The organism is Terribacillus saccharophilus (genome assembly GCF_046592895.1).
GTDB classification, from domain to species: Bacteria; Bacillota; Bacilli; order Bacillales; family Amphibacillaceae; genus Terribacillus; species Terribacillus saccharophilus_D.
Map to the genome: position 1 here is coordinate 173,015 of NZ_JAWVPU010000003.1, position 192,163 is coordinate 365,177.

Consider the following 192,163-nt stretch of genomic DNA (forward strand, 5'->3'; position numbering starts at 1 on the left):
ATCGTGATTTCGAAAACACTGACCGAAGCCGCAATATAACGCCGTCCTTTGAGCGTCAGGATGACACGCAGCGTATTAAGGGTGACATATACAATGTTGATGACAAAGATGGTGACTACCATGATGATTGGTATTTCTAACAACTTGCTTCCTCCTTCTAGCTATATAAACTGATTCAATAACCGTATTTGCGTTTCTTTCTCCGGAACAGGTGAATCGGGATGGCTATCAATATGATGATTGCCATGATACTGGCCACTGCAGTGATTGCCGGGAAATCCTCCGCTCTGGCAGATGCTATGGCCACATAAGCCCAAATGAATACGAGTGGATAAATACTATCACGAAAAACATGCATGAAGCCAATCGCAAGGATTGCACCGATGATCAATAGAATGATCGTCCAGACTTCACCAGACAATAGCCATCCATCGATATTATCCACTCCTAGCGATACAAATAAAATGCCGACATTCAAAATCGTCGCGACGGACACCCAGCCGATATAGATGGAAAACGGGAACAAATCAAATTTACGACGGTCGGGTGATACCGAGATTGCTTGATATAAGATGATCAAAGAAACCAATAGCGCTACCATCGGTATGATAGACAAACTGAAAAGCTCATAATGAAAACTGAATAGCCATGCAATGTTGAAGATACAGCTGGCAATGAAAGCACCTGCTGCTTTTCCATACCACTCTTTCTCCCTAGTTGATCTGAAGAACAAGCGTATGACCCAAATCAATGCGAAAATATAGATGACTCCCCAAATACTGAAAGCATATCCCGCTGGCTGGAACAGAACGCCAAGCCGGTCTGATAATTGCTGGATTGTATTTCCTCCAAGCGGCAAGGCGTTGGACAGATAATTGACGGCGATGGCTGCGATATATGCCAGTAAGCTCAACCAAGCAAGCTTCACTGAACGGTTACTCATGATTACTCCTCCTCCTCGCCCGCTGACAGACGATCTTAATCTCTCGTAAGTATAATACAATTATACCCGCAGCCGCTGCAATCAACGCACAAAGGTAAAATCTAACCATAAATTTGTCATATTTAGCCGAAAAAAGGCCGCCCCAGATTGGAGCGGCCTTCTTGCTTAAGCCAAAAAGATGAAGTATAGCAGGAAGACGACGAACAAGAACCACATAACAGGGTGGATTTCCTTCGCACGTCCTTTTACAAGTAATGTGAGCGGATAGAAAACAAACCCAACCGCAATACCTGTTGCGATGCTTCCTGTCAGCGGCATCATGAGAATCGTGAAGAAAGCAGGTACAGCCATCTCGACTTTATCCCATTCGATGTCTTTCAAGGAAGTTACCATCAGTACACCAACGACGATCAATGCCGGAGCCGTCACTTCATTGGTGATGACCGACAATAACGGACTGAAGAACAATGCAAGCAAGAAACAAATTGCCGTGACGACTGCTGTGAAACCAGATCTGCCGCCTGCGCCGACACCTGTTGTCGATTCAACATATGCTGTCGTATTGGAAGTACCAAGAACGGCACCCGCAACTGTCGCACCGGAATCCGCAAGCAAAGCTTGTCCAGGATTAGGCAATTTACCGTCTTTCATCAAACCAGCTTTGGAAGCAACAGCAACCAAAGTACCTGCTGTGTCAAAGAAATCGACAAATAAGAATGTCAGGATGACTGCAAGCATCTGGAGCGTAAAGATATCACCAAAGTGAGAGAATGCTGCTCCGAACGTCGGTGAAAGACTTGGAACACTGCCGACCACATCGTTGACAGCCGTAGGCGGATCAATCAAGCCAACAACCATACCGGCAATTGCAGTGATGATCATACCGATGAAAATCGCAGCACGGAAACCTTTCACCATCAAGATGACAGTTACAAAGATACCGAAAATCGCGAGCAATGCCGGTCCGCTATGGATATCTCCAAGAGCCACTACTGTATCTTCACTCATGACGACAAGGTTGGCATTCTTCAGACCGATAAACGCGATGAAAAGCCCGATACCAGCACCGACGGCTAGTTTTAAGTTAGGCGGAATCGCATTGATAAGCAGTTCACGCAAACCAGAAAGAGAAAGTATCATGAAAATCACACCAGAAGCAAATACGCCCGCCAATGCTGTTTCCCATGGAATTTGGTAAGTAAGGACAACCGTGAAAGCAAAGAAGGCATTCAACCCCATACCAGGAGCAGTTGCGATCGGCAACTTAGCGAATATACCCATGATCAAGGTTCCGATTGCGGATGCAATAGCAGTAGCAGTGAATACTGCGCCTGCGTCCATGCGGCCGCCAGGCAGTGCACTGTCAGGTACTCCTGCTAGAGTCAGCACATTCGGATTGACGAACAAGATGTATGCCATCGACAGGAATGTCGTGATACCAGCAATGATCTCGGTCCGGTAGGATGTGTTCAATTCGTCAAAACGGAAAAAACGTTTCATAACTTGTTACTCCTCCTGTTGCTTCGATTGGGCAAGGTAAGATTTCAAATAAAAAACACTTCTGCCTAAAAGCAAGAAGCGTTTCTTATCTACACCACATCTGCGTATGTAACTCAGACTGAGAGGTCAGCGTAGTCAGGTTAATGACGGTAACCTGGTAGAAACTCATGGGCCATATTCCCAAAATTATACGAAGACAAAATATATAATATATTAATACTACTTCACTATAAAAGCATTATACCTTCTTCGTCAATATCTTTTCGGTAAATAGACCTAATAATAGTATTAGTAATCGTTTCCATTTTATTCAGCTGACCGTGGTTTGTATTGTGGCAGATTGGTTTTCGAAAAATGCCTGGATGATTTTATGATCGGAATGAGGAATGGCTTCGCCTTTGACCAATTGTGCTCCGTTGATTTGACCGCTCGTAAGCAGGACGATATCTCCTTCTCCACTGAGCTCCAGCGCCAGCCTTACAGCATCCGCCCTCGTCTCGGCAGTGGAAACATTTTTAACGCGATCGGAAAAACCTGCGCAGACCGCCTTGATGACATCTTTTGGATCATGGAAACCTGGATGGTCGACTGATACGACAATCTCATCGGCACGTCCTTCAACGACTTTGGCCATCTTAGGCATCTTGTTGAAATCACGTATCCCGATACCCATGATCATGACGATCAGACGCCGATGCGGAATCGCATGGACAGCTGTCAGCAACTGGTCAAGCGCAACAGGTGTATGCGCATAATCCAGGATGATTTGCCTGTCTCCGTACTTATTGATCAATTCAAAACGACCTTCAGGACTTTCAATCGTTTGTAAGACATATATAATGTCAGCCATTTTATAGCCAAGATGCAAAGCTGTACATACAGCAGATAACAAGTTCGCCACATTATATTCTCCAAAAACCGGCGCATAAACGGCATACGTGTTTCCGTTATTGTATATGTCGAAATGCGTGCCTTGTGCATCTGTCCGCAAATTGCCTGCCGTGATGTCTGCACCGCTGTCTTTTCTAAGGCTGTAGGTCAGCATCTTTCCTTTATGCGTATCTAATATGTCGCAGGCCATCCCGTTATCATCGAGGTTTACGACTGCACACGCTGCCTGCTCGAATAGTTTCAATTTCGCACGTTTATAGTTTTCCATCGTTTCATGGAATTCCAAGTGCTCTGGCGAAATATTCGTATGAATCGCCACATCGAATGTCATCGCAGCCGTGCGCTTTTGCTCCAGCCCAATCGATGTCGCCTCCATGACAACCGCTTTTTCACCTTCTGCATGAAGCTGCTTGAACAGCGCATGCAAATCTGCAGATTCCGGTGTAGTTGGTGTACTTTTGAAGAAGTCGAGCTTCTCTTTGGACGTAATGATGCCGCTTGTGCCTATGGACGCGGTCGGCAGCTTGAGCTGATTCAGCAATGACCGCACATATGCCGCTACAGTCGTTTTGCCATTCGTGCCAGTGACGGCAACCGTCACAAGCTTCTTCCAGGTTTCTCCTGATAAGAGCACTGCCATTTGCGCCATCGCCAAACGTGCATCTTCTACTGCCAGGAAAGTACAATCTTCATACTGGCGATAAAAAGATTTCAGCAAATCCTCGTCTGTACCAATGATGATGGATGCACCCTTCGCAACCGCATCCCCAATAAAAGCATGCCCGTCAAAATTCTCTCCCTTTATGCAAACAAACACATCATGCTTTTGCACGTGTCGGGAATCGAATCGGACATTTTTGGCAATCGTACTGGAAGTACCGTAAATCCGCTTAAAATCGACTCTATGCTGTTTCATCAAATTTATTATCATGGCTACCCCCTGTATTGTTTACTTCTTTTACCCAGAAGCTGCAGCGGATATACCATGCTAGTGAAAAACACGATTCAGGTACTATGATTATCCCAATTTCCTCCATTGTTTGTCTGTTGGATTCGGTTTATAATGTAAACATGATACATCAAAGGTGTTGACAGAAAGTGAAGAGAAATTTCATCGGCAGCCGTGTCATCAAGACAGGGATTGCTGTGTATTTTACTGCATTAATTTGTGAAATTGTGCACATATCTCCAGCGTTTGCCGTTATCGCAGCTATCGTGACGATCGAGCCGACAATTCACGCATCGATTCAAAAAGGGTTGATACGTTTACCGGCCAGTATGATCGGAGCAGCGTTTTCCGTTCTTTCGATCCATTTATTCGGAGCTTCTCCGCTGACCTACACGGCAGCGGCTTTTTTGACAATTCTAGTCTGTTATAAACTGAAGCTTCATGCAGGATTGATTGTGGCGACGATTACAGCCGTAGCCATGATTGACGTGCAGCATACAAGTTTATGGGCAGATTTCTGGGCGCGACTTGGCGGGAGTGTTATCGGGATCATCATTTCCACAGTCGTCAATATGCTCATCCTCCCACCGGATTATTGGAAGAAATCCCGAGAGCAGCTCGACTTGGTCATCTCCCATACAAATCAGCTGCTGCAAGCATTCGTGGATATCAGAATCAAAAAAACAGAAGGCGATCATCCCGGTCACATATTGACAGGACATTTTCGCAAACTCACGAATGAGAGACTATTGCTGGAGCAATATATACAACATCAGCAACAGGAAACGCGCTACCAGCTCCCGAATTCCGCAGCTAAAGCGCTACTGGATAAAGAAGCAATTCTGACCGAAAAGCTAAAACTGATCCATTATCATTTGTGGAACCTGATTCACGCCGGCCGCAGCAGACAAGAACTGCATTGGGGCGAAGAACAACGGCATCTTTTTACGGAAGCAGCCGAAGCAGTCCAAGAAAACCTGCTTCACTGGATGAGAGAAGATATCCAAAATGGGGAAAAACAGTTTCAAGACTTGTTCCAACTATTCTGGAGCATCGAGATGCCGAAGGATGGCTACTTCCCGATCGAAAGTACTTACTTATATGAATTGCTGTCGATTCATCAGCTCGTCAACGATGGGCAATCCAGTGAGAAACAAATGCATATACAAAACGAGGCCATGCTATCGGAGTGATAGCATGGCCTCTGTTCCTTATAGGGAATTACGATTTTTTAACATCCATTGTAATTAAATTAACTATTCAATTTGACAACAATATCATTGATGTTTGCTTCAACTTCTTCCAAAGACACTAAATACCATTCTTTAGGGTTTTCAATTTTACCATGTGCAGTTGGAACAGAGAATTGTATTTGTTTATCTTTAAATCTCTGATGAATGACTGTTTCTAGTTTCCGACCACTAAAGTTTTGAATTTCCCATGTTGCAACAATTTTTACAGATGCGTATAGATAAGTAGCTTCATTTTCGGCATTAGCAACGCGCTTTTCTACACTTTCACCAGCAAAACCAATTTTATATAGGTTTTGGTATTTTGATATTTCAGGATTAGAGCTAAGAGATTTAACTACATAAATATACCCAGTGGTAAAATATTCAGCAGCTCTTTCTTCAACTGTTGAATCACCCATAATATCATTCATTACTTCGGTTACCATTCGACCATGACGAGTCTTATCAAAGAGATTTGATGCAAATGATCTAAGTAAACTTTCTTTGTTTTCAGTCCCATTTTCATAAATAAGGTGAAGCTTTGCGTTACGATTACCATGCTTATCTTCATAATAATTACCTACAGATTTAACGTAAAGTAGAACACCATTGTCAATATAAAACAAACCAGCTCTAATGTTGTTTACAGTATCAACAGGAACTATTCTCCTAGTTCCATTCGCAATCTCTTTGTGAACAAGCTTAAAGAGGGGTTCGTACCGTTCAAAATGGCTAGCCCGTTTTCGAACACTGTATTTATCAGCCGCATGAATTGTTCTTTTATATCTTGACAAATCTAGTAGTGAATCAACTTTATTTTTTTTCTCGAAAAGTGTGTTATCATTTAAAATTTCATCAAGGGTCTTAGGGGTTTTCTCCGAATTTTCTAATACTTTATTTTGATTATTAAACAAGCCAAGTTCATCAATCTTTGCGAACTTTTTTATAATTTCCGGCTTGTCACGATAACCTTTAAGTCTAGAAAATAATTTTCTTTCGGTCATATTGCGAGATTTTTCTGGTTCTCTTCCGTGCTTTTTTATCCAATCGATAATCTCTTGAAATTTCTCAAATTCCGGATCAATTTTCTTTATTTGTTTCTTAGGTGTTTCAGCTATTAATTCATCAAACAGTGGATCTGAAAAGATATCCTCAAGATTGAACTTGTCCATCTTGTCTCTCTCTCCTCAATTGTTCCAAACGCAATAGAGCATAGGCTAATCTTTGCTCGTATTGGTCTAAACTAGATTTATCTGGAATTCTTCCATTTTCTTTTTTAAATTGTAAAATTTGAGGATATAACATAACTAATTCATCCTCAGAAAATGTAAATTTTATACCATCCAAATAATCTTGTATAAATCGTAAGGTCGGTGCATCAATTTCCTTTGAAATTACCTCATAAGCACGTTGGAAAGGGTTTACTTCATCAATCAAATCAATAGCTAGTTCATCTATATTTATGAACTTATTTGCCATTCTAAGGAATTGATTTCCGCCCGTTCCTTCTTCACGATCTGCAGACTGAATGACAGCTTGTGCAATTAAGTGCTGTCGAACTTCCTCGGTCTCCTCATTCGATAAATCAGGATAGGTATTCATTATAACACGTGGTATAAGTTGTTTATTAATCACTTTTGCATTTACACCAGCCGCAATAGCTTGTTGAATTTTGTTATCTTGTAAAATAGTCGCTTTCAAATCATTTAGATCGTTTTGAATAATATTTTTTGAACGTTCAGTACTTGATTCTTTTAAACCTTTGATAAAAATGTTTGTTCCATTTGACTTTTGGCCATCATTATCTTTACGTTTAAAATTAAAGTTTGGAGCTAAAACAGATTCCATTAAAAGGCTGGCGGTGATTGCCTTCATAACATTATTAACCGCAAACATGACCTCATCATCTTGCGCATCTGGTTGAGCAATTAAATTAGTAAATTGCGCATGTTTTTTATCTATGCTATCACGAGTTACACGTCCAATGATTTGCACGACTTCAGTTAGCGAATTACGATAACCAACTGTTAGAGCATATTCAGCGTAAGGCCAATCAAATCCTTCTTTCGCCATACCGAGTGCAATAATAATATCCAAGTCAGCAATTTCAGACATATTCCGGATATATTCTTGAACTTTTTCACGACCTTCCTCATTAACTAAATCAGCAATTTTTAGTACTCGTCCTGATTCTTCAGTTACTAGCCAAAGACCCGTATTTTTATCGAATTTTGCATCTCCCAATTTTTCCAAAATACGGTCAACCTCATCATATTTATCTTTGGTAGATTCCCCGGAATTTACATTTGGAATATGAATTATAGTTTTCTTTGAGGTATCTAAAACTTCTGAAATTGCATCAGTATAACGACCTTGATAGAAGCTATAACCCATTGCAAAGCTCTTTAGATATTCATAGCCTTCAAGTTGTTCATAATAAGTATAGGTTACCTTATCAAACTTTTGCTCGTCAGCAGGCTCCAGAATTGGAACTGAATCACCTCGAAAATAAGAACCAGTCATCGCAACGATATGAGCAGAAGAATTTCCCATAATATTACGCAACGCATTACCAAGGACAGAATTAACATCTTGTGATACATGGTGAAACTCATCAATGGCAAGTAGAACATTATCAAAATCCGAATCATCTAATGACTCAAAAGCAAAGCGTAAAGTAGCATGGGTGCAAACCATGATATTATCTTCAGAGTTTGTTGAACGAATAAAATCAACAAACTGTAACACTTTACTTCGGCTTGTTCCATGATCCGTAAGATTATTCTTTGGGTTAATAACCCAATCAGCGAAAAAACCAAAGCTTACAAGTTCTGTGGTCCGAAATGATTTTCCAATAGAACGTTCCGGAACTGCAATAATTGCTTTTTTCACCCCTTGATTTGTAAGCTTATCTAAAGCTACAAACATCAAAGCGCGTGATTTACCTGATGCAGGTGGAGCCTTAACTAATAGATACTGTGAGGCACGTTTCTCATAGACACGTGCCTGCATCTCACGCATCCCTAATGCATTTATATTTTGACTTTGTCCAGTACCATTATAATTAATTTCAAAAATATTTGATGTCATTTTTTCTCCTCATTTAACATTTCTTGGTAAAGTTGCAGCAATACACTCAATCGTTCCTCATTGGATTTGAAAGGTTCTTGCTTATAAGCACGCTCCACAATACCGTCAATTTTTTCGTGCGCTTCGCGTAATCTTGCATTCATTTGTTTATTCGCACCACCATAAAGATCAGCAAGAGTCCCCCCTTCTTCTTCACGAACATCCAGCATCTCTAAAACAGCATCTTCAAGGATATTTTTTCGATTGGTTGAAAGTTTAGGGATTGGGAAAGTATTGTAAACCATACCTGCGGAATAACGATAATCTGTCTTCAGTTTTCCGCCAACTGCTCGGAGCCAAGTCATATGCATGCGAGATTCTAAAATGCCAAGGAGCCAGATTGGAGCATCGTAGACTGCCATAGCAGAATCAGAAATAATTATATCTGAGCCTACAAATCCCATTGGAACATAATCACGAGCTTCTGATGATACACGTGGTAAAATTATTGATTGAGTCTTTGTTGTATTTGTATCTCTGAAACGCCATGGAAATTGTCCAAGTCTTCGAGCACCTGCATCCTTACTTGAAAGTCTATGTTTCCTTGTAGTCTCTACCGCCTTATAAACAATTGGATTTTCTTTATTCTCAATATATTGTGCTTCATTCATCCATAAAGCATACCTATATGTTCCTAAAATAAATTCTTGGGATCCAATATATTTTTTAAAAATATCCTTAAGGAAAGGATGTTTTATCAAGCTTTCTTCAACTTCATCTTTAGAAAAAATCAATCCACCACCATCATTGGGCATGTTTCCAAAAGACATTTCAGGAACTGGACCAAGAGGTAGATTCCTCTGAGAAACTAGTACGTTTCGACCCTCTGTTAAGTAAGCATTTATGTTTCTTACGTTTCTTTCGCTCTCATTTTCATTAAATAAATATTTAAATTTACTTTTTCCAATTGGACAAATACCAATAATTGAAACTGTTACACCCGCATTATGACTTGCGCTATTTCCCCATTTGAACGAAGTATAAGCAAAATTTATTTCTACATTATATTTGAAAATTTCATTCCAAAGTACAGCAACCTGCTGCCCTTGATTAATAGAATTAGTTGTAACGAAAGCAAATCTTGAATTAGCTCGATGAATAAATTTTGCCCCTTTGATAAACCAGCCAGAAATATAATCTAATTGTCTATGGTTTGGAACATTTAAAAATAAATTTTCTATTTCTAGCTTTTGATTTTTGCTTTGTCGCTTGCTACCAATATAAGGAGGGTTCCCCATAATATAGACTTCATCATTCACCTCATATTTAACAACGTCATTCCAGTCTATGCACAAGGCATTCCCTTGCACAATATTTCCTGATTCTTGAAGTGGAAGGATTCTAGGCTGGTAATCTGCAAGAGATTCAATCATTTCTACGTTCATTTGATGTTCAGCAATATGAAGAGAAAGTTTAGCTACCTCATGCGCAAAATTGTCTATCTCAATCCCTGAGAACTGGTTAAGCCTTATCTTAGATTGCTTAAGCAATTCTCCTTGATAAACATTCTGTTCATTTAAGGCCGCCTGAACCTCACGAATCTTAAAAAGTATTTGAATTTCAAGTCTGCGAAGCTCTTTGTAGGTAATAATCAAAAAATTACCAGAACCACAGGCAGGGTCTAAGAACTTAATTTTACTCATTCGATTCAGCAGCCTATTCAGTTCTTTAATAATGTTTCGTTGTTGTTCACGTCTTTGTTTTTCGGTAATCTCACGTTCTACATAATCGTCAGCACGGTCAGAAAGTCTTTGAAACTCAGCTTGAAGACTGTCCAAAAATAGCGGTTTAATTACTTTCATAATATTCGGTACGCTCGTATAGTGCATGCCTGAGACTTGACGTGCTTCTTTATTTGCAACAGTTTGAATCATTGCTCCCAAAATATCAGGATTGATTTCATTCCAATTGAGCAATTCGCCCGCTTCAATGAGTAGTTTTCGAGTAAGAGTGCTAAAGTTTAAGTCATGATGCGGATCTTTGAATAGTTTTCCATTTACATAAGGAAAATCCTTCAACCAATCAGGTGTATTAATTCTTTCGTTTCTAGGAACATCCAAAATTAAAAATAATTCTTTAATAACTGAATTTAGATTACTTCCGTCGGTTTCAGTCCTTTTTTTAAGAATATTAGTAAAAGAACCTTTATTAACAATTTCTGTATCTTCAGAGAAGTATAAGAAAAGCGTTCGAATCAGAAATAGGTTAAAAGATTTGCCATCAGCTTCATTTCTTGCAAGCTCTGGATTGATTCTGACTAATTCATCATATAGTTTTGTGAAACGCTTAGCAGCTTTTATATCTGCTGGGCTTTCTTTTTGGTAATCTACTTTTTCAATTCCATTCCATGCAAGGAAAAACTCTGAAGAAGTTGGTAAATCTTCAAATTGAATAGCAAGTGAATCATTTGTTTTTGTATCTTTTGCATATAACATTTCAAAATCAGTAGTAATGAGATACCGAGGCTTTTGATTTTGAGATACGATTTCCTGCTCAATTCTATCAATAGCATGTAGTGGATTATTTTCGACATATCGATAACGGACCTTATTCCGTATAAAAAAATCGCCATCACTTGATTTTGCACGTGTAATACTTGTTTTCGGAATATCAAATAGTAATAAAAATTCTTCGATAAAAGTGTCTTTATTTAACCTTTTAATTATTAATTTTGTTCTATCTTCAATTTCAGTGATAGATAACAAATTATTCTTTGGCATATGGCCTACAGTCCTTTAATTAGCTAGTATATTGAAAAACATTATACAAAATTCTATTCTACTATAGTTAAAAGAAGAAGCGATATTTTTTTAACAGCTATCAAAAATTGCTTTTATCACTAAATGATAAAAGCAATTTTTTCCTAACTATACTGTTTTTCATCGTAAAAATAATAAAATTTTATTAAAAGTTAACTTTTCTAAATTAAGACATGAATATTAGCTGTTATTCCCACTCAATCGTAGCAGGTGGCTTACTTGTCACGTCATACACAACGCGGTTGACATGATTCACTTCATTGACGAAACGTACGGAGATACGTTCCAATACATCCCATGGGATACGTGCCCAGTCGGATGTCATGCCATCAATAGAAGTTACCGCACGAATTCCTAATGTGTAGTCATACGTACGGGCATCGCCCATGACGCCGACGCTCTTGAAGCCTGGAAGGACTGTGAAGTACTGCCAGATGTCGCGGTCAAGTCCTGCTTTGGCGATTTCCTCATGCAGGATGGCATCGGATTCGCGTACGATTTCCAGTTTTTCTTCCGTGATTTCACCGATCACACGGATTGCCAGACCTGGTCCTGGGAATGGCTGACGGTGCACGATTGCATCCGGCAAACCAAGCTCTGTACCAAGTTCACGTACTTCATCTTTGAACAATGTTTTCAGTGGTTCGATCAATTCGAACTGCATATCTTCCGGCAGTCCGCCCACGTTGTGGTGGGATTTGATTGTTTGTGCTGTTTCCGTACCGCTTTCGACGATATCGGTATACAGCGTACCTTGTGCAAGGAAGTCCATGTTTTCAAGCTTGGACGCTTCATCGTCGAATACGTAGATGAATTCGTTACCGATGATTTTACGTTTTTGTTCTGGATCGGAAACGCCTTTTAGCTTACCTAGGAAACGATCTTGTGCATGCACTGCCACCAAGTTGATCTTGAACTGATCACGGAAAGTTTTCTCGACCATTGCACCTTCATTTTTACGAAGCAAGCCATGATCTACGAAAATACAAGTCAGCTGGTCGCCGATTGCTTTATGGATCAATGCTGCGACGACAGAAGAATCAACACCGCCGCTCAATGCGCAAAGTACGTTTTTGTCACCGACTTGCTGACGGATTTTCTCTGTTTCCATCTCGATGAAGTTTTCCATTGTCCATTCCGCTTTCGCATGGCAGACGTCAAAGACGAACTGCTTCAGCATATGGTTGCCGTACTCGGAATGGCGCACTTCCGGGTGGTACTGAACGCCGTAAAGGTTACGTTCTTTGTTGCTGATGGCAGCAACAGGTGTGGACGGGCTTGTCGCATCAACGCTGAAGCCTGGAGCTGGATCCAATACTTTATCGCCATGACTCATCCAGACAAGCTGTGTTTCCGGTGAGTCTTTAAAAATGACAGAAGGATTTGTCAGCGTGATTTCGGCACGGCCGTATTCGCGGCTGTCAGCACGCTGGACATTTCCGCCGAAATGCTGTGTCATCAGCTGCATACCGTAGCAAATACCCAATACCGGGATGCCTAGTTCGAAGATTTCTTCGTCGCAGCGGAAGCTGTTTTCGTCATACACACTGTGCGGTCCGCCGGAAAGGATGATACCTTTCGGGTTCATTTTACGAATTTCGTCTGCTGTCAGCTTGTGGGAATGCAATTCGCTGTAAACACCGAATTCACGAATCCTTCTTGTGATCAATTGATTGTACTGACTGCCAAAGTCGAGTACCAGTATCATATCTGTATCGATATCCAAAATCTGTCCACTCCTTCATTGTTTCTAGATATAAGCAGGTCGGGTACAGGTACCACATTTTACCTTTATCACGTCATGAAAAAAACAGAAGCTGAACCCGCCTCATTTCAAGGCAGAATCCAGCAAAGTAACGTTATCGGCTCAAGCCTTCTGACATGGTCGCAAGCATGGAGATGCGCCCTTTCTGAAGGTGCTTATTGCCTCTTATTCTATCAATGTGCCTATAATGGGTCAAGATGCCGCTTGTTTAATTAAATTTTCCCACAATTCGACAGCATCTATCCATGCAGGGGCACTTTTTTCGTTCCGATACAAAATTCGTTCGTACACTGCGGTCAGCTCGGACATATGCTTATTGCCGAATTCAGCATCGATCGTCTGGGCATATTCCCGGAGTGTTTGACTCGGTTTGCGCTTGTAGCCTTTATGCGCCAAGAGCCACAGCAAATAGTGATAAGCCTTGCCATACGTTTCCTCGGATCGTTCCTTTCGATACTTCCGGATATAATAAGCACTCAGCCATCTGTATCTGGTGACAAACAACACGATTGCTGCCAGCAGCAAGATAGCAGCTGGTATGATCCAGTACAGCGGATGGATTGCAGAAGAAGCAGCAGTTTGAGATTGGTCTTCCTGCTCCGGCGCTTCCTCCTGTTGCTCCGGCTGTTCTGGAGTTGGTTCTTCTTCTGGTTCAGGCGTCTCCGTTTCTGCTTCCGGTGTCTCAGCCGCAGCTTCTTCCTCTGCCTCGCTCGTGAATTCAGCAGGGTTGGTGAAGCCTTGTGTCGGCTCGAATGGCACCCAGCCTGTTTCCGGGAAATACACTTCCACCCATGAATGGGCATTGGCATTCGTGACCATATAAGAACTCATTCCATCAGGAGTGGATAAATTCGGGTTCGTTGCAGGCTGCCCTTCCGTAAAGCCTTTTACCCAGCGTGCGGGAATATCCGCTGCCCGCAGAAGTACGACCATGGAAGAAGAAAAATTATCACAATATCCTATTTTACTTTCAAACAGGAATTGATCGACATAATCATCATCCTCTTCGGGCACGGGTACATCCTGCGTCTGATATTGGAAGCCATTTTCGCTGAAATATTGCTCCACCGCTTTTGCCTTATCGTATCGTGTATCACCGCTGGCTGTGATTTCGGCGGCGAGCTCGCGTACGCGCTCCGGCAAGTCGTCAGGCAGTTGTGTGTAACGAAAATGTGTATTATCATCATCCATCTCTGAATCGCTGCGTAAATCGTCGATATTGTACTGCGGTTCTTCGAAAGCTATTGTGTAATTTTCATCTGGGTATTGTGCACGATTGAATGTTTCCACAACGCCAAAATCAGTATCGACCGATGCTGTTACCGGATCGCTGAAAAATGTCTGGACACCATACGGATACACAAGCCTGTCCAGCACTTGATTTTGGCTCGGGTGGACGATGGCCTCGCGGGCTTCCGTTGCAACATCATCCGTATAAAGATCGATATCGACCGGATCTCCGCTTTGGAATGCTTGCGTGGAAGCTTCCCTTGAGCGTTCCCAGCCTTTACCTGTATACACATCCTTACTATCTACGCGCCAATAGCCCTCCGCTTCTGTCGCCGCCCAAAAAGCAAGCGTATTATCCTGCACGAATGGACCGCCAAGCGTGGAATCATTTTCACCGTAGCCGACTTTTTGGATCCCGCCTTCGCCCTCATCTTCATCATTGTTCGACATTGTCTGGATGAATGGTACGGGATCAGCCCATTGCGGCGGCAATTTTGGTGCTGCATAGCCGATTGCAGCCGAAACTGCCAGTATGGCAAGAAGCGGGATTGTCCAGAACAGGACTTGTTTTGGGAACTGCTTTTTCCCTCCGCTTTGATACAGCCTTGCAAAAGCAGAAATGCCCAGTGCAAAAAAACTGATCAAAAAGACACGGACGACTGCTTCACTGCCATCATACGGAGTGAACGTATCCAAAATCCCAATGTAGACAAAAGTCATCAGAATAAAGAAGAAAATCCGATTGACGACAATGAACCAATAATAAAGCAAATAGCTCATCAGCCATAGCAGAATCAGAAACAGCAATGTACGGAAAAATGGAGTCAAGGCAGCAAAATCACCAGAAAACAATAGCTGCAGATTTTTTGGCAGTTCTGTTCCGAGTATGACTGACCATCCGCTTGCATGCATGTTTTCCTGCATCAAGAATAACTGCGAAGCAGCCACCAGCAACACAAGCTTCAGTATAAAACCGACCCACCAGCGCATCCGGACAGCTGACAGGATGAAGCATATCGCGGTGAACAGTACGAATATCGGCATATTGCCTGTATCGCTGATTTGATCCAGTGGCCGGAGCCATTCCCAGAACAATAGGAAGCCACATAAATAAATCAAATATCGGATCCACGGCATGTGCTGATCTTTGTTACGCATTCTGCTGCACCTCCACTGAAGCTGTCTTTTGTATCGGTACAGGATAGACATCTATCTGGTGACCGATCTGCCGGACTCCATGGATGAGGTTTTTTTCCTTATTTCCAAGTTCGGCATGACGAGTCACATAAAGGAGTGTCAGTACATAACCGTTTTGCCTCAGCTTACGCAGCAGGGGAAATTCCTCGCTGTCCAGATATGTTGTCACATAATAGACGGTCGACCCTTTCGGCTGCCTTGATAAAGCAGCCGCCAAGGTTTGCAGACGCGGCATACCTTCTTCCTGACGAACAGTAGTCAAATACTGCTGCACACGGTTAAGCTGGGCACTCCCCATCGCAGCAGGCAGCCATTTGGCATCAGATCCGAGACCCATGAAGCCGACTTGCTCATTCCTGCTTTTCAGCTTTTGGTAAGCAGAAAAAGCAATGACAACTGCATATTCAAAAAGATCCTCCGTCTGCTTTGCCGCTCTTCTGTCGAACACGACAAGCACATCCGCACTTTTTTCCTGTTCGAATTCCTTGGTCATCATATTCTGTTTCCGAGCGGATGCTTTCCAATCAATCCAGCTGAACCGATCGCCCGGTGTGTATTCCCGGATCCCGGAAACAACATTCGTCTGCCTCGAGCTCGGTGCATAAGCTACGGCAGCACCTTCCTCAAACACACTATTCGCACTGCCGATCGCAATTTCCCTAACAGCTGGATATACATACAGCTGCTGCGTGTTATCGAACACCGCTTCTTTTTCCACTAGCTGAAAAAGATCGCCTGTACGCAATCGTATTTGATGAAATTTATGTTCTCCGCGCGGCAAATGCTTCAACTGATATTGAATGCGCAGCCGCCTGCGGAACCACGGGAATAAAATATAGCGATCCAGCTGCCGCGTTGTCCCTGCCTGTAATGTACCATCCGAACTGCTTTGCTTCAGCAGCGATTTATCATATAAATCTTCCACCTGCAAGTACAGTAGTGGATAAGGGAAACGTCGCGACAAGCTAAGCTCGACAGCGACCTCTCCTCCGCTTTTGATATATTGCTTGGAAACTGACCGTTCCACTTTCCAGCTGCCTAGGGGATAAGCGAGCAGCAGCAGCATATAAAGCAAAATCGGCAAGAAGGCATAAAAAAGGAACCAGCTGACAAAACCGCCTTGGAACATGCCGTAACAAAACAAGATGACGGCAAGCAACAGGATGCTTGCAAGCTTGAAAGCAAAACGGAATTTACCTTTCATGTACAGATTCCTTCTCAACAGGTACCTCAACAGCTTCAAGCAAGCGCTGGATGAGACGTTCAGGTGTCATGCCATCATAGCGGGCTTCCGAGCGCAGCAAGATGCGATGACCGAGCACGTAAGGAGCCAATGTCTGCACATCATCCGGCAAGCAATAGTCACGATTGTGGATGAACGCATATGCTTTGACTGCTCGCATCATGGCGATGGAGCCGCGTGGACTCAGCCCGAGATAAATATCAGGATGATTTCGCGAGCTTTGAGCCAAATTCACAATATACTGCTGTATTTGCGGATCGATGTACACATTGCTCACCGTTTCCTGCATTTGCAGTAAATCGGCTTTTGTCATCACTGGTTCAACACTGCCGATCGGGTGCTTGGCGCCGACAGCATGCAGCATTTGCATCTCTTCCTGCGCATTGGGGTAGCCCATCCGAATCTTCAGAAGGAAGCGATCGAGTTGTGCCTCCGGCAATGGATACGTTCCTTCATAATCAACTGGATTCTGCGTCGCCATCACAAAAAATGGATCAGCAAGCGGCAAAGCATTTCCCTCTACGGTAATATTTTTCTCTTCCATCGCTTCCAGCAGCGCCGATTGTGTTTTAGGGGACGTACGATTGATTTCATCTGCAAGCACGATATTGCCGAGGATCGGACCCGGGCGAAATTCGAATTCCAATGTTTTGGGATTGTAGATCGAAACACCCGTCACATCTGATGGCAAAAGATCAGGCGTGAATTGGATTCGCTTGAAGTCACAGTCGACAGAACGGGCGAGTGAGCGGACAAGCATCGTTTTACCGACACCAGGAACATCTTCCAACAGCACATGACCTCCGGAAAGCAGTGCAGTCAGACTGAGTACGACTGGCTGTTCTTTCCCGATGATCACTTTATTGATATTCTCTATGATCCTCGAAATTGCAGGATGATAGATAGATAGTTTCGTCATGCAAGCATTCCCTTCAAATTGGATTCGACAGAAAATTTTGGACAAGTGTTCCCTTTATGTTACCTGCCATACTGGTCATGCCGCAAGCTATATACTTGTAAATTTATTGGCATGGGAAAAAGGAAGGCACACGTTTTGTGCACCTTCCTTTTCAATCAGGATTCACGTACTTTTTTCGGTTTGACTTCCTGCCATTTGAATATCTTATTGAGGAAGTTAAAGACATGCTTGGATTCTTTCGTCAATAATGGACCAAGTATTGCAAGGATGAGTACATACAGAGCCGAGAATGGTTGCAATACCCCCATCAGACCGCCCGCCAGGCCAAGATTTGCCATGATGATCGAGAATTCCCCGCGGGAGACGATCGTCAGACCGATATTGGTCGATGCCTTATGCGACAGACCTGCCCGCCGGCCTGCGATCATACCAGCGACGAAGTTACCGATGATCGTGATGGCAACTGCCCCAAGCGCCAGCCAGACCGCGTCTCCGAGTGTTGTCGGATCGATGCTCAGCCCGAAGCTGAAGAAGAAGATTGCTCCAAAGAAATCACGGAATGGAACGACCATATGCTCGATTCGTTCGCCTTGGTCAGTCTCGGAGAATACGAGTCCGAGTAAGAGGGCGCCGATTGCTTCGGCAACATGGATAGTTTCCGAGAATCCGGCAATAAAGAATAGTGATGCGAAAATGACGATGATAAATACCTCATTAGAGGAGATGCGTAGAAGCTTGCTTAAAAGAGGTGCTGCTTTCCGTGCGATGACGAAGAACAACAGCATATAACCTAGTGCAATCAGAATGGAAAGGATCGTTCCGCCCAATGAACTGGAATCTCCCAGAACCAAACCTGATACCGTGGATAAATATACAGCGAGGAAAATGTCCTCAAACATGATGATACCTAGAATCAGCTCAGTTTCCGTGTTACCGGTACGTCGCAAGTCAACGAGGACCTTGGCGACGATCGCACTGGAACTGATCGTGATGATACCTGCTATGATCAATGTTTCCTTGATTGGAAAACCTAGTATGAAAGGATAAAGGAAACCAAGCGCAAAGTTGATTCCGATATAGATACTGCCGCCTAAAACGATATTTTTACCTGATTTGATCAGCTTCCCGATAGAAAACTCGAGACCCAGGTAGAACAGCAGGAATAAGACACCAATCCGTCCGAGGAATGCAATGATATCTTCGCTGTGGACAAACTGGAGATTGATGATGCCAAAACTAGGTGCATGTGGCCCGACCAGCATCCCGATGATGATGAGGAATGGGATGATGGAGAAGTTTAACTTGTTGGCAAGGATAGCTGCGATTGCAATCAGAACAAGCGCAGTTCCCACTTCAAAGACTAAATGGTCCATAGTCTATCCCCTTTCTTTCAAGAATAATTCACCGTTCGCGCGTTTTATATCTGCGCGCTCACCAGAAATGACGATTGTATCACCGCTTTTGAAGACAGAATCAACTCCAGGATTCAACTGCTTGGAGTGATCTTTACGGATGATACCGATGATATTGATGTTATAGTTCTGGCGGATGCCGATTTCCCCGATGCTCTTCCCGATGATCGGCGCATTCGGTCCAAGCTTATACCATTCGATGACAAGATCATCGAATGCAACTTCGATCGTTTCCACTGCTTTGGGCTTATAAGTCATCCCGCCGATGATGGAAGCCAGCTGTCTTGCTTCAGAGTCTGTGAATGTGACACCTGAGATGCTTTCATCCAAATCCTCGTCATCGTAATGGTAAACTTCCCGCCGCCCATCGTCATGGATGATCACGACGACTTTGTCATCATTCTCTGTCATAAGCTCGAACTTTCTCCCGATACCCGGTAAGTCTGATTCGCGGATGTTCATACCGATACCTCCTATTTGAGTTGTTTTGCTTTCCGGACGACTTCCTTGAACTTACTGTCGCTTAGTATCTCTTGCAGATCATGGATCGAATCGAGATCCGCCTTTGCCATGAATACGATACCGCCTTCTTCAACGAATGCGACATGCTCCCCTTCTTTAACATTCAGGACATCCCGGATGTGCTTCGGAACGGTGATCTGCCCTTTTGAACTAAGCTTTGCTAATTCCATTATTTCGCCCTTCTTTCAAGTATTCCTTACTTTCTTTACTTTTCTTACAAACCAAGTATACTATATATCCAAAAATGGCGCAAATAGCGCGCTTTCATTTCAGCATATTTCTCGACTTCCTGTTCAATTAATTGTCACAAATGGATTAGGTTTATTTTGGCAATCCCCTCTAGCCAACTTCCTTGAAATCTTATATACTACCAATAAGAACAAACGTTCTAATCATAGAGTACGCAGGAGGAAGAACATCCAGATGCAATTTCGACACACATATACTGCAGGCAGGGAAGCAGTTGTCCGGCATGAGCTGGAGCGGAACATTTCCGATTATGTGAAAGAGACGTTTCCAGATGCACACCGACTCTATTCCAAGAAGACATCATCAACAAATAAAGGCCAAGTCCGACAAGACTGGCGTAATATAATCAATAAAGACGGACAGGAAATTCATCAGATTTATATCGAGATGTATAAGGAAATGACCGATGGCGATACCTTTTATGTTGCAGATGTCGAGCTGACAAAATAAAAAACGATGCGGAGCCCCTCCGCATCGTTCATGTATTTACTGATAATAATTTTCCAAGCCCTGTACGATTCCCGTAGCGGCTTTTTCCTGATAGCTGTCTGTTGCCAAATCTGCAGCTTCTGCCGAGTTGGTAATATACCCCACTTCCGCCAGGATTGCCGGTGCATTGGTATTGCGCAGCACGCTGAAATCAGCAGCTTGTGTACCGCGGTCGATCGAGCCAAGCTTGGAAGAGAGATTCTCTTGCACAGTTGATGCAAGCTGGACACTCGTATCGCCATCCGGGTAATAATATACTTCCGTTCCGTTGACGTAATCCGCTGAAGTTGCATTCAAGTGGATACTGACGAACATGGAAGCCCCCGCAGCATTCGACATAGCTGCCCTTGATTCCAGTGCCACGAATGTATCATCGTCACGGGTCATGATGACATTCGCCCCTAGATTCCTTAATTGCGCTTCTGTCTTCAAAGCAATCGCAAGTACGACTGACTTTTCATAAAAGTAATCTCCGATCGCACCACTATCTTTCCCGCCATGACCTGCATCGATCACGATCGTTTTCCCTTTTAAAGGTGATAGACTGGAAGATGCTTCGTTCTCGCTTGTGGAGATGAAATCCATGCTCACATAACCGGTTGTCCCATCATGTTCAATTTGCGCCCAATTATTATCAATCGATAAAATGGAGACGCTATTGCCGTTATACAAACTGTCAACAACATCAGCTGACATATCCGGAGTCGAGCGAACATTCAGGCTTGTCGCAACTTGCACATACCCCTCCGTCATACCAGCAGACTGGGAAACTGGCTGTACGTCTTCTGCTTGTACAGATCCCGATTCCTGGGCTCCGCCACTTACAAACACCATACTTATGTATCCTTCTTGGCCGTAATAATCTATTTTGCCCCAGTCGTGATTTACTTCTTTGATTTCGATTGCCTGACCGCCTTGCAGCTTGCCAATCACTTCTGCATCGTTAGAAGGCTCTGCCCTAACGTTAAGAGATGTCGATACATCGATTGTTCCGCTTTCCGCATGACCCGTTGCCGGCATAAAAGCCACAACTGCTATAAGTGCAATAAGAAAGACCAACAGCGAGCGATGCGTCAGATGTTTTACTAGCATACGATTCCCCTTCCGTTTTTGTAGAATTTTGTAGATTCGCATTCATTATAGATGAATATGTTGCCAATTAATAGTCTAATAGTCTTACCAATTAATTTACAGCCCACCCACTTCAGGTAAATCTTGCGTTTTCAGTCTCTAACTTGAGCAAGTTTCGAAAAGAAAAAGGCAGCAAATACTAGATTTACTGCCTTAATAAAGCACCTACGAAAATTCACTCCGCATATTCCCGCACGCCTTGAGCAAGACCCGTTGCTGCTTTGTCCTGATATGCATCCGATGCCAGTTTATCGGCTTCTGCAGCATTGGTGACAAAGCCGATTTCCGTCAGTACTGCCGGCATGCTTGTGTTCCGGAGCACATTGAAATCAGAACTTTTGATACCGCGGTCTTGTGATCCAAGCTGGTTTACCAGATTATCCTGCACACTTGCTGCCAATGACTGTCCGCTTGATGAACCAGGATAATAATAAACTTCTGAACCGCTTGCGGATGTTGCAGAGGAAGCATTAGCGTGTATACTGACGAAAATATCCGCTCCAGCTGCGTTCGCCGCAGCAGCCCTGTCCTCAAGCTCGACGAATGTATCGTCTGATCTGGTCATGATGACATCGGCACCTTGAGCCTCGAGCTTTGCCTCAGTCTTTTGGGCGATAGGCAAGACAACATTTTTCTCCAATATGCCATTTGCCGCAGCACCGCTATCTTTACCACCATGGCCGGCATCGATTGCAATTGTCTTTCCTGTCAGGGCACCTGCGCCGGTTTGTATGTACGTCATGCTTACATAACCTGTCTGCCCTTTGTATGTAATCTTCCCCCAGCCGTTTGCAACCTCTATCAAATCGACAGCATCACCCGGATTCAAACTGCCGATGATCGATGATGAAGTCGATGGCTCTGATCTGACATTCAAGGTTGTATCGACATTCACTGTTCCGCTTTGGGCGAAACTGGTCGATGGGTAAAACAGGATGAATGCAGCGAACAGAATCAAAACCCCTATCAATAATTGTCGTTTCTTATTCATGCATGTCCTCCTCTGCTGATTGTAATCAGATATTGTCACAATTATAGAGGACATGCAGGAATGACAGATAGACCCAATCGATTAAAAGGTGCAGACGTTCTAGCTAACATACTTGTTTTTCCAAACATGGATTGTATCTCGTAACCTTCTTCCCATTACTATACTGCCAAAGATAGCTCATCGGTTCGCAAAAATCTGTTCGGTACTATGGGAATACACTTCGATGGTGTTGCCGAATGGATCTTGGCAATAGACAAGATAATATGCTTTTTCTTCATCGAGCGGCCACACTTTACTGATGATTTTACCGCCAGTCTTTTCGATTTTTTTGGACAGTCCGTGCACATCCCCGTCCTCTGCCACAATGCAAAGATGAAATACTCCCGGCTCCCAAGGTTTCCGTACAGTGCCGCCTTTTGTTTCCGGCACGATGAACTCGAATAATTCGATCCCGACTTGATTCGCCGCGCTCATATGAACATTGCGAATATGCTTCACTTCATCTCCTTGCAAATCACGTGTCATATCACCTTCCTCTGTTTTCATATCAAAAGGCCCGGCAATGATACGGAAACCTAACGCTTCCTTATACCAGTTAATTGCAGCATCCAGATTGGGTACTGTCATGCCAATATGTGTGATTGCCGTCATCTTGCATCTTCCTCTCCAAATTTATTTACATAAAGTAAATATCTCTTCTCTTTTTCACTTAACAAATGATTTCAAACACCGATTATATAGGTATGGGGGCACAAAGTTCTGAGGGGGATAAACATGAAAAAGAGAAATAGCTTAGCAATAAGGTTAATGGTGATCGTTGCATTGATTACAATCATCTGCGGCACTGCCGTCGGTACCATCAGTTATATGACATCCAAAAATGCGCTGATCGATGCTGGGAAGATGGATCTGCAGCATATGGCAAACAGCGCAACAAGTGTCCTGACACTTTTGAATGAACGAGTGGAAAACGGGGAAATGACGCTGGAAGAAGCTCAGGAAGAAGCCCGTTCCATCTTGAACGGTCCTATAACAGACGGTTCGCATGATTTAGCGCAATCGAATTTCAATTATAAAAATGGCGCCGGTTACATCATCGCTTATGATGACAATGCTAATATGGTGCTTCATCCCAGCGAAGCAATCAACTCCGCACCATCAGATGACAAGACAAAGGAAAACCGGGAAAACTTGATTGCTTTAGCGCAATCTGCAAACAACTCGGATAGTTTTATGAGCTACGATGACACAAATGAGGAAACAGGAGAAGTCCGGGAAAAGATGGCTTATGTGAATTATTTCGAGCCTTGGAACTGGACGGTTGGCATCACGGTTTATACCGACTTGTTTTATCAAGATCTGGTAATAGTCAAATGGATCATCATTGGTGTTACGGTTGGAATCACACTGCTCAGCCTTATTTTGTTCTACTTCCTGATCCGTCCGAAGCTAGCACAACTGAAAGCCGTCACAGCCGCTGCTGAACAGCTTGCTGCCGGTGATTTCAGAGAAACCGAACTGCAGGAAACAAAAGATGAGATCGGTGTCCTGAGTAATGCTTTCACCAAGATGTCGAAAGAGCTGCGACATCTAGTCCAAAGCATCATCCAATCCAGTGACAAAGTATCTGATGCAGCATCGGAACTTTCCGCAGTCAGCGAAGAAACATCCGCTAGCAGCGAGCAAGTCGGCGTTGCTGTCGATGACATTGCCAAGGGTGCAAGCTCCCAAGCAGAAGATCTGGAATCGACGACCTATCATCTGAGCAAGTTCAACGATAGCATTCGGACCATGACTGCACAAAGTGATGCCATTGCCCAAGCTTCCCTTCAGACAAGTGAAGCAACACATAAAGGCAGCAATATGATGCATGATTTGACAGCAGCCAATAATGCTTCCATGCAATCTGTAGAAGCTATTTCAGCCGGCATGCTTGAGCTGGAAAAGAACTTGCAGCAAATCAACCGTATCACCGATGTGATTGAGAATATTACCGGAGAAACGAATTTGCTTGCTCTTAATGCGAGCATCGAGGCTGCACGAGCTGGTGAGCATGGCAAAGGCTTTGCTGTGGTGGCAAGTGAGGTCCGCAAGCTCGCCGACCAATCCAATGCAGCAACAAAAGAGATTCAGCAGATGATTGGCTCGATTACAAGCGAGGCTGCGGAAAATGCAGCCCGCATCCAGTCAAATAAACAGCAGGCTGAACAGCTGAATCACTCTGTCACAGCAACGGCTGCAGAATTCGCGGCTATCGAAGCTGCTGCAGAGGCTACGAAAAATGCCGGCAGCAGATTGATTGAAGAAATCAGAAGTGTCACTGCACAAACGACTGACATCACGGACAGCATCCAAAATGCATCCAGTGTATCCGAAGAAACGGCAGCAAGTGTAGAGGAAATCGCAGCATCAATCGAGGATCAAATCCAGGCGGTCGCAAATATTGCGACATCGGCTGAGGAATTGACGCATATCAGCCGTCAGCTCAATGAAGCAATTGCTGTATTCAAACTATAAAAAAACGACCCGGGAGTATGACTCCGGGTCGTTTTTCAATCAAGTACAGCCTTCACATTCGTAATAGCGTTTGCTTGCATCCAATGTACGAAGCAAGCTGCCGATTTCGACTTCTTCTGGTTCTACGAATTCCAAATCCGCCACACGTTCCTTGATGGACTGGCGAGCTTCTTCCTCAGAAGCTGCAACGTGACTGAATTCACTTGTTTCGCCAGTTGGCAGGATTTTGTATTCGAATAAATATCTTTGCATAATACCGGCCTCCGTAACACAATATCTAGTGTACGTACACTATACACCATCCCATATATGCACGTCAATCGTTAAAATCCCGTTTTACTATTTTGCTAGTTTTCTTAATAATCTGTATCCCCAGCTACCCCTTTTTCTAAACGGCTTTTGGTTCGAAAAGGAAAATGATCTGCATCCTTAATAAGTCAGGACAACCTAGCATACGCTATACAAAGGAGGTAGGAACGTTGGAATTTCCTATGATCATGACAAACTTCTGGGATGCTGTCCTCGGTGTGCCGATCGTTCTTATTTTTACCCAAATCGTGAAGCATCTCCTGCCCATTCCCGGCAAGTATACACCTACAATCGCCTTGCTGAGCGGATTGATTCTGTCCATCTTCTTCAGTCACCCGCATAACCTGATTGCCGCGATCTTCATGGGATATTTTTATGGCTATGCTGCCATCGGAAGCTATGCGGCTTTGCGTACCGCTTTTCACTCTTATCGAAAGGACAAACATGATTATCGCTGACCGCAGGAATCATGCATCATAAACATGATGCAGAATCATCCTTTTTACATGCTCGAATGCGTCTCTATCGTAAGCATCTGGATAACTCATGAGCTGTAATGGCAGAGGCGCACTCCCTTCATGCAATGGAGGCTGCTCATACGGATGATCATGCAAGTGAAAGCCCAAGCGTTCATAAAAGCGCACGCGGCGGGCTGCAGCCTCGGATCCAGCTGGCGGCTCCACCTCCAGTATGATCGGCTTTTCAGAAGCAGTCATGATTTCTTTCATGATCCGTCTGCCCATTCCTTGTCCTCTGAAAGTCTCAGCCACTGCAATATGTTCGATGAAAGAGAAATCCGGCAAGTTATACATTGCACAAAAAGCTGCTAAACTACCATTCTCTTCATACATAAATATCCGATAATCTTCCCTGTCCAGAAGTGCTTTTTGCTCAGCGAAACTGCGATGTTCCTCAATCGGGAATGCACGCTCCATCAATTCATAAACTGTTTCAAAATCCATTGGTATCAATACGTCCTTTTCTTACTAGTATACATGAAAAAGAAGCGCCAGCAGCTGCCGGCGCTTCTTTTTCATCTTATTAGGACACTGCTTCTGAAATCCCTTTTGCAACCGCAAAGAACGTTACCCAGAGCGGGATACTCAATCCAGTACCATATAGTAACCCTACGAAAAAATTATTTTCATTTTTCTTCATTTCTTGTCCACTCCTTCTAGTATGAGGATGTAGAATAGCTTTCCTGCTTACATACATTTTATTATGAAAGCGTTTGCAAGGTAAAGGGTTTTATTTTGCTAAAATTCTCCACCAGCCGCTTTCTTACTTCAAGTTTTCCCATAATATCCTTCTTATAAACGTCTCGCGGAATAGACAGGACCATAGAAGGATATGTAAACAAATATCGGCTAGTCATAAAGTCAAACATATTTTTCCTTTCTTTCGGGAAACTAATGAGTAAACGGAAGGAGGAATACAAATTGGGTAAATCAAAACAAGAAACTGCAAATGAGGTAGCTGATAAAATGTATAGACCTCAAGAAAATGGTGGTTCATCAAATTCCGTGGATAAAGGTATTTCGGATACGCACGAGCAAGTAACGGATACACTTACAGAGGGTACTGTCGATGGCAAGATAGACAATGTGGACAAAGACGGATCCTTGAAGAATGAAGAAGGCAAAGACATACCACGCGAAGGATTCTAAACACAGAAGGACAGTCCGCTTGGGACTGTCCTTCCCTATTGCCGCCGGACATCATTTGTCCGCTGGTGATACCATGTATAGAAGCGTTCTGCTTCACTTGCAGGTAAATCTTTGAGTTTGTTATGAAGTACAGGCTTCCCCCGCGTGACCGATTCGATCGTCGCCAATTTAAGCCAGCGCTGCAGCGGATTCTGATACTTGGCTATCTCGATCATCTTGTTTCTTTTAGTCACAAACAATGTAGTTGTGAATGCTCCTGATTTTATCTGGAAGAACTTCTCGCTAACCAGATAACTTGTATGTTTAAAGTCCAAATAGCGATATATTCCTATCAGCAAGAATAGGGCAATGGAAACGATCCACCACGTAATCTGGTATCCAAGTACTTCCGGCTGCCAAAAATACAGTGTGATGGTCACTCCCAGCCAAATGATAGATGGCTGCAGCAACCGATAAGGCAGCACCTTCTGCTGCAGTTTTTCCATGGAAAGCTTCACTTCATACTCTGGCAAAATTTCTTTGATCAGATTCTGTGCCTGCTGCAATTTGAAAAATGGATAAAGGGAATTGATGGACTCTGTATCATCACTGATATCCAGTGCACCTGTGCTGATCAGTTTCACCTTCGCCAATCCAAGTAAACGATGCAGCAGCGGCTGGCTGATCTCTATACCTTGCACGCGATCTTTCCGGATGGAAAAGGACGATTCACTTAGTAAGCCTGTTTGGATATAAATATGCTGTTCATCCGATGCCAGCTCATAGTTGCCGTATTTCTGCAAGATACGCCACATGTTCACAAGCAGTGATATTGCGATAAGTCCGATGACTCCCACTGCCGGGATCCACCAGACCTTCAAAAGCGGTAAATACTGCCTTAAAACCTTCCATTCAAAGAATATATCGAATTTCAGGGCAAAACCGATCAGCAATGGCGGAATGAGTAAAAAGCTCAAGGAAGTAAAAGAAGCTTTTATCAATTCTTTGATTGTCGGTTTAAAATGACTTGTTCTCTCTTCGGATGCAGGAACAGGTTGTTCCGGTAGCATTTCTTCATGCCCCGGCTGCTCCTCCATCACTTCGGTATGTGAGTCAGTCTGCTTCTCCCTTTTAGTCAGCTCCTCCAGCCGCAGCGCTTCTACTTTGGTCAGTATTTTAAAGTCCACCGCTTTTTCCCGCGACCCTGTTTCAAACTTAATCGCTGTCAGACGGAGGAGACGGTGCAAAACTGTTGTATGCTTGGTTACATTTTGTATTTTCTCATACGGAACAGTGCGGCTGGATTTGGAAAAGATGCCGCTGTATAAGTGGAATGCTTGTTCATCTGCTGCATATTTTTCCGAGAACCATGACAATAAATCACTCGCTATGGATAGAACTATGATGGCCAAAATAAAATATTTCGCATATGTACCCCACCAGCCATCACTATCATTGAAGATAGTGAAAACAATGAGAGGAACGATCCAATTCCTTATCGATTTTCCAATCCGAAACAGTAAAACAGCCGGATGATAACGTTTCGTATCCATCAATCGTCCTCTTCCTTCGCTTTGGCATATGCTGCAATTTCATCCCTTAACGCATAAGCCTCTTTCTCCGGCAATCCAGGAATGCTGTATTCGCCTGCCATTGTCTCTATCTCTACTTCCCGGAGCTTGTATTTCCTCAGTAGCGGTCCTTGTTTGGTTTCGACGGACTGAATCTTCGTTACCGGTATAAGCTGATCTTTTTGAAACCACGCACCCTGTTTAAGCTGGACATATTCCTCATCGATGGCATAACGCCAATTACGATGATCGATTATAGTAGCAAAGTAGCCGATCACCCCAAACGGTATCGAGATGATAAGCAAAACCAAAAGTACGATTCCAATCCATGATGGCCAATCAAAAAAATGATCCAGCCCGAATAAAGCACCAAAAATCAAGAGCACGACTATGTCAAAAATGATATCTCCAATCAATCCAACACGTAATGTTTCTTTCGGTAATTTGTGTTGAGGTATGTTTACTTGTGCAGACATTGATTTTCCCCCTCTTTTCTCTCTCTGCTAACTTATACGAGATAAAATGGATATAAGTTTCATAACTGTACTAAAGAAATAGCACATTAACATATTAAGCAAAACCACTTAAAATATTGTAAATATATTTTCATCAGCAAAAAAGTCCAAAATCATAAAGGGAGGAACCACAACTAATGATAATCAAGCTAGCTCTAACTTGTAGCTGATAATAAAGAAAACAGTATCTTCCACACAAAAAAATGGACCCGGTACAACCGGATCCATTCCTTTATTTTGCAGGCTCAGGACTTCCCTGGCCAATATCTTGTTGTTTCTCAATCTTTCTTACAGCATCGCTGCTTGTGTCCACGCGTTTCACGAAGAATGCCAATAGTAATGCCACGATATTGATTGCCAGTGCTACATAGAAGGAAGCATGAATACCAGCAAGCAGGGCTTTTTGTGTCATCAGTGCAGTGGATGCTTCTGTCAGTGTCGCTGGGTCCACGCCTGCCATCAAGCTTTCACCTTCATTTTTTGTAACAGTGTTCATGATTGTCACCAAGATAGCAGTACCGATTGAACCGGATACTTGCTGCGCCGTGTTATTCACCGCTGTACCATGCGGGTTCAATACAGTTGGCAGCTGGTTCAGACCGTTTGTCATGATCGGCATCATGACCATTGACATACCGAACATACGCAATGTGTAAATGAAGATGATATAAGCATAACTAGAGTCAAGTTGCAGATGAGCCAGCATATAGGTAGAAACTGCTGTTATAGCCAATCCGACAACTGCCAGGATACGCGGTCCGAACTTATCGAAAAGACGGCCGGTGATCGGCGACATCACACCCATGATAATCGCACCAGGAAGCATCATCAGTCCTGAATCCAATGGTGAGATTCCTCGTACATTCTGAACGTAAGCCGGTGTCAAGATCATACCAGAGAACATCGCTACAGCGTTTACTACAGAGATGACGGAAGAAAGTGCAAACATTGGATGCTTGTAAACACGCAAATCCAATAGTGGTTTTTCCATGCGCAATTGGCGGCGTACAAAGACAACCAATGCGATTGCTCCGACAATCAGCGTAGTCAATACGACTGGATCGGTCCAGCCATCGGAACTAGCGGAACTGAATCCATAAAGCAAACCACCGAAACCAATGGATGATAGCACGACGGATAGATAGTCGAGTGATGCTTCTGTGTTCTGCTGCATCACATTTTTAAGCTTCCAGACAGCAAGTAACAAACTGATCACGGCCAGCGGAAGAATCATTTCAAACAATAGACGCCAGTCATAGTATTCCACGATATAACCGGACAATGTAGGTCCGATAGCTGGCGCTGTAATCATAACCAGACCAAAAATCCCCATCGCTGTCCCACGTTTTTCACGCGGGAAGCTGACGAGCATGATATTCATCAGCAACGGTCCCATGACCGAGGAACCTGCTGCTTGCACCATACGTCCAGTCAGCAATAGACCGAAGTTCGGCGCAAAAGCTGCCAAAGCAGTACCGAGCGTAAAAATGATCATCGCTGTAATGAACAGCATACGGTTGGAGAAACGTGTCACTAAAAAGGCGGAGGCTGGAATCAAAACCCCGCTGACGAGCATATAGCCTGTTGCAAGCCATTGAACCGTCGAATAATCCTCGATTTTCAAGTCAACCATGATCGATGGCAAGGCAACGTTCAGCAACGAGTTATTCAAGAAGGAGACAAATGCTCCGACAAATAAAATAGCCAGCATCAGATAAGGTACTTTTCTAGGTTGCGTTGTTTCCGTGTTCAAAATTCTATCTCCCCTTATTCAATTTAAGGCTGCAAAAGCGGCCGTTTGCATAATGTTGCGTTGATTCCCTGCTGTTGCAGTGTCACCACAAGTTTTTTCATGAAATCATCGCTTTTTTTGATCACCTTATCGTACATCAGTCGACACCTTCCTTTTGCAGTCCTTTTTTCACCAAGCTGATCTGCGTTTCATAATTAGAGATAGCTTCCGTATCCGTAAGATCATGGACAAATACTTGAACAAGATTATGAAAAGTGATGGCCCCGATGATCCTGATGACATGCGTTAGCTCTTGCTTATCCTCGATATTCAGATAAGACGTATCTATCATCTCCAAGGTTTGGTTGCGTTCATTTTTCAAGCTCTCTTTATATATGTTATTTGCCATAGTATTTTCTTTCCGGTGGTTCATATTCAGGAACGCATACTTGAGAAAGTCACTATGCTCCTCGTCATGACGCAAAGAAATCATATAACGGAACTGTTCTGATAAAGACTCCAGCAGATTGCCCTTCTTTTCTTGAAGAATCGCCGTCATCTTCTTATTATTCCCTTGCGCAAGCTGATTCAATAAATAATAATACAGATCTTCCTTATCCTCAAAGTACTGATAAAAACTGCCTCTTGGAATTCCAGCATCTTTAATGATGTTCGCTATGGACGCTTCATGAAGCGGGACCCTTGAGAACTCTTTCTTGGCAGCTTGAATCAGCGTACCCTTTTTGTCTTCCGGTAAAGAAAGAAAGGTTTGCTTTGGCATTTTTTTCACCCCTGCCTAAACATATGACACTGTGTCACAATTGATGATAAGAAAATTATATGTGACACAGTGTCACATGTCAATGGTTTGCTACTAGTTATCCCACAAAAAAACGAATTACCCAACAAAGGTAATTCGCGCTAAGATAACCACAAGGTCACGGTACATTATTTCCGGCCGCTCGATACAAGCCGTACCACTCTTCCCTGGTCAGCCGAATGGAAAGTGCTTGGGTGATGGATTGTATTCGTTCTGTGTTCATCGAACCAATGATAGCTTGTATATTGGCAGGATGTCGCAGGATCCAAGCAATTGCAATCGCCGATTTACTGACTCCGTACTTCTCAGCTGCTTCCTGCAGGGCCGCATTGACTTCTGGAAAATCGGGATGGTCGATGAAAACTCCTTCAATCATACCGAATTGGAAAGGTGACCATGCTTGGACTGTCATGTTGTGAAGCTGGCTATACGCCAGCAAACCGCTGTCACGCACAATCGACTCCTTGTTTTGCATATTCACATTCAATCCAGCGTCAATCAAAGGTGTATGCATCAAACTGAATTGCAGCTGATTGATAATCAAATCTTCCTCGACATATTGTTTCAGCAATTCTATCTGCTGAGGGTGATGATTACTGACACCAAAGTACCTTACCTTCCCACTTTCTTTCAGCTCACGAAATGCTTCGGCTACTTCCTCTGGCTCCATCAGCGCATCTGGCCGGTGCAGCAGCAGACTGTCCAGATAATCCGTCTGCAGCCTTTGCAGTATAGCGTCGACACTGGAGATGATATGCGTCTTGGAAAAGTCGAAATATCCGTGCCGGATCCCGCATTTGGATTGCAGCAGAATATCTTCCCTTTTTACACTGCTCTCGTCAAGCGCGGAAGCAAAGATTTCTTCCGACGTTCCCGCTCCATAAATATCCGCATGATCGAATAGATTGATACCCGCTTCAAAGCTTGCGTCGATGACATTGGTCGCTTCCTGCTTCGTCAGATCGCTCATCCGCATACAGCCAAGAGCGATTGGTGCTGTTTCCAGTTCACTTATACCTAGCTTCAATTTATCTCCACTCCTTCTCCATTACTGCAATACTTGCTTCAGCCTCTCCAGTGCCCATGCTAGCTCATCTTCGGTAATGACCAAGGGCGGGGCGATCCGGATGACCGTTTCATGCGTCTCTTTGCACAGCACACCAAGTTCTTTCAGCTTTTCACAATAAGGGCGGGCGGCTTCGTTCAATTCAATGCCGATGAACAATCCTCTACCCCGAATGTCTTTGATTTTAGGTGAGGACAGCTTTTTCAGCTCCTCAAGTAAATAGGTGCCAAGACGTTGGGATTTCTCTGCCAAATCTTCTTCCTGTAGCACATCAAGTGCCGCAATCGAAACAGCACAAGCCAGCGGATTGCCTCCGAAAGTGGAACCGTGAGAGCCAGGATTGAAAACAGATAATATATCTTTATCACCCGCCACACAGGAAATCGGGAACACACCGCCGCCCAATGCCTTGCCAAGGATATACAAGTCCGGCGTGACATTCTCCCAGTCACATGCGAACGACTTGCCAGTACGTCCGAGGCCGACTTGGATTTCATCAGCAATGAATAGGACATTTTCTTGCTGACATAATTCCGCTGCTGCTTTTAAGTACCCTTTTGGCGGGATGATGATGCCTGCCTCCCCTTGAATCGGTTCCAATAGGAAGGCCGCTGTATTCGGTGTGATCGCAGATTTGAGAGCTTCCAAATCACCAAAAGGAATAATCTTGATTCCTGGTATCATCGGACCGAATCCGCGGCGATATTCCGCTTCCGATGAAAGCGAAACAGCGGTCATCGTCCGGCCATGGAAGTTTCCGCTGCACACAATGATCTCCGCTTGATCATCTGCAATGCCCTTTACGTCGTATCCCCAGCGCCTGGCCGTTTTAAAAGCTGTCTCGACAGCTTCAGCCCCGGTGTTCATCGGCAGAATCATATTCTTGCCAGTCAAAGCAGCCACTTTTTCGTACCATAAACCTAACTGGTCGTTTTGAAATGCACGGGATGTGAGCGTCACTTTCTGGGCCTGTTCAATGAGTGCCGCAATGATTTTCGGATGACGATGTCCTTGATTCACCGCCGAATACGCACTGAGCATATCCATATAGCGCTTTCCCTCGGTATCCTCAACCCATACGCCTTCAGCTTTCGCTATGACGATCGGAAGCGGATGATAATTATTCGCTCCATACTGTTCTGTCAATTGCATCACATGCTGTACATCTGTCGTTTTCATCCCAACTGCCCCTTCCTTAGGTTCACTTGGCGCCCCGGATGCAGCGCAATCATAGTTTCATTCTAACAAAGCAGCAGTCGATTGAAAGCGTTTCAACAAGAAATACAAAAAATCGCCAGGCTAGGGAACCTGACGACTACTAGCATCATGATGTCACTGTGACATTCTCTTTCTTTTCCATGATGATATGCGGAATTCCGTCTTCATCAAAAACATCGCTAGCTTCCGTATATCCGAGTTTCCGGTAAAATCCACTCGCTTGAACTTGTGCATGCAATTTGAAATCCGTTTTACCAGCAAGACGGGCGATTTCTTCCAAACTAGCAATAATCACTCTGCCAAGTCCATATTTGCGGTACTCCTTCATCATACATATGCGCTCAAGCTTCGCATAATCCCCGACAAAACGCAGTCTGCCCGTACCGACAGCCTTGTCCTCATGGTAAACCAGTATATGCTGACAAGCACCGTCCAGCACATCGAACTGATCGAACTCATCTTCATAAGCTACGCCTTGCTCTTCCACGAAAATCGCCACACGCATCGCCTTTGCTTTTTCGAAATCTTGTTCGTTTTGAATGATTTTATATGTAGCCATCGTTGTATTCCTCTCCTGCTGAATGTGAGTTCGCTATTGTTTTATGATACAACAAAACTAATATTTATTCATAGGATAATTTTCACTTCATCTCGTTGTTTCAGGTGATTGGAATAAATATCTTGTTCCTTCTTTATTTGCAATCAATTGATACTCCAGATGAAGGATTCTTGCGGTGTCCTTGATTATCTTTAGACCCAGTCCTTGCTTCACCTCATCGACTCTGAAGCCTTTTCCATCATCTGCAATGGATATTGATTGGGCTGTGAGTGTGAGAGTAAGATTATCTGCTTTTGCATGTTTCAAAGTATTTTGGAATATATTATCGAACATCCGCTGCAGCCAAAGCTCATTTGCAATCCACATCACTGGCTTTTCTCCATCATAAAATCGAATTTGAATGTTTTGCATGCTGTATAAGTAGCTCCATTTATCAATCATCAGCTGACAAAAAGCACGCATGTCCACTTCTTCGCTTATGACATAAGCCTCCGAAAGTCCTTCTGAAGCATGAAAGGGGAGTTCGGATGACAAATCGGCAATATATTCTATTTGCTGATACATGGAAACTAGCGCATTTTTGTCTTGCAACTCATCTTCCAAATAAAATAACTGCAGGCGCAGTGCAGTCAAAGGCGTATTTATATCATGTTTGAGCTTTTGCAGCATCTCAGTCTCCATCTTCCTCCGCTGTTTCAGCTCAAGTTCGCGGTAAGTGGTTCGTTCGATAAGCAGGTTGACTGCTTCTGTCAGATCACCTAGCTCATCCCTCCGCTCAACGGGTAAAGTTTCCGGGATAGCTGCACTCGCAGCAAGTTCTTTGATCGTTGTTTGCAGCAAAGCAATTTTCCTAAGTAATGCATTGATCGAAATAGAAAACAGAAACGCCATTACAACCAATCCAATGAAGCAGACAACGAGCATCACAGGATAGCCTAGTGACTCATGAAATGGAAGATTGTCATTTCGGTGTTTGAAAAACATTTCATAAAGCTGTGCTATAAAGATTCCAGACGTAACCAGCATCAGTGGGACACTGATAAGGGCTATCAGCAACAGAAGTCGATACCTATTTTTGAGTTTCATCGTTTTATCCGAGTGTTAAGCCGGTATCCTTCACCATAGACGTTTTCCAGGATTCTCCCTTGCTGGTCATCCATTTTCATCCTAAGTTTCTTTATATGGACATTCAGTATGTTTGGAGTCCTATCCTCCAGTTGCCAGGCGAATGCCAAGAATTGTTCTTTGGACAAAATTCTATCCCGATTTTCATACATAAAGAAAAACAGCTTCCTTTCCATTGCCGTCAGTATTATTTCGTTCTGAAAACCGCCATTGTATAATTTCTTTTTATCTATATCGATGAAAAGATTTCCTATCTGAGTACAACTTCCATAACGATGCTCCAAAAGGTTTTGTATTCTTATGAGCAATTCCCTGGGATCGAAGGGTTTTGTGATGTACTCTTCTCCCAAAGTAAGTCCACGCAATTTACTCTCTATTTCGTTACGTGCAGAAACGAACAGTACCGGAATATGCAGATCCATGGTTTTGATTTGTTCTCCAAGCCGGAACCCATCTTTACCTGGCAGCATGATATCCATGATGACTAGATCACCAGTATGTAAGACATCCAATAAATTGCTGCCATCCGCAAGCAAATGGACAGTATACCCTTCCCTCTGCAATATTTTCTGCATCAGTTCCCCAATGGCAGGGTCATCCTCCACCACAATGATTTGATAACCTTTCACGCCCCTACTCCTTTCTGTCTTCATCCAGATGTTCGATAAATGAGCTGCCAACTTCATAGATTTCTTCCGGTGCATAAAGATAAATGGAGTGTTTCCCTTCAACCTTTATCATCTCACCATCATCAAGCTGATTCACAAAATCTTGATAATTCTCCATTTTGTAGTCCGTATACTTATTGTGTTCGTTTTCCTTCGTGTACGCAGCAATCAGCAATACAGGTGTTTGTTTAGGCGCCGGTAATGACACTGACTTATCAGCGTTTGCTTCCGCGTTGATCATCTCATCACGTACATTTTGATTTAAAAATCGTTTGAAAGAGATTGCTTTATATATCTCTTTTTCTTTATCGGTCAAAAAACCTTGCTTGATTACTTCCGGGTGATAAACTTGCTCTGGCATCATTCTGTGGTACCCAAGTTCCGCTGCAACGTTCATGCCCCGAAACAGCAGTTTTTCAGTTTGAGTTGGTGGATGATTGACATAATCCCGTGGCAGTCCGATGTCCAATGCCAGGATAGCTTTCACTTCTTCTGGATATTTTTGCGCCCAATAGATTGCTTCTATTCCAGATAATGAGTGTGGCACCAATACATAAGGCGGTTTATTACCGCTTTTTCGCAGCATTTCTCTTGTCTGATTTACAGTACGATCAATATCGCTCCCCTCATTGTCTTTTTCACTTAAACCATAACCCGCTCGATCAATAACAGCAATACGATCATGCTTGGAAAAGAGACTGTATAATCCCTTCATTTCATAAACCGGCGCAACGACTCCATGCCCCGAAAGAAATACAAATGTATTTTCTCCCTCCCCTTCTTCATATACATGCATTGGCTTTCCGTCGACTGTTACTAGGTCACCTTGCAGTGAAGCTTCCTGTAATAGTTCTTTTTCTTGATGGAGCTTATACTGATGGAAGCTGTAAGCTGCTGCCGAAAGAAGAAAAATCAGCAGTCCAAGTGTTATAGCTGCAAATTTTAATAAACGTTTCATTTTGTTCCACAATTGAGTCCCTCTCCCTTCTAAGAAGAGTGTACAAACCAAAAATAAACAACTGATAAATTCCATGAAAAAAAGCTGCTCAATAGCAGCTCCTCTCATCAAATATTGATTATCTGATTTCTTTCCCCTCCAGCGGCTTATTCCGGAATAAAGCATAAACGCCCAATATGACTCCGCCAAGCAATCCTGCAATCATATCTGAAATCGTGTCGGTATTTCCGCTTCGCTGCATCACGCTTGTTACGGTCATATCCCCGATGAATTCGATGCTTTCCCAAATTGCACTGCCTAAGGCGGCCATGGATAGAACAAACAAGAAAATAATCCAACGCGATATATAGATTCCTGCTGGGCGTAAAACTTTGTAGCGATAAATGGCTAAGGCAAGCCATGCGACATACATGGCACCAATCACATGAAGTGTTATGTCCCACCATTTGTACTTGTCATAAAAATGGAAGATGGCCCCCAGTATAAAGGTAAAGACAAGCAGCATATAATATCCGAATATATGCGGTACGCTGAATGGTGTGCGCTGGAAGAAAAGCAGAGCGAGCGGCAAGGCACTCATTAGTATCCTGCCGCCGCTCTTGGTCCACGAATTAGTATCACCATTTTTCAGTTCTATAAAGAAGGAAACAAGCATGAAGCATATGAATAAAAAGCTTAAGATATATATCGTTTTCTTCAATCTCCATCTCTCCTTAGACTTTTTTCCATAGTCTAACCAGTCCAGGAGGATTTTAGTTCCTATACAAAAAGACGATCCACCGGCATGGTGAATCGTCTCTGTTATCATTGAAGGAATTTCTCCATATCTTCGTCCAGGTATACCCAGCCTTTCCAGCCGATATGAATGGTATCACGCATGAAATACGGATCATACTCATGATCAGAATAGTCGGCATAAGTAAAGCCATAATCATCGATTTGATTTTTGATTCGATCATAGTAGTCATCCCGTCCTTGTTTCGGGAAGCCAGTATAATCATAGTATTCTCCGTTCACCGGAATGATGACAAATAGCGGTTTTGCTTCTGCTTTTTTCAGGATATCAAGCATCAGCTGAAAGTCCGCATATTCCGGGGACTCTGCGTAAGAATGTCCTTTATTCTTACCTTCCATCTCTTTGATGTGATTCTTTTTATGTTTATACACATTGGTTGCGATGTGGAATTTAGAGTCCTTCGTCCGTTTCTCACCATAAGCATCAGCCTGTTCCTGCAGTTCCTCCCAGGTCTTATTTTTCACATCATCGGATTCATGCCGATTTGGCTGTACATCTTTCAAGAGCGTGAAATACAAATCCTTTTTCTTAAGCATTGAAATATACGCTTTGGCAGGGGCTGTCAGCAGGTTTAGCTTGATTTTCTCATCATGCAGATAAGCATCGTACAATTGATACAGCATCGTGTCATTTTTGACTGCATCATATGACATCAGCCTTTGCATCAATTCCCGCTTCACATTTTCATCTATATCGTCATTGAATGGCAGTTCAAAAGCCTGTAACGAAGAGTAATTCGGTGCAAAATGCTGTTCATCCGTACCCTGCTTGACGAACCATTGCGGCGATACGATGATGACCATCTGCTTGCCTTTCAGCTTATCCGCATGCGTTGCAAGATTCAAATCATGGATGATCGAAGTAGTACCGCCTTTCCCGATCAAATACGGTGTATAATCCGCGCCATTTGTTTCAAAGTAGTTGGACGGGTGAAACGGATCCCAGCGGGACAGCTCGGAAGATCCGTAAATCGGGACATAATCCGGATCAGCAAGCATTTCTCCCTGCAAATATGTACCTTGGAACATGTTCGGCTCCAGGCTGGCAGCCGATTGCTCCAAACGATCGTCCGGCACCAGTTTGGCCAGCCAGGAAGCCGGTACAAAAACAAAGCCGGCGAACAGGACCAATGCAAGAATGATTGGTCCGAATAGATACTTCTTTTTCATTATTTCAGCTCATTCAATCGATCGATAATCGCATTTGGTGTATTCCATGTATCACGGTCGAATTCCGTGATCGGCACATTGATGCCTAGCTGTTCTTCAAATTGAACAAGCAATTCAACTGTTGCAAAAGAATCCAGCAGTCCAGCTTCGAAGATATCCAGATCATGCTCCTCTTTCACAACATCGTCTTCACAAACTTCAGCAATAACATGTAGTACTTTCTCTTTAAAATCCATTCGTAATTCCCCTTTTATTTATTGAAATGGTCTTCCGGAAAACAGATAGAATCCGAAACAGACAACATGGAAAGTGATGACGATCGAGACAATTGTCATGAATTTTCCTGTCGGCCAGCGTTTATGTTTTTTGTTCCAGGTCTCGAAGAAATTGAAGGCTGTCATCATCAATGCATGATATGCCCCGTAAACGATGTACTGGATAGCCAATCCATGCCAAACTCCCATCAGTAAAAACAATAGGATATAACCGAGATTGGATACGAGCATTTTATTTTGTATCCATTTTTTCTTCTTCATCAGGAAGACAAAACGCATGAATACGTAATCGCGGAACCAGAAAGATAGTGACATATGCCAGCGATTCCAGAAATCTTTTATATTTCGGCTGATAAATGGCAAGTTGAAGTTCTCTGGCGATCTGATGCCCATGATATAGCTCACTCCGACAGCAAATAGTGTGTAGCCGGCAAAATCGAAGAATAAGTACAAGCTATAGCTGTACATATACAGCAGATGATAACTGAAACGGCCATCCGCGATATGGTCGAGATTCATGATGAAATACGTATTGATGCTGTAGCCGATGATGAACTTGTACAAGAAACCAAGGAAAATTTTATTGATTCCTTTATAAAGCAATTCCTTATATTCATCCGGTGCCCAGGTTTTCTGTTCGTCTTTTTGAAAACGGCGGAACCGATCAATCGGCCCTGACGAAATCGTCGGGTAAAACAGCATGAAATTGACGAGCTGATATATCGACAGCTGCTGCTTGATCAAACCATCCCTTGTTTCGATGATGATTTGAACAGCTCGGAAGGTCAGATACGAGATTCCGAGAAAGCTTGCCCAGTTATCCACTGCCAATAACGGTAGGCATTTCGATAAAATCAAAGGCAAGATGGACAGCAAACTCATCAAATAGAATACAAGACTGCTATTCTTCGTTTGTCTGTATTTTATGTAACCTTTGATCAGCACAAGCTGCAGGATGGTAAAGAAGACTAGGGCATAAAACCCTTCATCTCCGCCTGAGAAGATCATCGCAAGTACGACGATGGAGACAAATACATTGTAATAACGCAAATGTTTGCCCAACATACCCAGTATCATCGTTGGCAACAGCAGGATGCCTAATATGATGAAGAAAAGGAATGAGCTATACGGGGTCATTCGAATACCTCTTCTTTCATCTTCTTCCGATCGGCTTTTCCATTCATGGTCATCGGAATCGCTTCATGATACGTGAATTTACGAGGTATCATGTATGCTGGTAAACGAAGAGCAAGATCCTTTCGAATTGCCGCCGTCAGCTGATATTCTTTCGCAAAATCATGTTCTTTCGGAACGATCGCTGCAATCAAGTATTCGATTTCCTCATTTGGTGCATGAGGAATGATGATTGCGGACTCGATATAGTCGGATTGATTGAGATGAAATTCGATATCCTCCAATTCCATCCGGTACCCATGAAGTTTTATTTGGTAATCCAGACGACCTTGGCAGTACACCATTCCGTCTTTTATAACGCCGGCATCTCCAGTTCGGTAAGATGACAAGCCTTCGATCATGCCAAACGCCTTTTCAGTCAGCTGCGGTTCCCCAAGATATCCTTTGGTCACACTCGGACCTGCCAGGACAAGTTCACCTTTCTCGCCTTCAGGCAGCAAACTTCCCACCTCGTCGACAACATATATGCGCATATCCGGTTTCGGAAATCCAACTGGTAATGCTTCTTCTTTGCTCAGCAGTCCTTCGGTGACCTCGATGCTCGTCACCGCGACTGTGGCTTCTGTCGGACCATATGTATTGAAGACTTTTGCATTCGGGAAACGTTCTTTCAACTCCCTTGCCACTGCAAGCGGAAGGACTTCCCCGCAGAAAAGAAATGTTTCAAGCTCAGGAAGCATGGTCGCATCGAAATCCGGATTCGGAAAGCACATCTGCACAAAAGAAGGTGTCGAAGTCCAAATCTGTATCCCGGATTGACCCAAATTTTCAAATAGCTGCTTCGGCTTGCTGATCACGTCTTTATCCAGGGCATGAAGTGTTCCCCCGCTTTGCAAAGCTGGATAAACATCCATCACGGACAAGTCGAATGAAAATGGTGCTTGGTTCATGAATACCTTGTCACTGCCTAAGGGAAAATCTTCCGTCATCCAATCAGTAAAAGATTGCAGGTTGGCTGCCGTCACTTGGACACCTTTTGGGTTCCCGGTGCTGCCAGATGTATAGATGATATAGAATACATCGTTTTCCTTGACCCAATAATCCTGTTCGATCGCTTCCGTTTGATCAAGCTGCAAAGCTTCTGTATGTAATATTGAAATATTGTCTATATCCAGATCTACACCCGTGGTATTGATCACCAGTCCAGCTCCGGATTTTTCCACGATAAGACGCACCCGCTCCATTGGAATGGATGTATCAACCGGTATGTATGGGTAGCCAGCTTTTACGCAGGCGAGAAAGGATACCGGCATATCCGTCCCCATATGGCCGTACACGACAATCGGCGTCTGACGCTGCAGCTGAAAGCTGTCACGGATCAGACTCGCCATTTTGCTGGATTTGTCCCAGAGCATTCCGTAGCTGATTGTATCATTTCCATTGCGAAATGCTGTCTTCTCCGGTGTCATTGCCGCATGTTGTGCAATGGTTGTTAATAGTTTCATAGTTTTTATCTTCTCCAATTAAAAATCGTTATAGATGTAGTTGCCTGTATTGGCCGTATGAAAGCCATACATGAAAAACAAGGTGATCAGAATCGCCAAATAAAAACAAGTGTGCAGCACAAAGCGAACACCTGCATGTCCATACAGTTGCTTGAGTTTTTCCATGTCTTTTCTTCCTTTTATTCGAATTTATATCCTGTCCCGATGACAGTCCGGATATGATGTGATTCTGCTCCAAGCTTGGCCCGCAGCTTTTTGATATGGGTATCCACCACTCGACTATCGCCTTCGAAGTCGATGCCCCACACATGATTCAAAATTGTTTCACGTGAAAGGACGTTATTTTTATGCTGAAGCAGGAGCAGCAAAAGATCATATTCCTTCGGCGTCAGCTCGACTTGCTGGCGATCCAGTTCCAAGTTGCGTGATTTCGTATTGACGACAGCTTGACCGAAACTGATCATATGTCCACCTGGCAAGTATTGCTCTGTTGCACGTTTCATCAGTGAATTAGCGCGTGCAACCAATACTTTCGGACTAAACGGTTTGGTTACATAATCATCGGCTCCAAGCTCAAATCCATGAATCTTATCATTATCACTCGACTTGGCTGTCAACAGGATGATCGGGACACCGGATCTGGAGCGAACCTGCTTTGTCACAGCAAATCCATCCATTTTCGGCATCATGATATCCAAGACGACCAAATCCGGGTAAATGGCATCAAACCAGTCGATTGCACTGCTGCCATTATCCGTTTCATGCACTTCCCAGCCGTCCATTTTGAAATAATCCGCCACTACTTCCCGGATCCGTAATTCATCCTCGACAAGCAGCACTTTTTTCCCCATTGCGAATCCTTCCTTCCACCTTATATACATAAATTAACAAGCTCATATGTCTTTTATGTGTCCTAATAAGCACTTTTTCCTATCTATTGGAGAAACGAACGAAAAAGCGCACACCATCCGACGTATTCTCGACACCATAGCTGAATCCATGAAGATCAAGAATTTGCTGTACGATTGCCAGACCAAGCCCTGTACCGCCAGTCATCCTGCTTCTGGAGGATTCAGTCCGATAAAAGCGAGTCCAAATCTCAGCAAGTTGCTCTTCTGGTATCTGCAGTCCTTTGTTTTCGACCATGAACACACTGCAATCGGCATCCTGATCCGTTTCGATATGAATAGCGACAATGGAATCCGGGTCGCTATGACGAACGGCATTGATAAGCAGATTTCGGATCACACGCTCCATCCATTCGTAGTCAGCCAGAATCGGCTTTTCATTTTTGGTTACCACTTCAATGGGAACTCGTTTTTCTTTTGCCATGCAATATAACTTATCCGATACATCCTCTGCCATTTCACTTACTAAGAAGGACGACTTCCTGAGTTTGATTGCCCCATTCTCAAGCTTTGCCAAATCCAGCATATCCCCGATCAGAACTTCCATCTTGTCCGACTCTTCGATGATGACTTCCATATAATGATCCTGTTTATCAGGGCTGATACCGTCCTGCAGTCCTTCAGCGAAGCTCTTGATGATACTGAGCGGCGTCTTAAGCTCATGGGAGGCATTTTCGAAGAATTCCCGTTGTGCCATTTCCATTTGTTTTCGTTTCTCCATATCTTGCTTCAGCTTGCCATTGGCTTGCTTTAAGTCTTCCAAAGCACGATCCAAGTTTTGTGCCATGATAAGCATGTTATTGGACAGACTCCCAAGTTCGTCCTTTTGCTTGATTGGTTTCACCGAACCAAAATCCAGATGCACCATCTTCTTTGCCATCTCATTCAGCTTGATCAGCGGACGACTTACAAGACGAGAGTAAATCAAGGAAAGCAATAGAATGAGGACGAAGCCAGCAATACCGATATAAAGGTAAAATACACGCAGTGCTTCATTGGTATCTTTGGTTTCCTGCAGGGATGTCACCGAGAACATGTACTGCATTTCGCCGTCTTTTTTGATTGGTGCAATAAGTACCAAGTTATGCTTCCCGCTCCACGGTTCCACCCAGTCCAGTTGCTGACTCTCTCCATTGTTCAGTTTCTTCAGCAGACTTTCATCGAGCGGGAACCATTCCAGCAGTGCATCATACAGGAGACCCACGCCTCGATTCCCCATACCGCGGGGCAGTGAAATACTTTTCACTTTTCCTTGAATCGTTCTTTCATTTTCTTCCAGATGCTCACCGACACTGTCTTGGTCCTTGGTGATGACAGATGGATAGAAGACCGTGCTAAGCGACGCATCACTTTCGCCATCCATGGTCAAAGTATCACCTTTTTTAATCCCGAGCGACTTCAATTCCTTGCCGTAATCCATGACGAATAAAGATAATCCCACTTCCAGTACGCTTCCATCTTCTGTCTCCAGCATGATATGGAAAGGATCCTGAACAAGCTGATATCCTTCTGCATCAACAACCGTGACTGGGCTTTTCGTCTCCTCGATATAAGAAAGCGTGTGTTCCGTCAGCTCTTTTGCACTCCATGCATCATCTTCATACCCTTGAGCTAATTCCTCCAGATACTCAGCAGCTTCTTTCGTCTTATAGTGCTGATAAAAGCTATCAAAAAACACAAGCTGAAATATCATGATCATCACATAAAATGCCACAAAAATTAAAGCTGTCACCGCAAACAGCTTTAAAGTAATGCCTCGTTTTTTCATTCGATACTCCTTTATGTCATACAGCATTCGATAGTACTTACTGTAAATTATGGATATGTTTTTTATGTGTCCGCTGCTAACTTTCACCAGCGTACATCCTTTTTCATAAGAAAGGAACCTTTTTTTGTAAAATCCAATCACTTGTCCATTGCATACGCTATCTTCGAATCATTCCAACTGAAAAGAGGCGAAGATATGGGCAAGGACAATACGTACATGGACTATACAAAAAACAATGTTCAATATTTCAGTGATATAAGCAAAAACCGTTTGTTCACAAGAAATAGTCAAAATTATATCAATAGGCTCGGCAGGGATGTCTTGAACACACTCGGAAACGTCTCCCTGCTTGATATTTATTTGAGCAACGAAAAGACTGTCGAACCGCATTATCATCAAAATGCGGCTGAACTTGTTTATTGCATCAGCGGATCGGCTCGTGTTTCGCTGATCAACCCGTTTACGAATGAAGTGGAAAACATTCGAATCACTCGCGGCCAAGTTGCGAATATACCACAGGGCTGGTGGCATTGGGAAACGGCGGCAGAGGATCAAACACATCTGCTCGCCATTTTCGACGCACCGTATCCGGAATATATATTCGGCTCCGATATCCTGGCCAAAACACCTGCAGAAGTGCTGGCAAAAACGTATTGTCTGGACAAACAAAAGCTGCAGGATGCACTGCGTCCGCTTAACAATCAAACCATCATCATCGGCCCGCCAGACGAGTGCAGTCAAAGATCCGATGAGTCACATGATACCAATTCACCGATTTACGACGGCTATCATCATTACCGCTTTAAATAAGAACAGCCTCTCCGGCGCCGGAGAGGCTGTTTAAAATATAAGTACCATTCCACTTTTCTCATCGCAGCAGCATCCTTAAGTCCGCTGCATTCCCCAGCATATCCTTGAGCGTGTATGCATCCAGCACCTGCAAATAAGCATGCAGCGCTTTTCCGAGCACGCCTCTCAAACCGCACACGGAAGCAATCGGACAAGTGTTATTTTCACGGTTGAAGCATTCAACCAGGTGAAAATCATCCTCCATTTGCCGCACGACGGCCCCGATATTGATATCTTCCGGGTCGCGAGCCAGTTTGATGCCGCCTGAGCGGCCCCTGACTGCTTCAATGTAGCCAGCCTGCCGCAGTTCATGCGCTACCTTCATCAAATGATTTTTGGATATATTATAAGCTGTCGCGATTTCCTGGATCGTCGCCAGTTCGTCTCTTTCTTTTGTTCCCAGATAAAGAAGGATCCGCAGGGAAAAGTCAGTATACATCGTCAATCTCATCTTGTTCATATCCTCCTCTTTCAAAGGATTATAGCATAACTGACGGCATGTTTGGACATATAGAGGATGTGACACTTTTGTTAAAGTGGTATTTTAAATATATCTTTTATCCTCCATTCGTTTTATGATAAAAGCAGACCACTTGAAAGAAGGAATTCAACATGCTATCACAAGAAACGATTGACATCATCAAAAGCACTGTACCTGTCCTTGAAAAACATGGAACTCAAATCACAACCGTTTTTTACGAAGAATTGTTCAAAGCCAACCCTGAGCTTTTGAATATTTTCAATCATGCCAACCAAGCAAGAGGTAAACAGCAGACTGCGCTTGCCAATGCCGTCTATGCTGCTGCTGTCCATATCGATAAATTGGAGGAAATCCTTCCTACTGTCGTACAGATCGCCCATAAGCACGTCAGCTTGGGTGTAAAAGCTGAACATTATCCTGTTGTAGGCGAATACTTACTTAAAGCAATCAAGATGGTTCTAGGAGATGCTGCGACACCAGAAATCCTGAAAGCATGGGAAGAAGCATATGGCGTCATCGCTGATGCCTTCATCGGTGTCGAAGCGAATATGTATGAAGAAAATGAGAAGAAAGAAGGCGGCTGGGCGTTCTTCAAAGATTTCGTTGTCGAAAAGAAAGTACAGGAAAGCGATGTTATCACGTCCTTTTACTTAAAACCTGCTGATTCTGACATTTTGCCTGATTTCGAAGCTGGTCAGTACATTTCGGTTCGTGTATCGATTCCTGGCGAGAAATATATGATGATCCGCCAGTACAGCTTGTCCAAAACACCGTCATCCGATATGTTCCGAATTTCAGTCAAGAAAGAAAACGATAATAACCCAGATGGAAAGGTCTCTGTATTCTTGCACGAACAAGTGAAAGAAGGAGACAAATTGGAAGTGAGTGCACCTGCAGGTGATTTCACATTAACAGGCGTTTCCGATAAACCTGTCACTTTCATTGCTGGCGGCGTGGGTATCACACCGATCATGAGTATGCTGGAAACATTGGCAGCGAAGGATCCAAATCGCGAAATCGTCTTCCTTCAAGCGGCACGTACACCGGGTTATGCTGCCTTCACGGAGCAAATCCAAAGCTTGCAGGAAAAGATGCCTAACCTGACATACGAGACATATTTTGAAGATAATAGAATCGATGAAACTGTCCTCAAAGATAAAGTAAACAGTGATAGTGATGTTTACGTTTGTGGACCAGCTGGTTTCATGGCATTTGTCATCTCAACTTTATTCCATTCCGGATTCAGCAATGAACAAGTTCATTTTGAATTCTTTGGTCCAGCAGCTGATTTGTCAAAAGCTCAATAATACACAAAATAAGCGCACTGCCTCGGCAGTGCGCTTGTTTTCAATTATCCTGTTCGTTTATGCTTTGCACAATATCTTGGATGGTCACATGTGCCAGCGCTTTTTCCATAGCTGCCTGTGCACCGCTGAAAATCGGAAGCACTGCTGCTTGGATATTACGACCTACCGTACATTTTGGATTGGGGTTGCCATGGACACTGAATAATTCATTTTCCGGAACTGCTTCCACGGCCTTATATACATCAAGCAGCGTAATGCTGTCCAGCTCCCGAGCAAGTTCCGCTCCTGCCACACCAGGTCTTACCTTTACTAATTCTGCTTTTTTCAACATTCCCATGATTTTTCGGATGACAACAGGGTTTGTATTGACACTGGAAGCAATGAACTCAGATGAATTCACTTCTTCTCTATTCACTTCCAACAGCGTCAGTATATGAATACCAACCGAAAAACGGCTGCTTATTGACATAATGTCCAGCTCACTTTCTTATAAATTACTCTTTCTATAGTATAACGCAAAAATGAACGGGTAAATGGAATGTGTTGACAGTTTTTTACCTGTAACTTAGCATATTACATGTATATATCTGAATCACAAGATTAAAGGAGGAAGAAACATGAAAATCGGCGTCATCGCTGCAACAGGCAAAGCAGGCAGCCTCATTACGAAAGAAGCAGTGGATCGCGGCCATGAAGTGACAGCGATTGTCCGTAATCCAGCCAAACTTGAAGAAAAAAGCATCCAGGTGATTGAAAAGGACATTTTCGACATCAAGACAGAGGATATCCAGAACTTCGATGTACTCGTCAATGCTTTCAATGCACCATCAGGTCAAGAAGAACAGCATATCACAGTTGGACGCATTTTGATTCAAGCATTGAAGGATGCACCTTCCACTCGCCTTTTCGTTGTTGGCGGCGCAGCAACATTATTCACGGATAATGATAAAACAACACGCTTGCTCGATACGCCTGACTTTCCTGAAGGTGCCTTTCCTACAGCTTCCAATATGGCAGAACATCTAAAAGAGCTGGAGAGCAGCGAGGGTATCGAGTGGACGTTTCTCAGTCCAGCGGTTTTCTTCGATCCAACTGGAAAACGGACCGGCAGCTATCAAGCTGGCGGTGATGTGATGATGGTAAACAAGCAAGGCGAAAGTTATATCAGCTATAGCGATTACGCGATTGCAGTGCTGGACGAAATCGAAAAACCAGTACATCCAAATGAACGTTTTTCCGTCGTTGGTGAAAAAGCATAAAGAAAAGGCGCTGGACCAATTGGTCCGGCGCCTTCTTCTTATTTCAACAGATTCAATGATTCGCGGTTGAATGCTTCCAAATCATCAGGTGTTCTGCTTGTTACGATGTTGTGGCTTACGACTACCTCTTCATCTTTGTAGTTCGCACCAGCATTGATCAAGTCTTTCCGAACACTGCGATATCCTGTGATATCCTTGCCCTTAAGCAAGTCTGTGTCGATCAATACTTGCGGACCGTGACAGATTGCGAATACAGGCTTTTCGTTTTCCACGAAAGCTTTCGCGAATTCACCAGGCTGGTCATCCCCGCGAAGCAAATCAGGAGAAAATCCTCCAGGAATCAATAATGCATCGAATTCACTTGCATCCACATCGGAAATAGCTTTGTCGATTTTCACTTTCTCACCGTGCTTGCCATTCACTTCTTTACCGGCTTCGAACTCAATGTTTACGACACTGTGGCCAGCTTCTTCGTATGCTTTTACCGGACTTGTATATTCGATATCTTCAAACTCATCTGTGATTAAAACTGCGATCTTTTTGCTCATATATAGTCCTCCTCTTAAAAACTCTAAGATAAGACTAACAGATGCATTCCAGTTTATTCAACTATCGTGCTCAGATGATTCATCCGATGCTGATGACTCCGAATATAAGTGCTGCAATCGTCATCACGATGGTCGAACCGAATGCCCATAGCATCGCATACCGCTGCAACTCCCCGAATTGGATGCCAACCATCCCGATTAAAAGATGCGCTGCTGCGACAAGCGGACTCAGCACGTGGACTGGCTGACCGAGCAAAGCCGCACGCCCGATTTCGACTTTGCTGACACCATAAGCCTGGGCAGCTTCGGCCAGAATTGGCAGCACACCTAGATAGAATGCATTGTTGGACATGAAGAAAGTGAACGGTGCACTGATGATGGCAACGATGACAGCCAAATATGGAGACATGAATTCCGGGATGATGGATACAAGTGTATTCGCCATCGCATCAATCATTTCGGTACCGCTCATGATACCAGTGAAAATACCTGCTGCTATAACGATCGTTGTCACGGCCAAACCATTTTTGGCATGTGCTGCCATGCGTTCCTGCTGATCTGCCATACGCGGATAGTTGATCATAAGTGCGACAGCAAAAGCAACCATGAACAGAATTGTCAATGAGATGAAATCAAGGATAAGGCAAACGAGCAATAGCAGCGTAAGCAAAAGGTTCACCCATACAAGTTTCGGACGGCGATATGCAGGCACTTCTTCTGCTGCGCCGATTTCCCGCATCGTTTGATCATCTAGCTTGACGACCCCTAGACGCTTTCTTTCTTTTTTACCAAGGATGAATGCTACTGTGATCGCATAAACAAGGCCTACTCCCATGACCGGAATGATCGGTATGAATAGTTCGGATGCTTCAAGATTCAAAGCAGCCATCGCCATTGCCGACGCGCCGCCCCATGGTGTGATATTCATGACACCCATTGACAGCATGGCAACGGTCGCCAAAATCAAACGATTCATGCCGAGGCGTTTATAAAGAGGAAGCAAAGCTGAAACAGTGATCATGTAGGTTGTTGTACCGTCACCGTCAAGCGCCACCATCATGGAAAGGATGGATGTACCGACAACGATTTTCATCGGGTCCCCTTTTACCACTTTCAAAATGAAATTGATAAGCGGATCAAACAGTCCGGCATCAATCATGACACCAAAGTATAAAATCGCAAACAAAATCATAATTGCAGTCGCTGCAATACCTTCGACACCCTCAAGCATCATCGGTCCAAGCGAAGTGGTGAAGCCTCCGATTATACCAAACAAAATAGGTATCAGTGTCAACGCCACGAGTGGCGAAAGCTTTTTGGACATGATCAAGAACATGAATACAGCTACCATGGAGAATCCTAGCAAAGATAACAAAACAAAGCCCTCCTTCAGACAGCGCTTATTGTTAGCGCTTTCATTTGAAAGAAGTGTAACATTCTGTTCACAAATTGCACAGTTTACTTACATTAAGTGTATTTTTTTCATTTTTTTCACGGTGATTCAAGAAGAGTTTTGAGCTATGTACTTATATTTGCGTACAGGTCTGCCTACAGTTCCATAGCTGATTTCCACCTGTGCTTCTTCCCTGGACACCATATATTCCAGGTAACGACGGACAGTGGAGTGGCTGACTCCGACCTTGGCAGCTACTTCTTCCGCTTTTTCACCATTCTGCTGTTCCCTCATGACACGTCGAACCAGCTCAAGCGTATGTCGGTCCACGCCTTTTGGATATCTTTCTTCATTATCTGATGCTTCTGCCATATGTAAGCTAGGATGAAAAAAAGCATCCACCTGCTGCTGACCAACTTCATTGCCGGACAGCAGTTCTTTCTTATAAGCTGCATATTCCTGCAGCACATGCTGGAATCTGTCTCCATCCACTGGCTTGATCAAATAACTATACACGCCTCCGCGCATAGCCTCCCCGACTGTATCCGTATCATTTGCAGCCGTAAGCAGAATCACGTCCGCCCTGCGGTGATGCTGCCGGATATACCAAAGGATTTCTATGCCATTCATATCCGGCAAGTAAACATCGAGCAGCACTACATCAGGCTGCAAGGCCTGCAATAGACTTTTCGCCTGCTCACCAGTTTCCGCAACACCGATCAGACGATACCCCTCCAGCTGATTAAGATAATTTTGAAATATAATGGAGGTTTCCACATTATCTTCCACGATCAGAACGTTCATCCGATTCATTTTCCACGCTTCCTTTCGGCAGAACAATCGTCGCAAGAGTCCCCCCTGCTTCGCTGTCTCCATAATACAGGGCTCCGTTCAGTTTCCTGATTGCAGCTTGCACGATGGTAAGCCCTATCCCGTGCCCATCGCCAGCATCTTTCTTTGTGGAATACCCATCCATCAGCACAGATTGCTTTTCCTTTTCGGTCAGCATCTTGCCATTGTCTTCTATATCGAATACCACTTCTTGCCCTAAATCGGTAAATGAAAGCAATACCTTCCCCCCTGCTCCTTTGTACTTCGAAGCAGCTTCCAGCGCGTTCTCCAGGATATTCCCAACGATCGTCACGATTTTTTCGGCTGCTTCTGGTCGGAGATCGATGTTCAGACTGCTGCTTTCATCGATTAACAAGCTCACTTTCAATTCTTTGGCGCGATTGAACTTTCCTAACAGAAAAGCAGCAAGCAAAGGTTCTTTGATGTTTGTCATCAACAGATTGACAACGCTCTGCTGCTCTTCCACTTCTTCTGAAATAAGTGCAAGTGCCTTGTCATATTCCTGCAGTCGAATCAAACCGTATAATGTATTCAGCTTGTTCATGAACTCATGATTGGAAGCACGCATTTGATCTGATTGCTGCTTCATCTTTACGATTGTCTCTGCCACATCGATTACTTCCGTTTCAGGGCGCAGCGTGAATACGACTCCAAGTGTCTCGTTCGCTTCTTTGATTGGGGAAGCGTCCACAATGTAAATATCGCCAGCTACGTATGTATATTTATTATAACGACCCTGCCCATCTTCCAACACTGCTTGGTAAAGCATTTGCAGATTCGTCTGATCGATTGCATCTTCCAGCACTGATTTTTGCTTGAATATCTCTTTGGCCCTTCGATTGATCGACGTAATATGCCCCTTCCGATCGATGGCAATGGTAGCATCCTTAATAGATGCTAATGTCGTTTCTTTTTCTTTGAATAAGAAGGAGATTTCTTCCGGCTCCAATCCATAAATCAACTTCTTCACTCGTTTTGCCACTAGATAAGCACCTAGCAAACCAATCATGAAAATCAGCAGGAACCAAATGATCACTTCCTGCAAATAAGAATAAATCTGATCATTCAGGTTCTGTGTCAAAAATCCGACGGATGCTACACCAATGATCTCTCCAGCTTCGTTTTTAACCGGCGTCTTCGCTTTGACTGCATAACCCGATACACCATATCCTTCATAAATGACTTCCTTGCCCTCCTCCAAAACAGGGTCGTTGCTCGTTTGTGTCGGTTTCCCGATTCTATCCGGTTCAGGGTGTGATATTCTGATACCATCCGTATCTGCGATGACAACATAATCCGCACCGCTGTTCTGCTGGATTTTCAACGACTCAGCCTGAATGATAGCATCATCATCCCTTTTCTCTAAATGCTCTAAGATCGTGTCGTCTTTAGCAGCAAGTTTTGCCACAGCCATGGCCGTACTGCCTGCATCCTCCTCCACGATTTCATCCACCTTCCTGACGAATAGAGCGCTTACAAATAAAAGGCTGACTACCAATAATATTGTAATCAACAGGACAATTTGACCAAGCAAACCAAAGCGGAATCTCCGAAGCACTCTCTTCATATTAATTGTCCCCTTCATGCTCTTCTTCTATTATCATACTATTTTATAATGATAGAAAGAAGAAAGCGCATAAAAAAAGACATCCACTTTTAAAAGTGGATGCTCTGTATCGTTATCTGCTTGTATAACCCGCATCGGCATGAATCGTCGTACCAGTCACATAAGATGCCTGATCAGACGCCAGCCATAGGCTTGCTTGAGCAATTTCTTCCGGCTGACCAAATCTGCCAAGAAGGCTGAGTTTCGGTGCAAATTCTTCTTCAGTTTGTCCTGTTTCGATCAATGATCCTCTGAGCATCGGTGTATCGATTGCTCCTGGAGCAACTGTGTTGACACGGATATTCATTGGACCGTTTTCCATTGCTGCAACTTTCGTCATACCAACAACACCATGCTTCGCCGCAACATAAGCGATGTTATTCGGCTGCGGACGGAAGCCGCTGACAGATGAAATGTTGACGATGCTGCCGCCTTCGCCTTGCTTGATCATTTGCTGTAATTCATATTTCATACAAAGCGCTGTACCAGTCAAATCGACGGAGATCAATCTATTCCAGTACGCTTCATCGAATTCTGCTGCTGGTGCGTTGTCCGGTGTAAGTGCTGCATTGTTCACAGCAACGTCAAGACGACCATACTTCTCTACTGTTGCTTCCACCATCTGTTTTACTTGAGCAGAGTCGGATACATCGACTTTCACGAAATAAGCGGTTCCGCCCGCTGCTTCAATTTCTTCCACTGCGGCTTTCCCTTTTTCTTCGTTGAAATCTGCTACAACCACTTTCGCTTTCGCATCTGCAAAAAGTTTCGCCGTTGCCAGGCCCATCCCCATTGCTGCCCCGGTAACAATCGCCACTTTACCTTCTAAAACTGGAAATGTCATCATTTCTTCCCCCTTCATGTTCTACACTTACATTTTAAGCATAGAACAGTTGGATTCCCCGGGCAATATGCGATAATGGAGATAGCAAATTATCTTGAACAAAAAACATTATTTTGTTCAAAAAAGTGAGGAGAAATGAGTGAGCATCACCTATCCGGACAAACGCGTAGAAAAAACACAGCAAGCATTGAAAGATGCTCTGCTGCAATTGATGACAAAGAAGTCACTTCTTAAAATACACATCTCGGAAATCACGGAAGCAGCTGGTGTCAGCCGCGGAAGTTTTTATACGCATTATGATAAGAAAGAGGACCTTCTTGATGAATTATCGGAGGATATGCTTGATGAAATGACTATCGCTTTTCGGAAACCATACGAGAGATTGGGGACGATCGACTTCCGTAATCTTCCCCCAGTATCCATTGTCTTGTTTGATCACTTCTTAAAGAATGAAGCATTCTACCAATTGATGCTGGGAGATAATTCAGTAAATCTTTTCAAAGAAAAAATGACCGCACGACTTCATGGTTTATTCCGGACCGATTATGCATTTTACTTCCGTCAAATAGATGCCGAGATAGATTTGGATTTATTTTGTACCTATCGTATCCACGGCATGATCGGATTGATTGTGGAATGGATTCAAAGAGGATTCGATAAACCTGCATCATTCATGGCCGAGCAGCTGCTGCATATTTTACGATTCCATACAGAAAGCGTGATGATCAGGCATTAGAAAAAGGGTGCCGCCCTCTGGCACCCCCCCTTAGTTTTCCAAAAGCATACGAGCTGTAACATCATCAGTAATCAATACGTGAATTAGCTCAGCATCCAATGCCGCTTGAATCGCTTTGATTTTCTCTTGTCCGCTGGCAACGCCGATGACAAGCGGTATTTCTTTTACATGTTCCAAATCCATGGAAATCACTCGGTCATTCCAGTCATTATCCGAAGCGCGTCCATCTTCATTGATGAAATTGTAGCAAATATCGCCTACGACATTTTCGTATTCGATGACATCATTTGTTTGCTGCAAGTAGGATTTCACCATCGTGGAGTGTGCAGGTGTTCCGCCGATACCAACCAAAGCTATATCAGCCTTTGCACCTGCTTCGAAGATACTCTTGATGGAAGATTGATTGACGATGATTTCCTTCGCTTCTTTGGAATCTACCAATACTGGCGCGTGAAGAAGTTTACACTTCGCTTTCAGTACTTCCGCTAGTTTTGCTACGATTTGGTTCGCATGGATATCCACCCGCTCATCTCCCATGCCTCCTACCAGCGGAATGAATTTCAGTTCCGGAAAGTACTGACTGGATGTCATGGCCGTGGCAACTTCATATAAAGTCGTCCCCGAACTCACACCGATTGTTTGCCCGTTACGAACCATCCGAAGCAAATAATTACTGGCCGCTATTCCCAGCCTGGCTTTGGAATCATCACTCTCATTTGCTTCCACACAAATGACTTCCCGCAAGCCATATCGTTTTTCCACTTTTGATTCGAGTCCTGTAAATGGATGCTCATCCTGCTCATGAATGATGATCTCCACGACTCCAGCTTCTCTTGCCTTCGTCAAATATTTGGAAATAAGCGATCTGCTGACTCCAATGGCATCCGCAATCTCTGATTGTGTAGCGCCTTGTTCATAGTACATGTGGGCGATTTTCACTAAAAGTCTTCTATCTCCCAAAAGTGCCATCCTACCACCCTATCTTGTGGTTTAGCATAAAATATGCCATCTACCATTGTACTATTTAAATATGATTTTGCTACCTTCCTGAATGACCGGGAATATATGCGGGCTAGCAAATACAGCTCCTGGCAGCACTTCCCCCTCAGGTTCCGTGAAATAAATCGAGATATGTCCCAAGGTTTGCAAATTCTCATTTGCCGCCGATCCCACTTTCTCGATCTGGAACTCTTGTCCGTCAATGAGTAAAGCCCCACCTTCCTTGATTGCGTTCTCTTGTGCCCCTTGCTCCACTTGATGTAAAAACGAGATATCCTTCAATTCCGCTGGTGCTTCCATACCAAAAAGAATAACGATTTTATCTTCTTCAAACGCCTGTGCCATCGATCCGATTTCTTTTACTATAGTTTGATACATTGATTCTCCTCCTTAATACATGCCGAAGCTGGCAAAGTAAGCAATCACGACTGCCAAGACCCCCGTGATCAAACGACTATACAAGACTGCAGGTACACCATACTGCACAGTTTCGGGCTTTGCTTCACCCAAAGATAAGCCAACTGGTACGAAATCCGCACCAACTTGCCCATTGATGGCAAACAATGCCGGCAATGCAAATTGCGGCGGTATATTGCCGAGTGCTATTTGACTTCCGATCAATACGCCGATGACTTGGGCAATGACTGCACCAGGCCCGAGTACAGGTGACAGGAATGGCAGCGTACAAATAATGACGATGATGATCAATCCCCAAATCGAGCCGGCAAGCGGTGACATCGTATTGGCAATCAAATCCCCGATTCCTGTGTAATTGATGATTCCGATCAGCATACTTACAAACGCCATGAAAGGAATGATATTTTTAAGCAGCATGTCAATGGAATCCCGTCCTGCTTGATAGAAGACTCCTGTCACTTTCCCGATACCTTTTGAAAAACGCATCAGCCAGTTATCATTGCTGGATCGATGCTCTTCTTTCACTTTCTCATACTCTTCCCTGAACTCTTTCTTATCTGCAGTATTGAATCTTGCTTCTTCTTCCGCAGCAGCCGACTCTTGCACATCTTGCGCGTCTTCTGCAAAAGCTACTTCTTTTGGCGTAACACCGGAAACGAAGATATCTTCTTTGATATGTTTCGCTAACGGACCTGAAGGCGAGGAACCAAGGATATCAACGGTCGGAATGCGTTTCATCGGATATAGCCCGATTCTGGCTGTGCCGCCGCAATCGATCACCACACACATCATTTCGTCTTCAGGTACTGAATTTTTAAACCCATCCACTGCCTGGGTTCCTGTCATTTCTGCTATTTTTTCAGCTACAGGATGAATTCCTCCTCCTGTAATCGACACTACTTTCGTTTTCTTTCCTGTTGGCTCAATTCGGAGACCCGTTCCCCACCCGCCAGATCCTTTGCTGACAAATACCGCTTTATATCCCATGCTGATCCCTCCCGGATTACATTCTTCTCATCAGGAATTTAGTGATTTGTTCCGTCAATAGTCCCCTGATCAGCATGACAACGATACCGACCAAGAAGAAGCGGACTGCAAGTTCAGATGTCGAGTAGCCAGCTTGTGTCAACCCGTTGGCAATACCCAGGTAAACGAATAGCTCCCCGGCATTGGCATATGGAAACAATGCCGTGACCGGATGCAAGAAGGAAACAAGAGAATCAAAGAAGGCAGGTTTCTGACGCTCTTCGACAAAGCGGCCGAACGTATATGCCATCGGATTCGTCAGCAGCAAAATGGATAATATCGGCATGACGGTATAGCGAAGCAACGCATATTTGGACGTGAAGCGAATCGCTTTTGTCACGCGTTCTTCCCCGATGAATTTGATCAGTGCATAAGTAAAGGTCAGCAATACCACCAATGTTGGGACGATACCGGTGATGAGGCTCATGAATTGCTCTCCTCCAGCATTGAACATCCCGATGAAATGCTCACCGAACCATTGAATCCATTCCATGTCTTTCACTCCCTGTTATGAGATAGACGCCAGTGTCTTCGTCTTCGAAATGCTCATCAAAGCCTGTTCTCCAGCAGTCTGCAAAGCCGTTTGCAATGCCGGAGGCTTTCTTTTTTTCACTGGACTGTGCAATTCGTCCAGCAGTTCACCAAGGTGTTTCCCTTCATATTGTTTCATTTCTTTGAATGTCGAAAGGATACTCATTCCCCGCATTACCTGACATTCCCGGATCATATAGGACTCATCCACAACGAGCAGGACAATCGAACCTGGTCCGATTCGGCGCCGGGCTTGTCCGGAGAAGAGATGGAAACCTTCTTCTCCTTTATATTTTCCGACTAGCCTTTTCATTGATCTTTGATAATAATGCACTTGAATTGCGGTCAGAGCAGATTGGACAAGCAGCAGACAGCAAGCAATCAATACGAGCTTCATCTTGTCATCCTCCTTGTCATTCAGCAAATAAGTGATCTTGGAGTGCACGAAGTTTCCAAACGGTAGTGGAAGTATCCAATTCCACATCATCCAATGTCAGGAACTGCCCTTCTTCGATGGCGCGTTTTGCCACGACGTTACCACTGATCAATCCAATCGGAATATGCCCATTTGCTTTCATATCCTGATGCGTCTCCAGCATTCCCCTGACACTGTAACCACCGATTCCATCCAGTCTTTCCCCCGGCTTGATCGCGCGCTTTGCCACGGTGACGGTTTCAGAAACCGGCGCACCGAGCGGATGGATGCTTGTGTCATGGTGCAGCACTGCTTTGGCAATGGTGATCGGTGTCTCAAGACTTGCCAGGTGATAAGGACGATACAATGTATAATGCGGTCCATGATTGGCATCCACTTTCAGCAAATAACGCAATTCCTCGTCCACAGGCTCAAGTTCACTCTTCACAATAACGAATACACCAGGTGCTAAACCGTTTACATATTCAACAACACCAAGTGAATCAAGCACCCCGCCATTTTCTTTCAAATCAAGTTTCTTCGCTACATCATCCAGACCAGCGTCCACACCGTGCATGCCGACTTTATCCGGTACAAGCCCGATAGCATTACTCAACAAGTTCATCTCTGCCATCGTTTTTGTCCCATCTTGGAAAGCTGCCAGCATATGTGCACTCATATTCTTCCGTTTCGCTTCTTCAGCACAAGTATCAGGGTTGGCTGTCGGCTTAAGCGCATTGTTTTTCCCTTTACCAGCAACGACAACCTCAAGTCCCATCGTTTTCGTAAACTCATATAGTTCCACGATTGCCGCTGGCTCGTCACCGGCAGAACCTGAGTAAACCAAGCCTGCGCTATCAAACATGCTATGCATATAAGAACCGATTGTAATGTCAACTTCCACATTCAAAAGAACCAAGTGCTTTCTGGAACGAAGTGCTTCCAACGCTATATTGGCCCCGACTTCCGGGACACCCGTCGCATCCACCACTACTTCTACCGTACTGGATTGGATGACTGCACGATAGTCCGAGGAAACAACTGTCTCTATCTTTCTTTTCTCCTGTGAACGATAAAAATCACGAGCTTTCTCTGCATTAGCAAGATTGACGTCACAAATTCCACCTACAACCATTCCAGGAATTCTAGAAATCTGGGAGATCAAGCCGAAACCCATTTGCCCAGCTCCGATTATACCTACTTTGATTGGCTGCATTTGTTTATCTCTTTCTTGTAGTTCACGATAAATGGACATATTGTATTCCTCCTATTGAATGCGTTTTCATTTAAGGTTAAATAAAGATGTAACATCTGCTACACTATTGAATATAAGTTCTTTTTTGTAACATATGTTACACTTATTATCATTTGTTACTTCTTGTGTGTTATTGTATTATCAATTGTAAGCGTTGTCAAATACTTTTCTAAAAAATAACTGAGGGGAAATGAATATGGGCAGAATTGATTATTATCATGAGGAAAATGCTCCCAAACCTAAAAGAATCGTACCAGCGGTATCTGCAGTGATACGCAATGACCAGCATATCCTGCTTCAACAGCGGAGCGATAATGGGAAGTGGGCATTGCCTGGCGGTAATATGGATCCTGGAGAATCGATACAACATGCAATTTGTAGAGAAGTAATAGAAGAGACAGGATTGGACATCAGTGTAGAGCGGATAATAGGTGTATACAGCGATCCAAATCATATTATCGCTTATACGGATGGTGAAGTAAGACAGCAGTTCTCCATATGTTTTGCAGCAGAAGTATCTGGAGGCAAGCTACGTAAAAGTGAAGAATCTTTTGCCGTTGCCTGGGTTCATATCGGCAAGCTGGATGATTACGACATCCACCCAGCTCAAAGGATACGGATAATGGATGCTTTAAAAAACTGTATAGGTGCGTTTATCCGGTAAGTCCATATTTACCCAACAAAAAAAGCCCTCAAAATGAGGGCTTTTCCTATCAATCATGCTTCGCCTTATCCTTTGCTTTCACCCGTACTTGATACACAATCAGCAAGATGATGAACCAGACTGGTGTGACGAACAAGGATATGCGAGTATCTTCAGCCAGTGCCAGAACGACGACGACAAATGCCAAGAACGCCAGGATCAAGTAATTGGAGATCGGTGATAATGGCATCTTGAATTTACTTTTCTTCGCAAGCTCCGGTCTTGTCTTGCGATATTTCAAATGAGCCAATACGGTGATGCTCCAGATGAAGATAAAGCAGACTGTCGAGATGCTTGTAATCAGGGTGAAGACTCCTTCAGGCATCACATAGTTAAGAATGACCGCAATCAAGATGACGATGATGGAGAAGAACAATGCATTCCGCGGTACTTTGCGGAAATTCAGCTTCTTGAACGGCTGTGGTGCATGATCTTCCTTCGCCAAGCTATACACCATACGGCTCGTACTGAAGACCGCGCTGTTACAAGCGGATGCTGCTGACGTCAATACGACAAAATTGACAATGCCTGCTGCGGCAACGATACCGACTGCTGTAAACACTTGAACAAATGGACTTTCCGCCGGATTGATTGCATCCCAAGGATAGATACTCATGATAACGATGAGCGCACCAATGTAGAAGACAAGAATACGAATCGGAATATTATTGATCGCTCGCGGTATGACTTTCTCCGGATCTTCTGTTTCGCCGGCTGTCAGACCGACAAGTTCAATTCCGACAAAGGCGAAGACAACCATTTGGAACGACAATATGAATCCATGGGCACCACCTGGGAAGAAACCACCATGATCCCAAAGGTTCGCAAAGCTGGATGGTCCGGCATCTGTCGAGAAACCACGCAGTATCATAAAGACACCGACGACAATCAGTGCCAGGATAGCAATGATCTTAATCAAAGCAAACCAAAATTCCATTTCGCCGAATAATTTTACCGTTGCCAAGTTCATGATCAGCAAGATGACAAGTGCAACGAGTCCTGGCATCCACTGTGGTACATCCGGGAACCAGAATTGTGTATAAATTCCCACTGCAGTCAAATCGGCCATAGCAATGGAAATCCAGCAGAACCAATATGTCCAGCCCGTAACGAAGGCTGCTCGATCACCAAAATAATCGCCGACAAAGTCCACGAAGGATCCGTAACCGAGATTACTTAGCAAAATCTCTCCTAACGCTCGCATAATAAGAAAACAGAAAATACCGGTAATTAAATACGCAAATAAAATGGATGGTCCAGTTAGATGGATCGATTTACCGGCACCAAGGAATAAACCTGTACCGATCGCCCCGCCAATCGCTATCAATTGGACGTGCCTGTTTTTCAATCCTCTGGCTAACTTTTCTTCAGCCATATGTATGCTCCCCTCTTCCTTCATTTCGAGCATGCAAACATGTGTAGTAAAGCCCTGACTCAAAATAAGTATACTAGTATATAGTATCTGAACCGGCAGAAGGGTGCAATAATCAAATTTTTCTAAAACTTAACTTTTCAGAAAAAGATTACAGTCTATTTTTACGCTTTTTGATAAAATATGCTCCGATTATGATTAGATAGATAATTACGGTCAGTACGGTAACCAGAAGTGATGTAGTCCAAATAACACCTGCCAAGATCAGCAGAACCGCAATGATTGCCACCCAAGTTGTAACAGGGAATGCTTTCACATAGTAAGTCGCCTTGTCCGGCTGCTTTTTACGTGATTTCAAATGGGATATAGCAATGATCAACCAAATGATAAGAACAGTGTATCCTAGTGATCCCATCAAATAATCAAATGTCTCACTGCCGATGAATACCGAGATGAGTACACCTACATATAAAACAGAAGTACAAGCAAGAATCGCCACTACCGGCACTTGGCGTTTCGATAGCCATGCAAATCGCTTGGAGATGCGTCCATCAGTCGCTTGTGTATATAGTACACGGGAAGATCCATAAAGACCTGCGTTCATGGATGATATGACTGCCAAGAGAATCACAGCATTCATGATATGATCTGCCCCAGGAACACCTATCAGCTGAAATACAAGAATGAACGGACTCACAGCTGCATCATTCACTTCATTCCACGGTATAAGGCTTACAATGATGAAGAATGGAAACAGATAGAATGTAATGATACGCGTCAATGTGCCGCGAACAGCCTTGGGCACGACTTTCTCTGGATTCTTCGTCTCCGCTAGTGTAACGCCGATGATTTCCGTTCCACCGTAAGAATAGATGACGACGAGCATAGCCGAAATCAATCCGCCTGCTCCGTTGGGGAAGAACCCACCATGTGCAGTCAAATTGGAAAAGCCGACAGCTGTATGCTCGCCAAAGGAGACTAATAACAATACAATACCTGCTAGAATGAATAATATGATGACACTTATCTTGATCAACGCCAGCCAGTATTCCGTCTCGGCAAATGCTTTTACTGAATAAAGATTCACTGCCGTCACGAGCACTGCAACAAGCAGTGTCAGCAGCCATACCGGATAGTCAGGGAGCCAGTATTGCAGGAAAATGGCAGCAACTACCGCTTCTGCCGCAATATTCAATACCCACATCTTCCAGTATATCCAATCCAGGAAGAAGGCTGGGAATTTCCCTAAACTTGCTTGAACCAAATCACGAAATGTTCTTGCCTCTTTATTTTGAACCGCCATTTCAGCAAGCCCCTGCATCACGAATAATAGGATGATACCTCCTATCAAATATGCGATGATGACTGATGGTCCGGCCATATCGACAGCGGAGCTTGACCCTTTGAATAGTCCAGCCCCTATTGCCCCGCCCAATGCCATCATCATGATGTGGCGTGCTGTCATGGTTCGTTTCAATCCATGTTGTTTTTCTTTCATGCTTGTTACCTCCATGTTGTGTTCCAGCATTTCTTCAAAGAAAAAAGCCTTCCGTCTCCTTACCATCCTGGATGGAAAAGAGACGGAAAGCTTCTTTTGCTTTCCGCGGTACCACTCTAATTGGTTTTGATAAACCCACTTTTCACCTTATAACGAAGGTCACTCGTCAAAACCTAAAGAATATATCATCCGTCAGTCCTGCTGCTCCAGGGTGAGTTCGAAGGAGACATAATCTGCGTTGCACCATACCGCAGCTCTCTATGCTAATGTCTGACCTTCTACTGGTCCCAATCGTCGCTTTTGTTAAAATATTTCGATCATTCATGAATTATCTCTAATAATAAGCGCAGCAGAATGCTTTGTCAATATTTCTTACAAATTAACTGACATGAAGTTTCACTTTACCTAACAAACTGAAATCAGCTTCATAAACTCCCTTCCCTAACGGTATCGGGGTGATGAATGTGCCGGAACTGATTGCCATGCCCTTTTTCAAAAATAGATTCTTATCAGCTAATTTTCTTGTCAGCCAAGCAACGGATGTGACCGGATTTCCCATCACCCCTGATGCAAAACCAGTACTAATTTCTTTTCCATCGAGTTTTAACGTAAGTTTGATTTTCTCCACCTCAGCCAGTGTCAAATCATCCCGTCCCTTATCGGACACAATCACTTTCCCTGTTACACCATTGTCGCAAATCAAGTCCATCAGCTGGAATTTTGGGAACCAATCCACAAATCTGGAGTCTGGAACTTCTAAGCCTGCAGACAGGATGCTCTTCTCCAAGATTTCATCTTCCTCTGCACCAATGCTCAGATCTTCCTTTAAAACAAAGACAATCTCTGGCTCAAGTAAAGGAGCCATCATCGAAGACAGCTCTATTTTGGTGTCGCCTGTATGTAGTGTATCTTCGAATAAAGTTCCATACGCCGGCTCTTTTGCTCCGAATAAAGCTTGCGTGGCAGGGCTTGTCATGCTGATTTTATGACCTTTTGTTATAAACCCGGTTTGTTTTGTTCTTTGTTCAACAAATTCTTCCTGCACTTCATAAGCCTGAACTGTTGAGAGTTGGTATTCGTTGCTTAAGAATTGTATCGGATTCTTTGTTTCATAAACTTGAAGCAGTTCCTCGGCTAGTTTCTCCTTGTCTACTTGTTTCGTATTTTCCGTCATGACTTTCGCTCCCTATTATTTAGAATTATCTGATTTATAAGATTATAGTACAACCCTCTTTTAATTTCCAGAGCTTGTCCTTGTACCATTGAGTATCTGCAACAGAAAAAAGCACCTATCTCATGACAGGCGCTTAATGTACTAGCATTCTCTATTCCTTCTCAATCACTTTAGCAGATGTCACATTCGCCAAATTGACTACTTCTCCAGCCACTCCGAACCAGCCGTTTTCACTTGCCTTTATTTCGTTGACAACATGAACATAAGATCCAGACTGGTAATCCGTGAATGTGTATTTTTCTCCACCAATGAACGTAAACTCTACATCAAACTTTTCCTGCACAGATAGTGCCTCCTTCGATATTTATCCTCTTAAGTGAAGTTCCCTTTGCTTGCAGAATTAAACACTTATTTGCTAATCGTCTAACTATTTAGTATTCTTGAGACGCAGTACCTTACTGCAGAGGGAGATTATGATGCCTAATTATATATTCTTGCATCTTGTCGGTATCTTCATCTTGATGGGCGGTATCTATTTGACTCTGACTCATACATTCATCGGTGTCTGTGTTGCTGTAATCGGAGCGCTTTTGCTTGGAACAGGTGCCTTTTTGACTCCAAACAAAAAATCAAAGCACTAATGAGCAAAGCTCGTTTTACGTCGCAAATATAAGGTTATAAAAATAACGTTTGGAACCCAGCAAATCCAGGCGATATAAGCATAGTAGATTTCGTACTGCGCTGGACCGAAAAGCAGTGTGAATATGCCTAGCCAGATCCTTAAGGTTACAGCTGCAAAAGTAAGGCTGTAATTGATCATAGTCCATTGACGATGCTGGACTATGTTTCTTTGGACTGCCGCTCGGATTGCAAGGAATATCGTAATCATCCAGCACATAGCAAGCATAGCAAAACCAGTTTGTGCAACCACTCCTCCGGTCGCATAATAAGCTAGATACAGTCCCGTCAATCCTCCTCCCGCTACTCCTGCCATATAAATATAGCCCAGACGTTTGTGGAGCAGCCTGTTTTTTTGCCTGATGCTTTCCATCAGCTGAAAAGGACCGAGTACCAATGCAAAGATGCTGGTAACGATATGAACACCAAGCATCCATCCCCACAAATTTGGCAGTACTTCTCCAAGATTTATCTTTTGCATGACGAATCCTGCCTTTTCCAAACCGATGACTCCATATTGCACGATAGCATAACCGGCAATCCCTATGGCCAAAATCGCCAGGGTACCCATTCGAATCCTTTTCATCACCCTCATCCCTCCGTTTGACCAGTGGTCAATTTTTAATATGGTAAAAGACCAATTAAATGGTCTTTCTTAAAAACTCCACATGTATCTCCGCTGCATCTGCTGCAGCGTCAAAATTCTCCACGCGATGTAGATGAAGTGATACGAACCCATGCAGTGCCAAGAATATTGAGTATATTTCACCATTTTGCGGATCGACGCCCCCTGCTTCTCTCACGGCTGCTTCAAACCGTATGAAGCTGTCTGTAGCCGGACGCTGCATCAAGCTGTCCATTTCCTCACTTTTCAGCAAGAACATCAACTCATATTGATGCGGATGATCAAGTCCGAAACGAATGAATTCCAACAGCAAGTCGTGTACTTTATCCGTATCTTTTTGCTGCATGATTCGATTGATGATGCTGTTTAATTCATGAAAATAATAATCCAGTACTTCTGAGAACAGAGACGCTTTATTTTTGAAATGATAATACAAAGCACCATGGCTGCAGCCAAGAACCTTTGCTATTCCCCGCATGGATACTTTTTCATAGCCTTGTTGGATGAACAGGACCCTTGCCTGCTCAATGATTTTATCTTTTGTTAGGTCCGTCATGTATATCTCCTTCATTTGACCAGTGGTCAATGTAAGTATATGTAATTTTATCTTCTTTGTATACCTTTTCTTTTTTAAATCAAAAATACTTACCTATCGACAATATTTTCCCAATATCTACAATATACCCCCCTATATAATATACGGTAATGCGCTTACAATATGAATAAGACGAGTATATAACGGAGGATGATGTATGATGGTGTCATTTAAAAGATGCTTTTCCATTTTACATACTTTTAAAAAAGGCGATCCCGGCGGTGCTTCGATAATTTTTGCACGTTATTTACTTTTTAAAAATGAATTATCCATAAAAATATAAGATAAGCTGATTAGGAAAGACGACAGCTTTCAATAGCCTGAGGAAGAGTGATAAGTCACTCTTCCTCCACTTCACAAAAAGAAGCACTTGGAATCTAAATCAAATTAAGGTCCCAAGTGCTTCTATATTTTAGAAATCGTATTTTGCTTCTTTTTTCTCACGGATGGCTGCCTGTGCTTCTGCCAAGTCGAAGGCATCCTCCACGAGCCGTTGCAGACGGAAATGGATATCATCATTGATGATCTTTCCATTAAGGAAATCTTTTTCTTCGGCAAATACATAAGTGGCGACTAAATGAGCCTTCATGTAAGCAAGGATGGGCTTCAGCTGCTGCTCTGCCACGAGGAAGTGCTTCGGGGAGCCTGCAGTGACGACAATTCCTGCTACTTTATCACGAAGTGCCTGTGTCGGCAGAAGATCAAACACATTTTTCAAAGTACCAGGAATGGAAGCCTGGAATATCGGTGTTCCGATGAACAAAATATCTGCCTGCATGATTTGGTCAGTCACATAAGCTGTATCACCAGTGTAGTCCAAATAATTCCTGCCATCGCTGAACTGCAGCTGATAATCTGCCAAATCCAATAATACGTGATCCGCATCCGGGTAAGCTTTCAGCATCTCTTCCCATAGAGAAGACATTGCCGTTTTCGTCTTTGAGCCGACAATGGAGCCGGATATTCCTACAACTTTCATTCTGCTTTGCCTCCTTGTTTGGTGTATTTCTTGATTGCTGGCAAGATTTCCGAGCCGATGAATTCAATATTGCGTTCCAGTTTATCAAAAGGCACCCCGCCGAAATCAAGCTGTGCCAAATAACGCTGATGGCCGAATTGCTCATGCTGATAAAGGATTTTCTCGATGATCTGCTGCGGACTGCCGACATTGATGATGCTTCGGTGGTCGGCTCCTTGGGCAAACAATTGTTTCGGGAATCCTTGGCCGTTCGTCTTTTTCATACCTTCATTGATATGAGGATAATAATCGCCCAATGCTTCCTGGGTCGTTTCTGCCGCATAGAAGAATCCAGTCGTCGCCACAGGCAGCTGGGTTGGATCGAATCCGCGAGCTGTCAGCGCTTCCCGGTACGCATCGATTGTTTGTTTGAATACACTGGCTGGACCACCAAGCATCGCCACAGTCATCGGTACACCAGCATAACCTGCTTTGACTGCACTGGCAGGTGTTCCGCCTACTGCACGCCAAATCGGCATGGAACCTGAAACTGGGCGAGGCAGGATTTCTGCATCTTCCAGCGATCTGCGGAATTGCCCGCTCCAATTGACGATTTCTTCTTCATTGATCTGCAGAAGCAAATTGAACTTCTCTTCAAAAAGAGCTTCATAATCATACAAATCATAACCAAGCAATTCGAATAGACCAACACGGGAAGCCCGCCCAGCGATGATTTCCGCACGACCATTGGATAACAAATCAATCGTTGCAAAGTTTTCGTATACCCGCACCGGGTCTGATGTACTGATGATGGTCGAGGAACTACCAATCTTGATTTTCTCCGTTGCTTGCGCGATTGCTGCCAATATGACAGCATGTGCCTGTGAAGCAAAATACGGCTGATGGCTTTCCCCGACACTGAAGAAATCAATACCGGCCTGATCTGCCAGCTGCGCCAACCGGACAATCTGCTGGACTCTATCTTTCGCAGAAATGCGTTCTCCGGTTCTTGGATCAGCCAAATGATCTCCCAATGTGTAGATTCCGAATTCCATACCTTTACTTGGATCAATGCGATATTTTTCCATATTCCTGTCTCCCTGTTATTTTATCTTACATTCATTATCCTCCAAAGCTCACTTATTGGAAAGTACGCACTTGAAAGTGGTATAGTATAAAAAAAGATACTATGGATGGGGGATATGAATATGTCAGATGCCAATAAAGAAATCGAACCGGAATTGTGTAAGGTGACGGACGCCCTGGGTATCCTCGTCGGCAAGTGGAAACCAGTCATCTTGCTGCATTTGCTCGGCAATGGTACACAGCGTTTTAATGAACTGAAACGCAGCTTGCCTGGTATCACACAGAAAATGCTGACAAACCAGCTGCGTGAATTGGAAGAAGAAGATATCATCGAGCGCAAAGTATACGCACAGGTTCCTCCGAAGGTCGAATACTCCGTCACGGATTACGGCAGAAGCCTTGAACCAATCCTTCATGCCATGCATGAATGGGGATCCAAGCATACGCTTCATAAACAAGCCAAGAAAAATGAACAAGAGGCAGAAGCTGAAGCAAAATAAAAAAGTGCGCGTTCTTAGATTGCGAGAAACTCCTGTTTCCCGCAATTTTTTTATGACAAATAAAAAGACTGCCGGGAATATCCCGACAGCCTGATGAACTGTTTCCAGTTCGTCTTTTTATTATGCTAGGTTTTTCAAACGTGCAGCTGCTTCTTTCACTTGTGCAAGACCAGCTTCTACGATGGAAGCTGCTTCGCTAGGAGAAGCATTGTGTCCTTCGATGATCACTTCGTCGATGATTTCCATTCCGAAGATGCCGCCGAATACATTGCGCATGTAGTTGATGGACATATCCATTGGTGCAGCTTCTGGTGCAGAGTATACGCCGCCGCGTGCATTTAGGAAGATTGCTTTTTTGTCTGTCATCAATTGGATCATGTTGCCTTCTGCATCATATTTGAATGCAAAGCCTGCAGCGTAAACGTAATCGATGAATGTTTGCAATTTAGCAGGAATAGTCAAGTTCCAAAGTGGGAACGCGAATACTACTACATCAGCTGCTGTAAGAAGATCCATCGCTTTTTGTTTTGCAGCCAATAGACGCTGCTCTGTATCGTTAAGTTCAGCACCAGTTTGTACTTTGCCGAAAGCATCGAACAACTCTTGACCGAAGTAAGGAGTGTCTTCTGCGAATACATCGTAAGTAGTGACAGAAAGGTTCTCTGCACCTTCGATTTCTTTCATGAATGTTTCATACATATTGCTGGAAATCGCCTCTGTAGCAGGGCGGTTATTTGCTTTTACTACTAATACGTTCATTATATAAAACCTCCGTTATTCCTCATTCAGGATTCGTATTCCCCCTAAATCCCCTGTTATCCATTATCAAGTTTATTAGACCACGCAACAAGTACGCACTTAAAAGTGGTATAGTATCTTTTAGGATACTATTGGTTTTAACAACAAAAAAGCAGCCCCAGCAGGCTGCTTTTTTCATTTAGTCTTCTTTATTCTGATGCAGCGGAGGCGGAATCAGCCATCCTTTTTCCTTCATTAGCTTGAGGTATTTTGCACCGAGCATTGCGCCGTTTGTATGGAACTGCCCAAACATCATACCGATATCTTCCCGGATCGCCTGTCCCATCATCGTACTGCAGCTGACAAGTCCAGCGGCAACAGATGCTGATGCAGTAGCAGCCACATCTGGATCGATGAAGCGTGCACCGACAGGGATGGATTCAAGATCCACTTTCGGCGGCTCTGGTGCTGCTGGTGGCAGCGCGATACCATTTGCCTTCAGTATTTCCGATACTTGCTTGACCTCTGCTTGCGCACCTTCGATTGTTGCTATCATCAATTTCTTCAAATCATCATCGCCTACATGATTCAATAGCATCTGATGATTTGCAATCATCTTATTGCCTGTCAAAACAAACGTCCATAGACCGTATACTTCACCATAATGCAACGGCTCATCTTGCGGGTTTCCGCTCAAAATTCCCATCGTCATCCTCCTAAACAAGTTCATACTCGTGCCGCCTTTCCCTTGCACAAGCTTTAGGATGCGCCAAATAAGGGAAAATTATGTACAAAAAAAGCTGACCCTAAGGCCAGCATTTTAAGCTTGTTGTTTTATCTCTTCTATTCCTTTACGAATCGGGGTCACTGGTCTGCCAAGCAGCTTTTCAAAATCATCGCTTGCTACTGCAAGTGCACCTTCCCGGATTCCCTTTTGGATATCAACGAACATCGGCAGAAGGAATTCTGGTAAACCTGCTTCTTTCATTGTGTCGGCATACGTTTGGTCATCGACCTGCTGCACCTGAACTTCTTTACCAAGCACTTCTCCCACTTCCGCTGCAAATTCCGCTTGGCTAAGCAGAGGACCGGAAAGCTCATAAATCTTATTCTCATGTCCTTCACCCGCAAGGACGATAGCTGCCGCTTCCGCATAATCCTGTTGCAAAGCCCAGCCGACTTTACCATCTTCTGCAGACGTCACCCACGGGGCACCGGCAATCACACCTTGAATGCTTGCAGCTTCGTTTTCAAAATACCAGTTATTGCGCAAAAAAGCATAAGGAATACCACTGTCCATGATCGCTTGCTCTGTTGCCTTATGCGTCGGAGCCAGGAACAAATCGCTTTCCTGGGCATTCACTACACTTGTATACGCAATGAATTTCACATTCGCTTTCACAGCTGCTTCCACCGCTTGTGTATGCTGTCGGATTCTCGTGTCATTATCTCCATCTGCTGAAATGAGCAATAGACGGTCAACCCCAGCAAATGCTTTGTCCAAAGAAGCAGGCTGATCGAAATCCCCTTGTCTTACTTCTACACCTTGCGCAAGCAGACCTTCCGCTTTTTCAGGGTTCCGAACACTTACTGCAATGTTTTCCGCAGGAACTGTTTCAAGTAATTTCTTTACAATCTTGCTTCCCAGATTTCCAGTCGCACCTGTCACTAGCATTTTCATTTGTATAACCTCCTGTTATTCACTTACCTGTAATCAATATAGTTACTGGTTGAGTATTTGTCAACAAGAATTAATTTCTTATTATCTGTATTCCTTTCTTGTCCACATTCCGAGGAAGCATTACCAATTCGAGTAGCTACTTACTATACCGTAGAATTTCCGAACTTTAATAATTAGTGGCCAAAGCAATTATCAGCATGGTTCATCATGTACTATTTTGTATTTATTTTACAATTATATACTTGATTGAATTATATGCTTGATTTATTCTTATATCATGAATAAAACAAGTTTGCTCAAAGGTCATTTAGAAATGTGTGTTTTATCAATTTTAAAGAAACAAAAAAGCTATGGATATGAAATTATGAAAGAATTAGAGAAGTACGATTTAAAACTGAAAGGAGTAAGCAGCATCTACCCTATTCTCACCAAATTGAAAGAACAGCAATGGGTCGATACGAGCAGTGAAATCACTGATAGTGGTAAAGCGCGTATTTACTACACGATCAATCTTCAAGGAGAGGAATATCTTAAAAAGATCATTAAGGATTGGCAAGAACTACAGAACAATATTAAGGCTTTACTCACGAATAATGAGGAGGAATAGTGATGACAATGGAATTAACACAAAAAGAAAAGAAATATATGAATGATGTAATTCAAGAATTAATCACTATGAAGGCAACACAGGAACAAATTCACATAATAAAGCAACAGCTACACGAACATATGGAGGAATCGAGACTGCATGGTATCGACCCTTTTGAAGACCTAGATACATCAGCAGAATTCGTAAAAGATTATCTCGAAATAAATAAAGTACAGTCCCCCAACAATAAAAACAGCATCTTGTCAAAAATGCATTATCTTATGGGAGTCTCATTTTTTACAATAACCTATCTGATATCCCAGCTTATTTTAACAATGTTCCTCACACAATCATTCAGTCCTGCATATCAAAATGCAGATTTCAACTACAATATTCTCTACAGCATTTCTGATAATTTATGGTGGAATACTACACTGATCGTAATTAGTTTGCTTTCATCAATAATTATCACATCTCTAGTAGGCGTTTATAGTCTTAGAAGAATGAACAGATTCTAGACAATGAAGCGTCCAATCCTTGGCATTTTAATAATGTTAATAAGTCTTCATCTCCTCCCATTCCCTGTTCAAGCAGATACGAGTAAAGAATCCAGATTAACTGATTACCTTGATAAGTATCTAAAACAAGAAAAAATTCCAGGAGCATCCATCGCTATCGTAAGCAAAGATGAGACAGTATACGCGTATAATTGGGGCGTCACTGGAGAAGACGAGCAGCCTGTCACCTCCCAAACTCCTTTTTCTTTGGGTTCCATCAGTAAGTCATTTACAGGACTAGCGATTGCAAAAATGGAGAGTGAAGGCAAGCTTTCATTAAACGATTATGTAAGTGATTTCCTTCCTGATCTGCAGCTTGGTGGTGCAGAAAGCCAGATAACCATACGCCACTTGTTGACACATACTAGCGGTATAAGCAGCTATGATGGATTAAAAGTAGCTGATTTAGGTATAGGAGAACAATTTGAATTAAAAGATATTGCCCAAAGTCTGAATGACGTGTCACCAACACATAATCCAGGAATGGCTCATCAGTATAGTGCAGCGAATTACTTAATTCTTGGCGCAATTATAGAAGAAATAACGGATCAAACATATGGAGATTATATGCTTCAGCACATTTTCGCACCTCTTCAAATGACACATTCCGCAGCTGATGAAGCTATGGCCATTCATACTGGTTATCGCACTGGGTATCAATCATGGTTCGGTTTTCCGGTTAAAAGTAAACATCCCTATGACAACAGCGGCGCTCCATACAGCACCATAACCTCCAGTGCAGAAGATATGACCAAGTTCATCTTATTACTATCAGGCAAAAATAACGATGCTTTTGAAGACTCCATATTGAATAGGTACAAAGAAAAACTATACGAAAGGAACTCCGCTGACTATTATGGTTATGGGCTCCGACACACCAAACTGGACTCTGGACAAGATATTGTTTGGCATTCCGGTTCCACACCCGATGCACATGCTGAATTGTTCTACATTCCGGAAGAAAATTGGGGAGCTGTCATTCTGACTAATAAGAACCACTTTCTTGAAGAAAGATCCTTACCTCTACTCAAACAAGGTATCATTGACATCATGCTCGGAAATGAACCCGAAAACATTCCTAGCTATTTTCCAACCACTCAATTGATTTTGTGTCTTATTTTAGTTGGAGTTTTCCTCTGGACAATTTTATTGTTCATAAAGAGAAAGAAATTCAAGAAGAAAAAGATGATATTTTTATTAGGTTTCCTCTCCTCAGCAATTGGAGCAACACTTATTCCAATTTTAAGTATCAGTGCACAATCACCATGGCATAGCATCTCAGCATTCGCTCCTGACATCGCCTTTCTGGCTGTTTCCGTTGCAGTATTGCTAGTGTTAAACGGCTTGCTCTGCTTTTTGAAAGCTACTAATTCGCACTCCAACCAAAAGCGTCAGGAGTAAATTTATCTTAACTAAATAAAATCAGAACTATAATAATATTTTTGCAACAGAAATGGACATTACAGTTAGCTCCCAATCAATAATATACTAATCCATTGTTTCTGTACTGAAGAAAAAATAAGCTATCCTCCCAACTGACAGAAAGAGTATAGCTTATTATTGGTACATGCTGATATAAATGATGCTGGTCTGTTAAGAATGGATTACACTTAGAGGATAGCTCATCACAATCAGCTGTCCTTTAGAACCCCTTACACGGCGCCCCGTGTCTAGATAGCCATTTTTCGCATAAAGTTTATAAGCCAATGCATTAGATTCGTTCACTGCGAGTACAATTTCATCTATATGTAAAAAATGGCATACCATGAATTGGCGAAGCTGCTGCAAGGCTGATTTCCCGTACCCTTTTCCGAGATGATGCATATCGGTGGAGAAAGTCCGAAGTAAAATAGCCGAAGGATTTTTCCGAAAAAGGCTGAACTCCTTCTCGTACATGCAAAGCAAAATACGTTACAAGTCGACCATCTTCCATTCCTAAAATAGCGTGACGATTTCTTTCTTTTTTGCATAAGGAAACACTATCGATTGGGTGCCCGGTAAATTGCAGCTGTTCTACCGATAAGGTATATGTATTGATACTGCTTGAATGTTCTTTTTTGATATCGTATAAGTTCCATGTTTTTCTCCACATAGATAAAATTTTATGATTTTCTTAAAGAATTCGTCATCCACTAATAAATAAATAGCTATCTCATGTCATTCCTCAAGAAGTAACCCGCACATAATAACCATCAGGATCAACTAAGCGAAAATCAAGTTTCCCCCACGGCCTGACGGTGATGTTGGACTCGATGGAGTGTGGGTAAATGCTGTTTATTTTGTTAAACACCCTTTCCACATCCGGAACAGGCAGAACCAACTCTACGCCTTTGCCTTTTTTTGATTCAGCCATACCAGTGAAATAATGATTGTCATCCAGTACGGATTCGTCTGTCAGCAAAAGCGCACCTCCTCCGTCGTCCTTGAAGAGGGCACTTTTTTCATCATGCACCGCGCAGCCTTTTCCCAATAAACAACGATAAAAAACAACGGATGCGGATAACTTACCTACAAATAATTCAGTATGGAACATATAAATCACCACCATAATTTTTTACTGTCAGAACAATGGCCCATTGAATCCATTCAACTTGGCAATGACTCCGATCTGACCAGCATGATACGTTTCATGGGCATATACATGATGAAAGAGCCAGCGCGGCGTCGGCTCGGATGGTGGTCTCCATCCATCCGAGCATACAGGAACGTCAACCAGCTTGTCTAAATCATCTGTTTGTATATCATGTAGTACCTTATCCGTTTGCTTCCTGATACTAAGATATTTTTCTAAGGGATGCTCACCTTCTGCCGTCAATCTGCTCTTCTCCCCTAATCCAACTTGAAAGACCCAATAATCCTCAGTCTGTGCCATATGCTCGATTACCCAGGAAATAGTGTTAGGATAGGCACTTGCATTCCATTGCTGCGGATTTAGATTCTGCAAATATGGAATGAGAATCTTCCTTATATCATTTCGATAACTGAACATAGGCTATAACTCTCCAAAATTGAATTTTGTCATTATATATAGAATATTTTATCAATACGCACATTATTTGGAAAGGGAGATATGCTAGTGAATTATTAAGTTTGTGTCTATTTCAGTGAAATCAGGCGGAATCAAGCATAAAAAAGAGGTGCTGATCAGCACCTCTCTCCTTATTCCATCGCACCGAAAATCCGGAACTAATCCCTGTCTTCCGGTCTGATTTTCCTTCTAAACAGTTTCATGACCGATATAGCGATGATTTTATAAGCAATGAAAACGATGAGGGTTCTTGCTCCTATAACCATCCCAAGATAAAGCCATTCCTTTTACCCGGATGCCTGAATGCCTCCTGAGCCAATTGCAATGACCAAACTAGTGATACCAGCACAAAGATTGGACGCAACGAAAGCCAGAAGCAACTCTGCAGATGTCAATTCCTTCTTCATCTTCCCAGTTGTCCTTTTTTTTCATGATCATTACCGCTAAAACATGCAATTAAGCCATTTTTTTGTAAAATTGCATTAAAAAAACTGGAGGTTACCCTCCAGTTCATTTTCCAGCTAAAAATAGTCCAAGCTGTGATAATAGTGCACTGCCGACATATGTGCCGGTGAAGACAAAAATTGCTACTATCCCGACTTTCCAGGAAGTTTTGCGCAAATCGACTAAGCGATCCACCACCGAGATCCCCGCAAAAGTAAGGATAGGCGTTGTAATGGAAAGAAAGTCCACATAGCCAATGGCCTCAACAAAGAAATCAAAGAATATGCACATCACCAAGGATGTAACGGCAACCCAGCCAAGGATCGGGAATTCCTGCAGAAATTTGACTGGTGTTTTCTTCATCAAATCAGATAATAGTACTCCGATCATGGAGAATAGCCATAATGTCAATAAACCGACGATTGTCATCCATTCAATCGGTGTCGATTCAGGATTTTTCAGTAACTTTATTTGCTGGGTGAAGAGAATCAGAGCTGTACTAAGCAAAATGATCAGACCATATTTAACATATTTATTCAGCTGCACGGACATCTTCTCTTACCTCCTGCTGTTTTTTATTTCCAGTCAGTTTGTTATAAAGGAAACGCTGCAGCGGCACAGCCAGGAATACCATCGTGAAGGTTCCGAGGAAACTTGTGAGCAGCTGACTTGCTGCGGCATAACCAAGGATAGTGCTTTCCATTTCAGGGACACGTGCGATCAAGGTTGCCGATGAAGCGGTCATCATGCTCGCTGAACCTACGCCGGACGCCATTGCCAATGCCTCTACACGGAAGCCGATATCCAGCATGATCGGCGCAATCAAGCTGAAGAAAATGGTCCCGAACAGTGTACCGATGATATAAAGAGACAACACGCCTTGCCCTTCTTTTGATTCAAGCGTATATTTCTCCGATATGTATGCAAGCTCTCCTTCGCGGCCAAGCCCAAGCGTAGCCCCGATTGCTTCACGGCGCAATCCGATAAGCAGAGCGATTGGCAGACCCAATAACACAGTTCCGAGATTCCCTAGTTCCTGCGCAATGAAGACCCAGCCGACAGTGAGTATTTCCCGCAGCTGCGGTGCAACATCCGCCCCGTATCTCGCCATCAGCGGCAGCATGATGAAAATCAAATACTTACTTGAAAATTTCACATTCACCTTGCTGTATATTTTCTTAAGGAAGCCTTTTCGAATGATCGGCAAACCAAGAACCATCGTGATCAAAATAGCAAACACTAGCGGCAGCAGTGAAATGGAAATTGTTCCGAGTGATATAGATTGTGCCCCGATCATTTCAGCAGCGGTAATCACAATAAGTGCGAAAAGAATCAAAATAAGATAATCACGCTTCACCTTCATGGTCCTCCCTTTGTTCCAATATGCTTTGGATGAGTTGTACATACTCCTTGTATGACCTTTTATACAGCTTGCTTCGATCGATCTTGCCGTTCATTTTGTGCAGCACATCGAACAAAAATTGCGGGAAGATGTCATAAATATACTCCGGATCGATATCGATGAAATCATCACCATGTATCGTACCGGTAAATCCGCTGTAGCCAATTTGGATACAAGGCATCATATAAGATAAATCTCCGATATCACCAGCTGCACTGATGCTGTTATCCTCCATGATTGCTTCGATTTTCTCGTTTTCTTCATAAGCAGACTTCACGAAAGTGGATAGATAGCGATCCTGCTGAAACGGGAGGTAGCCCATTTGCGTATCGATTTCCACTTCACCTTGAAGCGCCATTGCACTGCCTTGGGCAGCGGCATCCAAGCGTTTTGCGACAGATTGCATGTAGGCCGTCGATAACGTACGCAGATCTGTTCCGACCTTTATGCGATTCGGGATGACATTCGTCGACATATCCGACTCCATCACGATTGGATTCAGTCGTACTTTTTCCTTTTCATCAAGCTGCTGCCGTCCAAGACTGAGAGCTGTATGGAATAATGTCGACATGTTATAGGCGTTCACAGATGAAAACGGATCGAATCCAGCGTGTGTCGATTTGCCTTTGAAGGTATAACGCTTATATAAAAATCCCGCTAAATCACAGTCGATTTCTATCGTTCTTTTGGCAAACTCCCCGCCTATTGCATGAACACAGATGCTCAAGTCGATATCATCGAATACACCTAGCTTCATCGCTTCTGGTTTGCCGCCATAGTGTGTGATGACTCCCTTATCAATCAATTCATCACGAAAAGCTAGATCCAGATATTCCTCTGCCGGAACAAATATGAAACTGATAGTGTAATCCAACTGTTCATAGGCTTTCGTTTCAACGAGCTGCCGATACAGCGCAAGCGCGATGGCAACTTGCGTGTAATGTCCGCAGTTATGGGCAGCTCCCGTATTTGGATCCGCCCGAAAATGTGTCGGTGCGTAAACAGCATCCAATTCAGCGATAAAAGCGATATGCAAGTCCTTGCCCTCACCTAGCGTCGTCCGCAAGCCAGTAGTGCTAAAACTTTCGATGGTGCAATCCGGATTGCATTCTTTTAGGAAATCGTTAACGATTTGCTTTGTGCGCTCCTCCTTGTACCCCAATTCAGGATTTGCGTAAATGGTTTCCCCCAATTTTCTGATCTGTTCATAATTTGTACTCAACAGCAAATTCCGCCTCCATTTAACAAAAAATATTAATATTTAAGATTAGTTTAACTATTGTGCAGATGGAAAGTCAATAAAAATACGTACATTTAAAATATAAAAGTTTATAATGTTCGGTATTACTTGTTCTAATCGTTTGATATAGGCAATATTATTTAGATTCTACATTTTTTGTTAAATGGTAGGGAAACTGATACTCACTATCTCTCCATTCTCCCCATCACCAATTTTTCCGGTATTTGACTGCGTTTTGCTATATTTTTAAAATATAAGAGTTTCAAATAACTGCAATAAGTGTAAATTTATTCAGGAAGATAGGAGGAATGCTGTTTATGAAGTTATCCGATACATTCACCCTGCAATCTGCCTTGATTGAAGGAGAGGATTATGGATTAAATGAAGTATTTGAGCACCTTGAGAAAGGTATGCAGACATTCGAGACCTTTGCAGAAGGACTAATTATGGGTATGTTGTTAACTGGATCGCTTGCGGTTTTAGGTATGGGTCTATTAGCTGGACTAATCTCGTTCTTCTTCATAATTCCCTTTAAGTCAAAGGCTGAAAAGAAATCATTTTGGAAAACCCAAGGTATTCTTATGCTAGTTTTCCTGACAATTTCCACTTTAATCTTTGTCATACCGTATGCCATGCTTTTCTGGATATAAGCGGTTACTCCGAATGATTCGAATAAGTTACTGCATACTGCACAGGTAAGTCAGGAAATCTATCCCTACATGCGACCATTAAAAAAATACATAAAAAAAATCCTTATACAACCTGCGTATAAGGATTTTCGTGTTATTCAACTATAATAATTGCTTTTGGCTTAACAATCGTCTCCAGCTTAAACCCTGGTTCGCCGAAATACGGCATATCATCCTTCCAGAAAAAGCGCTGGATACGAGCATGACGATTATGGTCATATAAGGGATTACCTTCGATTTCCTTATATGGTCTAGCGTGATAGACAAGCAGATCCAACCCTTGCTCTGTCACAGTAAAGCTATTGTGGCCAGGCCCGTAAAGTCCAGTATTATCCGAACTTGTCAGGACGGGATCCTGCAGTTTCGTCCAAGAGGCAGGATCAAGCAAGTCGGCGTTTTCGTCTGCATATAAAAGACCCATTGCATAACGGTCATCTGTCGCACTAGCAGAGAATGTCAGGAATACTTTACCATGCCGATGCAGGAATGCCGGACCTTCGTTGACATCAAAACCAGCCTTTTCCCAATCATATTCAGGCTTTGCAAGCAGTACTTGCTTGCCTTTTAACCTCCATGGTGTTTCCATCTCGGCGATATATAGATTGGAAATCGTGTCTTGTTCTGTTTTCTGGGCCCAGACCAGGAAGCGCTTGCCTTGATGTTGGAATGTCGTGGCATCCAGAGAGAAACTTTGAAAGTCTGTATTGATAGCTCCCTTTTCGGTCCATTCATCTGTCAGGGGATCACCTGCACATTCCAACACGTATGGACGTATTGCCCAGACATCCTCTTTTTCTCCCGCCGCAAAATGCATGTACCATTTTCCGTCGATATGATGCAGTTCAGGTGCCCAGATGTGTTCTGATAGTATACCAGATTCATGTGCTCTCCAAATGGTGTGTTCCTCTGCTTCAGGCAGCCCTTCCAGTGTCTTGGAGCGGCGCAGTACGATTCTGTCGTAGAGTGGATACGAACCAGTGAAATAATAAAACCCATCTTCTGCCTTCAGGATATATGGATCAGCCCGCTGTTCAATGAACGGCTCAGGAAATTCTTCCATTATGATGGTACCTTCCACCTCATATATTCCCGCCTTCGTCATATCCGGCAATTCCGGCCAATCGACTACAAAAGTACCTTGCACCCCTTGATCGATTTGCATGTCAACTGTCTTAGGCAATACAACTCTTTCCCCTTGCTTTACCTGAATCTCAAAGGGTTTAGCGGTTGTAATATTCATCTTATCTCCTCCAAATTCTTAAGTGAATGGAAGCTCCTTGATGGATCCTAGGATCAGATCCGGTTTGATACTCGAGATCTCCGCCTGCTCTTTTGTTGTATTTCCGGTCAGCACCAATGCCGTTTTCAAGCCGAACATAGTTCCCATTGCGATATCGGAAGTAAGGCTGTCACCCACTATCATCGTTTTTTCCGGTATACTGCCTGCCTGCTGCATGACTTTCTGATACATGAAATGAGACGGTTTTCCGACGATGATATCTGTTTTCTTACCTGTTGATGCTTCGATGGCACCAATCAATCCGCCCACGTCCAGCTGCAAACCATCTTTCCCTGGAAAAACGGGATCTTGATTCGTCGCAAGGATCCGTGCGCCATGCATGACAGCCCGGAATGCCTGGTTCAAATCATGATACGTCACATCAGTGTGCAAAGAAATGACGAGCCAATCAGCTTCCTCTGGTTCTTTCGCAAGCGTCAAACCTGCCTCTGCCAATTCTTCGCGCAACCCTTCTTCTCCAAGCACCCATACAGGCAGCTTTGGGTAATAGGTGTACAGATAATCCGCTGCGAGATAGGAGGAAAGAATGATATCCTCTTTCTCCCACCGGATGCCCTGCTCCTGAAAATATGCCGCAATCTGATTCCGCGAGTGCGTACCGCGATTACTTAATCCAATTACTCGTTTACCTGCATCCTGTAAAATCCGAATCGCCTCAGCTGCTCCGTCTATCAAAATAAAGTCCTTCCAGACTGTCCCATCCAAATCAAATAAGATGGCATCCAAATCTTTATAAAAATTCATCCCGTTCGCCTCCTCTCTTAGATTATACCCGCTGCCAGCGATCTCCTGCAGGGTGGGGGCAGAACTTATCTGGAAGGGAGGCTCTGAACTGGACAAAACAGCCGCAGTGCAGACATGTATGATCAGCTGTCAGTGACGGACAGGCTGAGCAAATGGCTAAACGGGCAGAAATTGTCGCTTCTTCGGCCAAATCTGGCTCCAACGCTAATTGACTTGCTACAAGTGCCGTTGCTTCATCTGCACCATACATTCTCCTTTGCGGACAAGTCCGGCATGTCATGGCTTGCCAATCCGATCCTGCAGCGGAAAAGTGATCTGCTCTTCCTTGAATTGATTGATGAGAAACAGCCCGGTGCATCGGTCGCGCAAATGGTAAGCTTCATTCAAGCTTTCCTGCACCAGCTTATCGTCTATACCAATCTCTTCAGTCGAAGTAGGTGCTCCCACTTGATACAGATAATAGCGCAGGGCTTCAGCTGTCGGCAGCGCTGCAATCTTCAGACGGATTTCTTCCCAATTCTCCCGCAGTGCAGCACTAATTGTTCCTGCAGCGTCCAAAGCATCGAATTGTTCCGCCCAGCTTTTGTACAATTCCGTTATGATTGCACAAGCAACCCCAACCTTGGCTCCATGCAAAAGCTGCCGTTCATCCTTCTCAAGCAAATGCATCTCCCAGTAATGCGATAAATGATGTTCTGCTCCTGAAGCCGGTCGGGAAAAGTCCAGCACCTGCATCACAAGGCCGGATTCGATCAATGCTTGCATCAAGATCTTGATACCAGCTTGATCTCCCTGGGCAATGTCCTCGATATGATCTATACAGGAGTCCAGCGAACGTCTCGTCATTTTCGCCGCCAGCGTATTATATGGCTCACCGCCAACCATTGCAGAAATCTCCCAGTCAAGCAGCGACGTGAATTTCCCTAAAATATCCCCAAAACCGGCGGCAGTAAGCGGTCGAGGAGCGTCACATAATACATCCAAATCAGCAAACACAGCAACTGGCGCTGCTGTCTGAATCGTCTGCTTCACTCCACGTAAAATCAATGGTGCACCTTTGGAAGTGAAACCATCCACTGATGCGGCTGTCGGAACCGCCACAAATGGGATGGAAAGCTTCTGACTGCAAAAACGAGTGATGTCATGAATCGTGCCAGCCCCTACTGCCAGCAAGACATCCGTATCCATCGGCGTTTCGACAAGCACTTGCACAAGGGATGTTTCATCTGCATTCACCTGAGAATGGTGGTTTGCCAGCAGTTCGATCACATGAACTTGTATACTCTCATTCTCGAGCAGTCCTGCAAGCCGTTCACCTGCAGCAGCTTTCGTCTGTGCATCCATGATAAGGACTGCCTTATGCCAGCGTTTTTCCTTTAGATAGGCACTGATGGCTGGCAGCGCATCTGCTTCCACAACAAGTCCCGGAAACGAATCAGGATTTATCCCGAACTCCTCTGCCAATGCCAACATATCTGCTGATAGCTGCATCAGGCACCCTCCTTGATTGTTAGCACTGTCACGCTCAAAGGCGGCAGCGAGACATGAATTCCGCCATCATCTTTCACTGTGAAATTCGTGAACGACTCTGTTTTTACAGCGTCAGGCTGCTCAAATGTATTGCGGGCATCTTTTTTATCCGCTGAAAGGATTTTCCCGCTTACCGATCCAACTGCCCCGCCCCGCACGTCTGTTTCCACCGTCACCTCATCGGTGTGATTCAAATTACAGAAGCTGATATGAATAGTGCCGTCTTGCCCTTTCGATACCGAGGTACTGACAGCCGGATACGCGAGCTCACCATGCTTGATGTCATCCGTTTCCATATGGAAAGCTAGCCGCTCTGCATCTTGATGCACCTGATATAAATCAAACACATGATACGTCGGTGTCTTGATCATATCCTGTCCTTCCGTCAGTATCATCGCCTGCAGAACGTTAACCGTCTGGGCGATATTGGCCATCTGGACCCGGTCGCTGTGGTTGTTGAATATATTCAGGGAAGCACCTGCAACGAGTGCATCGCGAATTGTATTCTGCTGGTACAGAAAGCCAGGATTGGTGCCTGGTTCTGGATCGAACCATGTACCCCACTCATCGATGATCAGCCCGACACGTTTCTTTGGATCATATTTATCCATGATGGTGCCATGCTTTTCAATCAATTCCTCGATGAATAATGCTCGCTTCAATGTCAGATGCCATTCGTCTTCGGTAAAATCAGTGGCCGAGCCTTTGCCTAGCCAGAAATCACCTGGAATCGTGTAATAATGCAAACTCAAGCCATCCATCATTGCCGCAGCTTCCTTCATCAGCGTTTCTGTCCATTTGTAATCATCGATATTGGCCCCGCCAGCAATTTTATACAGCTTGTTATCTCCATAATTACGTACATAAGTCTGATAACGACGATACAAATCAGCATAATATTCCGGGCGCATATTCCCGCCGCAGCCCCAGTTTTCATTCCCGACACCGAAGTAAGTCAACTCCCACGGGTCTTTGCGGCCATTTTCCTGACGCCACGCTGTCATCGGCGACTCGCCATCGAATGTCATGTACTCGACCCATTCTGACATTTCCTGGACAGTCCCACTGCCGACGTTTCCGCAAATATACGGCTCAGCCCCGAGCAGTTCGCACAGCGTGAAGAATTCATGCGTACCGAAATGATTATTCTCCACGACTCCTCCCCAGTGCGTGTTCACCATCCGCTTGCGTTCTTCACGCGGTCCGACGCCATCTTTCCAATGATATTCATCGGCAAAACAGCCGCCAGGCCAGCGCAGTACCGGTATATGCAGCTGCCGAAGTGCTTCCAGTACATCGCTTCTGATCCCTTTCGTATTCGGGATCGGCGAATCCTCACCAACCCAAATCCCTTCATAAATACCTCTGCCAAGATGTTCGGCAAAGTGGCCATAGATGTTTTTATTGATTTTCCCTTCCACTACATCTGCTTGAATGATCAGCTTAGTCGACATGCTTATCGCTCCAATCCATCAGAAATGTTTAGCTTGCCAATCGCTCTGCCTGCTTCATCGTGACAAATACCTTCATGCTCAGCCACATCCAGCCGAATGCACTGAAGCTGAAGCAGAAGAAGAGCAGCAGCACCGGCAAGCCGATGCTATGATACAAAAGCGCAAACAATAGTACGCCAATCGACAGTGTCATATGGAATCTAGTCAGTCCGATGATGAAGGCATTCCTGATGACCTGAAACGTACTTGCCTTGTAATGCGCCAGCAGCGGAAAGCTCCACAGCACGACTGTTACATAGCAGAAAATGAGTACGTAGAAAAGAAATGGCACCAGGAAAAACAGCTGACCGTCCGCCTGCCTGATAAGCAGATAATTCGTATACAAAATGAAGCCTGCCGCTCCGAGCACCCACCCTAACTTGTTCGCTGACCAGAATTCCTGTTTATATGCTTGACGGAACGTTTGATGCATCTTCACTTCCTCTCCATGCAGCAGGCGGCGGGAAACTTGCAAAGCCGCCACCGTTGCCGGAGCTGCTCCGGCAACGACCAAGCCCAGGAGGGTGTATAGCAGGAATAAAGCATTCAAGTATGCAAACCGGGTAATCCACAGGAGAGACTTATCAAGATTTTTCATTGCTTTGTTCAGCATGGTCCAATCTCCTTTCTATTCAAAACCCATCTTCAGCCTTTTACACCGCCAACAGTCAATCCGGAAATGAAATAGCGCTGGAAGAAGACGAACAGGATGACAATCGGAATGATTGTCATAACAGATCCGGCGATCAAAACGTCATAGTTATTTCCGTATGGTGTCAAAAGCGTTGCCAGCCCGAGCGGCAAGGTGAACATGTCATTCGATCGAAGCACCAACAGCGGCCATAGGAAGTTATTCCAGCTGCCAAGACCTTGCAGAATAGCCATTGCCGCCAGTGACGGGCCCATCAACGGCAGCATGATTTTAAAGAAAATACCATACTCCGTCGATCCATCTATCCGAGCTGCATCCATCAATTCCTTCGGCAAGCCAAGTGCATATTGCCGGAAGAAGAACACAGCCACCGGGGCAACGACACCTGGCAAAATGACACCAAGATACGTATCAATCAACATCATATCCATCATCAGCCGGAATAACGGCAGCATCAGGATTTCGAATGGAACCATCAAAATGAACAGAACCGCCACAAAAAAGATGTTGCTGCCTTTGAAGTCATACATCGCCAGTGCATATCCGACCATGGAAGAAAAGAACAAAGACAAGACAATCATCAATGCGGAAATCCAGAGACTGTTTCCGTACCAAGTCCAATACTCAGACGATTGTGTGAAGATGTACGTGTAGTTGCTTAACGTCAATTCATCCCATGGAAAACTGAATGACATGCCGTTCCTCATCAAAGAGGAAGATGGAATGAAAGATGACAGCACCATGCTTAAGATCGGAAATAGCGCTATTAAACTGACAATTGCCATGACTGCAGTGGTGATGATCGTTAGCAGTCTGTTATTATTCTTTTTCATCACCTATCCCCCTTTTTGAATGTTCCAGTGACAATCAGATAAATGATGCTGATCACAAAGATGATGAGCATCAAAACGACACCAAGCGCAGCACCGAAGCCCATATCATTCTGCTGGATCCCCTGCTGGTAAATATAAGCGGCAATCGATAGTCCGATATTACCTGGAGAGCCGACAGACCAGAACACATAGCTTTCTTCGAACATCCGAAAGCCATTGATGATCGTGATGGTGCTGACAAAGATGATGATCGGCTTCAGCATCGGCATCGTGATGAAACGAAAGCGCTGCCATCTTGTCGCGCCGTCTATTTGAGCTGCTTCGTACATCTCATCAGGCACATTTTGCAACGCAGCGAGGAAATACAGGATATTGACACCGACCCAGCGCCAACTTGCTAGCAAGACCATAAGCCCGATGGCTGCCCAAGGCGTGAACATCCATTTCACCGCATCTGCACCAAACAAACCGACAATCTGGTTCGCCACCGCTCCCTCTTGCTCACTGAACATGAAGCGGAATATCATACCGCCGACGATCGTCGATGTGAGTGCCGGAATGAATAATGAAGCACGGAACAGTGTCCGAAAGCGGATATGCTTGGAATTCAAGATGACTGCCAGCACCATTGGAATGATGGTCAGAATCAATACAGTCAGGATCACATAAGCGGTCGTATTCGAAACAGCTCGGTAAAATGTCGGGTTGAACACGCGTTCATAGTTGCTCGTTCCGATGAACTCCACTTGACCAGGGAGAACGCTCTGGAAACTCATGATCACACCCTGGATGGCAGGATACACCGTGAATAGGAGCAGCGACAGTACAAACGGCGATATGAAAACAAAAGGCACTACCTTCTTCGAATTGAGAAACTTGAGAAGTTTATTTTGTTTTTTGCGCGCTCTCACAGGCGCTACTGGCGTAACTGTACGCATCACAATTCCTCCTCCGCTTTAATTTGCATGCGCCTTCTGCAGCCTGATGACGTTCCAGGAAGTCCGATTCAGCTGCGCTTGAAGGCGGCCGCCATCCAAGCTTGATTCCCCTTTGCTGTGCGGGGAGACACGAGCTGTATCTTTCGTATTGACAGCTTTCAGATCATGATGCTCCAGTACGATATGCTCCTTGAGCTCATATCCGTCAAAGCTTCGCACATCTGCCTCCAGCGGTATCGTTTCGTCCAAATGCTTGTTTACGAGGAAAAGTGTCAGCGTTTCTTCCTGCTCATCATAAACAGCAGCGCTATCGATATATGGCACGTCGGTAAAGTCCTTGCTATCATATTTCGGTGAAGAGAGAATTGGCTGCAGGCTGATGCCTCTTCCGTAAACGGATGCGTGCAAATAAGGATAATAGATTGTCTGTTTCCAAGATTGACCATTGTTTTCGGTCATGATCGGCGCAATGACGTTCACCAGCTGCGCCATGCAGGCCATCTTCACCCGATCAGCATGCCGGAGCAAGGTGATGAGCATACTGCCAACCAAGAGCGCATCTTCGAAGTTGTACACATCCTCCAGCTGCGGTGGTGCGATTGTCCATGGATCAAGCTTTTCGTCCTGCTCTCTGGAGTGATACCAGACATTCCATTCGTCGAAGCTCAGATTGATCGTCTTCTTGCTGCGGTGCTTAGCCTTGATATAATCACACGTCGCAGTCACAGTCTTGATAAAATGATCCATATCCATATTCTTCGCCAAATAGTTGGCTGGATCATTGGAGCTATTGCCGTAATATTGGTGCAGGGAAATATAATCCACTTCGTCGTATGCGATATCCAGCGTCGTCGCTTCGTACTCCGGGAAAGTCGGCATATCGGTATTCGAGCTTCCGCAGGCCACCAGTTCGATACTCGGGTCGACTAGCTTCATCGCTTTGCCCGTTTCTTTCGCGATACGGCCGTATTCGACTGCCGTCTTATGCCCTACCTGCCAAGGGCCATCCATTTCATTGCCCAAGCACCAGGTTTTGATATTATGCGGCTGTTCATAGCCATGCTCCCTGCGTAAATCACTATAATACGTCCCGCTCGGATGATTGGTATATTCAATCAGATTACGCGCAGCATCAATGCCTCTTGTACCAAGGTTCACTGCCATCATGACATCCGCCTGAACCTTTCTTGCCCAATCCACAAACTCATTTGTCCCGATTTCATTCGGCTCGATCGTACGCCAGGCAAGCTCCAACCGTTTAGGACGTTTTTCCAGCGGACCGACACCATCTTCCCAGTTATAAGCAGAAACCATATTCCCGCCAGGATAACGAACGATTGGCACTTGCAGCTCCTTTACCAATTCGATGACGTCTTTCCGGAAACCTTGTTCATCTGCTTTTGGATGACTTGGTTCATGAATACCGCCATAGACCGCCCTGCCTAAATGTTCAATGAATGAACCATAAATCCTCCGATCGACTTTACTGATTTGATAACTTTTATCCAACACCATATTTGCTTGCAATTTATCGGCCATGTACTTCCACTCCCTTTATTTGATAACGCTTACAAATTAAAAGAAAAAGAAAGGCGACTTCTCTCGCATCATGTACGAACATATTTAGGGCAGGTTTTATCTCAGGATAAATATGTACGTATAAGTTTAGTATAGTCAGATATCTTTCCAAAAACAAGCATTTTTTGTAATAAAAGAGGTTTTAAAAAAAAAGAGCAACGATTAGCCGTTGCTCCCATGATATATCCTATCTATTGCTGCATCGTACTTTCAATCTTATCAGCGGCTTCTTTCATCGCTTCCTCAGGCGTCTTATTTTTCTGCCTTAATACAGAATCAGCGATGATCGTATTGTATTCGGTTGAAACATCCGGTGTATTCTCTGTGATATGAAGGGTATTGATATCATCTTTCACTTCCAGAAGCATATCGAAAATACCGTCACCGAAGAATTGATAATACTTGTTGTCTTCCCGGACTGCTTCGCTTTCCCATACATCCCAGCGAGGCGGATCAAAACCAAGGATCTTCCACAAGTTACTGCTTCCTTCTTCCGAGAGCTTTGCGTACGCAAGAAATTCTTTAGCCAATTCTTTATCTTCTGCCTGATTCGTCACAACCGTTCCGGTACCTCCCATACCCGCAGAACGTTTACCGCCTTCTTCCCATGCTGGAAGCGGTTTGATGGCAATTTTCCCTTCCATTTCCGGCATGTTATCAACGAAGCGGCCCATATACCAAAGCGGCGCTAGGATGGCAGCTGATTTCCCTTCACTGTAGTACTTATAGAAATCCTCACTCTGGTTATTCGCACCAGGTGTCAGCTCAGCAATCTTTTCTGTATAGATGGCGTCATACAAAAATTGGAGCGTTTCTACATTCGTTTCGTTATCCAGCGTCAAGTTCCCTTCTGAGTCGAAGAAATCAGAATCCTGCTGTGACACCATCGGCCACAGATCCATCAGGAAGTCACTGGTTCCTACATTCCACATGACAGCATCCGTCTTTTCTGTCACTTGTTTGCCAGCTTCCACGAAGTCGTCCCACGTTTCGATGGAATCAATATCCACTCCTGCTTCATCCATGATCTCGGTATTATAATACATTACAGTAGCACCTACGTGTGTAGGAACACCATAATAATCATCATCCTTCTTATATAAATCAAAACGAGCCTCAACGGAATCGGCAAGTACAGGCTCCACATACTCGTTCATAGGTTCAAGCTGCGGTGTTCCTTGCAAAAAGTTAGGGAACTTACTCAATTCTATATCAGCAATATCCGGCGCACCTTTACCCGACTGCAAACTTAGCAGCAAGTTATTATGCATTGGGTCAAATGGATACGTTTCAGCCACCAGCTTGATAGGGCGATCCGGGAATTCTGCATTCCAGCGCTCTGCTGCATCTTTGAATAAATCCATATGCTGACCGACAAATGTCCAATAGGTTATCTCTGTTGCATTCTCCAAATCCCCACCGACTACTTCCGTTTCATCCGCTTCACTTCCGCTGCCACCACTGCCCTTGCTGCAAGCGACCAGCACAACGACCATCAAACCGATTAAAAGCGTTTTCCACACTTTCTTCATCAAAGCTACCCCCTTATTTTGGATTCAACATAATTGAAAGCGTTTACTAAAGAGGTCATACCTCCCTCTACGTAATCGGCTTACTGAGGATCAGTCTGGATGATAGCGCATACATTTCAAGATTCAGCCTATACGTTTTGTATTATGTCCATGGTAACATCACACTGGTAATCAGTCAATAAGTTTAAGAAGAACATCTTTAAAACTTATACGAACAAGATGATAACCGAAAGGGGATATACAAGAATATGAACAATAAGTTCAAAAAAATAGAGCCGGATTTCCGGCTCCATTTCTCATTTTATCTTTTCAAGCGTATCTGTTCCGATAGGCTGTGTCGATTGTCTTTCTTTCAATTTAGTGGGAAAAACAATGCTCTCAACTGCAGCTTCAGATCCTTTGCCATGCTGGCTTTCAATCAATTCCAATATCAGTTTTCCTGCTGCCCGTCCAAGCTCTGCTTTTGGATGTTCGACAGATGTCAGCTTCACTTCAGACAACTCGGTCAGGAAAGAATCATCAAAGCCTACTATCGATATATCTTGCGGGATCTTCATAGTCTTTTCGCGCAGGACGTTGATTAGTTTGATTGCCAGTTCATCGTTATAACAAACCAACCCAGTCGGTTTGGTATCTGTCTGACTCAATAGATTTTCCAGCTCTTGTGCAGGTTTCTCCAGCTTCTCTTCCGTACTGTATGTCACGATATGCTTCGGATTGATAGGAACTTTATATTCGCGATACGCTTTCAAGTATCCTTTCATCCGGAGTGTACCTTGCATATCATCAGTCTTGAAGAAACCGACGATGTCCCGATGACCTTGCTTGATTAGATGCTCGGTCTGAAGGAATGCACCGCGTTCATCATCGACAAGGACTCGATACGGCTCCAATGCATCGTAATAAGCATTGATCATGATATAGGGAATTTGCAGCCTTTCCAGATTCAAATAATAATTGATATTCGGATTGGCCGATGCACTTTTGGTCGGCTCGATGATCGCCCCATCGAAGCCTGTCGTGATGATTCGCTCCAGATATTCGCGCTCTTTTTCATGATCATTATTTGTATTGAACAAACTGACATTATAGCCACGATCACTTAAATAAGCTTCTGCGCCGCGGATGATGGAAGGAAAGATATAATCGGATATATATGTTGTAACGATAGCGATATTTTTATTTTGTGTCCTGTTTTGCTGCAGCTGTTGCTTTGATCGATCGGCACAGAATGTACCTGCACCTTGCTCGCGGTAGAGCCAGCCTTCTGACACCAATTCACCGATGGCAAGGCGAACCGTATGGCGGCTGACATCGAATTGCTTCATCATTTCACTCTCTGATGGTATTTTAGCATGCGGCTCATATGTACCATCGAGGATTTTGGACTTGATTGCCTGTTTCACAATCGCATACTTTGTCTGCATAACTTACACCAGCTTCCTTGACATGTTCGTATAAGTTAGCATAACACATATCATGGAACAAGCGCACTATCCTCCTTCATTCCTATTGTAAAATAATTGAGACAGCCGCATAAAATCCATACGTGTTTTGCTTCCCAATAAAGATATGATACGATCGGGACATATGTCCTTCTTCTTTTCCTATCAGCTATTAATAAATGTAGCAACAGCAGAAAGCAAGGTTTTTCATGGAACTCCTAAAAGATAAGCACTTATGGATTTCTATATACAAAATTACGAAATCAGATAGTACTTCCCATCTGAAACAATGACGGGTTTACACATAATAATTGGAGGAAATCATCATGACAAAACAATACGATGCACTATTTTTCGACGTAGACAATACTATCCTGGACTTCACAAAAACCGAACAAGAAGCACTCCCATTATTATTCCAGCAGAATGGTCTGCCGATTGATGAAGCAGCGATGACAGCTTACCGCACCATCAACCAACGGTTATGGCATGCCTTTGAACAAGGTGAAATCGACCGCGACACAGTCGTCAGTTCCCGATTCACAGAGTTCTTTGCTCTTTATGATCGCCAGGTCGAAGGAGCAGAGCTTGATGCTGCTTATCGTGAGCTGTTGTCACATGGTAAACATATGATAGCTGGCGCTGCTGATGTATTGGAGAAACTCTCAAGAGATTATCCATTATATATTGTGACGAACGGCGTTTCCGAAACACAATTCCGCCGGCTCAAGGCTACCGGACTGCTTCCTTTCTTCCAATCAGTATTTGTCTCGGAAGATACTGGTTTCCAAAAACCAATGGCAGGTTTTTTCGATTATGTATTTGAACGCGTTCCCGGCATCGAGCCCGAACGTTCCCTGATCATTGGGGACTCTTTAGCTGCGGATATTCAAGGAGGAAATATAGCGGGGATGGACACATGCTGGTTTAATCCAGGCAGGCTGCCGAACCATCTGCCGCTGAACCCGGATTACGAAATAACCAAACTGACTGAACTGTTGAATATTCTGAAATAAATGGAGAAATACCTTTATACTCTATAATCGAAAGCAGATTGACTATAGTGCCACAAAATCAAAGATTATATTGCACACCTTTTTGATTCTTCTTTCGATAGTATAGATGGTATGAGATTTTACTGAACAGGATGATTAAGAAGGCTTGCATGGAGTCCAGCGAGCCTTCTATTTTATCCTTTAAAGAAGTTATTTCCACACCACTTGATTCCACTGCAGTTCTTTCCTGAATTGCTTCAAAGATGTATGGTCATCGATTGTCACGCATTCAATGCCAACCATCTCAGCAAAATCTTCCAACTGCTCGGCTGTGAGCGCGAACGTTAGCGCTGTGTGATGTGCGCCGCCTGCATAAATCCAAGCTTCGGTTGCTTCGCTAAGTGATGGCTTGGGCTTCCACAGCACCTTCGCAACCGGCAGATGCGGCGTCTCGTATTCCGCTTCGACCGCTTCCACTTTATTGATGATCATGCGGAAGCGCCCGCCAAGCTCGATGATGGACACATTGATTGCCTCACCAGCAATCCCGTCAAAGACGATTCGCGCCGGATCATCTTTGCCGCCCATACCAAGCGGATGCACTTGGACGGATGGGCGATTTGCAGCCAATGTCGGACAGACTTCCAGCATATGCGAGCCGAGGATCAGTTCATTGCCTTCTTCTAAATGATACGTATAGTCTTCCATGAAGGATGTTCGATCATTATTGGCCATCGCTTTCATTAAGCGTACCAGTGCCGCGGTTCGCCAGTCTCCTTCTCCGGCAAAGCCATAGCCCTGCGCCATCAGATGCTGAACGGCAAGTCCCGGTAGCTGTTTCATACCATGCAAATCCTCGAAGTTCGTACTGAAAGCCTGATAGCCGCCTCGGTCCAAGAAGCGTTTCAGAGCAACTTCAATCCGCGCCTGCTCTCTGACAGAAGCAAGCTGCTTTTCATCCGTCGGCAAATCGTACGCATTCTTGTACGTACCGAAAAGCTCTTCTACATCAGCATCCGTCACTTCTTTCATTTCGGCAACAAGATCGCCAATACCATAATAATCAACTGTCCAGCCAAATTTGATTTGCGCTTCTACTTTATCTCCATCCGTCACCGCCACAGTACGCATATTATCGCCAAAGCGTGCTACTTTGATTTGCTGGCTTACATTGAACCCGACAGCAGTCGTCATCCAATCAGCTATCCGCTTTTGGATTTCTTTATTTTCCCAATATCCGACGATGACTTTCCTGACTTTGTTAAGACGTGTGCCCATAAAGCCGTATTCCCGGTCTCCGTGCGCGGATTGATTCAGATTCATAAAGTCCATATCGATTGAATCCCAAGGTACTTCACGATTGTACTGTGTATGCAGATGCAAGAGCGGTTTCTGCAGTGCTTTCAGTCCGCCAATCCACATCTTAGCAGGCGAAAAAGTGTGCATCCAGGTGATCAAACCCGCACACTCTGGATCTGCATTCGCCTTCAGGACCAACTCCTGGATGTCTGCTGCATTTGTCAGTACTGCTTTAAACGTGATTGGAAACGGCAGTGATCCTTGCTCATTCAGTTTCGTTACCAAGTCCTCTGAGTTCACCTGCACCTGGTTGAGTGTTTCTTCCCCGTATAGCTGCTGGCTTCCTGTCACGAACCAAAATACATATGGTTTTACTTGCAACATGCTAACTCCCCCTTTATCACTGTATTGTCAGTTTTCTTTCCGACTGAGATCGAATCGCTTTCAGACGTTTCATCACGTCGTTGTCTTTTCGCCCGAAATAGTCATGCAGCGTGTTATATTCCTGGTAAAGCAGTTCATAAATTTCCACATTCTCCGGTATTGGCTGAATGACTTCTTCCTTGATTCGTGCCATGTTTCCAGCTGCATCCAAAATGCTGTCATATCCACCCGCATCCGCTCCAGCCGCTACGGCACCGAACATCGCCGCACCAACTGCCGGCGTTTGGACAGAATCCGCAATATAAATCGGCCGGTTGGTCACATCAGCGAAAATCTGCATAAGCAGCTTGTTCTTTTGCGGCAGCCCGCCGCATGCATAAAGCTCTTCCACTGCAACTCCGCTTTGTTGGAAAGCATCTACAATCTTACGCGTGCCAAAAGCCGTCGCTTCGAGCAAGGCACGATACACCTCCTCCGGCTTCGTCGCCAGAGTCAGTCCGATCACCAGCCCGCTCAATTCGGTATCAACCAGCACTGAGCGATTGCCATTCATCCAATCCAGTGCCAGCAGCCCCGTTTCACCCGGCCGATAAGCACTAGCGCGTTCCTCCAGCCACTGATGAACATTCAGACCGGCCGCTTCTGCTTGCTGATGCACATAGGCTGGCACCTGCTCCTCGACGAACCAGCCAAAAATATCGCCAACAGCAGACTGTCCTGCTTCGTATCCGTAGTACCCCTCGATGATGCCGTCCTCGACCACACCGCACATCCCTTCGACAGTCCGCTCCTCCGTGCCGAGCAGCATATGACAGATGGACGTACCCATTGCCATTACGAGTTTTCCAGGCGTTACCACGCCCATGGCCGGGACCGCTGCGTGGGCATCGACATTTCCTACAGCAATCGCGATACCTGGTGCCAGATTCATAGATGCAGCAAGTGATGATTGCAGTTCCCCTGCTTTTGTTCCAAGCGGATAAACTTCTCCCCGCAGCTTTGTATCCGTCACGTCCCGCAGCGTAGGATGCAAACTTCCGAAGAAATCAGCAGACGGATAGCCATCCTGCTTATGCCAGATCGCTTTATACCCAGCTGTACAGCTGTTCCTTTTCAACTCGCCTGTCAACTGGGATATGACCCAATCGGTTGCTTCGATAAACTGATCAGCGGCTTCATAAATTTCCGGCGCTTCATCTGCAATCTGCCATATTTTCGGGATCATCCATTCCGAACTGATTTTCCCTCCGTAACGAGCCAGGAATTCCTCCCCTCGCTCCTCTGCGATTTCATTCAGCTTGTTCGCTTCTTCCTGTGCAGCATGATGTTTCCACAGCTTGACCCAGCTGTGCGGATTATCACGGAAAGCTGGATCAAAACATAATGGTTCAAGCTTGTTATCAACCGGTAAAATCGTACAAGCGGTAAAGTCGATGCCTAATCCAATGATGTCTGCCGGGTCAGCCCCAGCCGCTTGGATAACTGCCGGAACAGACTGATGCAGCACATCCAGATAATCCATCGGATGCTGCAGCGCCCACTCATAGCCTAAGGCCTTATCCAAATGAGGAAGTTTCACATCCATGACACCATGTTGATATGCAGTGACATGCTCTGCCATCTCCATTCCATCTCGAAGCCGGACAAGTACTGCTCTGCCGGACTGTGTCCCATAATCGATACCAATTGCGAATTTATCCGTACCCATCGGAAATTCCCTCCTAAGTGATTTGGCCGTAGTAAGCATCGGCTCCATGCTTTCGCAGATAATGCTTATCCAAAAGCTGCTGATCCATCTCCTCCACCTGCTGATCAAGCTGATAGGAGAGATGCGCAATCTTGGCTACTTCTTCCAGCACAACAGCGTTATGTACCGCTTCGGCCGGTGTCTTCCCCCAATTGAAAGGTGCGTGTTTATGGACAAGCACACTTGGTACTTGGTTTGGATCAAGTCTTTTCTTCCGGAAAGTCTCGACGATGACATTACCAGTCTCCAGTTCATAGTCCTGCTGTATCTCTTGTCCGGTCATCGGGCGGGTGCAAGGGACAGTTCCATAGAAGTAGTCCGCATGAGTTGTACCAAGGGCAGGAACTCCTTTTCCAGATTGTGCAAATGCTGTTGCCCAAGTAGAATGTGTATGGACGATACCGCCGATATCCTCAAAATGTTTGTACAATAACAAATGTGTGGCCGTGTCTGATGAAGGCTTCAAGTCTCCTTCCACCACTTCGCCATCCAAGTTGACAACTACCATATCCTCTGCTGTCAACTTCTCATATGCCACTCCGCTAGGTTTGATCACCACCAGACCAGATTCCCTATTGATACCGCTTACATTTCCCCACGTAAAAGTAACCAGCTTATATTTAGGAAGATCTAGATTTGCTTGCAGCACCTGCTCCTTTAATTCATCCAGCATCAGACTCACTCCTCCTTGTACGTATATTTGATTACTTAATGTGATTTTACATTAATTTGTACGTACAATCAATCACTTTCTTTCAACATAAACGTACAAGTTGAAAACAAAAAAGGCATCTCCCGTAGGAAATGCCTTTTGTTTGCTTATTTTTTTCTTTTGATTGGAGCCGGATATGTATCTGCAGGTATCAATGATTTGTATGTTTCCCCGTCAAGATTATCTTTGTGCTCTGCTTTTATCCCCTCCAGCAGCTCTGGTTTTTCTAATAATTCCATCGCAGACGCTGCCAGCACTTTGCCGGTGAGCAGCATCCCCTTATGGGCAATGGATGACTTCCCTTGCGTGACTAGCTGCCAGCTGTGGAATGGTGTCGCATAAGCACAGGTAGCGACATAAATCTGCCCGGTAGGAACAAGCCAGCTGACATCCCCAACGTCTGTCGATCCTTTAAAGAAGCTAGGTTCGGATTGAAAATCAAGTACTCCTTGTGAAAGGATCCTATTGTCTTTTTTCTGAATCATAGCTTTTTCTTCAGCCCCGAATGTTTGCTGTACTTCTTGGGCAAATGTGTATTCTTCCTCTGTATAGCTGGGTGATTCGGTAGCTTCCAAATGCTTTTGCATCAGTTTTCCCAATGTTACATTCGGTATCAAGTCTGCCGATGCTGCATCGAATTGGATATCCAGTTCGGTACCGGTCATCAAAGCTGCACCCCTGGCAACATCCTTTACCCGTTCCAGGATTGCTTCTACCTGCCCCATTTTCGGAGCACGGATTTTATATAGAACTTCCGCATTAGACTGGACAACATTCGGACTCATGCCGCCTGCATCGGTAATCGCATAGTGCAGCTGTCCTTCCGGAATGATATGCTCCCGCAGAAAGTTGGATCCGATGTTCATCAGCTCCACTGCATCCAAGGCACTTCTGCCTAAATGCGGACTGAAGGCTGCATGACTGCTTGTACCAGTAAAGCGGAAGTACACCTGACATGTAGCAAGCATCCTGGCATGATAGACTTGGTTTTCATCCCAAGGGTGCCATGTGAGTGCCACATCCACATCATCAAAAAGACCAGCCCGCGCCATGAAGGCCTTCCCGCCTCCTCCTTCTTCGGCAGGACAGCCATAATAACGCACTGTGCCTTGCAGTCCGCTTTCCTCCATCAGCTGCTTCACAGCAATGGCAGCTGCCATCGCACCTGTCCCGAGCAAATTATGTCCACAGCCATGTCCGCTGCCGCCCTCTTCTATCGGATCCTTCGTTGCACTGCCCGCCTGCTGGCTCAAACCAGACAATGCATCGAACTCGCCAAGCAGAGCAACGACGGGCTTCCCGCTTCCGTAACTCGCGACAAATGCCGTCTCTATTCCACCTGCCTGCCGCTCCAGCACAAAGCCTTCCTCTTCCAATGCTTGCGCCAAAACTTCAGCAGATCTCACTTCTTCATATCTTGTCTCTGCATAATCCCATATCCTATCGCTGACAGAAATCAGCTTCTCACTTTTATCTTGTAAAATTGCAGCTATCTTTTCATATACACTCTGGCTTGTTTGCAAATGGGTATCCTCCTAAAAAAGAATTCCTCTCCATTATAGCATTGCAATTCAGAAAATTTAGTTTGTTGTTAGATTATCTACCATACCCTCTTTGAAGAATCGGAACCAGCGATCGATTTTCTCATCTTCTCTGACTTTTAGTAATTTCAGTATCTCTCTGGCAAATTCCAAAGGCGCCGTCCCATTTGCAGTAATCACTTTTCCGTCCCAAATTGATTGAACATGATTATAATTATCTTCATTCTGATAATTTGGTGCACCTTCTTTCAAGTTTTCCAAGGTATTGCTCGTATGCTTCACGTCTTCCAAGAAACCATGCCTACCAAGGAAAACAGTTGCATCACAAATAGCCGCTACCGGAATATCTTGTGTAAAGCAGTGTGCAACCAGCTCTCTTACAGGAACAGTTTCAGGCTGTCTCCACGTGTTTCCCCCAGGCATGATCAGCATATGAAAATCGATAGACTTTGCCTCTCTTAAACTATGATCTGGGAGGATCTTAAAACCGCCGATAGATGTTACCGGTTGACCGTCCAGCGTGACCGTCTTCACCTGATACTCTGAATGTGGTGCTTGCAATTCCGCTGCAACATAACTTGCTTCCCAATCTGCGTATTGTTCAATAAGAAATATAAGGACAGTTTTTTTCATTTATACACCCTCAAATCCACTTGTTTTATACATTCCTGCTCAGGAACACGAGTCTCTCTATTTCCTTGAATCCATTTCGCTTATAGAAGTTTTCAGCTGGCAGCCCACGGTCAGTGAGCAAAGAAATCGCCTCTGCATCTGTCAGTTTGAGGAGATGCTCCATCAAAGCCTTGCCGACGCCTTTGTTCTGCTGGTCAGTTCGCACACACATTTCGTTTATAAAAAATTCATCTCCAGACCACCATTTTCTTTTTACCCCGAAGAGAAACCCTATGACTTCCTCATTCTCTACTGCGATGATTCCTTCAAACCCTGGTGTGTGATAAAAATCAATCAAGTAAGACAAAGCGGTTTCTGCGGTCCAGGCCTCATCCCACGGAGCTTGATTAAAAACCTCAGCGTATGTTTCGCCGCATAGTTTAAGATCGTTTTCTATACATGATCGTATTTCCATGAGATCCCCACCTCAGATTTTCTTCGTCTTCACCATTGATGCTGTCGCATAACCCATACGACGATATAAATGCTGTGCACTTTCATTATTGGCAAATACATTCAGTGCAATGGTGTTAACTCCTTTTTGTTTCACTACCTCCTCCAACAAAGTCAATGCCGCACTGGCATAACCCTGCTTACGAAACTCTTCTTTTATGTAAATATGATAAATAAATGCTCTGTCTCTTTCTCTCTGGATGTTATACCAAAGTATGCCGACATTCTCTTGTTTCGCTTCACAAAATATATGTCCGATATAGTGATCTTTTTTTCTATTATCTTCTGTCAATAAACTGTGCAGCTGTTTCTCCGCATCCTTAAGAGCTGCTTCTCTCGGAATACCCATACCAGCTGAAACATTTTCAGCATAGTTCGGTATTTCAAAAGCGATATAACGCTGTACTTCTTCTGTATTCATTTCTTTGAATAAAACGGACATAATGCTCCCCACCTCTTCCATTTTTTTCTTTCATTGTACTGGAAAGATCTCTGGAAGAACATATGCCTATTCAAACAAATGCTTCAAATACCCTTCCCGATTCTGCAGAAACCCTTTCGTAACCTGATAATGCTCTGTTTCTTCATAATCCACTGCTCGTATTCCTTCTTCACTGAAATGGAGAATTTCGGCTCCAGGATAGCCAAGCAAGATCGGGGAGTGTGTTGCTATGAGGAATTGCACTTCTTTTGTTTTCTCCAATTCATGAATGATTCGCAGGAACGTCAGCTGACGCTGAGGGGATAATGCGGCCTCCGGCTCATCAAGCAGATAGATTGCCTTTTTGCCAAAACGATTTTGAAATAATGAAAGAAAAGCTTCTCCATGTGATTGGTGATGGAGTGATTTTCCGCCGTACGCATCATAAGACCCTATTTGATCCATGTGAGATGCAAAGTGATAAAATGATTCAGCTCGCAGGAAGAAACCATTGGTCACTTTCGGAAGCCAGGAAAGGCGGATGTGACTGGAAAGATGTGCTTCGGATGCGTCTACTTCATATGCATTATTCCGTCCTCCGCCAGCTGTATTGAATCCGCAAATATCTGCAATTGCTTCCATCAAGGTCGACTTGCCGCTGCCATTTTCCCCGACAAAGAAGGTGACAGGATGCTTCAAATCCAGCTCATCCAGTTGCCGGATTGCCGGAATGCTGAATGGGAAGATGCTGGAGTCATGATCATTTTCCCGCAGAAGCTTAACTCTTTTCAAAAACATGCCTTTTTTCCTCCTTTATATTTGCCAAAACTTATACTGAATTACTATCATACTAGGGTGCAACCTTCAGCTAGTCAATCCTTCCTCATACTTCCATACTGTTGTGTAAAAAGTCGTTTCTTATTTCCACAAAACGGAAATAGTTCACTGTCAGCGCCTACCAGCGGTGATAAAAAATTCATAAGGGGAAATGCACAGATGGTAAACTCTGTCCGTGAAAACAGTAGCTTGAAGATCGTTGTCGCAGTGCTGGTGTCCGCTCTAGTCATGGTACTCCTAGCCCCAATGTCTGCAAATGCTGCCAATGGAACCCTTTCTGATGAAAAAGTCAACGCTGTCGCAAACTCCGCATATTATAATTCCGAAACGAAACTTTATGAATTCGACGAAGCACAAGCAAAAGATCTAGGATTAACATCAACGGAAGCAGCTACATTCAATTCATTCTTCGAAAACTTATCACTTGAAGAGGTAGAAGCTATGAATGAAGCAATCGGATTCGATCCGAATGCTTCGACTGGTGACTTCTCCACTCAAGCCCTACCAGCTGTATTGATTCCGATTGCAGCTTTTCTGGGAACGACTATCGGTGGAGTCATCATAACAGAAGTCACCCTTTATGGAATCCAAAAAGCATGTCAGAATCTCCAAGGAGAAGCAGCTTTCTTTGATGATTTCTGTAGTACAAGAGGCTATACCTAATAGCGAGGAGGGAGAATATATGTCTTTGCTCAACAATAATTACCTTCTGTGGGCACTGGCTATCGTGATCTCCATTGCAGTCGGTAATGTGACGATGCAGCATTCAGCTTCCGGATGGTTCTACATGATAGCTGAAATCCTGCTGATCGCTGTGCTGATATTCGTTTTCGCTAAATTGATCGCTGTCTTAACAAGCAAATATCTGCGTTCCAAATAGTCAAACGGGAGTCGGAAATGGCTCCCGTTTTTTCCGTATTGAACACTTACTAGCATTGCTTGGTTCTTATTGTAAACCACTGCTCTTTTACTGATTAAAAGAACAATTAGTTAGTCTCCTCTCTTCCAACATTTAATTCATGTATTACTTTTAAACTATCTGATGTTTACTTTCTATTTCAATACTCACAAGGAAGACAAGATATTTCTGTGACTGAAGTATCAATTCGCTTATTTGCATGGAAAAAACACCCACCTTTCGATAAAATATGTCTAGCATTACAGAGGAGGTCCCCTATGGACGCAGAAGAAAAAGAGAAAGAAACAGAAAAAAGAAAAGAAGATGCCAAACATATCCCGACATCAACTCAATCCCCATCATCTTATAAAAAGGGCAAGAAACGCCGCCGTCTGCCTGCTGCCCTTTTGATTGCCGCTATCATGGCTGTTTATATCATTGTTAAATTTTATCCAATGTGGGAAAAGAAGATGAATGCTGTACCAGTCGATCGCGACCTGCAAGCATCCATAACGGAGCATCAAGCAGAAATGCAGGAAGAACAATTGGAAACAACCACTCAGGATAGCACGGATACAGCAGAGAAATTCTTGGAATTGATAAATGGGGCCAGCACTGATGAAATCATCGATGAAGATATGGCCGCCCGACTACAACAGGATGAAGAAGCTCCCTTTGTGAACGCTTTGAAGGATGCAAAGGTAGCAAAAGAAATCCAGCCTTATCGAGGACTTTCAATTTCCTATGTCCTGCTGACGAACGAGGCAGAAAATGTGAACGCCATCCTGGAAATCGCAGGCGGAAATGTTTTAAAGATATACGCAGAAGGCTGGAATGAAACAACGGAGGATGAAACGAAATACAACGAGTTGCTCGCAAAGATGGACGAATGATTGAAATAGCAACAGAACTCCGCCCATAGTCACATGACAATCCTTTCCATCTGCGCTACTATAATATTTGTGCACAGAAAAAGACCTCACGGTGCTGCCAACACCAATCGGTCTGTCCAGAAATAGCATGATTCCCTAGGGGATCTGCGCGAAAAAGAGGATACATAGCCACCCATCTCGAGCTGCCAACTCAAGGGTGGTTATTTTTTCTGGTTCTTTTCCGACAAGATCGCAACAATCAACGTTCCAAATCCGATCATCAACGTCAACGCCTCAGCCACCGTCATCCGCTACACCACCCTCCGTCAAAGGAAAGAGTAATGCGCAAACCACCCTTGAGTCACCTATGCTATTGTCCTACTATTATATCAGAGGTTCCAAAATGCCCATATATAACTAAAGTCCATTTTTTACCAAAACAAGCGTTACTATAGTACCTGGTACAGTATCACCTGAAAAAAAGGTGGCAAGTCCCCTTTTGACAGGGTTCTTCCCACCTGACGTACCCTAAGCGGATAACTGTTTAGGAATAAACACTAGGAGTGGGATACTCCCCGGTCAACAACCAGTGCCCAATGTTCTTCCGTTTGTAATCAATCGGATTGTGAAGGGAATGGGTGCGGACATTTCGCCAAAACCGGTCAAAGTTATTTTTCCTTGTGGCCGAACGGGCTCCCATGACCTGAAAGATATCACTGGTCACTTGTAACGCAACCTTTGTGCCAAAAGCATTTGCCGCTGCTGTGAGCAGAGCTGTTTCCCCTCTTTCCTCCTCTGTCAGCAGACGATCTTTAGTCCAAGCAGCATCCAGCTTGTCACCGGCTTTTTCCACTAATTGAACAGCTGCTTGCACATCTATCCAGAACTCCCCGTAGCTCCGCTGAATAAATGGATCATCAATCGCTTTTTCATAGTTTGTCAGATACCAAGGCCGGGATTTTTCGACTGTATATTTCTTGGCTTCTGTCAGTGCCCCCTCTGCAGAACCCACGAATACATTCGCTAAAACAATCTGCGAGATAACCGCATCGAGCGTCGCAAATGGAGTGCCTTTGGATTCTGTAAAATCAATCACTTCCTCAGCTTCCACCACAACATTCTTAAATCTGACCGATCCGCTATCCGTTTGCCGCTGTCCCATTCCATCCCAGTCGTCATTGATGGTGACTCCTTCCCTGAAGCTCGGAATGATCCCGAGATAAAAAGTGGTTTTTTCGGTGTCATCATACCAGGTGATAGCCAATCGATCAGAATCTTTAGCACCTGTGCTAAAGGTATTATGGCCATTTACAATGAATGCGTCTCCTTGCTTTTTGCCAATCAAGCTAGGTTCGATTGGATTGGACGAGTTCCCCCAAAACCAGTTGTTCTCAGCTGATTGCGTATAAAAATACTTCTTTTGCTTCCCAGTACCCGCAATATGCGGCAAAACAGCTTGAAAGGCATGGTAGCCATAAAGATGTCCAAGTGCTGCATCAGCTTTCGCTAATTCTCGTACGATTCTAAGGACAAGTGACCAAGGCTGCCCAGCCCCGCCGTATTCTGCAGGAATAATGAGATTCAATAGTCCGCTTTCCCTCAATGCATCGCGCTGGATCTTAGCTGTACCGCCTGCTTTATCCCGTTCGCCCGCATCCTTGGCAAACTCCTGCGCCAGTATAGCTGCTGTTTCAAGATATTGCTTGGCACCATATGCAGTTTCGATTCCCATTCCAATTCCCCTCTCCATCCTATAAATAGTCACAAAAAAACCTCTCCTTGAAATAAGAAGAGGTTAAAAAAAACCGATCAGTTCCACTCTACTTATCTTTCAAGCATACGCTTGCTGGATTTGGCACAGTGCTTAATAAAGTCTGCTGCCGAGGTATCCTTGGGCCAGTCCCTCCACCTCTCTTGATAAGGTTATTTAGTTGTTAGTTGAAATATAAATTATGGATCATGTAAAGTCAATACTTTTAGAATATTTAAATATTTATACGGAAAATTCTTTGTTTAATGAAGCTGCTTCACCATAACCTGCTCATCCCACATCACTTCTCCTGTCATTTGGAAGCCAGCACTTTCGTAAAGTTTTCCTGCTGCATCATTCCCAGGGACGATACTAGTATAAAATGAGATAGCTCCATATCTGATTGCAATCAGTTCAAGCAGTTTGATAAGCGCCAATTTTCCATAGCCTTTTCCTTGATACCGCTTGTCGATCATATAACGGCATAGTTCCACACGCTTCGTTTCTTGATCTGTTCCAAACATCAGAAAACCAACGAGTGTATCATCTGCATAGATGCCATGAGGATACCACTGCTTCTCATACGCTGCTTGTGCAAGAGACACAGCATTCCCAGCCACATACTCCTTTTGATCATCACTTACACTTAACTTGGCACAATCATGCCAGTTATCTGCATCCACTGCTCTTAAGGTTATTCGCATAGTACTGGTCCCCCTTCCTTATTGGTAAATTTCTTTTGATGTCACCCATTTCATGAAGGGACGATATGGATAGTATGTAGTACCATCCAACTCTATCTTAGGAGCATCAGGATACTGCTTCAGCAAATCCGCCACCTCCGCTTTATTTAAATTCAAATATAAGGGCAAATCTTTTTCCTTGATCAAAGTTGGATACTCATCTTCAAAATGATATTTTGCATTCGGATTCTTGAAATATTTCAACCCATTTCCGATGAAATAGCCAAATGCCGCCAAACCTAACCCTATCCAGAAGAGATCCATTTCTATGTTCATTTATAATCCCTCTTTCTATCGAAACTTACGACACCAAACAAACCAACAACTATCAATGCTGCCGCAGATGAAATCAACAAGGAAATGCTGATGAAACCAATCCCCATCCCTTCCCATCTTCCTATAAAGAAACTCGCAATCAACATGAAGATGCTCCCTATTGAAACAACTACAGGAATCAAAAGCATTACTGGTTTCTTATTTTTGAAGATTAAAGATATACCAATAATAAGTACGGTGAATATGATAGTCATAATCCAAAAATTCATCGTGTTCCTCCTATTTATACGTCTTATCAGAGTTCGAGCTATTTATGTACACGTTACAATACGAAAATATTTTGGATAAAGTTTCTAAAATCAACTTAATTTCTTCTCTAAATGGATTTGTTAATAAGGTTTTTGAAGATGTAGAAAGTAAGAAGTTGAATTTTAGCGCACAGATGAAACTCTTACCTGACTTAGAGTCTTGCATGCATAAGGGTCAACTTGATCTCAACAAAAAAAGAAGTCTGCTTAAAGTGACTAACTTAAAGCAGACTTCTTCGACCTTATATACTAGAAAGATACGGAGTGTCCCTTTCTTCATTTATAAAATAACGGCATTTAGTGAATATCACTCTTCCTAAAGTTCCCGCCCTTAACCTCAGCAACATCGTAAATCGTAACAAACGCACGATCATCGATATCGTTGATGATTTCCTTGAGCTTACTTTCTTCCAAGCGGTTGATGACGCAGGTGATTTCGACGAATTTTTCATGGGAATAACCGCCGTATGCTTCTTTGTAGGTTGCACTTCTTCCCAACCGGTCGCGGATGGTTTCTACCATCAGTATAGGGTCGGTTGTAATGATCTTGAAGGTTTTGGAGCCGCTAAGACCTTCTTCAACGATGTGGATGACTTTTGATGCGATAAAGTAGGCAATTGCTGAGAGGATTGCTCCTTTCAGACCGAATACCGTGGATACAAAGATGAAGACAAACATATTAAGGAATAAGATCAGATCACTTGTTCCAAATGGTAATTTTCGCGATAGCAATACAGCCAGCATATCAATGCCGTCTACGGCTCCGCCGTTACGAAGTGCAAGACCCATACCCAGACCTAAAATGATACCGCCGACTACAGTGACGAGCAAGGTGTCTCCTTCGATGATGGCTGGTGTGTGGTGCATAAGAACTGTACCAGCAGATAATGATGCAATTCCGATAACTGAGTATATCGCGAAACTTTTTCCTATCTGTTTATAACCTAACCATACAAACGGAAGGTTGATGATAGCAATCAGTGCGCCGAGTGGCAGTCCGGCTAATTGTGAAATGACGATACTGATACCAGTGACGCCGCCATCTGATACATTATTCGGGATCAAGACGGTTTCCAGGCCGTATGCTGCGATGAATCCCCCGAGGACGACGAATAATCCCCGTAACAGAATAAATAACTTACTGCGGTTACGTTTTTTCTTCATACAGATACCTCATTCTAAAAAATTTACCTTTATAATTGTAACACAAAGTAAAGAAACCTCTGAAATACGAATTACTTCCGCATTTGATTTTATTTTTCTGTATTAGATTATTTGTAATCCATGTGATTTCATTCCATTTAAATGTTATTTACGTCATTTAATTAAATTTCGAATTTCATTCGTACTTTTCCAACTCATACTTCCGGATACCGTCATCTGATACAGCAGAAAGCGCGTGGCCATACTGCCATTCATCGTCTCCTTGCTGCCGGAAGAAAGTATGATAATAACTTTGCTCCGATGTCTCTCCATCTACGTTTGTTTGCTCTGCTTGCACTTTGATTTCCAAGCAGTCCACCTCGCCTGCTGGCAATCCCAGCGTTGCCGCGTCAGTAATTCTATATTCACCATATTCACTCGCACTTAGAATCTTATAGTCGGCAATAGTTGCATCCTTACTTAAACCTTCTTTTACTAATTCCTTTGCGTAGCTTTTCTGACTTGCATCTTCTGATGTATAGTTGAAAATGATTCCGCTTATCAAAACAATGCAGAAAATAAAGCTGAAACTTACAATTATCTTTTTCATATGTCTCCCCCATGTTGGACCAATATTCCTATTTTACCATTCATTGAATCATTGGAGATTAACAGATACAAAATGTATACTTTAACTAGATGGATAGACTTCCCATTTTGATGACTTGTTCATCCGGGAATAAGTAATATACTATTATAGGAAACATAAGAAACTATGATGTCCTTTAACAATTCCAACCATAATCTGTCGATTTATCTTATAATATCTTATAATAGAAGAAGTAAAATTATGTAAAAGTTAGTAATTCTGAAAGGAGCAACACATCTTGAACACCAAATACTTAGACTTACTAGCTCAGAAATATGATACTGAAGAAAAAGTAGTCACGGAAATCATCAACCTGAAAGCCATCCTTAACCTGCCTAAAGGAACAGAGCATTTTGTCAGTGATTTACACGGGGAGTATCAAGCCTTCCAGCATGTGCTGCGCAATGGTTCCGGGCGAGTGAAAGAGAAAATACGGGATATATTCAATGGGGTCATCTTTGAAAAAGAGATTGATGAACTGGCAGCATTGGTTTACTATCCGGAAGAAAAACTGCAAATCGTCAAAAATGATTTTCATAATGAAGAAGCGCTATACGAATGGTATAAGACGACAATCGAGCGCATGATCAAGCTCATTTCTTATGCTTCTTCCAAATATACACGTTCCAAATTGCGAAAAGCATTGCCAAGTCAGTTTGCTTACATAATCGAAGAGCTTTTATATAAAACGGAAGCATCCGGTAATAAGGAACAATATTATCATGAGATCGTCGAACAAATCATTTCACTCGGCCAAGCAGATAAACTGATCATCGGCTTGGCATACAGTACGCATCGTTTGGTTGTGGATCATCTGCATGTTGTCGGCGATATTTACGATCGTGGTCCTGAGCCAGATAAAATCATGGAAGAGCTGATCAACTATCATTCCGTCGATGTGCAATGGGGCAATCACGATGTGCTTTGGATCGGTGCGTTTGCAGGATCTAAGGTTTGCTTGGCGAACATCCTGCGTATTTGTGCCCGTTACGACAACTTGGACATCATAGAAGATGTGTACGGCATCAACCTTCGTCCGCTGCTCAACTTGGCAGAGAAATACTATGATGATAATCCTGCTTTCCGTCCGAAAACACATGCCGATAAGAATACGTCGGAACACGAACGGCTGCAAATCACGAAGATGCACCAGGCGATTGCGATGATTCAATTCAAGCTCGAAAGCCCGATCATCAAGAGACGACCGTATTTCAATATGGAAGAAAGATTGCTGCTTGAAAAAATCGATTTCGACTCGAATGAAATCACACTGAACGGCAGCACTTACCCTTTGGAAAATACTTGTTTTGCGACGATCAATCCAAAACAGCCGGATATGCTGCTGGAAGAAGAACAGCAAGTGATGGACAAGCTATTATTCTCTGTTCAGCACTCGGAAAAACTAGCCAGACATATGAACTTCCTGATTCGCAAAGGCAGCTTGTATTTACGTTATAATGGCAATCTTTTGATTCATGGCTGTATCCCGATCGATGAAGAAGGCAATATGGAGAAAATGGAGATTGATGGTGAGTCTTACGGCGGCCGCGAGCTGCTTGATAAATTCGAGCAATTCCTGCGTCATTCTTTTGCACATCCAGAAGAAACGGATGACTTGGCGACCGATATGGTGTGGTATCTATGGACAGGTGAGTACTCTTCCCTATTCGGCAAACGTGCCATGACGACTTTCGAACGCTATTTCATCAAAGAGAAAGTCACGCATAAAGAAATCAAAAATCACTATTATCACCTGCGGGAAAACGAAGAAATCTGCGAAAAGATCCTAAAAGAATTCGACTTAGATCCGGAGCATGGCCACATCATCAACGGTCATACGCCAGTGAAAGAAATCGAAGGCGAAAACCCAATCAAGGCTAACGGCAAAATCATCGTCATCGATGGCGGATTTTCCAAAGCCTATCAATCAAAAACAGGCATCGCTGGTTATACATTATTGTATAACTCCTATGGCATGAAGCTCGTCGCCCATAAGCATTTCAACTCCAAAGACGAAGTGCTGCACGACGGCACTGATGTGTTATCTGTGAAGCGATTGGTCGATAAAGAACTGGAACGTAAGAAAGTTCTTGAAACAAATGTCGGCGAAGAATTATGCCAGGAGATCAATATACTCAATAATCTGATGCAGTATCGATATATGAAGTAATACAGCAAGATAGCGCCGGGAATTCTCTCAGCGCTATTTTTTTATGAAGTACTTGCATTATCAAACTAATCAGTTATACTGATTATATAATTAGCTGACTATTTTATCCGGAGGTGTGTTAATGAATAAATGGAATCAATCTTATGGTTTCCTGCTTGGGAAAGTGCTTCAACAGATGGAAGAAAAATTTGCAGCAGGGCTTGTTTCATCTAAAATCAACGCGAGGCAATACGGTGTGCTCTTATATATTGATGAGAATCAATATTGCTCCCAAAAAGATATATCGGACAATCTGCAAATAGACCGCACCACGATGGTCAGTCATATTGACCACTTGGAGAAGCTGGAATTCGTCGAGCGAACCAAAAACCCGAATGACCGAAGATCCCACAGTCTGCTGGTTACCGAAAAAGGCAAACAGGTAATCACTTCCCGATGGGACCACTTAACAGAAGTCGAAGCAGCTGTTCTGTCTCCGCTAGAACAGCATGAAAGAAAATTGCTAAAAGAACTTCTCATGAAAGTATGGAAAACAATATAAAAGGAGCAAAACTATTATGAACACACTCGATTACTTCAACGCACGCTTGGAAGCAACTATAAGTCCAATGGATTATATGAGAGCAAGCAAAGCGAATCCCGATGAATACATATTGATCGATGTCCGGAATGGCCCTCCACATGTTAGGAATATAACAATTCAAGGGGCCATGATTATACCGCAGCAAGAACTGGCCGAACGTTTGGACGAAATACCTAGAGACAAGGAAATCATTCTTTACTGCTGGGATGTATGGTGCAACACAGCCGCTAAAGCAGCAGTGTATTTGCTAAAAGATGGCTTTAAAGTAAAAGAACTGTCTGGGGGTATTGCTGCATGGAATGAAATGAATTTACCAGTGTCAGACGTAAAGGTTTTGCCTGATAATTGCGGATGCTGAATTGGAAATCCAAATGATATATAGGAACTCTGAGAATTAATTTTGTGTCACCCTCTATGGATCACTCCTTATTTCTCCGGGGGAACTGATAGCCATTCGATTTCTGGAGATTAGAATTTTAAAAGAGGCTGGGACATAACTAAAATCCCAGTGCTTAAAACCGAATATTATTAATGAACGCCGCTTCGGCAGAACACTCCGCTAGTGTAGTGTACAAATTTAAAACCCGAACTTATGCAAATCTTCGTATGAAGAATTGTAATATAGTTCGGGTTTTCATCTAGCTAAAACACTTTTGTCTCAGTCTTTTTTGTTCATTTATATACTTATGCTTCACGTGAAAATCATTGGATCTTAAATCCCGACCTCAAGAAAAATGCTGTATGCTCCTTCAAGAATCCTACATATCGATCGGCTTCTTCCAGTGTTGTATAAGGGGAAATCGCGAAGAACTTATGTGCATAAAGTGATATCCTCTTATCTGAGTTTACTGCTGAGACAAGACGCTGCTTTTTCGTATTGCCAAAGAAAATCGTATCCCTTTCCACGCCGATGACTTCGGCAAATGCGTCGTTATATTGATTGATCTCCAGTATTTCCTCAATCGTTAAACATCCATTCATCTCTTCCTCCCATTTCACTTGCTCTGGGTAGAAGCGGAATGTTGTTATGGGCGAAACGTCATTCGTAATGGCAACATTCGGAATTTCTTGCTGCAGTTTCTTCCTGAAAGCGATATTGACAGCTATATAATTGGCCAAGAGCTTTTGATAGCCTTGTATCCCCAAGGCAGATAACGAAGCATAAATCGCTAATGAACTTCCCATCCGCGAGCACTCCAGTGTATAGCCTGTGTGATAACTGCCGTAGCCCCGATTCCCGACATATGGCGTTTCGTCGGCATCCAAGTCAACATATTTGAGATACTCCCTGTTTTTAATGAGAAATAGACTCGTGATATATGGAGTTTGTCCAAGCTTATGAAAATCGAATACCATACTATCTGCGAGTTTCAAATGCTGGAATCTTTGTTGATATGATTTCAGCACATCCTTGACATCATCTTCGAATTGCAGCGGATTAGCTTCAAAGTCGTAATCATGGAAGAAACTGTACATACCACCCATTGCAGTGTCTGCATGAATATAAACTGGAGCAACGCCATGTGTTCGTTCCAAGTCTTCTGCCACTTGCTTAATACCGGCAAGATCATCCATTCCGAAAGTGTCAGTCGTTCCCATTGTGGCAAGTACATAAAGCGGCACACCACCATTCTTAATAACAAATTCCATTTTTTCTTTCAAGTCGGCAAGGTTCATCGAGTGATCGGCATTTGCTTTTACACGGATCATGTTTTCTACACCGATGCCGGTTGCCTCTACCGATTTATACAAGCTGTAATGCGATAACTCGGAACAAAAACAATATAGATTCTTCGGTATCCCAGTACGATTGGAGTCTGGTGCGTATCTGGCAATGCTAAGACGTAAGGAGTTGAATACAGCTCCTTGCCCTCCCCATGTTGTATAACCCGCACTTTTACTTTCGTCGTATCCGATCACCTTGGATAACATACTGGTTATTTTGACTTCCGCGGTTGCCGCAGCCGGACCTTCCACATCCCATAAGTTGTTTCCATTTACCAGTACAGCGATAAAGTTGCCGATGATACTGGAGATGGTCGGAAGCGGAGCTGCATTGGCCACATAGTTCCGGTTGACGTATCTATGTCCTTCCACTAGCTCCAATAGTTTCTGGATCACCTCTTTCATCGGCATCCCTTGCTCTGGCACATCTGCTTCCTCGATCACACGATTGTAATAATCCGCTGTGTAATCAGGCATTTCGCCCAGCGTCAATTTGTCCGGATCCTTCAGCTCATCTATCTTCGTCAGTATCTCTTGTAAATAAGACAACATTTCTTCTCTTTGATCAACATTTCCGTCCATACTGGGAAATAGCTTTTGGATGTCTTGCATTTCTTCTCTCTCCTCGATTCTTCATAAACCACCCTATTAAAAAACCTTCTTTGGCAGCAGCTTGCTTTCCAAAGAAGGTTTCATCTCCATTCGCAAGAGACATAGTGTCATTCTTTGAATGGCAGGATCGGTCTTGTATTTAACTCGCTTTTACTTCCTCTTCATTCGCATCGGCAGTAGCTATTACAGCTTGGGCATGCTTCTGGTTCAAAAGATTCTTTGATTCATCCACAAGCTTTTGGATGGTAGAAAGCTCGTTATCATTAATTTCGATAAGTTCCTCGAACATTTCCACGGACTCACGGGAGATAGCAGCGATTTCAACGATTGTGGCCATGATCTGCTGTGATGCTGCGCTCAATTCTTCTGTACTTGCAGAAGAATTCTCGTTATTTTCAGCAATGATTTTAGTCGTGGCTAATATCTCTTCGAACATATTTCCGACTTCGACAATATTGGCATTCGTATCTTGGAATTCTTCTGTTCCAGTATTCATCGACTGAACGACTATTTCCGTTTCTTCTTGGATGTTTTTCACAATACCAGATACCTCAGAAGTCGATTGACGGGTTTGCTCAGCCAATTTCCGCACTTCATCCGCAACGACAGCGAATCCCTTCCCGTTTTCACCTGCACGAGCAGCTTCGATGGCTGCATTCAATGCCAGCAAATTGATTTGCTCGGAAATCTCCGAAATCACTTTTACGATGCTGCCGATCTCATGGGATTTCTCGCCAAGCGTATTGATGGCTTCGGAGGTTGTATGTACTGTTTGACTGAATCGATTCATCTTTTCCAAGGAATGTTTTAATTTTTCATTACCCTCTTGTGTCAGCTCAAGTGTCGTGATCGATTGCTCTGAGATCTGATTGGATCTTGTGGATAGATTTTCGATCGACTGTGTCATCTCTTCCATGGATGCAGCACTTTCTTCGGTGGAAACCAATTGCTTTTGCAAGCCTCTGCCTACTTCATCAATTGCTGCCCGCACGATATCCGCTTGCTCAGACGCGTATTCTCCTGTTTCAGCAAGGTTCACACCTGTGTCATGGACATCTTTTTTCAGTGCATCCAATTCTCGTTTAAATTGGCTGGCATTCTGGCTAGCGGAACCAGTCACTGCTGTTAACTCATGATCTGTATACGTCTCTCTTTCAAACTGCGTATGACGTTTCAGTGTGAAATATTGATAAGCAAAATAAATTGAAGCGATTAATAAAATGACGATTATACCTATTAAATAAAGTTCCATGCTAAATTAAACTCCTGCCTTCTGATATGCGTATCAGAATTATGTTTTTTTATAGTTCTCTCATTAAAATATACGTGCCATCTGCTGTATTCGGAGAAATAGCTTGCAGCTTGCTATTGTCTTTATACATATGGACGATGTGATTACCATCAGAATCTTGATATTTTTTCATATCATGGTACTTCTCCAGCACTCGAATCGATTTCGGATTCGTCGCTTCACATATCACAGCCTTCAGACCTGCTGATGCTGCTTTTGTGAACAATTTATTTCCGAGTTGCTTGATTATTTCGTGGCGCTCTTGTTCAGCAGTCACGCCCACCATGAACAAATGCAGCATTTCTCCATCGATGATATCCTTGCCATTGCGTTTTTTATAATCTTCCATAAAACGCTTATCCACATCTTCCAGCACATGAAGAATGACATTCATATCAGAGAAAGAACCCTCGAATACATCCTCGCCGATTATTTCCGGTGCATTGGTATCGCCCGTGAACACACCGACAACTTGATTATCCTTGTCCAAAGCAACAGCACTATACCCTTGTTCAACAGCTGTATCCAAATACTCTTTCGTGAACGCATAGAAATCTTCATAGTTTAAATTCAATTGTCCAACCATCGGCTCCTGAACCCATTTTCCTGCAACGTCCACTCCGATAAATGATTGAGCAAGACAAGCCGCAGCTTTTTGGATCAGTTCTGCTTGATCCTTTTTCAAAATTTCATATGTATACAAATCCTGTGTTTCGTGTGTTGCAAGCATGATATAACTCCTCCTCGAAAAATTATGGTAGTCGCTTATTACATGGAATGACTTAGCTTATCAACAAGTCTTCCTGTGAACTCAATTCTTTCCAGGGCGTTCCGGATTTGAACCTGTGCAATTTTAGAAGAAGGCTTCACGACGATGGTATCCTTGAAACCCAATGTGGAGTAAAATTGCATCGTTTGCTCCAGCTGCGGCACAACTTTGGATGGTACCGGCGTCTGATGCGTCGCATTGACAACAAATGTATAATCTCTTCTGGTTACTTTACCGATCGTGTCTTGAAGGTCGACCATATATCCGTCTGCGTCTGCCTCCCTCATCAATCCATTCACTTGAACAAGTACTTGCTTGGAACCCTCTTCAATCGACATTTGATACTTCTTTTTATCCACTACTATCATCTTGTCATCTCCCTTTTCTAAAAAACTTATCTAACCAGTGATTAGGACTAGCACGTAAAAAAAGCTATCCATAACAGTAAGGATAGCCAACGAAGTATTATATACTTGGCAACCCGACTATCATCATCCATTGGATATTAGACTCGTAGCTTTGCGTCCCTATCTTTCAATAGGTTTGCCTATTAATTTATACGATTGTAGTTCAAAATACATATAACCATTCTCTTACATACCCTAAAGCATTATAAATTACTCATATTTTTTTGTCGAATTTCAAAAAACTATCTGTTACATGGGTAATTCAATTTATACTACATAAAATCATATAGATATTTAAGACTATCACACAATCTTATATCGGCTAAATTAAGATAATCTGTATATAAAAATCGTATTAATTGTTTAAAGATATTCATGATATAGAACCTCTCCAATATTATTGGGAACAATTTAAGTCTCAGAAAGGAATTTTCGGCGCCAATACATTGTTATAACAGATCAAACAAAAGATTTTGTTCCGTCTACGCACTTTTACAATATGTATGGATTCTCTAGGCATGCACCCAATCCTTTGGGCTGCTTCCTACATACCTTGCAGGGAAAGCAATGGAGGTAAAGCATATGACCAATTTTTATTCATTTCACGGAACGGTAACAATGATCAGTGATTTCCAGGGCAATGGAAGAGCGGACGGGTGTTATAAATTCTTCACTGTCGAAAATGAAACAGGATCCATCGTGAACTTTGTTGTATCCCCAACGACTTACTTCGTCGATCAAGCAATGGTATCGGTCGGCGATCGCGTGACAGGTTATTATGACGGAGATGCACCAGCGATTCTCATTTACCCTCCCCAGTATCCAGCGCTCGTCATGGTCAAAGAAAACCCAGAGCAAAATGTAAAAGTCAGTTTCTTTAATAATCAGCTGGTGAGCAGTGACAACCAATTGCAGCTGATTATTTCACCCTACACGCCACTGCTGCTGACAAACGGGCAAGCATTTACAGGCAATCCCACAAACCGTGATCTGATTGCAGTACACGGACCAACAACGATGAGCATCCCGGCGCAGACTACTCCCTATCGGGTGATTGTTTTGTGTAAGAGTTTGTAAACCAGCAGATGAATCACATGTAATAACACGAAAAACGAATCCCTTTTAAAGGATTCGTTTTTTCAATTTAACCTCAGAGTTCTAGAGTTCTATTTGAAGAAATTTTTTTGAATGGTCTTTTCCCCTTTGATCTTTATTGATCACTTATGAGACAGCACTACCCGCCATTAATAAAAAGTGAGTAATCACTTTACTAAAACTAAGCCGTATTATATACTGACCGTGTTAACAACATGGCTTCATTCAACAGCGTAAAGATAGTTCGCATTTTAGCAATACAAATCTAAAGGAGGTTTTAATGAAATGAAAGGTGAATGGGTATCACTGATAAAAAACAAGGTGGTTTTGATCGGTCTGATTGCTGTACTATTTATACCGATTCTGTATTGCGGCACATTCCTATGGGCGTTCTGGGATCCATATAGTGAAACGGATGATCTTTCAGTAGCTGTTGTCAATCATGATGAAGCCGTTGACTTTAATGGAACTCAGTTGAATTTTGGAGATGAAATCGTTTCCAAATTAGAACAAAACGATAACTTTGGGTGGGAGTTTGTCTCAGAAGAAGAAGCTATGGAAGGCCTAGAAGATAGCAAATACTTTATGATGATTGAAATTCCTAATGATTTTTCCAATAATGCAGCCACTGCTTTCAGTGCAGAACCCAATCAACCGAACCTTCGATATATGCCGCATGAGAGCCTCAATTTCTTGGTGAGCACGATTGAAACAAGTGGTGTAGAAAAACTGCAGCAAGAGGTTTCGAGTACATTAACATCAAGTTACATTCAAACCTTGGCAGATTCCATCAATCAAACAAGCAATGGAATGACTACAGCCAGCGAATCGACAACCCAATTAGCAGAAAGTATAGCAGGTATGCAAGATACTTACGAAACAATGGTACAGACTCACCCTAATCTTGCTTCTTCCCAAAAGGAACAATCAATATCTTCTTTTAATGCCATTAATGAGGGTGCGAATAGCATAGCCACCAGCTTAACAGATGGAACAGAGCAACTTCGAAACATTAATCTCTCCCAGGAAAACCTGGATATGATTGCATCGCCAGTCACAATCAATACTGACAAGTTTACAAGTGTTCCGAACTACGGACACGGATTTGCACCATTCACATTATCTCTTGGTCTTTTTATAGGAGCTATGCTGATTTCGATAGTTTTTCCTGTTCGGGAACCAGTAACAAAACCGACTTCTTCATTTGGCTGGTTTATTAGTAAATTCAGCGTGATTGCAGTAGCAGCTAGCATTCAGGCAATTATTGCTGCAGTATTTCTCTTAACCGTCCTAAACTTAGAAGTGGGCAATGTTGGCTATTTCCTGTTATTTACTATCTTTTCTAGTTTGGCTTTCGTCACTCTGATACAACTGGTCGTTTCCCTATTAGGAGAAAAAGGAAGATTCATCATCATCCTGCTGTTGATTTTACAAATTACCAGTAGTGGTGGAACATTCCCGGTAGAAATGATTCCGGCCGTCTTACAGGATGTGAGTAGCTTCCTACCAATGACCTTCTCCGTTTCTGGGTTTAGAGCACTTGTAGCTAACAGCAATTATGATCTGATGTGGCAGAATATCGGTTTTCTATCCATATTCGTACTCGTTTCCATGCTGGGGACGTTACTATACTTAACCATTAAATCCAGAAATAAAGATCAAGAAAAAAGAGAGATAGCAAACAAAAACTATGTGTAAAGAAGCCAATCAAGGGATGATGTATTTGTGCAGTAAAGAAAGCACTATGATAAAATAAGTTAACTGAGATACCATGCATTCTGCCTTAAAAAGCAACTTGCATGGTTTCTTTCTAAAATAATCCATGAATTGGGAGAAATAGTTTATGGAACAAAAACTATCTGATAAAATCAAAAAAATAAATGAAGAACACATGAAAGTGACAGAGAAGCAAAGCAAGATCATTGAAGCTGCCATTGAAGAATTTTCTCGAAATGGTTATGCCTCCACTTCTACCAGTCAAATAGCTAAAAAAGCTGGTGTTGCGGAAGGTACGATTTTTCGACATTATAAAAATAAAAAGAATTTATTACTCTCCATTGTTACACCTACGATGACGAAATTGATTGCCCCGTTTGTAATGGATGGATTCGATACTGTCTTTGACAAGAAATTCGATACTTTTGGTGATTTCCTTAAAGCTATCTTAAAAAATCGAGTCGATTTCATTAGAGAAAATTTATCGATATTAAAGATTTTCATGCAGGAAATCTCTTTTCATCCCGAATTACAGGAAAACTATAAAGAATATATCGCTCAACCGTTATTCAAACGTCTGGAGAATACCATCATCCATTTCCAGGACAAAGGTCAAATAAAAAATCTTCCTGTTCATACCGTCATCAGGTTTACCGCTTCTACAGTCGTTGGGTTCTTATTCACCAGACACATTATCTATCCAGATATGAACTGGAATGATGATAAGGAAATTGAACAAACAATAAACCTTATTATAAATGGGCTTTCGCCGGAAACGGATTAAGTTCCGAATAATTGATTAAACTCAATGATGATCATGGAAGTTATGTTACTACTATGTAATCAACAAGAAAATACCATACGAAACAAGACTGCTTTTTTCAATTAAAAAAGCAGTCTTTTTATTCGCTCCTCTTATTACCGCGTCATTTCCATTCTCTTTCAAAATGATTTTATATATATGAAGATTTTAATGATCAGGACCCTTTCTAAATAGCATTCTTTTAAACATTCTTCAGATCGCAGTGAATAATCAGTAATAAGATGTCAGTAAAATCTTCAAAGTCATTCGTTCCTATAAAAAATCACCTCGGTCAAGGTTCCGAGGTGATTTCCCTATAGTTACTGTCTTTTATTCTGCAGATATAGCTTATTCGATTTATAACCAAAAACTAAATATAAAAGAATCATAATCGGAATAAATGACCAAGCAAAGCCTCTCATCAATGCAAAGGGTGTCTCAAAAAGGAAAGAAAACCAAAACGATGTTCCGGTCTTTTCCCATAGACCAGGTGTGAAATAAAGTTCTTTTGGATTTATCATTGCTTGAAAATCAACGATATCCGTCACATAAAAGGCAACTAAAATTGGTAAGAAACTTATCGCCATGCTGAAAAATGTATCTGCACACCTTTTATATTTCATGGCTTTTGAATCGCGATCAGAGAAGATTTCATCTCCGGCGTTTTCATCTATTTTCTTAAAATATTGGACTCCTGTACTTTTGGTTCCACTAAGGTGCTTCCAACCACTATCTTCAAACATCGTGCAATAATCAATAAAATCTTCTTTTCGCTTAAAAGTCCTGAAATCAATTCTTATTGTCGCTTCTTCAGATTTTTTTCCCCGCTTAAAGTGGTATCCGAGATACGCTTTATCCAGGTGATATCCTTCTCTTGCCATCTTCTCGAGCCATTGTTCTTCCTTGTCAAAGTCGATAAAGAATTTCACCTTATACATCTTCCATCCCCCCATTCCGCGCTATGGTTGGCGGCAGTAACTCTTCCGTCACACGGATGATGTGCTTCATCCGTTCACAATCCAGTCGCAAAACTTCGATACCTTTTTCCGTGATGACATATGTTTTTCTTCGTTTGTCTGTACTCTTCACTGTTTCTATCAATTGCTGTTTCAATAAATTCTCGATCGCCCCATACATTGTACCCGCAGCGACTTTAACCTTGTGGTTGCTCAATTGCTCTACTTTCTGCATCATGATGTATCCATGAGCAGGTTCAAGCAACGATAATAAAATGTAATACGTGGTTTCCGTTAATGGTAAGTATTTTTCTAAATTCATCTTGATCACTCCAACACTCAGTCAAACTATACAGTCTGACTATATAGTTTGGTTATATACAGTATGACTGTATACGTAAAGGTTATTGGTAAATCCGCCCAACAACCCGCCTCTGAAGATGCTGCAATTTTAAATCTTATTATCTATGGTAGGTTGGAAAGAGCAATACCACTGATAAACAAAAAAGGCGCACCTCTTCGGTCCGCCTTCCCAGTTATATATTCAGATTACTCTGCGTCATCATCTGTATCTTCTTCTGTGTCATCAGACTCTTGTTCTGTATCATCAGACTCTTGTTCTTCCATTCTGTCCTCATCTTCTGGATCATCGTCGGTCGTATTACATGCAGCCAGCGTCAAAATTGATACCATACCTAATGCCATCATCCATTTTTTTAGCATGGAATCTCTCCTTTGAAGAAATAAACGCACAAAGGCATAATAACAAACTCTTATTAAGGAACGGTCAAGATTTGGTAAATACGCGATAAATATTTATAGTGTATGCGGACTATTTTTTAAGAAAGGATACCTATAATTCTGTGAAACTCGATGGGTAGATAAACTATATCCCACTCAACATGTATTTCCGTCTAAAGGTAACATAACAGTGACCACAGATAAGCTACACTCATCTTTATTTTTTTAATAAATGATTCTGAAGCTCTGTAATGATTACAACCTCCTTGTTTCAACCGCCAACCTCAAGTTTGAGATAATTCCTAGAAGTACTATGAATGAACATACCAACTTCTCAAAAGTTGTTCCTAACAATTGCTGGATGAATCCCAGGAAGCACAGCACAACAATAAACCTGCTTAATACAGCTACACTTCTTTTGAAGCGAACTGCTTTATTTTCACCAGCAAAAATTGTGAAAAGTCCTCCCATGATGGAAATAATGATACTGATAAATGAGATTTTTATCTGAGCTTCAAAGGATTCAGATCGCCCCCCATTTACCCATGTGTACGGTAGAATGCCGCTAATAACTAACGTATGGATTAAAATTATCAGTGTGTAAAAACAAAGTCCTAAGAGGATGGCTGTCTTTATATTAATATTTCTAATTCCCTTTAACAAAAATGCCACCTCTATTTCTTCATTAGCATTTATATTTTCTAATGCAAACAACAGTTCAATATGCGAATTTACACTCTATATTTATGTACAGCTTCTGTTATTCATACTTCCATTTTTTGCATTGTTTACAGTTTTTAACCTATACCCTGTTGTATAATTAGACTTTGACATCCATTAATAAGATTTTTTATTTTTGGTTATAAATGCTAGTTTCTTACCTGAAAACCAGTTGGATTATTAGTGTAAGAGTTGAGTTTTACATAATATTTCTCCCTCTTATTTTAAGATGATAAAAATCTGTCGATACAAAACTATGTACGTAGTAAATCAATATCTACCTTACGCAGAGGATCATCAATGTAGTTTCAACCAGCTTTGCATCCAAGAATATCCGTAGAAGAAAGGAAAGAAATCATGAAAATAAAGACAAAACTTCTGGGAATTATCTCAATCTTAATATTTTCGTTAGTATTAATTGGGGGATCATCTATTTTCATCAATTCATCCATATTGGAGAAAAATACCCTATTAAAAGATGAAATGGCGCTTCAAAATCAGATCAAACACGTGCAGTACAGACTAGCTGGCCTGTCGAATGATGAGAGAGGCTTCATCATCACTGGCAATCAGGACTTCGCTGATGGAATGGAAGAAAAAGCGGATGACATCTTTTCTACTTTAGATCAGTTAGAATCACTCATACATAACCCTGATCATATAAATGATGTGGATGATATACGGGAGAACTTCGACCAATTTTGGAGTATGAATCAAGAAGTGGTATCACGGTTTGCAACAGATCCAGAAGCTGCCACTTCCCTCCACTTGGGAGAAGAGAGGACATTGAGGAAAGAAGTCTTGGATCCATCAGTAAATGCATTCGTTGATCAGTTGAACAACGATGTGAGCGATTTACAAACAGAAATTGATACATATGGCTCTATAAGTAAATGGTCCATCATCTTCGTTACGGTAATCTCAATTATTCTAGGTATCGTTTTGAGCATACTGCTTCTACGCTCTATTTTAGTCCCGCTTAGAAGTTTGAATAGGCAGCTTGAGGACATTGCTCAAGGAGATGCCGACCTGACACAGCAAGTCATTGTTAGAAATAAAGATGAGTTCGGGCAGCTGGCTGGCTCCTTCAATGCTTTTGTGGAATCACTGGCAGGCATCGTCAAACAGATCAGCAACTCCTCCCAGCAAGTTGCAGCCGCTTCAGAGGAACTATCAGCAAGCTCCGAACAATCAAGAGCGACATCCGATCAGATTTCAGAGTCCATGCAAGATATTGCAAAAACGAGTACCAACCAAAGCACCATGACAGAAAAGAGCTCCGCATCCATAACAGAAATATTAGAGAGCCTTTCCAACGTAGCAAGTAACACAAACAACATCGCCGAAAATTCATCTCATATGAAAAACAAAGCAGAGATGGGTGCGTCCTCTGTAAATATGATGTCTGGACAAATGACGTTGATTGATCAGTCTGTACGTGAAGCAGGAGACGGACTGGAAACATTAGTGAAAAGTACAACGGAAATCAGCAATATCTCTTCCCTCATCACGGACATTTCGGCGCAAACCAATCTCCTTGCGCTGAATGCAGCCATTGAAGCTGCACGAGCTGGGGAACAAGGAAAAGGCTTCGCCGTCGTGGCTGATGAAGTTCGCAAGCTGGCCGATGAAGCAAATCAATCTGCCAGCACGATTAAGCAATTAGTTTCCACCATAGAAACTGATTCAAAAGAAACAGTAAACAACATAATTAATGTCCAGCAAAATGTGGATTCCGGTATGAACTATGCCCATGAAAGCCAAAAGCAGTTCAACGAAATATTAAACCTCGTCGGACATGTAACGGCACAAATCCAAGAAGTCGCAGCCGCCACACAGGAATTAACCGCGGGCGTGGAAGTGATCCAGCATACACTCTCTACACTGGAGACAGGAACGAAGGAAACATCCTCCAGCTCCAAGGCAGTTGCCACAGCAACGCAGGAACAATTGAGTTCCATGGAGGATATATCGAATGCAGCTGTTTCGCTATCAGATTTAGCGGAAGAATTGCAGGAAGTTGTTAATCGGTTTACGTATTGAAAAAAGCTCTCTCAGAAAAATTATCTGAGGGAGCTCTTTAAAATAACTTCGAAACACTATGTTCTTATCTCGGTCGTTCTAACCCTTTATACTCCTCCATATATTTACCGCTATTCGCGACAAATGAATGGTAAAGTGCTTTAATTGCTAAATTTTTCTCTAAGCCCATTTCCGTTTTCAGCCTTTTCAACTCATCATGTAATTCTCTTTGTTGGTTAATTAATTTCGTCATTGTTGTTTTATTGTATTTCATTAGAACACATCCTTAATTCATTACCTTTATAAACACGACTTTTAGATAATTAAATTCGGGGTAATCCTGTGGCACAGTAAAATCTTCCGGCAGTTGGTATTCTTCCAAGATTTTGTAGCGTGTGTTGGATTCCGTAAAGGCTTTATCGATGAATGTCTTGAACTTTTTCATGTTGAAGCTGGCATTATTTGTGGATGCGATAATGATTCCGCCACGATTGGTAATCTTCAAGGTGTCTTGTATCAGCTTCGGATAATCCTTTGCCGTGCTGAATGTGATTTTCTTTGTTCGTGCAAAGCTTGGCGGATCCAATACGACAACATCATATTTCAATTCATGACGGGCCGCATAGCGGAAGTAATCAAAGACATCCATCACCTTGATGTCTTGTGCTTCATAGTCAATTTCGTTGACTGAGAATTGCTCGATTGTTTTTGGTAGGCTGCGTTTTGCTACGTCTACGCTCGTTGTCTTTGTCGCACCGCCAAGAACTGCTGCTACAGAGAAGGCACCAGTATAAGAGAAGGTATTCAAAACCGTTTTCCCATTTGAATAGCGATCGCGTAATGCTTTTCGAACGTTACGCTGATCCAGGAAAATCCCTGTCATGGCGCCATCATTTAAGTCCACCGCATATTTCATCCCGTTTTCCAGGACGATCAACGGAAACTCTCCCTTTTCACCTGACACATAATCATCTTGTTCCACGTATTGTCCATTGGTGTTAAATCTTAATTTCTCATATAGACCACGAACTTCTACCACTTCGCTCAAAGCTTTATATATATCTTCGCGGAAAGAATACATACCTTCACTATACCAACTCACCATATAAAAGCCGTCATAGAAATCAATGATCAATCCGCCGATACCGTCTCCTTCTCCATTAAATACACGAAAAGCAGATGTATCTTCGGCTTCATATAAGTTCTTCCGTTTTGCAACTGCAGCACTTATCTTTTTAACGAAAAACTGTGCATCGATCTTTTCCTGTTCCTTGCGGGTTAAAACCCAGCCTATACCTTTGTTTTGTAAACCGTAATATGCTGTTGCAATATACTTGCGGTTGGCGTCAACCAAGCGCAAGATGCTTCCTTCAGCCATTGTCATTCCTGCAGTATCGATTGCTTCTTTTGTGAGCAGCGGATAGCCATTCTTCATATCTTTAACCGATTTCGGTTTTACTTTTATTTCTACAAACTGTCTCATTTTGTCATCCTTACTTAAATTGGTGATTTAATTATGCCATTGTTTAAGAAATTACGCGATATTAGTATCTTATCTAATCTCTATACAAGAAATTCTCTGTTAGTCAGGTTTCAGGACAGGGTTTTATATAATGTTTAATTCTAATCTTTCGCTTATAATTCGAATAGGAAAAAAAATCATACAATGTAAGGGGCATTTTGACATGAGAGATAGAAAGAGCGGTTATGGTTATTGTCCGAATGATGAGGCTTGTCCAGTAGAATATACACTTGATGTGATCGGCGGGAAATGGAAAGGTGTACTGCTATATCATTTAATTGAGGGACCGAAGCGCTTCAATGAATTCCGAAGAATATGTCCGGGCGTCACACAGCGCATGCTGACGCTTCAGCTTCGGGAACTGGAGGAAGATGGCGTGGTTCATCGGGAAGTATATAAGCAAGTACCTCCAAAAGTGGAATACTCATTAACCGATTTCGGCAAAACATTGATTCCTATCATTTCTTTAATGAAGAATTGGGGAGAAACGTATAAACAATCTGTATGAAGCATTTAACTGTCAGCATAGCTGGCAGTTTTTTTACCCTTCAATAGTATAAAAATTTATACTATCCAACATAAATGTGCGTACTTACGCTTGGCAAATCAATAATTTATACTGACTGAGCAAGAAGAAAACAATCAGTCAGGAGTGACGATAATGAGTCAAGAAAAAATGAAAGCTATAGGTCTTTATAAATACTTACCACTAAATGATCCGGAAAGTCTGATAGAAGCGGAAATTGATAAGCCTACCCTTGTAAACAGGGATTTATTGATCAAAGTAAAAGCTATTTCTGTGAATCCAGTTGATACGAAACTCCGCTCTCCGAAGGCTACAGTTGAAAAGCAGCTAAAGGTGCTTGGCTGGGATGTAGCAGGTGTAGTAGAAGAAGTCGGCCCAGAATGCTCCTTATTCAAACCAGGTGATTAAGTCTTCTATGCTGGGAGCATAAAACGTCCCGGGGGCAATAGTGAATTTCATCTAGTGGATGAAAGAATCGTTGGGAAGAAGCCAGCAAATCTGGATTTTGCCCATGCAGCAGCATTGCCATTAACCGCAATAACAGCATGGGAAGGATTATTTAACCGCTTAGGCGTAAACACAGATCCTTCCAAAAATATAAATAAAAGAATCCTGATCATCGGTGCTGCCGGCGGAGTCGGATCCATTGCCATACAACTAGCCAAACATGCCGGCCTTGAGGTCATTGCAACTGCCTCCCGACCAGAGTCTACTGAATGGGTCAAAAAACTAGGTGCTGATCATGTCATCAATCACTATAATGCTTTCACTTCACAGCTAGTGAATATAGGGATGACAAATGTAGAATATATACTTTGTTTAAACAGTACCGAAAAACATTGGAGCAGCATGGCTGAAGCAATTGCACCTCAAGGAAAGATATGTTCGATTGTGGAAACCGATGAAGAATTAAATTTAACTTTATTGAAAAATAAAAGTGCAACATTTGTATGGGAATTCATGTTCACTCGATCCAGCTATGAAACGGACGATATGATCGAACAGCATCACCTTCTGAATGAAGTAGCTCGCCTCGTAGATTCCGGGATAATCCTGACAACTGTTACAGAAAAACTGACACCGATAAATGCAGGGAATCTTCGTAAAGCACATGCAATTCTTGAGTCAGGACGTACAGTTGGGAAGGTAGTTCTGGAACAGTTCTGATCAGAACTTTTGATAATAGATAATATAACTTACCCAATAGATAAAGGGGGTAGCAAATAGCTATCCCCTTTATCCATTCTATCTATTACAAACCAACTTACTCTGCAGCGTATTGACTACTGCTTTAATATGATTCAAAAGGAGTAAAATTTGTTGTGACGTCAAGATCTATTACGTAAAAACTCCTCATTCGTCACATCCGTCACAAACATATGCCCTGGCGCATGTGTAATTACTAAAGGAATCTGTGAATGAATGGCCGCTGATTGAGGTGTCACGCCGCATTCCCAGAAGACGGGTGTTTCCCCTTCTCCGAACTCCGTGAATTCACCAAAATCAGGTTTGCTAATATCCTCGATGCCGATTTCTTTCGGATCTCCAACGTGAATTGGCGAACCGTGCATGTTTGGAAACTGTGCTGTAATATCAATTGCCTTTTGGACTAGCTCATTTTTAATTGGTCTCATGGAAACTACGACAGGTCCACTAAATTCTCCAGCTTGCTTCGTTTGCCGGTTTGTTATGTACATCGCCACATTTTTGTTCTGCTCAATATGTTTCAAAGGAACGCCTTCCTTTAACAATGCACTTTCAAAGGTAAAGCTGCAGCCGATTAGGAACGATACAAAGTCATCCTGCCAAATTCCTTTGAGATCTTGACGCTTTTCCGTCAATTTGCCGTTCTCATATACAAAGTAAAGCGGGATATCACTCCGAATATCCGAGCCAGCAGCAAGAGCTGATTCCACCACTCCTGGTTCCAATACATCAATGATCGGACATGACTTCGGGTTACGGTTAGCGAATAACAGAAAATCAAAAGCATATTCTTTTGGGACGATTGCTAAGTTTGCTTGCACATAGTCATTGGCCACTCCAGAAGTGTGGGTATGATGTTCACCGGTTCTGATTTTTTCCCTTAAAGTGCTTGGATTCATTTGTAACTCCCCCTGTCTATATTTTATTTATTACATTCTACATGCGTACTTGTCAAATTGCTGTCGTTAACTGCACACCATTACCATTCTTCACATGGAATTGTAGACAATTTAATTTCAAAATATAAGATTGAACAGGATAATAGAATCACCTAATAAAAACCAGATCGAGACGATTATTTATTATGTCCTTAGCCTTATTTTTAGAGGTTGACTATAGAGGTATATTGAAAAAGTAAGGGAGGAAAGCCTTTAAAAATTAAACTGGCAATCACAAATAATTAAGGTTATCTTTCTTCTTCTATAAAGTCTGATTAGCTAACTCCAGTTAGCAAACCTATAGTGATTTATAAATACTTAATCAGTATAATGATATTACTGGAATTTCTTATTATGATCCCAATTCCATGTATAGTGGAACTCTTTAACACTTTGTTAAGACATACGCTTGGAGTTAAGATACCAATCTCCTATAAATCCTACGGGGTGGCTTCAAGAACTAGTTTGTATATATAAACAGATAAAGGGAGAGATTTAATGGGCAGGAACAAACGACGGCATTTGCAAAGCTCAGCTCAATTGAAACAGGAAGCTGCTAATCGCAAAAGGGCAAGGATTATATATGGCTTCATCATGGTAATGGTTGCTTTTGTTACTTTAGTTTTTAGTTTGATGGTTTTAAGAACATTTTTTGCTTCGAGTCTTTATCATGAATTCATCTATTATTGGATTGGAACTGCCTTGTTGTACTTGGCCGCCTTAACCCTTATTGCCTTTTTTATTTACACTAGCCTTGTTATTACAATAAAAAACCCCCAGAAAGTTGGCAAAAGTAAGCTGTTTTATTTTGGTTTAACAGGGATAATTTGTTTTACCATAGGTATCTTTATTGTTCCGGAATTAAGTTCATTAACAATTAATAGTGTGAGAGATATGAAGGATTACTCAAATGGCGTAATGCACGTAGATGACCTTAAAGTTCTGGATGTATACACTGGCGGCCTCTCAGATATTGCACTAATCACAACGGATGAACGAGAGCTCACACTGCTATTCAACAATTATCAGATAGAAGAAGGCAAACAATACCGGTTCACATACATGGAACGGAGCGGCACTATCTTAAGTTATGAAGAGCAGTGATTATATTCATTACTTACATTCTCGACTAACAAATCAAATAATAATTACATAGTTTTTGATATTTGCCTTGGTAGTGCTCTTGAAGCTTCTGCCGTCATAAAAGATAGGAAAAAGGCTTATCAAAAGTCTAATTGACTGATGACAAGCCTTTTTGTACACAAATCTCAGGGTTTATTAATCTGTTAATTTTACATTTATCTACTTAAACAATTAAGCTTTTCTTCTTTTAAAGAAGAAAAACGCCCCACTTACAAGAAGTATAAACCCTGCTAACAAGTACTGATAGATATTAGTAGCGGTGTTTGGTAACTTTTGTCCACCTTCTGTTCCAGGTTGCGACTGATTTCCGTCTTCTGTTACAAGCTGTGGCTGATCTTCTTTGTCTTCTGTTTCAGGCTGCGGCTCGTTCTCTCCGTCTCCTGTTTCAGGCTGCGGCTCGTTCTCTCCGTCTTCTGTTTCAGGCTGCGGTTCGCTCTCTCCGTCTCCTGTTTCAGGCTGCGGCTCGCTCTCTCCGTCTCCTGTTTCAGGCTGTTGCTCGTTTTCTCCGTCTCCTCCTGTTTCAGGCTGCGGCTGGTTTCCGCCTGGTTCAGAAGTATCGCTTGCTTCGATATGTGCCATGACATTGTTCTCGTTATAAGTGATTGTTACATCATAACCATCTGCAGTTACGTTATCAAATTCACCATTCACCTTGTCAGCAGAGATCAACGTAATGTCTTCGGCCTTGTTCAATTCGTATTCAGACAAATCTAGATTCAGATCCCCACCATCAAGGTATAACTGTCCATCTGCATGTAGTTGCGTGTCATTATTATCCATTGCAAGATCCAGGCTTCCAGCTTCCATTGTGACGTTACCTTTTACATGCAGAGGTTCTTCGCCAGTAACTGAAACTGTACCATCTTCTACATAAAGATCCCCATCACCAAAAGCAGTCGCAGAGGTCGCTTCTAACGTTCCTCCCTCTAGCAATGTACCTCCTGCATAACTATTACTTCCTGTCAGCGTAAGTGTACCTGTTCCTTGCTTGGTCAGCATACCACTGCCAGTAATATCATTTCTCCACCAGTCATGGGCATTGAATCTTCCTTTGGAAGCATCCATATTGACTGTTACATTGTCTAAGAATGCGCCGTACCCATCAGAAGCTGTTACCAAATCCAGTCTGCCCCAACCATTAGATTCATCTAATACAGGGTAGCCTGATTCAATTTCTGTGGTATACAACACTTCTCGGCGTTGTTCATCCGACAAATATGGCTGACGAGTTTCCAATAAAACTTCAGCCCCTTTAGGTACGACAGGGTCCAAACCTTTCTCGCCAGTTTGAGGCAATCCGTATGTCAGCTTTTCACGGTAAAATGCTTTGTTTGCCTCATGGTCTTCCCATTTTTGTTCATCGTACGCACTTTCAAACGTATAATCCTCTGTTACCGTATGGGCATATTCGTACAAGCTCATTCCATTTGCAGCAGCTTGTTCACCGAATACCTCCCCAGCATTTTTATAAGCTTTATCCAATACATCTTGATTTTCATTAAGGTTGTATGCGTAAGCAGTCATTGCAGTTGATTGGATTCTTCCGCCGATAACATCAAGCGGTGAGTGCATGCCCGCCACTACTCTATTTTCTCCCAATTGAGCTGCTCTTGTTAAAAACTCCGCATATCTTTCAGGTGTTGCGTATGCATAACCGAATGATGATAAATAAGCTGCACTGGTATGCCCGCTTGGAAAAGCACCATCCTTACCTCTTCCGTCTTCCGCTTTTCTTTTTACATATTCCAATGCAGGAATCACTTTCACATTTGATTCATATTGCTGGTAATGTCTTTCTCCCGTTGCCTTTTTGCCGCCAGAAGGTAGCGCTTCTTCTGCAGCTTCACCACTGCCGATCGTGGTCCACACAGGTAACCCATTCTCATCCACCACTTCTTTCACTTCTCCATTGGAATTCATTCTCCAAGGTCTGGGAGATGAGAAAAAGTACTTAGAAGGATTGGAGGAAGAAGGATTTCTAAATCTAACCAGATGTACTAAATCCATCGCATCTGTTAGTTTCGAACCTTCCCATTGTCCCATACCTTGCGACTGGTCCTCGGCAGTTTCTTCCTCCAACAATACATTCATGTCCGCTTTTGATCTGATAACACTTGTAGTCGGATTAACAATATCTGCATATGTATTGGCCAAAGGTCCATAACCATCCATTACACTGTATATCTTATCTCTTTGGTCATCATAGTAGGCTGCTAAAGCTTCTTCGTCTGTTCGGTTATTCGTAACGTCTTCCACATACCTGATATTAGCTTCCCAAGTAGCAGGATCTCTGATTTCTGCATTAGCGTATGTTTGCTTGTCTGCTACTACCTTTGTCGGATCATTTTTATACCCATCAAAATAAACGGTAGGCCCGTCGCCATATTTAGCAACCTCACCGTTTACACCCGGTACAGTCAACGCTGTCCCGTCTCTCCAATCCGGTTGATTCATCGACCAAACCTGATCAAAACCATCTAAAATACCAATAAAAGGATTTGTCCCAGCTGTATTCTTTAGTATTGAATCATCTGCATTCCCGCCATTATCCACTGCTGGGAAAGGCTGCACAACCTCAGGTGGATTTGTATTTAACTCTCCAGAAGTTCCTTGTGGTTTTGAAGGCTTTGTAAATTCCTGCTGACTAGCTGCCAAAACAGGAAGCTCAGTAGAATTCACAGTCAGTACAGCAAGTAGTAGTAGTACGGTTAGTTTTTTGATGGAAGTCATATTCTTTATCTCCTCTTCTGCTGTGTAAAATATTCACAAGTTCAACTTTATGAGAAGCATGTTAAATGAATGTAGGGAGATTGTTGAATTTTGGTGTTTTTTTTGTAAAGTTGTCTAACGGGGAAGGTTTAGAAGTGAAATAATACATTAAAAAGGAGCATAGATTCTAAAAGTGATCTATACCCCAAATGAGACACTATTTCTGATTATAAGTTTCGTGCTCTCTTCGCAGCTTCATTAGCTTCACGCTGCTTGGAGGCTGCTCTATTCACCCTGTTAGTAAGATGATGCGTTCTGGCATTATATGCAGCTTGAATTTTTGCATGTTTCAATGCATAATCAGCCTCTTTTTGCTTTTGTCTTGCTTGCCATTCTGCTTCATTTTTTAATGCTCGATTATCATCCGAATGGTTCGAACCTCCGCCGGAGTAAGAACCACCTCCGCCTGAAGAAGAACTGCCTCCGCTGTAGTAAGAACTGCCTCCGCCGTAGTAAGAACCGCCTCCGCCTGAAGAAGAACTGCCTCCGCCACCAGAAAACAAATTTACGACCATAAATATTAAATAAGCTATACCAAGTGCTAGAAGTTTTACCCCTTTTCCCAGCAATTTGATCAATTTTAGAGTAAGTACCATAACCTTACGAGTAGTTACACCCGGGAAAAATCTATCCCTGAAACTAACTAGTACTATTACAAGTAATATACTCAGTAATGCAGCGGGAATCACAAGTAGGAAACCTTCAGGACCGACTGTGTAATTGTATGTAAATATGGTTTGATTATTAGCATTTAACAATTTAGTTAACTCTTTATCTGCAATATCCTTAAAAATCACACTGAAAACAATAGTGAATCCTATGAAATGCAGTATCTTATCTTTAATTGTTTTTTTCCACGTTCCTGACTTATATTTACGATTCATTTGTTACCTCCTCCAAACTTGATCCAAAATATTGGCTGTAAAGATATAAATGCCTCCCACCCATCACCTTACTTTAAGTTTATGTCTGGTCTTTTATCCTCTCTCAACCCTACCAGCTTATTTTCCATCTATATTTTTTGCGAAAAATTATTCAGTCTTATTTCTAACCCAGACAAACCCATCCGCTTTCGTGATAACTGCACTGTCAACTGGACCACCGACCGATTCTACATCCGTTGATAACCTATTTTTAAAAGACGTTAGATGAATTAAGGTCTCCGCCATTTCGGCTAATTCCTCTTTTGGCAAATTCTCCACAATCGTCATCATTGGATCAATGAATTGTTCTTGTTTAAAATTAATCATGGTTTTAACATGGTCATCATACAAATGAAGGATTTCTGCTTTGATTTCCTCTTTAACCGATTCCTTGTCTACCTTCCCAGCTAATTGTGTATCTATGATTTTATTAAAAGAATGCTGTAGTAATTGAGCATTTTTATTCAAGTTATTTTTTAATAGATTTTCCATTCCAGGGTGGATTCCTTCAAAGAAACTGTTCACCATATCTCGTTGTGCGAGTGGTATGATGGAAGCCTTTCTAGCATGATTTATTGATTTTGATTGGGGTGTATTCCAAAACTTCACTTTTTGATTGATGCAGCCATCAACCAAAAATAAGAAAAAGGAAGGATAAATTTCTTTTTCTCCGAATCCTGTAAAAACAATGCCGGAAAACTTGCTGGAGAACTCCTTTAACAGGACGTTAATAACAATTAACTTGATGTGACCGACCCACTCAGCAGTAAAATTATATGGTTCAAAATGTTTCTCAATCATTCTTTCAATATCTGGTCCATATTTTTCGGCCAGCATGTTGAAATCATCTTCGTTTATCGCACCTATATGGCTCTTTTTTATATAATCACTTACGCTGTTTTGCAGGAATTCCCCAACTTGATACATATACATATCTTGTATCTCTTGTTGGAGATGTAATTCCCCATACTCGCTGAACAAGTTGTTTTTTATATCCACCAAAGCCTTATGTAAGTTAATAACTTCGGATTCCAATCCATTTGTAAGGAAGTTCTTTTCACTGCTTTTGGACATGAGATCTGGATAATCATTTTCATGCAGGAAGTCGAAGAAGCTCTTCGTATACGCCTCTAATGTGTCAAAACAGTTATCGCCTATATGTTTACGGTAGACTTCAATAATTGATTCCCAAGGTACATCCAAAAATGATGCGTTTCCATAAATCATAATGCCAACAGCATGTGCATCTGACAGTTTGAATAGTTTACGAGCTGAATGGTATACTTTTTGCACACCACTGATTGTCACCGCACTATCAGCTGCCAGTGCAACAGCTCCTGTATTAAGGATGGCTATTTCTGATGTCATATTCATCCCACTTTCTATATATTTTGAAAAGTCACCTTTTAAAAGTACATATCAACCACGTTTGGACTGTCTATCCGATCCCATTTGAGATTAGTCATCAGAAACTTTTGCCCAGCTGGCAGGTAGATCTCCTTTTCTATTGTCATGTGATCATCGGAAGTGTAACCGTATTGGTTTAATACGTCACCATAAGAGCCGTCGCCTAAAATACTGGCTCTGTATATTTCAGTAATTGGCATAAGGTCAGATCTATTTTCAAAGTATTCTGGCGAAAGATCAATCATTGCATGCGCAACATGCCTTGGTGTATTATCATCCATAAAAATAGCAAAAGCTGATTTTCGTGGTAATTGCTTCAATTGTTCCTCTGAGAATTCTCCATATGCCATACGTAAAAAGTCTGGTGATTGTTCAGGATTGTCGATGACCTTTTCAATAGGTGCTAGCATGAGATGCACTGCCGCCAGATAACTTTTCACAGCCAAATCTTGCTCTTTCAATAAATGAGCGGTCTTCCCGACAGTTATAAATACATTACTATTGGTGGGATCCAAGTCAACTGCTTGCAAATAACAATTTAACGCTCCAATCAAATTTCCAGCCCTTTTTAATTTCACGCCTTCTGCGATAAATTGTTCCACTTCATTTTTCATTAGTTTCTCCCCTTGATTTTCTTTTTTGGTTTCCATCAATCCAGATAATTCTCAATCAAATAATACGTTCTATCTTTTGTTTCAAATGCGAGATAGTCCCATCCTTCTGCTCTTGCTGAAGCTGCTTCATCTGGCATTTCACTAAAAGTTTGCTCTTTCTTTTCAATCCACTGATTTTGATCTGCCTTTAATGATTCAAATTCGTTATCTGGCATCGTATCTTTTAATTCATTCCAAACTTCATTTAACAACGAATCCCATTCCCCATTGTATTGACCATAGAAACCAGGCTGCATATCTTGCGCATGAGGATGTACATCTTTCAACTCTTTCATGATCTTATCATCCAGACCATTTGCTTCGCTTAGATACTTCTCTTTCAAACCACTATTGCCGGCAGCCTGTATTGGTTCCTTTTCCTCTTTTTCTCCTTTGGCTACCTGTTTTGCTATCTCTTCTTCTGCTTTTGCTACTTGTTTTGCTTCTTCTTCCTCTTCTGCTTTTGCTACTTGTCTTGCTTCCTCATCTGCTTTCTCTCTTTCTATTCTTTCTTCTTCTCTCACCGCTTCTTCCTTCTCTTTTTCTTCTAATTCTTCTGTTATACTGTCTACTCTGACTAACTTACTATTATCTGTTTCACCGTTTGGGGTGGAAATGACTTTTATTAAGTCTTTATTTTCAAGATAACCTTCCATTAAAAACTCGTTCTTGCCACTTTCCGGATTGACAAATTCTATGATGAATTTATCATCTTCTGTTTCGGTAAGTATGTATTCAGCAGATATTGGATTTTCGTTTGATTCTTTTCTGGTTACGATTCTTTCTTCACCGATTTCCATGTATGAATTGGTCTCTTCATCATCCATCACTACTTTCCAGCTGCCTTCTACGTTACTTTCAATAGAACCACAAGCTGCTAGTAATACACTTAACATAAGAACACCTATAATTGATTTTGGTAAATTTTTCATTACATCTCTCCTTAATTGTTCATTCTTTTTTATTCAAATCTCAAGCGGTTCGTCCTCATCAACAGTTACGTATGTATTATCTCTTTTTATTGAGCCATCACTTCTACTTGAATCTTCCAATTCTATGCCACTAATATCTAATTCTTCTTCCTTAAATTCCAGATCGTCTTCATCTAGATTTTCTTCCATATCCTCTGACATGCTGTCTTCCATCTTCAACTGCTCCAAATGTCTATTTTCCCAATATGCTTCTTCTGCTTTGACTTGCTTAAAATAAAAGTCATCCTCTAGTTCCGATAAGGTTTTTTCTTCATTGATGGGAATGAGCCAATAATCATCATTTGAATCTTGAATACGTTCCTCCTCTTCTTTTCTTAATTCTTCTTCTGTCATTCCGTAATCTTTCTTTTTACTCATATTAAAGTCCTCTCCTATTCCTTCTATAGTGTAAAGATAAGCTTAGCCTATTGGCAAAGCTGCCTCCCCTTGCGCTTTTTACGGGCCACAGCTGCCTATTTATTTTTCCATTTCATGAAATGGATCTCTATCCATAATTCCTTTTTTAAATAATCTTTGATACTGCTCTATAATTAACCTTTCTACGAGACTACTGTTTGTTTCATTTCCTTCTTGTAACATTAATTCCAAATACCAATTTGCTTTTTCTGAGATATACAGCTTTTTTTGTATCTTTCTGTTATCACTCGACTCTTCTACAGCCAATTCCGGAAAGTACTTGGATAGCCTTTTCTTTTCTGACTTGTAAGCTGTAGAGATTTCACTTGCAAATTGCAAAGCTTTCTCATAAGAAACAGGTGTTATTTTTTCTTCTATCACTTCTTGATCCTCATTCTCCGGATTAATATCGTCATTATTCACTGCAACATGAGCAACAAATTCATTTTTTATATAAAAGAAAAATTTATTACTTTTCGTTTTATATAATTGCTGTAATTGTTTTACGTGTGCACCTATCTCATGAGAGGGTCCGTCATACGTTCTTTCACAAAGCATCTTTGCCTTTTCTGTATTATAAACAGCACCTTGAATGACTTTTTTCATTTTCACACCCACAAACTATTGATTTAGTAATAAGCATCAAATTTCATCCAATATATCCCATTGTTCATGGTAGTCTCAGCTTAGCAGTTCTGCACCTATCAACTGTATATATCATATAATCCTTCTTTCAATGTTAGTATTTTTAATTTATATTATTTTTCTATACTCTTTAAAAGTCCCTTTTTCTTAAGAGTAGGAACAGCGATCAGGAATAAGAATGGACTTATCACAAGAATACCAAAATGTGTAAACACCCTAATTACAAGATCTTTTATGAAGAATTTGAAAAATAGATATAGAAGGTATGTAATCTGCATATCACTTATTCTTTCCCTTTTTGGTTTATAGCCAGCACTTACAGTATATGTTGCTCCACTTGAACTGCGAAGGTGGTAATCGTTAGGCACCTCTTTACCGATGTTTGCATAATTGGAGAATCCATTTTTCACAACTCCCCAAGTAGTGCCAAAAATTTTTCTATAAAACCAAGAAGATTGGATAAAGAAATTAGCATGTGGATAACAGATTATTGCAATAATCATTAAGAAATATGCTTTAAAAGTCGTCAAAATAAATATTACATAATCAACTGCTTCTTTATCACTGTATAACATAAACCTTCTGCCGCCATCCCACAATTGGAGAATGATAGAAGCATATGCGATGAGAAGAAAAGGAGTAAAATAATACTTTTTGTTTAAATTTTTAAGTGCGTTTAAGTAATGTTTAAGAATTTGCATAAAAGTCCCCTTTTTTTAGTTTATTAGACAAATCTAATATTAAATAGGTCCCATTATAGTCAATCAGCCAATTCGTTGTAAGGATTCCTTGTCATAATTCCCAATAAAGTTATTGATATTTTTCAACAAACCTTTCAATAATACTACTATTCGTAGCCTCGTTATCTTTATCTGTTAACATCATCTTTAGATACCAGCTGGCTTTTTCTATGCATTTTTTTCGGATTTTTTTTCATCCTTGCTGTCAGTCGTAAGATCCGGAAAATATTTGTCTATTATCTCATTTGAATTTGTATCCGAATAAAATTCACTAGCAAATTGAAACGCTGCTTCATAAGTAGCCAGAAGTATCTTTTTTTCTTCTAACTCCGCCTCTTCAAACTTAGGATCTATGTCATCATTATTGGCATCCACATAACCGATATAATTATCTTTTATATAAAAGAAGTACTTACCACTCTTTGTCTTGTACAACTGTTTTACCTTTTTTACAATTGCTCCTTTTGTATGATCAGGATCTTCCGTAAATTGCTCACATATCTTTTTTGCAGTGTCAGTGTTGTATACTGCCCCATTGATTACTTTTTTCATGGTATACCTCCTGTGTTTGACTTGGTACTAAATACAACTTCACTATACATCATTACTTAGTACTAAGTCAATTAATTTACAAAAAATTAAAATGTGTACAAAAACTTCCTCTGTTTTTTTACAGAGGAGGTTTCATAACATTATTCTTCATCATTATCTTCTGCTTGTTCTTCTCTCTCGATAGAAGTTATCTTTTCCACAGTCCAGCCCCATTTATTTTTCTTCCTGTTGAATCTTCTCCTTTTGATGTATTCGATGTTGTCATAATCCTCAATTTTGTTTTCTTCCACCAACTTAGGAGAAATAAAAACATCATTGACAAATGCAAATGAGTTCCCGATTTGTTTGTTCACGTAGCCGCTTCCAATTTGGATGAAATTAGATGCAAAAGTTTCATCTCCTGGTTCAATTTTATAAATCCTATATAAATTCGTTCTTTTAGCATTTTTAATCATTCTAACTTTCAACGATTCATCGATTTTCCAATTGCGGATTTCTTTCAAGCTATCGATGAAAAAATATCCATCTTTAATCGTTGAAAGATACTTATTTTCCATGTATGCAAAATGAATTACACCTTTTTCTTCGTTAATGTATGTAACAAAAATATCGGTGAACGGCAGCGTTCGAAATAGAATTTCCTCAGCTTGGTCGGCATACACTTCTAGAGCAACTCTACTTTCAGCTGATTGTGCTTTAACATACCAACTTTCGTTTTTCCATTCTTCCAGTCCTCGAGATATTTTCCCCCATTTTTTCATCCGGGTAGAAATTAATAAATCTAATTCGAATTTTGCATTAGAAAACATTCCCTTCTTCACAAGAAGCGGGATGATTCTTTCCTGCAATCCAACAATCATTTCTGGTTTTGCCTTACATACCAAGCCCGCACATAAGCAATTGAATGTCTCATCTTCATTCACAATGTCACTGATTAAATCCCAAATCCAAAATTCTTTGCTTTTGGTTCTTGCAAACAAAGTAACCGCGTTAAGCGCTTCTTCTTTTCTATTTACTTTTATCAATAACTTTGCATTATAATACGGGAGCCATTCAAAAGAAGGATTATCTTTTATTTGAGTATTCAGTACTTCGATAAATGAATTTATCCTTTGTTCTGATGCCATCGATACATCCATTGATAATAGTTTCTTTGCATGGTAGTTCAGTACAACTTCTGCCAGTGGCCTAACAACTACTTGCTCGCCATTAGCATTAGTGAAATCCGTGTTTTGGAAATCAATTTTATCAAACCAATTGAATCCAATGGCGTCCATAAACATAAGGTAATTTTTATCGCTTAATTTGTTTCTGATTTCCTTGATAAGTAAGCGTGATATAGAAGCCTCATTATCTTTATTAAACCTTCTATTCTCAATGAACTTTGACTCATTACCAATAAGCCTTAACAACTGAGGAAACACTTTATTAGCAAACTGCTCTCCCCGCAGCACAACACGACGTATAGACCACAAGATGGTGGTTACTAATTTTTTCTTAAAATCGATAGTGTAATCAAAAGGTATAGCCGCATTGTCATTAAGAATCTTTAAATTTTCAACATAATTGTCCATGCTTCCTTCAGACATCTTCAAAAAATCATACATTATCCATCCAAAAGTAATGACCGCTTCCTCATCATCCCTATGTTCCTGAAGATAAGGGAGGATTGTATCAAAGGCCTCTTGTTGTTTGCCGTTTTTCTTCTGTTTCTTTGCTTCATCAACGGGATCCAGGTCCAGTTTACCGCCGTTTTGCTTGATTTTCTCAGACAGTTTTCTTAATTCACCTATTATCTCCGTTATTTCAGCGTCTTCTTTCAAATATTCTATTTCCAATTCCTCCACAAAAGCATCATGATCAATACGGTTATTGACGAAGTCTTGCAGCAATTTATATTTCACAAAGTATGTGGTAGAAATCCAAACTAGATCTTTCTTATAGTTTTTTTGTGTGTACATTCTTTTCCCCCTCTTTTAGTCAAGAACATATACTTCTTTTATTAATTCAACACTTTGCGAGAAAAGTTCCTTGCATCCCTTGATGTAACTGAATTTTGAGATCATACCATCGCCGTTATACCATAGTTGGACTTCTGTGTTATTTGTTTGGGTAGAAAGATTTAATATCAAATTCCATTCATGGTAGTCCAAAACTTTCATATGAATAGCATGATTTTCTAAGATAGCACCAAGTTCTTGTACATAGGACTTCATTTCACCTACTTCACTTGAGACATCTTCCTTGGTCTGATTCAATAAAGAAACGATCAAGTTAAAATCCTTCTCATTCCCTGACTTTAATCTTGGTATCTTCATTTCTCCTCTTCCGTTATAGTCGAAGAACAATTCCATTTTCTGATCATTCATTTCCAACGTGACAATCTCTAAATAACTTCTTGCAGCAATATCCATGATGGACACGACACCTGATAACTTGGTTTCCAAGTAGTTGTGAAGCTGTACGGTCGGCGTTTGCTCTCCATTGGAAAGAGTTAAAATGATATTCTTTTTATTTGAAGATCTTACGGATGATGATTCGCTAAATTCCGTTCTCAAGAAAGGTGAAATTGGTTTCCAATTTATCAGCTGTACATTGTTTACTCCACTAGAGATTCCAGTATAGATCCATTTAAAATATTCCTTATTCGTTCTGCCTCGGTTTTCATCTTGATTGGTATTAAAAAACACCTTTTCAAACGAATATGCCATTGCTTTATTCACTGTCATCGCCCAGCCAAACTTCACTTTTGCCGCATGTAACAGCTTAAAATATTCACTTGTTGGCACTGTTAAATTTTTCAGCACTCTTTCTCTGTATGTTTTTTCAAAACGCGTCAACTTCCGTTTGTCTTTGGAATCCCGATAAAGTTCTTCCCCATTTTTCTGCACAATCGTGTATGCTTCCCCATGTTGTAACATTTGTTTATATTCCGGACTTCCTTTAAAAGGTTCTTTCTTGAACATTTCATTTTCATAACTCGATAAGACAATTTGATAAGCTAGAATTTCATTTTTATCCAACTCATTCTTGGTCGATTTCAAATAGTTGTCGAATATCAGCGTTTCTATGATTGTTTCGTCCTGAAGCTTTATTTGACAAGGAATAAATCGCAATATGACTTTCTCGCCGTTTATTTCGACAACTTTCTCGATTATATTATTCCTATCAACGTGCACAACCTCGCCAAATTGACCATTATCTACCCTTTTGGATTCAGCAGTGGAGAAAGCTTGCTCCGTATTAACGAATGGGGAAATATTACTTTCTACAGTTGTTGGGGCATAAGCTTGAATTGTCGCATTAAAGACGACATAATCCTTTGCGCCTATTTCTTCGCCATTTCGGATTAATTGTTTCTTGATCCAAGTATTCACTTGATTAGCCTGCTTATTGGAAAAGACGAGAATTTTACTGCTGTTTGGATTCAGATAAGCTTCTTTCAATGCATTTGTTTGGTCTTGCTTTTCGCAGACTGTGATCTCTTCGCCAGAATATATAGATAACGCATTATAACGTTCCGCTCGTATATTCCTAGCAATCTTATTGCATACTTGAAGGATTTCCGATTCTCCTTCATTTTCCGGCAACTCTGCACTACTTATATCTGAAACGATATTTTTACTAGTAAGAAGTGCTTTCAAGTAGTCTGGATTAAGTGCATTTTCGATTTTCGACCCATAATTCAGTTTGTTTTTATCTCCAATGAAAATAATTTTCCTTTCGGGAAAGGACTCCAAATCGATATAATTCAGCACATCATCCAATAAGTACCCGGAACCAAATTGCAGCATTTCCGAATCAAAACCAGAATTCGTAATCAGTTGACTATCATCGATTATATACAAAGCTGTATCTTGATCATGGATTTCATCATGCCCTTTTACAGGTATGTTCTTTTTGTAAAATTCATCTATTGTTTCCCCATTGAAATCAAATACCGATTTAAACAGGGATTCCACTTCTTCTATTTCTGGATTGCTCCTGAGCATCTTCTTTCTTAATCGATTAGAGTAAGCAAATACCGGAACATCGGTAAATCCTAAATCAAAAGCCATTTCTCGAATGTCAGGAATCAACGCAGTTTTACCACTTCTCGTATTACCTGTTAAGGTCATGATTTTATTGTCAGACGCTAGAAAATCCCTGATTTGCTGTAAACTATCGATATCTTTCGTTCGCTCTGGCATACGCGGACTATGTAATTCTGGTTCAAATTGAACATCGAATTGATATTCATCCGTAACAAACAATGTTTCTGTAAAAGTTTGTCTACTCTTTTCCGACAAATAATCTATGTTCTTATCTTCGATAACATCCATAATATCAACAATTTTGTTCAGATAATTGCTTGAATCAACGATTGAAAAACTAACTTGATAATTTCTAGGTATCTCACCTATAATCTCTACTTTATCGTGAAAACAGACGACAGTTGATATAGACTTTCGTTCCAGATCATTTAAACGATATTTAAGTTCACTAATCAGCTTCCCACGCTGCTTACCTAGTTGACTAAAAGGATTAGGAGCACTTCCTCCTTTAACCGTTATATCACCATTTAACATCCATCTGCCATATCCAAATTCTTCTTCTGTAGGAAGCTCCAGCGTTCCACGATAATCTTTGAAATCAATGATAATAATTTGATTTTTAGTAACCAACAAACAATCAATCTGCAAATCTTCTTTCGTAATACATTCGGGCATACCAAGCAATATACCATCCCAATGTCTTTGTTCAAAAACTTGCGACAACTCAACCGATACTTTTCTAAAGAATTCGTTTTCATACGATTTGGATGATTTACCTTTACGGACTTCTAACATGTCCTCCTGCCCCCCTACAGCTTTATTCTTACATATTATAGCATTCAACGAATCATTTTTCCTATTTATTCGGAAAATACAGTTGGACTTAAGACCTATTGAATCAATATTTTTTGTAATCTACCAGCATCTCTGTAAAGCCTATTACATTTTTACTGCACCAAAAAAAGCGTCAAACCTTTTGGTCTGGCGCTTTTGATTATGGACTTACAGGATACCGCCAATAGTGTATATTGCAATCAAATAAAATACCTTTATCTCTAATATTTAAAAGACTGGATTCACAAAACAGAATTTCAGTAACTATAACTTTCATGAAGATATTCTCTTGAAATATATAAATATTATTCGACAGAACAAAATCTAAATTGGATTTACAAGCTGAATTTAGAGGCAATTGTAAAGGATTTCTGATATATCAGAGCTGGCCTCCCACAAGATAATGATGATTCTACAAACAGCTCGAAAATGAAGATAACAATCACTAAGTAAAATAAAGACACCTGTGCTAAACACAGGTGTCTCTGGTCTTCGCTTTACTCCCACATAAAAGATATTTAGATAAGTAAAGTTCTGAGTCATGGAACGGATACAACATATAAGTCGAGTATACACTCATTTTAATAGATTTTTCCTCGTAAACTAGAAGTACTGCTTATTTAATTCCAACTTCAAGTTCTGGAATTGTATGATCTTTTATAGCTGATACGTCATAATACATACTTAATGCGGAAATAACTTCATCTTTTAACTTCTCAATATCTAATAAAGGGGACAAAACAACTGGATATTTTTTATTCAGTTCAAAAATGACTCGTCTGCCATACCTTTCATCCTTACCTAAATCTGGTCGATCTTTAATATTAGCCTTCATAATACTTGAAATCTGCAATTCATCGATGATCGTTAATATTTTCAACAGAAATTCACCATTTCGGAAGATAGCATACTTAATAATATAATTAAATATATCCAAGTTATCTAATACCAATTTATAATAATGTTTTTTCTCTTCGTCACTTGTGCCTATATCTTCTATATATTCAGCAGCTAGAACACACTTATAGATATAATTCTCCCAATCAAACTTCTTAATGACGATATTTTCAAACTGTCTCCTACCAGTAGTTACGACTGGATAGTTATCAAGGATAAATTCACGCTTCTTCGTCACTAACAAAGAGTGCCAAAACCGTTCATCAAGATGAAGCTCTCGATCCGTGTTAATGTAATGAGCAGCAATTATCTCAAATGCTTTTTGGAAAGCTTGTTTCTTCTCTTCTTCATTGCCTCGTCCCATATAAATCGGAAAATCCGGAGCGTCAGGGATAGTTACGATTTCATTAGAAAAGTAATCCTCGTTACTGTTAATCTTATCATCTAAGAAATCTTGATAAAATTGATCGTTACCTTTATAGCCCACTTTTAACAGATTAATTTCCATTGTTTATAAGCTCCTTGATTGCTCCTGTATATTTTTCAATGATTTTATTGGATATTTTAGAAATGACCTCATCGATATTATCAACAGAAAGTTCATCCACCATTTTTTTAGTCATTAATTGATATAACTTAAAATCCAATAAATTCTCAGGTTGTTGTATTTGAGTTAAATCAACATCTTCACCATTATCGCTATGCTCGCTTATAAACCGCTGCAAAGCAGTACGCAAACCAGCATAAATATATGGATTATTCAGCGCTTGGCTAGACCTGACTCCATTAAATTGGAATTCATCTTTTCTATAACAGATTATGATGGTTTCAGAACCCAGCTCAATTTTAATATCAGAAGAAAGATTTTCATCTAATCTTTTTTCAAATAACGTCAGCGGATTCTGGATATTTCCCTCAAACACAACAATGTTAGAGAATCCTAACAGGGCATTTTCCGGCACATTGATGTCGTATTTAAAAGCATCATAAAAAGAAGATAAGCTATTGTTGTCGCCAAAGTGAATCTCTTTTGATGACTGAATATGGAGTTGTATGGATGTTCGCCTATTTAAAGAAACTCTATTCTTTGGCACTTCAATAGCATTTTGATTTGGCTTCAGTTTAAAAAACTTATTGTCCTTCGACTGGATAATGAGAATAAGTTCCGCTTCTCCTGACTCAATCAAGTGTTTTATGAATGGTGAACTAATGTCATAGTTTATGAGAAAACGATAATCATTCGTATTTTCCTCAAGGGATACATCTAATATGAAAGAGCTATCCTCATAGCTTGTAGATGTATTCGTTAGAATTGGATAAGGAAAATTTGCATCTTTTTTATAGATCATGTTACACCTCTACGTAGTAAATAAATTTAAGAGCACGATTATAATTTGGTTTTAAATCGAGTTTTAATCTGACAATGCCATCCTTAATGGATACGTTCTGAATGGACTCGTTTTCAATCACACAGCTTGAACCAGTGTTATTATCTGTGACAGAGACATAATTCTCTTTTAATTTAAACTCATCTTTGTATTCTTCTCCCATTCCATCGATTATGTTAAAGGAGAGTTTACAAGATTTTGTCTTGGATAATTCGCTTATATCTTTAAAATTGAATTGAATATATTCATTGTTGTTCAGAATTAAACGGTCCACCAAATTAGGACTTATACTAAATACTTCTGTGCCTAATTCCTGCATTTCATCTGCGTTGCCCGCTGTTTTATTTCGAGTACGCTTCACACCTGAATTCTTGGGTTTGACGCTGCCTTTCTTATCGCCATTTTTCTTTTTCTCAGCATTTAAACCTGGATCCACTGTTTTTACTACTTTATTGCCTTTATTTATGTTTACCGCACCGTATGCATTGGACAGATCTTGCTTGAATTCTGATTCAATCACATATATAAGATCCTTTGTATCCATTACACCATCAGTAGGATTGTTTCTCTTCATTTCCTCATCGATAATCGACGCGATCTTTTTAGAAAGATTATTGATGAATCGAGTAGCTTGCTTTTTAAGGACAGGATCTTTTATGTCTTCTGCGGAAATCTTTGTATGTGATTCGTTTTCAAGCGATTTCAAATAACCATCTTCATCGAGACCACCAATTAATACCGCATTAAAAGGCTTTGTCGCATTGGCTTTAACCGTGAAATCCTCAATTTTCATTCCAATCGTCCGAACAATAGCTACACGGCCTTTTGGAATGGCTTCGTCATAATGAAAATAAAGCTTAAATTGAAAATCCTGTGCCCCATTGGAAACTTTAATTGTCTGTGGTTCTCTGTTTACATACGTTTTTGCATATAGTGGTGTAAAAACTTTCTTCATTTCTGTAACTTCTTGCTCGTAATACTGGCTGCTGTTTAAATAGGTTGCAATCGTTTCCTGATTCAGCACGTGTTCGTTTACGTGCACTTCTAACCTTCCATCTAAAACAGAGATAAAAAAGCTATCGCAGACAGTCTTGATAATTTCTTCTTCCTTACCGAATTCCGAACGCAAATAAGGAATAATAATTTTCAACCCTCTCGTTTCCTTTTCAAAAACGGAATGGAAGTTATTTTCATAAGGATAAAACTTTGATGTATTATTTTCTTCTTTTATATCAGCAAAATATCCAGTAGAGCGATAACATTGATCTTTAAACATATGCTCAATCAATTGAACTGTGCCACCTAAATGCTGATTTCCTTCTGCATCACAGTTGGCAAAATACATTAGGTGAAGATCAGATGCCGCATTGGATGCAATCTTCCCTACACCATGCGATCCCCCACGCGATGTCTCGACCGACTTATCACTTTCTTCAAAATGAACCCCTTTGTTATAAGCATAAATACCCCAAGTATCTTTCTTGGAATGACTTTGTCCATTTTTTGCTCCGGTGAGACCCTTCGTATTTATATCCTCAAAGGAGATATAGCGCACGTCTTCCTGATTCACTTCCTTGAGCATATGGCTAATTGTTTCCTTGGTGTAACTATTTCTTCCTTCCAAACTCTTCACCCTATCAATGACACTATCAATTCCAGGTATATCTTTTTTATTAATTAATCCAGTATTTATTTTCACAATAACCGGTTCAGTGCTTTCAGGTAATCGCCCATCCAAAGAGTTTTGGATGTTTTCTTTGGTCAAACCTTTGATGCCCAAACCATAAAAACGCTCTAATATTTTATTGAAGTTAGATTCTTCGATATTTGGTATTTGTGAAAACTTCCATTTGCTCGCATTAACAGGCTGCATATATAAACACCTCTAGTATGTATTGTTAGATAATGAATTTATTAGATGTTCGCTCTTCGCTCAATATACCCCACGATTATCCAATTAACAGTATCATTCAAAAAATTACAAAGTTCTTACATATATTATAAAGAGAATAGTAAAATAGATCTACACTTGGGGAAGATAATTTTAGTACTTCTAATTTAGCTCATTTAGAATTCACACAAGATGTATTCACTTTATATGAACAGTCCAATTCTTCACAAAAATTGTAAAATATAAAGAAAAAAGTTACTATTAAATATCATATTTAGTAAAATAGAATTTAACCTAGTTTCGCGCTATTCTGAATAAATAACTAAAGGAGATAGTTTCTATGAAACAAAGGATAGTCGTTTTCACATGTATATTCTTAATTTCTCTATTAACGATAGGTTGTAATTCTACTGACAAAAAAGAAACAAATGCAGATGCCAAGGAAACATCGACTATTGTGGAAGATGCCATTAATCAGGGAAAATTAGCTTTAGCAGATGGAGATGTAAGTAAAGCAACTAGTAACTTTAAACTAGCTGCTGCAGAAGATCTAAATAATAAAGAAGCAGCCAATTGGCTTAAGTTGGTTGGACATTACAATGAATTCATTACATTGGTAGATGATAGAGATATAAAAAAAGCAACAAAGACACTGGAATATATTAAATCCGATGTGAATTATTCAATTATCGAAGAAATAACTAAAGAATATGAGGAGACTCTAGAGGAAGATATTGCTGCTGTTGAAGAAATTGATAATAAGATAGCTGAACTTGAAAAACTGTATGATCCTTCTGATAAGAATTCCATGCCAGATGAAACATATTTGGTAAGAGCAGAGGAAATATTAGAAGATCCATATATTACAGAGGAGCAAAAAAAGACCGTTAACACTTTTAAGGACAATGCCACTGACAGAGTTGATAGCATCCACGCGAGGAAAAAGAAATACAAGCTGCTAGCTTAGAAGATGATCCTTATGAATGGGCTCCTGGAGTAAAGCAACAGTTTGAAAGTGAAATAATCGAAAATGGTTATGCAGATTCCATAGACACAATAAGGTATGAGAAGCTTCAAGTCTACAATAATCAGGGTTTTTATGAAGTCTATGCCGAAATGGATGGAATAGAGTATAGAATTGTCAACGTTAATGTTAAAACGGGAGACTACCATGGTTGATTTAGAATATATTCTACGTATTTCCATTAGGAAAACTACGCTTTCTAAATATAGAAACGAAAAAAGCGAACACTGTCGATCGCTTTTTTTATCTAAAGACATATTGATTGATTGTCTTAATTCTTTTCTAAAACTTAGTAATTAATATACATTCTAGGTGCATTATCTCCCCTCGGATCTTGTACTGTCCATTCCCCATCACGGTACTGAATGTAATATGAAAAGTACCGGCTCTCTTCATCAGTATAAGATTTGCCCACGTCGATTCGTATTTTACATCACCAGTGACGTGATAATAATTCTCTCCATATTCTGTTTCTTCGGCTTTAACATCCTTAAAAGAAATTGATTTAACATATTCTTTTCCATATTCATCTTCAAGCCAATATGTAACTTGCTTCTCCACTTCTTTAACTGCAGATTTACTACTTCCGGATACGAATGGTACTCCAGACACATATATCATCACTACTACAGCTGTAATAACAACTGATATTAAGAGACTCAATACAGGGTTATTTCTAATTGATTTAATTATCTTATTCTCTTTGTTTTTAGCAGTACTTGCAGGTTTACTACCTTCATTTCAGAATGATTTACGCCTTTTTCCCAGTATATACAAAAATGTGCATCTCGAATCACTTTTTCTCCACAGGTAGTACAATAGTTCATTGTTAAAACCCTTTCTCTTAAGTTAGATATTCATTTCCTAAATACTGTAAATATCGTTTATTTTATTTTAACATCATCTAGATATAATGAACTAGTATTATTGAATATTTTTGCAGGTAATATTAATAATATATACTATATTCCTATAACAACAAAAAAGCTCCCTTAAATAGATACACGCAAATAAAGAGCTTTATTTGTTTTCCTGCATTTTTAAAGCACCTCATAATAGTCCGCCCCATTGATCACAATACTCTTTAATAAGTAAAAAGAGAGTACATCCAAGAGTATCGTGCAAAATCATACAATTTGGAAATTACTTAATAAAAATATTTAAGACTAATTTATAACTCCTTCTTCCGCCCTAACTTATAGGTAAAAGATAGCATAAGGTCACTGTACGTTGTGGACTGTACTTCAGCACTAAAACATAATATTTTGATAATTGCAAAAGTTTACCGTTTACCGTCGTATTCTTTATTCCTATCATCTAAAGATCTTGAAATACAAATTTAAGCAACAAAAAACCACTCCTCGACTTTCTTCGAGAAGTGGTTTTTGTTTAGTTTATAGTTTGCGACTATAGCAAGTTCAGAAATGATGTGAATTACATCATACCGCCCATTCCACCCATGCCGCCCATATCAGGCATGCCGCCGCCAGCGTTTTCTTCTGGCTTGTCAGCTACTACTGCTTCTGTAGTTAGGAACATAGCTGCTACGGATGCTGCGTTTTGGAGTGCGGAGCGTGTTACTTTGGTTGGGTCGACGATGCCTGTTTCGAGCATGTTTACCCATTCGCCTGTTGCTGCGTTGAAGCCGATGCCGACGTCTTCTTTTTTCAGACGCTCGATGATGACGGATCCTTCAAGGCCTGCGTTGTGAGCGATTTGGCGAACTGGTTCTTCGATTGCACGAAGGACGATTTTCGCACCTGTTTCTTCGTCGCCTGTTAGTTCAAGACCTGCAACGTTGTTGTAGATGTTGACTAGTGCTGTACCACCACCGGCTACGATACCTTCTTCTACTGCCGCGCGCGTAGAGTTAAGGGCGTCTTCGATGCGTAGTTTGCGTTCTTTCAATTCTGTTTCAGTAGCTGCACCGACTTTGATTACTGCAACACCGCCAGAAAGTTTCGCTAGGCGCTCTTGTAGTTTTTCTTTGTCGAACTCAGAAGTAGTTTCTTCTACTTGTGCACGGATTTGTGCAACGCGGGAAGTAATGTTTTCTGGGTTGCCGTTACCTTCGACAATTGTTGTGTTTTCTTTTGTAACAACAACTTTAGCAGCGCGGCCAAGCTGTGTGATTTGTGTGTTCTTCAGATCAAGACCTAGGTCTTCTGTGATCACTTCACCACCAGTTAGTGTCGCGATGTCTTCTAGCATTGCTTTACGACGGTCACCGAAGCCTGGTGCTTTAACAGCAACAGCGTTGAATGTACCGCGTAGTTTGTTCACAACAAGTGTTGCAAGTGCTTCGCCTTCTACGTCCTCAGCGATCATCAATAGAGGCTTGCCTTGCTGTACAACTTGCTCAAGTACAGGAAGTACTTCCTGGATGCTAGCGATTTTCTTGTCTGTGATCAAGATGTATGGATCTTCAAGGACAGCTTCCATTTTATCTTGGTCGGAAACCATGTACGGAGAAGCATAGCCGCGATCGAATTGCATACCTTCGACAACTTCAAGCTCTGTGTTGAAGCCGCGGGATTCTTCGATAGTGATAACGCCGTCGTTACCTACGCGCTCCATTGCTTCTGCGATCAATTGGCCAACTTCTTCGTCAGCTGCAGATATTGCCGCAACTTGTGCGATGGACTCTTTGCCTTCGATTGGTTTGGAGATTTCTTGAAGCTGTTTGACAGCTACTTCAACCGCTTTTTCGATACCGCGGCGCACGCCTACTGGGTTCGCACCAGAAGCGACGTTTTTAAGACCTTCGCGGATCATTGCCTGTGCAAGGACAGTCGCAGTAGTCGTACCGTCACCAGCGATTTCGTTTGTTTTGGAAGCAACTTCAGATACAAGCTGCGCACCCATGTTTTCGAATGCATCTTCCAGCTCGATTTCTTTCGCGATTGTCACACCATCATTTGTGATTAGCGGAGAACCGAATTTCTTATCCAATACCACGTTACGACCTTTTGGTCCGAGTGTTACTTTAACTGCATCTGCAAGTGTGTCCACACCGCGAAGCATGGAACGACGAGCGTCTTCAGAGAACTTAATGTCTTTAGCCATTAATAAAACCTCCTATAATATCTTCTATGTTATATGTTTTCAGTTCTTCGGATTATCCTAATACTGCAAGGATGTCGCTTTCGCGAAGAATTAAGTAGTCTTTGCCTTCGTATTTCAATTCTGTACCAGAGTATTTAGAGAAGATGATCAAATTGCCTTCTTCCACTTCTGGTGTAACTCTTTGTCCATTATCGGTTACACGACCGCTACCGACGGCAACAACTTTACCCTCTTGCGGTTTTTCCTTCGCAGATTCAGGAAGCACGATACCAAATGCAGTTTTCTCCTCCTGTTCTACAAGTTCAATTACGACACGATCGCCTAGTGGCTTCAACATGTGAGAAACCCTCCTTATATAATCGATAATTTGATTTTTTAGCACTCGTGTTAGTTGAGTGCTAACACAGTTATTATAATAATCAAAACGAAAAAAGATTGCAAGCATGACACTCAGATAGTTGTTCGACGAATTCCCCATTTCTCCTGCCACGCTTTGGATTATTTAACAAGTCAATTACAATGCGCACCGCTACATACTTACCCTGTTCTTATGTTAAAATACCTAAGATGATAACTACATAAGTAAGGCGGAAGGAGTCGTTATATTGCCAGCACGCTATTGGTACGTTATATTGACATATATTTTGATGCAGGCGTCCTCGTTTCTGCTGTATCCATTTTTACCTTGGATACGGGACCAAGGATGGGATCTAAGCCTCATCATCAATTGGTGGAGTGTGGTCACCTTCTTGCTTGCGGTAATCATTACATGCTTCCTGCTGCGCAGCGATATGCGCGCACCAGCCATGCGTAATGCCACTGGTGCAGGAATGACAATTTTGTGGATCATCATTGGTTTTTTCGGAGCCTACGTAGGCCAGATAATTGCTGCCTCGATTGAAACTTATCTTCTGGGCATTACACCTGGGTCGGAAAATACATCTGTTCTCATGGAAGCTGTTCGGCAAGTACCAGTATTTGTGTTGATCGTTGTCGTCTGTGCACCGATTTTGGAGGAAATCATTTTCCGTAAGATCATTTTCGGAGAAATCTACAAACGAACTAACTTCTTCGTGGCAGTGTTAGTCTCCGCTCTTTTATTCGGATTAGTGCACGGCGAAATAGACCACCTGTTGACCTACTTCAGTATGGGCGTTGTCTTCGCAGCATTATATGTTAAGACAAAGCGAATTATCGTCCCGATCATGGCACATGGTTTAATGAACCTGACCGTTGTCATCGCCCAGTTCTACCTCACACCGGAACGACTGGAACAACTGGAACGAACACGTCAGCAACTAGAAAATATGCAAACTATCATCTTTGGAGGATAACTAATGATGCGCTCACCATTGCCCGCAGGGATATTCTATTTGTTTCTCGGAATTTTATTCATATCTTGGGCTATAACGGATGTAAGAAATACCGGAGAATGGACACTGCTAAGCATCATCTTGGCTGTTTTTGCCACATTCGATTTTTACTCAGCCATCCGTTATATCAGGCTTCACTTCATGATTAAGAAAATGAATAAGAAATGAGAAGAGCCAGCCGAATGGGCTGGTTTTTAATATGTAATGATAAAAAGAGCAGACTCACGCGTCTGCTCTTTCCATATTACTGATATAAGTGATTCAGGAAAGTCTCCAGTTTCCCTATATCCGTCAGTTGTTCATTACAGCTTTGGCTGTCTTTGCATATATAGTTCCCTCTGTTCACATAAGTCTCTTTCCCGCTCTTGACTCGTGTGACGAACAGACTGACATCGTCCAGGCAGTTACATATCGAACAGATGCCTTGGATACAGCTGTTATCCAAAACGCCCGAAATGCCTTTCAGCTTCCCTTGATAAGCAACGATCAAGTGCTGCTTATGGGCCCGGGTGTCGAACCAGCCGATGTACGATAACCTCTGAAAGTCCAGCGCATCAAAGTCAGGCATCTGCAGCTTTTTCGCTTTCGGAAACAGCTTCTCCACTGTTTTCTTCGATACTCTCCGAAAGGGAATGATATACTGCTTCAGCTCTGCCAAAAACGCTTCTGCCTCCAACTCATCTTCCAATTCGAACAGACGATGCAGCAGCGTCTTCTGCTCCTCGGTCATCTCCGGCAGCATCGCCTCCACTTTCGAATAAGCGTGTAATCTTACTCCGTCCATCGTATCGGCGTGGTTCACCGTAGCTTGAGCATTGATGATATGAGACACCTGCCGTGCAATGACGTTATATTGGTCATTCCGGATGAATGCTTGTTCTGTGTTTTTCCGTTTATCCATTTCCTGTTCGCTCCCTTATCTTTTTTAAATTGCCAGATAAGTGCAAAGCCCGGACAGAAAAGGATACATTGGCGATTAGTAAACAGTACCCTCACACAAAGTATCGCCTTTCCCAATAGGCTTTGCATGAGCTGTTCCAAATTCTGACGCATGAGCATTCCTCTCAGTTGCCATCAGGTATCACCTCCACTTACAGAATAGACAAAAATGGAAGTTTTTGCAATACACGGTGCAAGAACTATATTAGACCGTTCACATGATTCTGTATCGATAAAATTCTTTTTTGGATGCTGTTTCTTAGTTCCGCCGGCTGAACGGACAAAATGGATGTGCCGAATCGCAAAAAGTAATCGGCAATAAACAGCTCTTCTTCTGCGTGATAATGACCACATATCGTAAAAGTATTTCCCGTCGGGTTTAAAATCATCGACGGATAATTTTCTTTCTCATAAAGGTCCTTACCTCGTTCGGTTACTTCTACCGTAAACGCTATTGCATCTGGTCTTTGATGATATGTCGTCACAAGAGAAAATAAATAATCCCATGACTGAGACTGCACCTCATCATTCTCTATCATATTCATGACTTTATCGCAGCGGATATTTTGAATCATCTGCTTGTCCATATTATAGACTTTCGCATACCACTGGCTGAATCTCGACTGAAGCGTGATGAATTGAACTGTCATCTTTTTGCTGCTGTTTTGTTTTCGATAAGAAATGGTATACACTTTTTCATCCAATATCCCTTTTAAGATTTCTTTGAGATAGGCTGCCTCATTTCGATGATTTGGTGTATCCAGACTTACTGCATGCTTCATTTTTTCGATTCTATCTTTGATGGCACTTGGCAGGACACTTTGAAAAGTGTCTTCCAAGCTGCTGATTTCTTGTTTGAACGGTGTTTCCTTATAACCTGCCAACGTCATCATCGCAAAATAAATGGCGTACAGCTCTTCTGATGTAAATGTGATTGGCGACAAGATGCGGTTATCCAATACAACATATTTACCGTTCCTGCCGTGCTCTGCGTAAAGCGGCATGCCGAGCAGTTCAAGTGCCTGGATATCACGAATGGCGGTACTTCTGGAGATACCATATTCCTGCATCAAATCCTTCAAGTTAAAATGCTTCTTTTCATTTATGTACTGCAGCATGCTCTGCAATCGTTCTGATTTAGACATGATGATACTCCTTTAAAAGGTGTCATGAATTGATACCTTTCTACTGTATGCTAAAGCTGTTGTTAAGAAAAGGAGGAATTTTACATGACATTGGAGATAGCCGTTTTTCTATCGATGGACGGAAAAGCAAAAGAAGCTATAGCCTTTTACAAAGAACATTTGCAGGCTGAGGAGTTATTGCTGGTAAGCTATATGGACATGGCAGAGCGCGATGCAGGGATGATGCTTACGGAAGAGAATAAAGACTATATTTCACATTGCGTACTGCGAATTGGCAGATCTAACCTGATGATTGCCGAAGAAACGATGGATCCAAGAGAACAATATGAAGCAGGCAATAATTTCTCACTTTGTATCCAAAGTGCTAATTTAGCGGAGATACGGCTTTTCTATCAAAATATGATGCGAGATAGCCGTGTGAAAGTCATTCAGCCGTTAGAAGCGAATGTATTCAGTGAAGCATACGGCGTTGTGCGCGATCCTTTTGGAGTTGATATTCAGCTGATGTATGATCCGCGGTTGAGTTAAACCCTGAAAAAAGAGGAACCTGTCTTATGATAGGTTCCTCTTCCGTATATTTGTCCGTCAAGATGTAGTAATTATAATTCTCCGATGCAATGCTTTCGTGAGGATACGCTGATACGCTTGGCGATGCGGATTTTTGACAAGCCTTTTATTAGTCAAACGTCCTATCGTATTCCGAACAGCTTTATCAAAGACGATCAAGTCCCGATATGGCTGCTTGTGCAAATATTGCTGAAACCAATCAGTTCTTTTTAATTGCTCGATATTCATCTGGATATCATCTTCATCCACACTTCTCCAATTAACGTATGAAAAAAGCAGATTACAAGCGTCCATAAGCAGCAACACGATAGATTCCCCTTCCGTTGTGTTTTTACTATTTACGGCTAGGCACTTAAAAAGGTTGCAAATGTTTGTCAGTATAAAAAGCTCGTAACGTTGATATGTCATGAGCAACAGTGTCGTTTACAATCTTGATTCCTTCTTATGACCAATCTTTTGCAGCTTTCTCCTTATAAGTGTAAACACCACTTTGTACACTACAAATCGTACCGTGGAGAAAATCAAGACTTCCATCACCACTTATACCTAGGAACCGGCATGTATCTTCATTCTAGTTGCTGCCATACCTGCAGCAATGAAAATCGCAAAATAAAATTCCTTTTGGGATACAGAAAAAACCACCTGAATGATTCAGGCGGTTTCCTTTTATTCTAATTAAGAAGCAATCGGTTTCGTCGGTGTTTTTGGTGTGTGTTTTGGATAATGATTTCTGAGATACGGCATGATCCATCTGTCTAGTCCATAGCGTCCGGCATTAGCGCCTGCAACGAGCAGGAAGACGGTCAGCAGTACCATTTGTGCGTTTGTGCTCACGGTGCCGCTGAATAGGAAGGCAAAGTTCATTACAATCCCCATGAGGGCGGCGAAGTTGGTGAAGATTCCGAGAATGAGTGCGATTCCGACTAGTATTTCTCCCCACATGACGAGGAAGCTGAACATTCCGGCATTTGGCAGTGCCACTTGCTCCAGGAAGACCGCCCACCAACCCTGCACTGCAGGATGCTCTCCACCAGCTTGCGCGACCGCTCCTTGCAGGAAGCCGCTGGCATCGAATCCGCCTCCGGTCAGTTTACCAAGTCCGCCTGTTAGCCAAGTGTAGCCAAGATAAATCCGGATGATTGCCCAAAGCCCTGCAGCTGCTTTGCTGTTTCGAATCCACTGTATGATCATTTTCTCCACACTCCATCCATGTAATTGGTTTGTTAAACACTTCACATATTAGATTAAGAGGGATTAGCGCCTTTCCTTCTACACCTGCAGTATAAGCGAAAAAAGTATGCAGTGCTTATAATTGTGAGCGTTTTCACATTTTAGCTATAATCTCTTTACAGTTTTGTGAACCCCGTTAAAATGCTGTTTCAATAACAATGGATGTAGGTTTTCTTGTACCGTCTCCACCCTTGACTTAGAGTCGGCTCTAAGGTGTAGGGTTAAATAAGATAACACTATCATAGCTAATAAGGAGAATGAGCGATGACCTATCGTATCGGGGAATTGGCGAAGCTAACGAATCTAAGTGAGCATACCCTGCGCTATTATGAGAAAGAAGGCTTACTTGTTCCAAAACGGAATGACCATAATATCCGTGATTATTCCGAAGATGACCGATTATGGGCCGAATTCATTGTCCATATGAAAGGAACGGGTATGTCACTGGATGATCTGAAGAAGTATAAAAACCTTCGGGAATCAGAAGGTGATAATTACGAAGATTTAGTTGCCATCCTGGTTCGCCACAAAGAGAATGTGGAAGCAAGGATTGCGGAATATCAGCACAACCTTGTTCTGATGAATAAGAAAATAGCAATGTATGAGCGGTATATAGACGGCAGTGACGAAAAAGATTTATACGAGAAATTTGTTGAAGGGAAACATCTTCCGCAGCAATAGTTCGCTCGAGCCTGGAGCAGTATCCGTTACATGTTGAAAAGCACTTATCTGGGAGAAGATAAGTGCTTTTCGCATGTTTCCAAACATGATTAGATATTTCCCTGTACGATAGCCATTGTTTCAAAAAGCCTTGGAACTTACCGATACGTATCATGTGTAGGTACAAATAAGTCTTCCGCTGCTTGCCGCACAACTGAGAAATGATCCACATTATAATGCCCGTGCAAAATCTGATTATGATGCTGGATGATTTGCTCTGCTGACAAGATATTCGATCCAGCCGTGGAGTGGCCATCTGCTACTAAGGTTACGTCCATCCCTTGCACAGTGCTAGTACGGACTGCCGTGTCGATACAGTGCTGTGTTTCACAGCCCATGATGACAAGGTGTGTGAATGCTTCTGCTTTCACATATTCGAGCAAACCTGTTCCGTAGAAAGCATTGGTTGCCTGTTTGTTAAAAATGGGTGCTTCCTTTGGTACTTGAATTCCTGGGTGAATCTGAAATCCTTCTCCTTCTCCACCTGCAACATCTGTATCGCGGACAAAATGGATGTGTGCATCAGCGGCCTTTGCTTTGCCGATGACCAAGTTGATTTGTTTTTATCAGGTTTTCTTTCTGGTAAACAGGTCTCTCACCTGCCTCACCTTCGATCAGTGCCTGCTGTGCATCAATGACCAGTAATGCTTGCTTCAAAAACATCTCCCCTTCAGCTTTTCGCTAAAACCTTCCTGCTTTGCGACTTGTATGCTCGTCTTTTCTGTTTCATACCGGACCGCCTCCTTTATCTGGTAGTTTCAGTATACGGTATTACAGACAGGAATGGAGATTATTCCTTAAAATTGCAATTCCCTGCTCCGCCATAAATACGTCTGGATCAGTTGATTCGTGTCCTCCAGATCCTTCACCGACACAACTTGTGTCGCTTGATCAAGATGCTCGATCGGGATGTTCAGGATACTGACCGGAATCTTTGTGGACAGCTTCTTATAGCGATGCCGGAACAAGAATTCCAGCTGAAACGGAATCTCGTGTGCAATCGCCAAATCAACCAGCTGATTTTTCAGCGTCTGATTGATCGGTATTGTCTTATCTGCCACCTTGATTGCCACACCACTGCCCAGCTCGATGCTGCCTCGACTTTTAGGAGAGATTCTTTGGCGTGTAACAGAGCCGATGTAGAAGGCGGCCTCACCCTCTAACTGATTGGCAAGATGGTTTTTGTTATGCTGCGGAAAGAAGATGATGGTGATTTCGCCTTCAGCTGTGTCCCACTGCTGCAGGAGCTTGATCGCAATTGCCGGGGCAATCTTATTATCCAGCCCTTTCCCGACGACCCGGCCGCTCACTTCATCACCAAGATATAGAAAATCATCATATAGCGTCACATGGTTGCCAGGTTCAACTCCCATATCGGATGCCTCCTGCTTCGAATTGGCACCAATATCGATGACTGCCGCATGCGATCCTGCTTCCCCTGCTGTAATCACGCCGGTGAGGAGTCCCTTCCTTGTCTCCACCTGGACCGTTTGACCTTGTGCATAAGTAAGTGAAAAATAATTCGCATCTGCTGCAAGTGCCCCTGATTCTGTAATGGCTGAGACAACATAGATTTCTTCTTTCACCTCCGCGAGCAGCGTGATTTTGGGTGCATGCTGTTCACCTCGTTTACGCACAACCAAATTACCTCTGCTGTCGAAATGCATCTCATCCACAAAAGGTGTGATTTTATCGACGATTTGTGAAATGAATGACTGCTTATACCCTTTGTACTTGGACAACTCCCGAATCAATTCAAACATAATATTTTCCCCTCTCTGTAGGCAGCGGGACAAATACAAAAGCCTCTCGGGCTAGATGCGTCGAGAGGCTTCCTCTATTCATCTTATCTGCCGGCTATGAACCGATGGAATTAGCACAGTATCTGTTGTCAGATCTGCTGCTGAGGCTTCAAAGGGCCATATCCCTCCACCTCTCTGGATAAGAAACATATGCGGTTTTTAGAAAGTGTAACAGGCAGCACAAACATTGTCAATATAACTTATCGGGTAACTCGGAAATAAGGTAATGATGATATGATCAGGTATTCAGGAATATACTTGTGTCTTACCATACGATAAGACAGAAGCAGTCAATGCAGGATATCATGGTAGTTAAATTTATATATATTCTTATCTTTCGTCATGATATTCTGTAAAATAGGATTATCGAAAGGATTTAACATGCGGCAATATGTTGGCGTTATTTCTTTTTTTACATCATTATTTTTATAAATTGAAATTTGTCGTGACAGTTATTTTATTTGCTGCAGCTATCATTTTGAATTTAAATGCTTCCCCTGATTTAGAAAGGTTTCCGCTATTCTTCTGATCATATTGTCCATCATTTACATAGGTTTCATTGTCATTTCATCATATCGGGAGTCTTACTATCCAAACAACATTTACCTGATTACTTGCAGCTTATCCGTTATGCAACGTTCATTTTTGCTTCATTCAAGATAGTGAGTCCAATCCATCCATGATTCGAAAATAACTGTGAGGAGAATTGTCATGAGCTGGGAAATGAAACGAGTTATCGCTGTATTATTCATTGCACTGCCATTGCTGACAGCTACTTTTTTATGCTTTAAAAGTGAACTTTTAATTCCAAATGATAGCGGCGGTACAGATGGATATACAGTAGCTAAGACGTTGATGATTGTGTTTACGCTATATTTATTCACTAAAATTGGATTTGTAATTTTCAAGAGTACGGAAAAGAAATAGCTACTATAAAACACTCGCACAGATTAATAGTGCGAGGGTTTTATAGTCATCTTTAGTAAGCGAAACATCATTCAATTCAAATGGAATAAGCAGCAGGCATCCAGCTGGCACCGATTCCGCCGCGTCCGAAGTGGATGGCCATGACCGAGCTGATTTCATTGCTGATATAAACTTCGGCTTTATCTCCCAAAGTTTCCATTGCATCTTTCAATTCATGTGCAAGATCGATGGAGTTCACATGTGTGATGCGGACAATTTGTTTTCCTGATTGCTCGATGTCGCCTTGCAGTTTATCAAGCATCCATTTTAACAGCCGTTTCTTCGTGCGGACTTTCCCCATGACTTCCAATTTTACTTTTTCAAATCCTACTATCGGTTTTATATGCAATAAGTTTCCGATTCTGGAGGCTGTTTTCGAGATACGCCCGGTGCGGACCAATGTAGTCAGATCATTTATGGTCAGATACAGTTTGCTGTGGGTGCTGTAATAGTCGATTGCCTTCACCAACTCATCGAAGGTTTTGCCTTGCTCCATCAGCTGGCACACTTTCACGACAATATTCTCTGTCCCAATGGAAGCCGTATTCGTATCAATGACGGTAATGCGGTCTTCAGCGCCGATCGTTTCCCTGGCTATACGCGCTGAATTGACGGTACCGCTTACATTTTCGGTGCAATGTAAACTGAGTATCATGTCGTATTCTGCCAGTAATTTTTCATAAATTGTGACAAATACATCTGGTGACGGAAGGGAAGATGAATAAGCTGCTCCTTCATCTATAAAACGGAATAATTGTTCATTTGTAATCTCTTTCAAATCCACATAGGACTTATCATCTATAACCACATTCAAGTGTGCATAATATATAAAAGGATATCTTTTTAAATCCTCTTCTCTTACATTCGTTAAACTGTCTGTCACGATAGCTATTTTCATATATTCACCTCTTATTCAGTATAACTTGTAAATGAAATAAAGAAACAAGAAGATTGGGAAATAAGTAATAAAACGTTCATGATCTGACACATAAATAGCACAATTTTCCTGTTACCGTTACTTCGTGTGATTCAGGAGGGTATCTTTAACTCCTGGCTGATGGATTACGTGCATCAAATCATAATTGATTATATATAGCTTTCCCCAAAATTGGAGCTATACCAACATGTTTGAGCAAAAAGAAAAAGCTGCCGATTGCTCGGCAGCTTCTCTTATTCTGGTGCAGTTTCATGTGCCGGAGTAGTCAAATCCACTTCCTCCAGTTTATACACCTTCGTTTTCTTTTTCACTTTGAATATGATCCAGCAGAGCAGGAAGACCGGGATGCCGATATAAGATGCAATCAAGCTTCCCCAGTCGATGCCGTCTGCTGTGAATGCAGAGAAGCTTTGACCGACAATGACGATGATACATAATACAAAGGCAAGAATCGGTGCTATCGGATAGAATTTTGCCGTGTACGGCAAATCCTTGATGTCATTTCCTTGTGCAATATACGCTTTACGGAAGCGATAGTGGCTGACGGCGATCCCAACCCAGACGATGAAGCCAGCCATTCCGGATACATTCAGCAGCCATGTGTATACGACGCCATTGCCGAAGAAAGATGTCAGGAAAGCCACACAGCCTACAGCTGCTGTAGCAATCAGCGCGTTCACAGGCACACCGTTTTTATTCAGCTTACCAAGGAATGCCGGTGCTTTCCCTTCTTTCGCCAAATTCCAAAGCATGCGTGTGCTGGCATACATACCAGAGTTACCGGCAGACAGGACAGCAGTCAGGATGACCGCGTTCATGACGGATGCCGCAAATGCGATCCCTGCTTTCTCGAATACAAGTGTGAATGGACTCAGACGGACGTCATCACTTGCAAGACTTTCCGTTGTATAAGGAATTATCATCCCGATGATGAAGATAGCTAAGATATAGAATAGTAAAATCCGCCAAAACACAGAACGAATCGCTTTCGGGATCGATTTTCTTGGATTATCCGCTTCCCCGGCTGCTGCTCCAAGCAATTCTGTTCCTTGGAAAGAAAAGCCGGCTGCCATGAATACGCCAAGCAAAGCTAGAAAACCACCATTGAATGGTGCGTCTTTCACTGTAAAGTTGGAGAATCCAGGTGAATCATCACCTAAAATACCGATGATCATCAATACTCCGACGATGATGAAAATGATGACTGTGACGACTTTGATCAAACTGAACCAGTATTCGGATTCCCCGAATCCTTTAACGGAAATATAATTCAATAGAAACATGATAATCAAACTGATGGCGCTCCAGATCCAAGATGGCGCGTCCGGGAACCAAAAGCCCATGATCAATGTAACGGCAACGAGTTCTGCCGCGATGGTGATGGCCCAGTTGAACCAATAGTTCCAGCCGAGTGCAAATCCGAATGATTCGTCGACAAAACGTGATCCATATGTGCTGAAGCTTCCGGATACCGGCATGAATGCTGCCATTTCCGCCAAGCTTGTCATCAAGAAAAATACCATGCAGCCAATCAGCGCATATGCAAGTAACGCGCCTCCTGGTCCTGCGCTTGAAATCGCGCCTCCGCTAGCCAGGAATAATCCTGTACCAATTGTACCGCCAAGGGAGATCATCCCTAGGTGCCGAGCTTTCAGTTCCCGGCGTAAGCTCGGTTGTTTCGTGTTGTTGCTCACTTTCTTTCCCCTCTCTGTTTCTTCGTCCGCGTTGCGCTATAGATACGAAAAAAGGCCGTCCCGGATAGTTTGCTCTATCGGAACGGCCTTTACTAATAAACAGCATCATTCTCACAAAGATAGCGCAACACGCCAGCTTTGCTACTGACGTGACAGTCCTGCCCCTATTCGAGTGCAGGCCCAGCCAGGATTGATTGGAGAATCTCCCCGGCTTCGGCAGCTGTTCCTTTTCATCCTGATCAACAATCTCTCCCGATCTCCCAGTCTGTACTCTTAACAGCCGCAACCTCTACCTCATCGAATGATGAGGATTTGTATGCAATTTAAAAACCTTTTTAACTGTACTACACAGATTGACATATTTCAACAAGAAATTATTTCCGCACAAAAAACACGCGGCACACCGCGTGTCTCTTCTATCAAACATATTGTCTCTTGCGATTTTTCGTTGTTCTATTTTGACCCTTGCTGCGCAAAGAGGGCATGATCCAATAATCGAGACCGAATCGTCCAGCATTGGCACCGCCGATCAGCAGCAATACCGCCAGGATGATCATGATCAAATTCTGTGTGAATGCACCGCTCAAGAGGAAGGAGAGATTCATCAGTATTCCCATTAAAACTGCAAAACCAGTGAAAGCTCCAAGCAGCAGTGCCAAACCGACCAATGTCTCACCCCACATGACGAGGAAGCTGAAAACTTCGGCATTGGGCAAAACGACACTTTCGAGGAAATTTCCCCAGCTTCTTTGGATGAAACCGCCATCCTGGCGTGCCAATGTCCCTTGCACGAAGCCGCTCGCATCAAAATTTCCGCTCGTTAGCTTGCTGAAGCCCGCTGCCAGGAATGTGTACCCTAGATACAATCTGATGACTAGGAAGACGACTGCTGCACCTTTGCTTTGCCGTAAGTTGCCGATGATATTTCCTCCTTCTGAATCGCTGTCAGATTTTAACCGATACAAATCGGTTTTACTACAGCTTTAGTATAAGAGAAAATACGTCATTTGGAATATTTATGCACAAAACTTAATAGAATGGTAATATTTTTGAAAGATTCTTATTAGATTACCTAGATAGGTACTATACAGATAGATATTGGTTTTTCATGATTCTTAGGTAACATGTAAAATATCCTACTGCTCTTCATCGTACAGCGAGCTGGTAATAGTGATTTGCCTTCTCTTCTTCTCCTTTGAACGTATAATACTCAGCCAGACGCAAACTGTAATAGTGTACACTATATCTGTCACCATTAGATTCATAATAACTGATGCCGCGTGTCCACACTGCCTCGAAGTTATCATGGTCGATAAATTGCTTATGCAGCATGGCAAATGCCCATTGATAATTTGTGTCTTCTACTTTTTTACTCCTTACAAAACCTAACCGATAATAGCGTATGGCTTCTTGTGTTTGATTGGCACGGAATAGCGACTCAGCCAAATAGTATAGACTTTTCAAATAGTGCGTTTTTGGCTCGGCATGGACAGCTTTCTCAAAGAAGCTGATGGCTGTTTCGAACTTATGCTGTACGAAATATAGCAATCCCAGATTATGATGTACCATCGCTGTCAAGCCTAGCGAAAGTTCATCAGGCTGGCACTCCAGCACATCCTGCATACAATACTCTGCCTGCTCAAAATTACGGACTTCCAAGTAATTAAGTCCCAGCAGCAGCTTGCACTTAGCCACATGCAGCCGCTGCTGGTGATGTTCTGCGAAATGGAGTGCTTTCGTCGTATTCAATGCTGATAGTGCTGGTATGCAGGTTTGATAGTATGCATTGGCTAATTTATAGTAAAAGTCCGCCTTTTCTTCTTCCTCTGTCAGGTAGCTTTCCGCTTGCTCATAAAAGCAAATCGCTTCTTTCCACTTTTTCTTTCTGGAAGAGATTTGTCCTTTAAAATAATGGTAAAGGTATATGTTATGGCGGAATAATTCACGACCTTGAGCCTCGAATTGATTCATAAGCCTTTCAGCTGCCATCACTTCATCCAGCATCAGCTTGTAACGGATAATAAGTAAATCAGATGTTATCAATGCTTCTTGTGATCCAATACCTTTTCTCATCTCGTCAACCGTCTTTGCCAGCACACTAGCGTCAGCCTGTTTTTCCAGCTTCATCACTTGATAGAAATCCTGAAGCAGCCTTCCAAAAACTTTATCATCAACCGATACCACGTGGCCCATTGTCCTTCCTCCCCCTTATACCGACTTATCAACATTTCCTTATAATTATCTATTAAGTTAAACAAATTATTCTATACGTTTACTTCTTCATCAAATAGGAATTTCCTCCTGTTTTATAGAAATACAAAAAAAATGACGGGATGTCTCCGTCATTTTCCCTGAATCATTTCTTTTATTTCCGATAAGTCGACTATTCTTGGCAGCTGTACGAGCCGGTTATAAGACTGGTCCTTCACAAATACCTTTGTTGCGGTCTCCTCCAGCAGTGTGTTCAATACGTCTGGTTTATCATCAAAATAATAATCCAGTCCCAATTCTTTGATGATATGTATTTTATCTGCATCTTGCATCCCATAGAAAAACTGCTCATCTTCAATCCGGAATCCGAGCGTACGCAGCCATTGCTTTGTTCTTTCACCATGCTCCTTGGGCCTTGATGTAATATAGTAGATCTCATGACCATCCTGCTTCAGCTCCTGCAGCAGGTCGACGGCATTCGGGAATGGCGGGCATGTAGTATAATAGATTTCTTCCAAAGTGGAATTCCACATCCGGGAACCTTCTTCATCTGTCAGGCCGAATGGCTCATGGATTTCCACTCGCTGCAGTTCATGGAATACGCCGATCGGAATTTGTCGGTTCATTTTCCTGTTATAAATGTGGAAGGCATGCTCCCGCAAGTTGATCAGTGTATCATCGATGTCAAAACCTAGTTTCATTGCTTCGTTTCCCCTTTATCATAAAGCGGATAACCGACGAACTTGAAATCCTGCCCGATTTTAATGATGTCTGTATCGGTCAATTCCACAGCCTCAGCCATCTTGGCAAATCCTGTTCCTTCCAGGAAAGTCGGCGCATCCTTTCCGCCCACCAGCTTCGGCGCAAAGTACAGAACTGCTTTGTCTATCAGATGATTCTCCAGGAACGACGCATGTATGCTGCCTCCGCCTTCGATCAATACCGAAGAGACAAGCTGCTCCCCAAGCATCTCTGCTACTTCCGTTACATTCACACGGCTAAAGCCACTCGTCTGGAATACTTTGATACCGTGCGATAGGAGGGTTTGCTCTTTTGCTGCGTCTGCCTGCTCTGTCGTGAATATCCAGGTTTCAGCCAGTTTATCCGTGACCACCTTGCTATCCATCGGGATGCGCAGCTTGGTGTCCAAAACGATCCGGATCGGATTTCGTCCATTCGGTATCCTTGCTGTGAGTTCGGGATCATCTTCTATCACTGTATTCACCCCGACAAGGATGGCCATGTTCTCATTGCGAAGCTGATGGACATCCTGTCTGGAAGCAGCTGAGGTGATCCACTTACTGTCAAGCGCATGGGTAGCGATTTTGCCGTCCAGAGTTGTGCCTGCTTTCAGGGTGATGAAAGGTTTCTTCTCGACGATGAACTTATTGAAAACCTCATTCATCTTACGGGACTCTTCCGCACGTACGCCGATTACCACTTCAATGCCTGCTTCTTCCAGGATTTTCACCCCATTGCCGGCTACCAATGGATTCGGATCAAGCGTGGCAATGACCACTTTTTTCAAGCCTGCTTCCTTGATTGCCACTGCGCACGGGCCTGTGCGTCCGTGATGGGAACAAGGCTCGAGCGTGACATAGATCGTCCCGCCCTTCGCTTTTTCTCCCGCCATCCTGATGGCATGAATCTCAGCATGCGGTTCTCCGGCTTTCAAATGCGTGCCGATACCGACGATGCGATCATCATTCACGATCACCGAGCCTACCAGTGGATTCGGATCGGTCTGTCCTTTCATCGCTTTGGCGTTTTGTAAGGCTAAGTCCATATAAAAAGTGTGATCAGTCATTGCTGCAGATCTCCTCATCGCCAAGGTGGCCGGAGCGGACGATTTTCGTCTTGAGGTAGTTCTCGTTATATTCCGATACATCGCCCCAAAGCGCGGATCGTCCGGAGAGCTGCATGCCTGCCTGTTCCATCGCAGCTAATTTGCGCGGGTTATTCGTCATCAGCGTGACTGGTTTGGTACGGAGCGCCTTCAATACTTGAATCGCATCGGTATAATCGCGTGAATCATCCACAAAGCCAAGACTTTCATTCGCTTCCACTGTGTCATAGCCATTTTCCTGCAGGATATACGCCATTGCTTTACTGAATAAGCCGATTCCGCGGCCTTCATGATTTGCCAGATAAAACAATGCGCCCGTGCCGGACTCGACGATTCGTTGCATGGATTGTTTCAGCTGGAACCCGCAATCACAGCGTTTACTGCCGAAAATATCGCCTGTATGGCAGATTGAATGCATCCGGATCAATGCATCTTCCGCTGTGGCAAAATCACCATACACCAATACACTGGACTGCTGCATTTCCGCCAGATTCATATCGGATAGTTTTTCGATGATTTCTTCATAATCCTTGGCTACTTCATCGCAATTCAGCCAGCAATACCACTGGAATGTGACGGTTTCACCGTATAAGTTCACAGGCAGTTTGATCGGTCCCACTAAGTAAATGGCTCCCTCAGCAGTCGGTATAAGTTCAATTTTATCTTTTAAGATCGAAATGGCTTTCGATTCCAGTTTCATTTCAGTCATCCATCTTTCTCCTTTTTTATCAGTGTGCCTTGAGATCACTGGATTTATGTAGGCACCAGTCTGCCTGGTTTGGCTTCTTTCATCATAGTATGACAGATCATATCTTAGAAGTAGGCACATACAGGTGGTTTAGTATAAAAAAGATACCACACTGTTATGTGCTAACTATACACCCTTTGATAAAATGGGAAAATAAATAGGCTCCGCTTCTGGATGAAAAACGGAGCCTATTGTTATTCGCACAAGGATGTCACTGTATGCGGCAAGACCTTGCGCAGATCAGATAAGGTGATTTCCACTTGATAACCGATTTTGCCAGCGCTGAAAATGATGGTTTCAAATCCCGAAGCACTGTCATCCACAACGGTACGAAAAACTTTTTTCATGCCGATCGGGGAGCAGCCTCCATGTACGTAGCCTGTAAGCGGCAGTAATTCTTTCGCCGGCAGCATCCGAATCGACTTTTCCCCGACACTTGCAGCCGCTCGCTTCAAATTGAGCTCCTTCCCCACCGGGATGACAAATACATAATGCTGATTCGACTTACTCACCGTGACAAGTGTTTTGAACACCTGATCCGGATTCTGACCTAATACCTCAGCTACCTCCATGCCGCTGATTGCATCTGTCTCGGCATAGCTGTAGGACTTGTATGGTATTTTCCGCTGATCCAGCATTCGCATGACATTGGTTTTGTAATCCATTGTCTTTCCCCTTTCATTGCATCAAAGCCGCTTTACTACAAACAACCCGACTGTCATCAATACAATGATAACCGCCCCATATGCAGCGATCATTCCAAGTTCGATCGTTTCGTATCCGATTCCAGCCATTACGAGCAGCAGCAGACCGGAAAGAAAAGCTACAAACAAAAATGCTGCCAGCAAATAATTCTTGAGCATCCGGACTGTCCGTTCATCCATATCCGTCTTCCTGCTCCTGCGCTGGGACCAACTGATCAGCATCGGCAATCCGACGCCGCACACCGCTCCAACCAGGACGAATAGAAGAAAAAAATCCCCTGATGGCAGCTGCTCTCCCACAAGCTTTATCCCTAGCCAGATACCAAAAAAGCAGCATAATGTCATGCACACATATATCAAAAATTCATTACGCATCTTCATCTTTCGCATTTGCCTTATTCCTCCTCTAAATAAAAGAGCTGTTCAATCGGCACATCAAAGTATGCAACCATCCGAAGAGCAAGCTCCAAGCTTGGATTGTACTTTCCTTTCTCGATTGCAGTGATCGTTTGACGGGTGATCATCAAATCCTCTGCCATTTTCACTTGTGTAATCGCTCGTTCCTGTCGTAATTCCCTTACTCGATTTATCACTTTCATCCGCTACCTATCCTATCTACATATAAAGATACCTTTACAGTTAAAATATATCAAAAAAGACCAGACGTAAAGGTGACTTTACATCTGGTCTTTCATTTCTGCCAAAAATCTTTTCATTTGCCGATGACTTTTCAATACGATGATGTGTTTGTCTTGTTTTAGTTGAGACAGCTTGTCCAGCAGGTTTTGACGCTGACTTTCCGGGAATTCCCACACCCATTTCAGAAATCTCATGTCGATTTTTTCTTCGCATCCTTCCTGCATATCAGGACGGGAACGATTGTGATACATGACACGCCTTTTCAGCACACGATATAAACATAGGATTCGCGGCATATCGAGGAAAATGATCGTATCAGCTGCTTGCAGGCGGATATCGAGCGTGCCATTATAATTGCCATCGATGATCCAGCTATCCCTGCTTACCAATTGAGACTGAATCTGCTCTTGTTCTTTTCTCGGGGTAAGTGTCCATCCCGGCTTCCAAAGTATCGCATCCAAATGCCATACTTTTATATCGATGACCTGACCAAGCTTTTTAGCAAGTGTAGACTTCCCAGATCCACTGGAACCGACGATGGCAATCTTTTTAATGCTCGTAATTCCTGTTCCAGCTCTGCTTCTGAGATCACGCGGATACCGGCTTTCCTGAACATAGCTGTCGTCACTCCTGCACCAGCAAGCTTTCGTCCGTTAAAAGTGCCGTCATAAATGACGCTGCTGCCGCATGATGGGCTGTTTTCCTTTAATACAACGATTTCCACATCTTGCTGTTTGGCAATGTCTAGCGCGCGTGCTGCACCTTCTATGTACATGCTCGTAACATCTGCGCCCGAGCGCTCAACTACTTTTGCTTGTCCGTCCAGAACATCATACCCATCCCCGCCGACGATTTCTGCTGGTTCCCTTGGCGTCATGAAGCCGCCAAGCAATTCAGGGCATACACTTATCGCTTTCCCCTCGGCAATCAGCTGTTCCACCATACTATCTGTCGCCGTTGAGCCATTATAACGGACAGGTTTACCTGCCAGACATGCACTTACCATGATCATCGGAATTCTCCTTTACACTTCAGGTTCTGGATAAAATATCAACAATATAAAGCTGACTGTTTCCTACTATTATAAATCAAAAAAGCCTCATCCGAGGATAAGGCCAAATCTATGACAATAAGTCTTCTATCTTCTCTTTGTATGGCTTGAAATCCACTGAACCATAAAATTGACCGATCAGGCGAACTGGATCTCCAAAGAAGAAATGTTCATATAAAGTTTCCCTTGTGCCGAAAGAAGACATAACAAAGTCCCAAGCGAGCCGGAACAGCTTCACTCGATCTTTACCTTCCCTTGTTGCACCTTGGAGATAATGATTCAATGACTTGCCTTGTTCCGACTTGAATGCCTGTATGGACGGGATGCTCATCAGACCGCTTGCACCTAGCTGATGAATGACAGGTGCTGCTTCAGGATATTTACGGGCAAAAATATTGGATGCTACCTGAAGCGGCTTTAAATCCGGACAAAATGCACCCCACCGATCTGGTGCAGCTTGTGCTTCTGCTTGCTGCAGCAATGATTGCATCACCTCGGTCAGGAGAATCAGTTTAGCTGCTTTCTCCCGGACATGCTGGTATTCTGCAATATTGATTTCCTCAATCAACGATTGGACAAGTCCGATCGTGAATTCAAGCTTCGCTATCCGGCGAATCAACACCTGATGCAAGCCAAAAGCTGCAAAGCTGCTTTGATTTTTGAAACTATTCGCAACGGCCACATTATCGTAGTAAAAAATACGCTCCCACGGTATAAGGACCTTATCGAACAGTACGATGGTATCAAGCTCTTCATATCTGGCACTGAGCGGATAATCGGTCTCACTTTTCCCGCCAGCGAATGACTCCCGGGCAACAAACGTCAGTCCTTCTGCATTGCTCGGAATGGCAAATGCATAGCCTCTGTCCTGCTCGAAGCCCCCTGAGGACATCACTAACAATTCATCCGTGATTCCGCCTTGAGTCGCCAGCAGCTTTGCTCCTTGGATCAAAATGCCTTTTGCATTGCGCTCCACTATCTTTGCAGCAATGGGATCCTCTTTCTGCTCGATATAGAAATCCCCTCTATTCACTTGCGGATCAATGAATGTGTGTGTCATCGTCAAATCATGCTTCTTAACATAATCATAATAGCTGCGAAGATGATCAGGAAAGCAATTATCTTCTCCTTCCAATAAGGAAGCAGAAGAAGCGAACGCCATCAATGCTGTATTCATATAATCTGGACTGCGGCCGATCATGCCGTGCGTCGTTTCAGCCCAGCATCTGATCATATTGCTCCGTTTCAGCAACTCCTCTTTTGATTCCGGTCTTAGAAAAGAAAGGCCATGACGATCTCCTGAATTTGCATCGATATAAGTAAGAGTGTCCATATAAGCTGCTTCATGCTGCATATCATACAGCTTAGCTTGTGTCCGCATGATGCCTCGGAATGCACTATGTTTGGATAGAGGTTTCTTGATGATCGATTTGCCATTAAGTACTTTATTGCCCAATGCATCAATATCAGTAAGATAGGCTTCACCGGTTCTTACAGACATGCATTTCCCCCCATTTTGTCATCCGTAATGGATAACCTTTTCTTCTGGTGCAGATACTACAGCTGTCATTCTTCCTTTCTTTTTTCTACGACCGTGCGCATCATGGCAAAGAAGACGATCAAGATGAAAATACCGATAGCAAACAATACCGTAAACATACGAAAACCCCCTCAACGGAGACTATTCAAATTGTTCACACTTTATTCATAACAAAACACTTGAAAAAGTTTGTGAAGTAGTGCACAATATAAAACATAAAGAATGTGAAACATTTCACAAGTTAAAAATAATGACAAAGGTGATGATCTACATGGAAAGAATCAATAAAGTAGCTTTGGTTGGTGCGGGATTCGTTGGGAGCAGCTATGCATTCGCATTGCTGAATCAGAATATCGTGGATGAACTGGTGATTATTGATCTGAATGAGAATAAAGCGATGGGCGATGCGATGGATCTGAATCACGGTCAAGCATTTGCCCCTCGTCCGACAAAAATCAGCTATGGCACATACGCTGACTGTCAGGATGCCGATATCGTCTGTATCACAGCAGGAGCTAATCAAAAGCCAGGTGAAACACGACTGGATCTTGTCAGCAAAAACGTCAAGATTTTCAAAGGAATCGTCGATGAAATCATGAATAGCGGATTCGATGGTATCTTCCTTATCGCAACGAATCCAGTTGATGTTTTGACCCATGCTGTTTGGAAATTCAGCGGCCTGCCTAAAGAACGTGTCATAGGCAGCGGTACAACATTGGATTCAAGCCGCCTTCGCTTCATGCTTGGTGAATATTTCGGCGTGGCACCTCATGATGTACAAGCGCATATGATCGGGGAGCATGGCGATACCGAGCTTCCAGTTTGGAGCCAAGCGACAATCGGCGGCGTTCCGCTGGCAACGATGATGCAGACGGACAGCAAATATAAAGAAGCAGATTTAGAAGACATTTATGTGAATGTACGCGATGCAGCATATCACGTCATCGAGAAAAAAGGCGCAACTTACTATGGTATTGCCATGAGCTTGGTTCGTGTGACACAAGCCATCCTTGGAGATGAAAAAGCGATCTTGCCAGTCACAGCACATCTTGATGGAGAATACGGCGAGAAAGGTGTATATATCGGTGTTCCGACCGTTGTCGGCCGCAAAGGTGCACAGCAGGTTCTCGAGCTTCCATTGAACGAGAAGGAAAAAGAACAGTTCAAACACAGCGCTGATGTGCTTCGAACTACAGTGGAATCTGCCTTTCAAACTGTAAACTAATTCAAACTCCAACAGAAAAGAGATGAGCATAGCATGTGGACGCAAGCGTATGATCCGTTTGGCAATGAGTATGTTAGTGCATTTATCGCCTTTTTACCTATTCTGTTTTTCTTGGTTGGTTTGACTGTATTTAAATTGAAAGGAATACTTGCTGCGGGGCTGACATTGTTAATCAGCTTCGCAGTCGCAGTATTCGTTTTCCAAATGCCTGCATTGAAAGCGTTATCCGCAATTGTTCTCGGTATCGGGAATGGTTTATGGCCGATTGGCTATATCGTCATCATGGCCGTGTGGCTGTATAAGCTAGCAGTGAAATCCGGCAAGTTCGACGTGATCTGCGGCAGTATTGCCAATATATCGCAAGACCATCGTTTACAGCTCTTATTGATAGGCTTCAGTTTCAATGCATTCCTGGAAGGAGCAGCCGGCTTCGGTGTACCGATTGCCATCAGTGCAGCCCTTCTTACCCAGCTTGGTTTCAAACCGCTTAAAGCGGCTGGGCTCTGCTTGATTGCCAATGCAGCATCCGGTGCATTCGGCGCCATCGGTATCCCTGTCATCACTGGGGCACAGCTTGGGGATATCAGCAGTCTGGAGCTTTCCCGGACACTTGCTTTGATTCTGCCGCCGATCAGTTTCGTGATTCCGTTCTTGCTTGTATTCATTTTGAACGGTTTTAAAGGCATCAAAGAAACTCTGCCTGCTTTACTTGTATTAAGCGGAACATATACAATCATTCAAACTGCCACTATGATTTTCATAGGTCCAGAGCTTGCTAATATCGGTGCGGCATTGATCAGCATGGGTGCGCTTGCCCTCTTCCTTCAGAAATGGCAGCCGAAAAATATTTATCGTGAAAAAGGTGCGGAGGTTCAAGAGGAGACTGAAAAGTATACGCTGAAACAAGTGGCTAAAGCATGGTCACCATTTTATATCCTGACGATCGTCATCGCCTTTTGGAGCGCGCCATTCTTTAAAAATCTATTTGCAGCTGAAGGTCCGCTCGCAGGTTGGATTGCCTATTTGAAAATGCCATTTTTACATCAGGAAGTTGTCAAAATTGCACCAATCGCCGTTAACGACACACCAATGGATGCCATCTTAAAGCTTGATTTTGTTTCTGCAACAGGTACTGCCATCCTGGTAGCAGTCATTCTGACAAGTTTGTTCAGCCGTAATATCAACTGGAAAAAAGCAGCCAGCGGGCTGCAGGAAGCCACAAAAGAGCTTTGGATTCCAGTGCTTACTATCTGCTTCATCATGGCGTTTGCAAATCTATCAAACTATGCTGGCTTGAGCGCCGCAATAGGTTTGGCTTTAGCTAAAACAGGCACATTGTTCCCATTGTTCAGCCCGATACTCGGCTGGATCGGCGTATTTATCACTGGCTCCGTTGTCAGCAATAACGCCTTATTCGGTACATTGCAAGTCGTGACAGGCAGCCAAATCGGGACAAGCTCTGCCCTGCTTCTATCTGCCAATACAGCCGGCGGCGTCATGGCCAAACTCATCTCACCGCAATCCATCGCCATCGCAACTGCGGCAGTAAAAGAAACTGGAAACGAATCAGCATTGTTCAACCTGACAATCAAATACAGCCTGCTGCTGGCCGGATTCGTTTGCATCCTGACATTCGTGCTCTCTCTATTTTTATAAACAAAGAAAGCTGACGTTTTCCCAACGTCAGCTTTCTTCTGCATATCTCCATTGATGCTGCCACCGATAATCTATCACTCGTTCTTCAGTCCTGAGCGTAACAGGATGCCAAGGACCTAAATCCAAATTGAATTTTACCGGCTCAATGGCGTCTTTCTCTAAACGAAACTGCTTGAACTCCTCCGATATGTCTCCAGACTCCTCCGCAAACTGCATATGAAGTCTGACATCAATCGCTTTATCCTTATTGTTTTTAATATAAAACAACGTATCATACTTTGTATCTTCACATTCCTTGTAACAATCTTTATAAGAACTGACCATGACGATTGATACAGCCTCATCACTTGCGGTTTGATCGAACTGTTCGTATACGTACTTCAGGTCGTCTACGTATTTGACTTTCTCTGCCAGCGGTAAGCCAATCGCAAATCCTAAAACAAAAGATATACCCATAGCCGGCAGAATGAATTGATACTTTTTTGGCCCGAATGATGCTTTGAAAACTTGTATCTTGTTAAGTCGGCCCTTTGTAATTAAAAAGAATGCAAAAACAAAACATAAGAAGATGACAGCAGCAAAAGAACCTACAAATATCATTAAAAGTCCATCAAAATAAACAAGCGGAACATCATACTGTAAATGGAAATATATATGCCATCCTATTAAAACTACTGTATATACACCAAGAGCAATCCAAAAATGACGCTTTATTTTAAGAACATCTTCATCTGACATATAAGACTTGACTCGTATCAAATAATAAAAGAATGGCAGCAATGCTGCGAGTGCAAATAGTAATTCCATGTAGTGTATCCTTTCATGAAGTAACCGGTGATAAATGTCATGTTGTCGTGCTCTGCCTACGTTGGACTGTTGCGCTTTATGTCCGGAGGGGCTGTATAATTCTATACTTCAAAATGTCGCAAAAAAACCAGATAATACCGTAATACTTCACGGTATTATCTGGTTTTGTGTAATGCTTAAATGCTTTTGTCACATTTTCTTATTTAAGCTGGAAAGCTGCTTCTTTCCCTTTAGAAATATCTTTTGCTTCTTCATTTCTAATCGGGCCGATCTCGATTTTGTAGGACTTTTCTTTCCACAATGCATCGTATTCTTCTTTATCGAGAACGTATACCTGCAGCAGTTCTCCTGATTCGCCATCTTTGACTACATCGTTGGTTGCATACCTAGTGAGCATACCTTCATTTAGCTGCCTCCAAGAATCATCTACAGTCAAAGTGGAGTCAAGACCACTTAGCGGAACAGTTTCACCTGTTTTATTATCTATCCCGAATTTTACCGTTAGTAAAACTACACCGTTAAAATCTTCAAATCGTGGAGCTTCAACCTCATTTGGAGTAAACTCCGTAAATTGATATCCTTCCAGTGTTACGGTAGTATCACCAAGCTCTTGACTTTCTCCGATGCCGTCTTTTTGTTCAAGCATTTTCTTTTCTCCCATATTATCAACGGAAGTGGCATCTTGATAAAACTCTTTATTGGATTCAGTCTTTGCTGCGCCTTCTTCATCAAAGTTAATCGTAAATTTACCCGGGCTTCCAATTGGATTACTGAATTCATCTTTCTTCGCTTGAGGGACAGGAACATCAATCAAAGCTGAACCTTCGCCCATGACTGTTTCCAAAGCTGCTGTGCCAAGTGGATAAGCAGCATAGCCTTTTACTGTTTCCCCAGCTTTTACTTCGGTGTCTCTATCTACGAACAATTGCTTGAACAGCTGATCTTCTTCTGGTACAAGATCTTTGTTATCTCGTTCGTACTCTGTACCGCTGCTATAGTTCATATCAAGAGAAGGGTTATAGTAGACAGATTTATCCGTGTCATTTTTGATGGTATAGTGCGCATATACAATTCCGCCATTTGTTTCATCATCAAAAGGAATGCTGTAATCCATATGAAAATCCTTCACTCCAACAAGGGCATAGGAATCGAGTGTGACGTTTACACCTTCCATGTCATGCGTTTGTGGTTCACTATTCTCATAAAATACAGTGGTTTCCTCTGCTTCTATGTTTGTTTTCATAAAGTCGACTATTTTTTGAATGTCTGCAGAACCAGAGTCAGTTGCTGCTGCATCTTCACTTTTAGAAGCATCACTCTCTGCTTTTACATCAGTTGCTGTGTCTGCTGCATTTGCTTTATCTTCACTGGCTGTATTTTCTTCAGAAGCACTTGCCTTTTCCTCGGATGCAGCTGGTTCCTCTTCTTTGCTGGCTTCTTTACTGTCAGCACCACATCCACTAATAATTAAAACAGAAAAAATCGCACCAAATAAAAACATTAGTTTCTTATTCATTTTTCAACCTCCATTAACAACTTATAGTAATCAGCTTAACATGTTCTAATTTCTTACAATATCAGCAGAAAGTAGTAAAAAAACAGCCAATTCCCCTCCATTCTTTATGTAGGATAAGTGGTGCAGTATAATGTACCTAAATGCTGGAATAACCGGAAAAACAGTTCACCAATACCACATCTCACACTCTTCAAGATCATAAAATGCGATAACAATAGTAATTAAGCTGACTATACATTCAAGTTTCTTTCTAACCCTAATCTTCTTTCATCACTAAAAACAATACAATATTTAGTATTAATGTATATTAATTACCTATTATTAAGGTTTTTTTTACTACAGGACAGATGGAGCTGTTTGGATAGTTGGTGTGTATCTGCTGCTAAATCAATAAGGGGCATGTTAGGCCTTGAATGCTGAAACCAAAAAAACATCTTCATGTTATATTACAGATCATCATTGTCCGTAATTTATCATGAAGATGTTTACTGAGGTGACTGAGTATTTATCTGTTAAGTTTAAAGGAGAGAGCTAGTACAAGTTACCATTTAAAAGCATGGAGAGCATCATTTCCAAACTTGAAGATATTTTTTCCGATACTTCTCATCTTCCACATTGTGCATCAAATCCAATGCAGTCTGCTTGATACCCTCATCCTCCAATTGATCGTATAAGTGCTTCATATTCTGGATGATATCAAATCGTACCAGTGTATGGTTTTTTTCATCCATACAATTTTCAAATCGGTCTGCCATAAGAGCCATGACCCTCTCTTTCAAGTCATCCCCAGCCAGTCCGACTTTCCAAATTGCTTGCAGACTGTGTCTGGCAGTGACAAATTTATCATCTTTCGTCACTTCCCAGAGTTCAGGCAAGTCGGAAAGCATCCTTTTTTCAGGGTCGCTTTTTGCCAGATTGGCTAGATATTGAACCGATTGGGATCGCTGATGATTGTTTTTGCTTCTTAAGCCTTCCAGCAGATCCTCCCAGACTTCGTATGCCCAGTCCACTTGCTTATCAGTGGCTTGCAGAATGTATCGATATGCTTCATAGCTTACCTGCTTATCTTTGGATTTTGCGTTGATGAATGCTTCTTTCAGTTGTTCATCCATGCGCTTCCCTCTTTTCGGCTTTTCTATGGCAAATCAGAATAACTTTAAAATCAAGAAGAAAACTGGCGGAACCAGCAAAGCAGGAAGGAAATTCATTGTCTTGAACTTTTTGATTCCTAGAATACTCAACCCTGAAGCCATGATCAGCACCCCGCCGACGATGCTCACCTCATTCAGCAAATCGAGATTCACACTGCTTTCCAATGCCTTGGCCACCATATAAATCGATCCTTGCCAAACAAACACCACACCTGCACTGATGGCGATACCCAATCCGAAAGTCGATGCCAGCACCAAGGAAGTTACAAAATCAAGCATGGCATTTGCCAGCAAGTAAGAATAATCACCATGCAGTGCAGCTTCCACCGGACCGAGGATGGAAAGGGAACCGATACAAAACAGCAGGATTGCCGTCGATAATCCCTCAGCCAGATTCGACTTGGAAAACCTTTTCACGATATTGTTGAACCTTGCATCAAGATCGAGTTTTTCCCCGACGATTGCCCCAATTGCCAAGCTGATGATAAAAAGTACGGAATACTTGCTGGCAGGCAAATGGCCAACGATCGCATTGACGCCCAACCCAAGTGCGGCCAACCCCATTGCCTGCATCAAAATTGTCTGATAGCGTTCTTTCAATCCTTTTTTAAAGACAGTTCCCAATACACTTCCTATGATGATCATTGCTACGTTGAATAGCGTCCCAAACATACTATTTCCTCCAAAACTATATCCTGTGCAAATTTTATATTTTATATCAGTTCTTTTATGTAGTCATATACATTTTTAATGATAAGAATCGTTGTTACCACAATGAATAGAATCCGTACATAGCCGCTTCCCCGCTTGATTGCAAAACGGGATCCAGCAATCGAGCCGAATATACCGGATATCCCCATGATCAAGCCAATTGCGTAATGCACCTGTCCCAAAATCATGAACAACATTAACGCCGAAACATTACTTGCGAAATTCAATACCTTCGCACTGCCTGCTGCTTGCAAAAAATCATACCCGATGAATAGGAAGGCGAACATAAGGAATGAGCCTGTACCAGGACCAAGAAAACCATCATAAAACCCGATGACAGCCAGTACTGCTGCAAATATGAAAAAACTTTTTTGGGTGAGGCGCTCATAAGTAGAAATACTTCCCCAGTCTTTTTTGATGATGGTATAAATGGCAACAGCTATCAGCATCACCAGCATGAGCGGTTTAAACAGCGCAGGGTCGATGATATGGACCGTCCAGGCACCGAATATAGAACCAATGAATGATAGCGGGAAAAACTTCAGTACTGATTTCAAGTCCAAATTGCCAGACCGATAGAACATGACTGTACTTGTGAACGATCCCAATGTTCCAGCCAGCTTATTCGTTGCCACTGCAGCTGCCGGATTCAAGCCAGCAAACAGCAATGCCGGAATCGTGATCAGGCCGCCCCCGCCAACTACCGAATCGATGAACGCTGCAAGAAATCCGAATAAAATGATAATTAAAACTGTATCCAATTCCAAATGCATATAGCTTTCCTGCCCTTTCCCTAGAAGATCTTATCAACCTTTTAATCTTAACATATGAGAAAATACGGCAGACTCTTGTCAAAGAAAAAACTCATGGCAATACACTTCTATCATAGGAAACTCTAATGTGAAGTTTTTCGCCTGAATATGGAATACCCGGCATGCAGCACGAGTAGATATCCGACTAACGATAAGCCATGACGGAACACTGTCGAACCAAAACTATCGGCTGTAAAGAAGCTGGCGCTCGTATATAAGATCAAGAAACCAAACAAGATTTCCAAGATACTGCTATACCATTTCCGGCTGCTATTGAGTTTTTGGATTGTCAAAAACAACAGTAAAGTTGCGCAGATCAAGGTCATGATTGGATATACAGGGTAGAACTTGATTGCGTAGACAAAGAAGTCCAGCCACACGATATCTTGTGGAAAGATCGGGTCGGAAACTAATAAATGAGTAAATGGCGTTGAGCGCGGCCATTCAAATACATCTTCCACTAAGTTGCTGCCCTCGTAAAGTGAAAGCGTAAGAAAAAAGATAAATGCAAACCCTGCTAAAATGAAACCGAAATATTTCCGGGACATCGCTTTCCCCCTCTTCCGTTGATTATCTCATACCGCTTTCTTGACCGATAACCTCTTCTATCAATCTCTTATTGACAATATTCTGGTTTCGTTCTATCATTTTACTAATTGAAACTGATTATCATTATCAAATGATGATCCTTTTCCACTCTATAATAGAAAGCAGGTAATCAAATTGAAAAAAGCATTAATCGCTTTTATCGGTCTTTTCCTACTCGTTCTCAGTGCTTGCGGGTCAGCAGAAGAACCAGCTTCTGGCGGCAGCGAAAAAGAAACGAATGATACATTTACATACGAATCAGAAACAGGCCCTGTCGAAGTACCGACTGATCCGCAAAGAGTTGTCGTGCTGGCATCTTATGCTGGTGATGTGCTTTCACACGGTGTCAATATTGTTGGTGTGGATCAATGGGCGAAAAGCAGTCCAGTTCTTGCAGATAAATTAAAGGATGCTGAGACGGTAAGTGAGGAAGATGTAGAAAAAATCCTCGAGCTGAAGCCGGACTTGATCATTGCAGCCGACACAACAAAAAATCTGGATAAATTCAAAGAAATCGCCCCTACTGTCACATACACATATAATAAAGTCGATTACCTGACGCAGCATGTCGAAATCGGAAAACTGCTGAATAAAGGCGACGAAGCACAACAATGGGTAGATGACTTCAAGAAACGGGCAAAAACGACAGGTGATGAAATCAAAGCTAAAATCGGCGAGGACAGCACTGTCACAGTAATGGAAAGCTACGAAAAAGGCATTGGTGTGCTTGGGGACAGCTGGGGCCGCGGTACAGAAGTCCTTTATCAAGCAATGGGACTTAAAATGCCTGATAAGGTGAAGGAAATGACTGAAAAAGACGGCTATTCGATGATTTCCTCCGAAGTGCTGCCTGAATATGTCGGAGACTATCTCGTAATCAGCGAGTATAAAGACCAGGATAATTCCTATCAAGAAACAGAGCTCTTCAAAGAGATGCCTGCTGTCAAAGAAGGTCATGTACTGACTGCAGATGCCAATGCATTTTTGTTCAATGATGCATTGACATTGGATTATCAGCTGGACTTCTTCAAGGAACAGTTCTTGAAATAAAATTGCACAGAGTTTGAAAAGGGGCTTGGACATCCAAGCTCCTTTTCGTGTGAACAATGCGCAACTTCATATGTCTACATTCAACTAGTTGCCAAAGCCGATTTTCTATTGCTGATAAACAAATAGGAAAATAAAATCAAGTTGACAATCAACACAAGGATGCTTCCTTCCATCTTCAATACACCACCTGCTATCTTACCTTGATAGGTACTGTTCAACAGATGCGGATAATCACTTGCCAAAGAAACACCGCCTAATATAATAGCTCCCACTGTGTTCCAAATAAAATGAGCAAGGATCGGTGCTATGATCGTCCCTGTGTACTCCAATAACATCGTTACAAGCAAGCTCATGGAGATGATATTAAGCACCGGAATAATGCCTGCTTCGAATGCTCCCCCGTGCATAGCGGTAAATAAGATAGTAGTTAAAACGGCTGCCGTTATCGTATTATATTTACGCTTCCACAATTGATATAAATATCCCCTGACAAGCAGCTCTTGCATGACTGTATTCAGTAGCGATGCCAGGACCCAAATCCAAAAATACGCAATAGGGTTGACTCCCTGTATATGCATCGTCTTCGTGAGTAAAAGTATTGCTGCTACGCTGCCTAGCCAGATGATTCCTATTACAATGCCTGTTAATAGATTTTTAGGCAGATTTACGGTTACAGGAACTTTTATCTTTCCTCTTTCTATCAGATAAACAAAACAAATGGAAAATAAAATTACTGCTGCAAGCGGTGTAAACTCCCACCATATTCTCATCAACGCCTGATTAGCAGTCGGTAAGTCAGGTGTAAAAGAAATCAATACAGCCCATCCGACAAAAAAGATAATTGTTTTTACTATTGTACTTAGCAACTTTCTCATATTCTTCCCTCTCTGCATCTTGTCTCTGTACATAAATTGATTTAACTCCCTAAAATAACCCTGTAATATTTTAACATAAAATCCAGCCAATTTAAGGAGACTCAGGAGACTTCTTTTAGAGGGTTTAAATAATGGTTTATGGATGTTAGGGTATTAAGCAAAAGATAATGTATGTACCACTTGAAGAACTTCAAGGATTCTACTTCTCTTTACCTAATGACGGAAGGTGATATAAATATACAAAATCATCATACCTTCCATACTAGTTATCTTCACTTTATGGATACTGCTGCAAATCTCGCTGGATATGAGCATCTTTAAAAATCCGATGAATTACTTTATCATTTTCATCATCATTTTTCTTTTTATAAAAATGATGAAAGAGAAGCAATGAAATAACCTCTGAAGCAATTGCATGCTTCAGAGGTTATTTTATTGTATCCATGATGTTTCCCGGGAAATTCATTCGCCCTCATAGCGAATTTACATACATCATCAGCCATTGGATACTCCTTTAGCTTTCTGCTCCAGCTTCTTCTCTTTCTTATAACGCATGATGAAAGATATCGGAACCATGATGAGTATCAAAATGCCGGAAAATACAAAGGCTTCATTGATTGTTTGTAAACTCGCCTGCTGCGAGGCTTCTCCGGCCGTTGTGAGATGGGAACGGCGCACCTCAAAATAAATGCTGAAGAACACGATGCCAAAGGCAGATGATATTTGCCGGAAAACATTATTCATTGCCGAACCTTGGGAAACCAGGTGCTCTGGGATATCGTTCATTCCGGCAGTCGTGGCAGGCATATTGGTAAGACCAAGCCCCGCGCCCCGAAGCATATTGATCAATAGGATCAACCAGAATGGTGTCGACAGACTGAGATTCCCAATCAGGAATGTTGAAATTGCCAAGATCAAAAGACCTGGCGGTACGACCCAGCGTGGCCCTTTTTTGTCCAAAAGCCTACCGCCCAATGACATCATGAGTCCGCTGAACAACGCAGCCGGCAAAAAGAGCAGACCTGTCTGGATTTCGCTTAGGCCATATACATTCTGAATCAATAATGGCAATAGGAATATCCCAGAGAATAAGCCGATGGAAGCTGTCGCCGTCACCAGGATCGATATCGTATAACTTGGATTCCTAAAGAGTGACAGCTCCAGTAATGGCTGTTCTTTTCGCCGCTCATAATAGACAAAAATCACAATGGCCAGCAACCCGGCTGCAATCAGCGTAAGGTTGGATGGTGACACTAGTACATCCAATGTCTGTCCGCGTCCCAATGCATATAGAACGAAACCTATGCCTAATGTAACGAAGACAAAACCACCTTTATCAAAGCGGCGTTTTGGATTTGCAGGTGTCGATTTCAGATACTTGCTGGCAAGCAGCAGCCCCAGCAGACCAAAAGGCAAATTAAAAGCAAATAGAAACGGCCATGGTAAATATGCAATCAGCACTCCGCCTATTGTAGGACCGATTGCTGGGGCCACCATGGCCGCAATGCCATAAACTCCGACAGCAAGTCCCCGCTCTTGTTTCGGGAAGGCTTGGAATATAAGTGCCATTGATATCGGCATCATCAATCCTCCGCCGATTCCCTGGATGAAACGCGCTGTGATGACAAATGGCAAACTGCCGGCAAAAATGCCGAAGATGGATCCCGCAAGAAATATAATGATACCAAGCAAGTAGATGCTTTTTTTCCCGAACCGATCGCCAAGAAAACCAGTGACAGGCATTGTCATGCCCATCGAGACCATGAAAATGGTCAAGATCCAACCGACACTCACCGCATTGGCATCAAATGTAGAAATTAAGGAAGGTAGTGCGGGATTCAGCATACTATTGTTCAAAATGACTGTGAATGTCCCAAAAAGGACAGCAACAACGACCAACCACTTGGATTCCAGTTTACTCACATGTTTACTCCCAACTGATTTTGCGTCTCACTCCAGTTGGTGACACTTGCTACTTCAAGACCAATACTGGGCAATTCGCTCTTTTAATGACATCTGTGCTGACACTTCCGACGACTAGCTTTTGAAGCCCATTCAACCCACGTGTGCCGATCACCACTAGGTCGACCGCTTCATTATTTGCTTTATTTGCAATCACCTTCCCGGCATCACCGCCGCGCTCAATCGTAAGGGTATAAGGGATATTCGCATTCTGCAGCTTCTCTTCATTGGGTCGGATACGAAGTTCACCATCCCTTTTCATATCATCAGGCTTCACCTGCTGTATAACAATCTCGCTGTTTCTTACATCTTGTATAACATAAGTCACTTCCAGCTGTACGGGCTGTGAGCTGGACTGATAGATTTTGATCACTTCTTCCGTCGCTCGGATGGAATGGTCTGAACCATCGACAGCTAATAGGATCTTCTCGTACATACTAGCGCCTCCTTAAACTGTGTTAGTAAGCTTTTCCCTCAAAACAGCGCTTACAAACGAGAGAACAAAAAAGATTCGATACCCGAAATATATGCAAATGAAATTAACATTTGCATTACACACCCTTTTGGCAAAGTATGAGATGATGAAGAAAAGAGTTTGGAGGTGATTTCCTTGATCGCAAGAATCATCACTTTCCTCATCGTATTCCTGTTGTTAGTTGGAGTGGTTGCCTGGATAGTTGATGCCTTCAAACAAGAAGCGTTCATTGAAGATTCCATAGAACGGATAGAAGTATATGATGCAGAATCAACAACACCAGCAAATACGATTTCAGACGCAGACCAGATAGATGATATCCTGGACTGCATCAATGCTTGTGAACGGGAAGAACTGGTGGAAACGGCACTTTTCACATCGATTGATGTCACACTTATTCTTTACGGTAAGGAAGAAGATTATAATGTCGGCGTTATGCAAAGTGATGGTGCCGTCAGGTTTACTTATGATAACAACATTATTAGCAGTGCATTTGAACCGTTTGCTTTGTAAAAAAACCGCCCATCACAGGCAGCAATCTTACCTATTCAAATCACAGCCGTCGTTCCAATCCTCCTGCCTAATCGATAAACTGCATCCGCTCATTGAACTTCGTTGGATACGATAAGAAGCCTAGCATGATACTCGTGACAATTGCGGTTGTCAGCAGCAGGAAGAGGATCAGGAGCTGAAACATGACTGCCTGGAGCGGGTCTGCCCCGGCAATGATTTGGCCGCTCATCATACCGGGCAGCTGGACCAGTCCGATTGTTTTCTGGCTTTCTATCGTTGGAATCGTACTGGCCTTGATGGATGTCAGCAAGGCGTGCTGAATCGCTTGCTTTGGTGTACCGCCCAAGGATAGGATGAGCTCTGTTTCCTCCCTCCTGGATGCCACTTCCGACGTGAATCGATTCAAAAACAAAATACCTAGCACCATGGAATTGCCTATCACCATTCCGCTCAATGGGATGATATATTGTGCAGTCGGCGGTGTGATGCGAAGACCTAGCAGAATCCCCTGCGTCAGCACTTCGATCACAAGGAATGTAAGCACCAGCTTCCATGTGATGCCTTTGATCGATGTGCCTTTTTTTCTTGCATTTTGTACAGCTGCACCAATCATGAGTGCAACCATCAGGATGACGTAAAAGATGTTTTCGGAATCAAAGATGAACTGCAGCACATAACCTACCGCAAACAGCTGAATAACCGAACGAATCGTGGCAATGAGTGTATCTTTCTCAAGACCAAGCTTTAACGTTTTAGATAGAATAAGTGGAATAAAGACAAATATAAGCGTGAGTAATAAAGCAATAATGCTCATTTTTCCTCCTCCATGACAAAACGTTTTACTGCATCAGTCTTTGGCTGATCCAATATATCTATAGGTCCTGCCTCCGCAAGAGTCCCTTTCATCACGACCCAAACTTCATCCGCGACCGTCTTGGCCTGCTCCAGATTATGCGTAATCCAGATGATGGTCTTGCCATGCTCCCTATTGACCTTTTTCATCAGTATTTCAATATCCTGCTTGGAAACGCGATCCAGTGAAGATGTGATTTCATCCAATAGTAAAATCTCCGGCTCATTCAGCAATGTCCGGGCAATGGAGACTTTCTGCTTTTGCCCACCTGATAAGTCCCTGCTGTTTCGATTTAGTATACTTTCTTCTAGACCTACAAGCTGCATCATCCGTTCCGCTTCCTTTTCTTCCAGTTCCTTTCCTGCTAGCTGTAAAGGCATTGCTACATTATCCCGAACGCTTCCTCTAAGCATCGTGGCCTGCTGCAGGACAATACCGACATGACGACGCAAGTGCACAGGGTCATACCTCAGAATCTCTTTTCCATCGATCAGGATGTTTCCGCTTGAAGGTGACAGCAAGCCATTGCATAGACGGAAGAGTGTCGTTTTTCCTGCGCCTGATGGTCCGATGATTGCTGTTATTTTTCCTTTATTGAACTTACCTGATATACCATGGATGATTGGATTTTCCTCTGTTTCATACACCACTTCCTGAAATGTGATGGCAGCTTGCTGTTCCATGCTCTCACTCCCTTTTTAGCTTCTTACGTCCTAGTATCTTTATTTCATCTAGTTTACCCGAATTCCCCCTATATAAGGACTTGGATATATTGTATAAGAAAAAAACACCTCTCTCATGAGAGGTGCTTGGATTAATAATGCTTCAAAAAATAAACTAATGACTGCAATTCGATAGCCAAATCGATATGATGCACTCGGATATTGCTAGGTACAGCTATTCGTGCCGGCGTGAAATTCAGGATTCCAGCAATGCCGCATTCGATTAGGCGGTCGGTGATCGGCTGGGCAGCTTGTGCTGGAACTGTCAGGATTGCCGCGCTCACATTGCCGATATATTCTTCCAAATCATCGATATGATAAACCGGTACACCGCCAATATTATTTTCCACTTTACCTGGGTCTGTATCGAATGCCATCTCGATTTTCGTATTATTGTTTTTCGTGAAGTTATAGTGCAGGAAGGCCGTTCCCAGATTACCTACGCCGATAAGCGCCACTTTCGTTATTTCATCTTGGTCGAGTGTTTTCCGGAAGAAGTTCAGCAAGTACTCTACATTATAGCCATACCCCTTCTTGCCAAGTGCTCCGAAATAAGAAAAGTCACGGCGGATAGTAGCTGAATCAACTTTCACTGATTCACTCAATTCCTTCGATGATACTCTGGTTTTCCCTTGCAAATGAAGGCTGTTAAGGAAGCGGTAATAAAGCGGCAGCCGCTTTGCCGTTGCTTTTGGTATTTTATTCTGGTCCATATACATGCTGATTTATCCTCCTAAAGCCTGCAGTCTCAAAAAGCGAACTTCATGCAGCCATGCAGCTGGGCAAAAAGGCCTTTCGAACAAGAACAAGTATGTTCTGTTACCTTTCATCCATGACCAGCTCCATTCCCCTGAACGGAATAATGGTTGCAGACAGGTTCCCTTCTGGCATCTGTAAGGAGTTGCAGATGCTGTCTGCGGCTTCGTGCTTGAATTGTTACGATATGATACTTTCACAAAGTACGATTATTGATAACACCTTATTCTAACAGAAATGATTAGGAAAGTCTTGTATAGATTCACAAGGAAGGGTTTAGTGCGGAGCCTCGTTTCCATTTTAACAAATTCATTCCCGATGTCCATCCACTTGTACCCTAAAAGCACAAGTAATCGGCGCTTGCTACAGTTTTGCCACATAGGATACACTGATAGTATGAGGTGAACAAGATGATTTTATTGCAAGCGAATAATATAACAAAACTATTTGGCGCGGACGTCATTTTATCAAATATAAAATTGGAAGTACAAACACAGGATAGACTGGCCATTGTCGGACGAAACGGTGCCGGCAAGTCCACTTTGTTAAAAATCTTGGCCGGGGAGTTGAAATACGACGAAGGAAATGTATTTTTGGCAAAAGATGCAACACTGGGGTATCTGGAGCAGCATACTGGTCTGGAGTCGGACAAAAGTATCCTGGAGGAAATGAAAACAGTTTTTGCTGAACTGATCCAGCAGGAAGAAGAACTGCGGCGCCTGGAAGCGAAAATGGGTGATCCAGACCTTCTTTCAGACGAAGCGGCCTACCAGCAATTATTGACGAATTACGATACGAAACAGCAGGCTTTCCGTTTGAATGGAGGCTATCAATATGAAGCGGATATCCGTTCTGTATTGAACGGTCTTAATTTCGGGGACAAAGACTTGTCCACACCGATCGGTTCATTGAGCGGCGGTCAGAAAACAAGACTCGCATTAGGGAAACTGCTGCTTCAAAAACCGGACGTACTGATTCTGGATGAGCCGACCAACCACTTGGACATTTCGACATTGGACTGGCTGGAGGGTTATTTGAGCGGCTACCAAGGCGCCGTCGTAGTTGTATCGCATGACCGTTATTTTCTCGACAAAACAGTCAATACCGTCATCGAAATAGCACATAATCACTCTGTCAGGTACAAAGGCAACTATAGCAATTATCTTATACAAAAAGCCGCAAATTATGAACGCGAGCTCAAGCAATACGAAAAACAGCAGTCTGAAATCAAGAAGATGGAAGAATTCGTACAGAAGAACATAGCCCGTGCCACCACGACAAAGCGCGCACAGAGCAGGCGCAAGCAGCTTGAGAAAATGGAACGGATCGACAAGCCGCTACATGATGCATCTTCAGCAAAGCTTACATTCGATATTGAACGTCGCAGCGGTAATGATGTATTGAAGGTGCATGATCTGACGTATCAGTATCCGGAAAGTGATACACCAGTCTTTGAGCATATCAGCTTTCAAATGAATCGCCAGGACCGTATTGCCCTTACAGGACCAAACGGTACCGGCAAAACGACGCTGCTCAAAACAATAATCGGGAAACTGCCTGCAAAATCCGGCCATGTGGAACTGGGGACCGGTGTCAGCATCGGTTATTATGATCAGGAACAGACGGAGCTGCATAGCTCGAAAAGCGTACTGGCCGAGCTTTGGGATGATTATCCGCTTATGGACGAAAAGGATATCCGTACGATACTCGGTAACTTCTTGTTCACCGGAGATGATGTATTGAAAGTGGTCAATACATTAAGCGGTGGGGAAAAAGCCCGCCTCGCCTTGGCGAAGCTGATGATGCAAAAATCGAATTTACTGATCATGGACGAGCCGACAAACCATTTGGACTTGGACAGCAAGGAAGTGCTGGAGAGTGCTTTAGCCGATTACCCTGGCACAATCCTCTTTGTCTCCCATGACCGTTACTTCATGAACAAAGTTTCAACGCAAGTTCTGGAAATGGCAGATAAACAGATTAGCATCTATTTAGGCAACTATGATTATTTTCTCGAGAAAAAACAGGAACAGCAAGAAATCGCTGCACTGGAAGCAGCAGATGCAGATCTGAAGCAAACAGCTGCGCCGCAGGAGAATAAATCTTCTTATCATCAAGATAAGGCTCTGAAGCGGGAAATCCGTAAACGCGAAAGACGCATAGCCGAGCTGGAAGAAAGAATTGCCGAACTGGAGACGGAAATCGAAGGCAACGAAACATTGCTGACAGATCCAGAGGTTTTCCAAGATTATCAGAAGGCACAGGAAATCACCGAGCGTAATGAGCAGCTACAAGCAACCCTGCTTGAAGTGATGGAAGAGTGGGAAGCACTCAGTGAAGAACAAGAAAGTTATACACAGGAGTAAATGCGTTTTCATTGTTGTTATAGCGGGATATACACAAAGTTATGCACATTATCCACATAATCCACAGTAATTGTATATCAACTTATCCACTTTTATACTTGGTACTAATAGCGGGTTTCAAAGAGTTATACACAATTCCACTTCTTGATTGTGTATAAAAAAAAGCATCGTTTTCATATGAGAAAACGATGCTTTTTTATTTATAATGGCATGGATGCCCTTGCATTCAGGCTCATATCGGCAAATTTTCCTTGCTGATACAAAATGGATGCAGCAGCGCCAATCATGGCCGCATTATCTGTACATAAAGTAAGCGGCGGAATAAGCAGTTCTGTCTGCTCGTCCGCAAAAGCTTCCTGCAAGGAGGCACGAAGCCCTTTATTGGCAGCTACACCACCTGCCACAATCACTTGCTTCGCACCAAATTCCTTCGCTGCCCGAATTGTCTTCCCGACTAACACTTCCACCACACTCGCTTGGAAACTTGCAGCCACATCAGCAGGTGCAAATGTTTCCCCTTTTTGCTTGGCATTATGCAGCGTATTGATCACTGCTGATTTCAAACCAGAGAAGCTGAAATCATAACTTTCCGGTTCGAGCCAAGCACGAGGGAAGTTTATCGATTGTTCCCCTTCTGCTGCCAGCTTATCAATGCGGGGACCTCCTGGGTACGGCAGCTGCAAAGTTCTTGCCACTTTGTCATATGCTTCTCCAGCTGCATCATCACGCGTTTCCCCGATGACTTCGAAACTGCCATGCTCTTTCATGAGGACAAGCTCTGTATGACCGCCGGAGACAACCAGAGCAAGCAATGGAAAAGCAAATTCCTGCTCCAGTCGATTGGCATAAATATGACCAGCAATGTGATGGACGCCGATCAGCGGCTTGCCGATGGAGAATGCCAACGCTTTCGCTGCATTCACTCCTACAAGCAATGCCCCGATCAAACCAGGCCCCTGCGTCACAGCTACCGCATCCAATTCCTCTTTCTTGATGCCAGCTTGCTGGAGCGCTTCTTCGATGACTAGTGTGATTTGTTCCACATGATGTCTGGAAGCTATCTCAGGTACTACACCGCCAAAGCGCTTATGACTTTCGATTTGGGAAGCAACCACATTGGATTTGATGACTCTGCCGCCTTCAATGACAGCAGCTGCTGTTTCATCACAGCTTGTTTCTATAGCTAAGATAAGTTCTGATGTTTTCATAAATTCACCCACATTACAATCGCGTCTTCCTGATTGTCTGTATAATAGTTTTTCCGGATACCGCCAGGCACTAAGCCGAATTTGCGGTACAGATGCTGAGCCGGTATATTGGAAACACGAACCTCCAATGATAAACGGTAGGAACCTGCTAGAATTGCTTGCTCTATCACATGTGCAAACAGCTTCTCGCCTAGTTTCTGTCCCCGGTAATCCGGCAATATGGCTATATTGGTGATCTGTGCCTCATCAATGACAAGCCACATCCCGCAATAACCGGCAATCGTGCCATCACTTTCGATAACAAAATAATGTGCAAATGTATTTTCAGTGATTTCACGTTCAAATATATCTATCGTCCATGGTGTTGCAAAAGATGCTGTCTCAATCGCATGGACAGCGGCCACATCAGCCAGTTGCATCGGACGGACCGTCACCTTCGCGCTCACTTCCCTGACTCCTGCTGTTTCAGCCAATTTGATTCTGCTTCGGTCATGCGGATATAGTCCGGCACGATCTGATGCACATCGTCCGCATCCCTTCCGGCACCGATCTGTGCAAGTACAGACGGTCTGGCATAATGTGCTGCACCATGCGGAATCACTGCTTGGTCACCAAGTATATCTGTGATCAGGCTGCGATGCATTTCAATATCGGGACTTAAGAAGAGAATTTTTTCATCCTTAGTCTTCAGCTGCTCCAGCCAATCCGAGAATAGAGGATTGGTGGCTTCTTCAACTTGCTCAAAGGATCCTTTTTCACTGGTATATAAAGATGTATAAACCTGCCCCCTGCGTGCATCGAAGAACGGACATACATAACCTGTGAATAGCTCTCCTTGATGTGCAAGACTCTCAAGACTCGAAACACCAATAACATCGATATCCAGTGCCCAAGCCATCGTCTTAGCAGTTGCCATACTGATTCGCACACCTGTGTAAGAGCCAGGACCCTGCCCCACAACGATCCGATCCAAATCGGCTGGTTCCATTTTTGTTTCCTTCATCAGTTGTTCGATCGCCGGCAGCAAACGAACAGAGTGATCCCTGTGACCATGCATGACATGTTCACCTAATGTTACACCATCCTTCACAATCGCCACACCAAGCAGCTGATTGGATGTATCCATGGCTAATATATTCATTCCAATAACTCCTTACAAAGCTTTTCATAACGTTCACCAATCGGTTTCAGCATAATCGTCCTCGCTTCTCCATCATGCTTGAGTGTAAGCTCCAATCGCTCTTTGGGCAAGTAGTCCTCGATGAATTGCGCCCACTCCACGATGGAAACACCTTCCCCGGAAAAATACTCCTCAAAGCCGATATCCTCATCACTGTCTTCCAGTCGATAAACATCCATATGATACAAAGGCAAGCGCCCTTCATATTCCTTGATGATCGTGAATGTAGGGCTATTGATCGTCCGCTTTACCCCGAGTCCGGCTCCAATGGCCTTTGTCAGGGTCGTCTTTCCTGCCCCAAGGTCACCTTCCATCGTGATCATATCCCCTGGCAGCAGCAGTTCAGCAAGCTGCTGGCCAAACAGATTCGTTTCTTCTATTGTATGCATTGTCTTCATAATTTGGGTCATATCCGTCACCTGACTCACTTTCATTCTTTGTTCATCTATTTATCATAGCAAAGTATAGCTCAAAAGCAAAAGCAGCAGAAACAAAAAGGCTTTCTTGGATTTATGGAGAATAATTATAGTATCAGTCAATAAAGGGGTATGCATATGGAAGCATTGGATCAAATGTATAGTTTCAACTGGAATGGAGAGATAAAATCTTATCTTGACCAAGTTGACCTGAACAGATACCAGCATGTATGGATTGGTCGATTCGGCGGAAGCATTGCCCATGGAGCATTTAAAAACGAAAATGGCTGCCTTATATTTACAGGATCAGATTGGGAACTTGCAGTCATCATGGGGGCTGAGCATACTGTTGAGAGTGCTACCTTCATCGCCGATTCCCTCATACTAAGGCAAAGAAAAATAATGGAAACCCTTGATGAGGATGTTTCCAGCGCTATGAAGAAAATCGATAGCTTTTTGATGAGTATGTTCAACAGTGTGAGATTCCGATCAACAGCAGCCAAAGTGACCGGTAATAGCTCTTGTTTGATATCTGTGCGAAAAGCTGGTTATTTATATTGGCTTTCCATTGGTGAAAATGCACTTTTCCATTTATCGTCTTCCCTGAATCGGTCCAACTCCATCCAGCTGAACCAGCAGTCCAGCTTCAGCCGTATTGGCGCTGATAATACATTTGACCAGGAAGTACCTGCCTATAACATGGGAATAGTTCCCCTGACAAAAGGAAGCAACCATATTTTGCTGTCTACCATCGGTTTACAGAGCTTTCCCGTTTCCCCATATAAAAGTGCCTCAAGGCTGCAGCGTACGTTCAAACAGAGCCACAGTATGCCTTATTTCATTCAGACATTGCTGCGTAACGCTCAAGCTGCAGGCGCAGCTGAAAGCATCACGCTGATCGGCTGGGATATAAACATATAAAAAAAGCTTTAGGAGTAATCCTAAAGCTTTTGAATAATCTTATGTATGGCGGTCCGGACGGGACTCGAACCCGCGACCTCCTGCGTGACAGGCAGGCATTCTAACCAACTGAACTACCGGACCAAAACTGCTGCTATGTATTAGTGCAACCTACATTCACTACCCAATAAATAATTTAATGCAGTAAGTGAAATAATTTGGTTGCGGGGGCAGGATTTGAACCTGCGACCTTCGGGTTATGAGCCCGACGAGCTACCCCTGCTCCACCCCGCGATAATATTAAGAAGATACTCGGCCTGGCAGCGTCCTACTCTCGCAGGGCGAACCCAACTACCATCGGCGCTGAAGAGCTTAACTGCTGTGTTCGGCATGGGAACAGGTGTGACCTCTTCGCTATTACCACCAGACCTTACTTATATTTCCCTGAGACCGATATATTATTCACTATCTGACCGAGAAATTTAAGTGTTTGAAGTAAACCTTCAAAACTAGATAAGAAACTT

The 192,163-nt window shown here is 42.5% G+C and carries 196 protein-coding genes, 2 tRNA genes, 1 rRNA gene, 3 pseudogenes, 5 riboswitches and 1 other annotated feature (1 of these 208 only partly in view); of the genes and pseudogenes, 43 read left to right on the forward strand and 159 right to left on the reverse strand.

The genetic code is table 11. From position 1 onward, the window contains the following. The 4 genes from SFC66_RS11765 to SFC66_RS11780 form a co-directional block, all read right to left on the reverse strand. Positions 1-143, reverse strand: partial view of a DUF2179 domain-containing protein gene (locus SFC66_RS11765; RefSeq protein ID WP_411218922.1) — the beginning only. It extends 433 nt beyond the left edge of the window; 143 of the gene's 576 nt are visible here — the first part of the coding sequence; the start codon lies at positions 141-143; its stop codon lies beyond the left edge, outside the window. Between the two features lie 32 nt (positions 144-175). Then, a complete protein-coding gene (locus SFC66_RS11770) occupies positions 176-943 on the reverse strand; it encodes a tryptophan-rich sensory protein (RefSeq protein ID WP_411218923.1) in 768 nt (255 codons plus the stop codon). Between the two features lie 165 nt (positions 944-1,108). Further along, entirely contained in the window at positions 1,109-2,443 is a 1,335-nt protein-coding gene (locus tag SFC66_RS11775) for an NCS2 family permease (protein WP_411218924.1), read from the reverse strand. Between the two features lie 112 nt (positions 2,444-2,555). Then, positions 2,556-2,657, reverse strand: a riboswitch (purine riboswitch). A gap of 96 nt (positions 2,658-2,753) precedes the next feature. After that, on the reverse strand, positions 2,754-4,265 hold the full coding sequence (locus SFC66_RS11780) for a UDP-N-acetylmuramoyl-L-alanyl-D-glutamate--2,6-diaminopimelate ligase (RefSeq protein WP_411218925.1): 1,512 nt from the start codon (positions 4,263-4,265) through the stop codon (positions 2,754-2,756). Positions 4,266-4,432: 167 nt separating this feature from the next. Between SFC66_RS11780 and SFC66_RS11785 the strand changes: the two genes are divergently transcribed. Next, the gene (locus tag SFC66_RS11785; RefSeq protein WP_411218926.1) at positions 4,433-5,476 is read left to right on the forward strand and encodes an FUSC family protein; all 1,044 of its coding nucleotides are present in this window, start codon (positions 4,433-4,435) and stop codon (positions 5,474-5,476) included. Positions 5,477-5,535: 59 nt separating this feature from the next. Here the strand turns inward: SFC66_RS11785 and SFC66_RS11790 are convergent, their stop codons facing one another. The 10 genes from SFC66_RS11790 to SFC66_RS11835 form a co-directional block, all read right to left on the reverse strand. Beyond that, positions 5,536-6,687 (reverse strand): GIY-YIG nuclease family protein, encoded by a 1,152-nt coding sequence (locus SFC66_RS11790; protein WP_411218927.1) that lies wholly within the window; start codon positions 6,685-6,687, stop codon positions 5,536-5,538. Next, positions 6,668-8,605 carry a DEAD/DEAH box helicase gene (locus SFC66_RS11795; protein WP_411218928.1) on the reverse strand — a complete coding sequence of 646 codons (1,938 nt, stop codon included), beginning with the start codon at positions 8,603-8,605 and terminating at the stop codon, positions 6,668-6,670. The genes SFC66_RS11790 and SFC66_RS11795 overlap by 20 nt, the downstream gene beginning before the upstream one ends. Next, entirely contained in the window at positions 8,602-11,364 is a 2,763-nt protein-coding gene (locus SFC66_RS11800) for a DNA methyltransferase (RefSeq protein ID WP_411218929.1), read from the reverse strand. The genes SFC66_RS11795 and SFC66_RS11800 overlap by 4 nt, the downstream gene beginning before the upstream one ends. Before the next feature lie 226 nt (positions 11,365-11,590). Beyond that, positions 11,591-13,111 (reverse strand): glutamine-hydrolyzing GMP synthase, encoded by a 1,521-nt coding sequence (gene guaA / locus SFC66_RS11805; RefSeq protein ID WP_411219112.1) that lies wholly within the window; start codon positions 13,109-13,111, stop codon positions 11,591-11,593. Positions 13,112-13,360: 249 nt separating this feature from the next. Then, complete coding sequence (locus SFC66_RS11810; RefSeq protein WP_411218930.1) at positions 13,361-15,556, reverse strand: DUF4129 domain-containing transglutaminase family protein; 2,196 nt, start codon at positions 15,554-15,556, stop codon at positions 13,361-13,363. Continuing rightward, the gene (locus SFC66_RS11815; protein ID WP_411218931.1) at positions 15,549-16,799 is read right to left on the reverse strand and encodes a DUF58 domain-containing protein; all 1,251 of its coding nucleotides are present in this window, start codon (positions 16,797-16,799) and stop codon (positions 15,549-15,551) included. The genes SFC66_RS11810 and SFC66_RS11815 overlap by 8 nt, the downstream gene beginning before the upstream one ends. Next, positions 16,789-17,757: an AAA family ATPase gene (locus tag SFC66_RS11820; protein WP_411218932.1), complete on the reverse strand. Its 969-nt coding sequence runs from the start codon at positions 17,755-17,757 to the stop codon at positions 16,789-16,791. The genes SFC66_RS11815 and SFC66_RS11820 overlap by 11 nt, the downstream gene beginning before the upstream one ends. Positions 17,758-17,912: 155 nt before the next feature. After that, positions 17,913-19,130 (reverse strand): cation:proton antiporter, encoded by a 1,218-nt coding sequence (locus SFC66_RS11825; protein WP_411218933.1) that lies wholly within the window; start codon positions 19,128-19,130, stop codon positions 17,913-17,915. Positions 19,131-19,133: 3 nt separating this feature from the next. Beyond that, on the reverse strand, positions 19,134-19,631 hold the full coding sequence (locus tag SFC66_RS11830) for a cation:proton antiporter regulatory subunit (RefSeq protein ID WP_411218934.1): 498 nt from the start codon (positions 19,629-19,631) through the stop codon (positions 19,134-19,136). A gap of 11 nt (positions 19,632-19,642) precedes the next feature. Then, positions 19,643-19,861: an AbrB/MazE/SpoVT family DNA-binding domain-containing protein gene (locus SFC66_RS11835; protein WP_411214793.1), complete on the reverse strand. Its 219-nt coding sequence runs from the start codon at positions 19,859-19,861 to the stop codon at positions 19,643-19,645. Between the two features lie 253 nt (positions 19,862-20,114). Between SFC66_RS11835 and SFC66_RS11840 the strand changes: the two genes are divergently transcribed. After that, entirely contained in the window at positions 20,115-20,390 is a 276-nt protein-coding gene (locus SFC66_RS11840) for a hypothetical protein (RefSeq protein ID WP_411218935.1), read from the forward strand. 36 nt (positions 20,391-20,426) lie between these two features. Here SFC66_RS11840 and SFC66_RS11845 read toward each other — a convergent pair whose 3' ends face one another. From SFC66_RS11845 to SFC66_RS11855, 3 genes are all read right to left on the reverse strand, one after another. Beyond that, positions 20,427-21,521 (reverse strand): N-acetylmuramoyl-L-alanine amidase family protein, encoded by a 1,095-nt coding sequence (locus SFC66_RS11845; RefSeq protein ID WP_411218936.1) that lies wholly within the window; start codon positions 21,519-21,521, stop codon positions 20,427-20,429. Between the two features lie 214 nt (positions 21,522-21,735). Then, the gene (locus SFC66_RS11850) at positions 21,736-22,551 is read right to left on the reverse strand and encodes an N-acetylmuramoyl-L-alanine amidase family protein (protein WP_411218937.1); all 816 of its coding nucleotides are present in this window, start codon (positions 22,549-22,551) and stop codon (positions 21,736-21,738) included. Between the two features lie 177 nt (positions 22,552-22,728). Continuing rightward, positions 22,729-23,202: a VOC family protein gene (locus tag SFC66_RS11855; protein WP_411218938.1), complete on the reverse strand. Its 474-nt coding sequence runs from the start codon at positions 23,200-23,202 to the stop codon at positions 22,729-22,731. A gap of 123 nt (positions 23,203-23,325) precedes the next feature. Here SFC66_RS11855 and SFC66_RS11860 point away from each other — a divergent pair, with 123 nt between their 5' ends. Continuing rightward, positions 23,326-25,068, forward strand: a complete 1,743-nt coding sequence (locus tag SFC66_RS11860) for a methyl-accepting chemotaxis protein (protein ID WP_411218939.1) — start codon at positions 23,326-23,328, stop codon at positions 25,066-25,068. A 39-nt stretch (positions 25,069-25,107) separates the two neighbouring features. Here SFC66_RS11860 and SFC66_RS11865 read toward each other — a convergent pair whose 3' ends face one another. Then, on the reverse strand, positions 25,108-25,320 hold the full coding sequence (locus SFC66_RS11865) for a hypothetical protein (protein ID WP_095223413.1): 213 nt from the start codon (positions 25,318-25,320) through the stop codon (positions 25,108-25,110). A 227-nt stretch (positions 25,321-25,547) separates the two neighbouring features. Here SFC66_RS11865 and SFC66_RS11870 point away from each other — a divergent pair, with 227 nt between their 5' ends. Continuing rightward, positions 25,548-25,835, forward strand: coding sequence for a hypothetical protein (locus tag SFC66_RS11870; protein ID WP_411218940.1), 288 nt, complete (start codon positions 25,548-25,550; stop codon positions 25,833-25,835). Between the two features lie 9 nt (positions 25,836-25,844). On the opposite strand, the gene SFC66_RS11875 is transcribed toward SFC66_RS11870, so the two are convergent. Next, positions 25,845-26,339 carry a GNAT family N-acetyltransferase gene (locus SFC66_RS11875; RefSeq protein WP_411218941.1) on the reverse strand — a complete coding sequence of 165 codons (495 nt, stop codon included), beginning with the start codon at positions 26,337-26,339 and terminating at the stop codon, positions 25,845-25,847. A 477-nt stretch (positions 26,340-26,816) separates the two neighbouring features. On the opposite strand from SFC66_RS11875, the gene SFC66_RS11880 reads away from it, so the two are divergent. After that, a complete protein-coding gene (locus SFC66_RS11880; protein ID WP_411218942.1) occupies positions 26,817-27,044 on the forward strand; it encodes a YozQ family protein in 228 nt (75 codons plus the stop codon). Positions 27,045-27,079: 35 nt separating this feature from the next. Here the strand turns inward: SFC66_RS11880 and SFC66_RS11885 are convergent, their stop codons facing one another. The 18 genes from SFC66_RS11885 to SFC66_RS11970 all read right to left on the reverse strand — a co-directional run bounded on the left by SFC66_RS11885 (position 27,080) and on the right by SFC66_RS11970 (position 44,810). Then, complete coding sequence (locus SFC66_RS11885; protein ID WP_411218943.1) at positions 27,080-28,576, reverse strand: PH domain-containing protein; 1,497 nt, start codon at positions 28,574-28,576, stop codon at positions 27,080-27,082. Then, on the reverse strand, positions 28,576-29,070 hold the full coding sequence (locus SFC66_RS11890) for a PH domain-containing protein (RefSeq protein WP_411218944.1): 495 nt from the start codon (positions 29,068-29,070) through the stop codon (positions 28,576-28,578). Before SFC66_RS11890 ends, SFC66_RS11885 begins: the two co-directional genes overlap by 1 nt. 271 nt (positions 29,071-29,341) lie before the next feature. After that, a complete protein-coding gene (locus SFC66_RS11895) occupies positions 29,342-30,820 on the reverse strand; it encodes a DHA2 family efflux MFS transporter permease subunit (protein ID WP_411219113.1) in 1,479 nt (492 codons plus the stop codon). Between the two features lie 178 nt (positions 30,821-30,998). Then, the gene (locus tag SFC66_RS11900; protein ID WP_411218945.1) at positions 30,999-31,622 is read right to left on the reverse strand and encodes a TetR/AcrR family transcriptional regulator; all 624 of its coding nucleotides are present in this window, start codon (positions 31,620-31,622) and stop codon (positions 30,999-31,001) included. A 157-nt stretch (positions 31,623-31,779) separates the two neighbouring features. Further along, positions 31,780-32,688 carry an aldo/keto reductase gene (locus tag SFC66_RS11905; RefSeq protein ID WP_411218946.1) on the reverse strand — a complete coding sequence of 303 codons (909 nt, stop codon included), beginning with the start codon at positions 32,686-32,688 and terminating at the stop codon, positions 31,780-31,782. 21 nt (positions 32,689-32,709) lie between these two features. Next, complete coding sequence (locus SFC66_RS11910) at positions 32,710-33,906, reverse strand: ornithine--oxo-acid transaminase (protein ID WP_411218947.1); 1,197 nt, start codon at positions 33,904-33,906, stop codon at positions 32,710-32,712. Between the two features lie 145 nt (positions 33,907-34,051). After that, positions 34,052-34,504, reverse strand: coding sequence for a GNAT family N-acetyltransferase (locus tag SFC66_RS11915; protein ID WP_411218948.1), 453 nt, complete (start codon positions 34,502-34,504; stop codon positions 34,052-34,054). Positions 34,505-34,591: 87 nt separating this feature from the next. Further along, a complete protein-coding gene (locus tag SFC66_RS11920) occupies positions 34,592-35,590 on the reverse strand; it encodes a sensor histidine kinase (protein WP_411218949.1) in 999 nt (332 codons plus the stop codon). Beyond that, positions 35,587-36,258 carry a response regulator transcription factor gene (locus SFC66_RS11925; protein ID WP_411218950.1) on the reverse strand — a complete coding sequence of 224 codons (672 nt, stop codon included), beginning with the start codon at positions 36,256-36,258 and terminating at the stop codon, positions 35,587-35,589. Before SFC66_RS11925 ends, SFC66_RS11920 begins: the two co-directional genes overlap by 4 nt. Before the next feature lie 4 nt (positions 36,259-36,262). Continuing rightward, a complete protein-coding gene (locus SFC66_RS11930) occupies positions 36,263-37,255 on the reverse strand; it encodes an alpha/beta hydrolase (protein WP_411218951.1) in 993 nt (330 codons plus the stop codon). 118 nt (positions 37,256-37,373) lie between these two features. Next, positions 37,374-37,955, reverse strand: coding sequence for a DUF2238 domain-containing protein (locus SFC66_RS11935; protein WP_411218952.1), 582 nt, complete (start codon positions 37,953-37,955; stop codon positions 37,374-37,376). Between the two features lie 104 nt (positions 37,956-38,059). Then, a complete protein-coding gene (gene dltD, locus SFC66_RS11940) occupies positions 38,060-39,220 on the reverse strand; it encodes a D-alanyl-lipoteichoic acid biosynthesis protein DltD (RefSeq protein WP_411218953.1) in 1,161 nt (386 codons plus the stop codon). After that, entirely contained in the window at positions 39,220-39,456 is a 237-nt protein-coding gene (gene dltC, locus SFC66_RS11945) for a D-alanine--poly(phosphoribitol) ligase subunit DltC (protein WP_411218954.1), read from the reverse strand. Before dltC ends, dltD begins: the two co-directional genes overlap by 1 nt. Positions 39,457-39,474: 18 nt before the next feature. Beyond that, positions 39,475-40,632 carry a D-alanyl-lipoteichoic acid biosynthesis protein DltB gene (gene dltB, locus SFC66_RS11950; RefSeq protein WP_411218955.1) on the reverse strand — a complete coding sequence of 386 codons (1,158 nt, stop codon included), beginning with the start codon at positions 40,630-40,632 and terminating at the stop codon, positions 39,475-39,477. Continuing rightward, entirely contained in the window at positions 40,629-42,134 is a 1,506-nt protein-coding gene (gene dltA, locus SFC66_RS11955; RefSeq protein WP_411218956.1) for a D-alanine--poly(phosphoribitol) ligase subunit DltA, read from the reverse strand. Before dltA ends, dltB begins: the two co-directional genes overlap by 4 nt. Before the next feature lie 18 nt (positions 42,135-42,152). Beyond that, the gene (locus SFC66_RS11960) at positions 42,153-42,299 is read right to left on the reverse strand and encodes a teichoic acid D-Ala incorporation-associated protein DltX (RefSeq protein WP_411218957.1); all 147 of its coding nucleotides are present in this window, start codon (positions 42,297-42,299) and stop codon (positions 42,153-42,155) included. Positions 42,300-42,313: 14 nt separating this feature from the next. Then, on the reverse strand, positions 42,314-42,985 hold the full coding sequence (locus tag SFC66_RS11965) for a response regulator transcription factor (protein WP_411218958.1): 672 nt from the start codon (positions 42,983-42,985) through the stop codon (positions 42,314-42,316). Between the two features lie 79 nt (positions 42,986-43,064). Next, a complete protein-coding gene (locus tag SFC66_RS11970) occupies positions 43,065-44,810 on the reverse strand; it encodes a sensor histidine kinase (RefSeq protein WP_411218959.1) in 1,746 nt (581 codons plus the stop codon). Between the two features lie 195 nt (positions 44,811-45,005). On the opposite strand from SFC66_RS11970, the gene SFC66_RS11975 reads away from it, so the two are divergent. Further along, the gene (locus SFC66_RS11975) at positions 45,006-45,620 is read left to right on the forward strand and encodes a cupin domain-containing protein (RefSeq protein WP_411218960.1); all 615 of its coding nucleotides are present in this window, start codon (positions 45,006-45,008) and stop codon (positions 45,618-45,620) included. 58 nt (positions 45,621-45,678) lie between these two features. Here the strand turns inward: SFC66_RS11975 and SFC66_RS11980 are convergent, their stop codons facing one another. Next, positions 45,679-46,110, reverse strand: coding sequence for an RrF2 family transcriptional regulator (locus tag SFC66_RS11980; protein WP_411219114.1), 432 nt, complete (start codon positions 46,108-46,110; stop codon positions 45,679-45,681). A gap of 161 nt (positions 46,111-46,271) precedes the next feature. Between SFC66_RS11980 and hmpA the strand changes: the two genes are divergently transcribed. After that, on the forward strand, positions 46,272-47,447 hold the full coding sequence (gene hmpA, locus SFC66_RS11985; protein ID WP_411218961.1) for an NO-inducible flavohemoprotein: 1,176 nt from the start codon (positions 46,272-46,274) through the stop codon (positions 47,445-47,447). A gap of 40 nt (positions 47,448-47,487) precedes the next feature. Here the strand turns inward: hmpA and SFC66_RS11990 are convergent, their stop codons facing one another. Then, complete coding sequence (locus SFC66_RS11990) at positions 47,488-47,916, reverse strand: Rrf2 family transcriptional regulator (protein ID WP_411218962.1); 429 nt, start codon at positions 47,914-47,916, stop codon at positions 47,488-47,490. Between the two features lie 148 nt (positions 47,917-48,064). Here SFC66_RS11990 and SFC66_RS11995 point away from each other — a divergent pair, with 148 nt between their 5' ends. Then, positions 48,065-48,706 (forward strand): NAD(P)-dependent oxidoreductase, encoded by a 642-nt coding sequence (locus SFC66_RS11995; RefSeq protein ID WP_411218963.1) that lies wholly within the window; start codon positions 48,065-48,067, stop codon positions 48,704-48,706. A gap of 38 nt (positions 48,707-48,744) precedes the next feature. Here SFC66_RS11995 and SFC66_RS12000 read toward each other — a convergent pair whose 3' ends face one another. The 5 genes from SFC66_RS12000 to SFC66_RS12020 form a co-directional block, all read right to left on the reverse strand. Next, entirely contained in the window at positions 48,745-49,254 is a 510-nt protein-coding gene (locus SFC66_RS12000; protein WP_411218964.1) for a type 1 glutamine amidotransferase domain-containing protein, read from the reverse strand. Between the two features lie 79 nt (positions 49,255-49,333). After that, on the reverse strand, positions 49,334-50,629 hold the full coding sequence (locus SFC66_RS12005) for a CitMHS family transporter (RefSeq protein WP_411218965.1): 1,296 nt from the start codon (positions 50,627-50,629) through the stop codon (positions 49,334-49,336). A gap of 126 nt (positions 50,630-50,755) precedes the next feature. Further along, on the reverse strand, positions 50,756-51,460 hold the full coding sequence (locus SFC66_RS12010) for a response regulator (protein ID WP_411218966.1): 705 nt from the start codon (positions 51,458-51,460) through the stop codon (positions 50,756-50,758). After that, on the reverse strand, positions 51,426-53,066 hold the full coding sequence (locus SFC66_RS12015; RefSeq protein ID WP_411218967.1) for an ATP-binding protein: 1,641 nt from the start codon (positions 53,064-53,066) through the stop codon (positions 51,426-51,428). Before SFC66_RS12015 ends, SFC66_RS12010 begins: the two co-directional genes overlap by 35 nt. A 112-nt stretch (positions 53,067-53,178) precedes the next feature. After that, on the reverse strand, positions 53,179-53,952 hold the full coding sequence (locus tag SFC66_RS12020; RefSeq protein ID WP_411218968.1) for an SDR family NAD(P)-dependent oxidoreductase: 774 nt from the start codon (positions 53,950-53,952) through the stop codon (positions 53,179-53,181). Between the two features lie 136 nt (positions 53,953-54,088). Here SFC66_RS12020 and SFC66_RS12025 point away from each other — a divergent pair, with 136 nt between their 5' ends. Continuing rightward, a complete protein-coding gene (locus tag SFC66_RS12025) occupies positions 54,089-54,685 on the forward strand; it encodes a TetR/AcrR family transcriptional regulator (protein ID WP_411218969.1) in 597 nt (198 codons plus the stop codon). Positions 54,686-54,715: 30 nt separating this feature from the next. On the opposite strand, the gene SFC66_RS12030 is transcribed toward SFC66_RS12025, so the two are convergent. The 6 genes from SFC66_RS12030 to SFC66_RS12055 are packed head-to-tail and all read right to left on the reverse strand — an operon-like array spanning position 54,716 to position 59,328. Further along, the gene (locus SFC66_RS12030) at positions 54,716-55,654 is read right to left on the reverse strand and encodes a sugar-binding transcriptional regulator (protein WP_411218970.1); all 939 of its coding nucleotides are present in this window, start codon (positions 55,652-55,654) and stop codon (positions 54,716-54,718) included. 51 nt (positions 55,655-55,705) lie between these two features. After that, a complete protein-coding gene (locus SFC66_RS12035; RefSeq protein WP_411218971.1) occupies positions 55,706-56,062 on the reverse strand; it encodes a PTS glucitol/sorbitol transporter subunit IIA in 357 nt (118 codons plus the stop codon). Positions 56,063-56,074: 12 nt separating this feature from the next. After that, entirely contained in the window at positions 56,075-57,088 is a 1,014-nt protein-coding gene (gene srlE / locus SFC66_RS12040; protein ID WP_411218972.1) for a PTS glucitol/sorbitol transporter subunit IIB, read from the reverse strand. Positions 57,089-57,104: 16 nt separating this feature from the next. After that, positions 57,105-57,620 (reverse strand): PTS glucitol/sorbitol transporter subunit IIC, encoded by a 516-nt coding sequence (gene srlA, locus SFC66_RS12045; protein ID WP_411218973.1) that lies wholly within the window; start codon positions 57,618-57,620, stop codon positions 57,105-57,107. A gap of 15 nt (positions 57,621-57,635) precedes the next feature. After that, positions 57,636-58,055: a transcriptional regulator GutM gene (locus SFC66_RS12050; protein ID WP_411218974.1), complete on the reverse strand. Its 420-nt coding sequence runs from the start codon at positions 58,053-58,055 to the stop codon at positions 57,636-57,638. 16 nt (positions 58,056-58,071) lie between these two features. Beyond that, positions 58,072-59,328, reverse strand: a complete 1,257-nt coding sequence (locus tag SFC66_RS12055; protein ID WP_411218975.1) for an NAD(P)H-dependent oxidoreductase — start codon at positions 59,326-59,328, stop codon at positions 58,072-58,074. A gap of 196 nt (positions 59,329-59,524) precedes the next feature. Between SFC66_RS12055 and SFC66_RS12060 the strand changes: the two genes are divergently transcribed. Then, a complete protein-coding gene (locus tag SFC66_RS12060; protein WP_411218976.1) occupies positions 59,525-59,992 on the forward strand; it encodes an NUDIX domain-containing protein in 468 nt (155 codons plus the stop codon). Between the two features lie 49 nt (positions 59,993-60,041). Here the strand turns inward: SFC66_RS12060 and SFC66_RS12065 are convergent, their stop codons facing one another. The 4 genes from SFC66_RS12065 to SFC66_RS12080 all read right to left on the reverse strand — a co-directional run bounded on the left by SFC66_RS12065 (position 60,042) and on the right by SFC66_RS12080 (position 64,418). Beyond that, positions 60,042-61,406 carry an amino acid permease gene (locus tag SFC66_RS12065; RefSeq protein ID WP_411218977.1) on the reverse strand — a complete coding sequence of 455 codons (1,365 nt, stop codon included), beginning with the start codon at positions 61,404-61,406 and terminating at the stop codon, positions 60,042-60,044. Positions 61,407-61,554: 148 nt separating this feature from the next. Next, complete coding sequence (locus SFC66_RS12070) at positions 61,555-62,901, reverse strand: amino acid permease (protein WP_411218978.1); 1,347 nt, start codon at positions 62,899-62,901, stop codon at positions 61,555-61,557. Positions 62,902-62,976: 75 nt separating this feature from the next. After that, positions 62,977-63,205: a binding site (T-box leader), on the reverse strand. A gap of 75 nt (positions 63,206-63,280) precedes the next feature. After that, entirely contained in the window at positions 63,281-64,075 is a 795-nt protein-coding gene (locus tag SFC66_RS12075; protein WP_411218979.1) for a 2-keto-4-pentenoate hydratase, read from the reverse strand. Positions 64,076-64,226: 151 nt separating this feature from the next. After that, positions 64,227-64,418, reverse strand: a complete 192-nt coding sequence (locus SFC66_RS12080) for a hypothetical protein (RefSeq protein ID WP_411218980.1) — start codon at positions 64,416-64,418, stop codon at positions 64,227-64,229. A gap of 130 nt (positions 64,419-64,548) precedes the next feature. Between SFC66_RS12080 and SFC66_RS12085 the strand changes: the two genes are divergently transcribed. Further along, a complete protein-coding gene (locus SFC66_RS12085) occupies positions 64,549-64,716 on the forward strand; it encodes a hypothetical protein (RefSeq protein ID WP_411218981.1) in 168 nt (55 codons plus the stop codon). Here SFC66_RS12085 and SFC66_RS12090 read toward each other — a convergent pair. The 4 genes from SFC66_RS12090 to SFC66_RS12105 form a co-directional block, all read right to left on the reverse strand. After that, entirely contained in the window at positions 64,713-65,339 is a 627-nt protein-coding gene (locus tag SFC66_RS12090; protein WP_411218982.1) for a DUF2306 domain-containing protein, read from the reverse strand. The two genes, SFC66_RS12085 and SFC66_RS12090, sit on opposite strands and share 4 nt — an antisense overlap. Positions 65,340-65,394: 55 nt before the next feature. Further along, the gene (locus tag SFC66_RS12095) at positions 65,395-65,934 is read right to left on the reverse strand and encodes a TetR/AcrR family transcriptional regulator (protein ID WP_411218983.1); all 540 of its coding nucleotides are present in this window, start codon (positions 65,932-65,934) and stop codon (positions 65,395-65,397) included. A gap of 451 nt (positions 65,935-66,385) precedes the next feature. Beyond that, positions 66,386-66,952 carry an NADPH-dependent FMN reductase gene (locus tag SFC66_RS12100; protein WP_411218984.1) on the reverse strand — a complete coding sequence of 189 codons (567 nt, stop codon included), beginning with the start codon at positions 66,950-66,952 and terminating at the stop codon, positions 66,386-66,388. Next, on the reverse strand, positions 66,949-68,019 hold the full coding sequence (locus tag SFC66_RS12105) for an LLM class flavin-dependent oxidoreductase (RefSeq protein WP_411218985.1): 1,071 nt from the start codon (positions 68,017-68,019) through the stop codon (positions 66,949-66,951). The genes SFC66_RS12100 and SFC66_RS12105 overlap by 4 nt, the downstream gene beginning before the upstream one ends. A gap of 120 nt (positions 68,020-68,139) precedes the next feature. On the opposite strand from SFC66_RS12105, the gene SFC66_RS12110 reads away from it, so the two are divergent. Continuing rightward, the gene (locus SFC66_RS12110) at positions 68,140-68,517 is read left to right on the forward strand and encodes a winged helix-turn-helix transcriptional regulator (RefSeq protein ID WP_411218986.1); all 378 of its coding nucleotides are present in this window, start codon (positions 68,140-68,142) and stop codon (positions 68,515-68,517) included. Positions 68,518-68,637: 120 nt separating this feature from the next. Here the strand turns inward: SFC66_RS12110 and SFC66_RS12115 are convergent, their stop codons facing one another. From SFC66_RS12115 to SFC66_RS12125, 3 genes are all read right to left on the reverse strand, one after another. Further along, positions 68,638-69,276 (reverse strand): FMN-dependent NADH-azoreductase, encoded by a 639-nt coding sequence (locus SFC66_RS12115; RefSeq protein WP_411218987.1) that lies wholly within the window; start codon positions 69,274-69,276, stop codon positions 68,638-68,640. Between the two features lie 178 nt (positions 69,277-69,454). After that, on the reverse strand, positions 69,455-69,961 hold the full coding sequence (locus SFC66_RS12120; RefSeq protein ID WP_411218988.1) for a DUF3231 family protein: 507 nt from the start codon (positions 69,959-69,961) through the stop codon (positions 69,455-69,457). Positions 69,962-70,075: 114 nt separating this feature from the next. Then, entirely contained in the window at positions 70,076-70,936 is an 861-nt protein-coding gene (locus SFC66_RS12125; RefSeq protein ID WP_411218989.1) for an SDR family oxidoreductase, read from the reverse strand. A gap of 277 nt (positions 70,937-71,213) precedes the next feature. On the opposite strand from SFC66_RS12125, the gene SFC66_RS12130 reads away from it, so the two are divergent. Genes SFC66_RS12130 through SFC66_RS12140 form a run of 3 tightly spaced genes read left to right on the forward strand, consistent with a single transcriptional unit; the run spans position 71,214 to position 73,483 of the window. Continuing rightward, positions 71,214-71,543 (forward strand): PadR family transcriptional regulator, encoded by a 330-nt coding sequence (locus SFC66_RS12130; RefSeq protein WP_411218990.1) that lies wholly within the window; start codon positions 71,214-71,216, stop codon positions 71,541-71,543. A 2-nt stretch (positions 71,544-71,545) separates the two neighbouring features. Continuing rightward, positions 71,546-72,043, forward strand: coding sequence for a hypothetical protein (locus SFC66_RS12135; protein WP_411218991.1), 498 nt, complete (start codon positions 71,546-71,548; stop codon positions 72,041-72,043). Between the two features lie 3 nt (positions 72,044-72,046). Then, a complete protein-coding gene (locus tag SFC66_RS12140) occupies positions 72,047-73,483 on the forward strand; it encodes a serine hydrolase domain-containing protein (protein WP_411218992.1) in 1,437 nt (478 codons plus the stop codon). A gap of 192 nt (positions 73,484-73,675) precedes the next feature. On the opposite strand, the gene SFC66_RS12145 is transcribed toward SFC66_RS12140, so the two are convergent. The 6 genes from SFC66_RS12145 to SFC66_RS12170 form a co-directional block, all read right to left on the reverse strand. Beyond that, positions 73,676-73,978, reverse strand: a complete 303-nt coding sequence (locus SFC66_RS12145; protein ID WP_411218993.1) for a GNAT family N-acetyltransferase — start codon at positions 73,976-73,978, stop codon at positions 73,676-73,678. A gap of 268 nt (positions 73,979-74,246) precedes the next feature. Continuing rightward, a complete protein-coding gene (locus tag SFC66_RS12150) occupies positions 74,247-74,615 on the reverse strand; it encodes a VOC family protein (RefSeq protein WP_411218994.1) in 369 nt (122 codons plus the stop codon). Between the two features lie 27 nt (positions 74,616-74,642). Continuing rightward, positions 74,643-75,071, reverse strand: a complete 429-nt coding sequence (locus tag SFC66_RS12155) for a DinB family protein (RefSeq protein ID WP_411218995.1) — start codon at positions 75,069-75,071, stop codon at positions 74,643-74,645. A 549-nt stretch (positions 75,072-75,620) separates the two neighbouring features. Continuing rightward, entirely contained in the window at positions 75,621-76,106 is a 486-nt protein-coding gene (locus tag SFC66_RS12160) for a hypothetical protein (protein ID WP_411218996.1), read from the reverse strand. After that, positions 76,087-76,917 (reverse strand): DUF3100 domain-containing protein, encoded by an 831-nt coding sequence (locus tag SFC66_RS12165; protein WP_411218997.1) that lies wholly within the window; start codon positions 76,915-76,917, stop codon positions 76,087-76,089. Before SFC66_RS12165 ends, SFC66_RS12160 begins: the two co-directional genes overlap by 20 nt. After that, positions 76,901-78,184: a M20/M25/M40 family metallo-hydrolase gene (locus SFC66_RS12170; protein WP_411218998.1), complete on the reverse strand. Its 1,284-nt coding sequence runs from the start codon at positions 78,182-78,184 to the stop codon at positions 76,901-76,903. Before SFC66_RS12170 ends, SFC66_RS12165 begins: the two co-directional genes overlap by 17 nt. Before the next feature lie 329 nt (positions 78,185-78,513). Between SFC66_RS12170 and SFC66_RS12175 the strand changes: the two genes are divergently transcribed. Next, on the forward strand, positions 78,514-78,846 hold the full coding sequence (locus tag SFC66_RS12175) for a hypothetical protein (RefSeq protein WP_411218999.1): 333 nt from the start codon (positions 78,514-78,516) through the stop codon (positions 78,844-78,846). Positions 78,847-78,979: 133 nt separating this feature from the next. On the opposite strand, the gene SFC66_RS12180 is transcribed toward SFC66_RS12175, so the two are convergent. From SFC66_RS12180 to SFC66_RS12230, 11 genes are all read right to left on the reverse strand, one after another. Next, a complete protein-coding gene (locus SFC66_RS12180; protein WP_411219000.1) occupies positions 78,980-80,125 on the reverse strand; it encodes a family 43 glycosylhydrolase in 1,146 nt (381 codons plus the stop codon). Between the two features lie 18 nt (positions 80,126-80,143). Beyond that, positions 80,144-80,929, reverse strand: coding sequence for an HAD-IIA family hydrolase (locus SFC66_RS12185; RefSeq protein ID WP_411219001.1), 786 nt, complete (start codon positions 80,927-80,929; stop codon positions 80,144-80,146). Between the two features lie 22 nt (positions 80,930-80,951). Next, positions 80,952-81,287, reverse strand: a complete 336-nt coding sequence (locus SFC66_RS12190; protein ID WP_411219002.1) for a DUF6171 family protein — start codon at positions 81,285-81,287, stop codon at positions 80,952-80,954. Continuing rightward, positions 81,206-82,420 (reverse strand): sn-glycerol-1-phosphate dehydrogenase, encoded by a 1,215-nt coding sequence (locus tag SFC66_RS12195; protein ID WP_411219003.1) that lies wholly within the window; start codon positions 82,418-82,420, stop codon positions 81,206-81,208. The genes SFC66_RS12190 and SFC66_RS12195 overlap by 82 nt, the downstream gene beginning before the upstream one ends. After that, positions 82,420-83,913 carry an alpha-N-arabinofuranosidase gene (locus SFC66_RS12200; RefSeq protein ID WP_411219004.1) on the reverse strand — a complete coding sequence of 498 codons (1,494 nt, stop codon included), beginning with the start codon at positions 83,911-83,913 and terminating at the stop codon, positions 82,420-82,422. The genes SFC66_RS12195 and SFC66_RS12200 overlap by 1 nt, the downstream gene beginning before the upstream one ends. Before the next feature lie 28 nt (positions 83,914-83,941). Next, positions 83,942-84,565: a YesL family protein gene (locus SFC66_RS12205; RefSeq protein ID WP_411219005.1), complete on the reverse strand. Its 624-nt coding sequence runs from the start codon at positions 84,563-84,565 to the stop codon at positions 83,942-83,944. A gap of 32 nt (positions 84,566-84,597) precedes the next feature. Continuing rightward, on the reverse strand, positions 84,598-85,437 hold the full coding sequence (locus tag SFC66_RS12210) for a carbohydrate ABC transporter permease (protein WP_411219006.1): 840 nt from the start codon (positions 85,435-85,437) through the stop codon (positions 84,598-84,600). Next, positions 85,437-86,375 (reverse strand): carbohydrate ABC transporter permease, encoded by a 939-nt coding sequence (locus SFC66_RS12215; protein WP_411219007.1) that lies wholly within the window; start codon positions 86,373-86,375, stop codon positions 85,437-85,439. The genes SFC66_RS12210 and SFC66_RS12215 overlap by 1 nt, the downstream gene beginning before the upstream one ends. An 18-nt stretch (positions 86,376-86,393) precedes the next feature. After that, on the reverse strand, positions 86,394-87,914 hold the full coding sequence (gene arfA, locus SFC66_RS12220) for an arabinosylfuranosidase ArfA (protein WP_411219008.1): 1,521 nt from the start codon (positions 87,912-87,914) through the stop codon (positions 86,394-86,396). A 230-nt stretch (positions 87,915-88,144) separates the two neighbouring features. Beyond that, the gene (locus tag SFC66_RS12225; RefSeq protein ID WP_411219009.1) at positions 88,145-89,485 is read right to left on the reverse strand and encodes an ABC transporter substrate-binding protein; all 1,341 of its coding nucleotides are present in this window, start codon (positions 89,483-89,485) and stop codon (positions 88,145-88,147) included. Positions 89,486-89,781: 296 nt separating this feature from the next. Beyond that, entirely contained in the window at positions 89,782-90,912 is a 1,131-nt protein-coding gene (locus SFC66_RS12230) for a GntR family transcriptional regulator (RefSeq protein WP_411219010.1), read from the reverse strand. A gap of 344 nt (positions 90,913-91,256) precedes the next feature. On the opposite strand from SFC66_RS12230, the gene SFC66_RS12235 reads away from it, so the two are divergent. Continuing rightward, positions 91,257-91,946 (forward strand): YjjG family noncanonical pyrimidine nucleotidase, encoded by a 690-nt coding sequence (locus tag SFC66_RS12235; RefSeq protein WP_411219011.1) that lies wholly within the window; start codon positions 91,257-91,259, stop codon positions 91,944-91,946. Between the two features lie 189 nt (positions 91,947-92,135). Here SFC66_RS12235 and araA read toward each other — a convergent pair whose 3' ends face one another. From araA to SFC66_RS12275, 8 genes are all read right to left on the reverse strand, one after another. After that, positions 92,136-93,608: an L-arabinose isomerase gene (gene araA, locus SFC66_RS12240; protein ID WP_411219012.1), complete on the reverse strand. Its 1,473-nt coding sequence runs from the start codon at positions 93,606-93,608 to the stop codon at positions 92,136-92,138. 16 nt (positions 93,609-93,624) lie between these two features. Further along, a complete protein-coding gene (locus SFC66_RS12245; protein ID WP_411219013.1) occupies positions 93,625-95,316 on the reverse strand; it encodes a ribulokinase in 1,692 nt (563 codons plus the stop codon). Positions 95,317-95,329: 13 nt separating this feature from the next. Further along, on the reverse strand, positions 95,330-96,028 hold the full coding sequence (gene araD / locus SFC66_RS12250; protein ID WP_411219014.1) for an L-ribulose-5-phosphate 4-epimerase: 699 nt from the start codon (positions 96,026-96,028) through the stop codon (positions 95,330-95,332). A gap of 146 nt (positions 96,029-96,174) precedes the next feature. After that, a complete protein-coding gene (locus tag SFC66_RS12255; RefSeq protein ID WP_411219015.1) occupies positions 96,175-97,590 on the reverse strand; it encodes a M20 family metallopeptidase in 1,416 nt (471 codons plus the stop codon). A gap of 57 nt (positions 97,591-97,647) precedes the next feature. After that, positions 97,648-98,241, reverse strand: coding sequence for a type 1 glutamine amidotransferase family protein (locus SFC66_RS12260; protein ID WP_411219016.1), 594 nt, complete (start codon positions 98,239-98,241; stop codon positions 97,648-97,650). 25 nt (positions 98,242-98,266) lie between these two features. Next, the gene (locus SFC66_RS12265) at positions 98,267-98,695 is read right to left on the reverse strand and encodes a GNAT family N-acetyltransferase (RefSeq protein WP_411219017.1); all 429 of its coding nucleotides are present in this window, start codon (positions 98,693-98,695) and stop codon (positions 98,267-98,269) included. 12 nt (positions 98,696-98,707) lie between these two features. Next, entirely contained in the window at positions 98,708-99,175 is a 468-nt protein-coding gene (locus SFC66_RS12270) for a GNAT family N-acetyltransferase (protein ID WP_411219018.1), read from the reverse strand. A gap of 66 nt (positions 99,176-99,241) precedes the next feature. After that, positions 99,242-99,952, reverse strand: coding sequence for an AAA family ATPase (locus SFC66_RS12275; protein ID WP_411219019.1), 711 nt, complete (start codon positions 99,950-99,952; stop codon positions 99,242-99,244). 198 nt (positions 99,953-100,150) lie between these two features. On the opposite strand from SFC66_RS12275, the gene SFC66_RS12280 reads away from it, so the two are divergent. The 3 genes from SFC66_RS12280 (at position 100,151) to SFC66_RS12290 (ending at position 101,782) form a co-directional block, all read left to right on the forward strand. Then, complete coding sequence (locus tag SFC66_RS12280; protein ID WP_411219020.1) at positions 100,151-100,654, forward strand: hypothetical protein; 504 nt, start codon at positions 100,151-100,153, stop codon at positions 100,652-100,654. A 19-nt stretch (positions 100,655-100,673) separates the two neighbouring features. Then, the gene (locus SFC66_RS12285; RefSeq protein ID WP_411219021.1) at positions 100,674-100,871 is read left to right on the forward strand and encodes a hypothetical protein; all 198 of its coding nucleotides are present in this window, start codon (positions 100,674-100,676) and stop codon (positions 100,869-100,871) included. Between the two features lie 296 nt (positions 100,872-101,167). After that, a complete protein-coding gene (locus SFC66_RS12290; RefSeq protein ID WP_411219022.1) occupies positions 101,168-101,782 on the forward strand; it encodes a hypothetical protein in 615 nt (204 codons plus the stop codon). A 200-nt stretch (positions 101,783-101,982) separates the two neighbouring features. Here SFC66_RS12290 and SFC66_RS12295 read toward each other — a convergent pair whose 3' ends face one another. From SFC66_RS12295 to SFC66_RS12325, 7 genes are all read right to left on the reverse strand, one after another. Next, positions 101,983-102,069, reverse strand: coding sequence for a putative holin-like toxin (locus SFC66_RS12295; RefSeq protein ID WP_280137069.1), 87 nt, complete (start codon positions 102,067-102,069; stop codon positions 101,983-101,985). 236 nt (positions 102,070-102,305) lie between these two features. Continuing rightward, on the reverse strand, positions 102,306-103,493 hold the full coding sequence (locus SFC66_RS12300) for an acyl-CoA dehydrogenase family protein (protein ID WP_411219023.1): 1,188 nt from the start codon (positions 103,491-103,493) through the stop codon (positions 102,306-102,308). Positions 103,494-103,582: 89 nt separating this feature from the next. Then, positions 103,583-103,685: riboswitch (SAM riboswitch) on the reverse strand. Positions 103,686-103,774: 89 nt separating this feature from the next. Beyond that, a complete protein-coding gene (locus SFC66_RS12305; protein ID WP_411219024.1) occupies positions 103,775-104,215 on the reverse strand; it encodes a GNAT family N-acetyltransferase in 441 nt (146 codons plus the stop codon). 18 nt (positions 104,216-104,233) lie between these two features. Further along, a complete protein-coding gene (locus tag SFC66_RS12310) occupies positions 104,234-104,524 on the reverse strand; it encodes a DNA-binding protein (RefSeq protein WP_411219115.1) in 291 nt (96 codons plus the stop codon). A 2-nt stretch (positions 104,525-104,526) separates the two neighbouring features. Continuing rightward, complete coding sequence (locus SFC66_RS12315) at positions 104,527-104,799, reverse strand: YesK family protein (protein WP_411219025.1); 273 nt, start codon at positions 104,797-104,799, stop codon at positions 104,527-104,529. A 336-nt stretch (positions 104,800-105,135) separates the two neighbouring features. Then, positions 105,136-106,002 carry a YitT family protein gene (locus SFC66_RS12320; RefSeq protein ID WP_411219026.1) on the reverse strand — a complete coding sequence of 289 codons (867 nt, stop codon included), beginning with the start codon at positions 106,000-106,002 and terminating at the stop codon, positions 105,136-105,138. 175 nt (positions 106,003-106,177) lie between these two features. After that, positions 106,178-106,591: a hypothetical protein gene (locus SFC66_RS12325; protein WP_411219027.1), complete on the reverse strand. Its 414-nt coding sequence runs from the start codon at positions 106,589-106,591 to the stop codon at positions 106,178-106,180. Positions 106,592-106,868: 277 nt separating this feature from the next. Between SFC66_RS12325 and fbp the strand changes: the two genes are divergently transcribed. From fbp to SFC66_RS12340, 3 genes are all read left to right on the forward strand, one after another. Further along, on the forward strand, positions 106,869-108,800 hold the full coding sequence (fbp, locus tag SFC66_RS12330) for a fructose-1,6-bisphosphatase (protein ID WP_411219028.1): 1,932 nt from the start codon (positions 106,869-106,871) through the stop codon (positions 108,798-108,800). Between the two features lie 121 nt (positions 108,801-108,921). Beyond that, entirely contained in the window at positions 108,922-109,341 is a 420-nt protein-coding gene (locus SFC66_RS12335) for a MarR family winged helix-turn-helix transcriptional regulator (RefSeq protein WP_411219029.1), read from the forward strand. Between the two features lie 16 nt (positions 109,342-109,357). Further along, on the forward strand, positions 109,358-109,741 hold the full coding sequence (locus tag SFC66_RS12340) for a rhodanese-like domain-containing protein (RefSeq protein WP_411219030.1): 384 nt from the start codon (positions 109,358-109,360) through the stop codon (positions 109,739-109,741). 344 nt (positions 109,742-110,085) lie between these two features. Here SFC66_RS12340 and SFC66_RS12345 read toward each other — a convergent pair whose 3' ends face one another. From SFC66_RS12345 to SFC66_RS12360, 4 genes are all read right to left on the reverse strand, one after another. Beyond that, on the reverse strand, positions 110,086-111,720 hold the full coding sequence (locus SFC66_RS12345; RefSeq protein ID WP_411219031.1) for a pyridoxal phosphate-dependent decarboxylase family protein: 1,635 nt from the start codon (positions 111,718-111,720) through the stop codon (positions 110,086-110,088). Positions 111,721-111,859: 139 nt separating this feature from the next. Then, on the reverse strand, positions 111,860-112,972 hold the full coding sequence (locus tag SFC66_RS12350) for a methyl-accepting chemotaxis protein (RefSeq protein WP_411219032.1): 1,113 nt from the start codon (positions 112,970-112,972) through the stop codon (positions 111,860-111,862). A 49-nt stretch (positions 112,973-113,021) separates the two neighbouring features. Then, complete coding sequence (locus SFC66_RS12355) at positions 113,022-113,741, reverse strand: hypothetical protein (RefSeq protein ID WP_411219033.1); 720 nt, start codon at positions 113,739-113,741, stop codon at positions 113,022-113,024. A gap of 38 nt (positions 113,742-113,779) precedes the next feature. Next, positions 113,780-114,148: a hypothetical protein gene (locus SFC66_RS12360; protein ID WP_411219034.1), complete on the reverse strand. Its 369-nt coding sequence runs from the start codon at positions 114,146-114,148 to the stop codon at positions 113,780-113,782. A gap of 104 nt (positions 114,149-114,252) precedes the next feature. Continuing rightward, positions 114,253-114,338: riboswitch (cyclic di-GMP riboswitch) on the reverse strand. A gap of 431 nt (positions 114,339-114,769) precedes the next feature. Here SFC66_RS12360 and SFC66_RS12365 point away from each other — a divergent pair. The 3 genes from SFC66_RS12365 (at position 114,770) to SFC66_RS12375 (ending at position 117,782) form a co-directional block, all read left to right on the forward strand. Then, positions 114,770-115,264, forward strand: a complete 495-nt coding sequence (locus SFC66_RS12365) for a hypothetical protein (protein ID WP_411219035.1) — start codon at positions 114,770-114,772, stop codon at positions 115,262-115,264. Between the two features lie 303 nt (positions 115,265-115,567). Further along, a complete protein-coding gene (locus SFC66_RS12370) occupies positions 115,568-116,980 on the forward strand; it encodes a YhgE/Pip domain-containing protein (RefSeq protein ID WP_411219036.1) in 1,413 nt (470 codons plus the stop codon). A 145-nt stretch (positions 116,981-117,125) separates the two neighbouring features. Beyond that, on the forward strand, positions 117,126-117,782 hold the full coding sequence (locus tag SFC66_RS12375; protein WP_411219037.1) for a TetR/AcrR family transcriptional regulator: 657 nt from the start codon (positions 117,126-117,128) through the stop codon (positions 117,780-117,782). Between the two features lie 338 nt (positions 117,783-118,120). Here the strand turns inward: SFC66_RS12375 and SFC66_RS12380 are convergent, their stop codons facing one another. The 4 genes from SFC66_RS12380 to SFC66_RS12395 form a co-directional block, all read right to left on the reverse strand. Continuing rightward, positions 118,121-118,738 (reverse strand): DUF2812 domain-containing protein, encoded by a 618-nt coding sequence (locus tag SFC66_RS12380; RefSeq protein WP_411219038.1) that lies wholly within the window; start codon positions 118,736-118,738, stop codon positions 118,121-118,123. Continuing rightward, positions 118,731-119,078, reverse strand: coding sequence for a PadR family transcriptional regulator (locus SFC66_RS12385; RefSeq protein ID WP_411219039.1), 348 nt, complete (start codon positions 119,076-119,078; stop codon positions 118,731-118,733). The genes SFC66_RS12380 and SFC66_RS12385 overlap by 8 nt, the downstream gene beginning before the upstream one ends. A gap of 227 nt (positions 119,079-119,305) precedes the next feature. Continuing rightward, positions 119,306-119,479 (reverse strand): hypothetical protein, encoded by a 174-nt coding sequence (locus SFC66_RS12390; RefSeq protein WP_411219040.1) that lies wholly within the window; start codon positions 119,477-119,479, stop codon positions 119,306-119,308. A gap of 273 nt (positions 119,480-119,752) precedes the next feature. Next, positions 119,753-120,211 carry a hypothetical protein gene (locus SFC66_RS12395; RefSeq protein WP_411219041.1) on the reverse strand — a complete coding sequence of 153 codons (459 nt, stop codon included), beginning with the start codon at positions 120,209-120,211 and terminating at the stop codon, positions 119,753-119,755. Positions 120,212-120,574: 363 nt separating this feature from the next. Here SFC66_RS12395 and SFC66_RS12400 point away from each other — a divergent pair, with 363 nt between their 5' ends. Next, the gene (locus SFC66_RS12400) at positions 120,575-122,260 is read left to right on the forward strand and encodes a methyl-accepting chemotaxis protein (RefSeq protein ID WP_411219042.1); all 1,686 of its coding nucleotides are present in this window, start codon (positions 120,575-120,577) and stop codon (positions 122,258-122,260) included. Positions 122,261-122,324: 64 nt separating this feature from the next. Here the strand turns inward: SFC66_RS12400 and SFC66_RS12405 are convergent, their stop codons facing one another. Next, a complete protein-coding gene (locus SFC66_RS12405) occupies positions 122,325-122,513 on the reverse strand; it encodes a hypothetical protein (RefSeq protein ID WP_411219043.1) in 189 nt (62 codons plus the stop codon). Between the two features lie 12 nt (positions 122,514-122,525). Further along, a complete protein-coding gene (locus tag SFC66_RS12410; protein ID WP_411219044.1) occupies positions 122,526-123,722 on the reverse strand; it encodes a class I SAM-dependent rRNA methyltransferase in 1,197 nt (398 codons plus the stop codon). A gap of 202 nt (positions 123,723-123,924) precedes the next feature. Between SFC66_RS12410 and SFC66_RS12415 the strand changes: the two genes are divergently transcribed. Both SFC66_RS12415 and SFC66_RS12420 read left to right on the forward strand, forming a co-directional pair. After that, entirely contained in the window at positions 123,925-124,269 is a 345-nt protein-coding gene (locus SFC66_RS12415; RefSeq protein ID WP_411219045.1) for a winged helix-turn-helix transcriptional regulator, read from the forward strand. 168 nt (positions 124,270-124,437) lie between these two features. Next, positions 124,438-125,454 (forward strand): annotated as a pseudogene (locus SFC66_RS12420) (zinc-binding alcohol dehydrogenase family protein). 161 nt (positions 125,455-125,615) lie between these two features. Here the strand turns inward: SFC66_RS12420 and SFC66_RS12425 are convergent. Then, positions 125,616-126,392 (reverse strand): putative hydro-lyase, encoded by a 777-nt coding sequence (locus SFC66_RS12425; protein ID WP_411219046.1) that lies wholly within the window; start codon positions 126,390-126,392, stop codon positions 125,616-125,618. Between the two features lie 537 nt (positions 126,393-126,929). Here SFC66_RS12425 and SFC66_RS12430 point away from each other — a divergent pair. Further along, positions 126,930-127,535 carry a hypothetical protein gene (locus tag SFC66_RS12430; RefSeq protein ID WP_411219047.1) on the forward strand — a complete coding sequence of 202 codons (606 nt, stop codon included), beginning with the start codon at positions 126,930-126,932 and terminating at the stop codon, positions 127,533-127,535. A gap of 210 nt (positions 127,536-127,745) precedes the next feature. Here SFC66_RS12430 and SFC66_RS12435 read toward each other — a convergent pair whose 3' ends face one another. From SFC66_RS12435 to SFC66_RS12500, 14 genes are all read right to left on the reverse strand, one after another. Further along, a complete protein-coding gene (locus SFC66_RS12435) occupies positions 127,746-130,304 on the reverse strand; it encodes a phosphatase PAP2 family protein (RefSeq protein WP_411219048.1) in 2,559 nt (852 codons plus the stop codon). Between the two features lie 206 nt (positions 130,305-130,510). Further along, the gene (locus SFC66_RS12440) at positions 130,511-131,227 is read right to left on the reverse strand and encodes a hypothetical protein (RefSeq protein WP_411219049.1); all 717 of its coding nucleotides are present in this window, start codon (positions 131,225-131,227) and stop codon (positions 130,511-130,513) included. A gap of 147 nt (positions 131,228-131,374) precedes the next feature. After that, positions 131,375-132,634, reverse strand: coding sequence for a hypothetical protein (locus SFC66_RS12445; RefSeq protein WP_411219050.1), 1,260 nt, complete (start codon positions 132,632-132,634; stop codon positions 131,375-131,377). A 38-nt stretch (positions 132,635-132,672) separates the two neighbouring features. After that, positions 132,673-133,287, reverse strand: coding sequence for a tetratricopeptide repeat protein (locus tag SFC66_RS12450; RefSeq protein ID WP_411219051.1), 615 nt, complete (start codon positions 133,285-133,287; stop codon positions 132,673-132,675). Between the two features lie 35 nt (positions 133,288-133,322). Continuing rightward, the gene (locus SFC66_RS12455; RefSeq protein WP_411219052.1) at positions 133,323-134,258 is read right to left on the reverse strand and encodes a lysozyme inhibitor LprI family protein; all 936 of its coding nucleotides are present in this window, start codon (positions 134,256-134,258) and stop codon (positions 133,323-133,325) included. A 33-nt stretch (positions 134,259-134,291) separates the two neighbouring features. Then, the gene (locus tag SFC66_RS12460; protein WP_411219053.1) at positions 134,292-134,675 is read right to left on the reverse strand and encodes a hypothetical protein; all 384 of its coding nucleotides are present in this window, start codon (positions 134,673-134,675) and stop codon (positions 134,292-134,294) included. Positions 134,676-134,774: 99 nt separating this feature from the next. Then, positions 134,775-135,320 carry a hypothetical protein gene (locus SFC66_RS12465; protein WP_411219054.1) on the reverse strand — a complete coding sequence of 182 codons (546 nt, stop codon included), beginning with the start codon at positions 135,318-135,320 and terminating at the stop codon, positions 134,775-134,777. A 152-nt stretch (positions 135,321-135,472) separates the two neighbouring features. Further along, positions 135,473-136,060 (reverse strand): hypothetical protein, encoded by a 588-nt coding sequence (locus tag SFC66_RS12470; RefSeq protein WP_411219055.1) that lies wholly within the window; start codon positions 136,058-136,060, stop codon positions 135,473-135,475. Positions 136,061-136,267: 207 nt separating this feature from the next. Further along, a complete protein-coding gene (locus SFC66_RS12475) occupies positions 136,268-136,651 on the reverse strand; it encodes a hypothetical protein (protein WP_411219056.1) in 384 nt (127 codons plus the stop codon). Positions 136,652-136,791: 140 nt separating this feature from the next. Then, the gene (locus tag SFC66_RS12480) at positions 136,792-138,612 is read right to left on the reverse strand and encodes a DUF7017 domain-containing protein (RefSeq protein ID WP_411219057.1); all 1,821 of its coding nucleotides are present in this window, start codon (positions 138,610-138,612) and stop codon (positions 136,792-136,794) included. A gap of 15 nt (positions 138,613-138,627) precedes the next feature. Further along, on the reverse strand, positions 138,628-141,480 hold the full coding sequence (locus tag SFC66_RS12485; protein ID WP_411219058.1) for a nuclease-related domain-containing protein: 2,853 nt from the start codon (positions 141,478-141,480) through the stop codon (positions 138,628-138,630). Between the two features lie 655 nt (positions 141,481-142,135). Next, complete coding sequence (locus SFC66_RS12490; protein ID WP_411219059.1) at positions 142,136-142,924, reverse strand: hypothetical protein; 789 nt, start codon at positions 142,922-142,924, stop codon at positions 142,136-142,138. Beyond that, positions 142,914-143,765: a hypothetical protein gene (locus SFC66_RS12495; RefSeq protein WP_411219060.1), complete on the reverse strand. Its 852-nt coding sequence runs from the start codon at positions 143,763-143,765 to the stop codon at positions 142,914-142,916. The genes SFC66_RS12490 and SFC66_RS12495 overlap by 11 nt, the downstream gene beginning before the upstream one ends. 1 nt (position 143,766) lies before the next feature. Beyond that, positions 143,767-145,677, reverse strand: coding sequence for a hypothetical protein (locus tag SFC66_RS12500; protein WP_411219061.1), 1,911 nt, complete (start codon positions 145,675-145,677; stop codon positions 143,767-143,769). Between the two features lie 358 nt (positions 145,678-146,035). Between SFC66_RS12500 and SFC66_RS12505 the strand changes: the two genes are divergently transcribed. Next, the gene (locus SFC66_RS12505; RefSeq protein WP_411219062.1) at positions 146,036-146,662 is read left to right on the forward strand and encodes a hypothetical protein; all 627 of its coding nucleotides are present in this window, start codon (positions 146,036-146,038) and stop codon (positions 146,660-146,662) included. 339 nt (positions 146,663-147,001) lie between these two features. On the opposite strand, the gene SFC66_RS12510 is transcribed toward SFC66_RS12505, so the two are convergent. From SFC66_RS12510 to groES, 3 genes are all read right to left on the reverse strand, one after another. After that, the gene (locus tag SFC66_RS12510) at positions 147,002-147,331 is read right to left on the reverse strand and encodes a hypothetical protein (RefSeq protein WP_411219063.1); all 330 of its coding nucleotides are present in this window, start codon (positions 147,329-147,331) and stop codon (positions 147,002-147,004) included. Between the two features lie 822 nt (positions 147,332-148,153). After that, positions 148,154-149,785 (reverse strand): chaperonin GroEL, encoded by a 1,632-nt coding sequence (gene groL / locus SFC66_RS12515; RefSeq protein WP_411219064.1) that lies wholly within the window; start codon positions 149,783-149,785, stop codon positions 148,154-148,156. Positions 149,786-149,837: 52 nt separating this feature from the next. Further along, positions 149,838-150,122 carry a co-chaperone GroES gene (gene groES / locus SFC66_RS12520; RefSeq protein WP_411219065.1) on the reverse strand — a complete coding sequence of 95 codons (285 nt, stop codon included), beginning with the start codon at positions 150,120-150,122 and terminating at the stop codon, positions 149,838-149,840. 268 nt (positions 150,123-150,390) lie between these two features. On the opposite strand from groES, the gene SFC66_RS12525 reads away from it, so the two are divergent. Then, positions 150,391-151,119: a CPBP family intramembrane glutamic endopeptidase gene (locus SFC66_RS12525; RefSeq protein WP_411219066.1), complete on the forward strand. Its 729-nt coding sequence runs from the start codon at positions 150,391-150,393 to the stop codon at positions 151,117-151,119. 3 nt (positions 151,120-151,122) lie between these two features. After that, positions 151,123-151,326, forward strand: coding sequence for a DUF4305 domain-containing protein (locus SFC66_RS12530; protein ID WP_411219067.1), 204 nt, complete (start codon positions 151,123-151,125; stop codon positions 151,324-151,326). Positions 151,327-151,402: 76 nt separating this feature from the next. Here SFC66_RS12530 and SFC66_RS12535 read toward each other — a convergent pair whose 3' ends face one another. Next, positions 151,403-152,059, reverse strand: a complete 657-nt coding sequence (locus SFC66_RS12535) for a FusB/FusC family EF-G-binding protein (RefSeq protein WP_411219068.1) — start codon at positions 152,057-152,059, stop codon at positions 151,403-151,405. Between the two features lie 238 nt (positions 152,060-152,297). Beyond that, positions 152,298-153,242: a helix-turn-helix transcriptional regulator gene (locus SFC66_RS12540; RefSeq protein WP_411219069.1), complete on the reverse strand. Its 945-nt coding sequence runs from the start codon at positions 153,240-153,242 to the stop codon at positions 152,298-152,300. Positions 153,243-153,326: 84 nt separating this feature from the next. On the opposite strand from SFC66_RS12540, the gene SFC66_RS12545 reads away from it, so the two are divergent. After that, positions 153,327-153,770 carry a VOC family protein gene (locus tag SFC66_RS12545; protein ID WP_411219070.1) on the forward strand — a complete coding sequence of 148 codons (444 nt, stop codon included), beginning with the start codon at positions 153,327-153,329 and terminating at the stop codon, positions 153,768-153,770. 57 nt (positions 153,771-153,827) lie between these two features. On the opposite strand, the gene SFC66_RS12550 is transcribed toward SFC66_RS12545, so the two are convergent. Next, complete coding sequence (locus tag SFC66_RS12550) at positions 153,828-154,115, reverse strand: hypothetical protein (protein ID WP_411219071.1); 288 nt, start codon at positions 154,113-154,115, stop codon at positions 153,828-153,830. Between the two features lie 369 nt (positions 154,116-154,484). After that, positions 154,485-155,000 (reverse strand): DoxX family protein, encoded by a 516-nt coding sequence (locus SFC66_RS12555; protein WP_411219072.1) that lies wholly within the window; start codon positions 154,998-155,000, stop codon positions 154,485-154,487. A gap of 303 nt (positions 155,001-155,303) precedes the next feature. On the opposite strand from SFC66_RS12555, the gene SFC66_RS12560 reads away from it, so the two are divergent. Beyond that, complete coding sequence (locus SFC66_RS12560) at positions 155,304-155,720, forward strand: MerR family transcriptional regulator (protein ID WP_411219073.1); 417 nt, start codon at positions 155,304-155,306, stop codon at positions 155,718-155,720. 137 nt (positions 155,721-155,857) lie between these two features. Here SFC66_RS12560 and SFC66_RS12565 read toward each other — a convergent pair. Together SFC66_RS12565 and SFC66_RS12570 are read right to left on the reverse strand one after the other, a co-directional pair. Next, positions 155,858-156,416: pseudogene (locus tag SFC66_RS12565) on the reverse strand (isochorismatase family protein). 140 nt (positions 156,417-156,556) lie between these two features. Further along, positions 156,557-157,522, reverse strand: coding sequence for a hypothetical protein (locus tag SFC66_RS12570; RefSeq protein WP_411219074.1), 966 nt, complete (start codon positions 157,520-157,522; stop codon positions 156,557-156,559). 80 nt (positions 157,523-157,602) lie between these two features. Beyond that, a riboswitch (SAM riboswitch) is annotated at positions 157,603-157,707 on the reverse strand. 565 nt (positions 157,708-158,272) lie between these two features. Here SFC66_RS12570 and SFC66_RS12575 point away from each other — a divergent pair. Next, positions 158,273-158,488, forward strand: a complete 216-nt coding sequence (locus SFC66_RS12575) for a hypothetical protein (RefSeq protein WP_411219075.1) — start codon at positions 158,273-158,275, stop codon at positions 158,486-158,488. A gap of 76 nt (positions 158,489-158,564) precedes the next feature. Here the strand turns inward: SFC66_RS12575 and SFC66_RS12580 are convergent, their stop codons facing one another. The 13 genes and pseudogenes from SFC66_RS12580 to hpaB form a co-directional block, all read right to left on the reverse strand. Continuing rightward, complete coding sequence (locus SFC66_RS12580; protein ID WP_411219076.1) at positions 158,565-159,425, reverse strand: DegV family protein; 861 nt, start codon at positions 159,423-159,425, stop codon at positions 158,565-158,567. Between the two features lie 272 nt (positions 159,426-159,697). Continuing rightward, complete coding sequence (locus tag SFC66_RS12585) at positions 159,698-161,158, reverse strand: amino acid permease (protein WP_411219077.1); 1,461 nt, start codon at positions 161,156-161,158, stop codon at positions 159,698-159,700. Between the two features lie 112 nt (positions 161,159-161,270). Beyond that, positions 161,271-161,458, reverse strand: a riboswitch (Lysine riboswitch). Positions 161,459-161,577: 119 nt separating this feature from the next. Then, on the reverse strand, positions 161,578-162,123 hold the full coding sequence (locus SFC66_RS12590) for a DoxX family protein (RefSeq protein ID WP_411219078.1): 546 nt from the start codon (positions 162,121-162,123) through the stop codon (positions 161,578-161,580). Between the two features lie 181 nt (positions 162,124-162,304). Continuing rightward, on the reverse strand, positions 162,305-163,351 hold the full coding sequence (locus tag SFC66_RS12595) for a tetratricopeptide repeat protein (protein ID WP_411219079.1): 1,047 nt from the start codon (positions 163,349-163,351) through the stop codon (positions 162,305-162,307). Positions 163,352-163,500: 149 nt separating this feature from the next. Beyond that, positions 163,501-164,070, reverse strand: coding sequence for a 5' nucleotidase, NT5C type (locus SFC66_RS12600; RefSeq protein WP_411219080.1), 570 nt, complete (start codon positions 164,068-164,070; stop codon positions 163,501-163,503). Beyond that, positions 164,067-165,176 (reverse strand): bifunctional diaminohydroxyphosphoribosylaminopyrimidine deaminase/5-amino-6-(5-phosphoribosylamino)uracil reductase RibD, encoded by a 1,110-nt coding sequence (gene ribD / locus SFC66_RS12605; protein WP_411219081.1) that lies wholly within the window; start codon positions 165,174-165,176, stop codon positions 164,067-164,069. Before ribD ends, SFC66_RS12600 begins: the two co-directional genes overlap by 4 nt. Continuing rightward, entirely contained in the window at positions 165,169-165,924 is a 756-nt protein-coding gene (locus SFC66_RS12610; RefSeq protein ID WP_411219082.1) for a GTP cyclohydrolase II, read from the reverse strand. The genes ribD and SFC66_RS12610 overlap by 8 nt, the downstream gene beginning before the upstream one ends. 233 nt (positions 165,925-166,157) lie before the next feature. After that, complete coding sequence (gene ybaK / locus SFC66_RS12615; RefSeq protein WP_411219083.1) at positions 166,158-166,628, reverse strand: Cys-tRNA(Pro) deacylase; 471 nt, start codon at positions 166,626-166,628, stop codon at positions 166,158-166,160. 21 nt (positions 166,629-166,649) lie between these two features. Further along, on the reverse strand, positions 166,650-167,057 hold the full coding sequence (locus SFC66_RS12620; protein ID WP_411219084.1) for a hypothetical protein: 408 nt from the start codon (positions 167,055-167,057) through the stop codon (positions 166,650-166,652). 5 nt (positions 167,058-167,062) lie between these two features. Further along, entirely contained in the window at positions 167,063-167,266 is a 204-nt protein-coding gene (locus tag SFC66_RS12625; RefSeq protein WP_411219085.1) for a helix-turn-helix transcriptional regulator, read from the reverse strand. 78 nt (positions 167,267-167,344) lie between these two features. Further along, a complete protein-coding gene (locus SFC66_RS12630) occupies positions 167,345-167,860 on the reverse strand; it encodes a DNA topology modulation protein (RefSeq protein WP_411219116.1) in 516 nt (171 codons plus the stop codon). A gap of 11 nt (positions 167,861-167,871) precedes the next feature. Beyond that, positions 167,872-168,318: pseudogene (locus SFC66_RS12635) on the reverse strand (2-thiouracil desulfurase family protein); the annotation flags it as partial. Between the two features lie 109 nt (positions 168,319-168,427). After that, positions 168,428-169,858, reverse strand: a complete 1,431-nt coding sequence (gene hpaB, locus SFC66_RS12640) for a 4-hydroxyphenylacetate 3-monooxygenase, oxygenase component (protein WP_411219086.1) — start codon at positions 169,856-169,858, stop codon at positions 168,428-168,430. Positions 169,859-170,162: 304 nt separating this feature from the next. Between hpaB and SFC66_RS12645 the strand changes: the two genes are divergently transcribed. Both SFC66_RS12645 and SFC66_RS12650 read left to right on the forward strand, forming a co-directional pair. Beyond that, complete coding sequence (locus tag SFC66_RS12645; RefSeq protein WP_411219117.1) at positions 170,163-171,122, forward strand: L-lactate dehydrogenase; 960 nt, start codon at positions 170,163-170,165, stop codon at positions 171,120-171,122. A gap of 33 nt (positions 171,123-171,155) precedes the next feature. Further along, entirely contained in the window at positions 171,156-172,778 is a 1,623-nt protein-coding gene (locus SFC66_RS12650; protein ID WP_411219087.1) for an L-lactate permease, read from the forward strand. A 27-nt stretch (positions 172,779-172,805) separates the two neighbouring features. Here SFC66_RS12650 and SFC66_RS12655 read toward each other — a convergent pair whose 3' ends face one another. From SFC66_RS12655 to SFC66_RS12680, 6 genes are all read right to left on the reverse strand, one after another. After that, positions 172,806-173,516 (reverse strand): hypothetical protein, encoded by a 711-nt coding sequence (locus SFC66_RS12655; RefSeq protein ID WP_411219088.1) that lies wholly within the window; start codon positions 173,514-173,516, stop codon positions 172,806-172,808. Between the two features lie 268 nt (positions 173,517-173,784). Continuing rightward, a complete protein-coding gene (locus tag SFC66_RS12660) occupies positions 173,785-175,101 on the reverse strand; it encodes a DUF5068 domain-containing protein (protein ID WP_411219089.1) in 1,317 nt (438 codons plus the stop codon). Between the two features lie 566 nt (positions 175,102-175,667). Further along, on the reverse strand, positions 175,668-176,213 hold the full coding sequence (locus SFC66_RS12665) for a hypothetical protein (protein WP_411219090.1): 546 nt from the start codon (positions 176,211-176,213) through the stop codon (positions 175,668-175,670). Between the two features lie 33 nt (positions 176,214-176,246). Then, on the reverse strand, positions 176,247-176,924 hold the full coding sequence (locus SFC66_RS12670; protein WP_411219091.1) for a DUF554 domain-containing protein: 678 nt from the start codon (positions 176,922-176,924) through the stop codon (positions 176,247-176,249). Between the two features lie 41 nt (positions 176,925-176,965). Continuing rightward, positions 176,966-177,736, reverse strand: coding sequence for a TSUP family transporter (locus SFC66_RS12675; protein ID WP_411219092.1), 771 nt, complete (start codon positions 177,734-177,736; stop codon positions 176,966-176,968). A 122-nt stretch (positions 177,737-177,858) separates the two neighbouring features. Continuing rightward, positions 177,859-178,323 carry a DUF4306 domain-containing protein gene (locus tag SFC66_RS12680; protein WP_411219093.1) on the reverse strand — a complete coding sequence of 155 codons (465 nt, stop codon included), beginning with the start codon at positions 178,321-178,323 and terminating at the stop codon, positions 177,859-177,861. A 175-nt stretch (positions 178,324-178,498) separates the two neighbouring features. Between SFC66_RS12680 and SFC66_RS12685 the strand changes: the two genes are divergently transcribed. Beyond that, complete coding sequence (locus tag SFC66_RS12685; RefSeq protein ID WP_411219094.1) at positions 178,499-179,413, forward strand: iron-hydroxamate ABC transporter substrate-binding protein; 915 nt, start codon at positions 178,499-178,501, stop codon at positions 179,411-179,413. A gap of 80 nt (positions 179,414-179,493) precedes the next feature. On the opposite strand, the gene SFC66_RS12690 is transcribed toward SFC66_RS12685, so the two are convergent. Then, on the reverse strand, positions 179,494-180,288 hold the full coding sequence (locus SFC66_RS12690) for a CPBP family intramembrane glutamic endopeptidase (protein WP_411219095.1): 795 nt from the start codon (positions 180,286-180,288) through the stop codon (positions 179,494-179,496). A 235-nt stretch (positions 180,289-180,523) separates the two neighbouring features. Here SFC66_RS12690 and SFC66_RS12695 point away from each other — a divergent pair, with 235 nt between their 5' ends. Then, positions 180,524-180,682: a hypothetical protein gene (locus SFC66_RS12695; RefSeq protein WP_411219118.1), complete on the forward strand. Its 159-nt coding sequence runs from the start codon at positions 180,524-180,526 to the stop codon at positions 180,680-180,682. 101 nt (positions 180,683-180,783) lie between these two features. On the opposite strand, the gene SFC66_RS12700 is transcribed toward SFC66_RS12695, so the two are convergent. Beyond that, positions 180,784-182,211: an MDR family MFS transporter gene (locus SFC66_RS12700; RefSeq protein ID WP_411219096.1), complete on the reverse strand. Its 1,428-nt coding sequence runs from the start codon at positions 182,209-182,211 to the stop codon at positions 180,784-180,786. Positions 182,212-182,260: 49 nt separating this feature from the next. Beyond that, a complete protein-coding gene (locus SFC66_RS12705; protein ID WP_411219097.1) occupies positions 182,261-182,686 on the reverse strand; it encodes a universal stress protein in 426 nt (141 codons plus the stop codon). Between the two features lie 174 nt (positions 182,687-182,860). Between SFC66_RS12705 and SFC66_RS12710 the strand changes: the two genes are divergently transcribed. Then, the gene (locus SFC66_RS12710) at positions 182,861-183,238 is read left to right on the forward strand and encodes a hypothetical protein (RefSeq protein WP_411219098.1); all 378 of its coding nucleotides are present in this window, start codon (positions 182,861-182,863) and stop codon (positions 183,236-183,238) included. 67 nt (positions 183,239-183,305) lie between these two features. Here the strand turns inward: SFC66_RS12710 and SFC66_RS12715 are convergent, their stop codons facing one another. From SFC66_RS12715 to SFC66_RS12725, 3 genes are all read right to left on the reverse strand, one after another. Then, a complete protein-coding gene (locus SFC66_RS12715; protein WP_411219099.1) occupies positions 183,306-184,052 on the reverse strand; it encodes an ABC transporter permease in 747 nt (248 codons plus the stop codon). Then, complete coding sequence (locus tag SFC66_RS12720; RefSeq protein WP_411219100.1) at positions 184,049-184,774, reverse strand: ABC transporter ATP-binding protein; 726 nt, start codon at positions 184,772-184,774, stop codon at positions 184,049-184,051. The genes SFC66_RS12715 and SFC66_RS12720 overlap by 4 nt, the downstream gene beginning before the upstream one ends. 131 nt (positions 184,775-184,905) lie before the next feature. After that, positions 184,906-185,532 carry a redox-sensing transcriptional repressor Rex gene (locus tag SFC66_RS12725; RefSeq protein ID WP_411219101.1) on the reverse strand — a complete coding sequence of 209 codons (627 nt, stop codon included), beginning with the start codon at positions 185,530-185,532 and terminating at the stop codon, positions 184,906-184,908. A 447-nt stretch (positions 185,533-185,979) separates the two neighbouring features. Here SFC66_RS12725 and SFC66_RS12730 point away from each other — a divergent pair, with 447 nt between their 5' ends. Beyond that, positions 185,980-187,935, forward strand: coding sequence for an ABC-F family ATP-binding cassette domain-containing protein (locus SFC66_RS12730; RefSeq protein ID WP_411219102.1), 1,956 nt, complete (start codon positions 185,980-185,982; stop codon positions 187,933-187,935). 200 nt (positions 187,936-188,135) lie between these two features. On the opposite strand, the gene tsaD is transcribed toward SFC66_RS12730, so the two are convergent. The 4 genes from tsaD to tsaE are packed head-to-tail and all read right to left on the reverse strand — an operon-like array spanning position 188,136 to position 190,733. Continuing rightward, the gene (gene tsaD, locus SFC66_RS12735; protein WP_411219103.1) at positions 188,136-189,143 is read right to left on the reverse strand and encodes a tRNA (adenosine(37)-N6)-threonylcarbamoyltransferase complex transferase subunit TsaD; all 1,008 of its coding nucleotides are present in this window, start codon (positions 189,141-189,143) and stop codon (positions 188,136-188,138) included. Next, positions 189,140-189,589: a ribosomal protein S18-alanine N-acetyltransferase gene (gene rimI, locus SFC66_RS12740; RefSeq protein ID WP_411219119.1), complete on the reverse strand. Its 450-nt coding sequence runs from the start codon at positions 189,587-189,589 to the stop codon at positions 189,140-189,142. Before rimI ends, tsaD begins: the two co-directional genes overlap by 4 nt. After that, positions 189,586-190,284, reverse strand: a complete 699-nt coding sequence (gene tsaB, locus SFC66_RS12745) for a tRNA (adenosine(37)-N6)-threonylcarbamoyltransferase complex dimerization subunit type 1 TsaB (RefSeq protein WP_411219104.1) — start codon at positions 190,282-190,284, stop codon at positions 189,586-189,588. Before tsaB ends, rimI begins: the two co-directional genes overlap by 4 nt. Then, a complete protein-coding gene (tsaE, locus tag SFC66_RS12750) occupies positions 190,281-190,733 on the reverse strand; it encodes a tRNA (adenosine(37)-N6)-threonylcarbamoyltransferase complex ATPase subunit type 1 TsaE (RefSeq protein ID WP_411219105.1) in 453 nt (150 codons plus the stop codon). Before tsaE ends, tsaB begins: the two co-directional genes overlap by 4 nt. Before the next feature lie 144 nt (positions 190,734-190,877). Between tsaE and SFC66_RS12755 the strand changes: the two genes are divergently transcribed. After that, positions 190,878-191,660, forward strand: a complete 783-nt coding sequence (locus tag SFC66_RS12755) for a hypothetical protein (protein ID WP_411219106.1) — start codon at positions 190,878-190,880, stop codon at positions 191,658-191,660. A 46-nt stretch (positions 191,661-191,706) separates the two neighbouring features. Here SFC66_RS12755 and SFC66_RS12760 read toward each other — a convergent pair. From SFC66_RS12760 to rrf, 3 genes are all read right to left on the reverse strand, one after another. Further along, positions 191,707-191,783 (reverse strand) — tRNA-Asp (locus SFC66_RS12760). Positions 191,784-191,858: 75 nt separating this feature from the next. Beyond that, positions 191,859-191,933: transfer RNA gene (locus SFC66_RS12765), tRNA-Met, on the reverse strand. Positions 191,934-191,954: 21 nt separating this feature from the next. After that, positions 191,955-192,067: ribosomal RNA gene (gene rrf / locus SFC66_RS12770) — 5S ribosomal RNA — on the reverse strand. Positions 192,068-192,163: the final 96 nt, after the last annotated feature.

Coding starts and splice junctions, on each gene's coding strand:
- SFC66_RS11770 (WP_411218923.1), bottom strand. CDS start 943: ATGAGTAACCGTTCAGTGAAGCTTGCTTGGTTGAGCTTACTGGCATAT.
- SFC66_RS11775 (WP_411218924.1), bottom strand. CDS start 2,443: ATGAAACGTTTTTTCCGTTTTGACGAATTGAACACATCCTACCGGACC.
- SFC66_RS11780 (WP_411218925.1), bottom strand. CDS start 4,265: ATGATAATAAATTTGATGAAACAGCATAGAGTCGATTTTAAGCGGATT.
- SFC66_RS11790 (WP_411218927.1), bottom strand. CDS start 6,687: ATGGACAAGTTCAATCTTGAGGATATCTTTTCAGATCCACTGTTTGAT.
- SFC66_RS11795 (WP_411218928.1), bottom strand. CDS start 8,605: ATGACATCAAATATTTTTGAAATTAATTATAATGGTACTGGACAAAGT.
- SFC66_RS11800 (WP_411218929.1), bottom strand. CDS start 11,364: ATGCCAAAGAATAATTTGTTATCTATCACTGAAATTGAAGATAGAACA.
- guaA (WP_411219112.1), bottom strand. CDS start 13,111: ATGATACTGGTACTCGACTTTGGCAGTCAGTACAATCAATTGATCACA.
- SFC66_RS11810 (WP_411218930.1), bottom strand. CDS start 15,556: ATGCGTAACAAAGATCAGCACATGCCGTGGATCCGATATTTGATTTAT.
- SFC66_RS11815 (WP_411218931.1), bottom strand. CDS start 16,799: ATGAAAGGTAAATTCCGTTTTGCTTTCAAGCTTGCAAGCATCCTGTTG.
- SFC66_RS11820 (WP_411218932.1), bottom strand. CDS start 17,757: ATGACGAAACTATCTATCTATCATCCTGCAATTTCGAGGATCATAGAG.
- SFC66_RS11825 (WP_411218933.1), bottom strand. CDS start 19,130: ATGGACCATTTAGTCTTTGAAGTGGGAACTGCGCTTGTTCTGATTGCA.
- SFC66_RS11830 (WP_411218934.1), bottom strand. CDS start 19,631: ATGAACATCCGCGAATCAGACTTACCGGGTATCGGGAGAAAGTTCGAG.
- SFC66_RS11835 (WP_411214793.1), bottom strand. CDS start 19,861: ATGGAATTAGCAAAGCTTAGTTCAAAAGGGCAGATCACCGTTCCGAAG.
- SFC66_RS11840 (WP_411218935.1), top strand. CDS start 20,115: ATGCAATTTCGACACACATATACTGCAGGCAGGGAAGCAGTTGTCCGG.
- SFC66_RS11845 (WP_411218936.1), bottom strand. CDS start 21,521: ATGCTAGTAAAACATCTGACGCATCGCTCGCTGTTGGTCTTTCTTATT.
- SFC66_RS11850 (WP_411218937.1), bottom strand. CDS start 22,551: ATGAATAAGAAACGACAATTATTGATAGGGGTTTTGATTCTGTTCGCT.
- SFC66_RS11855 (WP_411218938.1), bottom strand. CDS start 23,202: ATGACGGCAATCACACATATTGGCATGACAGTACCCAATCTGGATGCT.
- SFC66_RS11860 (WP_411218939.1), top strand. CDS start 23,326: ATGAAAAAGAGAAATAGCTTAGCAATAAGGTTAATGGTGATCGTTGCA.
- SFC66_RS11865 (WP_095223413.1), bottom strand. CDS start 25,320: ATGCAAAGATATTTATTCGAATACAAAATCCTGCCAACTGGCGAAACA.
- SFC66_RS11875 (WP_411218941.1), bottom strand. CDS start 26,339: ATGGATTTTGAAACAGTTTATGAATTGATGGAGCGTGCATTCCCGATT.
- SFC66_RS11885 (WP_411218943.1), bottom strand. CDS start 28,576: ATGGATACGAAACGTTATCATCCGGCTGTTTTACTGTTTCGGATTGGA.
- SFC66_RS11890 (WP_411218944.1), bottom strand. CDS start 29,070: ATGTCTGCACAAGTAAACATACCTCAACACAAATTACCGAAAGAAACA.
- SFC66_RS11895 (WP_411219113.1), bottom strand. CDS start 30,820: ATGCTGGCTATTTTATTTGTCGGAGCATTTGTCTCCTTCTTGAATAAC.
- SFC66_RS11900 (WP_411218945.1), bottom strand. CDS start 31,622: ATGCCAAAGCAAACCTTTCTTTCTTTACCGGAAGACAAAAAGGGTACG.
- SFC66_RS11910 (WP_411218947.1), bottom strand. CDS start 33,906: ATGAAAACGACAGATGTACAGCATGTGATGCAATTGACAGAACAGTAT.
- SFC66_RS11915 (WP_411218948.1), bottom strand. CDS start 34,504: ATGGCTACATATAAAATCATTCAAAACGAACAAGATTTCGAAAAAGCA.
- SFC66_RS11920 (WP_411218949.1), bottom strand. CDS start 35,590: ATGAAACTCAAAAATAGGTATCGACTTCTGTTGCTGATAGCCCTTATC.
- SFC66_RS11930 (WP_411218951.1), bottom strand. CDS start 37,255: ATGAAACGTTTATTAAAATTTGCAGCTATAACACTTGGACTGCTGATT.
- dltD (WP_411218953.1), bottom strand. CDS start 39,220: ATGAAAAAGAAGTATCTATTCGGACCAATCATTCTTGCATTGGTCCTG.
- dltC (WP_411218954.1), bottom strand. CDS start 39,456: ATGGATTTTAAAGAGAAAGTACTACATGTTATTGCTGAAGTTTGTGAA.
- dltB (WP_411218955.1), bottom strand. CDS start 40,632: ATGACCCCGTATAGCTCATTCCTTTTCTTCATCATATTAGGCATCCTG.
- dltA (WP_411218956.1), bottom strand. CDS start 42,134: ATGAAACTATTAACAACCATTGCACAACATGCGGCAATGACACCGGAG.
- SFC66_RS11960 (WP_411218957.1), bottom strand. CDS start 42,299: ATGGAAAAACTCAAGCAACTGTATGGACATGCAGGTGTTCGCTTTGTG.
- SFC66_RS11965 (WP_411218958.1), bottom strand. CDS start 42,985: ATGGGGAAAAAAGTGCTGCTTGTCGAGGATGAATTACGGATCCGGGAA.
- SFC66_RS11970 (WP_411218959.1), bottom strand. CDS start 44,810: ATGAAAAAACGAGGCATTACTTTAAAGCTGTTTGCGGTGACAGCTTTA.
- SFC66_RS11975 (WP_411218960.1), top strand. CDS start 45,006: ATGGGCAAGGACAATACGTACATGGACTATACAAAAAACAATGTTCAA.
- SFC66_RS11980 (WP_411219114.1), bottom strand. CDS start 46,110: ATGAGATTGACGATGTATACTGACTTTTCCCTGCGGATCCTTCTTTAT.
- hmpA (WP_411218961.1), top strand. CDS start 46,272: ATGCTATCACAAGAAACGATTGACATCATCAAAAGCACTGTACCTGTC.
- SFC66_RS11990 (WP_411218962.1), bottom strand. CDS start 47,916: ATGTCAATAAGCAGCCGTTTTTCGGTTGGTATTCATATACTGACGCTG.
- SFC66_RS11995 (WP_411218963.1), top strand. CDS start 48,065: ATGAAAATCGGCGTCATCGCTGCAACAGGCAAAGCAGGCAGCCTCATT.
- SFC66_RS12000 (WP_411218964.1), bottom strand. CDS start 49,254: ATGAGCAAAAAGATCGCAGTTTTAATCACAGATGAGTTTGAAGATATC.
- SFC66_RS12010 (WP_411218966.1), bottom strand. CDS start 51,460: ATGAATCGGATGAACGTTCTGATCGTGGAAGATAATGTGGAAACCTCC.
- SFC66_RS12015 (WP_411218967.1), bottom strand. CDS start 53,066: ATGAAGAGAGTGCTTCGGAGATTCCGCTTTGGTTTGCTTGGTCAAATT.
- SFC66_RS12020 (WP_411218968.1), bottom strand. CDS start 53,952: ATGATGACATTTCCAGTTTTAGAAGGTAAAGTGGCGATTGTTACCGGG.
- SFC66_RS12030 (WP_411218970.1), bottom strand. CDS start 55,654: ATGGCACTTTTGGGAGATAGAAGACTTTTAGTGAAAATCGCCCACATG.
- SFC66_RS12035 (WP_411218971.1), bottom strand. CDS start 56,062: ATGTATCAAACTATAGTAAAAGAAATCGGATCGATGGCACAGGCGTTT.
- srlE (WP_411218972.1), bottom strand. CDS start 57,088: ATGGGATATAAAGCGGTATTTGTCAGCAAAGGATCTGGCGGGTGGGGA.
- srlA (WP_411218973.1), bottom strand. CDS start 57,620: ATGGAATGGATTCAATGGTTCGGTGAGCATTTCATCGGGATGTTCAAT.
- SFC66_RS12050 (WP_411218974.1), bottom strand. CDS start 58,055: ATGAAGCTCGTATTGATTGCTTGCTGTCTGCTGCTTGTCCAATCTGCT.
- SFC66_RS12055 (WP_411218975.1), bottom strand. CDS start 59,328: ATGTCCATTTATCGTGAACTACAAGAAAGAGATAAACAAATGCAGCCA.
- SFC66_RS12060 (WP_411218976.1), top strand. CDS start 59,525: ATGGGCAGAATTGATTATTATCATGAGGAAAATGCTCCCAAACCTAAA.
- SFC66_RS12065 (WP_411218977.1), bottom strand. CDS start 61,406: ATGGCTGAAGAAAAGTTAGCCAGAGGATTGAAAAACAGGCACGTCCAA.
- SFC66_RS12070 (WP_411218978.1), bottom strand. CDS start 62,901: ATGAAAGAAAAACAACATGGATTGAAACGAACCATGACAGCACGCCAC.
- SFC66_RS12075 (WP_411218979.1), bottom strand. CDS start 64,075: ATGACGGAAAATACGAAACAAGTAGACAAGGAGAAACTAGCCGAGGAA.
- SFC66_RS12085 (WP_411218981.1), top strand. CDS start 64,549: ATGATGCCTAATTATATATTCTTGCATCTTGTCGGTATCTTCATCTTG.
- SFC66_RS12090 (WP_411218982.1), bottom strand. CDS start 65,339: ATGAAAAGGATTCGAATGGGTACCCTGGCGATTTTGGCCATAGGGATT.
- SFC66_RS12095 (WP_411218983.1), bottom strand. CDS start 65,934: ATGACGGACCTAACAAAAGATAAAATCATTGAGCAGGCAAGGGTCCTG.
- SFC66_RS12100 (WP_411218984.1), bottom strand. CDS start 66,952: ATGAAAGTTGTAGGAATATCCGGCTCCATTGTCGGCTCAAAGACGAAA.
- SFC66_RS12105 (WP_411218985.1), bottom strand. CDS start 68,019: ATGGAAAAATATCGCATTGATCCAAGTAAAGGTATGGAATTCGGAATC.
- SFC66_RS12110 (WP_411218986.1), top strand. CDS start 68,140: ATGTCAGATGCCAATAAAGAAATCGAACCGGAATTGTGTAAGGTGACG.
- SFC66_RS12115 (WP_411218987.1), bottom strand. CDS start 69,276: ATGAACGTATTAGTAGTAAAAGCAAATAACCGCCCTGCTACAGAGGCG.
- SFC66_RS12120 (WP_411218988.1), bottom strand. CDS start 69,961: ATGGGAATTTTGAGCGGAAACCCGCAAGATGAGCCGTTGCATTATGGT.
- SFC66_RS12125 (WP_411218989.1), bottom strand. CDS start 70,936: ATGAAAATGCTAGTGACAGGTGCGACTGGAAATCTGGGAAGCAAGATT.
- SFC66_RS12130 (WP_411218990.1), top strand. CDS start 71,214: ATGAATAAAACAAGTTTGCTCAAAGGTCATTTAGAAATGTGTGTTTTA.
- SFC66_RS12135 (WP_411218991.1), top strand. CDS start 71,546: ATGACAATGGAATTAACACAAAAAGAAAAGAAATATATGAATGATGTA.
- SFC66_RS12140 (WP_411218992.1), top strand. CDS start 72,047: ATGAAGCGTCCAATCCTTGGCATTTTAATAATGTTAATAAGTCTTCAT.
- SFC66_RS12145 (WP_411218993.1), bottom strand. CDS start 73,978: ATGTACGAGAAGGAGTTCAGCCTTTTTCGGAAAAATCCTTCGGCTATT.
- SFC66_RS12150 (WP_411218994.1), bottom strand. CDS start 74,615: ATGTTCCATACTGAATTATTTGTAGGTAAGTTATCCGCATCCGTTGTT.
- SFC66_RS12155 (WP_411218995.1), bottom strand. CDS start 75,071: ATGTTCAGTTATCGAAATGATATAAGGAAGATTCTCATTCCATATTTG.
- SFC66_RS12160 (WP_411218996.1), bottom strand. CDS start 76,106: ATGTCCGTGCAGCTGAATAAATATGTTAAATATGGTCTGATCATTTTG.
- SFC66_RS12165 (WP_411218997.1), bottom strand. CDS start 76,917: ATGAAGGTGAAGCGTGATTATCTTATTTTGATTCTTTTCGCACTTATT.
- SFC66_RS12175 (WP_411218999.1), top strand. CDS start 78,514: ATGAAGTTATCCGATACATTCACCCTGCAATCTGCCTTGATTGAAGGA.
- SFC66_RS12180 (WP_411219000.1), bottom strand. CDS start 80,125: ATGAATATTACAACCGCTAAACCCTTTGAGATTCAGGTAAAGCAAGGG.
- SFC66_RS12185 (WP_411219001.1), bottom strand. CDS start 80,929: ATGAATTTTTATAAAGATTTGGATGCCATCTTATTTGATTTGGATGGG.
- SFC66_RS12190 (WP_411219002.1), bottom strand. CDS start 81,287: ATGCACCGGGCTGTTTCTCATCAATCAATTCAAGGAAGAGCAGATCAC.
- SFC66_RS12195 (WP_411219003.1), bottom strand. CDS start 82,420: ATGCAGCTATCAGCAGATATGTTGGCATTGGCAGAGGAGTTCGGGATA.
- SFC66_RS12200 (WP_411219004.1), bottom strand. CDS start 83,913: ATGTCGACTAAGCTGATCATTCAAGCAGATGTAGTGGAAGGGAAAATC.
- SFC66_RS12205 (WP_411219005.1), bottom strand. CDS start 84,565: ATGCTGAACAAAGCAATGAAAAATCTTGATAAGTCTCTCCTGTGGATT.
- SFC66_RS12210 (WP_411219006.1), bottom strand. CDS start 85,437: ATGAAAAAGAATAATAACAGACTGCTAACGATCATCACCACTGCAGTC.
- SFC66_RS12215 (WP_411219007.1), bottom strand. CDS start 86,375: ATGCGTACAGTTACGCCAGTAGCGCCTGTGAGAGCGCGCAAAAAACAA.
- arfA (WP_411219008.1), bottom strand. CDS start 87,914: ATGGCCGATAAATTGCAAGCAAATATGGTGTTGGATAAAAGTTATCAA.
- SFC66_RS12225 (WP_411219009.1), bottom strand. CDS start 89,485: ATGAAGAAAGTGTGGAAAACGCTTTTAATCGGTTTGATGGTCGTTGTG.
- SFC66_RS12230 (WP_411219010.1), bottom strand. CDS start 90,912: ATGCAGACAAAGTATGCGATTGTGAAACAGGCAATCAAGTCCAAAATC.
- SFC66_RS12235 (WP_411219011.1), top strand. CDS start 91,257: ATGACAAAACAATACGATGCACTATTTTTCGACGTAGACAATACTATC.
- araA (WP_411219012.1), bottom strand. CDS start 93,608: ATGTTGCAAGTAAAACCATATGTATTTTGGTTCGTGACAGGAAGCCAG.
- SFC66_RS12245 (WP_411219013.1), bottom strand. CDS start 95,316: ATGGGTACGGATAAATTCGCAATTGGTATCGATTATGGGACACAGTCC.
- araD (WP_411219014.1), bottom strand. CDS start 96,028: ATGCTGGATGAATTAAAGGAGCAGGTGCTGCAAGCAAATCTAGATCTT.
- SFC66_RS12260 (WP_411219016.1), bottom strand. CDS start 98,241: ATGAAAAAAACTGTCCTTATATTTCTTATTGAACAATACGCAGATTGG.
- SFC66_RS12265 (WP_411219017.1), bottom strand. CDS start 98,695: ATGGAAATACGATCATGTATAGAAAACGATCTTAAACTATGCGGCGAA.
- SFC66_RS12270 (WP_411219018.1), bottom strand. CDS start 99,175: ATGTCCGTTTTATTCAAAGAAATGAATACAGAAGAAGTACAGCGTTAT.
- SFC66_RS12275 (WP_411219019.1), bottom strand. CDS start 99,952: ATGTTTTTGAAAAGAGTTAAGCTTCTGCGGGAAAATGATCATGACTCC.
- SFC66_RS12280 (WP_411219020.1), top strand. CDS start 100,151: ATGGTAAACTCTGTCCGTGAAAACAGTAGCTTGAAGATCGTTGTCGCA.
- SFC66_RS12285 (WP_411219021.1), top strand. CDS start 100,674: ATGTCTTTGCTCAACAATAATTACCTTCTGTGGGCACTGGCTATCGTG.
- SFC66_RS12290 (WP_411219022.1), top strand. CDS start 101,168: ATGGACGCAGAAGAAAAAGAGAAAGAAACAGAAAAAAGAAAAGAAGAT.
- SFC66_RS12295 (WP_280137069.1), bottom strand. CDS start 102,069: ATGACGGTGGCTGAGGCGTTGACGTTGATGATCGGATTTGGAACGTTG.
- SFC66_RS12300 (WP_411219023.1), bottom strand. CDS start 103,493: ATGGGAATCGAAACTGCATATGGTGCCAAGCAATATCTTGAAACAGCA.
- SFC66_RS12305 (WP_411219024.1), bottom strand. CDS start 104,215: ATGCGAATAACCTTAAGAGCAGTGGATGCAGATAACTGGCATGATTGT.
- SFC66_RS12315 (WP_411219025.1), bottom strand. CDS start 104,799: ATGAATTTTTGGATTATGACTATCATATTCACCGTACTTATTATTGGT.
- SFC66_RS12320 (WP_411219026.1), bottom strand. CDS start 106,002: ATGAAGAAAAAACGTAACCGCAGTAAGTTATTTATTCTGTTACGGGGA.
- SFC66_RS12325 (WP_411219027.1), bottom strand. CDS start 106,591: ATGAAAAAGATAATTGTAAGTTTCAGCTTTATTTTCTGCATTGTTTTG.
- SFC66_RS12335 (WP_411219029.1), top strand. CDS start 108,922: ATGAATAAATGGAATCAATCTTATGGTTTCCTGCTTGGGAAAGTGCTT.
- SFC66_RS12340 (WP_411219030.1), top strand. CDS start 109,358: ATGAACACACTCGATTACTTCAACGCACGCTTGGAAGCAACTATAAGT.
- SFC66_RS12345 (WP_411219031.1), bottom strand. CDS start 111,720: ATGCAAGACATCCAAAAGCTATTTCCCAGTATGGACGGAAATGTTGAT.
- SFC66_RS12350 (WP_411219032.1), bottom strand. CDS start 112,972: ATGGAACTTTATTTAATAGGTATAATCGTCATTTTATTAATCGCTTCA.
- SFC66_RS12355 (WP_411219033.1), bottom strand. CDS start 113,741: ATGCTTGCAACACACGAAACACAGGATTTGTATACATATGAAATTTTG.
- SFC66_RS12360 (WP_411219034.1), bottom strand. CDS start 114,148: ATGATAGTAGTGGATAAAAAGAAGTATCAAATGTCGATTGAAGAGGGT.
- SFC66_RS12365 (WP_411219035.1), top strand. CDS start 114,770: ATGACCAATTTTTATTCATTTCACGGAACGGTAACAATGATCAGTGAT.
- SFC66_RS12370 (WP_411219036.1), top strand. CDS start 115,568: ATGAAAGGTGAATGGGTATCACTGATAAAAAACAAGGTGGTTTTGATC.
- SFC66_RS12375 (WP_411219037.1), top strand. CDS start 117,126: ATGGAACAAAAACTATCTGATAAAATCAAAAAAATAAATGAAGAACAC.
- SFC66_RS12380 (WP_411219038.1), bottom strand. CDS start 118,738: ATGTATAAGGTGAAATTCTTTATCGACTTTGACAAGGAAGAACAATGG.
- SFC66_RS12385 (WP_411219039.1), bottom strand. CDS start 119,078: ATGAATTTAGAAAAATACTTACCATTAACGGAAACCACGTATTACATT.
- SFC66_RS12390 (WP_411219040.1), bottom strand. CDS start 119,479: ATGCTAAAAAAATGGATGATGGCATTAGGTATGGTATCAATTTTGACG.
- SFC66_RS12400 (WP_411219042.1), top strand. CDS start 120,575: ATGAAAATAAAGACAAAACTTCTGGGAATTATCTCAATCTTAATATTT.
- SFC66_RS12405 (WP_411219043.1), bottom strand. CDS start 122,513: ATGAAATACAATAAAACAACAATGACGAAATTAATTAACCAACAAAGA.
- SFC66_RS12410 (WP_411219044.1), bottom strand. CDS start 123,722: ATGAGACAGTTTGTAGAAATAAAAGTAAAACCGAAATCGGTTAAAGAT.
- SFC66_RS12415 (WP_411219045.1), top strand. CDS start 123,925: ATGAGAGATAGAAAGAGCGGTTATGGTTATTGTCCGAATGATGAGGCT.
- SFC66_RS12425 (WP_411219046.1), bottom strand. CDS start 126,392: ATGAATCCAAGCACTTTAAGGGAAAAAATCAGAACCGGTGAACATCAT.
- SFC66_RS12430 (WP_411219047.1), top strand. CDS start 126,930: ATGGGCAGGAACAAACGACGGCATTTGCAAAGCTCAGCTCAATTGAAA.
- SFC66_RS12435 (WP_411219048.1), bottom strand. CDS start 130,304: ATGACTTCCATCAAAAAACTAACCGTACTACTACTACTTGCTGTACTG.
- SFC66_RS12440 (WP_411219049.1), bottom strand. CDS start 131,227: ATGAATCGTAAATATAAGTCAGGAACGTGGAAAAAAACAATTAAAGAT.
- SFC66_RS12445 (WP_411219050.1), bottom strand. CDS start 132,634: ATGACATCAGAAATAGCCATCCTTAATACAGGAGCTGTTGCACTGGCA.
- SFC66_RS12450 (WP_411219051.1), bottom strand. CDS start 133,287: ATGAAAAATGAAGTGGAACAATTTATCGCAGAAGGCGTGAAATTAAAA.
- SFC66_RS12455 (WP_411219052.1), bottom strand. CDS start 134,258: ATGAAAAATTTACCAAAATCAATTATAGGTGTTCTTATGTTAAGTGTA.
- SFC66_RS12460 (WP_411219053.1), bottom strand. CDS start 134,675: ATGAGTAAAAAGAAAGATTACGGAATGACAGAAGAAGAATTAAGAAAA.
- SFC66_RS12465 (WP_411219054.1), bottom strand. CDS start 135,320: ATGAAAAAAGTCATTCAAGGTGCTGTTTATAATACAGAAAAGGCAAAG.
- SFC66_RS12470 (WP_411219055.1), bottom strand. CDS start 136,060: ATGCAAATTCTTAAACATTACTTAAACGCACTTAAAAATTTAAACAAA.
- SFC66_RS12475 (WP_411219056.1), bottom strand. CDS start 136,651: ATGAAAAAAGTAATCAATGGGGCAGTATACAACACTGACACTGCAAAA.
- SFC66_RS12480 (WP_411219057.1), bottom strand. CDS start 138,612: ATGTACACACAAAAAAACTATAAGAAAGATCTAGTTTGGATTTCTACC.
- SFC66_RS12485 (WP_411219058.1), bottom strand. CDS start 141,480: ATGTTAGAAGTCCGTAAAGGTAAATCATCCAAATCGTATGAAAACGAA.
- SFC66_RS12490 (WP_411219059.1), bottom strand. CDS start 142,924: ATGGAAATTAATCTGTTAAAAGTGGGCTATAAAGGTAACGATCAATTT.
- SFC66_RS12495 (WP_411219060.1), bottom strand. CDS start 143,765: ATGATCTATAAAAAAGATGCAAATTTTCCTTATCCAATTCTAACGAAT.
- SFC66_RS12500 (WP_411219061.1), bottom strand. CDS start 145,677: ATGCAGCCTGTTAATGCGAGCAAATGGAAGTTTTCACAAATACCAAAT.
- SFC66_RS12505 (WP_411219062.1), top strand. CDS start 146,036: ATGAAACAAAGGATAGTCGTTTTCACATGTATATTCTTAATTTCTCTA.
- groL (WP_411219064.1), bottom strand. CDS start 149,785: ATGGCTAAAGACATTAAGTTCTCTGAAGACGCTCGTCGTTCCATGCTT.
- groES (WP_411219065.1), bottom strand. CDS start 150,122: ATGTTGAAGCCACTAGGCGATCGTGTCGTAATTGAACTTGTAGAACAG.
- SFC66_RS12530 (WP_411219067.1), top strand. CDS start 151,123: ATGATGCGCTCACCATTGCCCGCAGGGATATTCTATTTGTTTCTCGGA.
- SFC66_RS12535 (WP_411219068.1), bottom strand. CDS start 152,059: ATGGATAAACGGAAAAACACAGAACAAGCATTCATCCGGAATGACCAA.
- SFC66_RS12540 (WP_411219069.1), bottom strand. CDS start 153,242: ATGTCTAAATCAGAACGATTGCAGAGCATGCTGCAGTACATAAATGAA.
- SFC66_RS12545 (WP_411219070.1), top strand. CDS start 153,327: ATGACATTGGAGATAGCCGTTTTTCTATCGATGGACGGAAAAGCAAAA.
- SFC66_RS12555 (WP_411219072.1), bottom strand. CDS start 155,000: ATGATCATACAGTGGATTCGAAACAGCAAAGCAGCTGCAGGGCTTTGG.
- SFC66_RS12560 (WP_411219073.1), top strand. CDS start 155,304: ATGACCTATCGTATCGGGGAATTGGCGAAGCTAACGAATCTAAGTGAG.
- SFC66_RS12570 (WP_411219074.1), bottom strand. CDS start 157,522: ATGTTTGAATTGATTCGGGAGTTGTCCAAGTACAAAGGGTATAAGCAG.
- SFC66_RS12575 (WP_411219075.1), top strand. CDS start 158,273: ATGAGCTGGGAAATGAAACGAGTTATCGCTGTATTATTCATTGCACTG.
- SFC66_RS12580 (WP_411219076.1), bottom strand. CDS start 159,425: ATGAAAATAGCTATCGTGACAGACAGTTTAACGAATGTAAGAGAAGAG.
- SFC66_RS12595 (WP_411219079.1), bottom strand. CDS start 163,351: ATGGGCCACGTGGTATCGGTTGATGATAAAGTTTTTGGAAGGCTGCTT.
- SFC66_RS12600 (WP_411219080.1), bottom strand. CDS start 164,070: ATGAAACTAGGTTTTGACATCGATGATACACTGATCAACTTGCGGGAG.
- ribD (WP_411219081.1), bottom strand. CDS start 165,176: ATGACTGATCACACTTTTTATATGGACTTAGCCTTACAAAACGCCAAA.
- SFC66_RS12610 (WP_411219082.1), bottom strand. CDS start 165,924: ATGACTGAAATGAAACTGGAATCGAAAGCCATTTCGATCTTAAAAGAT.
- ybaK (WP_411219083.1), bottom strand. CDS start 166,628: ATGGATTACAAAACCAATGTCATGCGAATGCTGGATCAGCGGAAAATA.
- SFC66_RS12620 (WP_411219084.1), bottom strand. CDS start 167,057: ATGCGAAAGATGAAGATGCGTAATGAATTTTTGATATATGTGTGCATG.
- SFC66_RS12625 (WP_411219085.1), bottom strand. CDS start 167,266: ATGAAAGTGATAAATCGAGTAAGGGAATTACGACAGGAACGAGCGATT.
- hpaB (WP_411219086.1), bottom strand. CDS start 169,858: ATGTCTGTAAGAACCGGTGAAGCCTATCTTACTGATATTGATGCATTG.
- SFC66_RS12650 (WP_411219087.1), top strand. CDS start 171,156: ATGTGGACGCAAGCGTATGATCCGTTTGGCAATGAGTATGTTAGTGCA.
- SFC66_RS12655 (WP_411219088.1), bottom strand. CDS start 173,516: ATGTCAGATGAAGATGTTCTTAAAATAAAGCGTCATTTTTGGATTGCT.
- SFC66_RS12660 (WP_411219089.1), bottom strand. CDS start 175,101: ATGAATAAGAAACTAATGTTTTTATTTGGTGCGATTTTTTCTGTTTTA.
- SFC66_RS12665 (WP_411219090.1), bottom strand. CDS start 176,213: ATGGATGAACAACTGAAAGAAGCATTCATCAACGCAAAATCCAAAGAT.
- SFC66_RS12670 (WP_411219091.1), bottom strand. CDS start 176,924: ATGTTTGGGACGCTATTCAACGTAGCAATGATCATCATAGGAAGTGTA.
- SFC66_RS12675 (WP_411219092.1), bottom strand. CDS start 177,736: ATGCATTTGGAATTGGATACAGTTTTAATTATCATTTTATTCGGATTT.
- SFC66_RS12680 (WP_411219093.1), bottom strand. CDS start 178,323: ATGTCCCGGAAATATTTCGGTTTCATTTTAGCAGGGTTTGCATTTATC.
- SFC66_RS12690 (WP_411219095.1), bottom strand. CDS start 180,288: ATGAGAAAGTTGCTAAGTACAATAGTAAAAACAATTATCTTTTTTGTC.
- SFC66_RS12705 (WP_411219097.1), bottom strand. CDS start 182,686: ATGTACGAGAAGATCCTATTAGCTGTCGATGGTTCAGACCATTCCATC.
- SFC66_RS12715 (WP_411219099.1), bottom strand. CDS start 184,052: ATGAGCATTATTGCTTTATTACTCACGCTTATATTTGTCTTTATTCCA.
- SFC66_RS12720 (WP_411219100.1), bottom strand. CDS start 184,774: ATGGAACAGCAAGCTGCCATCACATTTCAGGAAGTGGTGTATGAAACA.
- SFC66_RS12725 (WP_411219101.1), bottom strand. CDS start 185,532: ATGTATATGGACCAGAATAAAATACCAAAAGCAACGGCAAAGCGGCTG.
- SFC66_RS12730 (WP_411219102.1), top strand. CDS start 185,980: ATGATTTTATTGCAAGCGAATAATATAACAAAACTATTTGGCGCGGAC.
- tsaD (WP_411219103.1), bottom strand. CDS start 189,143: ATGAAAACATCAGAACTTATCTTAGCTATAGAAACAAGCTGTGATGAA.
- tsaB (WP_411219104.1), bottom strand. CDS start 190,284: ATGAATATATTAGCCATGGATACATCCAATCAGCTGCTTGGTGTGGCG.
- tsaE (WP_411219105.1), bottom strand. CDS start 190,733: ATGACCCAAATTATGAAGACAATGCATACAATAGAAGAAACGAATCTG.
- SFC66_RS12755 (WP_411219106.1), top strand. CDS start 190,878: ATGGAAGCATTGGATCAAATGTATAGTTTCAACTGGAATGGAGAGATA.